This window comes from Bacillus sp. FSL R5-0603 (assembly GCF_038050295.1).
Taxonomy (GTDB): domain Bacteria; phylum Bacillota; class Bacilli; order Bacillales; family Bacillaceae; genus Bacillus; species Bacillus subtilis.
Map to the genome: position 1 here is coordinate 323357 of NZ_JBBOYP010000001.1, position 230686 is coordinate 554042.

Below are 230686 nucleotides of genomic sequence, written 5' to 3' on the forward strand. Positions count from 1 at the left end.
TTGAAAAGAAGCGCTTGGCGATCTCAAGGCTGATCGGTTTCGTTTTTTCGATATCTATGCCGATCGGCTGTGAATCAAACGCGCAAATGACCCAGCGGCCGGAGTGAGAAATGTTGAAATGAGCGTCGGGAAGATCAGGGATGCACGGCTTCCCGTATTCCTGCGTGCTAAAGCGGATATCGGATTTGTCCAACTGATACTGCCTGCTTATGACTGAGCGAACGAGCACATCTCCCAGCAGGGTGCGGTGAGCATCTTCTTTATGATAAAATCTCCGGCATTTCTCCCGTTTTTCAGGTGATATGAAAGACATGAACCGTTCATTTTCTTCCTGTGAAAGCGGGCGGTCCATATAAATTCCGTAAATCTTCATTCTAGATCCTCCGTCTGCAAAAGATTGTCAAAACCATCCTATCATACTTCCACAAGACTCATATAGAGGAGAAAATAAAAAAACAAAGCCAAGGCGGCTTTGTTTTAGTGTACAGGCGGAGATGCTTTCACAGCGGCTGTCCGCCTTGCCACAGCATAATTCAGCAACTGGATTGACTGGGGCAATGAAAAGCGCAAAATAAGTCCGGTGAGGATGGCGGTCAAAATGGTGCCAAAACCGATCGGGCCGCCCATGCCCCATGCCGCAAACAAAATGGTTATTTCCATGCCGTTCCGCACCCATTGCACATTCCAGCCGGTTTTTTCTGTAATCAGCATCATCAGTGAATCACGCGGCCCCGCACCAAGGCCTGCTGATACATAAACACCGACGCCGTAACCGATCAGCACCACGCCTAGAGAGAAGACGATGATCGAGCCTGTGTAGGTCGAGGGGGCAGGCAGAATGAAATTGAAAAAATCTATAAATACACCAATGAGCACCATATTCAGGAGGGCCCCAATTTTCGGCCAAGCCCTCGTAAACAATGACGTGAATCCGACGATGAGCGCTCCAATAATGATGGACCACTGGCCGACGGTAAGCCCGAAGTGCTGAAACAGGCTGTAATGAAATGCATCCCACGGACTAATGCCGAGTGCTTTTCCTTCTATCGTCAGGGATACACCAAAAGCCAAAATGATCAAACCGGCAAAATAAAATGTCCAGCGCAGAACAAGTTCTTGCTTCACGTGAGGTCCCTTCTTTCGTAAAAATCAGTCGATTGTCATTGTAGCACATCTTACAGAAGGGCGGAATAGGCGAAAGGGGCTCAACAAAAAAACAGGGCCGCCGCAGGCGCCCTGTTTCAGCGTGTTGGCAAACCCTTGCATTCGTTGTCAGGCCTGTGCTTCGGTGCTCACGAATTTCACATTCGCTGTGCTCCAATGCTCGCCCTTCCTAGACTTCAAAGGTTTTCAATCACGCTGAAAATCACAAAATCCTAAAACAACGAAAATCGTTTTAGGATTTTGTCAATAATCTGAAACAGGGCGCTGGCGCCCTGTTTTTCTTATTACAGCGGGTTCAAAATCCGGTTCAAGAACCGCTGTGTCCGTTCTTCTTTTGGTGCGGAGAAAATTTGCTCCGGCGGTCCTTGCTCCACGATAACGCCGCCGTCGATGAAGATGACTTCATCCGCAACTTCCTGCGCGAACTTGATTTCGTGGGTCACGACGACCATGGTCCAGCCTTCATTGGCCAAGTCCTTGATAACCTTCAGCACCTCTCCGACAAGCTCGGGATCAAGCGCTGAGGTCGGTTCGTCAAACAGCATGAGCTCAGGCTGAATCGCCAGTGCGCGGGCGATGCCGACGCGCTGCTGCTGTCCGCCGGAAAGCTGGAATGGATATAAATCCATTTTGTCCTTCAATCCGACTTTATCAAGAAGCTGAATCGCTTCTTTTCTGACTTCCTCTTTGTTCCGTTTTTGCACCTGAACAGGGCCCTCCATCACGTTTTCGAGGGCTGTGCGGTGCGGGAACAGGTGATACGCCTGAAACACCATTCCGGATTTTCGGCGAAGCTTTAGGATATCCGCCTGTTTCACCTTTTTGGAGAAATCGATGGAGAAATCATCAAATGCAAGCTCTCCGCGATTCGGGATCTCCAGAGCGTTCAGGCAGCGGAGCAGCGTCGTTTTCCCTGAACCTGAAGGCCCAAGTATGGCGATGACTTTTCCTTTTTCAATCTTCATATCTATCTTTTTTAAAATTTCATTTTCACCGAATGATTTGTTTAATCCTTTAACGGTAAGCATACTCGGAACCTCCTTATTTGGCCACGTAGCGGTCAAGACGCCGTTCGATGACATGCTGGACGAGTGAAAGCAGGAAGCAGATAATCCAATAAATAAAGGCTGCTTCAATATAGATCACTAAAATTTGATCAAGATTCCGCGCGCCGATTTCCTGGGCTTTTCTGAACAGCTCAGCGACCAGAATTTGAGAGGCGAGGGATGTATCTTTAATCAGGCTGATAAAGGTATTGGATAATGGCGGGATCGACACACGAAACGCCTGCGGCAAAATGACGCGGAACAGCGTTTTTTGATGTGTCATGCCAATTGTGTAGCCGGCTTCCCATTGCCCTTTCGGCACGGATAAAATAGATGCCCGAATGATTTCAGATGCATAGGCGCCGACGTTTAATGAAAAGGCGATAACTGCGCTTGGAAATGGATCTAATGTGACGTTAAAGGCCGGGAACAGATAGAAAATGATGAACAATTGAACGAGAAGAGGAGTGCCGCGTATTGCGGATACGTATACGCTGAACACCCATCTCAAAGGTCTCACTTTCGACATTCTGGCAAGCGCCGTAATCAGCGCCAGGATCATTCCGAATATAAAGGAAAGAATCGTAAGGGGAATCGTATAGTAGATTCCCCCTGAAAGTATCGGCCAGAATGACTGCTGCACCAGATCCCACGGGATCGCCGTGCCAAGCGTCAATGCCGGCAGATTATTTAGAAACATCTTCGCCGAACCATTTTTTAGAAATTTTAGAAAGAGTCCCGTCCTCTTTCATTTCTTTTAATGCTTTGTTGACTTGATCAACAACCTCGCCGCTTCCTTTACGGAACGTGAAATATGTTGACTGAGGCTCACCTGTTTCAAACGCGATTTTCACGTTTTTATTGCCAGATGTTTTTAAGTAGTTCAATACGGCAAGCTTATCGTTGTATGTCATATCGACGCGGCCTTGCTGGATCATTTGAAGGGCCTGCGCCATGCCTTCAACGCCTTCTACTTTAGCGCCGGCATTTGTAGCTAATTTGTTGTAGTTGCTTGTCAGTGATTGAGCTGACGTTTTTCCTTTTACATCTGCTTCAGACTTAATATCGTTGTTGTCTTTTTTCGTTACGACAACGGCTCTTGATGTTGTGTATTTATCTGAGAAATCATATTGATTTTCACGATCTGTTTTTCCGACTTGGTTGGCAACAACGTCAAACCGTTTGGAATTCAGGCCGGCAAACATACTGTCCCACTGTGTTTCCTTAAAGTCGACTTTAAGCCCGAGGCGTTTTGCGACTTCTGTGATAACTTCGACATCATAGCCAGTCAGTTTATCAGTGTCTTTGTCGTGGTAAGTGAACGGCTCATATGTTCCTTCCGTTCCGACTGTGAGCACACCTTTTTTCTTAATTGAAGCCCAAAGATCGCCATCTTTGGCATTATCTTTTGACTGATTGTCATTTCCTGCTCCGCAAGCTGCAAGAGCTGCAATACTTACGACCATGAATAAAGCCAATAATGCTTTTTTCATCTTATTCCCCACTTTTCTGGTTGATTTTATTGAAATAAAAAAATAGCTTACAAATCTAAAGGATAACTTTTTTTTAGTATGAGTCAAGTAATTGGTTTTCATAAGGCAAAATCTTTTAAAATAAATCCAAAAATTGCTGTGCCGGTTTAGGCAAATAACTGTCCGTTCTCCACATGACAGCCGGTGTCATAATGAAGGGATTATTTTCGATATGGACGGTGTGAACGTGATTTCTCATATGAACGGGAATCATTGTGACGGGCAAAATAGACGCGCCGAATCCGGATGACACGAGGCTGAGCAAAGTTGCAGAGTCGTGGCATTCACAAACAATGCGCGGCTCCAGGTTCAAACGATGAAATTCATTCATGACCTGATTATAGACGCCTTTTCCGTTGACAGGCCGCAGCAGGATCAGCGGAAATGAAGGAATGTCCTCCATCTTAATGGTGTCTCCGCACGGATATCCGGCTTCATCTGAAAGCACGAGCACACATGGAATGTCATCAAGCTGCTTGAATTGTACTGTGTCACTTTTGATCAGTGTTGTCGTGACCGCCGCATCGATTTGCCGGCTTTCCAGCAGTTCCAACAGTGTCGCGGGTTCATTTTCCCAAATATTAAAGGTGAGATGGGGGTATCTCTCTTTGATCTGTGTTACTTTTTCAAGCATCAGAGCCGCGCAATAAATCGTTGATCCCACGGCAAGTGTGCCGGCTACTTCCTCCTTCAGCTCCTGTACCTCAATGACTGCATCTTCAAACCTATGCAGAATCTCTTTTGCTCTTTTTAGAAAAACAGCTCCTTCATATGTAAGAGTCATTTGTTTTTTCTTGTTACGGTCAAACAGGACAACACCAAGTTCGTCCTCCAGCTGTTTGAGCTGCCTGCTTAAAGGCGGCTGCGCCATGTGAAGCTTTTTGGCTGCGGACGTGATTTTCTGTTCTTGGGCAATGGTAATGAAGTATCGAAGCTGGCGAATATCCAAAAGAAAGCGCCTCCTTATCATACCTTTTAGGTATTAAATATAGATTTAATAGATATTTTTCATATGGATATATCAGGAGTATGATTGAAATGAAAGCAGAATTCAAGCGTAAAGGAGGGGGCAAAGTGAAACTCGTTGTCGGAATGACAGGGGCAACAGGGGCCATTTTCGGGGTCAGGCTGCTGCAGTGGCTGAAGGCCGCCGGAGTGGAAACCCATCTCGTTGTGTCTCCTTGGGCAAACGTCACGATCAAACACGAAACAGGCTATACCTTACAAGAAGTAGAACAACTGGCCACATACACTTACTCACATAAGGATCAGGCGGCAGCCATTTCAAGCGGGTCGTTTGATACCGATGGAATGATCGTTGCGCCGTGCAGCATGAAATCTCTCGCAAGCATTCGCACCGGAATGGCGGATAATCTGCTGACACGTGCGGCGGATGTCATGCTCAAGGAGAGAAAAAAACTCGTCCTCTTAACGAGAGAGACGCCTTTGAACCAAATTCATCTCGAAAATATGCTAGCGCTTACGAAAATGGGTACAATCATTCTTCCTCCGATGCCGGCATTTTATAATCAGCCGAGCAGCTTAGAGGAAATGGTTGACCATATTGTTTTTAGAACGTTGGACCAATTCGGCATTCGGCTTCCTGAAGCGAAGCGCTGGAATGGGATTGAAAAACAAAAAGGAGGAGCTTGATCATGGCTTATCAAGATTTCAGAGAATTTCTCGCTGCCCTTGAAAAAGAAGGACAGCTGCTTACAGTGAATGAAGAGGTAAAGCCGGAACCGGATTTAGGGGCCGCCGCACGGGCAGCCAGCAATCTTGGCGATAAAAGCCCTGCGCTCTTATTTAACAACATTTACGGCTATCATAACGCGCGAATTGCGATGAATGTCATCGGCTCTTGGCCAAACCATGCCATGATGCTGGGCATGCCAAAAGACACACCGGTAAAAGAACAGTTTTTTGAATTCGCAAAGCGTTATGACCAGTTTCCGATGCCGGTCAAACGTGAGGAAACAGCGCCATTTCATGAAAATGAAATCACAGAAGATATCAATTTGTTCGATATACTGCCTCTTTTCAGAATTAACCAAGGTGATGGAGGCTACTATTTAGACAAAGCGTGTGTCATTTCCCGTGATCTTGAAGACCCTGACAACTTCGGCAAACAAAATGTCGGCATTTACAGAATGCAGGTCAAAGGAAAAGACCGCCTCGGCATTCAGCCTGTCCCGCAGCACGATATTGCAATCCATCTGCGCCAAGCTGAAGAACGCGGCATCAATCTTCCGGTCACTATTGCGCTCGGCTGTGAGCCGGTCATTACAACGGCGGCATCGACTCCGCTTCTCTATGATCAATCAGAATACGAAATGGCAGGTGCGATTCAAGGCGAACCATATCGCATCGTCAAATCAAAGCTGTCTGATCTTGATGTTCCGTGGGGCGCTGAAGTGGTGCTTGAAGGTGAGATTATTGCCGGAGAGCGCGAATATGAAGGGCCGTTCGGTGAATTCACAGGCCATTATTCCGGCGGACGCAGCATGCCGATTATCAAAATTAAACGCGTCTATCACAGAAACAATCCGATCTTTGAACATTTATACTTAGGCATGCCTTGGACAGAATGCGATTACATGATCGGCATTAACACATGCGTGCCGCTTTATCAGCAGTTAAAAGAAGCGTATCCGAACGAAATTGTGGCAGTGAACGCCATGTACACACACGGTTTAATCGCGATTGTTTCCACAAAAACCCGCTATGGCGGATTTGCGAAAGCGGTCGGCATGCGCGCACTCACAACGCCGCACGGACTCGGTTACTGCAAAATGGTCATTGTCGTTGATGAGGATGTCGATCCATTCAACCTTCCGCAGGTCATGTGGGCGCTTTCGACCAAAATGCATCCGAAACACGATGCGGTCATCATTCCGGACTTATCTGTCCTGCCGCTTGATCCGGGATCCAATCCATCAGGAATCACTCACAAAATGATTCTCGACGCCACTACACCGGTTGCGCCGGAAACAAGAGGCCATTATTCACAGCCGCTTGATTCTCCGCTAACAACGAAAGAATGGGAACAAAAACTAATGGACTTAATGAATAAATAAGGAAAGGATGTTCGAAATGCATACATGTCCTCGATGCGACTCAAAAAAGGGAGAAGTCATGAGCAAATCGCCTGTAGAAGGCGCATGGGAAGTTTATCAGTGCCAAACATGCTTTTTTACATGGAGATCCTGTGAACCGGAAAGCATTACGAATCCCGAAAAATACAATCCAGCGTTTAAAATTGACCCAAAGGAAACAGAAACAGCAATTGAAGTTCCGGCGGTGCCGGAACGAAAGGCTTGATCCGCGTGAACAGTATGTCAGACCGTCTCTTTGAGCTGCTTGACGGGAGATGCCTGAATGAGAAGCAGCATGAGGCCTTCGTTCTGCAAACAGTATCAGAGGATGGCTGGCCGCATGCCGCTATGATCAGTGCAGGTGAAATTATCGCGCTGAGCCGAACTGATATCCGAATCGCTCTGTGGAAAAACACAATGACTTCGGCCAACATCCTTCGCACAGGAAAAGCACAGTTCACGGCATGGTGGAAGGGAGCGGCCTATTATGTAAAGCTTGAATGCGCGCCTTTGCCGCCTTTGAAAGATGCTGAATATGATAGAGACCGTTTTTTCTGCCGCATCGTTTCAGTGAAGGAAGACGTTGCGAAATACGCTGATTTGACTTCAGGTGTCCGTATACAGCTTCACAGCCCTGAAGAGGTGCTGGGCAGATGGGAAAAGACCCTGAAAGATTTAAAGCGGTAATATCGATAGCCTGACGCCATGCGTCAGGCTTTTTTATATAATGAAAACAAAGGGGGCGTGAGAAATGGAACGTGCGGGGATCTGTCACTCGGACGGCTTTGATTTAGCTTATCGAATTGAGGGCGAGGGCGCACCCATCCTTGTGATCGGGAGTGCGGTTTACTATCCGCGCCTTTTTTCCTCAGATATCAAACAGAAATATCAATGGGTCTTTATCGACCATAGGGGATTTGCTAAGCCTAAACGGGAGCTTCGTGAGGAGGATTCGAGGCTTGATGCCGTCTTGGCTGATATTGAAAGGATGAGAACATTTCTTCAGCTTGAGGATGTTATCATCCTGGGACATTCCGGGCACGCTTTTATGGCTTTAGAGTATGCCAGGACATATCCCAAACAAGTCCGGAAGGTGGCGCTCTTTAATACTGCGCCTGATAACAGTGAAGAAAGACAACGAAAAAGTGAATCATTTTTTATGGAAACAGCCAGTCCTGAGAGAAAGAAACGCTTTGAAAAAGACATCGCGAATTTGCCGCAGGACATCGACAAAGATCCTGAAAGGCGCTTTGTGCACATGTGTATTCGCGCTGAAGCGAAAAGCTTTTATCAAGAGCGGCCGCATGCAGCTGCCTTATGGGACGGTGTATTCACGAATATGCCGATCATTGATGAATTATGGGGCAATACATTTGCCCGGATTGATCTTATTCAGCGGTTAGCTGATGTTTGTATGCCGGTGTATATTGGATTAGGGAGATATGATTATTTGGTTGCGCCCGTTTCGCTATGGGATGCAGTTAACGGTTTATATCCCCATGTGGATAAGGTTATTTTTGAAAAGAGCGGCCATCAGCCGATGCTGGAAGAACCGGAAGCCTTTGATCAAAGCTTCAGCAAATGGCTGGATCAATAAAAAACAGCCCGCAGATCAAAATCCGCGGGCTGTTTCTGATTATAAGACCCCTTTCATCGCGCGTTTGATAATCGGCGAGAGCAGCAGGAGAATGCCGCCAAGAACGATAGAAATCAAACCGATGGTGCCGAAGTACATTGTTTCAGGAATTTTATCAAACAATCCGGCTACTTGGGCATTGATCGCTTGGGCTGCTGCGTTCGTCAGGAACCACATACTCATTGTCTGTGCAGAGAAGGCAGCTGGTGCCAGTTTCGTTGTCACGGATAAACCGACTGGAGACAGGCACAGCTCTCCAAGCACAACAAGCAGGAAGCTGAGAACGAGCCAAAGCGGGCTTACGAGTGCTTCTTTTCCTTGCATAGCAGGGAATACCATAATGATAAATGACAATCCGGCTAAAATAATTCCGATTGAGAATTTAACTGGTGTAGATGGCTGGCGTTTGCCAAGCTTCATCCAGAGCCATGCGAATATTGGCGCAAAAATGACAACAAACAATGGATTTAATGATTGGAACCAAGATGACTGAAGTTCGAATCCGCCCAATGAAAGTCTTATGCGTTCATCAGCGTATACCGCAAGAATGGTCGCTCCCTGTTCCTGAATGGCCCAGAACATGACAGCACCGATAAACAAAGGAACGTAAGCGGCAAGACGGGATTTTTCTGTTTTGTCCGCTTTTTTGCTTGTAAACATGATGATGAAATAAATCACAGGAATCAAAATACCGAGAATACTTACAAGGTCGATGAAACGCTTGATCGTCAGCACGCCTGTTTGTACAGAGATCATCACTGCGATCGCCACGATGATAACACCGATTCCGGTGCCAATCGCAGATTTTTTAGACAGCGGATTCGGCACATTGGAACCTGCAAGCCCGAGGTTTTTCTTTCTTGTCAAAGCAAAAACGATAAGTCCGAGAAGCATTCCGACCGCGGCAGCTCCGAAGCCGAGATGATAGTTGTACTTCTGTCCGAGTGTTCCGACAATTAACGGCGCAAGTAAACCACCGAGGTTAATCCCCATGTAGAAAATACTGAAACCTGAGTCGCGGCGCGGGTCTTCTTTCGTGTAAAGATCCCCAACCACGCTTGAAACGTTTGGTTTTAATAAGCCTGTTCCGACAATGATAAGCACCATGCTGATATAGAATGCGATCGCGCTGCCCGGATAGGCGAGTGCAATGTGGCCGAACATAATGAATATGCCGCCGTAAAACACGGTGTTTGCGGTACCGAATACCCGGTCAGCGAGCCATCCGCCAATAATGGTGGACATGTATACGAGTGATCCGTAAATCGACATAATGGCAACCGCAGTGCCCTTGTCAAAGCCGAGCCCTCCGTTTACCGTCTCTGTATACAAATAGTAAAGTAAGATTGCTCTCATTCCATAGTAAGAGAAACGCTCCCAAAATTCGGTGAAAAATAGTGTAAATAGTCCTCGCGGGTGACCAAAGAACCCTTTTTGCGGGACGCTTTTAATGATACTTTCGTTATCAATCGAAGCCATGTCAGCCAAACCCTTTCTAAAAAAAGTGTATTATAAAAATCATATTCTTATATAATACTTGTGTCAATATAATTTATACTCATTTCAAATAGTTCCATATTGGAAAAATTATAAATACCTAAAAATAGTGATTTCCTCCTAATTTTTAAACTTTTTATCGTGAGATTTTCTTACACAACTATTCCTTTATATTTTTTTAATAAAATTTTAGAGAAATGTACAAGCAGATCGGGCCTTTGTGAGTAACATGATAGTAATCATAGAGAAGGAGGCTCGCAATTGGCTGAATTCATATTAAATGCAGCGGATTTCGGTGTTCCTGGAGATGGTAAAACGGATTCGACAGAACGGATTAATCAGTGCCTCAGTACAGCTGTATCGAAAGGCTATCATACTGTCTGGTTTCCAAAGGGAACATATTTAATAGACGGAACGCTTGGCGGAGATCTTAATCAGAAGTTTCGAAACGCGGGGATCATTGTTCCCGGCAACCTTGAGATTATGATGGACCCCGAATGTATCATGAAAGTGATACCGAATAGTTCGTGGGGTTATTCCGCATTTTATGTAGGCAAGCAAGAGAATATAACCATTTCCGGGGGACAAATTATCGGCGAACGGGATGAGCATACGTATGCTTCGGCGGGGATAAGATCAACCCATGAATGGGGCTTTGGCATATGTATTGAAGGATGCTCGAATGTTGTCATTGATGATGTGAAAATTTCTGATTTTACCGGAGATGGGATCATAGTCAGCCCAAGGGGATTAAAGACCAATCAAGACTATCGAACGTCAGAGCAAATTATCATCCGCCGCTGTGAGGTTCGGCGGTCAAGGAGAAATAACATTTCCATTACCGGATGTGACATGGTCACGGTGGAGGAATGCTTGATTGAAGATGCCGGGACGGGGAATGGAACAGCCCCGAAATTCGGAATTGACATTGAAGGATATGGCGAAGGTGACGTTGATTATGAGGAACCGATTAATGTATCAATTCGCAATAACCACTTTGTTGGAAACGTTTCAAGTTCTGTGACCAATTTTAACGGGTATGGCATTTTAATAGAAGGAAATCACTCAGACAATACAATCAGCTACGGATATGGGACGCAAACAGTGATCAAGGGAAATATTCTGAGGCGCCCTGAAGACGCGGCGGCTGCGCCAAGAGTCGGGATAACCGGACTCGGTGTATCACAAGGAAAAGAGACCAGTGATGCAGTGATCGCTGGCAACCTCATTACCGGATTTTCAACAGGAATTGATGTCAGGGGAAAGAGCGTTCTTGTGACGAACAACAAAATCAGCAACTTTGAAAATACAGGGATATTGGTTTATCAGTCCTCCGACGTAAAGGTAGACGGAAACCAAATTCAAAACGGACTGTCTGAAACAAGGCGCAGCATCGGTCTTCGCGCAGTGCTTTCAGATGACACCGCTTTTCTGAATAACTGTCTCATTCAAGTCGTTGACGGTGTGAGCGTTTCGGGCGGAAACATGATCATTAAAGATAATCTCCTGAGAAAATTCAGCCGAGGCATTTGGATTGCTCAAGGGAACGCGGTGATTGAAGGGAATACACTGAATCCTGGCGCGTTTGAAGCAGTGCCGGAATCATATTCTGTTTCCGTTACAAACAATGCCGGCGCTATCATCAAAAACAATACATTTAAAGAGTTTAAAAATTACCCCATTTACTGCTCCACAAGTGCAAAAACCTCAATTATCGGCAACCACTTAGAGAGATCTCCGCTTTTGGTCACCATCTATATCAGCGCCGGTGTGCATGAGATTTTTGATAATACCATTTCAGTCAACAGAACAGCCGGGAATCCGATTGTGATTTATCTCAATGGCTCTGCAGGCTCTATCATCTCAGGAAACACCATCAATAACCTCTCCGCGGGCACTGCGACAGCTATTCAAACAAACACGTCAACCAATTCCAAAATCATCGGCAACCGCATTTTTAAAGGGACTATCAACAAACACAGCAGTGATGCAATAGACGGCAATATTATCGTCTGAAAAAAGCGCCCCCTCTAGGGGTTCTTTTTTTTCGATTTATAGATCACGTACATTTCTCTCACAAGTACTAACACAAAAAATAAAAGCACGACCCATTCCGCAAATGTTGTCATCTTAAAGCTGGACATATTGTTATAAATGGCTTTTGTTAAACTGAACCCTTGAAGCATGTCCATCAATACCGAAATAGCTAATAAACAAATTAATATGACTCCTGTCACGCCCAATATCTTCATGCTTTCATCATCCTCCGCTTTTAGTGTCTATCGTTGGCGGAGAAGTTATACCGCATCTAAACCTAATGCATAATCTCAATTTTAAAAGGAAGAATATGAGAAAACGACAAGGAAAGGTATTTGTGTATGCCTTTATTATCTAAGCGAAAGAACAATACAAGTTCGAAAGACAAGAATACAGAAGAAAAGAATCAGGAACAGCAGCAAGAAAAAGAAAGGCCGGTTCTCATTTCTCCAAGTTTGGCAAAGAATATAGCGGAAACGAAAAAGGAAGTCGGAAGCAGCTCTGACGTCATCATTCGCGAGATTAAAATCGGGGAGCAGGATCATGTCCATCTGGCTGTTATTTATATTGCAGGCCTGGTCGATAATAACACAATCCATGAGTCGTTAATCGATCCTTTGGTACAGGATGAGTCTATCCAGAATTCCCATGCGATCCAGCAAATTCTTGAAAAAACGCTCCCGCTGGGCGGGGTGAAAGCGGAAAAGAGCTGGGACAAGCTTTTTTCAGAGTTAATGCTTGGCAATGCGCTCGTTTTTGCCGATGGCTATGACGAAGCGCTGATTTGCAGCACCCAAGGGGGAGAGCAGCGTTCCATCCAAGAGCCGAGCACCCAGGTATCATTCCGCGGCCCGCGCCAAGGGTTTACAGAGTCTCTGCAAACCAATATTTCCATGATCCGGCGATACATTAAAAATCCGAATTTATGGGTTGAAAAAATGAAAAAAGGTTCTGTCACAAATACGGATATCGCTCTCATGTACATTCAAGGAATATGTGATGAAAAGGTGCTGAAGGAAGTGAAACAGCGCCTGGAAAAAATAGATATTGACAGTATTTTGGAATCTGGATATATTGAGCAGCTGATTGAAGATGAAACCTTTACGACATTTCCGACCATGTATCATACAGAACGCCCTGATGTTGTAGCGGGAAATCTGTTAGAAGGAAGATTCGCGATTATTGTGGACGGAACACCGTTTGTGCTTATAGCTCCGGCCTTATTTGTTCAATTTTTTCAGTCTGTTGAGGATTATTACTCGCGTTTTGACATTGCGACAAGCATACGGATTCTTCGTGTTTTAGTCTTTTTCATTTCGCTTGTGGCTCCGGCTGTATACGTGGCAGCCACGACGTTTCATCAAGAAATGATACCGACTCAGCTGTTAGTGGTCATTGCGGCTCAGCGGGAAATTGTCCCGTTTCCGGCTGTTGTGGAGGCGCTGACGATGGAGGTTGCTTTTGAGATTCTGAGGGAAGCGGGAGTCAGGCTGCCCCGGGTTGTCGGCTCGGCAGTATCAATCGTAGGCGCGCTCGTAATCGGCCAGGCTGCCGTACAGGCTGGTATCGTCTCCCCGGCAATGGTGATTATCGTGGCACTCACCGCGATTGCGAGCTTCGCAACACCGGCGTTCGCGATGGCGATTTCAGCCCGGCTTATTCGGTTTATTTTTATTATTGCCTCAGCTGTTATGGGTTTTTACGGGCTGATTTTAGGGATCATTATGATGTTTGTCCACTTATGCAGTCTTCGTTCATTCGGCGTTCCATATATGTCGCCGCTTGCACCCTTTTCTTCACAAGGCGTAAAGGACGCACTTTTCCGGATTCCGTGGTGGGCTGATGAAAAAAGGCCGGAATCGATCAGTAAGGAAGATAAGGTGCGGCAGGGGAAGGATCAACGCCCAGAGCCGGCCGCTTCACGAGGAATGGTGAACAAAGACTTGGAAGAAGGGGATCAGAATGGTACGTAAATGTCTATTAGCCGTTCTCATGCTTTTGAGCGTCATTGTGCTGCCCGGCTGCTGGGATAAGCGTGAACTGACAGATCTTGCGATTATCTCGGCGATTGGCATCGATCGGACAAACGAAGGCAACTACGTGCTGCATCTTCAAATTATCAATCCTGGAAATGTCGCCGGCGGGCTTCAGGGAGGCGGTGCTGGGGACAGGCCGCCTGTATCTGTCTATTCAATTGAAGGCGACAATTTGACGGAAGCACTCAGAAAAGCCTCCATGAAGGTATCGCGGCGGCTTTATTTTGCCCATACCAACCTGGTCGTAATCAGCGAAAAGCTGGCGAAAGAGGAAGGGCTGGATTTTGTATTAGACAATCTTGACCGGGACACGGAATTTAGGACAACGGCGACCTTCGTCGTTGCCCATAAAACAAAAGCAGAAAATATCGTGAAAATCCTGACGCCTATTGATAAAATTCCGTCAAACAAAGTCAATAAAACCCTCGATTTCACGGAAGCGCAATACGGTCGGGTGGTCAAAACCAATATTCAGGACGTTTTGAAAACACTTGCCAGCGACACAAGGGCACCGATTATTCCGGGTTATTTGATGATTGGCGATGATAAAAAAGGAGTCAGCATGGAAAACACGCAGGCAACTGACCCGAAAGCCATTCTTCAGGCAGACGGCTTGGCGGTTTTTGATAAGGCTGGGTATTTAAAGTATTGGATTGAAGATGATGAAAGCGTGGGGGCAGTCTGGCTTATGAATAAGGTCCAGCATACGTTTATTAATGCTGATTGGGGCAAGACGAAAGATGCGGTCAGCTTGCAGGTTACCCATCAAGATACAAAGCTGGTACCTGATATGCGGAACGGACGTCCGCACATCCATGTGAAAGTGACGGTTGAAGGAATTATAGATGCTGTCAAATACCCTTTCCAATTGTCTAATCCGAAGGTGCTGGCCGCTATTGAAAAAGCGCTCAACAAAGAGCTTGAAAAGGAAATCAGCCATACTGTGAAAATGATCAAGAAGAATAAGATAGATTTTGTCGGTTTTGGTGACATGATATATAGAAAGTATCCGAAGCAGTGGGAGAAAATGAAGGACACATGGGACAAAGAATATTTGCCCGAACTGCCCATCGATGTGAAGGCCGAGACGTATATCAGAAGAACGGGATTGCGAAACAATCCGATCAAACACCAGTTTAAAGATGATTAGGTCTGGAGAAAGGGGAAGTGACAGATGGAAAAAGCCAGAATAAGCATAAGGCAGCTGTTTGTCATGATTATCATTTTTGAGCTGGGCAGTTCCTTATTGATTACACCTGGATCAATGGCGGGCAGGGATGCTTGGATCGCAGTTCTGTTGGGGTGTGCGGCCGGTTTGTTTCTTTTCTATTTGTATCAAGGCATTTATCAATGTTACCCGAATTCTTCTCCGAAAGAATATATGGATGATATGCTGGGAACCAAGCTGAGCTGGCTGTTTTCATTTCTCTATATCTTGTACTTTGCCTATATTGCCGCAAGGGTCCTGCGTGACTTTGGAGAAATGCTGCTGACATTTGCTTATCATGATACACCTATCATTATTGTAAATGGTTTATTAGTGGTAGTTAGCATATACGCCGTAAGAAAAGGAATCGAAGTGCTCGCCCGCGCGGCTGAGCTGCTTTTCGGAGCCATGTATTTACTGGGCGCGATCGGCCTCGTGCTGATTGTTGTCTCAGGCTCTATAGACCCGCATAACTTAAAACCTGTTTTGGCGGACGGCATTTCTCCTGTCCTTTACTCTGTTTTCACTCAGACCATGTACGTTCCGTTTGGCGAAGTCGTTTTATTTGTGATGATTTTCCCTAACCTGAATGACAGAAAAAATGTGAAAAAAATGGGGATGATCGCTATGGCTATTAGCGGATTGGTTGTGGCGCTCACCGTGGCAATTAATATCAGCGTGCTTGATGTTGATCTTACACTCAGATCCCAGTTCCCGCTTTTAAGCACGATCCAGACAATCAAGGTCGAAGAATTTTTAGACCGGCTCGATGTCTTTTTTATGCTGGCGCTGATCATCGGCGGCTTCTTTAAGGTCAGCCTCTACTTATATGCCACTGTGGTTGGGACATCTACGCTCTTTAAGGAAAAGAAACCCTCTCAATTGGCTTATCCGATGGGATTGGGCATCTTAATCCTTTCTATAACGATCGCGACTAACTTTTCAGAGCACTTGAACGAAGGCTTGAAAGTGGTGCCGCTGTATATTCATTTGCCTTTTCAATTATTGTTTCCGCTCTTTCTGTTTATTGTGGCTGTTTGGAAAAAGAAACGAAGAGAGAAGTCAAAAGGGGCGGAAGCAAAAAAACGATAAAAAGAGCGGGGGGATGCAGCCGCCGCTCTTTTTATGTTCACTTCTATATAAAAGGGGGATTTAGGGTGCGCCCCTGTCTGCACTGGCAGAGGCGCGTTTTGTTATACGACTGCGATGTTTTCCTTCACAGTAAAGCTTCCTCTTGAAAGTCTGATATTGATGTCTGACACTTTTGCAATTTGTTCATCGTGCGTCACCATGATGACACATTTATTTTCCTTGTGTGCCAGATCTTGAAAGAGCCGTACGATCTCTTTTGATGTGTCCTCATCAAGGTTTCCGGTCGGTTCATCGGCTACGATAAGATTCGTGTCACAGCAGAAAGCCCTTGTAATTGATACCCGCTGCTGCTGTCCGCCGCTCAGTGTGAGCACTTTTTGCCGGGCTTGTTTTTCGTTGATGCCAACCTTCTGCAGCATGTCAAGCGCATATGATTCTTTGTTCTTTTTTTTAGAACCTGTGATTTCCATAGCGGTTGTGACGTTCTGCAAAGCCGTCATATACGGGAGCAGGTTGTACGCCTGAAAGACGATTGATACATATTGATTTCTGAAATTGGTTAAGCCGATTTTAGAAACCGCTTTTCCGCCGTAAAGAATGTTTCCTTCTTTTGGTGCGTCAAGTCCGCCTGCCAGAGACAGGAAAGTGGTTTTCCCCGTCCCTGATGTGCCGACGATTGTGTAGAATTTTCCTTTTTGAAAGCTGATGTTAATATCCTGAAACAATGGCTGGCTTTTGTCTTTATACCAGTAGCCGACTTGTTGAAATTGTAATAAGCTCATAGGTTCCGCCTCTTTCTATTCCTGTTTTGTCAATATCGTTTTCGGATGAAGCCGCAGTACTGAAATTGACGGCAGCAATGTTGCAATGATTGCGATTAGGATGCCGATCCCGCCAAGAATAAGCATATCGTTCATTGAAACCGTGACGTTCAGTGTATCGATAACGTCCACGTTTGATGAACTGTGGCCGAACATTTTGCCGCCCATGCCACCGCCGCCGCCGGGCATTTGTCCGCTTGCGGTTTGCGTTAAATCGGTTGATGAACTGATTTGCTGGGATAAAAGCTGATTTCCAAGCTGATTCGCGACGAGATTTCCCGTCACAGATGCAAGGCCGATAGCGATAACGGCCACAATCAGAATCTCAGTCAAGAACTGTCCAATCAATTTCCATCGTTTTTCACCGATAGCCATTAACACGCCCATTTCGTATTTGCGCTCCCTGATTGACATCATGACAATCAGGCCAAGAATGATGGCGCCTGCCACTGATACAAGATACACCACGTTTTTAGAGAAAGAAGCCACATTTTCAATCGGCCCGACCATTTGCTGGTAAAGCTGATCGTTTGTATTCAGTGTGTACGTATCGAAGTCAATTGATGTTTTCTTCGCAGCTTTTACGAAAGCATCCATATTTTTCGCGTCGTCCATATAGTAAACAGCTGAGTCAATCGTATTTTTATAGTCGTCGCCTTTCAATGCCGCTGTTGCTGTGTAAGGCGTATAAAGCTTGTTATAAGGATTTAAGAAAGAGAAATTTTGGGCTTGGTCATCACCTGAAGATGTTGTTTTATAAATACCGACGATCTTCAGTTTTACTGTTGTATCCTCATCCGTTGCTGATTCAATTGTGATCGAATCGCCAACGCTTAAATCATTTTCTTCCGCTAATGTTTCGTTGATCACTGTTACTTTTTTGCCGACATCTGATTTTGTAATCGCGCGTCCGTCTGTGATTTTTGAATCCCCCTCAGAGAAATCATCAACTAATGCTGTGCTGATGACACCTTCAATAGAAAGATCGGCTTGAACCATTTGCGGTCCGCCTTGTCCGCCGCCTTGGCTGTTTTTAGCGTTTGAGCTTGAACTGCTGGAGCTGGAATCACTTGAACTAGAGCTTTCAATCGCATCAAAGTTTCCTGCGTTGGCTGAAGCTGATGCGGTGTAATTGTAGCTCTTCACATGATCAAGCGCTGCAAGCTTATTCGCATCAGACACTTTGATCGGTGTTGATTCGAAGCTGCGTTTTTCACCGCTGTCCTGCTGTTTTTCCATTTGCTTTTGGCGGTCAACCTGAAGTGTCACGCTTCCGCCGAGTTCCTGTCTGGCCAGTTCGCTTGACTTTTGTGCTGCCGACTGGATGGTGAGGCCTGATAAAACAAAGACACATATGACTGTAAACACAAATAATTGCAATAACGTTTTTCCCTTTTTAGCCTTCATATTCCAAAAGGCCCGTTTGATAAAGTTCATTTATGTTCCTCCGCATTGGTATTTTTATTGATAAGACCGCCTCTGGGGCGCGTCCCCTTGCTGATAAATTAATAGTAGTCCAAAGGTATGAAAAAAATATGAACAATCTATTTCTAGTTGATGAAATAAAAACTAACAATTGTGAAACGCAAAACCTTCTGTTTAAAATGGTGCTATTATATAAAAAAGCATCAAAACAACCGGAGGATATAATGAAAATATTAATGATAGAAGATAATGTTAGTGTATGTACGATGACGGAGATGTTCTTTTTTAAAGAAGGTTTTGAAGCGGAATTCGTTCATGACGGGTTAGAAGGGTACCAGCGTTTTACGGAAGAAAATTGGGATCTGATCATTTTGGATATCATGCTTCCATCTATGGACGGCGTGACCATCTGCAGAAAAATAAGAGAGACAAGCACGGTGCCGATTATCATGCTGACTGCCAAAGACACTGAATCAGATCAGGTCATCGGGTTTGAGATGGGGGCGGACGATTATGTCACAAAGCCGTTCAGCCCGCTGACATTGGTTGCCCGCATCAAAGCCGTCATCAGAAGATACAAGGCGACAGGCAAAGCTGTTATTGATGAAGATATGATCGAATCAGAATGCTTTACCATTAATAAGAAGACGAGAGAAGTATTATTAAACGGAGAGCCTGTAGAAAATCTCACGCCGAAGGAATTCGATCTGCTTTATTACCTTGTCCAAAATCCGCGGCAGGTGTTCTCCAGAGAACAGCTGCTCGAGCAGGTATGGGGCTATCAGTTTTATGGAGATGAACGAACGGTTGACGTTCATATCAAACGGCTGCGTAAAAAGCTTGCAAGCGAGGACAAGCCTTTCCTGTATACTGTGTGGGGAGTAGGGTATAAATTTGATGAAGATTAAATATTTATATCAGCTGCTGCTAAGCCATATCAGCATTTTGATTTTAGCGTTTGTCATTATCATTTCTCTGTTTTCCCACTTTGTGAAGGAATTTGCCTATCAGAACAAAGTAGAGGAATTGACGTCATATGCGGTGCAGATTGCAAATGAATTCCAAGCCGGCCAGGTGGACATGCGCAGGCTCTATCCTTATCAGGACATGTTAAGCACAAGAAAGACGCAGTTTATCATCTTTAATGAAGAGCAGCAGCCCTATTTTCTTCCTGAAGGCTTTCATCACCCACCAAGGGAACAGCTGAAGAAATCAGAATGGAATAAGCTAAAAAAAGGGCAGACTGTCATGATCAGGGCAGATGGCCGTTTTGATGATGAAGTGTCACTTGTGGCGCAGCCTATATTTGTTCAGAACGAATTTAAAGGCGCCGTTCTGCTGATTTCTCCGATCAGCGGTGTTGAACAGATGGTCAATCAGGTCAACCTCTATATGTTTTACGCTGTGATCAGCACGCTTGTGATTACGATTCTCGTGAGCTGGCTTCTGTCCAAATTCCATGTCAAGCGGATTCAAAAGCTGAGAGAAGCGACAGATAAAGTGGCTTCCGGCGATTATGACATCCATTTGGAAAACAGCTACGGGGACGAAATCGGCGTACTGGCGTCTGACTTTAATATCATGGCGAAAAAACTAAAGCAGTCAAGGGATGAAATCGAGCGCCTTGAGAAGCGGAGAAGGCAGTTTATCGCTGACGTGTCACATGAATTAAAAACACCGCTGACGACGATCAACGGTTTGGTTGAAGGGTTGAACAGCCATACGATTCCTGAGGATAAAAAGGATAAATGCTTCTCGCTGATCAGTGAGGAAACGAAGCGCATGCTGCGGCTCGTAAAAGAAAATCTGGATTATGAAAAAATCAGATCCCAGCAAATCACCTTGAACAAGCTAGACGTTCCTCTGATCGAGGTGTTTGAAATCGTGAAAGAGCACTTGCAGCAGCAGGCGGAAGAAAAACAAAACAAGCTGATGATCCAAGTAGAGGATCACGTCATCGTACATGCCGATTATGACCGGTTCATTCAAATTCTCGTCAACATTACGAAAAACAGCATCCAATTTACGCAAAACGGTGACATTTGGCTGCGCGGAATGGAAGGTTATAAAGAGACGATTATTGAAATTGAAGACACGGGTATCGGCATTCCAAAAGAGGATATTGAGCATATTTGGGAGCGATTCTATAAAGCAGATATTTCAAGAACGAACACAGCATACGGTGAATACGGACTCGGTCTCTCGATCGTCAGGCAGCTCGTTGAAATGCACCAGGGCACAGTAGAAATCAAGAGTGAAGAAGGGAAAGGCACAAAGTTCATCATCCGCCTTCCTTTAACGGCAAAACAGCAATAGCATACAGGGCGGCGCATCAACTGATGCATCCGCCTTTTTTGCACACCGCTTCGGTTTATTGCGTGCTCCCGAAAACAAAGATTGCGTGTTTTTCGGGTTGGGACGGTCTATAAACATGATAAAATATGACATAAACAGTTTTTGATGGGAGAGGGTGAAGGAATGAAGAGCGGGGTAATTCCTTCTTCAGCGGTCGGTCAAAAAATTAACGAGTGGTACAGATATATCCGGACATTCAGCGTGCCGGATGCCGAAGTGTTAAAAGCTGAAATCCAGCAGGAACTGAAACACATGCAGCATGATTCCAACTTGCTGCTTTATTATTCACTAATGGAATTCCGGCACCAGCTTATGCTGGATTATCTTGAGCCGTTAGAGAAATTAAATATCGAAGACCAGCCAAGCCTGTCTGAATTATCAAGAAACATTGACAGCAACCAGGCAGATCTCAAAGGGCTGCTCGACTATTACGTGAATTTTTTCCGCGGGATGTATGAGTTTGATAAGCGGGAATTTATTTCTGCCATTACATACTATAAACAGGCGGAGAAAAAGCTCTCCTTTGTCGCAGACCATATTGAACGGGCTGAATTCTATTTTAAAATCGCGGAAGCTTATTATTATATGAAGCAAACGTATTTTTCATTGATTAATATAAAAAACGCTTATGAAATTTACGTGGAGCAGGAAACCTATAATGTGAGAATCATTCAATGCCATTTCGTGTTCGGGGTCAACCTGATGGATGAAAGAAATTTCGAACAAGCCGCACGCCATTTCAAATTGGCGCTCAATATGGCCCAAGCGGAACAAAAAGCCCAGCTGGTCGGAAGAGCATACTACAATCTCGGATTATGCTATTACAATCAAGACCTTCTAGACCCTGCCATTGATTACTTTGAAAAAGCGGTCTCCACGTTTGAAAGCAGCAGGATCGTCAATTCTCTCCCGCAAGCCTATTTTTTAATCACCCTGATTTATTATAAACAGGGAAAACATGATAAAGCTTCGGAATATCACAAGCGGGGCTATGAATATGCTAAAGAAACAGACGATGCAGACTATGCCGTAAAATTCGAGTTTTTGCAATCCCTATATCAGGATCAGCCCAATGAAGAAGGAATCGAACGATGTTTCCAGTACTTAAAAAATAAAAATATGTACGCTGATATAGAGGATTTAGCCCTAGAAGTAGCAAAATATTACTATGAACAGAAATGGTTTAAACTGTCTGCTTCCTACTTTCTACAAGTTGAAGAGGCAAGAAAACAAATACAAAGGAGTGAAGGTTTGTATGAAATTGAAATCTAAGTTGTTTGTTATTTGTTTGGCCGCAGCCGCGATTTTTACAGCGGCTGGCGTTTCTGCTAATGCGGAAGCACTCGACTTTCATGTGACAGAAAGAGGAATGACGTAAGAACAAGCCCCTTCTCATTAGCGAGAAGGGGTTTTTCTTTTCAAAAAAACACCGCAAGACATAGTCTTGCGGTGCCGCCTTCATGGAGATTACGTTTATTTAGTAGCCTCCTACAAATGCAGTTCCCACAATGATCAAGAGGATAAATAACACAACAATCAAAGCGAAAGAAGTTCCGTAACCTGACATTTTGTGCACCTCCTTGCGAGATTGCTTCAGCAAATGCTGCAAAACTGTGGCGGACAGGGTCCCGCAGAGACGGTCAGCAGCTTAGTAGCCGCCAACAAACGCAGTCCCTACGATAATTAAAAGAATAAACAATACAACGATTAAAGCGAAAGAACTGATGCCGCCGTAACCGCCGCCGTTAGAGTATCCTGACATAAGGTTTCACCTCCCTATGAAGGATACTATAAGATATGCTGAACCGATCCATTTGGCAGGGATAATAGTGGACAAGAGAAAAAATGAAGAATTCGGCTATATGAAGGTGATATAAAAAATAGCGGGCGCTGCCGCCCGCTATTTATGTACGATTAAGAGATCAGCACGCCCGCGAAAAATTCCTGGTATAATGCTTGAACGGCTTTTCTTTCTTCGGCTTCTTTTACGCCAAACATCATGCTCACTTCAGAAGATCCCTGATTGATCATTTCGATATTCACCTGTGCCTCTGATAATGCTTTGGCGGCTCTTGCCGTTGTACCGACATTGTGGCGCATCGCTTCCCCTACAACCATAATCAGGGCGAGATGATGCTCGACGATGACTTCATCGGCATGCAAATCCTCTTCGATCCGTTTGATGACGCTGCGTTCAGTGGCGGCATCCATTTGCCCCTGCCGTAAAATGATTGTCATGTCATCGATTCCCGATGGAACATGCTCATACGTCAAACCATGCTCCTCCAGGATGTGAAGGGCTCTGCGGCCAAAACCGATTTCTCTGTTCATGAGATACTTGCTGATATAAATGCTGCAAAAACCGGTGTCGCTGGCAATGCCGACGACAGGCCCGTTTTTGTTATCCCGCTTGCTGACGACTCGGGTGCCTTCGGCTGAGGGGTTGTTCGTATTTTTGATCTGAACGGGAATCCCCGCTCTGAATGCCGGAATGAGCGCTTCATCATGAAACACTGAAAAACCCGCGTAGGACAGCTCCCGCATCTCTCTATATGTCAGCTCGCTGATTTCCTTTGGATTCTCAACGAAGGACGGATTGACAGAATACACAGCGTCTACGTCTGTAAAGTTTTCGTACAAATCGGCTTGTAGTCCGTTGGCAAGAATCGAACCGGTAATATCAGAACCGCTCCGTGAGAATGTGATCACATCGCCATCCTTGCTGAATCCGAAAAAACCGGGAAAAATGATGAGTCCGTCACGTTCCCGAAGACGATAGAGGTTTTGGTAGGATTCAGGAAGAACCTGCGCGTTGCCGGGTTCATTTGTCACAAAAAGGCCGGCATCCTTCGGGTTTACATATTCCGCTTTGACGCCTTTATAGCGGAAATAAGCGGCGATCAGCTTGGCATTGTTATCCTCTCCGCTGGCCTTGACTGCGTCAAGGTATTGTTCGGGATTGCTTTTATCTCCTTCTAAAAGCGTAAACAGATCATCTCTGATTTTTCCGATAATGCTTTGCCCCAGCTGAAGCTCAGTGGCGATGAGAGCGTACCGTTCCACAACTGCTTCCGCCAGTTCAGGTGCGCTGCCTGATGCCAAATATTGTTCTGCACATGCGATTAAGAGATCAGTCACTTTCGTATCCTCGGCATAGCGTTTACCCGGAGCTGAAACGACTACAGCTTTCCGTGCCGGATCTGAGGTAACGATGTGAAACACCTTGTCAAGCTGGGCGCCTGAAGCAAGTGAGCTGCCTCCGAATTTAACGACCTTCATGTTTACATCTCCTAATGTTTAAAATTTTCACACAAATTTAGTATTTATTATCTCTCTTTCAGTACTGTAAATCAAGGGTTAATTTCTTTCTGGAGAGAACATTTGTATTTTCCACGAGGAATAATGTCAAGTTTGCTGACCGTATACCTGCGTTATAAAGATAAATATGGTAAACAGCCTAACGTTTTGGGATGGAAAATGGTTAGAATGATTAGTAAAATGGATAAATGACTAGGTTAATATTTTTAAAGAATATTGACTAACCCTAAAAAAATGGTAATATGTAAATGATAATGATAATCAATTACTATATGGCCATATTGTTTTGAGTCCTTGCGGAGTAGGAGATACGTTCTTTTTGCTGTAAGGATGTAAGGAGGCAGCATGAAGCTACGTTACTTATTTATTCTACTTATCATATTAGCCGTCACATCTGTATTTATCGGCGTAGAAGATCTGTCGCCGCTTGATCTCTTCGATTTAAGCAAACAAGAGGCGTCAACGCTGTTTGCAAGCCGTATGCCGCGATTGATCAGCATTGTCATCGCGGGATTAAGCATGAGCATCTGCGGTTTGATTATGCAGCAGATCAGCAGAAATAAATTCGTGTCACCGACGACGGCGGGCACGATGGATTGGGCGAGGCTCGGCATTTTAATTTCCTTGCTGCTGTTTACATCCGCCAGTCCTTTAATCAAAATGCTGGTCGCGTTTGTCTTTGCCCTTGCAGGAAATTTTCTGTTTATGAAAATCCTTGAAAGAATCAAGTTTAACGACACCATCTTTATTCCGCTTGTCGGTCTAATGCTCGGGAATATCGTCAGTTCAATCGCGACATTTATCGCATATAAATATGACTTGATCCAGAATGTGTCATCATGGCTGCAGGGAGACTTCTCTTTAGTCGTGAAAGGAAGATACGAGCTTCTTTATCTGAGTATTCCGCTCGTCATCATTGCCTATGTGTATGCGGATAAATTCACATTGGCCGGTATGGGTGAAAGCTTTTCTGTCAACCTCGGCCTGAAGTACAAACGGGTTGTGAACATCGGGCTCATTATCGTGTCCCTGATCACGTCCCTTGTCATTTTGACTGTCGGTATGCTGCCGTTTCTCGGTTTAATCATCCCGAATATTGTATCGATTTACAGAGGAGACAATCTGAAGAGCAGCCTGCCGCATACTGCGCTGTTGGGAGCTGTTTTTGTGCTGTTTTGCGATATACTGGGCAGAATCATTATCTTCCCTTATGAAATCTCGATTGGCCTGATGGTCGGAATCATCGGCAGCGGCATTTTCCTGTTTATGCTGTTAAGGAGAAAAGCCTATGCGTAACCAGATGAAAATAGCTTTGCTCGTTGGTTTAGCCATTGTATGTATTGGCTTGTTTTTGTTTTATGACTTAGGCAATTGGGATTACACCCTGCCGAGACGAATCAAAAAGGTCGCAGCCATTGTGCTGACGGGGGGAGCGATTGCGTTTTCGACCATGATCTTTCAAACGATTACGAACAACCGCATCCTGACGCCGAGCATTTTGGGCCTTGATTCTCTCTACATGCTGATTCAGACTGGCATTATCTTTTTGTTCGGTTCTGCGAATATGGTCATCATGAATAAAAACATCAACTTTATCATCTCTGTTCTGCTGATGATACTGTTTTCTCTTGTTTTGTATCAGATCATGTTCAAGGGTGAGGGGAGAAATATCTTTTTCCTTCTGCTTATCGGAATCGTGTTTGGCACTCTGTTCAGCAGCCTGTCTTCCTTTATGCAGATGCTGATTGATCCGAATGAGTTCCAAGTTGTGCAGGACAAGATGTTTGCCAGCTTTAACAATATCAATACGGATTTGTTATGGCTCGCGTTCATCATCTTCCTGCTGACAGGCATTTATGTCTGGCGTTTTACAAAATTTTTCGATGTGCTGTCGCTCGGACGCGAGCACGCCGTGAATTTGGGCATTGACTACGACAAAGTGGTGAAGCAGATGCTGATCGTGGTTGCGATTTTGGTTTCTGTTTCAACAGCGCTAGTCGGGCCGATTATGTTTTTAGGCCTTCTGGTCGTCAACCTGGCGAGAGAATTCCTGAAAACATATAAGCATTCATACTTAATCGCAGGCTCCGTTTTCATCAGCATCATTGCGCTGGTCGGAGGGCAGTTTGTGGTTGAGAAAGTGTTTACCTTCTCAACGACGCTGAGCGTCATTATTAATTTTGCCGGCGGGATTTATTTTATCTACTTGCTGTTAAAGGAGAATAAATCATGGTAGAGGTCAGAAATGTAAGCAAACAATATGGCGGGAAAGTTGTCCTTGAAGAGACGTCAGTCACGATTCAAAAGGGCAAAATCACCTCGTTTATCGGTCCTAACGGCGCCGGCAAAAGTACGCTGCTGTCTATCATGAGCCGCCTGATCAAAAAAGATTCCGGCGAGATTTACATAGACGGACAAGAGATTGGAGCATGTGACAGCAAAGAGCTTGCCAAGAAAATGAGCATTTTGAAGCAGGCGAACCAAATCAATATCAGGCTCACGATCAAAGACCTCGTCAGTTTTGGCAGGTTTCCGTACTCACAGGGCCGGCTGACAGAGGAAGACTGGGTTCATATCAACCAGGCGCTCAGCTATATGAAGCTGGAAGACATTCAAGACAAATACTTGGATCAGCTGAGCGGCGGACAGTGCCAAAGGGCATTTATCGCCATGGTCATTGCCCAGGACACAGATTATATCTTTCTGGATGAGCCGCTGAACAATCTGGATATGAAACACTCAGTTGAAATTATGAAACTGCTGAAACGGCTGGTAAAGGAGCTTGGAAAAACGATCGTCATCGTCATTCACGATATCAATTTTGCTTCAGTCTATTCGGACTATATCGTCGCTTTGAAAAACGGCCGAATCGTAAAAGAAGGACCGCCTGAAGAAATGATAGAAACGTCAGTGCTTGAGGAAATCTACGATATGACCATCCCGATTCAGACGATTGATAATCAAAGAATAGGTGTCTATTTTTCTTAATATATAGAAGAGGTGAAGAGCATGAAAAAGTTCGCATTACTATTCATCGCTTTGGTGACGGCAGTTGTGATTTCTGCATGCGGAAACCAAAGCACAAGCAGCAAAGGTTCTGATTCTAAGGAAGAACAAATCACGGTGAAACACCAGCTGGACAAAAACGGAACAAAAGTACCGAAGAGCCCTAAAAAAGTTGTCGTATTTGACTTTGGAAGCTTAGATACATTAGATAAACTTGGACTTGATGACAAAGTAGCGGGACTGCCGAAACAAGCCCTTCCTAAATATCTGTCCAAATTCAAGGATGACAAATATGCTGACGTCGGAAGCTTAAAAGAGCCAGCCTTCGAGAAAGTGGCAGATTTAGACCCTGACTTGATCATTATTTCAGGAAGACAATCTGAGTCTTACAAAGAATTCTCTAAAATTGCGCCGACAATTTATCTTGGCGTAGACACAGCGAAGTATATGGAATCATTTAAGTCTGACGCAGAAACAATCGGTAAGATCTTCGATAAAGAAGATGAAGTGAAGGATGAACTCGCAAAAATCGATCATTCAATCGCAGATGTAAAGAAAACGGCTGAAAAGCTTAACAAAAATGGTCTCGTCATCATGGCGAACGACGGGAAGATCAGCGCATTCGGTCCTAAATCAAGATACGGCCTGATCCATGACGTGTTTGGCGTGAGACCGGCTGATAAAAACATCAAAGCGTCTACTCACGGACAAAGCGTTTCTTACGAGTACATTTCAAAAACAAACCCGGATTACCTGTTTGTCATTGACCGCGGTACAGCGATTGGTGAAACATCATCAACTAAACAAGTCGTTGAAAATGATTATGTGAAAAATGTAAACGCAGTGAAAAATGATCATGTTGTCTACCTTGATTCTGCTACTTGGTACTTATCAGGAGGCGGTCTTGAGTCTATGGCACAAATGATCAAAGAAGTGAAAGACGGTTTAGAAAAGTAAAACCAAAAAGAGCCTCCGCTAAGTAGCGGGGCTCTTTTTTTGTTAATCAGCGTGCCGGCTGCTGTTCGGCAGGGCGCTGAGGTTTCTTTAATGTGAATGAGAGAAGGAAGCCGACAAGTGCAATGACGGCAGCCACAATAAAAGCGGCGTTCATGCCGTGCAGGGCGGCGTGCTTCACATTTGTCGTGCCTGCATGTGCCGCCTGGTTGCTCATCACGGAAACCAATAGTGCGGTTCCGATCGAGCCGCCGACTTGGCGAATCGTGTTGTTCATCGCAGTTCCGTGCGGAATCAAGTGGCGCGGCAGCGCGTTAATTCCGGCTGTTGTCACCGGCATCATGATCATGGCGGTGCCTAAGAGACGAACAGTGTATAAAACGACAATCCAAGCGAGTGACGTATGGTCAGTCAGCTGCATAAACGGCAGAGATGTCAGGAAGATGATGCAGAAACCGGCAATCGCCAGCCCTCTTCCGCCAACACGGTCAAAAATTCTGCCGATAATCGGCGACATAAAGCCCATCACAACGGCTCCCGGAAGGAGCATAAGCCCTGTATCAAAAGCTGTGACGTCTCTGACATTTTGTGTATAAAGCGGCAGGATGGTTTCCGTACCGATCAATAATGCAAAGACGAGGGTTCCCAGCAGTGTTGTTAAGCTGAAAACGCCAAACGTGAAGACGCGGAATTCCAGCATCGGTTTTTCAAGCTTCATTTGTCTTGTGATAAACAAGAGCAGCGCGATGACACCCACCAGCAGTGAAATCAAGACGGTTGAACTGGACCAGCCGTAAGAGCCGACGCTTGAGAATCCGTACAGAAGGCCACCGAATCCAAATGTTGAAAGGATGACTGATAAAATATCAATCTGTGTTTTTCTTAAAGTCGTCACGTTTTTCATCAGGATGCTGGCAAGAATCAAATCAATCACAGCAAACGGAAGAATAATATAAAACAATGATCTCCAAGAGAAAGCTTCGACAGCCCACCCGGAAAGAGTCGGTCCGATCGCAGGCGCGAATGAGATGACCAATCCGACCATACCCATAGCCTGGCCGCGCTTTTCAATCGGAAAGATTGTCAGGAATACAGTCTGCATGAGCGGCATCATAATGCCGGCTCCGGCCGCTTGAATGATACGCGCTGTCAGCAGAACCGGGAAGTTCGGCGCGAACGCTCCGACGACTGTTCCGGCAGTGAAAATGCTCATTGCTGTGATGAGCAGCGCCCGGCTTGTGAATTTCTCAATTAAAAACGCGGTAATCGGAATTAAAATCCCGTTGGTTAACATAAATGATGTGGTCAGCCATTGTGCTTGGTTGGCATCGACATTGAAATCCCTCATGATATGGGGAAGTGCGGTAATCAACAATGTCTGGTTCAAAATCGCCACAAACGCTCCGGCTAACAAAATGCCGACAATGACAGAACGGTTAAAAGGTTTTTGTTCAATACCTGTGTTCAATACATATCCCTTCTTTTCTCTAAGTAATTAACAGTGTTTTTAACATGGAAACGGGCTGTGTTAAAACACCGGTTTGTTCCAGATAGCCAATCAGTGATTTGAGTAAAAAAGCGCGGGGTTCTTCCTTCTTCGCTTCTTCCTCCAGCATGGCGGCTGCGGATGTCAGTTCATCTACGTCATAGTCCGCGGCGGGCAGGGAAGAGATGCCTTTATGTAATTCCTTCAGGCTTTCCGATAATAGGACTGATTTATCCTTTGGCTTGTAGGAGGATGCTGAATGAATATAAAGCTCGATGGCTTCGGGCGGAAGAAGAGACTGGCGGGTTTCCCTGTTTTTGATAATCTGATTGAGGGTGCTGATGATAAACTCTGCGATCGGGTCAAGCTCAAGCGGTTTTTCCTCGATTTTGATCAGCATTAAAAACTCACGCATCATGCCGTGAAGAATGATGACCAAATCCCACACAAACGGGAGAATGGTTTCTCCATACGCCTGGATAAGCGAATCGCGGTGCCAGCAGATAATCGTCGATCTGGTCTGATGGATATGCTGTTTGACCCGGTCATTATGCAGCTTGGGGTTTCCGTAGGTCAGCATATTGAAAAACTGCTGATTCCGCCTGAAGCCCTCCAGTTCCATTTTGACCTTTTGCGTCAAACGCTCCTCCGGTGTAAGTGCGGTATTTTCCTGAAGTCTTGAGGCCGCGGCCACCATTTGCTTCTGGTTAAATGACAGCAGCTCCAAAAGCAGATCTTCTTTAGATTGAAACATTTTATATATCGAAGCTTTTGACATCTTACATTCTTCTGCGATCGCCTGCATGGAAACCGACGTAAAATCCTTTTCCGAAAAAAGCTTTCGCGCGGCTAACAAGATATCTGTTTTTTTATCAAGCATCTCATGGCTTCCTTCTTTCTTGAACATTAGAAAACCCATTGGTTCACAGAAAACCAATGAGTAACAATGAAAAAATTTTACCAAATAAACAAAATAGAAGTCAATGGATTTTAACCGGGTAAATGAAAGGCCTGCCGGAAAATCCGACAGGCCGAATAAGAGCTTATTTTTCAACTTTAAATCCTTGTTTTTCAAGCATTTCACGGATGTGCGGATAGTACAGGCGCTCATAGTAGGAAGCGATGCTCTGTGACCAGTTTCTTGTTTCTTTTCCGTTTGTCCGTTTATTCATGTATTCAGACATCTGTTCGTCGTATGCCTGAATGTGAGACGTCAGCTCATCCTGATTCAAATAAGTTTCCTGATGATTGACAGCTTCCTGCGGCAAGCGCGGTTTTTTCGCTGAACGGTCGGCAGGATGCCCAATGACAAGACCGGATAAAGGGAACACGTATTTTGGAAGCTCAAGCAGTTCGATCAGCTCTTGAGGGTTTCCGCGAACTGCACCGATCGGAACTGTGCCAAGTCCGAGTGACTCAGCCGCTGCTGTTGCTGTGCCGAGGGCAATACCAGCGTCTACTGCGCCGACAAGAACAGATTCCAATCCATTTGTGATTTCCATTTTGAAATCATGCAGATCTTCAAGCGCAATTTTGGCCCGGTTGAAATCTGCGCAGAACAGCAGGAAAACAGGAGCTTGATCGATCCATGGCTGGCCGCCTGCCAGCTCGGAGATTTTCTTTTTGCGCTCTTTATCCTGGACTGTGATCACAGTCACTTGCTGTCCGTTGATAGAAGAAGGGGCTGATTGCACCGCTTCAATGATTTGGTCCAATTGCTCCTGAGCTACAGGCTCATCTGTGTAGCTGCGAATCGAGCGGTGGTCTGTTAAAGATTTAATCACTTCATTCATATGAGACACCCTTCCTTTACTCGCTAAGCTCTGTGCGGACAACATCAAGAGGAGCGCTCAGCAGTTCTTTTCCTTTTGCGACAAACCCTTGGAAATGTGCAGTTTCGTTATGGAATTTCATTGCCGCTTCATCTTTCCATTTTTCAAGCATGACAAATGTATTTTCTTCGCCTACTTTTTCAAATAGGTCGTATTGCGCGTTGCCTTCCTCAGCTCTTGAATGCTGAACAAGTGATTGAGCCTCGCTCAAAAATTCCTCGCGTTTCTCTGGTTTTACTTTGATGTAAGCTTGTAATACGATCATTTAAATCTCCTCCGTTGTTATGCGAATTTATTGTTCGAATTTCATCGAACTAAATGTAACATGTATTCTAAATGAGGTAAAGGAAAAACCCTTATATAGTAAAATTGTCATTCTAATTGTTGTGTGATACATTTGTGTCATGAACATTCCAAACCATCCAGAAACAGAAACATTGCAGCTGACAAAGGTTCTTCATGCACTTAGTGATCCGCTTCGTTTAGAGCTCGTCAAGCAATTAGCTGAAGCAAAAGAAAAAACGTGCAGCACCTGTGCAGATGTGCAGGTTGCCAAATCGACTTTGTCGCATCATTTTAAAGTTTTGAGAGAATCAGGCATCGCTCAAGTTCGGATAGAAGGAAAGCGCCGGTATTATTCGCTTCGCGCTGAAGACCTTGAAAAGGCATTTCCGGGACTGCTTGAAGCCGTGCTGAATGTAGACCAGAACCGCTGGTGAATCAATCCCCTGTAACGGGGATTTTTTTATGTCCGTAAACCGCTTTGAAAAGCCGCTGCACACCCTCCTGAATATCTTCTTCCTTCAGCCGTGCAAAGCCGATAATGAGAGCAGACCTGCCCGTTTGCCGCTTGTTTTCCTTCAAGTTAAATCGGCTCATTCCGAATATTTCAAGCTGCAGCCCGGCAGCATGTGACAGGATGTCTTGTTCGGTGCGCCTGGTATCAAATTCGGTAACAAAATGCAGCCCCGCATTTGCCCCTTTTACGGTAACCTCTCCGCTGAACTCTGCTTCTAAAGCGGTGATCAGGCGTTCTCTCTTTTCTTTATAATGCTGCTTCATTTTTTTTATATGCTTCTGATATTCACCAGACTCGATAAATTCCTGCAGGGTGAGCTGTGTAAGTGATGAGCAAGTCTGCAGATCATAGCCCCGCTGTTTGTATGTCCTCAACAGTTCAGGCGGCAATACCATATAGCTGATCCGCAAACCGGGGAGAAGGGACTTTGAAAAGGTTCCCATATAGATGACATTTTGAAAACGGTCGAGACTTTGCAGCGCCGGAATACTGTCTACATCATATGTGAATTCACTATCATAATCGTCCTCAATGATATATCGGCGCGGCTCCTCGGCTGCCCAGTTCAGTAGCTGAATTCTTCTGGACACAGGCATAATCGTTCCGGACGGAAACTGATGCGACGGGGTGGTCACCAGTACATCTGGCTGCTGTCTGGTGATTTCAGCAATCGACATGCCCTTTTCATCCAGCATGATCGTCTTGACTTGTTTTCCGGCATTCTTCAAAAGCTGATACATGCGCCTGTAGCCAGGCTCCTCCATCGCATACACGGCTTCCTTGGGTAAAAGCTCAGTCAACAGCTGCATGAGCACCTGTGTGCCTGCCCCTATGATCATTTGTTCTGGCCTGCATTTTACACCCCTCGTCAGGGAAATGAGCCTGGCAATGGCCGCTCTCACTTCATATATCCCTTGCGGATGTGACATATCGCCGAGCGTGCGGTATGAGCGGGAGGCCGCTTTTTGCTCGCAGCGGAACCAGCTTTTGATCGGAAAATGGTCTGTATCGGAACTCATGTGTGAAAACGATATCCAATCGCTCTGGTCGATGTGAATCTCTTTTAGATCATCCGGCAGTGCAAATGGAGGGTGTTCCTCGGCGGAAAACATGTCTAGTTCCTCCACGAAGAAACCCTTTCGTTCAATGGCGTACAAATACCCTTCAGCCAGCAGTTGCTGATAGGCTGAATTCACTGAATTTACGCTGACCTTGAGATTTTCAGCCAGCTCCCGCTTGGAGGGAACCTTCGAGTGCGGCAGCAGATTGCGGCTGAGGATTTCTTTTTTCAGCCTTTGATAAATTTGCTGATAGATATAATCGGCTTGCTCTGAACGATCGAGTGTAATTGTGATATCCATTTTGTAGTTTCTCCTTCTGATACCATCAAAAAGTTATAATTGGTACTTTTCATCATACCAAAGAGAAGTCAGAATGATAAGAAAATACCGACAGGGGGATATTCACATGAGTCAAACAACAGCAAGCATCACAACTGCACAATGGCAGCAAAAACGGGATCAATTTGTGTCAAAAGGTGTGAGCAACGGCAACCGCAGTCTGGCGGTCAAAGGAGAAGGGGCCGAGCTGTACGATCTGGACGGCCGGAGATTTATTGATTTTGCAGGCGCCATCGGCACGTTAAATGTCGGACACTCGCATCCGAAGGTGGTTGAGGCTGTGAAGCGGCAGGCGGAGGAGCTGATTCATCCTGGTTTTAATGTCATGATGTACCCGACTTATATCGAATTAGCCGAAAAACTGTGTGGCATCGCGCCGGGCAGCCATGAGAAAAAAGCGATTTTTCTTAACTCAGGGGCAGAAGCGGTCGAAAACGCTGTGAAAATCGCCAGAAAGTATACAAAGCGTCAAGGCGTTGTCTCATTTACGCGCGGGTTTCATGGACGCACGAATATGACGATGAGCATGACAAGCAAGGTAAAACCTTATAAATTCGGTTTCGGGCCTTTTGCGCCAGAGGTTTATCAAGCGCCGTTCCCTTATTATTATCAGAAGCCGGCCGGCATGAGTGATGAAAGCTATGACGATATGGTCATTCAAGCATTCAATGATTTCTTTATCGCTTCAGTGGCGCCTGAAACGGTGGCGTGTGTCGTGATGGAGCCAGTGCAGGGAGAAGGCGGGTTTATTATCCCTTCGAAACGGTTCGTACAGCACGTCGCTTCATTCTGCAAAGAACACGGCATTGTTTTTGTTGCTGATGAAATCCAAACCGGCTTTGCCAGAACTGGCACTTATTTCGCAATTGAGCACTTTGATGTAGTGCCCGATCTGATCACGGTTTCTAAATCGCTTGCGGCAGGCCTGCCATTAAGCGGTGTGATTGGGCGTGCGGAAATGCTTGATGCGGCAGCGCCAGGGGAGCTGGGCGGCACGTATGCAGGCAGCCCGCTCGGCTGCGCGGCGGCTTTGGCAGTCTTGGATATTATCGAAGAAGAAGGACTGAATGAGCGATCTGAAGAAATTGGCAAAATCATTGAAGACAAGGCGTATGAGTGGAAACAAGAATTCCCGTTCATCGGTGACATCCGTAGACTCGGGGCGATGGCCGCAATCGAAATCGTCAAGGATCCTGACACGCGTGAGCCTGATAAGGCAAAAGCAGCAGCGATCGCGGCCTATGCGAATCAAAACGGATTACTTTTGTTGACAGCGGGAATTAACGGTAATATCATCCGCTTTTTGACACCGCTCGTCATCTCAGACAGCCTATTAAATGAAGGGCTCAGCATCCTGGAGGCGGGCCTGCGAGCTTAATCATTGGAAAGAAAACGGCTGGGTCTGCTATCATTTTAAGTAATCATGAAAAGAAAGGAATGTTCAATATGCCAGATCAATTAACGGTCTACAACCCGGCTACGGGCGAGGAGATCAAAACGATTCCTCAGCAATCAGCCACAGAGGTAGAAGAAGCCATTGAACGTTCACATCAAGCGTTTAAAACGTGGTCTAAAACATCAGCGAACGAAAGAGCGTCTCTTTTAAAAAAATGGTATGAGCTGATTGTTGAACATAAAGAAGAGCTTGCAGATTTAATTACAAAGGAAAACGGAAAACCATACCAGGAAGCAGTCGGCGAGGTGCTTTACGGCGCAGGCTATATCGAATGGTTCGCAGAAGAAGCGAAGCGTGTGTACGGAAGAACGGTCCCGGCCCCGACAACGGGTAAACGAATTGTTGTCACACGCCAGCCGGTCGGCCCCGTTGCTGCTATCACGCCCTGGAATTTCCCGAATGCGATGATTACACGCAAAGCGGCGCCTGCTCTTGCCGCTGGCTGTACATTTATCATCAAGCCGGCGCCGGACACACCGCTGTCTGCTTATGAACTAGCGCGCCTCGCATATGAAGCGGGCATTCCGAAGGATGTTCTTCAGGTTGTAATCGGCGATGGAGAAGAAATCGGAAATGTGTTCACAAGCAGTCCGAAAATCCGCAAAATCACGTTCACAGGCTCAACACCTGTAGGGAAAATCCTTATGAAAAACAGCGCGGACACCGTGAAGCACGTCTCAATGGAACTCGGCGGACACGCCCCGCTGATCGTAGATGAAGATGCAGACATTGACCTTGCCGTTGAACAGGCGATGGCGTCCAAATACCGAAACGCCGGCCAAACCTGCGTATGTGCCAACCGCCTGATCGTTCATGAATCCATTAAAGATGAATTTGCTGCGAAACTGAGCGAGCAAGTGTCTAAGCTGAAAGTCGGAAATGGACTTGAGGAAGGCGTCAATGTCGGACCGATTATCAACAAACGAGGCTTCGAAAAAATCGTCAGCCAAATAGATGATGCGGTTGAAAAAGGCGCGAAAGTGATTGCTGGGGGCACATATGACCGAAACGATGACAAAGGGCGCTACTTTGTGAATCCGACAGTGCTCACCGATGTCGATACGTCCATGAACATCATGCATGAGGAAACATTCGGCCCGGTCGCCCCGATCGTCACGTTTTCTGATATTGATGAAGCGATTCAGCTTGCCAACGATACACCGTATGGCTTGGCTGCTTACTTCTTCACAGAAAACTACCGCCGCGGCATCTATATTTCCGAGAATCTAGAGTATGGCATTATCGGCTGGAATGACGGCGGACCGTCAGCGGTTCAAGCGCCATTCGGCGGAATGAAAGAAAGCGGCATTGGCCGTGAAGGCGGTTCAGAAGGTATCGAGCCGTACCTTGAAACAAAATATTTGTCCATCGGTTTATAAAAGAATGCACGCTCCTGAGAGCTGCCGGATTTTCCGGCAGCTCTTTTTGTGTTCCGGCGAATAATCACAACAATTCCAGCCAAAATAACAGCAAATACATTTTGAAAGAAGGTTCCCCAACAATGGATTTATTATTGGCTCTTCTCCCGGCTTTGTTTTGGGGGAGCATTGTTCTCTTCAATGTGAAATTAGGCGGCGGGCCGTACAGCCAGACACTGGGAACGACGATCGGGGCACTCATTGTTTCTATCGTTATTTACTTTTTTGTTCAGCCCGTTCTGTCACTTCGCATTTTTATTGTTGGAATCGTATCCGGCTTATTTTGGTCACTTGGACAGGCCAACCAGCTGAAAAGCATTCAATTGATGGGCGTGTCGAAAACAATGCCGATTTCCACAGGAATGCAGCTCGTTTCCACCTCGCTTTTCGGTGTGATCGTGTTCCGCGAATGGTCAACACCGATTGCGATTACGCTTGGCGTTCTCGCTTTGATCTTTATCATTGTGGGAATCATTCTCACGTCCTTGGAAGATAAGAATGATAAAAAAGAAGGCGAGCCAAGCAATTTGAAAAAGGGCATTTTGATTCTCCTTGTTTCGACTCTTGGTTATTTGGTTTATGTAGTCGTGGCTAGATTATTCAATGTGTCCGGCTGGTCCGCGCTGCTGCCACAGGCAATTGGCATGGTGGTCGGGGGGTTAGTTTTAACCTATAGACACAAACCCTTTAACAAGTATGCGATCAGAAATATTCTCCCAGGCTTAATCTGGGCAGGCGGAAATATGTTTTTGTTTATTTCTCAGCCGCGAGTCGGCGTTGCAACGAGCTTTTCCCTTTCACAAATGGGAATTGTCATTTCTACGCTCGGCGGTATTTTCATCCTGCGTGAAAAGAAAACGAAACGCCAGCTTATAGCAATTGCGATCGGGATTATCCTGATTATTGCCGCCGCTGTATTCTTAGGAATCGCCAAAACAAATTCATAACAAATGGAGGAAGATGTATATGTATCCGGATTTAAAAGGAAAAGTCGTCGCTATTACAGGAGCTGCTTCAGGGCTCGGAAAGGCAATGGCCATTCGCTTCGGCAAGGAGCAGGCAAAAGTGGTTATCAACTATTATAGTAATAAACAAGATCCGAACGAGGTAAAAGAAGAGGTCATCAAGGCGGGCGGTGAAGCTGTTGTCGTCCAAGGAGATGTCACGAAAGAGGAAGATGTAAAAAATATCGTGCAAACGGCAATCAAGGAGTTCGGCACACTCGATATTATGATTAATAATGCCGGTCTTGAAAATCCTGTGCCATCTCACGAAATGCCGCTTAAGGATTGGGATAAAGTCATCGGCACGAACTTAACAGGTGCCTTTTTAGGAAGCCGTGAAGCGATTAAATATTTCGTAGAAAACGATATCAAGGGAAATGTCATCAACATGTCCAGCGTGCATGAAAGGATTCCGTGGCCGTTATTTGTCCACTATGCAGCTAGTAAAGGCGGAATTAAGCTAATGTCTGAAACGTTGGCTTTGGAATACGCGCCGAAGGGCATTCGTGTCAACAATATCGGGCCAGGTGCGATCAACACGCCAATCAATGCTGAAAAATTCGCTGACCCTAAACAGAAAGCAGATGTAGAAAGCATGATCCCGATGGGCTATATCGGCGAACCGGAGGAAATTGCCGCAGTGGCAGTGTGGCTTGCTTCGAAGGAATCCAGCTATGTTACAGGCATCACGTTGTTTGCGGACGGCGGAATGACGAAATACCCTGCTTTCCAGGCAGGCCGCGGTTAAACATAAAAAGCGACCCAGAAATGACATCTGGATCGCTTTCTTTATTAGGCGCGTTTTTTCTTAACAAGCGCTGCTACAGATAAAATAATGGCAGCCGCAGACAGCACAATCGCTGTAATGTCTAGAGCTGAAGAACCTGAGTTTTCGGAATCGTCTTCTGTCTTCGTGGCGCCGTGCTCATCTGTCACTTGTTTTGCAGACGTGATGTTTGTAATGGAATGAGGTGTATCGGCATCCTCGTCACCTGTCCACTCAACAATGCTGCCGTCTTTGTAATATTGGTATGCGTCCCAAGCAGCTTCCTCCGCTTTGTCAGGGTTTTTGGCAACAAAGGTAAACTGCTGGAACTGTCCTTCCCGAATGCCTCCGTCAGTCGCCTCCCATGTTACGGACACTGATTTGTCATCATGTTTTTGAGTGGAAACCTTCCAGCCCGGAATTGGCTCATATTGCTGGAATTCAACATCCTTCGGCATTTTGAGGACAACCTTCGTTGTCGGCAGATTTTTCTCAGAAGGAACCTTCATTGTATACGTTTCCCAAGAGCCTGCAGCAGACTCAGCCGGTTTTACAGAAACATGCGCGCTGGCAGGGGCCGTAAAGAATAAGAGGGAGCCGACAATAGCCGGACATAGTGTCAATGCGATTTTTTTCAACAACGTAAACACTCCTTAATTGGTCTTTGTAAACATGATATTGATTTCGTTAAAGTCGCCGGTCAGGCCGTGGACTTTGATCTTCCAGTTTCCTTTTTCATTAATCGACAGGTTTTGATCTTGGAAGACGCCTTTTGTTTTTTCTTTTAATGTAAAGGTGCTTTTGTTTTCGCTGCCTGACAGGCCTGTTTTATAAACGGTTAACGTGATTTGCTGGATGTTTTTCACGGGATCTCCGTTATGGTCGGTGACCCGCAGCTCAAATACATTTTTTCCGGGCTGGTTTGGGCTGATGCTGAGAGAAACGCTTTGCCCGTTCTCAATCGCTTTGGTTTGGTAGAACGGTTCCGGCGCTGGCTCAGGCGGGCTTGGCAGGCTTGTAAACACGGCCGCTGTGATCAATACAGCGATGCCGATTGCCCACTCCGCTTTCAACGTTCGGCTGATTCCTGTGCGGCGCTGCTTTCTGGTAAGCAGAAAATGAATCGCACCTAAGACCAGCATGAAAACAAACAGCCCGCTTTTCACTAAAAGAGCTTGGCCGTACGCTGTATGGAACAGTGAATCCATTGAACGAATGATGAAAAATCCATTGAGCAAGCCTGAAAACAAAATGACGCCGACTGCAGTGAGCGCCCATGGGGAGAACCGTCTGACCGTCTCCCACGCGAGCGTTTTGTCAGGCTGCCTCCATTCTTTTGAGAGCAGCAAAACGAGTGCCGCTATTCCGCCGACCCAGATGGAAGCGGAAGTTAAATGAAGGAAATCCATCAAAATGCCGACCGTTTTTTCTTCAACGACAGCAGCATGCCCGGTAAACGCCTTGGCAAGCAGGAGACCGAAAAAGAAAATGAGCGGCGCTGTCCAATAGCCAAAGGATGAAAAGCGGTTTTTCCGTATCGCAGGGATGACAGACAGTGCGAGCAGTACGAACAGCGCGGCCTGTATGATCCAAATGGAGCCGCCTGCTGTCTCAAACAGTGTTTCTCTGATGTAGCCCGGCTGGAATGCGCCGCCCCAGCCGACGCCTGCGTTCGCTTTTGTCTGAATCGGAAGCTGAAGCAAAAGCGCCAGCCCCAGTGCTGCAATCGAGCCGGTCAGGATACGTCTCGTCCGTTTGACGAGCTGTTCTGATTTCCCTTTATACCAGAAAAGATGGAAGAAAACTGTTCCGATAAACAGAGATAGGGCTGTATACAGAATCGCGCGATCTGCTGCTGTTCCCGGATTCAGCGCTGAGTCGGCTGCTTTTTGGCTGCTGAATCCGCCATCCGCTTTCCCGATACTGAACGGAATGACGCCGGAAACCGGATGCCCGTCCGCGGATACGGCATTCCATTCCGCTCTGTACACATCTTTAGGCAGCTTCTTCTTCAGCTTCACTGTCATGATGTGATGATTATCTTTTTTGATTTCAGTCTTGTCCGTATCCACACGGTCGCCGTTTGAATTATAGACTTTAATGTAATGAAACCCTTCTTCAACCGGTTCATTAAATTCGATTTCCACCTGTGCAGGGGCGCTTTTTAATTCGCTGTTTTCCCCAGGTGAAGATTTGACAATATAGGCGTGAGCAAAGCTTGTTTTCGGCAGGAAAACAAGAAAAAGCAGAAGGATGATCCACCATCTGTTTCGCTTCATCACTCAGACACCACCTTCCGCTGTATGTGTTGTGTTATTTCTTGGTGCAGGTGCAGCGTTTCTTTCGGTCTTGAAGCATGTCTTCCAGCGCTTGGTCGAAAGTGCGGACGGCTCCGCCGAATCCTTTTTGAAATCGTTCGGCATGGTCAAGTGTCGCAAACGGAATGGCCTGCGGCTGGCAGCAGTGCAGGTTTAATTCAGCATTTACGACGAAATAAGCCGAACCGGCACTGACGGTTGTCTGTAACAGAAAATCTCTGCAAATCAAGTGTGAAACCTCTTCCGTTTTATCCGCGTAACGCAAAAACGCGCAATGTGCGCAGCATAGCTGTTCAATGTCTTGGTTTACCGTAATCAGCTGAACCGAATGAGCTTGATTGACGGGCTTCAAGCAATAGCTGCACATATGATCCGCTTGAGGTGTTCGGGCGGGGAGCGTGATGCCGCCGGCCGTTTTAATGACCTGATTTGACTGAACCAGCTGATTGACATCTCTGTATACCGTCATTTCCGAAACGCCAAACCTTGCGCTGATGTCAGAAATTCTGAGCGCGCCTTCTTCTTTCAGCCACTTCAGTATGTGTTGCTGTCTATTAATCGGAAGCATTCATACACCCTCTTCATTAAGATCTATTTAAGCGTAGAGGATTTTAGAGACAGAGACAAGTAAGCTGATGATAAAAAATGTGAAAATGTGTTGAACAGAAACAAAACGAAACAGAAGGGACTCTGGTATAATAGACATATGGAATAGAAAGTGAGGAATACCCTATGAAAGAAACACCATGCCCGAACTGCGGCAAACCTTTGACAGGCGACATGGTCAGATCATCAAATGTGCCTTGTCAATTTCGCTGCGGACACTGCCGGGAACGGCTTTATGAATATAAAGTATCAGCTCCGATTATGCTGGTATCATTAGCTGCCATTGTGCTGCTCATTTATCTTTTGCTGCTCCTCCGCAATGCGGCAAGTTCAATGCTGCCGGCTGTACAGCACGTGCCAATGGCTGTTTTTGCGCTTGTGTGCGCCTATCCCGTTTTTATTGTGAGTGAGCGAATGATCGCAAAGTACGTGATTCAAAACGGCAATATTATTTATAGAGGAAAGAGAAAAGGCTCCTGAAACCAGGAGCCTTTTTATTTTTAAAAAATTGTCACAGTCATGTGCCAAAGTCCTCTTTACTTTCAATTGTATAGGGACTGTAAGCGTTTTAACATAGAGTCAAAGGGAAGCACCATTCTCTGAACATATTTTTTTATCTTACAGCGACAAACAAAACAGGGAGGGTTTATATATGCAGCAGCAAGAACAGCAGCAAGGCGGCATGAAAGTGAAAGTGCAGCGCTTTGGGAGTTATTTGAGCGGAATGATCATGCCGAATATCGGCGCGTTTATCGCGTGGGGTATCATTACCGCGCTGTTTATTCCGGCAGGATGGTTTCCGAATGAACAGCTGAACGCGCTGGTCAGCCCGATGATTACGTATTTATTGCCGCTTTTGATAGCGTATACAGGCGGAAAAATGATCTACGACCACCGCGGCGGAGTTGTCGGAGCGACAGCGGCAATCGGGGTGATTGTCGGATCGGATATTCCAATGTTTTTAGGCGCAATGATTATGGGTCCGCTTGGCGGATACCTCATTAAACAGACTGATAAATTATTCAAGGATAAAGTCAAACAAGGCTTTGAAATGCTGATCAACAACTTTACGGCAGGGATTGTCGGCGCGGCTTTAACGATTCTCGCGTTTTACGCCATCGGCCCGGTTGTCCTGACGCTAAATAAATTGCTGGCGGCTGGTGTGGAAGTCATTGTACACGCTAATTTACTGCCCGTAGCCAGTGTTTTTGTAGAACCGGCGAAAGTGTTGTTCCTCAACAACGCCATCAACCATGGAATCTTAAGCCCGATCGGAATCGAGCAAGCATCCCAAACAGGAAAATCAATTCTGTTTTTAGTAGAAGCAAACCCTGGACCGGGGCTCGGCATTTTGCTGGCGTACATGTTCTTTGGCAAAGGATCTTCAAAATCAACGGCTCCCGGTGCGGCGATCATCCATTTCTTCGGAGGGATTCACGAGATTTACTTCCCGTACATTCTGATGAAACCGGCCCTGATTCTCGCAGCCATTGCCGGCGGAGCAAGCGGACTCTTAACGTTTACGATCTTTAATGCCGGACTTGTCGCGGCAGCGTCACCGGGAAGCATTATCGCATTGATGGCAATGACGCCAAGAGGAGGTTATTTCGGCGTATTGGCGGGTGTATTGGTCGCTGCAGCTGTATCGTTCATCGTTTCAGCAGTGATCCTGAAATCTTCAAAAGCTAGTGAAGAAGACCTGGCTGCCGCAACAGAAAAAATGCAGTCCATGAAGGGGAAGAAAAGCCAAGCAGCAGCTGCTTTAGAGGCGGAACAAGCCAAAGCAGAGGAAGCGTCTGAGCTGTCTCCTGAAAGCGTGAACAAAATTATCTTTGCGTGTGATGCGGGAATGGGATCAAGTGCGATGGGGGCATCCATCTTAAGGAACAAAGTGAAAAAAGCAGAGCTTGACATCAGTGTGACCAACACGGCCATTAACAATCTGCCAAGCGATGCGGATATTGTCATCACCCACAAAGATTTAACAGATCGCGCGAAAGCAAAGCTGCCGAACGCGACGCACATATCAGTGGATAACTTCTTAAACAGCCCGAAATACGATGAGCTGATTGAAAAGCTGAAAAAGTAATCTTATAGAAAGAGAGTGATACTCATGCAAGTACTCGCAAAGGAAAATATTAAACTCAATCAAACGGTATCATCAAAAGAAGAGGCCATCAAATTGGCAGGCCAGACGCTGATTGACAACGGCTACGTGACAGAGGATTACATTAGCAAAATGTTTGAACGTGAAGAAACGTCTTCTACGTTTATGGGGAATTTCATTGCCATTCCACACGGCACAGAAGAAGCGAAAAGCGAGGTGCTTCACTCTGGAATTTCAATCATACAAATTCCAGAGGGCGTTGAGTACGGAGAAGGCAACACGGCAAAAGTGGTATTCGGCATTGCGGGTAAAAATAATGAGCATTTAGACATTTTGTCTAACATCGCCATTATCTGCTCAGAAGAAGAAAATATTGAACGCCTGATCTCCGCTAAAAGCGAAGAAGATTTGATCGCCATTTTCAACGAGGTGAACTGACATGATCGCCTTACATTTCGGTGCGGGGAATATTGGGAGAGGGTTTATCGGCGCGCTGCTTCACCACTCCGGCTATGATGTGGTGTTTGCGGATGTAAACGACACGATGGTCAGCCTCCTCAACGAAAAAAAAGAATACACAGTCGAACTGGCGGAAGAGGGACGTTCATCAGAGGTCATTGGCCCGGTCAGTGCGATTAACAGCGGCAGTCAGCCCGAAGAGCTGTATCGGCTGATGAATGAGGCGGCGCTCATCACAACAGCTGTCGGCCCGAATGTGCTGAAGCTGATTGCTCCATCTATCGCAGAAGGTTTAAGACGGAGAAACGCTACAAACACACTGAATATCATTGCCTGCGAAAATATGATTGGCGGAAGCAGCTTCTTAAAGAAAGAGATATACAGCCATTTAACGGAAGCAGAGCAGAAATCCGTCAGTGAAACGGTAGGTTTTCCGAATTCTGCCGTTGACCGGATCGTCCCGATTCAGCATCATGAAGACCCGCTGAAAGTATCGGTTGAACCATTTTTCGAATGGGTCATTGATGAATCAGGCTTTAAAGGGAAAACACCAGTCATAAACGGTGCACTGTTTGTTGATGATTTAACGCCGTACATCGAACGGAAGCTGTTTACGGTCAATACCGGACACGCGGTGACAGCGTATGTCGGCTATCAGCGCGGACTCAAAACGGTCAAAGAAGCAATCGATCATCCGGAAATCCGCCGTGTCGTTCATTCGGCGCTGCTTGAAACTGGTGACTATCTCGTCAAATCGTATGGCTTTAAGCAAACTGAACACGAACAATATATCAAAAAAATCATCGGTCGCTTTGAAAATCCTTTCATTTCGGACGATGTGACCCGCGTAGCGAGGTCACCTCTCAGAAAACTGGGAGAAAACGATAGACTTGTAGGCCCGGCAAAGAAAATAAAAGAACCGAATGCACTGGCGGAAGGAATTGCCGCAGCACTGCGCTTCGATTTCACCGGTGACCCTGAAGCGGTTGAACTGCAAGCGCTGATCGAAGAAAAAGGATACAGCGGCGTACTTCAAGAGGTGTGCGGCATTCAGTCCCATGAACCGTTGCACGCCATCATTTTAAAGAAACTTAATCAATAACCGATCACCCGTGACACAATGTCACGGGATTTTTTTACTATCTCGCAATCTAGTATAATAGAAAGCGCTTACGAAAACAGGGGAAGGAGAATGACGATGAAACAATTCGAGATTGCGGCAATACCGGGAGACGGAGTAGGAAAAGAGGTTGTAGCGGCTGCTGAGAAAGTGCTTCATACAGCCGCTGAGGTACACGGAGGTTTGTCATTCTCATTCACGGCTTTTCCATGGAGCTGTGATTATTACATGGAGCACGGCAAAATGATGCCTGAAGACGGAATACATACGCTAACTCAATTTGAAGCGGTTTTTTTGGGGGCTGTCGGAAATCCGAAGCTGGTTCCCGATCATATATCGTTATGGGGACTGCTGCTGAAAATCCGGAGGGAGCTTGAGCTTTCCATTAATATGAGACCCGCCAAACAAATGGCAGGCATTACGTCGCCGCTTCTGCATCCAAATGATTTTGACCTCGTGGTGATTCGCGAGAACAGTGAAGGAGAATACAGTGAAGTCGGCGGGCGCATTCACAGAGGCGATGATGAAATCGCCATCCAGAATGCCGTGTTTACGAGAAAAGCGACAGAACGTGTCATGCGCTTTGCCTTCGAATTGGCGAAAAAACGGCGCAGCCATGTGACAAGCGCCACAAAGTCTAACGGAATTTATCACGCGATGCCGTTTTGGGATGAAGTCTTTCAGCAGACAGCCGCTGATTATAGCGGAATCGAAACATCATCTCAGCATATTGATGCGCTGGCCGCTTTTTTTGTGACGCGTCCGGAAACGTTTGATGTCATTGTGGCGAGCAACTTGTTCGGTGATATTTTAACCGACATCAGCTCAAGCCTGATGGGAAGCATCGGCATTGCTCCTTCTGCGAACATCAATCCGTCCGGCAAATATCCGTCCATGTTTGAACCGGTTCACGGCTCAGCTCCTGACATTGCCGGACAGGGCCTTGCCAATCCGATCGGCCAGATTTGGACAGCGAAGCTGATGCTCGACCACTTCGGAGAGGAGGAATTGGGGGCGAAAATTCTGGATGTAATGGAGCAAGTGACTGCCGACGGCATCAAAACACGCGACATTGGGGGACAAAGCACAACGGCTGAGGTCACTGATGAAATCTGTTCGCGCTTAAGAAAGCTCTGATGAATCAGGCCGGGGCAGATGGCTGCCCCGGCCTGTCCATTTCCTTACGAAAATTTCCACGAAAGTCTAACCAAGCAGATCCAAATGCTGTATAATAATTTGGAATTCTTAGGAAAGCATCGGGTGAAGGAAGTTGAATGCAAAAACAATCACGTTAAAGAAAAAAAGAAAAATCAAAACGATCGTTGTACTCAGTATCATTATGATCGCAGCTCTCATTTTTACGATCAGATTGGTGTTTTACAAGCCTTTTCTTATTGAAGGATCATCAATGGCCCCAACGCTTAAAGACTCAGAAAGAATTCTAGTTGATAAAGCAGTCAAATGGACTGGCGGGTTTCACAGAGGCGACATCATAGTCATTCATGACAAAAAGAGCGGCCGCTCATTTGTCAAGCGTTTAATCGGTTTGCCTGGTGACAGCATTAAAATGAAAAATGATCAGCTATACATAAATGATAAAAAGGTGGAAGAACCATACTTAAAGGAATATAAACAGGAGGTCAAAGAGTCGGGTGTAACCTTAACAGGTGACTTCGAAGTTGAGGTTCCTTTCGGTAAATATTTTGTGATGGGAGATAACCGTCTCAATTCACTGGATAGCAGAAACGGAATGGGCATGCCTTCTGAGGACGATATCATCGGTACTGAATCTTTCGTCTTTTATCCATTCGGTGAGATGAGACAGGCAAAATAAAACTCAGTGCAACAAAGAACATGGGACGTACGGAACCAAAACACGCGATAATAAAGCACTGTAAGCGATTAAAAAATTTCTGATGAAACAGGGCGGAGCCGTTTTTCCGCCCCGTTTTTTATGATAGAGAGCGTTTTGAAGAAAAGGGCCCTGTTGAAATAAACAGAATGAGGATTGGCGAAGCCGTGAAGCACATCGAATTGATAAATCTCAAGATGGGTATGCTGTTTTTCCCGCAGTTTTTTGATAAGAAGCGCTACGTCAAACGACGGCTCATAATTAGGGAAAAACAATAGGACCGGGCAGGCTGGCACGTGATGAAGAGAATCGCGTATCCGGGAACCGTAATAACAAACAGCTCCGCTCACCTCAGGCATACTGCTGCATTTCCATGCGATAGTAGCCCCCACGCTGAATCCAATCACAAAGATGTGCCGTCCGGCGTTTTGTCTGATCACATTCTGGATGATGGTTTCTCCCGTTTTCAGCCGTTCGTGTTTTGTAAATTGTTCGTATGCCGTTTTTTCTTCTTGCAGTGTGTAGACTTCATCCTCGCCGAGCAGGTTGGGCGTCAACACATCATATCCAGCCATTTTGATCAGCCGGCCCATCTTTTTCATATGGCTGTTTACACCGTATATTTCGTGTACGAGAATGACAAGCGGTTTTGGGGACATAACGGCCTCCTTTTGTGTTTTTTCCATTATATCCTATCGTTTCACTTTAGGCTGAGATATAATGGTCAAAAAAAGGAGATATAAAATGAACTCATTATCTTTGCCTCACCGCTATCCATTTATGTTTATTGATGGCGTGACGGATAGCGAGCCCGGCAAACATGCGGCAGCTTATAAGCTGATTAGTGAGAACGATTGGTTTATCACTGATACGCAAACAGAAATGCCGTTTTCACTTGTGATTGAAGCGCTTGCGCAAACCGCGGCTTTTACAGGAATTACAGATGAGAACAGCTTGGGATTATTGTCTTCGGTGAAGAAAGCGGAAAAGCTGGGAGAAGCTGTGCCTGGTGACCGGCTTGATCTTACGTTTGAAGTCACGCGCAATCGGCGCGGGTTTGTGTTCGGACATGCCAAGGCATCAGTTGGAGAGCAGCCTGTTGCTGAAGCTGAAATCGGCATCTATATTGAAAAATGAAAAAAACCCTTCACAACATTTTGTGAGGGGTTCTATTTTGTGTCGTAATCCCGTTCGCTTTGAGAGTTATCTCTTTGCTGTCGTTTGTGTTTTTCATCATTCATATTTTCCTTCAGCTCTTCATTAGGAATCGGATCGGTTAAGTCGTTGTGCTCGGGGTTTTCATTTGGTTTGTTTTGCTGTTTTCTTTCTGTCATGTTTGATCACCTCACCGTTTGTTTTCCTCTTATCCGTTCTCTTCAAACATAGGAAATCGCTTTTTTGTCCCGCTGGGTATAATGTATTAGAATAGAGAGAAGCACAACAAAAAGATAAAGAGAGGTACATATATGTCTGTTCAAAGAGAAGATGTAGATATCAAGCTGATCGCAATTGATATGGATGGTACACTGCTGAACGACGAGCAGCTGATCTCGGATGAAAACCGCAAAGCCATTCGTGAAGCGGAGGATAAAGGTGTGTATGTGGTGATCAGCACGGGCCGGACGCTGATGACGTGCCGGGAGCTGGCGGAATCGCTAAAGCTGTCATCCTTTCTAATCACGGCAAACGGCAGTGAAATTTGGGATTCGAATTTTAATTTGGTGGAACGGAAGCTGCTTCATACGGACCATATTCAAATGATGTGGGATTTGCGGAATAAGCACAACACTAATTTCTGGGCTTCTACGGTGAATAAAGTATGGAGAGGCGAGTTTCCGGAAAACATTACGGATCATGAATGGCTCAAATTCGGCTTTGACATCGAGGATGACGATATCCGAAACGAAGTGCTTAAGGAGCTGAGAAAAAACAAAGAGCTCGAAATCACAAATTCAAGTCCGACAAACATTGAAGTCAACGCGCTTGGCATCAACAAAGCTGCAGCCCTTGCCAAGGTTACGGAAAAACTCGGCTTTACAATGGAGAATGTGATGGCAATGGGCGACAGCCTTAATGACATTGCGATGATCAAAGAAGCGGGTCTTGGCGTCGCAATGGGCAATGCGCAAGACATCGTAAAAGAAACGGCTGATTATATCACGGATACAAATATTGAGGATGGTGTCGCTAAAGCGATTCGCCATTGGGTACTATAAAAAAAGAGAGTCCTAAGATGGACTCTCTTTTTTAGTTTGGCAGGTTTTCTTCTGGGACCATGGTAGGTTTTCTGACAAAAGTATTTCACAAACTGATATGATTCACTTATAATGAAATAAAGTTCAAAAATTCGGAATAGTCGTTCCGAATTTCGGGACAATAAATGACATAAAGCATATCGTTTGCTTTGGCAGGAGGGATTCTGTGTTTCAGATTGATTTAAACTGTGATTTAGGAGAAAGCTTCGGAGCCTACAAGATAGGCCTTGACCAAGATATTTTAGAGTATGTGACATCAGCGAATATCGCATGCGGATTTCATGCAGGAGATCCTAGTGTTATGCGAAAAACCGTCGCGCTTGCAGCGGAAAAAGGCGTAAAAATCGGCGCGCATCCGGGCTTGCCGGATTTACTCGGTTTTGGGCGCCGCAATATGGCGATTTCTCCTGAGGAAGCGTATGATCTTGTCGTTTATCAAATTGGCGCGCTCTCTGGCTTTCTAAAAGCAGAGGGACTTCACATGCAGCACGTCAAGCCGCATGGCGCTTTATACAATATGGCGGCAGTCGATAAAAAACTGTCGGATGCTATCGCGAAAGCTGTCTATAAGGTTGATCCCGGCCTGATTCTTTTCGGTCTTGCTGAGAGCGAGCTTGTAAAAGCGGGAGAACGGATCGGACTTCAGACTGCAAATGAAGTGTTCGCCGACAGAACATACCAATCGGACGGCACGCTGACACCGCGTTCCCAGCCGGACGCACTCATTGAAAGTGATGATGCCGCCGTCACCCAGGTCATCAAAATGGTGAAAGAAGGGGCGGTCAAATCCCAGCAAGGACATGATGTGTCATTAAAAGCAGATACAGTCTGCATTCATGGAGATGGAGCCCATGCGCTGACATTTGCGCAAAAAATCAGAAAACAGCTCAAAGCGGCTGGAATTGAAGTGACAGCTATTTCAGAACAGAGGTCAACATAAAGGAGGAACAATAGATGGAGCAGCAGAAAAAGACAGCAGGAAAAAAAGCGGGCAGCTGGTCATTGCTGATGGGCGCCGCCTTTTTAATGGCGACATCAGCAATCGGACCGGGTTTCCTCACCCAAACCGCAACATTCACAAACACACTCGCAGCAAGCTTCGGTTTTGTCATCTTAATCTCTATTATTTTAGATATTTTCGCCCAAACCAATGTGTGGCGCATCATCGCAGTTTCTGGAAAACGAGGTCAGGAAATTGCGAATATGGTGCTTCCCGGACTGGGGTATTTCATCGCCATTCTCGTCGTGCTTGGCGGACTAGCTTTTAATATTGGGAATATCGGAGGGGCCGGGCTGGGACTTCAGGTGCTGTTCGGCATTACACCTGAAACAGGCGCTTTAATCAGTGCCGTTATCGCCATTTTGATTTTTGTCATCAAGGAAGCAGGAAAAGCGATGGACCGTTTTACGCAAATCGCGGGGTTCGTGATGATTATTTTAACGGTCTACGTTGCGGCGACGACAGCTCCTCCGGTCGGACAGGCAGTCGCAAATACATTCGTCCCGGAACACATCAGCATATTTGCCATTGTCACCCTAGTGGGCGGAACCGTCGGCGGTTATATCACATTTGCCGGAGGACACCGTTTGCTTGATGCCGGAATTAAAGGAAAGGAATCCATTCCGCAGGTGACAAAGAGCTCGGTTGTCGGCATTTTAATTACATCTGTCATGCGTATCGCTCTTTTTCTTGCGGTTCTAGGCGTTGTATCGAAAGGCCTGCACATCGATGAAAGCAACCCGGCGGCTTCTGTCTTCAAGCTGGCTGCTGGAAATGTCGGTTATAAAATTTTCGGATTGATCATGTGGTCTGCGGCGATTACGTCTGTTATTGGAGCAGCCTATACATCTGTTTCATTTTTTAAAACCTTTTCTCCAAAAATTGAAAAGAACTCACGCGGTATTATTATCGGATTTATTGTTGTTTCTACGTTAGCTTTTGTCACAATCGGCCAGCCTGCGAAGATCCTCGTCCTTGTCGGTTCACTGAACGGCTTAATTCTGCCGATTGCGCTCGGAACGCTGCTTGTTGCCGCCTACAAGAAAAACATTGTCGGTGATTATAAGCATCCGCTTTGGCTGACAAGCACAGGCGCGCTTGTAGTGATTGTAATGGCAGTTATGGGAATCTACACGTTATGTACACAACTTCCTCAATTGTGGAGCTGATATAAGTGGAGCAATTAAACAAAATGACGCCGAAGGATGTACGCGCCCTGATACGAGAGGGGAAAATAAACGGGCCGACCGCAGGCATGTCCGGCGGCTACGCCCAAGCGAATCTTGTGGTTTTGAAAAAGGACCTTGCTTTTGACTTTCTGCTGTTTTGCCAGCGAAATCAAAAGCCCTGCCCCGTGCTGGATGTGACTGAAGCAGGTTCGCCCGTGCCGTCTCTGGCTGCGCCTGATGCTGATATCAGAACGGACTTTCCGAAATACCGTATTTACAGGCACGGTATCTTAACGGAAGAAGTATCTGATATTACGCCATACTGGGAGGACGATTTTGTCGGCTTTCTGATCGGATGCAGTTTCTCCTTTGAACAGGCACTGATCAATAATGGGATAGCTGTCCGGCATATTGATGAGGGGACAAACGTCTCAATGTATAAAACGAATATCGATTGTGTTCCAGCGGGGGCGTTTCACGGACAGATGGTTGTCAGCATGAGGCCGGTTCCTGAACGGCTGGCTGTACGTGCCGCACAAGTGACCTCGCGTTTTCCGGCTGTGCACGGAGGGCCGATCCATATCGGCAATCCGGGAGCAATCGGGATTCGCGATCTCGGGAAACCGGATTTCGGAGATGCCGTTTCCATTCGTGACGGCGAGGTTCCTGTTTTTTGGGCATGCGGGGTGACCCCGCAAGCCGTGGCTATGAATGTAAAGCCTGAAATGGTCATCACACATGCGCCGGGGCATATGCTCATCACAGATATTCGAGACGAGTCGCTTGCGGTGCTGTAGCCTCTCGTCATCCTGATGAACGAGAATTAAAAGAGGTGAGAAAGATGACTGTACAATATCAAATCGAACAGCTTGGTGATTCTGCAATGATGATCCGATTCGGAGAAGAAATCAATGAACAGGTCAACGGCATTGTCCATGCCGCGGCCGCTTATATAGAAGAACAGCCATTTCCGGGATTCATTGAATGTATCCCGGCTTTTACAAGTCTAACCGTATTTTATGATATGTATGAAGTGTACAAGCATTTGCCTCAAGGCATAAGCTCACCTTTTGAGAAGGTCAAGCGCGATGTCGAAGAGCGGCTGGTAGCAATAGCCGAAGACTATGAGGTCAACCGCCGCATTGTAGAAATTCCCGTCTGCTATGGCGGTGAATTCGGTCCGGATTTAGAAGAGGTGGCGAAGATCAATCAGCTGTCACCGGAGGAAGTAATCGACATTCATACAAACGGTGAATATGTGGTGTATATGCTTGGCTTCGCGCCCGGTTTTCCTTTTCTAGGCGGGATGTCAAAACGCATTGCAGCTCCGAGAAAATCATCGCCAAGACCGTCGATTCCCGCAGGTTCGGTCGGTATTGCGGGATTGCAGACAGGCGTTTATCCGATTTCAACGCCGGGCGGCTGGCAGCTGATCGGCAAAACGCCGCTGGCTCTTTTCCGGCCGCAGGAAAACCCGCCGACATTGCTGCGGGCGGGAGATACTGTGAAATTCGTTCGCATCTCAGAAAAAGACTATCACGCCTATAAGGAGGAGTCCAATTGAGCATGAAAGTATTAAAGCCCGGACTGCTCACAACGGTTCAGGATATAGGCAGAACGGGTTACCAAAAATACGGCGTTCTGGCCAGCGGCGCTATGGACACGGTTTCACTGCGCATTGCCAATCTGTTGATAGGAAACGGCGAAAATGAAGCAGGTCTCGAAATAACGATGATGGGGCCCGGTCCGTCGTTTCATTTTTCAAAACAGACACTGATTGCTGTGACAGGGGCGGACTTCACGCTGCGTATTAATGACGAGGAAGCGCCTTTATGGAAGCCTGTGCTCATTAAGGAAAACAGCACAGTCAGCTTTGGCCCCTGCAAACTCGGCAGCCGTGCTTATTTGGCGGCAGCCGGCGGCATTGAGGTGCCTGCCGTCATGGAAAGTAAAAGCACATACGTCAGAGGAAGCATCGGCGGACTTCATGGCAGAGCGCTTCAAAAAGAAGATGAACTGGACATTGGAGAGATGTCAGCTCTTTCGCAAACCATCCTTTCCCGCTTAAGTTCGCAGCTTGGAAAACAGGGATTTGCAGCACCGAAGTGGTCAGTCAGCCGCGGCAGATTTCTGCCATTGAAGAAGAATCCCGTTATTCGAGTGCTGGAAGGAAAGCAATTTGCCTTTTTCACAGAAGAATCAAAAACGCGTTTTTATGAAGAAGCATTTCGTGTCACGCCGCAGTCTGACCGTATGGGCTACAGGCTCAAAGGAGAACCGCTCGAACTGAAGGCCCCGCTTGAGATGGTGTCGGAAGCGGTTTCATTCGGAACAGTTCAGGTGCCGCCTGACGGCAACCCGATTATCCTGCTTGCAGACCGGCAGACGACTGGCGGCTATCCGAGGATCGCGCACATCATATCCGCTGATCTTCCGATTGTTTCCCAAATCATGCCGGGCGAGCACGTTCAGTTTGAGCCTGTGTCCCTTCAGGAGGCAGAAGCGCTTGCGGTAGAACGGGAACAGCATATAAAAGAACTGAAAACGAGAATGAAGATGGAATGGCTGACATAGCAAAGGGGATGAATGATGCAGAATAAAAATAAAACCGTAGTCAAATCTATAGCGCTGCTTAATTTGTTTTTGCATAAACCAAGCCTAACCTTAAGTGAACTGGTGGCGCTGACAGGAATGCCTAAGACCTCTGTTCACCGGATGGTCAGCTCCTTGGAGGAAATGGGGTTCCTCAGCCGGGATGCATCCGGCGCTTATTCGCTGGGATTGGTGTTTTTGGAATTCGGACAGCTTGTCGCTGACAGGCTGGATATCAGAAAAATAGCGAAACCGGTGATGGAAGAGCTGTGCCGGGAAGTGGATGAGGCCGTGCAGTTGATCATGAGGGACGGCAATGAAGCGATATACGTTGAGAAAATAGAAGGGACACAGACTGTGCGGCTGTATACGGCGATCGGCAGGCGTTCCCCCCTATACGCGGGAGCGTGCGCCAGAAGCATTCTGTCCTTTCTTCCCCGTGAAGAAATCGAAGCATACATCAAACAAACCGAGCTCATTTCGATTGGCTCCGGAACGATTACCGATCCCGAGAAACTGCTTCAGGAGATTGATGCCTCTGTGCAAAATGGCTATACTGTCAGCTATTCAGAGCTCGAAAACTATACGGCGGCGATCGGCGCCCCGATCTTTAACCATAAGCGCCAGGTGGCAGCCGGCATTAGCATTGCAGGCTTTGAAGCGAGATTTACAGAAGACAGGCTGCCCTATTTAACAGAAAAGGTGAAGGACGCCGCTTTACAGATTTCAAGAAAAATAGGATATACATAAGTAGCCAATCTTTTCTCTGCTGCGTACATTAACGTATCGACGTTCAAGAGTGGAGGAAAGAACATGGTGCTTCGATATACAGCTCTGGGCGATTCCTTGACGACAGGGAGAGGCTCCGGGCTGTTTTCACCAGGCTTCGTCCAGCGTTTTGGGGACATGATGGAAGCTGACTTGAAAACAAGAACGGCAATAAACATATTTGCCAGATCAGGCCTGAATACAGAAGAGATTTTGGGACTTCTGTCATATCCCTATGTGCAAAAATGCATTCGAGATGCTGATATGATAACGATCACAGGGTGCGGAAACGATCTCATCGATTCGGTCTTAGCCTACCAAACCTCTAAGGATGAAACGATTTTCAGCCGTGTATCCGCCCATTGCCATGAGAATTTTGAAAAGATGATTGCCAAAATCGCCGAGATTAAAGGAGAAAAACCTTCCCCGTACGCCATCCGAGTGTTCAACTTATACAATCCGTTTCCCGGCATTGAAATCGCCGGCAAATGGATCACATCCTTTAATTCACATTTAGAAACACTTGCATCAGCACCCCATGTCAAAATCGCAGATGCCTATAGTATCTTCAAAGGCAAGGAGCGGGAATATCTGTCCTTTGACGGTGTCCATCCGAACTGCAAAGGCTATCAAGCGATGGCTGAAGCCGTTCACAAGCTAGGCTATAAAGAACTATCAGTTTCATAAAAAACGCGCCTCATGACAGGCGCGTTTTTTATGTGTGATCGAAATATTAAAAGAAACTTAAAATTCTCTGTCTTCTGTTCTACAGACAAACAAAGTGCGCTAGAATAATGGAGGACGTAGGCAAATATAGCCATAACGTTCAATATTTCGTATATAAGGAAGGATGGTCCTTTTGTTTCGGATTTTTAAAATGTCTTTTGCGGTTATCATTATTATACTGGCGCTTATTGCTTTTAACTATACGGAACACACCTCTGTTATCCAATCGGTCATGCTCGTCTTTCTTGGCGCCGTCATGTTTATGCAGGGGCTTGAAGAGCGCAAAAAAGAAAACGACGGCTCAGGCGCTTTTAATATTTATACTGCCGTTTTTGTATGGTCTGTCTCCCTTATCGGTTTTACACTTCATATTATATAAATCTATTACACATCCTGAAAATGCTCGACCGTCGGGAACGGGGTATAGAACCGATGAAGCAAGGCTTTCCACTCTTGATACTCTGAAGAACCGCGAAAGCCTTCCGTATGGTCCTCAAGTGTTTCCCATTCCACAAGAAGCAGATATTTATGCGTTTCCTCCATGCATTTTGATAACGAGTGAGTGATATAGCCCTTCATGCCGGAAATAATCGGCGCCGCTTGCCGGAATGCATCCTCAAACTCTTGTTCAAGGCCTTCTTTAATGTGAAGCATTGCTGCCTCTCTGACCATGCTATCCCTTCTTTCTGTCTTTTCAAATAGTCTACAGCAAACGATAGGAGATTTCTGCAAAATCGGTGAACTTTTCCTTCATTTTCAAAAAAATCTTGCACGCACCAATTCAATTAAGAGAAAATAACAAGTGGAAGGCAGGGGAAAGTCATGTTAAAAAAGTGTATTCTACTAGTATTTCTATGCGTCGGATTGATTGGGTTAATCGGATGCTCCAAAACAGATTCACCAGAGGATCGCATGGAAGCATTCGTGAAACAGTGGAACGATCAGCAATTCGATGACATGTATCAAAGCCTGACTAAAGATGTCAAAAAAGAAATCTCCAAAAAAGATTTCGTCAACAGGTATAAAGCCATCTATGAGCAGGCCGGCGTAAAAAATTTGAAAGTCACTGCGGGAGAAGTAGATAAGGACGATCAAGACAACAAGACAATGAAACATATCCCGTATAAAGTCAGCATGAACACAAATGCCGGCAAAGTCAGCTTCAAGAATACTGCTGTGCTGAAATTAGAAAAAACAGATGACGAGGAGTCATGGAATATAGATTGGGACCCATCGTTTATTTTCAAGCAGCTGGCTGACGACAAAACCGTGCAAATTATGAGCATTGAACCGAGACGAGGCCAAATTTACGATAAAAATGGAAAAGGTTTAGCTGTCAATACAGATGTTCCGGAAATTGGAATTGTTCCCGGAGAGCTTGGCGATAAAAAAGAGAAAGTTATAAAAGAACTCGCCAAAAAACTTGATTTGACTGAAGACGACATCAAGAAAAAGCTGGATCAAGGCTGGGTAAAAGACGATTCGTTTGTGCCGCTCAAAAAGGTCAAGCCTGACCAGGAGAAATTAGTTTCTGAAGCGACCTCATTACAAGGCGTAACAAGAACGAATGTCAGCTCCCGCTACTATCCGTATGGCGAAAAGACAGCCCATTTGACAGGCTATGTCCGCGCCATTACAGCGGAAGAACTGAAGAAAAAGAAAGAAGGAACGTACAGCGATACGTCTAACATCGGTATCGCCGGACTTGAAAATGTGTATGAAGACAAGCTAAGAGGCACAACTGGCTGGAAAATCTATGTGCCGCAAACCGGGGAAGTCATCGCTAAAAAGAAAGCAAAGGACGGCGAGGATCTTCACCTCACAATTGATATCAAAACGCAAACGAAGCTGTATGATGAACTGAAGGATGACAGCGGGGCGGCAGTCGCGCTGCAGCCGAAGACAGGCGAAACACTCGCCCTTGTCAGCGCGCCTTCCTACGATCCAAACGGATTTATTTTCGGCTGGAGCGATAAGGAATGGAAAAAGCTAAACAAAGATAAAAACAATCCGTTTTCAGCGAAATTCAATAAGACATACGCGCCAGGTTCTACCATTAAACCGATTGCGGCTGCTATTGGAATCAAAAACGGCACCCTTAAAGCCGATGAGAAGAAAACAATCAAAGGCAAGGAGTGGCAAAAAGATTCGAGCTGGGGCGGCTATTCAGTGACACGTGTGTCTGAGAGACTTCAACAAGTCGATTTGGAAAACGCCCTTATTACGTCAGACAATATTTATTTTGCCCAGAATGCGCTTGATATGGGAGCGGACACCTTCACAAAAGGCTTAAAAACATTCGGTTTTTCAGAGGACATTCCGTATGAATTCCCGATCCAGAAATCGTCTATTGCAAATGATAAGCTTGATTCAGACATTTTGCTTGCGGATACAGGCTACGGACAAGGGCAAATGCAAATGTCTCCGCTTCACTTGGCAACTGCTTACACGCCATTTGTTGACAATGGAGACCTTGTCAAACCGACGCTGATCAAAAAAGATTCACAAACAGCTGATGTTTGGCACAAGCAAGTGGTCACCAAGGAAGGAGCGGCAGACATTACAAAAGGTCTGAAAGGCGTTGTGGAAGATGAGCGCGGATCAGCGTATCAGCCTGTCGTGAAAGGAATCACAGTGGCCGGGAAAACAGGAACAGCCGAGCTGAAAACATCAAAAGATGATAAAGACGGCACGGAAAATGGCTGGTTTGTCGGCTACGATTATAAAAACAAAGACCTGCTTGTCGCCATGATGATCCAAAATGTGCAGGACCGCGGCGGCAGCCACTATGTCGTTGAGAAAGCGAAAAAGCAATTTCAATCGAATTAAAATGTCTTTTTAAAAGGAGCGAAAGGAAAAAGGGGATCTGAGGCCGAATGAACTAGTAAGGGGCAAAACCCGGTTTATACAAAGAAAAGAGGGATTTTGCATGCAGCGTATTCAATTGGCGGAGGATCTTCAATTTTCAAGAGTCATACACGGGCTTTGGCGGCTGAATGAATGGAACTATTCAGATGCTGAACTTCTGAGCCTCATTGAATGGTGTATCGATCACGGCATCACGACCTTTGATCATGCGGATATTTATGGAGGCTATACGTGCGAAAAGCTGTTTGGAAACGCCCTTGCCCTTTCGCCTGGATTAAGAGAAAACATAGAGCTGGTCACAAAATGCGGTATCGTTCTTGAATCGCCTGAACGGCCCGCTCACAGATCGCATCATTATAACACAAGCAAATCGCATATTTTGGCATCCGTTGAGCAATCGCTTATGAACCTTAGGACGGATTATATCGATGTACTGTTGATTCACAGACCGGACCCGCTCATGGATCCGGAAGGGGTAGCAGAGGCGTTTCAGGCCTTGAAATGCTCTGGCAAGGTCAGGTACTTTGGCGTTTCAAATTTTAAAGATCACCAGTATCGGATGCTGGAATCGTATTTGCCTGAGAAGCTTGTGACGAACCAGATTGAGCTTTCCGCATATGAATTAGAAAATATGCTCGACGGCACTTTGAACCTGTGCCAGGAAAAACGGATTCCGCCGATGGCTTGGTCGCCTCTGGCAGGCGGCAAAGTATTCACTGGAAACACGGATAAAGACCGGCGTGTCCGCACGGCGCTTGAATCCGTCCAAGGGGAAATCGGCGCCGCTTCATTGGGCGAGGTCATGTACGCATGGCTGTTCACGCATCCGGCCGGCATCATGCCGATTGTCGGAAGCGGAAAGCGCGAGCGGATTTCCGCCGCGATAAATGCGTTGTCATACAAGCTTGACCAAGATCAATGGTTCCGCATTTTTACAGCCGTACAGGGTTACGATATTCCATAAAAAGCATCAGCTTACCAGCTGATGCTTTTTCAATATTGTCACACCGCTTAGTGCCAAATTACCATTTATAAGTGATTGATTCTTTCTTGAAAGCGTTTTATATTAAAAGGAAACCTCTCTATATCCTCTACTGCATCTCCTTGCGACTTCATCCGCACATCAAGATTGTCTAGGAGGTCTTTTTTATGTATATGACTGCCAGAGAACAAAAGCTGTTAAAGCACTTATTATTACAAAACAGATATATAACCGTAACTGAGCTTGCTGAGCTGATGCAAGTCAGCACGAGAACCATTCACAGGGAACTCAAATCAATTAAACCGCTGATGGAAACCGTGGGGCTTACGTTAGATAAACAGCCCGGTAAAGGGTTGAAAGCAGTGGGAAGTCCCGAGGATAAACAAAAGCTGCTTACTGATTTATCATATGAACAGCATGAATACAGCGCCGACGAACGGAAACTGCTCATTCTTTGTTCGTTATTAGAGTCTCAGGAGCCCGTCAAACTGTACACGCTTGCTCATGATCTCCAGGTGACGAATGCCACGGTCAGCTATGACTTAGATGAGCTCGAGAAGTGGATTTCTCCCTTCGGACTGACACTGATCCGCAAAAGAGGTTTTGGCATCCAGCTCATAGGGCCGGAGAATGCGAAACGGAAAATTGTCGGCAACTTGATTGTGAACCGTCTCGACATCCAAATGTTTTTGGAAGCGGTTGAATTAAACATCAAAGGAAAAGCCGATTCTTCAGAGAAAATGTTCGGGGTTGTCAGCAAAGGTGAGCTGCTAAAAATGGAGCGCATCTTATTTCAGCTCAAAGAAAAAATCGCTTTTTCATTGTCCGACAGCTCCTATATAGCGCTCGTCGTCCATCTGACGTATGCGATCGAACGAATTAAGCTTGGGGAAACCATCACCATGGAGCAAAATGAGCTTGAGGAACTGAAGAATGCGAAAGAATACACTTCGGCTCTTGAAATCGCGGGCGAGCTTGAACGTGCCTTCGGCGTGACGATTCCAGAGGCGGAGGTCGGCTATATTACAATCCACCTTCGAAGCGCCAATCGAAAATACAAAACAGAATACAAAGCGCAGGAAATTGAGTTGGAAACAGCCCTGCAAACAAAGCGGCTCATTGCTTTTATTTCAGACAAAATCAGAATGGATCTGACGAAAAACTACTCTTTATATGAAGGCTTGATTGCCCATTTGGAGCCGGCCGTCAGCCGCATAAAAGAAAATATTGAGATATACAATCCGATGAAGGAACAGATCAAGCGCGATTATTTTCTGCTTTATATGGCGATCGAAGAAGGCGTCGAAAAGTATTTTCCGGGCATGTCCTTTTCTGATGATGAAATCGCTTTTATCGTTCTTCACTTTGGCTCAGCTCTTGAAATCAAAAAAGAAGAAGCAAAAGTGAAAGCGCTTGTCGTCTGCTCAAGCGGGATCGGCTCCTCGAAAATGCTTGCCTCCAGACTGAAAAAAGAGCTGCCGGAAATTGAATCGTTTGATATGTCATCCCTGATCGAGCTAAAGGGGAAGGATGTTCAAGCCTATGATATGATTGTGTCCACTGTACCGATTCCTTATGAAAACATTGATTACATCATGGTCAGCCCGCTATTAAATGAGGAAGACGCAAACCAGGTCAAGCAGTATATCAAGCGGAAGATTCCCCTTATTCTTAACAAAAAAAGAAGCCCGAAGGAAGAGGCGCAGCAAGCTGATGTACCTGACATGCTAGAGGCGGCGGAAAGCATAGAGCGGTATATGGAAGTTATCCAAGATGTTCTGCGCCATTTTACGCTAGCTCAACTCAAAACAAACCCGGACCATAGCATGCTTCTGTTAGAGCTTTTTCAACAGCTGAAGAAGGATGGCTTGATCCGTGATCCGGAAAAAGCCGCGGTTTGCCTGGCTGAGCGGGAGAAACAAGGGGGATTGGGAATCCCCGGAACAAACATGGCGCTCTATCATCTCAAAAATGATGAAATCGTCCTGCCTTTTTTCAAAATGTTTGATCTCAGCACCTCTTATGAAGTGGATGGCATGGACGGAAATACCCTCAGAATGACACGCATCCTCGTCATGATGGCGCCTAGCTCATTATCTGCTGAAGGCTCGGAGATTTTAAGCGCGATCAGCTCGGCAATTATCGAGAGCGGAGAAAGCATGGCGGGGTTTCAGGAAGAAGGAGAACAAGAATTGTATCAGCGGTTAAATCGCATATTTTTCACTTGGATGAAAGAAAAAAACATACTGTAAACCTGCATGGCACACGTCAAAAATTTGGCGTGTGTTTTTCTGTGGATGGGGAACAAAATAAGAAAATGTGGGACTATTTTATCATTCAGTATTGGAATAATTCCAAAATGAAATAGTTTTACAAGTTATCTTTTTTGGGTTAAAATGGGTGAGGTAAGGAAGAAAATCTAACAAATTATTGAAGATTCAAGAGAATATAGGAGATGACGATATGGAAACATTACAGCATCTGATTCTGCATGACATGCCGAATAGCGAAGAAATAGAGGCTGTAAAAAGCGGAGACCATACACTGACATATAAAGGTTACCGTAAACGGATTAATCAGCTGGCGAATGCCATGCTTCAAAAAGGAATTCAAAAGGGCGACCGTGTTGCATTGCTTTGCAAAAACGGCCATCCCGCATCGACTGTTATGTTCGCCGCACTTGAAATAGGTGCTGTTGTCGTACCTGTCAGCTGGCAGCTGAAACCATATGAAATGACAGGCATTTTAAAAGCAAGTGAACCGAAAGCGATGTTTTACGGAGCGGAGTTTAAAGAGACACTGAATGAAGTTCTTCCTGAATTGTCCTCACTGTGTGTAACAATGGAAACAGGAACAGCTTACGAAACATCTGCTGAATTTGAAGCGCTGTTTGCAGGTCCTGATCATTTGCCAGAGACGGAAATGGTTTCCCCTGATGATACAGCACTTCTGATGTTTACATCTGGAACAACGGGAAACCCGAAAAGATGCATGATTACACATGGCGGCATATACAGATACGTTAAAAAATCCAACAGCTCAATAGCACGCATGAAGGGCCTTCGTTTTCTCGCGTGCCATCCGATTTATCATACGAGTGCGCTCATTTGCATCATGCTTGGAACGTTTGCAGAAACAACCTTTGTGTTTACAAAGGATCAAGATCCTGTTCACATGCTGAAGGTCATTGAAGAAGAAAAAATTCAAACTGTGATGGCTCTTCCTGTATTTTACACGTATTTGCTTGAAGCGTGGGAAACGCATCAAACCGACTTATCTTCGCTTGTGATTTTAATGACAGGCGGAACAAAAGTGCCGAGCAGCCTGATCCGCCGCTATCTTGATATCGGAATTCCGCTCGCGCACGGCTATGGAAGCACTGAGGCTTGGGGCATCAGCACATGGCTGCCTGAGATGGGAATGGATAAAGCGGCATCTGCGGGGAAACCTGTGGAAGGCGTTAAAGTCAAAGTGGAAGATCCTCTGACCGGAGAAGAACTTCCTCAAGGAGAAATCGGCGAAATCGTTGTTCATACTCCATTCTTATTTAAAGGCTATGAAGACAACCCTGAAGCAACAGCGAAAGTGCTGCAAAACGGATGGTTTAGAACCGGAGATTCAGGATATGTAGATGAAGATGGCTTTATTTTCATCACGGGACGCTACAAGGATGTCATTATTTACGGAGGCGATAACGTCTATCCTGATCAGGTTGAAGAAGTTATCCAGCAGATCCCGGGAATCCTTGAAACGGCTGTGGTCGGTATTCCAGACCAGCTTTACGGTGAAAAACCGAAAGCTTTTATCGTGAAAAATGGCGGCCAGCGCATCACGGAAGAGGATGTCATTGCATTTTGTAAAGAACGCCTGTCCGCTTACAAAATACCTGAAGTTGAATTTGTTAACGAACTGCCGAAAAACAACCTTGGCAAGGTGAAAAAAGACGTCCTGCGCAATCAGGCTGTACATTCATAAAAGAAGAAGCCCGCCACTTTATGTGGCGGGCTTCTTTGCAGTTGCACAGACGGAAAGCTCAGGCTTAATGTTCTTAAATTGTATATCAATGTCTTCGAAGCCGGCTGCTTTGAAGTCAGCAATCATCTGTCTTCCAAATGATTTGGTTTTCTCAGGACTGGCATCTGCTTCCCGCGGCTGCATCGTAATGGCTGCTTTGCCGCCTGGCTTTAATGCCCGATAAATCTGTTTCATGCCTTTTGTTTGGTCATTCCAAATGGTGTAGTTGTTAACGGAAATCACTTTATCATAAAGCGAGGCGGGGAGAGGAAATGTCTCAACGCTTCCTTGTATCAGGCGCACACTCTTTGATTTCACTCTGCGGGCGGCCAGCTTCAGCATCGCCTCTGACACATCAATCCCATGAAGATGAACATCCTTCTCGCGTTTCAGCATCTGCTGCATGCAGTATCCCGGGCCAAACCCGACTTCTAAAATGCTGTCCCCGCGCGTGATACCCAGCTGATCGATTGTCCATTGATTCAGTGTTTGATTTTCAGCAGCCATGATGTACCCGGCAATCATGCCGATGACGCCCTTTGGCCTGCTGAATCTTTTAGAAAGCATGTTAATCATTCAGCAACCAACCCCCTTTTTGAGTTATTTCCTCCCAGCGTTCCATGTGAAACATTTTTCTGATAAAGCAATGCGAAGGTGCCAAGCCATGTTTATCCAAAGAGTGTGTGAGGTACACAACAAATAGACATGAAAACAAAGGAGGAGAATCATGGCAAATTATCCAAAAGAACTGCCGGCACAAACTCAAAGTCGCCAGCCGGGAATTGAAAGCGAAATGAATCCAAGTCCGGTGTATGAGTACGAGGATTATAAAGGAGCAGACAAATTAAAAGGAAAAGTAGCTCTTATTACAGGCGGCGACAGCGGGATCGGACGCGCGGTTTCCGTCGCTTACGCAAAGGAAGGCGCAGACATCGCCATTGTGTATAAGGATGAGCATGAAGACGCTGAGGAGACGAAGAAACGTGTTGAACAAGAAGGCGTAAAATGCCTGCTGATTGCTGGTGACGTAGGTGAAGAGGAATTCTGCAATGAAGCGGTTGAAAAAACGGTCAAGGAACTAGGCGGCCTTGATATCCTTGTCAACAATGCAGGTGAGCAGCATCCGAAGGAAAGCATCAAAGAGATTACGAGCGAACAGCTTCACCGCACATTCAAAACAAACTTTTATTCTCAATTTTATTTGACTAAAAAAGCAATTGATTACCTGAAACCGGGCAGCGCCATCATCAATACGACATCCATCAATCCGTACGTAGGGAACCCGACACTGATTGATTATACAGCGACAAAAGGGGCGATCAACGCCTTTACAAGAACAATGGCGCAGGCGCTTGTTAAAGACGGCATCCGTGTAAATGCAGTCGCGCCGGGTCCAATCTGGACGCCACTAATCCCAGCTACGTTCCCTGAAGAAACAGTTGCTCAATTTGGGCAAGATACGCCGATGGGCCGTCCTGGACAGCCTGTTGAGCACGTCGGCTGTTATGTGCTCCTTGCATCAGATGAGTCCTCTTACATGACAGGACAGACCCTGCATGTCAACGGCGGAAACTTTGTGACGACATAAGAGGGAGTGAGACATATGGGCATCACGAAAGAAGAAGTGAACAGCTACTATCAAAAAGCAGGGATTGTATTAACGGACGAGGAAGTAGACCAAATCCAGCTGATGGATTACGGCTTAGGAAAAGAAAGAAAAGTCGGGCTCCAGCTCTTCGTCTACGTCAATACAGACCGTTATTGCTCAAAGGAATTGGTGCTGTTTCCGGGACAGACTTGCCCGGAACACCGCCATCCGCCGGTCGACGGCCAGGAAGGTAAGCAGGAGACCTTCCGCTGCCGCTACGGAAAAGTGTATCTTTACGTAGAAGGAGAAAAAACGCCGCTTCCAAAAGTTCTCCCTCCTCAGGAAGACAGAGAACACTATACGGTCTGGCACGAAATTGAGCTAGAACCTGGCGGGCAATACACGATTCCACCAAACACAAAGCATTGGTTCCAGGCCGGGGAAGAAGGTGCTGTCGTGACGGAAATGTCATCGACGAGCACGGATAAACATGATATCTTTACCGATCCAAGAATATAAGGATGGGCTTAAACAGCCCATCCTTTTTTTGTATTGAAAAAAACAGAATCATCGCTATAATGGGTAAAAAAGGAAAGAGGGCGAGGCAATGTTCACTTGCAAGGTAAATGAGCACATCACCATCCGATTATTGGAGCCGAATGATGCGGAGCGGCTGGCCGAACTCATTATCCAAAATCAGCAGCGGCTCAGCCAGTGGCTGTTTTGGGCGGTAGATCCAAGCAGCGCTGACACGTACAGAGAAACCATCATTCCAGAATGGCGGTATCAGTATGCAGACCTGAACGGCATCGAAGCGGGGCTCCTTTATGATGGCAGCCTATGCGGCATGATCGGGCTGCATAACCTTGATCAAGTGAATCAAAAGGCGGAAATCGGATATTGGATTGCCAAAGAATTTGAAGGGAAAGGCATTATTACAGCTGCCTGCCGAAAACTCGTTACGTATGCTTTTGAAGAGCTTGGGCTGAATCGTGTGGCAATCTGTGCGTCAGTCGGAAACAAAAAAAGCAGAGCGATTCCGGAGCGGCTCGGGTTTCTAGAGGAAGGAAGGGCACGGGATGGCTTATACGTAAACGGCAGGCATCACGACCTCGTCTACTACAGTCTGTTAAAGCGTGAATGGGAAAGCGAAAAATAAAGAGCACACTTTCTTGTTTAAATCTTCCCCGGATGTGGAAAAGTAACAGCGGAGACGTTAAAAAGGAGTGATTCGAGATGAATCAGCAAGACATTAAACAAAAAGTGCTTGATGTTCTAGATCACCATAAAGTAGGTTCGCTCGCAACCGTTCAAAAGGGCAAACCGCATTCCCGCTACATGACTTTTTTCCATGACGGGCTGACGATTTACACACCGACAAGCAAGGAAACTCATAAAGCGGAAGAAATTGAGAACAACCCCAATGTCCACATTTTATTAGGCTATGATTGTGAAGGCTTTGGCGACGCATATGTCGAAGTTGCCGGAAAAGCCAAAATCAACAATTCGGCAGAACTCAAGGACAAAATATGGAGTTCCAAATTAGAGCGCTGGTTTGACGGCAAGGATGATCCGAATCTGGTGATTCTTGAAATTGAACCGGAGGATATCAGATTAATGAATGCCGGGGAGAAAACACCGGTCTCACTCGAACTATAAAAAATTTGTGTTTTCAGGGGCGATATGTTATTATGAATAGCTAGTAAGAAAAATAAGCAAATAAAAAAGAAAGTAAACTTCTTTTTTCTGTTTTGAGAGAGAAGCTTACCGCTTCCCAAGCAGCATAATTAGCTGCCCTTATTCTTTTCCTTCATAACAAATCGCCCCTAACGATGAGATGGAAAAAAGACTTTTTTGTTTTACAATTCACACCGGCGCGGCTTCGGAGCCGCAGTGACGATTGAGAGGTAGGGCTTTCGTTGTCTTGTGTTCAAGAAATTTCCATGGTGTTTACTTTCCAGAATGATTCTTCGGAACAATGCTTTATGAATCTAACCCGCCTGAATTGGCGGATGATATAATCTTTATTTGCGTATAGAAAAGAATAAGACAAACCGCCCGGCGTACGCCGGACGGTTTTTTTATTGCAAAAAACACATCGTACTGAAACCTCCTTGTCTTCTTTCCAGTCTTATCTCTAGGATGAAATTGGAGGAAGAATAACGTGCATGTCATTACAACACAAGTACTTTTTATTTTTTGTTTTTTATTGCTGATTCACTCGATAGAAACCTTAGCCTATGCTACAAGGCTTTCCGGGGCCCGCGTTGGATTTATTGCGTCCGCGCTTTCTCTGTTTAATGTCATGGTCATCGTATCCAGAATGTCGAACATGGTGCAGCAGCCCTTTACCGGGCATTTAATTGATGATGCTGGAAAAAACGCACTGGCGATTGTAGGGGAGCAGTTCCGCTTTTTAATTTTCGGATCGACAGTCGGCACCATTTTGGGCATTATCCTGCTCCCGTCTTTTGTCGCTCTTTTTTCACGGGCGATTATTCACTTGGCGGGCGGCGGCGGCTCCGTTTTTCAAGTTTTCCGAAAGGGATTCTCGAAACAAGGATTCAAAAATGCCCTTTCCTATTTGCGTCTGCCGTCTATTTCATATGTAAAAGGATTTCATATGCGCTTGATTCCGAAGCGTTTGTTTGTCATCAACATGCTGATCACATCGATTTATACGATTGGCGTGCTTTCGGCTTTATACGCAGGCCTTCTGGCGCCGGAGCGCAGTACGACAGCCGTCATGGCTTCGGGTTTGATCAACGGAATTGCGACGATGCTGCTGGCCATTTTTGTTGATCCTAAAGTATCCGTTCTAGCTGATGATGTGGCAAAAGGAAAACGAAGCTATCTCTATTTAAAATGGACCTCTGTCACAATGGTCACATCAAGGGTGGCGGGCACACTCCTCGCCCAGCTCATGTTTATTCCGGGGGCCTACTATATCGCGTGGCTGACAAAGTGGTTTTAATAAAAAAGGCTGGATCATAAAAATCCAGCCTTTTTTTTGCGTTCCCTTATTTATATTTCCTTAATCCGCGGTCGTACAAAAAATTTCCGAATGGGACGAAAGCGGCGATGAAGCCGGCAGCTGACCATTTCAGCGGCCATTTGACAGAGAAGGTTGCATAAGCCAAGACAAGCAAATACAAAATGAACAACCCGCCGTGAACCGAACCGACAATTGTCACCGCAAGCGGAAGGCCTGCCCAATATTTAAGCGGCATAGCGATGAACAACAGGATTAAGAGTGACATTCCTTCAATAAAACCCATCGTGCGAAGTCTTCCAATCGGCGTGTGCAGCATAAATCGCCCTCCTTGTGGACACGTTTTCATTTTATACTATAAACAATCCGGAGGGGCATATGACAGCTTTCAAAAAATGTTCGGAAAACATTCATTTTTACATGCCTTTTCTAGGGAACTGTACTTGTCATTTACAAAAATACCCGAGATAATGTGTACAAAATCAAAAAAGAAGGATGTTGAAATGAAACTTGACCAGATTGATCTGAATATCATTGAGGAGCTGAAGAAGGACAGCCGTTTGTCGATGAGGGAATTAGGCAGAAAAATTAAGCTGTCGCCTCCATCTGTGACAGAACGGGTAAGGCAGCTTGAATCGTTTGGCATCATCAAGCAATACACGCTGGAGGTCGACCAGAAAAAACTGGGGCTTCCCGTTTCCTGCATTGTAGAAGCAACCGTTAAAAACGCGGATTACGAGCGGTTCAAAAGCTATATTCAAACATTGCCGAATATTGAATTTTGCTACCGGATTGCGGGTGCAGCCTGCTATATGCTGAAAATCAATGCCGAAAGCCTCGAAGCGGTAGAAGATTTCATTAACAAAACATCGCCCTACGCGCAAACCGTCACTCACGTCATTTTCTCAGAAATTGACACGAAAAACGGGCGCGGTTAGAGAGTGCCGCGTGAAGTCTGTTATAATAACAGGATGAGCGCGAAAGAAAGAGAAGTGATCAAGCATGTCAAAAACAGTTGTATTAGCTGAAAAACCTTCAGTCGGCCGGGATTTAGCCCGGGTGCTGAAGTGCCATAAAAAAGGAAACGGTTATCTCGAAGGCGATCAATATATTGTGACCTGGGCTTTAGGCCATTTGGTGACGCTTGCTGATCCAGAAGGCTACGGAAAAGAATTTCAATCATGGCGCCTAGAGGATCTGCCGATTATCCCAGAACCCTTAAAGCTTGTGGTAATAAAAAAAACCGGAAAGCAGTTCAATGCAGTCAAATCCCAGCTTACCCGTAAAGACGTCAATCAGATTGTCATCGCGACTGACGCAGGCCGGGAAGGTGAGCTTGTTGCGCGCTGGATCATTGAGAAAGCGAATGTCCGAAAACCAATCAAGCGGCTGTGGATTTCATCTGTGACGGATAAAGCGATCAAGGAAGGTTTTCAGAAGCTGCGCAGCGGCAAAGAATATGAAAACCTGTACCATTCTGCCGTCGCCAGAGCGGAAGCGGATTGGATTGTGGGGATCAACGCCACCCGTGCACTTACCACAAAATTCAATGCCCAGCTCTCATGCGGGCGTGTGCAGACTCCGACGCTTGCCATGATTGCAAAGCGTGAGGCAGACATTCAGGCGTTTACACCCGTTCCGTATTACGGCATACGTGCTGCAGTCGACGGCATGACGCTGACGTGGCAGGATAAGAAATCAAAGCAGACGAGAACGTTCAATCAAGATGTAACAAGCCGTTTGCTAAAAAACCTCGACGGAAAGCAAGCGGTCGTAGCTGAGCTGAAAAAAACAGCGAAAAAAAGCTTTGCGCCTGCGCTTTATGATTTAACGGAGCTCCAGCGTGACGCTCACAAGCGCTTCGGTTTTTCTGCCAAAGAAACGCTTTCTGTCCTGCAGAAGCTATATGAGCAGCATAAGCTCGTCACATATCCGCGGACGGACTCTAGATTTTTATCCAGTGACATCGTCCCGACGTTAAAAGACCGTCTGGAAGGCATGGAAGTAAAACCGTATGCCCAATATGTCAGTCAAATTAAAAAACGCGGCATTAAATCTCATAAAGGATATGTCAATGACGCGAAGGTGTCAGACCACCACGCGATTATCCCGACCGAAGAGCCGCTCGTTCTCAGCAGTCTGAGTGATAAAGAACGAAAGCTGTATGACCTGATTGCGAAACGTTTCCTGGCTGTATTAATGCCTGCATTCGAATATGAGGAAACAAAGGTCATCGCAGAAATCGGCGGAGAAACCTTTACGGCGAAAGGCAAAACCGTGCAGTCGCAAGGGTGGAAAGCCGTTTATGATATGGCGGATGAGGATGATGAGCAGGAGGATGACAGAGACCAGACCCTTCCTGCGCTTCAAAAAGGCGACACACTTGCCGTCCGCACGTTAACGGAAACAAGCGGCCAAACGAAGCCGCCTGCCCGCTTTAACGAAGGGACCTTGCTGTCAGCGATGGAAAACCCAAGCGCATTTATGCAGGGAGAAGAAAAAGACCTCGTCAAAACGCTTGGAGAAACAGGCGGCCTCGGCACGGTGGCAACGCGTGCCGACATTATTGAAAAACTGTTCAACAGCTTTTTAATCGAGAAAAAAGGCCAAGATATTTTTATCACGTCTAAAGGAAAACAGCTCCTGCAGCTTGTTCCGGAGGATCTGAAATCACCGGCCTTAACAGCAGAATGGGAGCAAAAGCTGTCTGCGATCGCGGCCGGCAAATTGAAATCGGCTGTTTTTATTAAAGATATGAAGGCTTACGCTCACCAAACGGTAAAAGAAATCAAAAACAGCAGCCAAACCTTCCGACATGACAACATCACGGGAACGGCATGTCCGGAATGCGGCAAAATGATGCTGAAAGTAAACGGCAAACGCGGGACGATGCTCGTGTGCCAAGATCGTGAATGCGGAAGCAGAAAAACGATTGCCCGAAAAACAAACGCACGCTGCCCGAACTGCCATAAACGAATGGAGCTTCGCGGCCAAGGCGAGGGCCAAACCTTTGCGTGTGTGTGCGGTCACCGTGAAAAGCTCTCTGTATTTGAAAAACGAAAAAACAAAGACAAAGCGCGTGCTACCAAACGGGACGTATCCTCTTATATGAAAAAACAAAATAAAGATGAGCCGATTAACAACGCGCTGGCAGAACAGCTGAAAAAACTTGGTTTGGATAAATAATAAAAAAACCTGTGCCTATCGCACAGGTTTTTTTATTGGACTTAGGTCCTGTTTTCTTAATGTTCAAAAAGGGGAAAAAAAGCTAGCAATCTGCATTTTTTTCTTTTATAGTAAATGTACTTTGTAACATGGCAGTCATATTTTCGTCTATAACTATTTGTGAGCGTCTGATTTGCTTCAGGCGACAAAGGGGGATTTTCCTGTGAGGCATGTACTAATTGCTGTCATCTTATTCTTCTTATCTATCGGACTTTCCGCAGGGTGTGCTGAAGCTGGAAACAAGACCCAAAATCAGTCGGCGACAGAAGTGAATGCCAGCCCGCTCCAGCTGGCGGAATATTTCATCTATCACAATTTAATGAATGACAAAGGGCTGATCAAAACCGATTTTTCAGACCAGCCTTCTTACTTGTCGGAATCTCTCGGACTGTGGATGGAGTTTCTGCTCAGCAAAAATGACGCACCGCATTTCCAGGATCAATATCAGCATCTGACTGATTCATTTCTGATGAGCAATCACTTGGTGACGTGGAAGATTCAAAATGGCCAAGCGAGCGGGACAAATGCGCTGATAGATGATATGAGAATTATGCTGTCTCTTGATCAAGCCGCCGCAAAATGGGGCCGCAGCGACTACGCGCAAACGGCTAGGGATATCGGCACGTCTTTGAAGACATACAATATGAACAACGGGTTTTTTACAGACTTTTACGACTCACAGGCCGCTTCAAAGGATGTGACAATTTCATACGTCATGCCTGATGCTTTAGCTGTCTTAAAGAAGAATGGAATCATAGACGAAGAAACAGAACAGCGGAATGCCAATGTTCTCTATTCAGCTCCTTTAAAAAATGGCTTTCTGCCGAAGACATACAGCTCGGAGACGAAGGAATACACATATGATAGTGAAATCAACCTGATTGATCAGCTTTACGCTGCTTGGCATTTGCCGGAAGGGGATGAAAAAGCATCTGTTTTAGCGGACTGGATCAAGCAGGAATTTCAGAAAAACGGAAAGCTGTACGGGCGGTATTCGGCAGATACGAAGGAGCCTGCCGTCCAATATGAGTCTCCATCCGTATATGCATTAGCCGTATTGTTTTTGACAAAACAGCATGAAAACAGTTCTGTCATCAAAGCTATATATGACAGAATGAATGACTTTGAAATTCACGATCCGGTGAAATCGTATTATGGAGGCTATATGAGCGGCACTCAGACGCATTCATTTGACAATCTGCTGCCGCTGTTAGCCGAAAGGAAGCTTTTTAATGAAAATATCATTCAGTGAATCACAAAAATTATTTGCTTATTTTTCAGGGCTCATCGCGGCCCTGTCTTTGTTTATTTATTATGTGCCAGCCCAGCAATCAGAAGGTGCTCTGATCCTTTGCATCACATTTGTCGTCATCGCCGCAGGCATCTGGTTCGGCCCGATTTACGCGCTGGCAGTGACCTTAATCGTACTCTTTGTTCTCGGCACCTTAATGATGTTTTTCCAGACTGGACAGACATCGCTCTTTCCGGCTGAGGAAGGGCTGCGAATGCTTGTCGTGTGGGGAATCGCGCTTTTGCTGTTTTCTTTTATTTCTGGAAGAATCCACGATATTACAGCAGAGCTTCGGCGCTCGATTACACGGCTTCAATCCGAAATTAAAAGCTATGTTGCTGTTGACAGAGTGACCGGTTTTGATAACAAGCAAAGGATGAAGCTGGAACTTTCAGAAGAAATCAAGCGGGCGGAGCGCTATGGCAATTCTTTTGTGTTTTTGCTGCTCCATATGCATTATTTCAAAGAGTTTAAGTCTTTGTACGGTGAAAAAGAAACGGACCGCCTCTTCCAATATGTCGGCCAGCAAATCAGGACAAGTGTTCGGGAAACGGATAAGAAATTCCGTCCCTCTGACGAGCGTATCGGGATCGTGCTGACGCACACGCCTGCTGAACATATTCCAGCCGTTCTGACCAAGCTGAAGAAACAATTGGATACATATCAGCTGGAAAATGGAAAGTATGTGTCGCTTACGTTCCACGTTTGCTATTTGCCCTACCGCAACGATATCAAAACAGCTGATCAATTTTTAGAAGAACTGGAAAACGAGATGATGATGAATGAACTATAAAGGAATCACATTACTATGCGTCATGATGTTTCTATTTTTAGCTATTGCGTCTTTTCCCGTTTCTGCGCAAGCGAAAGATCAGGATGCCGGCATTCTCATCATCTATTCAACCTTGGATGGCAAAGAGTCGTCACAAGTCAAAATGCTCGATTTGCTTGCGGGCCACTTTACATCCCATGTGACAGTCAAAAAAGATTCAGACGTTGAAGCGTCGGATTTCAAAGGGAAAGACCATGTGATTTATTACGGCCAAACGAAAAGAAAGCTCAGCAAAAAATTGCTGTCTCTTATCAGCGGCGTAAAAAAACCGGTTGTCGCCATTGGCTATAACGCAGGCCAAATCAGCCAATTTTCCGGGCTTTCATTAGCCCGCAAAGAAAATGTGTTTCAGGTTCACAGCAGGTCGGAAAAGGCCGATGTGTCTCTGGAAAGCGGGCTTAACGTGTTGAGTGTATCAGGCCTGAAAGGAACGGCGCTTTACACCTTCAAAGCCGATGACGGCACAACGCATTCTTTTATATGGAAAACAAAAAAAGGGAATGTGTACATTGGATTAACAAATTTGTTAAATGACAATTTGATCGTGGCGAAACAGCTCAGAGAAGCTTTCGGAGAGAAGGCGGGGACGACGTTATTGTATTTGCGTCTCGAGGATATCAGCCCGATGTCTGATGAAAAATTGCTGCTTCAAGCCGGTACATACCTGCATAAGCGGCATATTCCTTTTATCCTGGCGGTCATTCCGGTTTATTTGAATCCGGAAACAGGCGACAAAGTGTATTTGTCTGATCAACCGAAGATGGTCAAGGTGCTGAAAAAGCTGCAAAGCATGGGCGGCAGTATCATTGTTCACGGCTATACTCACGCTTATCGCTACAGTGAAACAGGAGAGGGCTTTGAATTTTGGGATGCAAAGGCGGATCAGCCGATTACATCCGGAAATGCCGAAGACCCCCCGTCCATTTTGGAGAAAGAACAGGACTTCCCGAACGAACAAGCCTATCACAGCTATCTCGAACCATTTCGGGAAAAGGAAGAAACGTATACAAAACAAAAACTGACGCGTGCCATTGAGGATTTGACATCGTCGGGTCTTTACCCGCTGGCGTTTGAAGCGCCGCATTACACGATGTCCGATTATGGCTATCAAATCGCCTCGCAGTATTTTACAAGCATTTTCGGCCAGGTCCAGCTCAGCAGCACAACATGGAAAACATCCGGTGCACCTCCGTTTGTGACTGCTCCTTCGATGTTGCACGGAATGACGCTTTATCCGGAAACGATCGGCTTTGTCGACACATCAAAGCAAAACCCGCTCGGTGAGATGGAGGAGCACATCTCCCAGATGATTGATTTTGAAGGCGGAGTAGCCGGAGGATTTTATCACCCGTACCTTGGGATGAAATATCTGCCGGAGCTGGTTGAACAGATGGAACGCATTCCAGACAGTGAATGGCTTGATTTAAAGAAAACGAAACAAACCGTCAAAACAGACAAAGTGGAAATTCATACAAGCGGTGACGGAACGATTCAGGTGAAAAACGGTGTAAGCGCCATTGACGAGTTTTTCGATCATCACCGGCAAACCCCTCTTGAAAAGGCGTTATGGATTCTCTCCGCTGTTGTGCTCTTATTTGTCATCATGTTTGTCAGTTATACGTTTTACTTGAGAGCCACATTGAAAAAACGAATTTTTAAGGAGAGAAGAAGCCTTGGGTAATACGCTGTTCTTTATCTCGCTAAGTTTAATATGGGTTATGCTTCTCTACCACATGTTCCTCATGCAGGGCGGGTTTCGCCACTATATGACCTTCGAACGGAATATCCCGAAGTGGAGAGAAAACATGAAGGAACTGCCGAAGGTCAGCGTCCTCATCCCGGCGCATAACGAAGAGGTTGTGATTCGGCAGACGCTGAAGGCCATGGTCAACCTTTATTATCCGAAGGACCGGCTGGAGATTATCGTTGTTAATGATAATTCATCAGACCGGACGGGTGATATCGTCAATGAATTTTCCGAGAAATACGATTTCATCAAAATGGTGATTACGAAGCCGCCAAATGCAGGAAAAGGAAAATCCTCTGCACTTAACTCGGGTTTTGCCGAATCAAACGGCGATGTGATCTGTGTGTATGACGCCGACAACACGCCTGAGAAAATGGCCGTGTATTACCTCGTGCTCGGCCTGATGAATGACGAAAAGGCAGGCGCCGTGGTAGGGAAATTCCGCGTCATCAATGCAGCGAAGACACTGCTAACGAGGTTTATTAATATTGAAACGATCTGTTTTCAATGGATGGCCCAGGGAGGCAGATGGAAATGGTTCAAAATCGCCACGATCCCAGGCACCAACTTCGCGATCCGCAGAAGCATTATCGAAAAGCTCGGAGGCTGGGATGACAAAGCGCTTGCTGAGGACACTGAGCTGACCATCCGGGTGTATAATCTTGGCTATCACATCCGCTTTTTCCCTGCCGCCATCACGTGGGAGCAGGAACCGGAAACATGGAAGGTATGGTGGCGCCAGCGCACCCGATGGGCGCGCGGCAATCAATATGTCGTGCTCAAATTTTTGGCGCAGTTTTTTAAGCTGAAAAGAAAACGGATTATCTTTGATTTGTTTTATTTTTTCTTTACGTACTTCCTGTTTTTCTTTGGCGTGATCATGTCAAATGCGATTTTTGTAGTGAATTTGTTTTATGATTTGCATTTATCGGTTGGATTTTTGGCAATGATTCTCTGGATTTTGGCGTTTTTCTTATTTATGACAGAGGTCATGATTACGTTGAGCATTGAAAAAACAGAAATGAACAAGCAAAACTTTTTTATCGTATTTCTCATGTACTTCACATACTCGCAGGCATGGATTGTGCTTGTTATCTACTCTTTATTCGTAGAAATCAAGCACCGTTTATTCAAGCAAGAGGTCAAATGGTACAAGACAGAACGATACAATCAACATAAAAGCGGGTGACCTTTTTGAAACAAATAATGATTTTTCTCACAAGCTTCATGCTGCTGGCGATGACTGGACAAACGGCTCTTGCCAAAGACGTACAGGTCAGCGGTTCGCTCCTCGGGAAAAGCAGCCAAGAACAAGCCAAACAGCAGGTGCTGACAAGCGAGCTGATTACACTGTATGGATCAAAAGACAGCGCAGAGCTGACGTATCAGATCCCGGCAGGCGCCTCTTCGGGCAATCAGCAATTGGTAATCGAATACGAGGCATCAAATCTTTTAATTTCTCCATCATCGTTAACGGCTGTCATTGATGATGAACCGGTCAAGACGTTAAAGCTTGATGGTGATTCCAAGCGGAAAACAGTGAAGCTGAATCTGAATAAAAGCCAGTCTGCGCAAGGCTATCACAACGTATCGCTGAAATTCTACGGCGTAATGAAAGAGGGCGTGTGCGTCAGACAGGATACGTCAGGCAACTGGATCAAAATTTATCCGGACAGCCGGCTGACACTTGCTGACAGCAGTGAAGCGAAGGGAACGTCGCTGGACCATTATCCGTATCCTTTCGCCCAATCTGGAAATACAGCGGAAGAAACAGCCATCGTCATTCCGGATGACCCAAGTTCAGCAGAAATAGAAGCTGCTGTTAAAACAGAAGGCTATTTGAAAACGGTGGACAGCAGTGTCAGTATTGCGTATGTCACGGAATCTGAACTGAAAAAAATCGATAAGCCGACGATTGTTATCGGTGTGGACAAGCATTGGAACGGCAAAGTGAAAAAACTGTTGAAACAAGCCGGGCTACAGGCAAAAGGAGAAAACCTTCTGCTTGCGGAGCGGGTGCTGAAAGCAGAGGGCAAACAGCAGCCGGTTCTGTTTGCGCAAGCGGCGTCCGAGGATACGCTCACTAAAAAAATCAGCGTGATGACAGATCAGACATATACAGGCCAGCTCAGCGGCGATACACTTTCAATCAGCAAGCTTCAGCAGACTGAAAAAAAAGAAAGCGATAAGCTGACCCTTGAGAATTTTGGAGCGGGCGATATCACAATTGGAGCCGACAAAACATCTTCAGCACATTATTTTTATCCGGCTTCGGCTGTTTTAGATGAAAACCAATCGGCGAAGCTGTCGCTTAAACTGAAAAAATCTGAAACGATTCAAGCCTCAACGGCTGAAAACGAGTCAGCCTCTCAGGCTGCAGAACTGAAAGTGATGATCAATGGCCAGCCGCACTCGGTCCGGCTTGATGAATTAGGAAAAGAAGATAAAAACGGATTCTATCATGTCACAGTGAAAGTGGACCCTAAGCTGCTGCAAAAAAACCGCTACATTGATATTCAGTTTGTCACGACTGGTTTAAAGGAAAACAACCCTTGCAACACCACTGATGAAGAAAAGTGGGTTTTTATCGATAAAAACAGTACATTATCATACGCCATCAAAGGCATGTCTCCGTCAGCGGATTTTCAAGAGTGGCCGCTGCCTTACGCCGGAAACCAGGATCAAACAACGTTAATCGTGCTTCCTGACACCGTAAGCCAATCGAAGCTTGAGGAGCTTTCTCTCGTGACGGAATCCTTTGGCAGCGAAGCACAGCATTCATTTACGGTAAAGAAATCATCTGACGTTACAGCAAAGGATGCGAAAGGACGAAACCTCATTTTCATAGGAGGGATCAATCAATTTTCTCTTCTGAAGGAGAAATCATCAGATCTGCTTGTGCCGCAGGAAAAGAACGGCTCGTTTGATGTATCTGGTTTCGAGATGCTGAATGAGACAACAAAACAAGTGGTATTTACCCAAGCATCGATTTGGGATTCGCGCTATACAATGGCTGTCTTTGCACCGTCAAAAGGAGATGGCACGGCTGTCACAAAAGAGATCATCAGTTATCTGAACAGCAACGATGAGTCGGCAACCGTCCTTAATGAAATAAACAGCCAGCAGGTGTTTACAAACCACCAGCAGCTCAAATCGGAAACAAACAGTTCCGATGCAGAACAACCAACACAGGATCATAGCCAGAAATGGATGTATATTGGTGTGCTGGCACTCATTATGGTGATTGCGGCAGTATTCATTTGGATTGCCGTAAGACGCAGAAAAAGAAAAACAGATACAGAATAAAACAGAGGCGATTTTAGCCTCTGTTTTTTTATTTTTGGTAAGTAAATTCCATTTGTGGAACCTGTCATTTTATTTTTTTCTCTCAGCCAATAAGCCTCTTTACAACGTGCGGGAACGGGAGTATGATCTCTTTTAGAAAACAAATCGCTTAATCTGAAATCAGAGCGGGGGACCCAATAGAACGGCTTTTTGCCGTTGGGGTGAATCCTTTTTAGGTAGGGCTAACTCTCATATGCCCGAATCCGTCAGCTAACCTCGTAAGCGTTCGTGAGAGGAGATGAATGAAACCTGTGTTCGATGTTATGGCACAGGGGCATCCGTTTGCCTCTGTGTTTTTTGTTGTTCATTTTTGAATGCAAATCGCATACAGAGACATCATAGCAGAAAGGACTATCATCAACATGTGAGAGCAAGACACTGATGTTTTATTGTTTTAATTGAAAAATGAGAAATTAAAAGGGGAAGACATCGATGTATCATTCAATCAAACGTTTTTTGATTGGGAAACCACTAAAATCCCAAGCAGCTGGAGAGCAAAAACTGACGAAATTAAAAGCCTTGGCTATGCTTTCCTCAGATGCGCTGTCATCTGTCGCATATGGGACAGAACAAATTCTAATCATTTTGGCAACAATCAGTGCTGCCGCATTTTGGTACTCCATTCCGATTGCGGTTGGCGTTCTCATCTTGCTGCTCGCACTGATACTTTCATACAGGCAAATTATTTACGCTTATCCGCAGGGCGGCGGGGCGTATATCGTTTCTAAAGAAAATCTCGGTGAAAAACCGGGATTGATTGCGGGCGGTTCATTGCTTGTTGATTATATTTTAACAGTAGCGGTAAGTATTTCCGCAGGCACGGACGCCATCACGTCAGCCTTTCCTGCATTGCATGATTATCATGTGCCGATCGCTATTTTTCTCGTGTTAGTGATTATGATTTTGAACCTGCGCGGTCTTTCGGAATCGGCATCCATTCTTGCTTACCCGGTTTATCTGTTTGTGGTGGCGCTTTTGGTTCTCATTGCGGTCGGGTTGTTTAAACTCATGACAGGACAAATAGACCAGCCAGCCCATCATACACCGCTCGGCACACCTGTAGCCGGCATTACGCTATTTTTGCTGCTTAAGGCTTTTTCCTCCGGCTGCTCAGCGTTGACCGGGGTGGAGGCCATTTCTAACGCGATTCCTGCATTCAAAAACCCGCCTGCGCGAAACGCGGCAAGAACGCTTGCAATGATGGGGATTTTGCTGGCGATTCTGTTTTCCGGCATCACGGTGCTCGCGTACGGATATGGTACGGCGCCGAAGCCTGATGAAACAGTGGTTTCACAAATTGCGGCCGAAACCTTCGGGCGGAATGTGTTCTATTATGTCATCCAAGGTGTCACATCGCTTATTTTGGTCCTTGCGGCAAATACGGGATTTTCAGCCTTCCCGCAGCTTGCCTTCAACCTGGCGAGAGACCAGTATATGCCGCGAATGTTTACAGTCAGGGGCGACCGCTTAGGCTTCTCAAATGGGATTATCTTTTTAGGCTTTGCGTCCATTGTTCTCATTATCTTATTCGGAGGACAGACGGAGCACTTAATCCCTTTATATGCTGTGGGCGTATTTATTCCATTTACGCTTTCACAAACCGGCATGTGCATGAAATGGATCAAGCAAAAACCAAAAGGCTGGATCGGAAAAATGCTGATCAACTCCTGTGGCGCTCTGATCTCATTTATGGTTCTATCCATTCTGTTTGTGACGAAGTTTAATGTCGTATGGCCTGTGTTAATCTTTATGCCTATCGTCGTTTTGCTGTTTTTTGCGATTAAAAATCACTATACAGCAGTTGGTGAACAGCTTCGCATCGTAGACAAAGAGCCGGAAGAAATCAAAGGCACCGTTGTGATTGTGCCTGTGGCTGGTGTCACCACCGTCGTGCAAAAATCGATTCACTATGCGAAATCACTGTCCGATCAGGTGATCGCCGTTCACGTGTCATTTGACAGAGAACAGGAAAAGAAATTCGAAAAACGCTGGGAAGAGCTTAATAACGGCGTGCGTCTCGTTACGCTTCACTCCTCGTACAGAAGCCTTGTCCATCCGTTTGATAAGTTTTTGGAAACAGTTGAGGCAAAAGCGAAGAAGGAGCAGTTTTCCGTTATGGTGCTGTTTCCGCAATTTATAACGAAAAAACGCTGGCACACCATCCTTCACAACCAATCGGCCTTCCTCCTCAGAGTCCGGCTGTTCTGGAAAAAGGACATAATGGTTGCCACACTGCCGTATCATTTTAAAAAGTAAAGCTCTAGGACCAAGGGAATCACCTTGGTCCTTTTTTGCGAGAAAAGGAGGTATGGCGGTGTATACACAAGGTGCTTTTGTGATCGTATTGAACGAAAGTCAGCAAATTCTGCTGGTGAAACGAAAAGATGTCCCTCTATGGGATTTGCCGGGCGGCAGGGTTGATCCCGGGGAATCGGCTGAGGAAGCGGCAGTGCGGGAGGTATTGGAAGAAACGGGATACAATGCAGCGCTTTCTGCGAAAATAGGTGTTTACCTAAGGCCAAAGTTTCAAGATGAACAGCATGTGTTTTTCGGAAGCATAACAGGCGGACAAGCAATGGCTAACGGCACAGAGACAGCGGGATTAAAGTGGGTTTCTCCGGGGCGTTTGCCACTTTTTATGGTGCCGAACCGAAAAAGGCAGATCAATGATTTCAAAAACGGCGCTCAAGATGTAAATGTCACCGTCAAGGATAGCGGGTTGCTCGCGGCGATCGACCTGTTGAAAAGAAGACTGGGCAAGCGATTCAGGTCTCCGGGTTTTAAAGCCTTTCTCCTGTGGTATTGAAAAAAGGAAAAAGGAGGATACGTTATGGCACATAAAACTGCAGGACAAGTAATGACAGAGCTGCTTGAGCAATGGGGAGTTGATCATGTATACGGCATCCCCGGAGACAGTATAAATGAGTTTATTGAAGAATTAAGACACGAAAGAAATCAACTGAAGTTCATTCAAACCCGCCACGAAGAGGTAGCGGCACTGGCAGCCGCAGCTGAAGCAAAACTCACCGGCAAGATCGGAGTCTGTCTGTCAATCGCAGGGCCGGGAGCGGTGCACTTATTAAATGGTTTATATGATGCAAAAGCGGACGGCGCCCCTGTGCTGGCGATTGCAGGACAGGTTTCTTCTGGCGAAGTCGGACGGGACTATTTCCAGGAGATTAAGCTGGAGCAAATGTTTGAGGACGTGGCTGTGTTCAACAGAGAGGTACATAGCGCAGAATCACTTCCGGATCTCTTAAATCAGGCGATCAGGACCGCCTACAGCAAAAAAGGCGTTGCGGTATTGAGCGTGTCAGATGATTTGTTTGCGGAGAAAATCAAACGGGAGCCCGTGTATACTTCACCAGTGTATATTGAAGGGAACCTTGAACCGAAAAAAGAACAGCTCGTCACCTGCGCCCAATATATTAATAACGCTAAGAAGCCGATTATCCTGGCAGGGCAGGGAATGAAAAAGGCGAAACGGGAGCTCTTAGAATTTGCGGACAAAGCCGCCGCTCCGATCGTTGTTACACTCCCGGCAAAGGGTGTTGTTCCCGATAAGCATCCGCATTTTCTCGGCAACCTCGGGCAGATCGGAACAAAGCCGGCTTATGAGGCAATGGAGGAATGTGATTTATTAATCATGCTTGGAACGTCCTTCCCGTACCGTGATTATTTGCCTGATGACACGCCGGCGATACAGCTCGATTCAGACCCGGCAAAAATCGGAAAACGGTATCCGGTGACAGCGGGCCTTGTCTGCGATTCGGCTCTCGGCCTGCGCGAATTGACAGAGTATATTGAACGCAAGGAAGATAGAAGATTCCTGAATGCCTGCACAGAACATATGCAGCATTGGTGGAACGAAATTGAAAAAGATGAGACAGAGGCAACAACACCGCTTAAACCTCAGCAGGTCGTGGCACGTCTTCAGGAAGCGGCAGCCGATGATGCGGTGCTCTCTGTAGATGTCGGCACTGTGACAGTCTGGATGGCGCGTCATTTCAAAATGAACGCGAACCAGGATTTCATCGTTTCCAGCTGGCTTGCGACAATGGGTTGCGGCCTGCCGGGAGCGATCGCAGCAAGCTTGTCCGAACCGGAACGCCAGGCGATCGCCGTCTGCGGTGACGGGGGATTTTCCATGGTCATGCAGGACCTCCCGACCGCCGTCAAATATAAGCTCCCGATCACAGTCGTCATTTTAAACAACGAAAATCTCGGCATGATTGAATACGAGCAGCAGGTCAAAGGCAATATCGACTATGTCACAAAACTTCAAAATGTCGACTATGCCGCATTTGCAGAAAGCTGCGGAGCAAAGGGCATCAAAGTGACCAAAGCGGAAGAGCTTGCGCCGGCTTTCCATGAGGCGCTGCACTCTGACCAACCGGTCGTTGTGGATGTCATGATTGGAAACGAACCGCCGCTTCCTGGCAAAATCACCTACGGGCAGGCGAAAGGCTTTAGCAAATACATGCTGAAAAACTTCTTCGAAAACCAAAAATTTGAAATGCCGTCACTGAAGAAAAGTTTGAAACGGTTATTTTAAAAAAACAGAGGCCCCAAAAGGCCTCTGTTTTTTGTTGGAAACAAACGTATTTTCAGCTATAGCATGTTTGAATTCATAAAATGATCGGTGTATGTATTAGGAACTGATTTCGCCATACTCGAAACAGACAAAAGGACAAATGCATCTTGTTTCAAAGGAAGATGCATTTGTCCTTGCATGCTTATTCTTATCAAATCTTACAGAACTCTTCTTATTATAAGCTTATTTCTCTTGTTTCTTCAGCCCGAAGAAGAAAGGGAAAGCAGAACCGACCAAGAAGGTGCCGAATAAAAACATGCCGCCGATAAACACATGGAAATTTGTGTGTCCGGCCGTAAACGCCGTGATTAGGGAAATGATACTGAGCACGATCATGGCAATGCCGGGCGCGACTCTCATTTTTCCCTTGGATTTATGGGCAGCAACAGAACATAAAATGCCGATAACAATAGGAACAATCCACAAATAAAACAGAATAAATACTGACATCATCAAAACTCCGATTTTTCTTCTATCATAACAAATTTCTGTCAAAAAGGGTATCAATGAGCTTTTGCGAAAAAATAAAAACCGGCTTTAGAAGCCGGTTTTTTTATCGAAACGTATCTACAATTAAAAACACATTCAAAGCAACGATCAATACCGCAATCAGCCAAGACACCACTGTGACCCATTTGGCGTTGATCAGAGATCCCATGATACGTTTATTGCTTGTAAACATAATAAGCGGAATGAGGGCAAAGGCGATCCCGAAGGACAGCACGACTTGGCTCAGTACGAGAGCGGTCGTCGGATTAACACCTGACGCGATGATCAAGATCGGCGGAATGATCGTGATAAAACGCCGTACATACAGCGGAATGCGGTAGTTGATAAATCCTTGCATAATCACGTCGCCTGAAAGTGTGCCGACAGACGAACTGGATAGACCGGCAACGAGCAGCCCGATCCCGAATAAAGCAGCAGACATAGGGCTGACAAGATGTCCGAATTGCTGAAATGCGACGTCGAGATCCTCAACAAACAGGCCGTTTTTGAAGAATAATGCGGCAGCCACAATCAGCATACTTGCATTAATAGCCCCTGCAATCAGCATCGCTATTAAAATATCAATAAATTCAAACCTAAAGATTTTTTTCCGTTCTGCATCAGTTTTTCCAACCACCCGCCGCTGTGTAAGGGCAGAGTGCAAATAAATGGCGTGCGGCATAACAGTTGCGCCAAGAATACCCGCTGCAAGAAGCACACTGTCGGTGCCATGAAACGCCGGGACAAAAAGGCCCTTCATCACTGACACGGCATCAGGCTTTGCGAAAAAGGTTTGCAGCGCAAAGGCGATCACGACCACAAACAGCATACCGGCAATACCGGCTTCAAGTGAGCGATAACCGCGGCGCTGAAGCTCCAATATCGCGAAGGAACCTATCGCAGCTATAATAGACGCTTCAAGCATCGGAATGCCGAACAGCAAATACAGTCCCAGAGCCGCTCCGATAAATTCCGCCAGATCAGTTGCGATAATGACCAGCTCGCCCTGAATCCATAATCCGATCGAGACAGGCTTCGGGAATTCTTCACGGGCAACCTCAGGCAAATTTTTGCCTGTCGCAATACCGAGTTTGGCAGATAGGGATTGAATTAAAAGCGCCATGATATTAGAAAATAAGATCACCCATAAGAGCATATATCCGTATTTAGAACCCGCCGAAATATTCGTTGCGAAGTTGCCGGGATCAATATAGGCAATGGCTGCTATAAATGCAGGGCCGAGAAAAGGGAGCAGCCCTCTGAATCCTCTGATTTTCCCGTCAAGCGCATCTTGGACGGCTTTGGAACGGGGAGATTGTGCTGTGATGTCCTTGTTCATCATGTCTCACCTGAATTCTGTTTGTTTTTGCCGTACAACAAAGAGTTTCCTTAAGGCAAATTATTTTATCTACATCATATGACCATCCCGGTTTCTTGTCAACCGAAAATGTTCAAAATACACTTCTGAATTTTTCCCTGTTATGTAACATGATATGTAGGGATTCGGGATAAGGTCCCATATAAAAAGACATCGTTTCAGTTCGAAACGATGCCTTCTGTATCTAATGAGTCTAGGCTTCCTTCCGCAGCCCGCGGAATATAAGGCCCAGCAAGAATACGAAGATGGCTGCCCCGATGATGGCCGGGAAAATAGCAAAGCCGGCGAGGCTCGGTCCCCATGTGCCAAGAAGTCCGTGCCCGATCCAAGCGCCGATCAGCCCGGCAATCATAGAGCCGAAAATTCCTCCCGGCAGCCGGTTTCCTACAATGGCGCTCCCAATTAATCCGATAACAATAGCAACAACTAATGAAACCAAAAAGCTAAGCATCATGATCACCTCTCATAAATGATTTACCAATCAATAACCGCTCCTGATCATTTCGAAACACCTAAAAGCATATTCCTTTATGATCCTGTTTTAATCTTTCTCTGCACACTGCCGTCAGCTAAATGAACAATGACCTCAGTGCCTTTATGCGCCGCGATTTCCTTTGCCCGTTCAATCGCTTCTTTCTTTGTATCCTTGATGTCAGACACACGTTTGGCGCCCTCGGCTTTGACTGCCCAGCCTTTTTTATGCTTAATAACATGCTCTGCTTTATTCATGAGCTCGGGGCCGCTGCCGCTGCTTGGATCAGCATCGCGTTCTGTCTCATCATCATGCGTCAGGAAATCATCAATTTCATCTGTAGAGGCGTTTTCCGCCCATTCCTTCGCTTTGCTTGTCGCAATTGGAATCGCGCGCCCTTCCTCATAGCCTTCATCAATCATCGCATTCGCAATGTCTATCGCCTTTTTTCTCACCGGCTTCTCAAGATTTTTTAATGAAGCAGGATAATCCTTCATCGACCAAGGCATGTCCATCACTCCTTTTCCTTTTATAAAAATGGTACCCGCAGGTGAAAAATAAAAACGCATCCGAAAAAATGAAGGTATACTATATAGTAGAAAAAACGGAAGGGAAGTGCGGATTGGGTGCCAACAGAACGAAAAGAAGACTTACATCAGCAATTAAAAGAGATAGAGAAATGGGAAAAAGATCAGCAAAAAATCTGGTTTTGGGAAAAGCTCAGCCGTCTCCCGTTTCAACTGCTGGACAAGCTGACACCAGAATTCATCCAGAAAAAGATCGGCAAGCTCTTGGATGAGGTCGGCAGCTTTGTTCAAACAGGCGGACAGTACCTGACATCTGAAAAACAGATTATCAGGATGTTTCAAAAGAAACTGCCGGAGGAGATCTTTGAATCGCTGGAGGACATCCGGAAAGCGCCTCTTCCTGTCATGGATGAAATTGCGGAAGGAATGGGCAAAAACAGAACCAACGCAGCAACCGTTCAAGGCGCGACAACCGGTGTGGGCGGCGTGTTTACGCTGGCGGCAGACATTCCGGCAGTGCTTGGCTTATCACTAAAAACATTACAGGATATCGCAGTCGCATACGGCTATGATCCAAAGGAGAAAAAAGAACGCGTCTTCATTGTGAAATGTCTGCAGCTGACGTCGGCTGATGTTGTCGGCAAAAGATCGATTTTGCAAGAATTAAAACACTACGATCAAGACCGTACATATAAGAATGTCGCTTCTCAAATCCAAGGCTGGCGAGAAGTCGTTTTAGGCTATCGAGACACGTTTGGCTGGAAAAAACTTTTCCAGATGGTGCCGGTTGCCGGAATGGTTTTTGGCGCCGCTGCCAATCGCTCAACATTAAACGACATTACCGAGACAGGCATGATGCTGTACAAAAAGAGGCGCATTCTTGAACGACTGAAAGAAACAGAACGAGAGATGGAATAGCAGAAAGCAGACGGACACCGCGATCCGCCTGCTTTTTTTAGTGGAAACATACCCAATGTGTTTTGTTTGTTTAAAAGAATTGTGAGCGGGAATACAACAACCAACACCAATTAAAGGAGGAATTCAAAATGGCAGACGATAACAAAATGAGCAGAGAAGAAGCAGGTAGAAAAGGCGGAGAAACAACAAGCAAGAACCATGACAAAGAATTCTATCAAGAGATTGGGAAAAAAGGCGGAGAAGCCACTAGCAAAAACCATGACAAAGAATTCTATCAAGAAATCGGTGAAAAAGGCGGAGAAGCCACTAGCGAAAATCATGACAAAGAGTTCTATCAAGAAATCGGCGAAAAAGGCGGAGAAGCCACTAGCGAAAACCATGACAAAGAATTCTATCAAGAAATCGGCCGTAAAGGCGGAGAGGCTACAAGCAAAAATCATGATAAAGAATTCTACCAAGAAATCGGCTCAAAAGGCGGAAACGCCCGCAACAACGACTAATCAAAAGCATAAAGGCAGACAACCTGTAAATAAAAAAGCGATCCGGCACATCAGCTGGATCGCTTTTTTTTGGAATCTTCTCAATTTATGCCGCTATTGCGATACAATAAGTGAAAAAGGGGTTTTCGCTAATGTCCAAGATGCAAAACTTGCTCGCCATCGCAAATGAAGTCAAAGAAAAGCACGCCAATTTTTCAATCTCAGAGGTCAACGACCACTGCGTGCGCCTTGCGGTGTTTACGGGAGAATATGACTGGCACCATCACCCTGACTCAGACGAATTGTTTATCGTTCTTGAAGGGGAGCTGCTGATCGATTTCAAGGACAAAGAAACCGAGGTGCTCAAAGCAAATGACAGCCTGCTGATCCCGAAAGGCACGGTTCACCGCACACGCTCTTACGTCAGAACGGTGAATCTCTGTGTCGAGCATCAACAAGCCAAAACCGTCATCATAGAGGAGTAGCCATGCTGATCAAAAGGATTGTATGTGAAGTAGACGCTCCAAACGCTGAAGCATTTGCAAAAGCGCAGTCACAGTGGGAAGCATTATCGCATATAAGCGGCTTCATCAAACAGGCCGGCGGCTGGCGAAAAACGATAGACGAGCCGCTCACCGCAGAAATCATCAGTGTATGGGAAAACAGAGAAGCCTATGATCATTTTATGGAGAACGAACATGACAGCATATACGAGGAAAACGATCAGAAGGCTGTAATTCTTTCGATAGTGGTGACGGTGTACGAAGAGGATAAACCGTTCGTTCATGATCTGTTACATAACCCTGATATCCGGTACGAACCAGACTGGACGGTTCTGAAGGCATAATCAAAGCCCGAAACATCATGTTTTGGGCTTGTCTCTTTACTCGCGTCCCGGAAGTGTATTATGAACAAAAGGCGGGGCTGGTTTTAACTCCGGTTTTTCTCCAAACGTTTTTGCTTCTTTCACATATTCAAAGGCTTCTCCGTCCGGCGCTTTTTCATTCAGCCAGTTTTGCTTGGCGCTTTCTTCGCCTTCAGAGAAATTGATAAGCTGATGTGAGAACTCTTGTTTTTCGAGCGCTTTCGGGAATGTACCCGGCACAACCGGACCTTCCTGTGCTTCTAATTCTTTAATGGCGGCGAGCCATTGATTTTGGTGCATCGTGTCACGCGCCAGCAGGAAGCTGAGCATATCTTTGACGCCTTTGTCATCCGTCATTTCAAACAGGCGTGCGACCTGCAGACGGCCCTGAGATTCCGCATTCAGGTTGGCGCGGAAGTCTGCCAGCAGGTTTCCGCTTGCTACGATATAACCGCCGCTCCAAGGTACGCCTGTACTGCTTTCCGGCATGGCGCCAAGTCCTGATACAATCGCATGGTGAGGGTTCATGCCGCCCAGGATGGAGCCGATGACCGGATCTTCAGCAGCTTTTTCCTGCTGATCAAGAGGGGCATCCTCAAGAAGTCTGGCAATCATCGTTGCGATCATTTCAACATGCCCGAGCTCCTCAGTTGCCGTATCCATCAGCAAGTCCTTGTATTTTTCATTTCCTCTTGTGTTCCAGCCTTGAAATAAGTACTGCATGGCAACTGAAATTTCTCCGAATTGCCCGCCTAAAATTTCTTGCATTTTTTTAGCGAATAATGGATCTGGACGATCTGGTTTAGCAGGATGCTGCAGCATTTTTGTGTGCTTAAACATGTACCCATCTCCTTTTTCGATTATCTCTTTTTATATTTCCGATCGATAGAAAGATAAACGAAAAACAGCGTATCGAGATGGGAACTATGAATCTTTTCGCAGCTCCAACAGTTCCCGGATCAGCTCCCGGCCAAAGATGGGCTCATACTGCCGATAAACAGGGTCAAGACGCTTCATCCATTCTTGTTTCTCTTTATCTGACAGCTCATAAATATGTATAGCAGAATTCTTTTTGATTTCTTCCAGCTGCTCCTTGTTCATTTGTTCGGCATACGTTTCATTCCACTCCGTCGTCTCCTTCATCGCTTCAGTCAAAATGCGCCTTGTTTCTGGTGTTTGCGCCTTCCAGAAGTGTTCATCGGTCATGACAGCGTAGCCGAGGTAACCGTGGCTGCTTATTGTCAAATAGTCCTGAACATTATAAAATTTTTTAGAATAGATGTTTGAAATTGTATTTTCTTCGCCATCGACTACATTGTTTTCTAACAGCTGAAAGGTAGAATTGAAGGATTCCTGATGAGGTGTTGCGCCAAGCAGCTTGAACTGATCCTCAATCACATCGCTTTGCATAATGCGCAGATCCTGCCCTTTTAAATCATCCGGTGTTTTGACCGGCCCTTGATTTGTTGTGATTTGCTTAAAGCCGTTCGTCCAATAGGCCAGTCCTTTTAATTGGTTTTTCTTTAGAGAATCAAACAGCTGTGTGCCGATGCTTCCGTTCAGCCCTTTTTTGACGGCGTTGTAATCTGTAAAAGCATACGGCAGATCCAGCACTCCCCATTCAGGCGAGAGCATGCCGAGCTTCGATGTGGAGGGGGCGATAAATTGAACATCGCCGTTTTGCAATGCTTCAATTTCTTCAATGTCCGAGTACAGGCTTCCATTCGGAAATACTTCTATTTTTATTTTCCCGCCTGATTTTTCGTTCACCAGATCAGCGAATTTATTGGCGGCCAGCCCTTTTGGCGTATTTTCAGCAACCACGTGGCTGAATTTAAACACGATTTGATCCTGCAGGCCTTCCTGGTCGTCATCATAAACAATCTTTTTATTGCCGGTATGATCATGGAATCCGATAAATAAAGCGGTTGCAATTCCAGCGATCATCAGTGCGAGACATGCAAGCAAACTCTTCATGAAAAGCCCTCCCCTATGTTAAGGATAATGGGGGAAATGACATTCGTAAAGACCTGAAAGGAGAAGCTGATGAACAAAAAGAAGCTCTCAATCCGTTGGAAAATCACGATCTTATCCTATATACTCGTCATTTTCTCCTTTTTGATCGGCGGCATTGTGCTCATCGGCAACATTCAGCATACAGAGGAGCGGGAGCTGAAAAAGCGGCTGATGAATACGGCCCGGACGGTGTCAGAGATGACAGAAGTGAAAGAAGCCTTGGCGCGAAAAAAACAAACAGAAGCTGTTCGCCATGCGGTTGAAGAAATCAGGATGATTAATGAAGCAGACTATATTGTCGTCATGGATATGAATCACATCCGATATACGCATCCTGTCAGCACAAGCATCGGCAAGAAATCAGAAGGTGCAGACGAGGAGGCAGCGTTTGCGGAGCACATTTATTTCTCTGAAGCAAAGGGCGAGCTCGGCACGGCGGTTCGCGCTTTTTATCCGGTTAAGGATCAAGACCTGAACCAAATAGGCGTGGTGCTTGTCGGAAAAACGCTGCCGGGGATCGCTGACATCCTGCTTCATTTAAAGCGTGATATCGCATTCATCGTTGTGCTGACACTCGGCTTCGGCCTTGCTGGTTCCTTTTTGCTGGCCCGCCATATCAAAAAACAAATGTTTCAGCTTGAACCCCATGAGATTGTCCGAATGTATGAAGAACGGACAGCGACGTTTCACTCGATGAATGAAGGGGTGATCGCCATTGACAATCGGCTCGTCATTACGATCTTCAATGAAAAAGCGAAACAGATCTTTGAAGTGCAGGGGGATCTGATCGGCAAGGTGATTTGGGAGGTTCTTAAGGATTCGCGCCTGCCCGAAATCGTGGAGCGGAACAAAGCGGTTTATAATGAAGAAATTCGTGTCAGCGGAAAAGTCATCATGAGCAGCAGAATTCCGATCGTCATGAAGAAAAAAGTGATTGGCGCCGTTGCGATTTTTCAGGACAGAACGGAAGCGGCCAAGATGGCAGAGGAATTGACTGGTGTCAGAAACTTTGTGGAGGCGCTCCGTGTCCAAAACCATGAGCATATGAATAAGCTGCACACGATCGCCGGCCTCATCCAGCTGGGGAAATCTGAAAAAGCCTTGCAGCTTGCATTCCAGGCGTCAACTGAGCAGGAAAATGTGACTGAATTTCTGCACCGCTCGATTCAAAATGACGCTGCGGCAGGCCTTCTATTAAGTAAAATCAGAAGGGGAAGAGAGCTAGGCATTGCTGTTCATATAGATGAAAACAGCAGTCTTCAGCAATTTCCCGAGCATGTTGATCAGCATGATATTGTCGTGCTTTTGGGGAATCTGATTGAAAATGCCTTCGGCTCATTTGAAACCGTTCAATCTGAAGACAAACGAATTGACATTAGTATCGAACAAACGGATGATATCCTTGCTATTTTAATAGAAGATAACGGCTGCGGAATTGATCCGGCACATATGCCTCGCCTTTACGACAAAGGTTTTACGGTCAATAAAACTGGCGGCACAGGCTATGGCCTGTATTTAGTGAAACAAATCATAGACAAAGGATCGGGCACGATAGAAGTTGATTCACATGCGGGGCAGGGGACATCTTTTTCTATCGTTTTTCCAATGAAGGGGGAGGAAGCACAGCATGGCTCGTAAAGAATGGAAGGTTCTGCTCATTGAAGACGATCCAATGGTTCAAGAGGTCAATAAGGATTTCATTACAACTGTTAAAGGCGTTACTGTCTGTGCAACGGCAGGAAACGGAGAGGAAGGCATGAAACTGATTAAAGAAGAACAGCCGGATCTCGTCATTCTCGATGTGTACATGCCGAAAAAAGACGGCATCAAGACCTTGCAGGAGATCAGAAAGCAAAAGCTTGAAGTGGATGTCATTGTCGTCTCCGCTGCAAAAGACAAGGAAACGATCTCACTCATGCTGCAAAACGGGGCGGTTGACTATATCTTAAAGCCGTTTAAGCTTGAGCGAATGAGACAGGCGCTCGAAAAGTACAAGCAATATAAACAAAAAATCGAAGCGAATGATACGCTGTCCCAGGAACAGCTTGATGCTATCCTGAATATTCCGCAGCAGGCCGTACAGGATCTGCCGAAAGGGTTGAATCACTTCACGATGAATGAAGTCACTGCTTTTTTGAAACAGCAAACCGCATCCCTTTCTGCTGAAGAGGTTGCCAAGGCGCTCGGCATCGCCAGAGTGACAGCCAGACGATATCTTGATTACTTAGAAAAAACCGGGATCATCAAATTGGACGTTCAATATGGCGGAGTCGGCCGGCCGGTCAACCGCTACGTGTTAAAAGGATAAACCTGAGACCAAAAAGACCAAAATGTCCGTTATGATCATAAACTTCCCCAGACTGTATGAAAACGCTATCATTCTAGTAAGAAAGACACAAAAGGCGAATAGGACAGGGGGATGAAGGATATGAAACTGTTTAAAAATTTAACAGTTCAGGTCATAACCGCGGTCATCATCGGGGTCATTGTCGGGCTGGTCTGGCCGGATGTCGGCAAAGAAATGAAACCGCTTGGCGATACATTTATCAACGCTGTTAAAATGGTGATCGCACCAATTATTTTCTTCACAATCGTTCTCGGGATTGCAAAAATGGGCGATATGAAGAAGGTTGGAAAAGTAGGGGGAAAAGCGTTTATCTATTTCGAGATTGTCACCACACTCGCACTCATTATCGGTTTATTTGTCGTCAATATTATGAAGCCGGGTGCGGGTCTTGATTACAGCAAGCTTGAAAAGGGAGATGTATCACAATACACGCAAAATGGCGGTCAGGGAATCGACTGGATTGAATTTGTTACACACATTGTTCCATCCAACATGGTTGATGCCTTCGCAAAAGGGGACATTTTGCAGGTCTTATTCTTTTCTATTCTTTTCGGAGTGGGCCTTGCGGCATTAGGTGAAAAAGGGAAAAGCGTCATTGATTTCTTCGACAAGGTTTCTCACGTTTTTTTCAAAATTATCGGCTACATTATGCGTGCCGCGCCAATCGGGGCATTCGGGGCGATGGCGTATACAATCGGACACTTCGGGCTCGATTCCATCAAACCGCTGGCAAGCTTAATGATGTCTGTTTATATTACGATGTTCCTGTTCGTATTTGTTGCTTTAAATATCATCTGCAAGCTTTACGGATTCAGCCTGTGGAATTACCTTCGCTTCATTAAGGATGAGCTTTTGATCGTGCTTGGCACAAGCTCTTCCGAATCGGTGCTTCCGCGTATGATGGATAAAATGGAGCGCTACGGCTGTTCCAAATCAGTTGTCGGGCTAGTTATTCCGACGGGCTATTCGTTTAACCTCGATGGCACATCCATTTATTTATCAATGGCGACTGTCTTTTTGGCACAGGTGTTTGGAGTAGACCTCAGCATCGGTCAGCAAATTACGATTATCCTCGTTCTGATGCTGACATCGAAGGGAGCGGCAGGTGTGACGGGAAGCGGATTTATCGTCCTTGCCTCAACGCTGTCAGCGCTGCAGGTCATTCCGCTGGAGGGTCTTGCACTCCTGCTCGGGGTCGACCGTTTCATGAGTGAAGGAAGAGCCATTGTGAACCTGATCGGAAACGGAATCGCCACGATCATTGTTGCAAAAAGCGAAAATGAATTTGATGAAGCAAAAAGCGTAGAGGCTGTTGAAGGCATGAAAAAAATGAAAACAGCAGTCTGAAAAAAGAACGGCCCATCCATGGGCCGTTTTTTTAATTGTTTAAGAATTATTAAGGTAAGGACAGAGACCTCAGCATTTTTTTGTTATATAATTTACAAATGGATACTATATTGAATGAAGGACGTTTGTCCTAACAGGAGTGTATAAATGGCCGCTTTAGTTAAATTTTTTCAGCACCCGGGAGTAAGGCGTTTCTCCATCTTTGTCGTGTTAACTGGTGTGTTATATCTATTTAAGAGCATGATCAACTTAATATTGCTTACCTTCATTTTCACATTTCTAATGGATCGTTTGGAGCTTGTCGTGCGGCAGTTTGTAAGCCAGTTCTTCCGCGTGAGCCAGCGGGTTGTCATTACGTTTCTTTACATGTTGCTGGCTGTGCTGCTTACAGTCGGGGGCTTTGTGTTTTATCCGGTCGTCGCGGCGCAGATCCAGCAGCTGGTAAAGCAGATTAAACATATTGCGTATCATCCTGACAGCATCCCTTTCTTTGATGAGATCACCAGTGTCTTCGGAGATATTAACATCAGTTCATATGTCAAAGAGGGCTTCAATGTAGTGTATACGTATCTGGCCGATATCAGCACATTCGGCTTGCAGGTCGTGATGGCGCTCATTCTTAGCATGTTTTTCTTATTTGAGAAAAAACGGCTTTCTGAATTCATGGCGAAATTTAAAACGAGCAAACTGAGGGTCTTTTATGAGGAGATTGCTTTTTTCGGAAGCAAATTTGCAAGAACGTTCGGCAAGGTGCTCGAGGCTCAATTTATCATTGCGCTCGTCAACTGTATTCTGACGTTTATCGCGCTTTGGATTATGCATTTTCCGCAGCTGTTTGGGCTTTCGATTATGGTGTTCTTCCTTGGATTGATCCCTGTAGCAGGCGTCGTCATTTCCCTGATTCCGCTCAGCATTATCGCCTACAGCACTGGCGGTGGAATGTATGTGCTCTACATTGTCCTTGTCATATTCGCCATTCATGCGATCGAAACATATTTCTTAAATCCGAAGCTGATGTCGGCGAAAACAGAGCTGCCAATCTTTTTCACCTTCACAGTACTCATTTTCTCTGAACACTTCTTCGGCATTTGGGGGTTGATTATCGGGATTCCGATCTTTGTGTTTCTCCTTGATATTCTGGATGTCACCAACAAGGAAGATAGGTCTAAAGGACCCCGAGAGAATAGCGATAAAGTTTAAAATCGAATAATGAGTGTGCCTCGATCTGCCGGCCTGCCTGTTCAGGGCATGGAATTAAGACTCGGAATCGGAGCTTGGCATTGCTTCGCACAGTGGTGAACACAACAGGTGACAATGCCTGTCATCATTACAGAAACTGAAAAGAACAAACAGTCGGAGCAAACGCTCATCATCGGTTTAACCAAACATTTGGAAGCAACAAATGCTATAATACAAACAGTGCCTAATGTTGGGCACTGTTTATTTTTTGTCGAAAAAGGAGGAAGGCTTTATGGCTGAGCCGATTTTACATATTGAAGGCCTCGATAAAAAGATTGGGTCTAAACAGATTTTAAAACAGATCAGCATGGACGTCATGGAGGGTGAAATCATCGGCCTTCTCGGTCCAAATGGTTCCGGAAAAACAACACTCATCCGTATTATCGTCGGGCTGCTGAAACAAAACAGCGGAAGCGTGACAATCAGCGGATTCCAGCATGATACAGAGTTTGAAAAAGCGATGGAAGCGGTTGGAGCGATTGTTGAGAACCCTGAGTTCTATCCGTACCTGACAGGCTGGGAAAACCTCAAGCACTTTGCGAATATGCACAAAAAAATAGCGGATGAACGGCTTGATGAAGTGGTGGAACGTGTCGGGCTGACGTCAGCGATTCATGATAAGGTGAAAACCTATTCCCTTGGGATGCGCCAGCGTCTGGGAATCGCCCAGGCAATTCTTCACCGGCCGAAGCTTCTCATTCTAGATGAACCGACAAACGGCCTCGATCCTGCGGGGATGAAGGATTTTCGCGATCATATTAAGGAACTCGCAGAAATGGAAGGAACAGCTGTCCTGTTTGCCACTCATTTATTGCGCGAGGTTGAAGACTTGTGCGACCGTGTCATCATCATTCAAAAAGGTGAGATCAAAGCGGAAGTCAGCTTACAAGGAACTGATCAAACCACAGAAAAAGCGATTATAGAAGTGCAGCCGCAAGAAAAAGCGCTCAATTGGCTGACAGGCAATCAATATCAAGCTGAGAGCCAAGACGGGACGATTGTAGTTGATGTGGCAAAAGAAAACATACCGGAGCTGAACCGATCACTTGTCGGACAAGATCTGAATGTATTTTCCATTACGCCTTACACGCAATCACTGGAAGACGAATTTATAAAAGCGACGACCGCTCATCAAGAGGAGGGAGAAGAGCTTGTCTAAATTAATTTGGAATGAACATATGAAACTTTTTAATCGGAAGGTCACTTTGGTTTCCCTTATCCTGATGGCTGTCTTTCAATTCTTCATGGCTTTGATCATTAAACGGATTGTCATCAGTGCCGGAACAGATGAAAACTTCATCGGCTATTTATCGTATACACCGAGCCTGAACATTTTGCTGCAGGCTTTAACGATCGTAATTGCAGCAACAATTGTTTCGATGGAATTTGATAAAAAGACGATCAAATTTTTGCTCATTCGTCCGGTTAAACGCCAAAAGGTCTTTTGGTCAAAATTAATCACAGTCGTGATGGTCAGCTTCTATTTGTATCTGGCATACTACATTCTGGCATTATTATTCGGTCTCGTGTTTTTTGGCACATCGGTGACTGCGGAATCAAAGACATTGCTGGTCAACACCTTGGCGCTGATCGGGTCAAACTGGCTTGAAGCTGTAATGATGGGATTATTCGGGCTGCTTTGTTCTTCGCTGTTCCGCAACAGCGCGGTAGCAGTTGTTGTTTCTTTTGTCGTTTTATACGGAGCGAGTACACTTGTTCAGCTCATGAAGTTGTTTGAAAACAAGTGGGGCAGCTTTTTGCTTTTTGCGAACACTGACTTTACGCAATACAGAAGCGGAGAGACAGCGTTGTTTTCAGGCATGACGCCATTGTTTTCAATTGGAATTCTCATCATACATGCCATATTCTTCATCGTTGTTGGCTGGTGGTGCTTCTGTAAACGGGATGTTCGGGTCTAAAGGCAAGGAATGACATTTTTGTGAAAAAGCTCACGTAAATCAATATCATTTGATATTTTGGTTTATACTAAAGGTACTGACGGAGGTGTCTCGATTGAGGAACTTTATTACCGCTTTACCGATCGTATTGCTGCTTGGATTCTCATTTGTGTCATTCATGTTTCAGTTTGAACATCTTGTTTATTTCAGGCTCGCGCTTGGGTTGTTTTCTCTCGTGGGACTGTACATGATATATAAAATGAAGACGGGCATCCGCTATTTTATCATCTATCTGTATGCCAGCTGGATTGTGTTGGCCGCAGTGACCGCTTTTGAAGAGCCGATTTTCTCAAGCTTTTTCTTTGGCGGCCTGGTGATGACGATGGGTTACCTGACATATATGCTGATTTATCTCGGCATGAAACAAGACCGGGATGCAAATCCTGTGTAATCGCGCTGTTCCCTTGGGGAACGGCGTGTTTTTCTATACTGGGCAAAAGGTTAACAGTTGCGGAAAAATGGCAGGAAATCTATAATACATATTAAATTTATCGGAATTAAAACTGGGGGGCTGCCGGATGTCATTATTTATACAAAACGATCAACAGCGGCAATGGATGGAGAAAATCGGACGGATTGCGGATGAATTTCAGCAAACAGCTGCTGAAGATGACGAACAGGGACGTTTTCCTGCAGAGAAAATACAAAAACTGCGTGATGCTGGGTATACAGCATTAACATTGCCGGCATCTCATGGCGGAGGGGGCATTTCTGTTTACGATATGCTCCTGTTTCAAGAACGGCTTGCACGGGGAGATGCTCCGACGGCTCTTAGCATCGGCTGGCATTTGAGCGTGATCGGGGAGCTTGGAGAAGGCAACAGCTGGGATGAAGACGTATTTGCATTTGTTGCCAAGGAAGTCCAAAACGGAGCCGTCATTAACAGGGCGGCGACTGAAGCGAAAACCGGAAGCCCGACAAGAGGAGGGCGTCCGGGTACACACGCCGTCAAAAAGGATGGCAAATGGGCAGTGAACGGGAGAAAAACCTTTACGACGATGTCACAAGCTCTGGATTATTTTTTAGTAACCGCATGGATTGAAGACAAACAAACAACAGGCGTGTTTCTCATTCATAAAGATGATCCCGGATTGTCGATTGAAGAGACGTGGGATATGATGGCGATGCGGGCGACTGGGAGCCATGACCTTGTACTGAACGAAGTAATGCTTGATGAGAATAAGCTGGTGGAACTGCTTCAAGGGCCCCGTGGAGCTAAGCCGAATGGCTGGCTGCTTCACATTCCTGCGATTTATCTTGGTGTGGCTCAAGCTGCTCGTGACTATGCAGTGCAATTTGCATCTGAGTATTCTCCAAACAGCTTGAATGGACCGATCAAGAATGTCCCGGCCGTACAGCAAAGAACAGGCGAAATGGAGCTTGAACTGCTCAATGCCAGACACTTTCTTTTCCATATCGCTCAATTGTATGACGATCCGGAGCGGCGTCCACACTTGACCAGCGAGCTCGGTGCGGCGAAACATATCGTCACAAACGCTGCGCTGTCTGTTGTTGATAAAGCGATGAGAATTGTCGGGGCCAAAAGCCTGGAACGAACCAACCCGCTTCAGCGCTATTACCGTGATGTGCGCGCCGGTCTCCACAACCCGCCGATGGATGACGCCGTGATACACAAGCTGGCAGCAGAAGCGTTTGAGTCATAAAAAAAGAGCCTTTACGGCTCTTTTTATGTATTGTTTTGCTCTTGCAGATTTTTTTGATGCTTGCGGTCGATCCTGTCATAAATAACATTCATCAGCTTTGGATTGCCCATAATCGCCGCTTTGTTTTCCTGGATCAGCTGTTGGTAAGTTTTTATTTTACGCTTCGGCATGCTCCGGCTCCCTCCTGACATGGTTGTATTCACTTTCTAACTCCGTCAGCGACAATTCATACAGATGACGCTTTGACTTTTTGTATATACCATTCTGTATTAACAGATGAATGAGCTGTTTTTTTCTGATTTCTGCAGACTGAGGTGTCATTGTGTCACCAACCTCCAATCAAACGATATTGATAATCATTATCAATTAACTTCAGTATACAATGTCCGCAATCGCCTGTAAAGGTGAAAACAGTCCTATTCTTTGCCAATTCACAAACATTCAATAAATCGACAAAAAGTTTCCCGGGCAATAATTGCTGTCGAAATGTCCCGCTTCATTGAACGCGTCCTGCTATTTTTCATGTTTTGAACCATACTATGTAATAGAATGGAGGCTGGTATTCAATGGAGCGGACAGAAAATCTGAAAAAGGGAGAAAAAGGGGCGCTCCTCAATATTTTTGCTTATGTCATTCTTGCTGTTGTAAAGCTAGTCATTGGGATTCTATATCATTCTGAAGCACTGAGAGCAGACGGATTAAATAATGGAACAGATATTGTTGCGTCAGTAGCAGTGCTCATAGGATTGCGGATTTCTCAAAGACCGGCTGACAGCGATCATCCATACGGCCATTATCGGGCTGAAACAATTTCGTCTCTTGTTGCGTCTTTTATTATGATGGCAGTCGGCATTGAAGTGTTAATCGGCGGAGGAAAAGCGATTGCGGGCGGCACAACGGAAACGCCAAATCTTATCGCGGCATGGACGGCGTTAGGCAGTGCTGTGTTTATGTATGGCATCTATTTATTTAACAAAAGGCTGGCAGCGTCCATTAAAAGCTCTGCCCTGATGGCAGCGGCAAAGGACAGCAGGTCAGACGCTTTTGTAAGTGCCGGCGCGTTTATCGGTGTTTTTTCGTCCCAGCTGAAGCTGCCGTGGATTGATCCGGTAACGGCTTTTATCATCGGCATCATCATTTGCAAAACGGCGTGGGATATCTTTAAAGACGCTTCACATTCCTTAACAGACGGCTTCCATTTAAAAGATCTTGAGCCTTACAAACAGACCGTCGGCAGGATCGAAAATGTGCATCGCCTAAAGGATGTGAAAGCGAGGTATTTAGGCAGTACAGTTCATATCGAGATGGTGATTACGGTTGATCCGAAGCTTACAGTAGAAGAAGGCCATGGAGTGGCGGATGAAGTAGAAGACAAAATAAAACATGAACACGATGTCACTCATGTTCATGTTCATGTAGAGCCCGACGACATAAAATAAGGCTGTTTAACGAATTAGCTTATATGTTCAGATAAAAATTCAGTCACTTCTTCAGGCGTTTTGGCATTGGCGCTGTGAAGGTGAGCTGTTTTTTCACCGTTTTTGAAGATAAGCAGGCTGGGAATGCCCATTACTTGGTATTTTTCAGCCAGGTCAGGAAGCTCGTCCTTATTCAGCTCATACCAGTCGTTTTGGTTGTATTCTTCCAAAATATCGCCGATGAACATATTCATGCGTGTGCAGTCTGGGCACCAATCAGCATAAAACTTTACAATGATTTCTTTATCGGATTGAATCAGTTCATTAAATTGTTCGTTTGTTGTGATTTTTTTCATATGTCACATCTCCTTTTCAATGCCATTTTAATATAAAATAAAAAGGAATTACATACAAATGCATTCAACATCAGCATGCCCAAAAATAATTAGATCATTTTCCGGTGAAAATGATAAGATAGTAAAGATGAATTGTAGTGGGGGGAGTATCCATTGAAAACAAGTCTAGGATTAGTGTACGGAGGAAAGTCGGCAGAACATAATGTTTCCCTGCAGACAGCTCTGGCTGTAATCAAAGCGCTAAATACTGAGAAGTTTGATATACATCCGATTTATATAACAGAAAAAGGCGAATGGGTTAGAGGCGCCCGTTTAACTGAGCCTGTTTCAAACGTGAAAATGCTTCAATTTGAGCAAGGAGGCAGTGCTTTTTCTCCAGCTGCCCTGAACCAGGAGATGTTTCCGCAGGAAGCGTCACAGCAAAATGAAGCCATTGACGTCGTATTCCCGCTCCTCCACGGACCGAACGGAGAAGACGGTACGATCCAGGGAATGCTCGAGCTGTTGAACATTCCTTATGTCGGCAACGGAGTGCTTGCTTCCTCAGCTGGCATGGATAAAGTTGTCATGAAACATTTATTTGCGCAGGCTGGCCTTGCTCAGGCTAAATACGCAGCTTTCCTTAAGAAAGACTGGATTCGTTCTCCGAAAGAAAGCTGTGAGCAGGTTGAACAGGAATTAGGCTACCCTTGCTTCGTAAAACCGGCGAACCTCGGCTCAAGTGTCGGAATCAGCAAATGCCGAAACCGTGAAGAACTGCAAAAAGCGTTTGAGCTTGCTTTCCAATATGATCGCAAAGTCGTCGTTGAAGAAGGAATTAACGGCCGCGAGATTGAGATCGGCGTTCTTGGAAATGACGATCCTAAATGCTCTGTTGTGGGAGAAATCGCACCGAAGACAGATTTCTACGATTACAAAGCGAAATATGAGGATGGAGATACTGATCTGATGATTCCGGCGATTGTGACTGATGAGGAATACGCAACAATCAGTCATATGGCGATCAAAGCATTTAAAGCGATCGATGGTTCAGGACTCGTCAGAGCGGACTTTTTCCTGACAGCTGACGGCGAAGTTCTGATCAATGAAGTCAACACAATGCCTGGCTTTACACCTTTCAGCATGTTCCCGCTGCTCTGGAAAGAAGCCGGAGTGGAATATGCTGAGCTGATTGAACAGCTTGTGGAGCTTGCAAAAGAACGCCACGCTGAAAAACAATTGATTAAGCATACATTCTAATGAAGAAGGACACTGCCGGTAAAAGGGCAGTGTTTTTTCCCGTATATACAAAAGAAAGAGAGGGACCTTACTTGATTAAGCGAACAGTAAAAAACATTGCCGAAATGGTTAAAGGCACACTAACAAATCCGCAATATGAACAAACAGTCATTCATGGAGTGGCAACCGATACAAGAAAACTGGAACAACATCAGCTCTTTATTCCGCTGAAAGGGGAACGTTTTGACGGCCACTCTTTTGTGGAGCAGGCTTTTGAAGCTGGTGTAGCGGCTGTTCTTTGGGATCGGTCAGTACCAAATCCGCCCGAGAATCACGCCGTCATTTTAGTGGATGATACCCTTACTGCACTTCAGCAGCTTGCAAAAGCCTATTTGCAGGAGCTTGGCACGCGTGTCATCGGAGTAACCGGAAGCAATGGCAAAACGACAACAAAAGATATGATTCACGCCGTACTGGGGACCAAGTACCGTGTCCACAAAACTGGAGGAAACTTCAATAATCATATCGGTTTGCCGCTGACAGTTTTAGCGATGCCTGAAAATACGGAGATCGCCGTATTGGAGATGGGAATGAGCGCCAAAGGAGAAATTGACCTCTTGAGCCGCCTGGCAAACCCGGATGCGGCAGTGATTACGAATATCGGCGAATCGCATATGCAAGACCTCGGCTCTAGAGAGGGCATCGCGGAGGCGAAGCTTGAAATCATTAACGGGCTTAAAGAAGACGGAGTGCTGATTTATATCGGGGACGAACCGCTCCTTCAAAATGCATACAGCTGCCAGACGAAAACGTACGGGACGGGAGCGCATAATGATTATCAGCTTCAGGATGTCAGCCAGAGTGAGGAAGGAACCCATTTTACAATCAAAGGGATAGAACAAACGTTTTTTATTCCGATACTCGGCAAGCACAATGTGATGAACGCCATGGCTGCGATTGCTGCAGGGGCTTATTTTGGCATCGCGCCTGAGGGTGCGGCAAAAGGACTGAGCGGCCTAAAGGTAACCGGGATGAGACTTGAACTCATCAAAACAGACAGCGGCCTTTCGATAATCAATGACGCTTATAATGCGAGCCCGACTTCCATGAAAGCTGCAATTCAATTGACAGAAAGCCTCGAAGGCTACGGCAAAAAAATGCTCGTGCTCGGTGATATGCTTGAGCTCGGCGATCTTGAAGAAACGTTCCATAAAGAGTGCGGCGCTGTGATCAGCCCTGATAAAATTGACCGCGTCTTTACGTACGGAAAACTGGGAGCTTTTATCGCGGAAGGCGCCCTGAAACACTTTGAGAAAGACCGCGTCAGCCATTACACTGAGAAAAAAGATCTCCTCCAAGCTGTGAAGGAAAACGCATCAAAAGGCGATTTGATTTTATTCAAAGCGTCCAGAGGTATGAAGCTTGAAGAAATCGTTAAAGATTTAATAGAGAGCCCGCTTTCATAAGAAAATATTTTGCGAAAAAACGCATATTGCATCATAAAATAACATGATATGCAAACACTAATGTATGCCGGCCGAAAATTATGTATATCTGGCCGGCTGCGGCTATGATACAATATATATAGGTTATTTCGCGATACGAACATATTCGTCCGGACTTTTCATCGTGACCCGAAGTTCTCCGCTGGATTCTTGGGAGCGGATGGAGCAGCAGCCGGCATATTCGAGATGCCGATCTGCTTCTCATCTTATTGAAAAACAAATAGTGTAATGGTAAGATAAAACTTAAAGTAATTCGGGCTTTGTATACGGATGGATCCTGTCCTTCTTGTCTAAAGGGCAGTTTTATAAGTGGTAAATCACGACATTACTGAAACAGCAATTAGAAGGAGTTTGAATAATTTGACTATAACGTTTCAAGATTTTAATTTAAGTTCTGATCTCATGAAAGCAATTAATCGTATGGGATTTGAAGAAGCAACACCGATTCAGGCACAAACGATACCGCTCGGACTTTCAAATAAAGACGTCATTGGACAAGCGCAAACAGGTACAGGTAAAACAGCTGCGTTTGGTATACCCCTTGTTGAAAAAATTAACCCCGAGTCTCCTAATATTCAAGCAATCGTAATCGCGCCAACCCGTGAATTAGCCATTCAAGTATCTGAAGAATTGTATAAAATCGGACAAGATAAACGTGCGAAGGTTCTTCCTATTTACGGCGGACAGGATATTGGACGGCAAATCCGGGCGTTAAAGAAGAATCCGAATATCATTGTCGGAACACCTGGACGTCTTCTTGACCACATCAACCGCCGCACCATTCGTTTAAACAATGTAAATACTGTTGTAATGGATGAAGCGGATGAAATGCTGAACATGGGATTCATTGACGATATTGAATCTATCCTTTCAAACGTGCCAAGCGAGCATCAGACACTTCTGTTCTCTGCCACAATGCCTGCGCCGATCAAACGCATTGCAGAGCGCTTTATGACTGAGCCGGAACACGTAAAAGTAAAAGCGAAAGAAATGACGGTTTCTAACATTCAGCAGTTCTATTTGGAAGTGCAAGAACGCAAAAAATTCGATACACTGACTCGCCTTCTTGACATTCAGTCTCCTGAGCTTGCGATCGTATTCGGACGTACAAAACGCCGTGTCGATGAGCTGGCTGAAGCCCTGAACCTTCGCGGATATGCAGCTGAAGGAATTCACGGTGACTTAACACAGGCGAAACGTATGGTTGCGCTTCGTAAATTTAAAGAAGGCGCAATCGAAGTTCTAGTCGCAACTGATGTTGCCGCTCGCGGACTTGATATCTCAGGTGTTACACACGTATACAACTTCGACGTGCCTCAAGATCCTGAAAGCTACGTTCACCGTATCGGAAGAACGGGCCGTGCAGGAAAAACAGGTATGGCGATGACGTTCATTACACCGCGTGAGAAAAGCATGCTTCGCGCAATTGAACAAACAACAAAACGCAAAATGGACCGCATGAAGGAGCCTACACTTGACGAAGCGTTAGAAGGCCAGCAGCAGGTTACTGTTGAACGTCTTCGCACAACAATCAGTGAAAACAACCTGAACTTCTACATGACAGCGGCAGCTGAGCTGCTTGAAGATCATGATGCAGTAACAGTGGTTGCGGCGGCTATCAAAATGGCTACAAAAGAGCCAGACGACACACCGGTTCGCTTAACAGACGAAGCGCCGATGGTCAGCAAACGCTACAAGAACCAGCGCTCTTCTAAACGCAGAGACGGTCAAGGCGGCGGCTACCGCGGCGGAAAAGGGAAAAGCAACAACCGTTCTTCCTATGACAAAAAGCGTTCAAACGATCGCCGTTCTTCAGGTGACAGACGCCAGAAAAAATCTTACTAATTTGATCGATTCAGAGCCCAAAACATGATGTTTTGGGCTTTTTTATGTTCGCGATTTGTTATTCAGCAAACTTTCAGCTGACGGAAGCCATTTTTCTCTGTATGCTTAAGAATGAAACCTTTCTGTAAAAGAGACGTATAAGTAACGACGAAAAAAGGGAGGTAGGTATTTTTGAGAGAGCAGCCAAAAAACCAAATCAGTCCAGACGGATTAAAGGTTTGGCGACTTCAAGAGATCATCATATCCGCTGTTTGCTTGCTTATTGTCATTGCAGTTGCAGTGTTAAGCTATTATTTTCATTGGCCGTACTGGATCAGCGGCGTGCTCGGCGCGGTTTGGCTGCTGGGATCGATTGTGACGGTCTTTATCATTCCGAAGGTCCGTCATAAGGTGTGGCGATATGAAGTCCATGAACATGAAATAGATATTCAGTCAGGTATTTTTGTGGTGACACGTGTGATTGTTCCGATGGTCAGAGTTCAGCACGTCGATACGTCACAAGGGCCATTATTAAAAAAATACAACCTGGCAACGGTGAAAATTTCCACGGCCGCGACCGTTCATTCGATCCCCGCTTTAGAGATGGAGGAAGCGGATCGGCTGAGAGACTCCATTTCCCGTCTGGCGAGGGTGACTGATGATGATGTCTGAACCGAAACGCCTGCACCCGGCGGCAGTCATTTTGAATTTATGCCATACCATTATTCAAACGATAAAAAATATCATTCTGCCATTCTTTTTTGTGTATATTGTCAATTCAAACCATACTGTCCGTTTTTACGGAGCCATTGCGCTCGGTGTGCTGTTCATCTGGCTTGTAGCGGCAAGCATTATCAAATGGAGAAGGTTTACCTATCGAATTGAAGATGATGAATTTAGAATTGAAGAAGGCTTATTTGTTACGAAAAAGCGATACATATCGATTGATCGGATTCAAACGATGAATACGAGCGCAGGCCTTGTCCAGCAAATCTTTAAGCTTGTGAAGCTGCAAATTGAAACAGCAGGCGGAGGCAAAGAGGCAGAAGCCGTCCTTTCTGCTATTTCTGTTGAAGAAGCGGAACGCATCAAAGAAGCTGTCTTTAAGAAAAAGGCGCAAAGACGAGAAAACGAACTTGATGAAGAACGGTTTGAAGCTGAAGAGGAGTTGGATCCGGCCATTGAGGTGCAAGAGCACTATCGCATGAACGCGAAAGAATTGCTCATGGCCGCTTCTACCTCCGGCGGAATCGGAGTCATTATCTCTGCTGTATTTGCACTTATTTCCCAGCTTGATGAAGTGCTGCCAATGGATTGGTTATTCGATAAATTTTCCTTCCTTCAGCACGCCAGTATTGGTATTTACGCGGTACTCATTTTTATCGGTTTATTTATCGCCTGGATTTTCAGCATCGCGGGCATGATGTTTAGATACGCAAACTTTCAAATCATAAAAAAAGAGCAGGAACTGGTGATTTCAAGGGGAATTATTGAAAAACATCAAGTCACGATTCCGCTGCGAAAAATACAAGCCATTAAAATCAAAGAAAATATCATTCGCCAGCTTTTCGGCTTTGTAACGGTGTCCATCGTCAGCGCAGGAGGCGGCGACCGGGAAAAAGAAGAAGGCGCTTTGACCATTCTCTTTCCAATGATTCATAAAAAAAAGCTTCCGCACATGCTCCGAACATTTACACCGGAATATACGCTGGAAGAAAACTGCCGCCGCCTGCCGCGGCGCGCGTTGAAACGCTATTTGTTCCGTTCTGTCATTTTTTCACTCTTTTTGATCATCCCGTTATGTATCTTCTTTCAGCCATGGGGCTATCTGTCAGTGATCCTGCTGCCGATAGAATTGCTCTTCGGCTATCTCGCGTATAAAGAGGCTGCATGGACGATCAACGGGGACCGTCTTCAGCTGACGTCTAGATTTATAGGCAGAACAACCGCCATTGTACTGAAAAAACGAATGCAGGTCTGCAAGTTCAGCCAATCCTATTTCCAAAAGAAAGGCCGCTTGTATACCATTTCTACTTCGGTGAAATCATCGAGCCATATGGAAGAATTAACGGTGAGGGATGTAGGTGAAGAGGATGCAGCCTTCATTTTAAAGTGGTACTCATATGAAAAAGCGGACGGTTAATACCGCCGCTCCAGAGTGTCGGCAAACCCTCGCATTCGTTGTCAGGACTGCGCTTCGGTGCTCGTCCTTCCTAGACTTCAAGGTTTTCAATCACGCTGAAAAGATGACAAAATCCTAAAATGAAAACCATTTTAGGATTTTGTCAACAATCTGAAGCGACGGTTAATACCGCCGCTCTTTTTTTTGCACGCATAAAAACGAAAGAAGAAACCCGCCGCATAGTCCAAACAAATGGGCCATCATGTTAATATTGGAGTTGATAAACGACATGAGAATGGCAAATGCGAGCAGTGTGATGATCATTTTGGAATGCTCCTGCCCAATTAACTCATTGCGAAAAAGAACCATAAACAGGTATACGCCAAATAGCCCGAAAATTGCGCCTGAAGCACCGACATGCACGTAATCAAGCGGCTCTGTAACATAAGTGCCGATATTGCCGATGATGCCGGAGCCGGCGTATACAAGAAGGAAACGCGCTTTTCCCAGCATGCGTTCCAAAGCCGGGGCAAATAAAAAGATGGACATGGAATTAAACAGCAGATGTGTGAAACCGGCGTGCAGCAAAATCGGTGTGATCAGCCGCCACCATTCACCGTTTGCGACACCTAGATTATAGCCTGTGACGGTATCCCTCCATAACACGACTGAATGGGCAGGAAGTGAAAAAAACAGCCAGAGAACAGCTTGCAAAGCCAATATAAAGGTGACAACGGGGTAAAGCCTGATAAATGTTTGAAAATTTTCAGTCCGTATAAACATTCCGAGCCCCTTTTCTTCATTTTGGTATATCTATAGTAACACGTTTATGAGACAAACCATTTAAATAGTACGTACGCAAAGGAGGTTATCATACATGATTTACGGCATTGGGCTGGACATTACCGAGCTTAAACGCATCGCCTCTATGGCTGGGCGCCAGAAAAGGTTTGCCGAGCGGATTTTGACGCGAAGCGAGCTTGACCAATACTATGAGCTTTCAGAGAAAAGAAAAATCGAATTTCTCGCGGGCAGATTCGCGGCAAAAGAAGCTTTCTCGAAAGCATTTGGCACCGGCATTGGGAGGCAGCTCAGCTTTCAGGACATTGAAATTAGGAAAGACCAAAATGGCAAGCCCTATATCATTTGCACGAAACTGAGCCAGGCTGCCGTTCACGTATCGATCACTCATACAAAAGAATACGCTGCCGCGCAGGTTGTGATTGAAAGGTTGTCAAGCTAGTCTGCATATTAGGGAAACCCCACTCATATATTTGATAGTGCATTAAGGGAGACAAGTTGTTTGAGGCTTTTATGGTACGCATCTGTTCTGCCTAAACGTGTACCGAGCGTACCGTTAAAGTCAAACAAGCGATTTCTTCCTTTTACATCAATTGAGAAAAAGGGGTTGAAAAAGGTGAGAAAAAGCTTTGTTTTGCTTTTAACGGGACTGCTTGCTGTTCTTATTCTTTCTGCCTGCGGGCAAAAAACACAGCAAGATATTGTGGCCGGGTTAGATGAAAAGGCGAAAGAATACACCTCGTACAAAGCAAAAGCGAAAATGACCATCGAGACAGGGAGTGAGCCTCAAGTATACAATGTGGAAATCTGGCACAAAAAGCCGTCTCTGTACAGGGTTTATTTAGAAAATCCGAAAAAGGACCAAAATCAAGTCATTTTACGAAATGAAAACGGAGTATTCGTTCTCACGCCGTCTTTAAATAAGAGCTTCAGATTTCAAAGCGATTGGCCGAACAACAGCAGCCAGGTTTATCTGTTTGAATCGCTCGTAAAGGATGTTCAAAACGATTCGGATGCAGTTTTCACAGCGAAAGAAAAGAAATACGTATTTGAAACAAAAACAAACTATCAGCATAACAAAATGCTGCCCACGCAAGAAATCACATTTAACAAAAAAGATATGAGCCCGTCATCTGTCAAAGTGATGGATACTGACCGGAAAGTGATGGTCAAAGTAGAATTCAGCAGCTTTGAATTTAATAAACAATTTGATAAAGAATCATTTGACGAAAAGAAAAATATGACCCTTTCTCAAATGGATGTCGCCACAAGCGCGAAGCCTTCCGATACATTTGCGGTCAAAACGCCGCTGGAACTGCCGCTTGGCGTCAAGCTGCTTGAAGAAAAAGATATATCTACTGAAGACGGGAAGCGCATCATCATGACGTACGGAGGAGAAAAATCATTTACGTTAATTCAGGAAAAAGCCCAGATTGCCAAGGCTTCCTCCTCCGTTACGCTGAACGGCGAGCCGGTAAATCTCGGCTACACCATCGGCGCCCTGTCGGATGCATCATTATCATGGACATATGACGGTGTAGATTACCTTCTCTCTTCTAAAGATCTTTCTAAAGAGGAAATGGTGACAGTAGCGAAAAGCATGCAGGGACAATCATCGAAATAACCGCCAAAGGCCAAACATGATTTGGCCTTTTTTTCGTTAGACATCGTTTCCCTTTAGCCTTTAATTTTAGTATGATATGTAAATGATATTGAATAAAAGCTAGGAAGTGTCGTAATGAGCACAAAACCTTTTTACAGAGATACGTGGGCGGAAATTGACTTGTCCGCGATAAAGGAAAATGTCAGCAATATGAAAAAACATATCGGTGAACATGTCCACTTGATGGCAGTTGTGAAAGCAAACGCCTACGGGCATGGTGATGCAGAAACAGCAAAGGCTGCTCTTGACGCAGGTGCTTCATGCTTGGCTGTGGCTATTTTGGATGAAGCGATTTCACTGCGCAAAAAGGGCTTGAAGGCGCCTATATTGGTGCTTGGCGCGGTTCCCCCGGAGTATGTGGCAATCGCTGCTGAGTATGACGTGACCTTAACGGGTTATTCTGTTGAATGGCTTCAGGAGGCAGCCCGCCACACGAAAAAAGGTTCTCTTCATTTTCATCTGAAGGTCGATACGGGGATGAACAGGCTTGGTGTAAAAACAGAGGAAGAAGTTCAGAACGTGATGGCCATTCTTGACCGCAACCCTCGTTTAAAGTGCAAAGGGGTATTTACCCATTTTGCGACAGCGGATGAAAAAGAAAGAGGCTATTTCTTAATGCAGTTTGAGCGCTTTAAAGAGCTGATTGCTCCGCTGCCGTTAAAGAATCTGATGGTCCACTGCGCGAACAGCGCCGCCGGACTCCGGCTGAAAAAAGGCTTTTTTAATGCAGTCAGATTCGGCATCGGCATGTATGGCCTTCGCCCGTCTGCTGACATTTCGGACGAGATACCGTTTCAGCTGCGTCCGGCATTTACCCTGCATTCGACGCTGTCGCATGTCAAACTTATCAGAAAAGGCGAGAGCGTCAGCTACGGAGCCGAGTACACAGCAGAAAAAGACACATGGATCGGGACGGTGCCTGTAGGCTATGCGGACGGCTGGCTCCGAAAATTGAAAGGGACCGACATCCTTGTGAAGGGAAAACGCTTGAAAATTGCCGGCCGAATTTGCATGGACCAATTTATGGTGGAGCTGGATCAGGAATATCCGCCGGGCACAAAAGTCACATTAATAGGCCGGCAGGGGGATGAATATATTTCCATGGATGAGATTGCAGGAAGGCTCGAAACCATTAACTATGAGGTGGCCTGTACAATAAGTTCCCGTGTTCCCCGTATGTTTTTGGAAAATGGGAGTATAATGGAAGTAAGAAATCCTTTATTGCAGGTAAATACAAGCAATTAACTTACCTAAATGGAGAATTCATAAAACAGCTTTGCTTGAAGAGTGAATAATGGTATCATTATCACTGGATGGATAAAAGAGTCGTATCCGTAAGTTTGGTGGAGGTGTATGTTTTTTGTCTGAATCCAGCGCAAGAACCGAAATGAAAATCAGCTTGCCCGAAAACCTAGTAGCTGAATTGGATGGTGTAGCGATGCGGGAGAAACGAAGCAGAAACGAACTGATATCACAAGCAGTGAGAGCGTATGTCAGCGAACGAACAACTCGTCACAACCGTGATTTGATGAGACGCGGCTATATGGAAATGGCGAAAATCAACCTGAATATTTCTTCTGAGGCTCACTTTGCGGAGTGCGAGGCTGAAACGACAGTTGAGCGCTTAGTCAGCGGAGGATAATCATTTGATTGTGAAACGCGGCGATGTTTATTTTGCTGATTTATCTCCTGTTGTTGGCTCAGAGCAAGGCGGGGTGCGCCCGGTTTTAGTGATCCAAAATGACATCGGAAATCGCTTCAGCCCAACTGCTATTGTTGCAGCCATAACAGCACAAATACAGAAAGCGAAATTACCAACCCACGTCGAAATCGATGCAAAACGCTACGGTTTTGAAAGAGATTCCGTTATTTTGCTGGAGCAAATTCGGACGATTGACAAGCAAAGGTTAACGGATAAGATTACTCATCTGGATGATGAAATGATGGATAAGGTTGATGAAGCCTTACAAATCAGTTTGGCACTCATTGATTTTTAGACATATTTGCAGGTTGCTCAAATAGAGCAACTTTTTTTGTTTTCAAAAAACATAAACGATATAATAGTGAAATAACGAAAAAAATATGTTGTTTTTTATTGGGAGGTAAGCGAATTTGATGTCGAACCAGACTGTATACCAGTTCATTGCCGAAAATCAAAATGAACTGCTCCAACTGTGGACTGACACACTAAAAGAATTAAGCGAGCAAGAATCCTATCAGCTGACTGACCAAGTGTATGAAAATATATCTAAAGAATATATCGACATTCTGTTGCTGTCTGTTAAGGACGAAAACGCTGCTGAAAGCCAAATCAGCGAACTGGCGCTTCGAGCGGTCCAAATCGGACTGTCTATGAAGTTTTTGGCTACTGCGCTTGCTGAATTCTGGAAGCGTCTCTACACGAAAATGAATGATAAGAGATTGCCAGATCAAGAGAGCACGGAATTAATCTGGCAGATTGACCGCTTTTTCAGCCCGATTAACACAGAAATTTTTAATCAATACTCAATCTCATGGGAAAAAACAGTATCTCTGCAAAAAATCGCACTGCAAGAGCTGTCTGCCCCGCTTATCCCGGTGTTTGAAAATATCACTGTGATGCCTCTTGTCGGAACAATTGATACCGAACGCGCGAAACGAATTATGGAAAACCTTCTTAATGGCGTCGTCAAACACCGTTCCCAAGTCGTGCTGATTGACATTACAGGTGTCCCTGTCGTCGATACGATGGTTGCCCATCATATTATTCAGGCATCAGAAGCTGTAAGGCTGGTCGGAGCAAAATGCCTGCTGGCCGGAATCCGTCCGGAAATTGCTCAAACAATCGTCAACCTGGGGATTGATTTATCCCAAGTTATAACTAAGAATACCCTGCAAAAAGGAATTCAAACAGCATTGGAAATGACGGATCGAAAAATCGTTTCATTGGGGGAATAACATTTTGAGACATCCGAAAATCCCGATCTTGAAACTGTATAATTGCTTATTAGTATCCATTCAATGGGAACTTGATGACCAGACAGCATTAACTTTTCAAGAAGACTTATTAAATAAAATATACGAAACAGGTGCTAACGGAGTCGTCATTGACCTGACATCTGTGGATATGATTGATTCATTTATCGCGAAAGTGCTGGGCGACGTCATTACAATGTCTAAGTTAATGGGGGCTAAAGTCGTCTTGACCGGCATTCAGCCCGCTGTGGCAGTGACGCTGATTGAACTGGGAATCGCGCTTGAGGAAATCGAAACTGCGCTCGACTTAGAGCAGGGGCTTGAGACATTGAAGCGGGAATTGGGGGAATAGCGAATGAACGACCAATCCTGTGTAAGAATCATGACAGAATGGGATATTGTGGCCGCCAGACAGCTGGGACGAAACGTTGCGAAAGAACTGGGTTTCGGCACGGTAGACCAGGCTAGAATTACAACGGCTATTTCAGAATTAGCCAGGAATATTTATTTATATGCCGGCAAAGGGCAGATTGGAATTGAACAGGTCGCAGACAGAGGGAAAAAAGGCCTGAAAATCATAGCGGAAGACCAAGGGCCGGGAATTCCTGATATCCGAAAAGTCATGGAAGACGGGTTTTCAACGTCTGGAGGACTTGGTGCGGGACTTCCCGGGGTCAAAAGGCTGATGGATGAATTCAGCTTAAATTCCGTATCGGGGGAAGGAACAGAGATACAAGCCATCAAATGGCTTCGGTAGGAGGTAAGAACGTGGATTTTAGGGAGGTTATTGAGCAGCGGTATCATCAGCTGCTTAGTCGATATATAGCCGAATTAACAGAAACATCTTTATATCAAGCCCAAAAATTCAGCCGAAAAACAATCGAGCACCAAATTCCTCCGGAAGAAATCATCAGCATTCACAGAAAAGTGCTGAAGGAGCTGTATCCAAGTCTCCCGGAAGATGTGTTTCATTCGCTGGATTTTTTAATAGAAGTCATGATTGGTTATGGAATGGCTTATCAGGAGCATCAAACCCTTAGGGGGATACAGCAGGAAATCAAATCAGAAATTGAAATCGCGGCAAATGTCCAGCAGACGCTGCTCGGAACTAAAGTTCCTCAGGAGGAAGCGCTGGATATCGGCGCCATCAGTGTTCCCGCTAAACAGATGAGCGGTGATTACTACCACTTTGTCAAAGACAAGGAATCCATCAATATCGCAATCGCGGACGTGATCGGAAAAGGCATTCCAGCGGCTTTATGCATGTCCATGATTAAATACGCGATGGACTCTTTGCCGGAAACGGGCATACACCCTTCTCAAGTGCTGAAAAATTTGAATCGTGTTGTTGAACAAAACGTTGATGCCAGTATGTTTATTACGATGTTTTATGCGAATTACAATATGGACAAGCATCAATTTACATATGCTTCAGCGGGACATGAACCGGGATTCTATTATTCTCAAAAAGACAACACGTTTTACGATTTAGAGGCCAAAGGACTCGTTCTCGGCATCTCGCAGGACTATGACTACAAACAATTCGATCAGCATCTGGAAAAGGGCGATATGATTGTTTTATTTTCTGACGGCGTCACAGAATGCAGAACGGAAAACGGTTTCTTGGAGCGTCCTGATCTGCAGAAGCTCATTGAGGAACATATGTGTTCCTCCGCGCAGGAAATGGTCAAAAACATTTATGACAGCCTCCTCAAATTGCAGGATTTTCAGCTTCACGATGATTTTACGTTAATTGTTTTGCGGAGAAAGGTTTAACGTCTGCCAGACGAGGGTATAAAGCAACTAGTGATTAGTGATTTGAAGGAAAATTTGAGGTGATACGAATGAATATAAATGTTGATGTAAAGCAAAACGAGAATGATATACAAGTAAACATTGCAGGAGAAATTGATGTATACTCAGCCCCGGTGCTCAGAGAGAAGCTCGTTCCTCTGGCAGAACAAGGAGCTGACTTAAGAATTTGCCTGAAAGATGTCAGCTACATGGACAGTACCGGATTGGGCGTTTTTGTAGGGACCTTTAAAATGGTGAAAAAACAAGGCGGTTCGCTGAAACTTGAAAATCTTTCTGACCGGCTGATCCGACTGTTTGACATTACAGGCTTGAAGGACATCATTGATATTTCTGCAAAGTCAGAAGGTGGAGTGCAATGAAGAATAATGTTGATTACATCGAAATGAAAGTGCCGGCCCAACCTGAATATGTTGGAATTATAAGACTGACGCTATCAGGGGTCGCAAGCAGAATGGGCTATACGTACGATGAAATTGAAGATTTGAAAATCGCAGTCAGTGAAGCGTGCACAAATGCGGTTCAGCACGCTTACAAAGAAGATAAAACTGGGGAAGTGTCAATACGATTCGGTGTGTTTGAAGACCGTTTAGAGATTATTGTGGCGGATGAAGGAGACAGCTTTGACTTTGATCAAAAGCAGCAGGATCTAGGGCCGTACACACCTTCGCACACAGTTGATCAATTATCAGAAGGAGGGCTCGGTCTATATTTAATGGAAACGCTCATGGATGAAGTCAGAGTGCAAAACCACTCCGGCGTCACTGTAGCGATGACAAAGTATTTAAATGGGGAGCGAGTTGATCATGACACAACCATCAAAAACTACGAAACTAACTAAAGATGAAGTCGATCGGCTCATAAGCGATTACCAAACAAAGCAAGATGAACAAGCGCAGGAAACGCTTGTGCGGGTGTATACAAATCTGGTTGACATGCTTGCGAAAAAATACTCAAAAGGCAAAAGCTTCCACGAGGATCTCCGCCAGGTCGGCATGATCGGGCTGCTAGGCGCGATTAAGCGATACGATCCTGTTGTCGGCAAATCGTTTGAAGCTTTTGCAATCCCGACAATCATCGGTGAAATTAAACGTTTCCTCAGAGATAAAACATGGAGCGTTCATGTGCCGAGACGAATTAAAGAACTGGGTCCAAGAATCAAAATGGCGGTTGATCAGCTGACCACTGAAACACAAAGATCGCCGAAAGTCGAAGAGATTGCCGAATTCCTCGATGTTTCTGAAGAAGAGGTTCTTGAAACGATGGAAATGGGCAAAAGCTATCAAGCCTTATCCGTTGACCACAGCATTGAAGCGGATTCGGACGGAAGCACCGTCACGATTCTTGATATCGTCGGATCACAGGAGGACGGATATGAGCGGGTCAACCAGCAATTGATGCTGCAAAGCGTGCTTCATGTCCTTTCAGATCGTGAGAAACAAATCATAGACCTTACGTATATTCAAAACAAAAGCCAAAAAGAAACTGGGGACATTCTCGGTATATCTCAAATGCACGTCTCGCGCTTGCAGCGCAAAGCTGTGAAGAAGCTCAGAGAGGCCTTGATTGAAGATCCCTCGATGGAGTTAATGTAATGATCCAGGTTGAAGAAAACGAGCATATTCAAACTCTAGTATATCAACTGAATAAAGAAGGGAAATCGATTTGCGGTGACAGCTTTTTTATGAAAGCTGATGATAAGGAGTTAATTTGCGCGGTTGCTGACGGACTGGGAAGCGGATCACTTGCTAACGAATCCTCTGCAGCCATCAAAGACTTAGTGGAAAACTATGCGAATGAAGACGTACAAAGCATTATCGAACGCTGTAATCAGGCGATGAAAAACAAAAGAGGCGCTACAGCATCTATCCTGAAAATCAATTTTGAACAAAGGCAGTTTACGTACTGCTCTGTCGGCAATGTACGGTTTATTCTGCATTCCCCGTCTGGTGAAAGCTTTTATCCTCTGCCGATTTCGGGCTATTTATCAGGCAAGCCGCAAAAATACAAAACGCACACCGCCACCTATGAAAAGGGTTCAAAGTTCATTATACATACAGATGGACTCAACGTACCTGATATCCGCTCCCATTTAAAAAAAGGCCAATCGGTAGAAGAAATATCGAATTCGCTGAAGATGTATACGACATCGAGAAAAGATGACCTGACCTATATTCTCGGACAGCTGTCCTAGGAAACCTGAAAAAGAAGCTGGACATCCGGCTTCTTTTTTTGCGGTTGACTATTAGTAAGTTCACTTATTATAATTAATAAGTGAACTTATCATTTAGGGGGCTTATGGGATGTGGAATTATGAATACACTGCGGTAGCTGATGCGAATATAGAAAAAATCTGGAGCCGTTATCAGGAAACAGAAACATGGGATCAATGGGATGCGGGTATTGCATCAGCATCTTTGAAGGGACCGTTTCAAAAGGGAACGGAAGGAACATTGCTTCTGCAAGGACATACAGTTCCTTTTTGACTTGAGCATGTGGAGAAACATCGGTCATTTTCTGTCATGGCCAACATGCCGCATAACAATGTAAAAATGGAGTTTTCTCACGTGCTTCAAAAGCAAAAAGAAGATTTGCGTATCACATATGGAATTGTATTAGAAGGCGCTGAAGCAAAAAAGTGGGGAGAAATCATTGGGACTGAACTGTCTAAAGACATGCCGACGGCTGTCAGCAGGCTTGTCCATCTTTACGGAGGAGTGATAAAATGAACACAAATTACTGGATCGGCGTTGTGTCAGAGCAGCATGTATTAAAAGGCGCTGCCGGCGGTTTTGCACAGCTGTGCCATGGAAAAAAAGCCCCGCTCGCCAAAATGAAAGAGGGAGATTGGCTGATTTATTATTCTCCGAGAGACGCATATCCAGACGGCAAACTGCTGCGAAGCTTTACTGCGATCGGCAAAGTAAAAAGCGGAAACATCTATCCGTATCAAATGGCTCCGAATTTTATTCCATACCGATTAGATATAGACTATTATCCATGCCATAAAATCGGTTTTTACGACATTAAATCAAAGCTTGAATTTGTTCAGGAAACCAAGCATCTTGGCTTTTTATTTCGCAGTGGACACTTTGAAATAAGCAAAAAAGATTTTTTGACAATAGCACAAGCGATGGGAGTTAACATAAGTGGAATGGCACTCTAAATTTAGCGGTCCGAACACAAGCCCGGGCTTTTTATTATGGCAGGCCACGCAAAGCTGGCAGCGGAAAGTGGGAAAAGCATTGGCTGAGTTTGACCTGACCCACGTTCAATTTGTTCTGCTGACCTCGTGCAAGTATATGATTGCTCACGGAGAAACCGTCACGCAAAAAAAACTTGCAAGCTTCAGCCAGACCAATATCATGATGGTTTCGGAGGTTGTGCGGACGCTTGAGAAAAAAGGATTTATCGAAAGAAGCAAAAATCCCCAAGATAAAAGAGAGGTTCTCCTGTCTCTTACAGAAACAGGAGGAGAAAAAGTAACAGCGGCTTTGCCAATTGTTGAGAAGATTGATCAAGCCTTCTTTGCAGCTGCGATGAAAAAAGAGAATTTTCTGAGCGGATTACAGGAACTATTGAAACATGAGTAAAGAGACGGGCAGCGTCAGCTGTCTTTTTTTATGTGTTTTTTTCGGTTTTTGATACACTAGAGAAAGAACGACAAAATTGGAGGCTTTGGTTACATGGAAACGTCAGCCCTTTTAAAACAGCAAATTGCGAAGGAAATAGGTTTATCACAAAAACACGTTGAAAGTGTCATCCGCCTGCTTGAGGACGGCAATACAGTCCCGTTTATTGCCCGGTATCGAAAAGAGCAGACGGGTTCAATGGATGAGGTTCAGATTCAGACGATTTCTGAACGCTGGCAATACATACAAAACCTGAATCAGCGAAAAGAAGAAGTCATCAGGCTGATTGCAGAGCAGGATAAACTGACAGATGATCTAAAACGTAAAATCGAGCAATCGGTGAAGCTTCAGGAAGTGGAAGACCTTTACCGCCCTTATAAACAAAAACGTAAAACAAAGGCGACAGTCGCCAAAAGCAAAGGCCTTGAGCCGCTTGCCGAATATATCCTGACACTTCCCCAAGATGATCGTCTGGCAGCAACTGCAGACCAATACATCAGCGAAGAAAAAGAAGTGTTCACACGAGAAGAAGCGATTGAAGGCGCCAAGCACATTATTGCGGAACAAATCTCAGACGAGCCGACCTTCAGAAAGTGGATTCGCCAGGAAACCTTCAAAAGAGGGACCATTAAGTCCGCAGCCGGAAAGTCGGCAGACACCGATGAGAAAAATGTGTATGAAATGTATTACGAGTATGAAGAGCCAATTGCAAAAGTCGTTCCGCATAGAGTACTGGCAATGAACCGCGGCGAAAAAGAAGACATTTTAAAGGTAGCGATTGAACCGCCTGCGGATCACATTAAGGCGTATTTAGAAAAACAAATCATCAAAAATCGCTCAACATCCGTAAGAGAGATTTTGCAGGAGACAATTGAAGACAGCTATAAAAGGCTGATCCAGCCGGCAATCGAGCGTGAAATCAGGAAAGAGCTCTCAGAAAAAGCTGATGAACAGGCGATTCATATTTTCTCAGAGAACTTGAGAAAGCTTCTTTTGCAGCCGCCGATGAAAGGCAAAACTGTTCTCGGTGTTGACCCAGCCTTTCGAACTGGCTGTAAGCTCGCTGTGTCAGATGAGACCGGAAAAGTCTTGAAAATTGATGTGATCTATCCGCATGCGCCAGTCAACAAAGCAAAAGAAGCCCACGAAAAAGTGAAAAAGATCCTTGAGCAGTATCAAGTCGAGATGGTGGCGATCGGAAACGGCACAGCATCCAGAGAAACAGAGCAATTCATCGTCAATGTACTCAAAGACATGCCGCGCAAAATTTATTATGTGATCGTCAATGAAGCGGGAGCAAGCGTCTATTCGGCTTCAGAGCTTGCCAGAGAAGAATTCCCTGACCTTAAGGTTGAAGAGCGCAGTGCTGTATCTATTGCGCGAAGACTTCAAGACCCGCTCGCGGAGCTCGTTAAGATCGATCCGAAGTCTGTTGGTGTCGGACAGTATCAGCATGACGTCAGCCAAAAACGCTTAAATGAATCTCTGCGGTTTGTCGTCGAAACGGTCGTAAACCAGGTGGGAGTAAACGTCAACACAGCCTCCGCCGCGCTGCTTCAATATGTAGCTGGATTATCGAAGTCTGTAGCAGGCAACGTTGTCAAAAAACGTGAGGAAATCGGAAAGTTTTCAAATCGAAAGGAACTGAAGGACATCCCAAGGCTCGGTGCGAAAACCTACGAGCAATGTATCGGTTTCTTAAGAGTGCAGGAAGGGACAGAGCCTTTGGATAGAACAGGCATCCACCCGGAAAGCTATAAAGAAACAAAAGCGCTTTTGAAAAAACTTGGACTTTCAACAGAACATATCGGCACGGCGGAATTGAAGGACAAAATCAATCAGCTGGCGCTTTCTGAAACGGCAAAAGAGCTGGGAATCGGCGAAATCACTCTGAAAGACATTTGTGAACAGCTGACAAGACCGGAACGCGATCCGCGCGATGAGGTGCCTAAGCCTTTGCTGAAAACAGACGTCCTTCAGCTGGAAGATTTGAAAGAGGGAATGGAACTGCAGGGCACCGTGCGCAATGTAGTGGACTTCGGAGCGTTTGTTGATATTGGAGTCAAACAAGACGGGCTTGTGCATATCTCAAAACTGAGCAATCAATTCGTCAAGCATCCTCTTGATGTCGTATCTGTCGGCGATATCGTGACAGTTTGGGTAGACGGCGTAGATGTACAAAAAGGCAGAGTATCGCTGTCTATGGTAAAATAAAAGCACTGCTTACGAGCAGTGTTTTTTCCTATAGAAATACCAGCATTGATTCAGCAGTTTAATTTGGTAATTATCTTTTTCAAGGAACGCTTTTTGCATCTGCTTTTTAAGCCAATTTGGCATAGGCTCATTCCTCCTCAGCTTTTATCATAAGAGGGACGGTGATTACCATATTGTATGCGAACGGTGAATTGTCCCGTTCAATGTTTTTTAAGTGAGGTGCACTATGGATAATATAGAGCTTCAAAAGCTGACAGAGGATATTTCTAAAACATATTTTAAAAAGCCGTTCCGCCATCAGGCGCTTTTTAATGACAGGCTTAAAACCACGGGCGGAAGGTACCTGTTAACCTCCCATAACATTGAATTGAACAGAAAATATCTGATTGAACACGGCAGGGAGGAACTGATTGGCATCATCAAGCACGAGCTCTGCCATTATCATCTTCATCTTGAAGGAAAAGGGTACAAGCACAGAGACAGAGATTTTAGAATGCTTTTGCAGCAGGTCAACGCGCCGAGGTTCTGTACACCCCTTAAGAAAAAAGCGGAAAACAAAAAAACTTATATGTATATCTGTACGGCCTGCGGCCAACAGTATATAAAGAAGCGCGCCATGAACCCTGACAGATACAGATGCGGAAAATGCCGCGGGAAAATAAAAAGAGTTTTTTCGTGAAAAAGGTTGACGAATATGGCAAGCCTATGTTACATTATAAAAGTCGTTACGAGAGATAAATAAAAACATTTACCTCTTGACACTGTAAATTAAGGCTGATATAATAAGTCTTGTCTCATTATTCCACAGTAGCTCAGTGGTAGAGCTATCGGCTGTTAACCGATCGGTCGCAGGTTCGAATCCTGCCTGTGGAGCCATATTGGAGAAGTACTCAAGTGGCTGAAGAGGCGCCCCTGCTAAGGGTGTAGGTCGCGTAAGCGGCGCGAGGGTTCAAATCCCTCCTTCTCCGCCATAAGATTTCGATATAAGTTCTCAACCATCGGCCCGTTGGTCAAGCGGTTAAGACACCGCCCTTTCACGGCGGTAACACGGGTTCGAATCCCGTACGGGTCATTCCATTTCGTTGGGCTATAGCCAAGCGGTAAGGCAACGGACTTTGACTCCGTCATGCGTTGGTTCGAATCCAGCTAGCCCAGCCATTTTTATTTTTGAAATCTAATAGTAAGAGCCATTAGCTCAGTTGGTAGAGCATCTGACTTTTAATCAGAGGGTCGAAGGTTCGAGTCCTTCATGGCTCACCATTTGTCTTTTTGCGGGTGTGGCGGAATTGGCAGACGCGCTAGACTTAGGATCTAGTGTCTTACGACGTGGGGGTTCGAGTCCCTTCACCCGCACTTTATTTACAAAGTGCACGCAAATCGGTTTTACTAGGTTAAGAACCTACTAAACCAGCACAAACACAATTTCATGATCACGCGGTCGTGGCGGAATGGCAGACGCGCTAGGTTGAGGGCCTAGTGGGTGAATAACCCGTGGAGGTTCAAGTCCTCTCGGCCGCATCCCAATAATACCAAGGGTTTAACCACCTTTGGTATTATTTTTTTATGCGGAAAATACGGCTATTGAAGAAGACTTGCTCACCAAAACTCACCAGTTACTTAAAGTAAGTCATCCAAACGGTCGGCGGTTTCTTTCTGTTTATTAGGAAAAAGGTGTCCGTAAGTATTCATTGTAAAAGAAACGGAACTATGCCCTAATCGTTCTTTAATCACTAAATAATCTTCCCCTTGATGGATAAGCAAGGCTACATGTGAATGCCTCAAATCATGGAAACGAATAGGCTCAACATTTCCTCTTTGACAAATCTGTTTTATTTTCCTGCTGAAAATATCTTTAGTAGGCGGTCTGTCTTTGTATTGGAACATATAAGTTTCTTCTGATTGATGAATTCCTAATTCATCAAAGATTTCCTTCTGATGTTGTCTCCATTCATCAAGCAATGTTATAAGTTTTGAATTGATACTTATACGGCGAATAGAATTTTTAGTTTTTGGAGATGTAATAATATATTCTTGGTTTATATATGTTAAAGCTTTGTATACATTGATTTCTCTTCTAAACTTGTCTAAATCCTTCCATTGAAGTGCTAAAATTTCTCCTAAGCGCATTCCAGTCAGATAATCGGTAGTATAGAACACTTTAAAAATAAATTCGTCTTTTTCTATGAGACTGATAAATTCTTTGAACTGATCGGGAGTCCAAAATTTCATCTGTTTTTTGACAACACTTAAATTTTTTACCTTTGCACATGGATTTTTGATTAAAACATCCTCAACGATACCTATATCAAAAATTTTGCTGAGAATAATCATTGTGTTGTTTATTGTTTTGTTTTCAAGTCCTTTATCAATTAGTGACTTTTGAAAGTCTTGAATTTCATTATGAGTAACTTTTTTGACAATACAATTCTTAAAATGAGGTACGATATGTTTTTCTATTGTATATTTTTCAATATTATAATAATTAGGCTTATGGTGAAGCTTACATTGTTCCAAATAAATGCTTACTAGTGTAGAGAAACTGACTTCCTTATGGCTTGTTAGCAAACCGTCACTGTGTGCTTTTTTTATTGCATGATACATTTCTTCAGCATGCTTTTTCGTTTTTAAGGTCATTGTTTTTCTTTTGCGTTTTCCTGTTACTGGATCAAAACCAAGACTAACGTCGATTCTATATCTCCCATCTTTAGTTTTCCTTATAGACATTATTTTGCTCCTTAGAATTGTGCTATTAGTTTATTATCGAAAAAGTTGAAACCTCTTGAAGAAGAAAATTTTAGCTGCTCAATTTTATGTTTGATTACAAAAGTAGGGACTTTAAAATAATTTGCAATGTCGTTTAACGTATATTCATTGAAGTTGATATTTGCATCTTGAATCATTTTATCAGTCACCAAAAGTTCAGAAGCGAATATGTTGGCTTGATGTTCCAACTTTTCTTCTAAAATGAGTGAACAATTTGACAATTTAAAAGAATTCAATTTCTTGTGGAGGAAAAAGTGCCCAAGTTCGTGGGCAATAACAAAATTTCTGTAACTGGCATTTTCATTGATATGAATAATGTACTCATCTTCCTCTTCACAGTATTGAAGGAAGCCATTTACGTTACCTAGGTTACTTTCTAAATGAAAAATTCTTAAATTGTTACAAATGATACTTACATTGTTTGTTTTATTTTTTTTAATAATTTCTTGTGCTTTGTGCTTTATACTTTTTGAAGTGTAAATGTCCATCACTCTTTCAATATTTATTATTTGTCTTTGCGCTTCATTTCGTTAACAAACCGGACTCCATTCTTTAATGCTTTTTTTATTAATTCAGCTGTTTCTTCGTCAATATCACCATTTTTCATAAAGAGAAGTGTTTCTTCGTCTTTAAGTTCCTCAATTGCTTCATTAAATGCTTTTTCTAGATTAGAGTTTTTCTTTTGAGAAGGTTGAGGTCTATCTAATAAGAAATCAATAGATACATCAAAATAATTTGCAATCTTACTTAATGTTTCGCTTGTAGGTAGGATTTCGTCTTTCTCAAATCTTGTTATGGAACTTTGACTTAAAAATAATTTTTCAGCTAATTCTTTTTGAGTTAATCCTCTTTGTTTTCTCAAAGTTTTTAATTTATGACCAAAACTCATTTTTAAGACCTCATTTTTATTTTTATATTACAACTAGTCATATTTTTTTAAAAGAAAATATGCGTATTTTGCATTTTTTGTGTTGACATTATGAGTATAGTCATTTATTATATAAGTAGTTAATGATTATACGCATTTTTTCGGGGGGTGATAATTTGAATGAGTTTCTGACTGCAAAAGATATTCAAAATATTTTAGGTGTAAAGCAAGCAAAGGCATATGAAATAATTCGATCACTTAATAAAGAAATGGAGAATGACGGCTATATGGTCATTCAAGGTAAAGTTAATCGTGCAAAATTTGAAGAACGTTATTGTTATAAAAGCAGAAGACAGGAACGGGATGATCATTATGAATCTAAGCCAAACTCATTCATTTATGCGTGAAGCAATTCCTTTGGCCAGACAAATGGAAGGTGATTGGATAGCACGAATGAAAATTGCTCTGAATTCAGTCATCATAAATCATTATTTAAACCTTCCCTTAACAATTGAAAATGTTGATGAATTACTGCGAAAAGGCGTTTCATATCGCAGGATATGTAAGCATTACGGCATTGGAAGAAAAGACATTGAAAAGCTGCGGCAATCGTCCATAGTGTGACGTTATATACCACTATAGGGAGCCGTTAAGAATCCTTTGAAAGGGGGGATGCGATGAAAATAAGGGTGAATGCAACAATCATCACTGATGTTGAAGCTTTAAAGGCTGATAAGGATTTGAATCATTTTAAAGACTATGCTACTTGTGAAACATTCGTTGTTGAAGCTGATAATTATTTGAAGGCTAATAGAGAAATATCTGAGCTGTTAAAAGGCTGGGATTGGTGGTGTATCTGGTCTACTCGACCAATGAGTAAGAAGGAAAACCAAGTGTTTACTTTGTATAACGATGATTTGTATAACTTATGTCGCTAGGAGTGTTTGTTCCTTGAAAACTACATATAGACAAAAAAAGCGCCTTGACGAATGATCATCAAGAACGCCGTGTAAAGATTAGACACCTTTATTATACGGCACTTTTATAAAAATGTCATGCGTGAGTATTTGAGTGATGAACAGCAATCACTTTAAATGCTGTAGCAGGCTAGAATAAGCGTGCGGAATAGCTGTAGTCAGCTTGATGGCTATAAATAGCCTACTAGGTTGCCACGAGGGCATAAAGCCGTTAGCAACTGATAAGCGCCAAGATGGATACAGAACCGGAGCGAATTCAAAATATAAAATCGAAATTGATGATCGTTTGAAAATAAAAAATAAAAAATGAAATGGGGATATGAAAAATGAACTTAAACTTTATCGTGCCGGATATTAATATGACTTTTGGTGAACTGAAATTTTTAGGTTTAAACCGTGAGCGCTATGCCTATGCGGATGGAAAAAGAACGGATACTTTGGAATCGAGGATTTATAATCTAGGATCAAGTGTGCAAGGCGGGCAGATCGAAGTGACAATTCCTGCTTATGTGGATTTGAAGGAATTTGATTTCTTTAAGGATGTTGAATTGAAAAATCCGAAAATCATGGCTTCTGCTAGAGCAAACGGGAATTTTGCTAATGTTAACTGGACTGTCGAAGCAGAAGATCTCGTATTAAAAGGCACTGGGTCTAGTCCTGCAAACAAAACAGTAACACCAGGAACTTCTGATAAGAAATAATTTATAAATCGAGTGCAGCTATTTTGATTATGTTGAAGAAAACGGAGGTAATGGCGAAGTGAAGACCGTTAAATCTGTGTACTTTGAGAATGTCGTTATCCCTACAATTGAACTTGGCGAATGTCATTGTTGCGAGGAGAACAATGCCGTAGAGTATTATCAAGAAGAAGTTCCGAGAGGTTATGTGTGGGAAATGTATTGTCACTCTTGTAGAGGAAAATCATCGGGGTATGAATTCTAATGATCAATATTAGTGATTTCTTTAATAGAAGGTTTTGGAAGTACAGGGGCAAACGAATCCGCCCGTACATGAGAAACAACGTAAAATTAGCAGGCGCAATTATCTTTGTGCCTGTTTTTTTATTGTCTATGTTCATCTTTTGGAGAGAACAACTGATTAATTTTGATCTATCTCAAGTAATAAAGCACTTTGAGTGGAATGTGCCTTTAATTATTAAAAGTGTTTTATGCTCTGTGTTAATTGCTGTTGGAAGCATAGTTGCATCTTATTTTCTTTTCTTTGACAGCTATAAGAAAATCCTTCACAGGCAAAAGATTGCTAAGATGATTTTCTCTAATAAGTTTTACGAAAAAGAAAATGTGAAAGTAGGGAAACTCTTTTCAAATGAAACTGACTCAAAGGAAAAAATCACATACTTTCCTAGAATGTATTATAGGGTCAAAAACAACCACATTTATATCCGTATTGCTATGGACATGAGCCGTTTTCAGAATCGCTTCCTAGACTTAGGAAAGGATTTGGAAAACGGCTTATTTTGTGACCTGGTGGATAAGCAAATGGAAGAAGGTTTTGTGTGCTTTAAGCTTCTTTACGATGTGAAAAAGAATCGTATTTCTATTGATGATGCAGTAGCTGAGAATGGAGTCCTTCCGTTAATGAAGCATATTTCATGGCAATTTGATAAGTTGCCGCACATGCTTATTGCAGGTGGTACAGGTGGAGGGAAAACATACTTCATGCTAACGATCATTAAGGCATGTGTTGGACTGGGGGCAGATGTAAGAATACTAGACCCTAAAAATGCAGATTTAGTAGATTTGGAAGAAGTGCTTCCGAAAAAGGTCTATTCCCAAAAGAACGGTATTCTTATGTGCCTGAGAAAGTCTGTAGATGGCATGATGGAGCGCATGGATGAAATGAAGCAAATGCCTAATTATAAGACAGGTGAAAACTATGCCTATTTAGGGTTAAAGCCTGTTTTTATCTTCTTTGATGAATATGTGGCATTTATGGATTTGTTAGATATGAAAGAAAGAAATGAAGCCCTTTCTTACATGAAACAGTTGGTCATGTTGGGGAGGCAGGCGGGTTACTTTCTCGTTTTAGGGGCACAACGTCCAGATGCAAAATATTTGGCTGACGGTATTCGAGATCAGTTTAGCTTCCGTGTGTCGTTAGGTTTAATGTCAGATACGGGCTACGGGATGATGTTTGGTGATGTTGATAAAGCATATGTGAATAAAAAAGAGACAGGACGAGGATATGCCAATGTTGGCACTGGTTCAGTGTTGGAATTTTACAGCCCTACCGTGCCGAAAGGATATGATTTTATGTCGTCTATTAAAAATGCGCTGGTTGGAGTCGAGGGAGCGCAGGCGACGGCAGTCGCCAGCGGCAGCGTAAGCGACCAGACGGCCAGCGGCGAAGGAGTGAGCGAAGCGAATGGATGAGCTAAAACAACCCCCCCACGCTAACAGGGGGGTAGTAATCGTAAAAGAAGAAAATGAAACCGTTGAAAGTCCTTTAGTATCAATGGTTGACTACATTCGAGTCTCTTTTAAAACTCATGATGTTGACCGAATTATCGAAGGAGTTCTTCACCTTAGCAAAGACTTTATGACGGAAAAAACATCTGGCTTTTATGGCTACGTTGGCACGTACGAACTGGACTATATCAAAGTCTTTTATTCTGCACCAGACGATAACAGAGGTGTTTTGATAGAAATGTCCGGTCAAGGTTGCCGTCAATTTGAATCCTTCTTGGAGTGCCGGAAGAAAACATGGTACGACTTCTTTCAAGATTGCATGGCACAAGGCGGTTCATTTACTCGCTTTGATTTGGCGATTGATGACAAAAAGACATACTTTTCTATACCGGAATTGTTGAAAAAAGCCCAAAAGGGCGAATGTATTTCACGCTTTAGAAAATCCGATTTCAATGGCTCCTTTGATCTATCTGATGGTGTTACAGGCGGAACGACAATATATTTCGGTTCTAAAAAGTCAGAAGCGTATCTTTGCTTTTACGAAAAAAACTATGAACAAGCAGAAAAGTATAACATTCCGTTAGAAGAACTAGGCGATTGGAATCGTTATGAACTGCGGCTTAAAAATGAACGCGCACAAGTAGCTATAGATGCTTTATTGAAAACAAAGGATTTAACTTTAATCGCTATGCAGATCATTAATAACTATGTAAGGTTCGTTGATGCTGATGAAAACATCACTAGAGAGCATTGGAAAACGAGCCTTTTTTGGTCTGAATTTATAGGTGATGTTGGGAAACTTCATCTTTTCATGAAGCCGCAAAAAGACTTGTATCAAAAATCGAGGAATTGGCTGAAAAATTCCTGTTCACCGACTATGAAAATGGTTCTCGAAGCTGACAAACATCTCGGCAGGAATGAGCTATCAGATATGATTTTAGAAGCTGAGTTATCAGACAAACAACAAAAAATGCTGGAAGTATTTACGGCTGAAATTGCTGATATGGTGGTTTGAAAATTTGAAAATTGGATGCTTTAAGGCAATTGAAAATTGTAAAATAAAAGGAAAGGGGCTGAAAAAAAGGGAGGGAAAGGATTTGGGTGAAGATAACAAACTTTTAAGGGCAGGGATATACGCGATTATTAATAAAAAACTAAATACGGTTTATGTTGGTGAAACTCAAGATTCCTTCTTGATTAGATGGATTGAACACACCTCTCGCATTTTACATTTTCTAGATTTTCGAGACAGAATCGCTTTGTATCTTGATAAAGACACGAAATATATTATTCTCAAAGAATTGGATCGTAAGCTCCCAACTAAAGAATTTTATAAATTTGAGTATGAAGCGATGAAATTTTATAAAGAAAAAGGTTGGTGTGTTGTTTCCAGACAAAATTACAGCGAGGAAACGAAGGACTATGAACGCTTTAAAAAGGATTCAACCAATTTTTTTAGATACAAAAAAGCAATAAAGCATATGATTAAAGTTTTAGGGTTAATTAACACGAAAAATAATAACATTTCTCTGCTTTACAGGAATCTATATGAAAAAATAAACAAGCATTTTGAGACGGATGTCTATAAAAGAGACGGGGAAAATGTTTTAGAAAGCCTAACCAAAGAGGAATTAGAATTTATCATGTTGGATTTATATCCTAGATATGAACAAAAAATCTTAGCAATCTATCGAGAAGAATATAAAAAGCAGGATATTCAGCTTAGTCTGTTTTGATGTTTCCTTGTTTTAGGGTGGAGGATGGCTGGGGGTGTGGGGGTTAGCCCCCATATAGCGTGAATGAATAGGCTAAAGAGCCAACCTATGAACGGTAGTTCTGGCGGTTTTGGCGGTACAATGGCTAGAGCAAGTCGATTCCTGAAATCCTCGTTTTAGGTATGTCGGCTTGGCGACAGTTCAGCACCGCCAAAATTTCAGAATGCAAGGGGAAAAGGGTGGAGATTTTTTGAACGGTTTTTTTCAAAAAATACTACCTGTACCTTGCATGTAGAAAAGCTGCTTAATGTAATGAAAGGAGAGTTGTTAGTGAAGCGCTTAAAGAATAATGAAGATGATATATCAATATCAGAAATAATTTTTGGGAGGGAGTCCCCCGATGATTCGGGGGAATAGGGGGCTAGATTAACAGCAATCCAACCAAACGCGCCAGTTTGAGGAATAGTACCTTATAATAAAAACTGCTGAGTGCTACCTAGACTGAATACTCCACCCATGTGTTTTAAGCTTTTTTATATAATCTTCAACACTAATTTTTTCAACTTCAATTGCTAACGGCGTCAGTGAAACAAGGCACTCATTTGAAGCATAATTTATTGTAACTTTTACCACCTCATATCCATTATGGAAGCCTGAATCAAATCCAGGATCGTCAATTATATCTCCTACTTGAGGGCGAAAGTCAGATTCAAATGTTTTCACTAATGTTTGAGTATTTTCCTCTGTAGGTTCTTGATTAATTGATGAGACAAATAATATTAAATTTATATTCAAAACATTTACCCCTTTTCTATGCTGTTTAAATAATCTTTAGTTTAATTCTATTGTAATTGTTGATTGAGTGCAAAGCTTCCGTTGGTGGGTTTGGGTGAAACCCAAGAACTTAATTCAATATAAGGATGGTGAATATGTTACTTGCGATATTTTTTGTAATCGTGAGTTTACTTGGCGGCGGTCTCTTATTCCTTTTGATATATCCTAAGCTTCAAAGTTTGGCTGACCGTTATAGTTGGACAGAAAATACAATTTTTATTATGGCTGTATCTGTGACAGTGGTAGCTTCAATGTTCGGTCTAATTTCTGAGAGTGTTAATTCAGATGTCATTGCAAAGGTATTGTATTATACCTTTGTTTTTTTATGGGGTTTTTCAATATGCATAGGCGTTTTTCTAAGAGAACGTTAAGGGAGGAAATCAGATGTTTAACATTAATCTGTTGAATCAGGCCCGACTAGAGAGTGATTTGGAGTCCCTTGGCTGTTTGGATATTGCTGAGGAACTCATTGAAAAAATGATGGAAGATGTCTTTTACAGTGATGTCGCTCAAAGAGTCATAGTCCAAACTCTAACGGTTATAGATAACGTGAATGCCAAACTTCAAGTCACATTCAACATACTGGAGGATGAAGACGCTGAAACTGATGAAAGGAACGTTGAATTTGAAGGTATCAACTACTTTATGTAGATGAAAAAACAAGCATATATTGTTATATGCTTGTTTTTATTTTAGACAGCATTAGTTACTAATTAGTTGTTTCTTTTAATTGCATTGCCTTAGCAACAAGACATACTGCACTATAAAATGTCATAGCAACACCAAGTAATAATACTATCCAATTAAAAGTAACTGATAATTCAATGACCCTACTTATAGTAACTAGAGATACTCCAACTGAACAGAGGGCTGCTAAGATAGGTAGATTTTTAATCAAGTTATCACTCTCCAAACATTGTCAAATTTAATATACCGTACTTTTTTCCTTGTTATCCATTATTTATAGAGGGAATCGGGGTGAGAAAGTGTAATGTCTGCTGTAGACAAACGATTCAGAAGCTTGGGTTTTAATGTGGGTATCCCTTCTTTAGTTTTTGTGAGAAGTTTAAGCAGAGATTGTATGTTGGTTGTCGAAGGCGAACGAATAAAAGGGTTTGCTGAATATCGTTACACATTCTACAAGACAAGATATTTGCCGGACGGTCGAATGACTAGTTTTAAAGTTTATATGGAGAATCAAAGCATAAAAAGGGTGTTACATCGTGTAGCATCCTTTTTATTATTCCTTGAAAAAACAAAACAGGTTTGAAGAAAGCGAGGTCTTTCATGAAACAGAGTGTTGAGGTCGTTGAAATTAAAGGTAAGCCAGTGGAAGTAATCGTGACGGAGTTAAACGAACCGAACTATGAAAAAATGGCGAGAGCCATTTTGAAAATGACAAGAAACATGAAAGTTAACCAGGAGGAAAGTGCTTAGAAATCTATGAAAGGAGAGTGAATCGAATTGCTCCATAAAGAAATTGGCTCGGATAAAAAAGAAGAGTCCTTTTTTCGGTCTGCCTTTCAAAAACTGAAACGAATTGAAAGACCGGAAAAAGACAAACAGAAAGTCCCTCGTGACAGGTCGAAACTGATAGCCGTCACATTGTGGTCTTGTGTCGGTGGCTTACTATTTATCTGCTTGCTCGCTGTGCTTCTGTCAATTAATACTCGCTCTCAGCTTAATGATATGAAAGATGAAGCCAATAAGCCAACAAATGACGATAAACAAAAAATTTCGGTGACTGCTGCTGAAAACTTTCTATCAGGGTTCATCAATGAATATGTGAATGTGAAGAACGATCAAGAATCTATTGAAAAACGAATGCAGAGCCTTGAAAGCTACATGGTGAAACAGGAAGATAACCATTTTGAAGATGAAGAACGCTTCAATGTGGATGGTTTAAAAGGTGATCGAGAGTTAAAAGATTACAGCTTATATAACGTGAAAGAAGGTGATAAAAACAGCCTTTTTCAATATAAGGTCACATATGAAAATCTATACCCTGTAGAAAAGGAAGTTGAAAAAGAAGTCAAAGATGGAAAGAAGAAAAAGAAGGTGAAAGAAAAGGTTAAAACAAACGAAAAATCAGAAAAACAAATGTTGCTGAATATTCCAGTCACAAATAAAGGTGATTCCTTTGTGGTGTCTGCTGTTCCTTACTTTACACAGATTTATGATCTAAAAGGCGATATTGCTTCTAAGAGTAATGAAGAAACTAGAGACGAATATGCAGGCGAGAAAAAAGAATCTATCGAATCATTTCTTCAAAATTTCTTTGAGAAATACGCTTCTGAAAAGAAAGAAGAAATGGTTTATATGATGAAAAAGCCGGAAGCGCTGGAAGGAAACTTGTTATTTGGGGAAGTGCAGTCAGTGAAAATCTTCGAGACGAAAAAAGGTTTCGAGGTTTTTTGTGCTGTTCAATTTAAGGAAAAAGAAAATGACATTCCGGTAAATGAAAAATTCAGTTTAGAGATTACGGAGAACAGTGGTCAATATTACGTGAAAAAACTTACTCATCAATAGGAGGTAAAAATCAATATGGAATTTATGAATTTCTTTATTCTTGGCGCAGACCTTCCAACGCTTGGAGGGGTAAAAGGATGGGCATCTGATGTTGTTATCCAATTCATTACGATCGTGGTCATGTTCATAGCCGCAAAGAATCTTATGAAATTAAAAATGGGTGGCATTATCTTTGTTTGCTGTATTGGCAGTGCGGTGACGTGGGTTATTAAACACTGGTCAGAATTCTCCGGCTGGATCAATGCGCTAATGGAAAAATTGTAAGGGGGCATCTGAATGGGACGTCTGGTGTTCAACTACCGGAAGGCAATGAGAGAGCCGAAAAAAATTCAGCAATTAACCGAAAATTATTCGTTACCCTTTGCAGTTGAGTTAATACCGGCTATTAACTATTTCATTTTTGTTGGCCTATGCTTTGGGTTCTGGTACGGCGTGAGGATGATTTTTCCTCACGCTTTTGATAACAGTTACGTCATCGTGATTTTTGGAATACCGTTTTTTTTAACCATGCTTGTAACAAAAATAAAGCCGGAAGGCAAAAACATCTATTTATATTTCTTTGATTTCGCAAAATATTACTTCTTCATCAAGCTTCCACAAAAGAAGTACTGCAATGACCGAAAGGTTGATTTAAGTAATGAAAAACAAATTGAGTTTCGAAAACTTGTGAAGGTGGTGGATTATTCGAATGAGACTAAAAACGCCTATGAAGGCAATACACAAGAATTTGCTGTTAACAAGAACGGGCGACGTGTGGGCGTACTACCGAATAAAAAGCAATTCGATTCCTATGCAAAATAGAGAAAAAGTTGAAATGTATAAGAAGAAGTGGCAGCATCTTTTTGAAGAAATTACATCTTATGAGGATTTTCACTTGATGATGTATCCAAGTGAGTATGAATTAGAAAAACGATTTAAGGATTTAGAAACAGATATTGCGGCAGATGCAATGGATGTGGCACGTTACTACAATGAAGAAACGGTAAGGCTATTAGAACAGCGATTAGGAAGGCTGACAAAGTATGACTTCATTATAGGTGTAAAACTGAAAAGTAGTCTTGTAAATATTAGTGTCGAACTTAAAGACAATATATTATCTTTTTTCAATACAGCGACTGATACAGTCGTGAAAATGCTCGGGTGGGAACAAAATGTTTCCACCTCTTTTTTTGAAAAATATGAGGAGGTCGAAGAAACACTAGCGAACATCATGGCTTCTGTTCGCGGAGAACGGCTTTCAGAAACAGAAATGACATACATTAACCGTTATCACTTTGTACGTGGGTTAAAGCACCAAACGAATGAAGAAAGTGAGATAAAGGATGTTCGCTCTATTACAAACACGATCATAGACCCCACTGACCCATCAGTTTTGCATTTGCATAGTGATCAAGATGAAGGCTATTCAGCATTTGTCGTGATTGACGAATTTCTTCACAATATGTCGGAAAGTGATTTGTTTTATGAAGCACAGTCTCTTCCCTTCCCTGTTGAAGTTCAGATGAAAATTCAAACGGAATCAAAGTCCATTACCAAGCCTGCCCTCAACCTCAAAAGACAGCAATTGAAAGAAGAACAAAAAGAACAACAAAGCACAGGCGATCGAAGTGATGTTTCCACTGTCACAAGTGCCACAATGATAAGGCATTTACAAGATGAAATAAAGAAAGAAGATGTGCATGTGATGAACTGGCTGTCGGTGATAGTCGTTCATGGAAAGACAAAAAAAGAATGTGTGGGAAAAGCAACGATTGTCAAAAGGCATTTAAAAGGCGCTGGCATTACGTGTCGGCTTCCGGTGGCTGATCAACTGAACCTTTTTTATAAAATGCTTCCTGGTGAAAAGTTAGACATAACCGATAAGAACTGGATTCAAAAAACAACGCAAGACGGTGTGGCAGAAAGTCTGTTTGCTGTTAACTCTGATATTGGTTCGAAAATCGGGTTCTTTCTCGGTTGGGTTGATCGTTTCCAAGAGCACACCGATTTAGAAAGCGCCATTATGTCCAGCCGTGATTTTGTCTTATTCCATCCTTTCTTAGCGAATCAGCAGTTAAAGGGTTCAAAGACACGTTCTCCTCACTGCTTAATTACAGGAGACACAGGAAACGGCAAGTCATATCTAGCGAAATTGATCTTTAATTATATCAGCATGTTAAACATCAAATCTCTGTATATAGACCCTAAAAAGGAAATGAGAAAGTGGATTCAAAGAGTCTTGAATGATGAGTACATTAGAGAGAACTTTCCTTTATATATTGCACATTTAGAGAAATACAACTATATCACGCTAGATCATGAAAACACGCACAACTGGGGAGCACTTGACCCTATCCCCTTCCTCCCTCCTATGAAAGCAAAAGAGCTAGTTCAAGTCATTTTTGAACAAGTATATGACTTTAAAGGGAAGGACGACATAAACACAGCTTTCCTTCGTGCTACGTCAGAAGTAATTGATGCAAAACAAAAAGGCGAACAGGTCGGTTCGCTTGATATTATTCGGAAGATGCAGGGCCATCCGGAAGAAGCTGTACAAAAAGCTGGTGACTATTTAAATGAGGTTGTGTCAGATTCCATTTTGAAACTTTGTATTCATGATGGCTCCAATCCTGCATTGTCACTTGAAAAACGAATCACCATTTTAGAAGTTGAAAATATGGATTTGCCAGATCATGCTGAGCGACTTGAAAACTACACCATATCACAATTAAAGTCTAGTGCCGTCATGTTTGCGCTTGGTAAGTTCTGCGAACTATTCGGTATGAATCAAGATGAACAAACTGTTGAATTTATAGATGAAGCATGGATATTCACCACTTCCCAACAAGGAAAAAAAGTAGAAAGACAAATGCGTCGGATTGGTCGTTCATACAACAATGCAGAATACTTCATTTCCCAATCTACAAAAGACGCTTTAAAAGAAGAGGATTCTGGAAACTTCGGCGTTGCCTTTGCCTTTGATGAACCGAATGAGCGTGAAGAAGTGTTGAAATGGATGAACATGGAGGTCACAAAAGAAAATAAAAAAATGATGGAATCCATGTTCCAAGGTCAATGCTTATTTAAAGATTACTATGGCCGTACCTCCAAAATTTCAATTGAATGCTTATTCGAAGAATGGCAAGGTGCTCTGAAAACAGTTGAGAAAAAAGCTGTCGCATATGCGGAAGAAAAATATTTGTAAAAGGGGTTGAATTGCACATGGAAATAGCTTTCTTAAACTCTCTTGTGGTCACGAGTCCAGGATTTTATAAAGCTGAAAAAATTACATTGGACGAAGTAAAACAATGGCTGAATCATTATGACGGTCGATACAAAAGCTTCATCGGTCATAAATCAACAGCCCAATTCCTGCAAGAATTATTAGGTATCAAGATTGAACAAAACCGAAAGACTTTCAGGCATATGAAATATCAAAAAGCAATTTGTTTTTCCCTATATGAACGATATCCCGAAAACGTGCTGCTAACGCAAAGAGACTTAGAGAAAGCCAAATACCAATTTTATTTATTAACTCGGTTAGATTAGGAGGTGATTGGATGAAGAAAAAAAGAATTCTAATTGTGTCGGCTATCGTGTTGTTGTTTCTAACTGTTGTTTCAGCTGTCACTGTTATTTCGGCTGATGGAGATACAACGACACAGCCAAAAGTCGAAAAAGCTGGTGGCGTGGAATTGAAGGTGAAAAGGTTTCCTATCTCACGCTATCAAGCGAATAATGAAGCATCTGACGATTTAATCAAGGGGGCGTTTGTTGGACTGACAAACGTCACTTTTTCTTTTGCGGGAAACATTGTCCGTGTGGTTGATGCGGGAATGGATATTTTGTATAACTTGCAACCAATTGACGAGTTCGCAAATTCTATTACAAACGTCTCTAAAACAATTTATAAAACACTGAAAAAGAATTTCGGTGAAGCTTTATTTATATTCACGTGTGCCTATGTTGTCTACCTGTTCTGTGTGAGAGGTAGCATAAAAGAAGCAATGCGGCGGAGTATTCTATTTATTTGTGTCATGGTGATCGGCGGGCTTTGGATGTCAAACGCTGGTTATTACATGAAAGCATTGAATGCCTTGTCTGTAGAAGCACAAGGAAAGCTTTTAACTGCGGGAAATGGATTGGTTGGCATTGTTCAAGATGAAGGGAATTTTGCGGACAGTTCTGCGATTGAAAAAGGAAAGGAAATGGAAGGCACAGTTGCGGTTATGCGTAACCTTTACTTTGATATTGCTTTAATGAAACCATTTTTAATCGTGAACTTTGGAGAAACGAGTGAAGCAAAAATTAATGAGAAAGGTGATTCGAAAGATAAATTATCAAGGATTGATAAATTGCTATCTTATAAACTGTCTAAGGAAGGAGAAGGAGCGAAAAAGGATTATATAGATGATGATGAAATTAAAAAATACGAAAATGAGTCAATGACATCTGGAAATGTTTTTAATCAACTTGGGGAATCTTTTATTGCTATAGTTGCTTCTATCGTTATTGGAATCCCGTTTTTGGCATTAGCGTTCTTTAATTTCTTGCTACAAGTTGTCGCTTTAGTCATTGTCTTTTTTGTGCCATTCGCTTTCATCTTAGCGTATGTTCCTCAATTAGCTTACTCTGGATTTGTTACGCTTGGACGCTTGGGGAGTGTTTATCTACTGAAAGCAATGTTAGGGGTTATCGTTCTGTTTGTGTACGTGACTTGTTTTATCGTTGACAAGTTAATACCGCCAAATGGTTTTGGAATGTATCTTTTAAATGTTGCTGTCCTTGCCTCAATTTTGTGGATTGGTTTTCACAAGAGGGATGCCATTATCAAGTTTGTGACTGCTGGAAAAGTGGTTTCAGTTGATAATAATATGATGGAAAACATGAGACAAAACCTTGTTCAGCCTGCTTGGGAACAAGCAAAGAAAATAGGTGGAACATGGGGTAACGGAGGAGGCGTATTTACTGACTTTGCAAAGAATTTAAGAGGAAGAAAAGATGGTTCAAATGCTGATGGCGTAACTGGTGCTCCAAGTGCCGGCGGTAATTCTCCGAGTGGGGCTGCTATGGGATATGATAATACTCATGCCATTTCAAGAACCCCGCAAAAAGAGACAGCTAACGGAATAGCTAGTCATACCAGCCGAAGCTTAAAACGCAATCCTCAAACTCTATCGAAAGAACAAGAAAAGCAAAAACAAAAAGAAGCCTTTGCAAATGCAAAAGAAAATAAACAGCAATCCCATTTAGACAGATTGAGAAAAGACGGAATAAACTCTCCTATGTTGAAAGATGCTTTGAATGAAGGAAATGAGGATTTATCCAAACGAGCACCTATCTTGCAGGATAAAAAAGATGAATCAGCACGAACAGATCAAAAAGAATATGTGGAACAGCTTCTTAAACAGCCCAATAACCAGCAACAAACTGACGATGCATCATTACAGCATGAAGAAGAATCTAATCGTGCGCCTGTCTTACAAGAGAATGAAAAAGATACAGAACGTACTGATCAGAAAGCGTATATTTATGACGAACAAAACCAGTATCCTGAAACAGATATGCAACAAGATTTTGAAGTCCAGAAAGATGATTCTGTTTCCAAAAGTGAACCTGTAGCACAAGAGAGATCAGCAGACATCAAACGTTCAGACCAAAAAGTCATAACGAGTCAATCTGAACCACAGAATGGCTTTGAAAGCTCTCAACCTACAAAAGTAGAGAATCAACCTGTTGTCAATAATGAACGAAAAACCAGACCATCTGAACCCGCAAAAGTTCATTCAGATGGTATTCGTGCTGAGAAAAGACAGACGGATACATCTGCTGAAAGTAAGACTGTTTTAAGAGAAAATCAGCCTTCATCACAAACGATTAAGCGAACTGAACAAAACGTAAATACATTTGAACAAGTATCGTTAAATGAAATTGCAAGACGTTCTTCATCAAAAGTAGAAGATCGACTGAGAAGGGATGAAAGAACAAGATGATGAAAAAAAAGGTAGTTCTTCCTTTGGTGTTCTCGGCTCCTTTTATCTTCTTTTTTGCTTTATGTATCGTAGTGGTTATGACGATTTCAAGGGAGAATCAAGTCGGAGACGATTTTATAGGCGGCGGTGATGGCGAATATGAAACGGTTGGTATTGCACCGGAAGTCGAACGATTTAGGGCTGTATTTGAGAAGTACGCCCGTCAGGAAGGTGTTTTTGATCAAGTGAATATTATTATGGCGCTCACCATGCAAGAAAGTGGTGGGCGTTCTTTAGATATCATGCAAAGTTCCGAAAGTATCGGCTTACCTCCTAACTCCATAACTGACCCAGAACGTTCGATTGAAGTAGGCATTAAACATTTTAAGAAGGTTTTTAAACAGGCTGGCGGTGATGTTCGTTTAACCTTACAGGCATACAACTTTGGTTCTGGATTTATAGACTATGTCAAAAAGAATGGCGGGAAATACACAAAGAAATTGGCACTTGATTTCAGCCGTTTGCAAGCTTTTAAAATGGGCTGGAAAAGCTACGGTGATCCAAGTTATGTTGATCATGTCATGAGGTATGTGAAAGGCTCTGATAAAAATGTGAAGCCTGTGAATGGTTCTATGGATTTCTATGAAACAGTCATGAAAGAAGCTTTGAAATATGAAGGGCAACCGTATGCCTGGGGTGGTTCAAACCCGAAAACTGGATTTGATTGTTCGGGCCTTGTTCAGTGGTCTTTTGCGAAAGCTGGAATCACTCTTCCTAGAACAGCACAAGAACAACATGGGGCAACAAAGAAAATAAGTGAAAAAGAAGCGACTGCGGGTGACTTAGTATTCTTTGGTGGCACATATGAAGGAAAAGCCATTACTCACGTCGGCATCTATGTAGGCAATAGCAGAATGTTTAATTCAAATGACAGTGGAATCGAATATTCTGATCTGAAATCAGGTTATTGGAGAGATCACCTTGTATCTTTTGGACGAATTAAATAACTAGGAGTGAAAATATGAAAACACATATTGCATGGGCTTCGTCTTGTTTGTTATTAATATTGCTGACGGGATTTTTCACGAATGGACAGCAAACGTATAAGATTGAAAAGTTAAAGGATAAGAATGAAGTTTTAACAGAAAAAATTAAGGAATTGAACCATATAGAATCAACAAGCAGCGCTTCGGAAAACAAGGCATTTTTTGAAGCGTTTTTTAATTACTCCGACATAGATAAGCGATATGAGACAGTTAAGAAGCATACAACTGGAAAAGGATTTGACTATGCTTTCCCTTCTCGTTCTGATCAAAAGCACACAGTCAGTGTGCAAAGTGAATTACTTTCTTTAGAGAGTTATTCAAAATCCTTAGATCAATCCCATGAATTGTTTTTGAACATTGTAGAAATCTCAACGACTGCAAATTCAGTTACTACGAATCAAGTGTTGATTGTTCAAACGACTATGAAAAAAGATAAAGATGGTTGGTTAGTCGATAATGTGCAGGTTAAGGGAAATGGATAAAAAGTGGAAAAGATTAAATTGTTTGTTTATACTAAATATTGAAAAAGGAGGGAATGTTTATTTTGAAAAACCTTTTTATTTTCCTTAGCTTGATAATGATGATTGTTTTAACTGCATGTGGCGGAAACAAATATGATGATGCGATTGATAAAGTTATTGGTTTGGAGAAAAAGAAAGATAAAGAATATGGTTTTGATACAGACGGAATGGAAAGAGAAAATGCAATAGTTCGAGTTTTTGATGGTGGGAAATATATTCAGCTCGGTTTTTATACAGATAATCCAAATAGAGAGATAGCCCCTTACTCATATTATGAAAAGGTCGGTGATTCTTATAAGGAACTTGATCATATGCCGGGTAATGGAGAAAATGACAGACTGGGGCTGTCAAAGAAGATACCAGATTATGAAGAAGCAAAAGGTGAAGAAACTAAGTTAGAGGAGTAAACCATGTGTTTGCTCCTCTTTTTTCTGTTTATAAAAGGATTGCCGTGATGTTGGCTGCTATTGGGGTGTATCCATTCATTTATTTTTAAAATAGTTTCGGAGGGAGGATAAAAAGAGTAAAAAATGGTTCACCTCTTTATATCGATAATAAATAAACCAGATAAATAGGGAAAAAGACTTCAATACCAAAGAAAAAAGTTTATTTTATAGACTGTTAGGCATATATCAAAAACAGGAAAACTGTCTGATGTTGGAAGGTAATTTTAGGTTTAATATAGTTAATGCCCAAAAAATGGAGATTTATAATGGGTAATGTAATATCTCGAAGGAAAACTCTCTTAATTTAAAACTGAAAGGAGAATCATAAACTACTAGGAGAAAGATAGATTAAATTGTTAATGACTTACTCTTAAGAGAATTAATGATTAGTAATCCTAAAAAACAAAGAAGATGGAGAATATGTATGTTTAAAAAAATTAGTATTTTTATATTACTTTCTTCTATAATCATTTCAGCTTTTTCACAGACGGCATCTGCTCATACAGTTAACCCTGTGAATCCTAATGCTCAGGCGACAACGAAAGAGTTGATGAATTGGCTAGCTCATCTACCAAACCGATCTGAAAATCGCATACTGTCAGGTGCATTCGGCGGATTCACAAATGCTTCGTTTTCCATGAAAGAAGCCAACCGAATTAAGAATGCTACAGGCCAGTTACCCGCAATTTATGGTTGTGACTATTCCAGTGGATGGTTGGAGAAGCCCTATATTTCTGATATTACTGAGACGATCGACTATAGTTGCAACAGTGACTTAATCTCATATTGGAAAAGTGGTGGAATACCACAGATTAGCTTACATCTAGCTAATCCTGCATCCAGTATTTTTGGGAAAAATGCTTCCCATATTTCAAACAGTGAGTATGAAAAAATCTTAGACTCATCAACTACAGAGGGTAAGCGATTAGAGGCTGTTCTGAGCAAAGTTGCAGATGGCCTTGATCAGTTAAAAAATGAAGGTGTTCCTGTTCTATTCAGACCTCTTCATGAAATGAATGGAGAATGGTTTTGGTGGGGACTAACCGAATATAACAAAAAAGACAGCCAGCGCTTCTCACTTTATAAACAACTTTATCAAAAAATCTATCATTATATGACTGATACAAGAGGTTTGGACAACCTGATATGGGTTTACTCACCAGACGCCAATCGAGACTTTAAGACTGACTTTTATCCTGGATCTTCATATGTTGATATTGTTGGATTAGATGCGTATTTCTCAGACAATTTTTCAATTCAAGGATATGATGAGTTAACAGCTCTTAATAAGCCATTTGCATTCACAGAAATCGGTACACAAAAACAAGATGGTAATTTGGATTATTCTGCGTTTCTTAATACAGTCAAACAAAAATATCCGAAAACCGTTTATTTTCTAACTTGGGATGAGGTTCACAGCCCTTCGGTTAATAAAGGTGGTTCTATTTTTTATAATGACAGTTGGACTCTTAATAAGGGAGAGGTATGGGCAGGTAGTTCACTTACACCAATAGTTGAATAAATGAAATGACGCAAAAAAGGACATAATGAGTAACCAGTTTCTTCAAGTGGTTTAGTAAGACTTGCTGAAATTCTTACAAAAAATTTATTATGATAGAAGAAATGGACGTTATGGTTTCCAAAGAAGATACAAGACGTTGAGTAAAGAGAACGTTAAGGAGCAAACTTGAGTTTGCTCCTCTTTTTTTGTCCATGAATGGTAATGACTTTTCCGTCAAGTCACAAAAGAATTGCTATAACCGCAAAAAATCCGCAAAGGAGTAGATATAATGTACCTTTTTGCAATTCATCTTTGTAAAATAAAGGGTGTTCTGACATAATACAATTAATGTAAATATTCGTACAATTTGTGTAAGGATGGGGGAATTTTCTTGCGGAGTGTTTTCTTAGATAAAGATAAAATTCCGTACGACCTAGTTACAAAAAAGTTAAATGAATGGTATACATCAATAAAAAATGATCAAGTTGAAAAAGCAGAGATTATAAAAACAGAAGTAGAGAAAGAATTACTAAACATGGAAGAAAACCAAGATGCATTGTTATATTATCAGCTATTGGAATTTAGGCATGAGATAATGTTGAGTTACATGGAATCAAAGGAAATAGATGATCTGAACAGTGCTTATGAGACTATAAAAGAGATTGAAGAGCAAGGGCAATTAACCGGAATGCTGGAATACTATTATTATTTTTTTAAAGGTATGTATGAATTTAGGCGTAAAGAATTGACTACGGCGATAAGTGCCTATCGAATAGCAGAATCAAAGTTGTCGGAAGTTGAGGACGAAATAGAAAAAGCAGAGTTTTTTTTCAAAGTGTCTTATGTGTATTATTATATGAAACAAACGTATTTCTCCATGAATTATGCAAATCGTGCGCTAAAAATATTTAGAGAGTATGAGGGATATGCTGTTCAAACGATACGCTGTCAATTCATTGTTGCCGGAAATTATATTGATTCATTGGAATATGAGAAGGCATTACAAGTTTTTTTTGAATCATTGGAGATAGCAAAAGAAATAAATATTGATCATTTAATTGGAATGTCTCATATAAATATCGGTATATGTTTTGATGAATTAGAGGAATATACAAAGGCATCCCGTCACTTGGAAATGTCTTTAGAGTATTTAGAAAAATGCAATAATTCATTTGTGTCGAAAGCGTTATTCATTTTGACACATGTCAAAGCGAAACAGAAGAACTTTAATTTGGCTTTTGAATATTTTGAGAAAGGGAAAATGTATAGTAATAAAAATAATGATAATGAATACGCGGCGAAATTCAAAATATTAGAAGGACTTTACTTTTCAAATGGTGAATATCATCATATTGAAGAGGCTTTTACTTATCTAGAATCAAAAAAAATGTATGCTGATGTTGAGAATTACGCCATAGAAGTTGGGGATTACTTTTACCAAACGGGCGATTTGGTGCTTTCAAATCAATATTATCGTTTAAGCATTGAAGCCAGACAAAAAATAAAAAAAGGAGAGATTATCAATGAAAATCACTCGGGCTCTGTTGGCAGTGCTGGTATTGAGTAGTGTTTTAACTTTGAACCATTTGCATACTAAAATGGAAGCAAATCATGAAATAAAGATTGCATCGGACAGAGTTGCAGCATGATTTTTTTGAATTGACAAATTCTAAATTCTTAATCAATAAGATCACAAATAGGAAGGACGTTTATTGTTTTTTTTTGGTCACCATTTTTTAACCATAATTCATATAAACGTATAGAAAGATGGCAAATCAATATAAGGAGTGTAATGAAAACAAGCTTTCATAACCAGTGATATGGATTTACTATGTTGAGGGTCAATCATAGAAAACCATACCAAAACATCTTGGTATGGTTTTTTATGTTGTAAACATTCAATTCCGAAAAAAAACTTTATACTGAAGAATTTCATAAAAAGAAACCAGTTCAGATAAAGAACTGGTTAGAATAAATTCAAAGAATTAATGATTAAATAAAGTTTTCTTTGAAAGAACGAACTTTTCAGTACTGAATGATTGTTTATCTTGTCTCCATTTCACTTGAACCGTTATCTTAGATCCCTTTAGATCAGATTCTTCTAAACGTTCTAAAAATGAAAATGATTTTTCTTTAGCTGATCCATCGCTAGAGGTACCACCTGAATAATCTTTCATAGGGATATCGCTGTTAAAATCTGAAGTATCAAGAAGTGTTTTATTATCTTTCATTATTGTTATGGATTCTATATAAGTTTTATCAGTTTTATCTTTATCACCAATCCAAAGAATCTCCCCGCTAAACTCTTTTGGAGCATCTTCATTCTTTTTAAAAACTACTTCCCAGTTGTGATCCTTACTTTTACCTTCCCAGTTAGGATATTCGAGATTGTAATGGTTATAGATTTTTAATGAGAAAAACACTAGGAAAATAATAACCAAAGCAAAAATTGTAAATAAAACAGGTCTTTTATACTCCTTTTTCATAAATAACCTCCAAAAAATGTATTGATTTTTCCTCATAAAGTAATTACTATATGATAGTACCATAAATTCAAATAAGGAGAAACAAATGAAAAAAATTGCACTTAGTCTTATAGTAACATCAGCTTTGAGTTTCACTTTCCTTAATAATGCTCATGCAGCTGAAGCTGAAAATGAGAACTTAACAGTTAAGCAAGGGGAAACCGAAGTCCAAAAGTATTTAAAAGCACAACATTTGAATTATAACATTAATTCTCAGGATTACATTAATTTTCTTCAAGGTATTAATGAAAAAGCTGATGAGATAACAAAATCAGGTTATAACTTTTCTTTAATGGAAGTCTATTCAGATACTTATTTAGAGGAATTGGCTAAGTACGCCGCCCAAGAAGAAAAAAAAGATGAGAACGGTGAAGTAGAGGTTGAAAACTTTGATCTTCCTAAAAAAGTCGAAAATGAAACTGTTAAACAAGTACAACAAGAAAATATAAAAGAAGACAAACAAGCTGAAGCAAAAGTTGAAGAAATTAAAGAAGAATCAGGTCAGATTCCAATTGACTATATGGCAAGTACTAATTCTAATTCCTTTTTTGTAACTCAATTGGCATCTAGTTACAGTAGATCCGCTGCAAAAAAATACATGGTTAACAATTGGAATAAGAAGACCAGTCAATATGGGTACTATGGAGAAAATAGTGGTGGAGGAGATTGCACCAACTATGCATCACAGGTAGTTTTAGCTGGTGGAATGCCAATGAATACTACGGGGTTCAGCTTTAATCGTGGTCACCATAAAACCACAAAAGGTTGGTATAATCAATCAGTGCCTAGAAGTGCGGCAAGAACATATTCAACTTCATGGACTGTTGTTTCAGATTTTTATACATATTGGGCCGGTACAAAAAAACATAAAGTATACAATTTAACAAGTCCTAAGGATGTTTCAAAGTATGTGAAGACAGGTGACGTTATTCAGATGTACTCTAAATCGTCTAAAAAATGGAAGCATACTGCAGTTATCTATGATGTTTATAAAGGGTATCCAAGATATTCTGCACATTCAAGTGCACACTTATATGCACATTTAGAATTAGACTGGAAATCAAAGTATTATAAATATAGAGTTATCAAATTCTAATCCTAACAAAAATTGAACTAGTTGCTGAATATGACTAGTTCTTTTTTTGTCTAAAAAAACATTAGAGGTGGATTATTGAATAGTATCTATAATGAAAACTTACTCCATTTTTACTCCTGAAAAATTAACAACTTAATTGCATATCATTTGAACATAATGAGAGTTAGCGAAGTAGGAAGTAAGGGTGTTTTTTGCTCACCAATTATTAACCATAATTTATACAAACCTATAGAAATGATGTAAAGAAAAGTTAGAAAGTGTAATGAAAACAAGCTTTCATAACCAGTGATATGATTTTACTATGTTGAGGGCCTAGTGGGTGAATAACCCGTGGAGGTTCAAGTCCTCTCGGCCGCATCAATGATACCAAGGGTTGTAGACCCCTGGTATTTTTTTATGCTCTCTTTTATTTTTAAGGTTTACTCCTTTTTACTCCACTTGTTAGAATAATTCATCCAGCTTATCAGCAGTTTCTTTTTGTTTATTGGAAAAGAGATGCAAGAAAAATCAGTTGTTGTTCTGATGGGAGCATGTCCAAGTCGTTCTTTTATTGTGATATAATCTTCTCTTTGATCAATTAACAATTTGACATGGGAATACTTTAGCTGTGAAGTCAGGTTGGTTAAACTCCTTCTCAATTTAAGAACCGCTACTATAAAATCATGTGAATAGCAAAGAGGGACTTGTTTATTAAAGAAAGAATGTGAAGGGAACGAATAGGAAAACATCTATTCATTTGATAGGTAATTATGAAAAAAGAGATTATCTTAATTACTGAGTACTAGGAAAATACATGATGTAAATATATGTCAATGATCTATATAGAATGGTTCCAAGTTACGATGCGATTGTCGCCCATATAAGGTCACTAAAATTAGAGAAAGTCTATACAAACTTTAAAAAGGTTCAAAGGTGATTGTGTAAAGTTTAAAATCTTTTTGTGGGGAGATCTTTTGCGTTTTCCACCCGTACTTGTTTATTTAGCTTTCTATCCCCCTAAACTAGATATTCTTAGTCCAATATTGATAAAAAGAATGGGCGATCTTCCTCTATAACTTCCTTAAACGGACACCATTCTCGTAACTCTACCTTCTATCAGTCGCGTTCCCAATAACCTGGTTAGATGAGCAGGTTAAATTATTTCAACTGATGAATTAATGAAGCTGTACTTTGCTCTCTTTTTTTCTTTTGAATAGATTGCACAGAGTAAAACCTATACCATTAACCCCTGCATATGGTAGCAATTCACTTTTCTGCTCCATATTCATACACCTGGGTTAATTACGGCTACTTTGGTACGCCTCCAAACCTCTGATCTAATTTGTACGATATAACCTAAATAAAAATGGCTATAAAGAAGCTGCCCTTAAAAATTTTAAGGACAGCAAGATGATATAAACTTCACTATAAATTAACAAATAAACAAACTTATGTTACTTCTGCCTAAACAGCCAATACTCACATTGGATTGAATTTTATTACTCTTAGGTATATCGGTGTCATAAAGTTTCTGAAGTGAAAGAACTTTTTTCATAATGCTATACCTCCAGTTTATTCATTTGATTGTGAAATAGTAAAACCTAATGGAAATCTTCATTAAAAACCACCTACGGAAGTACAAGCGTATAGACTTACTGAGCTGCCTTGACCACCCTCACAAATAAAAATACTGAGAACTGACTTTTTATCAGGGCTGACACTTTTTTTCGTTGATAATTTTTGAAGTGCCAAAATTTTATCAGACATTATAACACCTCCTTTTTGATTATGATTTTGTAAAAAAAGTGAAAATTTTCACTTTTATCCATTGTAATATTTCCCATAGGGTATTACAATATAAATAACTTAAATTGCCTAAAAAAGAAAAAAAGAAATAGAAAGGTAATGAGTCATGGATAATATATGTAAACTTAGTTTTCAATTAGGAAAATCAAAAGTGAATTCATTAGGTAGCGCATCTATTATCATATACAAAGATGAATTCTTTGTTGCTACTGCAGCTCATTGCCTATACGATGTAGGCAGTAATGAAATAGCTAAAAACATATCAATAGAAGTAGAGAACTGTGGAATGAAAGAATCATATGATGTACTAAATATAGTAATACCTGAAAAATGGATTAGTACTCATAGGTTAACTTATGACTATGCTTTTGGATGGATTAAATTGCCTGAAAGCATGAGGAATGTTGCTTTTATTCCTAACTTTGATTTAAGTGGGATGATAGAAGAGCATAATAAAGCGGTTACATTAGCAGGCTACCCAATTTCATTTTTTAAATCTCAGAAGAAATACTCTAAAGGAGATTTAGATTTAACTCTTTTTAAAGAAGAGCAGCTTATTGGAATGAGATCCAAACTTAAACATGGGATATCTGGCGGTCCTTGGTTTTTTGAAAGTAATAATGAAAAATTCCAGATTGGTGTTACATCTGCTAGGATTAAAAGTTTCAAAAATATGGTTTGGGCGTCTATTTGGACTAAAGATACAGAAAGAATACTAAACAAGTTATTGACAAGTGAGATGCAAGAAAAAATTATTCTAGCCTAAAGTGAGGGATTTTGATGGATTTAAGATATGTTGAGTTTTTGAGCCCAGGCAATTTATTTTATGAATTGGTAACACCGAATAAAATAGTAAACAATTATCGTATCCCTAGCTTAAATTCTGAAGAGTGGCAACAAAACACGGATATTAATTGGAGTTATTGTATTAACACAAAGAAAAAGATGCCCAAACAAGGATGGAAAATACATATCACTACAGATATTGATGAGGCACAAAAGACTTTAGATATTGTCCTTCCATATCTCATAGAAAATGAAATATCCTTTAAATTTGTTCCTAATGAAAGGCAATTATTATTCAAAAACTCTAAAAACGGAGACAGAGCATCTTCGGGTAAATTCATTACAATCTATCCTTATGATAACAAGACTTTTCTAACATTACTTTCAGATTTAGATAATCTGACTAAAGCTTTAAAAAAAGGTCCTTATATATTGAATGATAAACGCTGGAAGTATTCAAATGTCTTCTTTCGTTATGGAGCATTTGTATCTATGTATGTGAATAAAGATGGACAAAATGTTCCAGCAATTCAGCGACCTGATGGCACATTAATTCCAGATGTCCGTGCTCCATATTATGAAGTTCCTGACTTTGTTGAAGAACCTGTTGAAATACAAATCATGACTAAAAAAGTTGATGCAGAACTTGATAAAGAAGACACATCGAAGTTTGATTCATACAATGTTATTTCTGCACTGCATTTTAGCAATGGTGGTGGAGTATATAAAGTTGAAAAAAACGGGAAAACGTTTGTTATGAAAGAAGGAAGACTTGGTTCAGGTTTGGATCGGTTGAAACTAGATGGTTTTAAACGAATTTATAAAGAGGCTGAAACAATAAAGCAATTAAGTGAGAAGCCTTACATAGTTGATTTTTACGATTACTTTGAGATTTGGGAAAATAACTATTTGATTGAAGAACATGTATCAGGAATTTCTCTTATGGAATATGTATCTCAAAACTTTCCGTTTTCATATAAAGAAGATAAAGATATTTATATGGAACGGATGATGCATGTGATAGATCAGTTGATTGATGCTTTAAAAGATCTTCATAGAAGTAAGATTGCACTCGGAGACTTACAGCCAAATAATGTATTGGTATTAGAGGATTACTCAATCAAATTAATAGACCTAGAAACTGCTGTAACTCCCGAAAGCAAATACACCCCTGCCTTAATGACTCCTGGTTACGTTACGGATCAAGCAGAAACTTTTGAGCAAGCAGATTGGTATGCATTACTTAGAATTTGCAGGTTTTTATTTTTACCGATAGAAAATTTATCTGATCTGTCAATTGATATTGAAATAAATCAAGATAAATGGATTGGAGAGAATTTTGGGGATGAAGTTTTAAATAAAATTCAAGAAATTCAAGAGAAGACATTACCAACCATCAAGAAATTAAGTAAAGCTGCTACTTTAACAATTCCACCAATGAAAATAAACTACAAGAATGTTAATGAAATAACTGAAGGTTTGCGAGCTGGAATTATGAGTCATTTAAAACCTAAGTCAGAAAGTTTAATATCCGGAGATATCAGGCAATTTATTGAAAAAATGGGCAGTCTATCAATCGCTAATGGAGGATTTGGGGGAATAATGGCCTTGGATAGAACAGGGACTCTATCCGATTCAGTTTATCAATGGGTTGATCATGTATTGGAGACAATATTGAATTTAGACACGGAAACATATAAAAATTTCCCGCTCGGTTTATTTAATGGTATCTCAGGCATATTGTCCGTTTTATACGATATTGGATATAAAGAAGAAGCAATTAAACTGTTAGAGACAATGCCTTTTCCGGATACTGAAGATTCAGATTTAACACTGTTTTCTGGATTATCGGGAATTGGATTAAACTACCTGGCGTTTTATAGCATTACTCAGAAAAAAGACTTTCTAGATCGCTCTATAAAAATAGGAAATAGAATAATAGATGCCTATAAAGAAGACTGCTCCATCACTGTAAGGGATCCTTATGCAATGCCGTATGGCTTGTTAAATGGCTGGTCTGGAATCAGCTTGTATATTCTAATGTTAGGCAAGGCGACAAATGACAATGACTTAATAAAGCTGGCTAGCGAAATTTTCAATAAAGAAATAAGCAAAAACATTGAAATTGATTCTAAATTAGAATTAGCACAAATAAAAGAATATTCATTGGGCTATAAAAGGTTGATACCATATCTTGGTGAAGGTGCAGCTGGGATTGCATTAATTATGCTGGAATTCAATAAAAATCTTCCTGATTTTATGACAGAAAGTAATACTGAACTATTCAAAAAACTAACTAATGTTACAGACTTATATAGCACATTTGCAAGTGGCATCTTTCGAGGTGTGGGAGGAATGATTATTCTTGCGAATGCAATGAAATGTGCAGGGGTAAATACAGGCTCATTAGAATATACCATTAAAGCACTCGGGAATTATCTCCTGTATAAGAAACACGAAGGAATTTTAAGTCCAGGAGAGTATGGTTACCGACTATCTTTAGACTTACAAACAGGAAACAGCGGATTACTACTTGCTCTTTCTGATATAGATAGTGATAAATGGAGTAGTTGGTTACCGTTACCTAAAAACAATAATCTGAATCTCTTTGAAATAGACAAGTTCATTAAAGGAGGTGAAATAAATGAAAAAGCTATTATCACTTCAGCACAAAGCACTTGATAAAGAGGTTACTCTATTAAAAGGCAAGTCATCAGTAAGCTTAGGCTGCGATAAGATCAGTACAGTAAGTTTGTATTTCTGTGCTAACTAAGATTACTCACTGTTTAGACTAAAGGAGGTGAAATAAATGAAAAAGCTATTATCACTTCAGCATAAAGCACTTGATAAAGAGGTTACTCTATTAAAAGGCAGATCATCAGTAAGCTTAGGCTGCGATAAGATCAGTACAGTAAGTTTGTATTTCTGTGGTAACTAAGATTACTTACTGTTTAGACTAAAGGAGGTGAAATAAATGAAAAAGCTATTATCACTTCAGCACAAAGCACTTGATAAAGAAGTTACTCTATTAAAAGGCAAATCATCAGTAAGCTTAGGCTGCGATAAGATCAGTACAGTAAGTTTGTATTTCTGTGGTAACTAAGATTACTGCTGTTTAGACTAAAGAGGAGGTAAAACAAATGAAAAAATTATTATCACTTCAGCATAAAGCACTTGATAAAGAGGTTACTCTATTAAAAGGCAGATCATCAGTAAGCTTAGGCTGCGATAAGATCAGTACAGTTAGTTTGTATTTCTGTGGTAACTAATGATTTTGGACAACCCTACTTAAAGAAAAGAGAGGGGATCATCCTCTCTTTTCTTTGTATTTCCCAAAAAGTAAATACAATAAACTATCTAAAAAATATAAAAGGAGTTGGATGAAATGTCAAGAGGAAAGCAAATCAGTAATATCCTGAAATTGCAGAGCTTGGAGAGTGGTTCAGCGTATAATGCAGGGGCGACAGGTACCGTAGAAGGCCAATCACTATCTTTTTATAGTATAGCTTTTTGTGCTACCCCTCTTCCTGTCAGCGCAGTGAGTGCAGCTTTTTGCAACTAACTAATCAATTGAAAGGGTTGTAAATATGGATTTGCGATATTTAAATTATCTTAGTTCGACAAACAATTCTTTTTACACAAAGCCGGATATCCCTAATAGGGAGTCGGCTTTGTATATTTCTAATATACCTAATAACTATGAAACTATAAAAGAAAATCATTGGATTCATATCATGAATAAAGATTATGAACTTCCAATGCAAGGTTGGAAAATTCATATAAGTACTACAATAGATTCTGCAGAAAAAACATTAGAAATTGTATCCAATATATTGTTCGCTTATAAAGTCTCTTTTAAATATGTTAAAAGTTTATGGGAACTAAGTATTAAAAATTCAAAGTATAGCGACAGATCTTCTGCAGGTAAGTTTATTACGATTTTCCCGTCAAATGAAGAAGTATTTCTAAATTTGTTGAAAATATTAAGCAGGCAGCTAGACACTCTTCCTAAAGGTCCTTATATTTTAACAGACAAAAGATGGTACGACAGTAATGTTTACTTTAGATATGGTGCATTTATTGGCATGTATTTTTATGAAGATAATAAAAAGGTATATGCTATTCAAAGTCCTTCTGGTGACTTAGTTGAAGACTCAAGAAGTCCTCATTATTCTATACCCGAATTTATCACTGAACCTGCTCCAATAAGAGAGATGGATAATAAATTAGAAAACGAGTTAGCTGAACCTACTCCATTAGATGATATAGAGGTTATCCATGCAATTCATTATAGTAATGGAGGGGGAGTCTACTTAGCCCTAGATAAACTAGACAAAAAAGTTATCCTTAAGGAAGGAAGACCAAATATCGGATTAGACAGTCTTGGAATTGATGCCTTTACAAGAATAAAAAATGAAGCGATAATTTTGGAAAAACTTGAAGGGACGCACTATCCCGTAAAAATATATGATTTTTTTAAGGCTTGGGAACATCATTTTATTATAGAAGAATATATTGAAGGCACATCACTTAGAACTTGGCTTGCAACAAAATATCCTTTTTATACGAATGAACCAAATAAGGAATATCAATATCTAAAATCAGCATTAAATATTTTGGATCAATTAATAGATGCTCTAACTGAAATTCATAATCACGGAATAGGGATAGGAGATTTACAGCCCTCAAATATTATTATTACACCTGAAGAAAATATACGATTGATAGACTTTGAAACTGCTAGTTTTATTAATGATAGTGTACCATCAGGTTTAAAAACATTTGGTTTTACTGGCGGGCCTAATTTGACTAGAAAACAAGCGGATTGGTTTGCATTACTAAGAATATCGAGATATTTATTTTTGCCTATTGGTCCAGTTCAAGATATTTCTTCAAAAATTTTAGAGATACATGATAGATATATTGAAAATTATTTTGGCTCCGAAGCTATAAAAATAATTAATAAAATACAAAATATATGTTCACGAGTTCAGGCAAATCCAGCTAAAGATTTACTGAATTATGAATATAAATATAAACATATTAAAGAAATGACACTAAATGAAATGAAGATATCACTTCAAAATAATATAATAAAAAATATGTTTGTTGATGAAAGGGTAATCTCAGGAGATATTAGACAGTATGAATTAAACAATGGATTATTTAATATCTTAACTGGCGGTTTTGGAGCTGTATTAGCCTTTAATAGAACAAATATTCAAAATGAAAAATTAAACGAATGGGTAGGTAATCAATCTTTAGACGATTTATTGAAGATGGAAAATGGACTTTTGACTGGCAAGGCTGGAATAGCCACTAGTTTATGGGAATCAGGTTATTTTGACAAAGCAAAACATCTTTTTGATAGCATTAATCATTTTAAAAATAACAGTGATATAACATTATCATCTGGACTATCTGGAATCGGTTTAGCTTTTTTAGGCCTTTCATATGAAAAAGACTCTATCAAATATCTTAACAAATCTATAGAAATTGCAAACCGGCTAGAGGAATTATTAGAAAAAAATGTTTCAATCGTTCCTTATGATATAGATATAATTCCTCGTGGTCTTATCAATGGGTGGTCAGGTGTTTCACTCTTTTATTCTTGTTTATATAAAAGAACTAAAAATCCTAAATGGCTTATTTTATCGAAAAGATCTATTGAAAAAGACTTGATCACTGGTAAATTTGATGATTACGGAGCTTATCAATTAGAAGATATATCAAGAGTAGTTCCTTATTTAGATGGTGGAAGTGCTGGTGTTGGGTTCGCATTAATTGAATTGAGTTTACTTTTAAAGGACGATTTATGGAGAGAGGAATTAGAAGGGATTTACAAAATCGTAAAATCAAAGTGTTTTTACAATTGTGGGTTATTTCGAGGTACTGCTGGGATAATCGCTGCTAGTAATGCAATTGATAAATATTATAACCGGGGTATAAATACTGATAATTTGAAAACTTTAGATCTACACCTCTTTAAAGGAAAGGTCGAAATATATACTCCTGGAGACTTTGGATATCGTTTATCAAATGATATATTTTCCGGTTCATTAGGATTGTTGCTCGTAATACAAGGTATTATAAATAATACTAATTATATGTGGCTCCCTGTGATGAACATCAAAAAAGTATTTGAGTCTAACTCTTAATTATTTATCTCCCTCAATTAAGAGTGTAGGTAGAAACTTTTCTAATATTTTTTTGAATATGGATATCCGAAGTAAAAAAGGAGATTATTATGAGACCTAAAAACCCCTTATTCTTTTTATTATGTAAAATAAAACTTCCATTATTATTAATTTTGTTTGCTATTTCTATTTCATCTATAGGCAGCATTAGTGGTTTGTTTATACCTCTATTTACAGGTAAGGTTGTTGATAAATTTTCTGAGAACACCTTTGATTGGAGATTTATAGTAATTTTTTTATGTGTGTTTTTAATTAACGCGATCTTGAGTGGTATTGGGTTATATTTTCTCAGTAAAATTGGTGAAAAGATGATTATGGCAATTCGTTTTATGCTATGGGAACATATAATCAAATTAAAAACCTCTTTCTTTGATAATAATGAGAGTGGTTCAATAATGAGTCGTATCACAGACGACACCAATGTTATCAACGCTTTTGTATCTCAAAAATTACCCAATATAATACCTGCTATAATCACTATTTTAGGCTCTGTTATCATTTTATTAAGAATGGATTGGCAAATGACTCTTATAACTCTTATTATAGTGCCTATATTTTTAGCAATAATTATCCCTTTAGGCGGAATGGTAAGGAAAATCTCAAAAAAAGCACAATCCGAAGTCGCAAGCTTTAGTGGTTTATTAGGACGTGTCCTAACAGAAATACGTCTTGTAAAAATATCTAATACAGAAAATCAAGAATTGAAAAATGCTTATAACAACCTTTTTGAAATATATAAATTAGGGTTAAAAGAGTCTAAGATCATTTCAATTATACAACCTTTAACTAGCCTCATCCTTTTACTGACTATAGGAATTATTCTGGGATTTGGCGGTATAAGAGTCTCAACGGGTGTAATATCTGCTGGCACCCTAGTAGCTATGATTTTCTATGTTATACAATTATCAGGCCCTTTGACTAATTTTTCAACGTTACTTACAGACTATCAGCGTGCGATAGGAGCTAGCCAAAGATTAAGTGAAATTCTACTTGAGCACAAAGAAGAGCTAGAGTCCAATAAGAATGCTTTAGATATTGATTTCAGCAATCAAAATTTAAAATTTTCAGAAGTGAGTTTCAAATATGATGATAAACCGATTTTGAATGAAATAACTTTTGATATCCCAAGTAGAAAGGTTACTGCTTTTGTAGGGCCGTCTGGTTCTGGTAAAAGTACTATTTTCAATTTAATTGCACGTTTGTATGAATTACCCCCAAGTAATGGGAGCATATCACTTGAAGGAATACCGATTAACGAATTTAACTTATCAGATTGGCGGAATAAAATTGGATATGTAATGCAAACCAACGCAATGATAAATGGCACCGTAAAAGATAATATTACTTATGGAATCAAAAGAGAAATTAGTGAAGATGAAATTATTAAGTATTCTAAATTGTCTAATTGCCATGAATTTGTTATGTTGTTAGATAAAGGTTATAGCACAATAATTGGCGAAAAAGGAGTGAAGTTGTCAGGAGGTCAGCGTCAACGAATTGATATTGCAAGAAACTTTATTAAAGATCCTGATATTCTATTATTGGATGAGGCAACAGCAAGTTTGGACAGTGAGAGTGAGAGAAAAATACAGAATTCACTAGAAGAATTAATGAAAAATAGAACTACAGTAATAATAGCTCACAGATTAGCAACAATTAAAAAAGCAGATCAAATCATTTTCTTAGACCAAGGAGTGATTACTGGTAAAGGAACTCATGACCAATTAATGCTTACCCATGAAAAGTACAGGCGATTTGTGTCAGCCCAAAAATTGGCTAACTAACTAAACTCGCCCCTTTAATCTATTTATTAGTAAATTTAATATCATTATCTAAATCATTTATGTTAAATGAATTAAGATACCTTACAAATTTAGTGTAATCTTAACAATAGTAAGATGAGGAATACTTTTTGCATTAGTTAAACTGAAAAGCAGTTAATTATTCGGCATAGTCTGTGTATGTTATGTCTTGATAAGTAGTAATAAATATTACTTTAGCTGTAATTTGACTGCATATACTTTGATTGAGAACATAAAATGGTTATAGAAAAAGACGGATAATCCGGTTTTAAAGTAATTATAAAAAGGAGTTATAACGATGGTAAAAAGATTTTTTCTGGTTTTACTCACACTAATTATGTCTATAGTTGTTATGCTAGTGGCTGCTAAAAATTCTCCTGGAGATAATGTCATTTCATTTGAACAGCCTCGAATCTTAATGATATCAATGGGGATAGTGGTATTTTTATTCATTCCTCCGTTAGTCATGTCCTTTTTTGGTAATCGGGTTGTAAGAATCGTATCTGGTGTATACCAATGTTTTATTGTTCTAACCTTTCTGGGGCTCATTCCAATAGGATTTTTTATTCCCGATGGCTTTTTGACCATTGTTGTTTCTATTGCAGGAACTTTAATCAGCATAGTTAGCGTTGTAGTAACCTTTATTGATAGGAATAAAGAAGTTAAATCTTAGCTGAAATAATAAAATAAGGTTAGAAGGCTTTATCCTTAATTTCAAGGAAAGGAGCTTTCTTTTTTTATAGGTTTATATGTTGAATGACTAACGCCCTTGATGACTGATGGTTGCTTTTAGTGTAGATACTCGGAAAGAAAGTTACAGGGCGTATCTTAACAGTTCCTAAATCTACAGCTCCCAAATTGTTCATTTACAATAAAATAAATCCTCTCAAAGGGCTGCAGTTTCTTGTCCGTAATTTCTTGGTGTCCTCGAGATTCCAAAAATAGACGCAGAGCTTCGGACTGTAGAGGGAACGGATGCGGATGATTTGAAAAAAGGAGTCGGCCACTACAAAGGCAGTTATTATCCAGATGAAAACGGACAAATTGTTCTATCAGGTCATCGGGATATACTTACCGTATTCCGCCGGACAGGGGAACTAAAAAAAGGTGATCAATTAAAGGTTCTGCTGCCATATGGGAGCTTTTCATATGAAATAGACAAAACAAAAATTGTAGACCAAAAAGATACGTCTATTATTACGCTGCAGCATAACAAAGAGGAGCTAATTCTAACAACTTGTTACCCATTTTCATATATCGGTAATGCACCAAAGCGGTATATCATTTATGGAAAGCGGATTTAAAAGGACATTGGTATTCTGAAGAATTAGCTGGCGAGACTTTCTCGTCAGTTTTTTTTTAATTGGATGGGCTTTTGAATGGGAAGATGGATTAAAGTCTTCCGGAAGTGAGTAGCAAGGTTGAAGGTAACTTTGGCAAGTTTTAGTCCTGTTTGTAAGTCAAAAAAGGCTACTACACCATGTTCAAATTCTGTACCACTATTTCTTGTGTAGGCAGACCCAGACCATCTCGATAAAAGCGCAATGAATTTTCTAAGTTATCTACGCCTAAAATGATTACTGTAATCCGTGGTTTCATTAGCAATGTAACCTCCTAAGTTAATTGTAATTAAATTAAATCAAAATGGAATATGAGAAAAACTAGAATATCAAAGATTAGGCTGACGAATTTTCGTCAGCTTTTTTAATCATGTTCTTTCTGCATTCTGGTTCATGTTAAATCATAGTAATCTAGGTTAATATAAAAGTATTTTGTATATTTATATAAGTTTACTTTACTTTTTTATAAGGTGAGTTTATAATTTAGTTCAAGAGGTGATGGTCATGAAGAAAGATTTTGGTGATTCGATCTCAAATAAGGTTTATGAATATCGTGTACTTGCCAGATTGTCTCAGCAAGAATTAGCAAAGAAAGTCGGGGTTTCCAAACAAACCATCTTTGTAATGGAGAAAGGAAATTATGTTCCGACTCTGCTGTTAGCTTTTCGAATTGCCGAATTTTTTAATGTGGATGTAAACGAGATTTTTACTTATGAGAAAGGAAATGATCAAAAATGAAAATGAATTCGATCACAGATACGATCACTAACGCTATTTTTTCTCCTTTAAAGTCCTGGGCTGAACATTCTCCGGGAAATTGGAGTATTCTCATTGGCAGCGGATTTGTATTGCTTGTAGTTGGATTGATTCTAACAATCGTATTTACTAAAAAAATGGGTAAGAATGACGAAAGAACAAACCAAATCGCTTTAAAAGGTTGCCTCTGTATGTTATATGCACTAATTTTGTGCGACTTGGTTTTCCCAAAAGAATATATGTGGCAAGTTTTCTTCTTATTTAAGTATTCTATTGCATTCTTCGCTTCAGCAATCTATCTAGCCGTTCGATATAAAAAAGATTTTTTGTGAATTCAATTACCGAGAAAGATAGAGTCTCTGTAGTTTTAATTGTTTTAGGAGAGGGAACGAATATGAAATCATTTTATAATGAGATTTGGAGATGTGGGAAAGTATGGGGGTTTTTTGCTCGCCAATTATTAACCACAATTCATACAAACCGTTAGAGATGATGTAAAATGTAATGAAAATAAGCTTTCATAACCAGTGATATGAATTTACCATGTTGAGGGCCCAGTGGGGTGAATAACCCGTAAAGGTTCAAGTTCTCTCGGCCGCACCTCTAATAATACCAAGGGTTTAACCATCTTTGGCGTTATTTTTTTGCGGAAAATACGGCAACAAATGTACCTCATTGTGGAGTCCACTAAAAAAGTGCTGACTTCTGCACAACATCGTTGCGCGAGTCTGCACTTTCTGCGATTATGGGGAGTTTATTTAATCCGTTGTTAGCCGCGCCGATACTTGGCTTTTAGAAGCTTTTTTTAAGTGGCTAAAACTAACAAATTTTTTGCCTTCTTCATCCCATAGGCGGAACTTTAACGACTTAAGGCTTGTTGCCAGTGTAATGGTCGGAACGTTTTGCAATGGTTTAGTGTTGTTATGCACTTTTTCAAGCTTATAGTTTGGGACTCTCGGGCTTAAATGATGAACATGATGAAAACCGATATTGCCTGTTAGCCACTGCATGACTTTTGGAAGTTTATAAAAAGAGCTTCCTTCAACTGCTGCTTTTACATATTCCCAATGCTCATCTTCTTCAAAATAAGAATCCTCAAACGTATGCTGAATATAAAACATCCAAATTCCGAGAGAGCCTGATATCATAAAAATCGGCACCTGAACCAGCAGGAAGTTTTGCCAGCCAATAGCCCAACATAAAAGTGCTGCCAAAGCGACGATCCCCAGGTTCGTTACATACGTATTCATCCGTTCTTTGCGTTTTGCCCCTTTTCGATTAAAACGATTGGCAATCCCGAAAACGTAAATCGGCCCAATAATAAGCATAACAAACGGATTTCTGTACAATCGGTACATTATTTTTGTCTTAGTTGAGGCTTTCTTATATTCCTCAACCGTCAGTACCCAAATATCGCCTGTACCGCGTTTGTCCAGATTGCTGCTTGTCGCATGATGGACAGAATGGTCGTGCGCCCAATGATCAAAAGGATGCAGAGTCAGAATTCCTGTTAATGTTCCAAGGATTCGATTCGCCTTTCTGTTCTTAAAAAAGGAATAGTGGCAGCAATCATGAAAGATGATGAAGGTTCTCACTAAAAAACCTGCCGCAACAACAGAAATCGCTAATGTAAGGAAATAAGAAATCGACAAGCTCTTATATGCCAAACACCATAATAGGAAAAATGGCACCAATGTGTTAATGATTTGACAAATGCTTTTGTGTAAATCGGACTTTTCATAAGGTGTAACCAGTTTTCTCAAAGTCCTTAGGTTTTGTTCTTTCATATTAAAAAGTTTCCCCTTCCCTGGTGATCTTCTAAGTGTAGAAAACGTTTTATAGCCTTAGAAGGCCCAACGTTATACACCCCATATATGATAAGTATTCTTCTCATTCATCTGTAAAATTATTGGAAATAATAAACTGATTTCCAGTTTATTATTAGCAGAGTCAGCCGGGATACAAAAGGCGTATGAAGATTATACCCAGCACTTTATTGGGTCAAACTCTCTCAATGCTCCCCCATGGGGATCGATTTATTTGACCGTGAACATTGATTGTTTGAGGAAAAAAGGAATGAAGTAATGGGTATATCCATGAGTGACTGTTTGGAAACATCTGCAGAAACAAAGTTTTACAAGTGAACAGCCCTGCTTTTAAAAGATTATCTTGCTCTTGAACAAGAAACAGCTGAGCTAAGTACTATTAAGCAAAGAAAAAGGTTTGAAGACAACTCGTGATTCATTTTTCACGGTGTTTTCAAACCATAGTTTTTAATAGGCCTCTTATTCTGCGCTGGTATACACGTGTTTAACAAATAATGCCATGAATAAATCGTAAATATAATTTGCAGTTATTTCCGATTCCTGATATAATAAAGAAGAATTATTTTTGTTCGGTGTAAAGGATAGTATGAAGATTGACTTTTCGTCTTGATGATACTTTGGGCAAGGATAGTATATACTGTGTGGTTACACACTAGGAGGCAACAAAAATGGAACAAGGTACAGTTAAATGGTTTAATGCAGAAAAAGGTTTTGGCTTTATCGAACGCGAAAATGGAGACGATGTATTCGTACACTTTTCTGCAATCCAAAGTGACGGATTCAAATCTTTAGACGAAGGTCAAAAAGTATCGTTTGACGTTGAGCAAGGTGCTCGTGGAGCTCAAGCTGCTAACGTTCAAAAAGCTTAATCTTCAATCGTTTATACAAACAGGCTCTTTATATAGGGCCTGTTTTTTTATGTCTATATCATACTCAATAAAAAACCCTACTCAACGTTCGAGTAGGGAGATGCTACAAGGTAATAGAAAAAGATTTAAAACTTCAAAGGTTTGTTTACAGTATAACATACTGGATTGACAATATGCGGAATGTATATAAATTATTTAATGTTTTGTTCAAATATAACTCTTTTTTTTCACTAACCTGTTCGTTAATTTAAGTAAGATTAGATGAATTATAAAAATGGTTTCATCTGGATGTTATCAACTCGCATATCTATTTTATGAAAAGAAGATAAACAATTATTATTCAATGTGGCAGTGGATATAAGAAATTCTTAAAAATAATGAGGAGATCGATTGTTTTTTTCTTCTGGAAATAATCACCTAGAGATACCTAAAACAATGAAAGCCCTACCTCTCTTCCATCCTTACGGCTCCTTGTCCGTGCCGTGTGAATCAGATACTAAAAACAAGTGACTATTTTATTGAGTTTTTTGGTAAAACTTCAATCTTCGCAGAAGAAATGTAAATAATAAAAATGGATTAGAATGTAGGAATAACAAAAGAGGTCGTTAATGTTCTAAACATAAGTTGGAGAAGATTTGCTTTTCATCATAATATTCCGAAATATTTTTTGGGATCAATACACTATCTAACCGAAACTTTTTATTTGCTTTTCAGTGATTCCTTTAATTACTTCCAGTTCACTAATCAAAAATTCATATGCATTATCCAGCATTTTTTTTTCGCTTGCATTAAGTGCTTTTTCTTTCTTCATACGCATTAAATCACGTACAACTTCAGCGCCTTCTTGTATTTCACCCGTTTTTATTTTGTCCGTGTTTATTTTATACCTTTGCTTCCATGGCAGTAACCTATCTGATTCTCCATGCTGAAAAATGTGCATAATGTGTTTTAATGCAAGTATATCGGTAACTGGTCGTATATTCGAACTCAATATTTTACGCGTTGGAATCATAACGGTCATATTACTGATTGACATTCTTATGACATAATACTGTTGTTTTTCCTCTAAGAATTCTTTTTCTTCTATGGCTTCAATTATACCTGCTCCGTGCATTGGATAAACAATGTTATCGCCAATTTGAAACATATCATCCACCTCCATATATGGTAACCTTCTTAAGATTACCATATATGGAGGTGGGATATCAAAATTTTAATAATAACATGATCGATTTTTTGATGTCAATAACTTTTTTAAAAAAACAGATCAAGCAAAAACAATAGGGAACGTGTCGGATTTCCAATCAAGGAAAAGGTCAATTGATCCGTGTATATCCTAAAACTTCGACTAATTAACATAGATCAGTTTTTCATTGAAAATGGGTTATTCAATTTCCTTTAGGAATTCATGACTTGGCACAATGACATTACAGAAATGATTTGAGTAGATAAGAAAGAACGATATTCGTGAAATGTCAGCTAAAAATATTAAAAGCACATGATTAAGTTCTAATTTCTTTACCGATTTGATATGGATAACGGCCCACTTACTTAATGATGCATTTTCACTTATCTTGCGAACAGAAAAAGGTTTGTGGATATTGAACATTTTGCCACCGAGATTGGCATTATTATCATGGAAATTGACAACCTTCAAATGGGTATTGAGGTGAGAAGAAAAATAAAGAAAGGAGAGATAATAAATGAAGACCAGAACATAAAGAAGTAAAGGGGAAAGAACAAGGTTAATTGAAAAGCAAACTATATAAAAATAGTTTGCTTTTCTTTTTTGTTATGAATTCACTTCTTTTTCTTTCTCTTTAATGACTAATAAAACACCGCTAAGAATTAAAAACGAACCTATCCAAAACGTCCCGCCTATTTGTTCTCCAAGCAGAATCCATCCGAGTAAGGTTCCAACCAGAGGCTGAAAAAAGAAAAAGAGGCCTCCACTCGAAGCATTCAATAATTGTAAGCCGCGGTTCCACAATAAAAAAGCACAAGCGGTTGAAACAATTCCCAAATACAAAAGGCCACCTAGAATTTTAGGGTCAAGCAGTTGTGACGTAAAAATCGTGCTAGGTTTTACTAAAGGAGTTAGTGCCACAATGGCCACAAAAGTTGAATATGTTGTAACAAGTATAGGCGAATAGCTGTTTGGCACGCGTTTGATAAGCACTGACATCAGTGCCCATGTAAGTGCTGCAACAAGCAGAGAAATACCGCCAAGCTGATTAGAGGTATCAATATGTCCGTTTCCAACAATAAATAATACGCCTGTGGTCGCTAAAATTATTGAAGTCCCTTTTTTTATATTCAATGGTTCTTTAAGTAATAGACGAGCAAAAATAACCATGAACGCTGGTGTGGAGGACGTAATAATTGCTCCCATTTGTGCTGAAGACAACATCGTTCCATATTCTTGTGTAACAATTGAAATGGTGTTGCCAACAATTCCAATGGCAACAATTAATAAAAGGTCGCGCTTATGAATTTTCCAAGATTGTTTCCTTATCAAACCAACAATAAGAAGCGCAAGGATGGCGATGACGTACCTGATCCAAACCAATTCAAAAGGCGGAATTACTGCGACAACAACCTTTACCACAACATACATGCCACCCCAGATACTAGCGGCTAAAGCTAAATATATAGAACCTAACAGGGTATTTTTCATTTTTTGTCCCTCCGTATTTTAAAAATTAGGTCAATAAATGCCCTAACGGAGAGAAGTAGTCACTTTACTCCATTAAGGGCGGAGAAGTGCTACTGGAACATCATTTTCAAATAGTGGAGCTAAAAACATGTTATGATCACCTCGATTTTTAAGAATGACTATCATTATACAATGTTGGTTTTAAAGCCGTAAACACCTTAAGGGGACTCCATTTATTAATAGAATAAACTTTATGAATTCATTTTTTTGTATGATAATGGCGTCATATTCATCGCTTGTTGAAATTTACTTATGAAATAACTGGTACTGTTAAATCCAACTTGATAAGAGACTTCTGTCACATTGAATTCAGGGTGTTGCAGTAATAATAAGCTTTTTTGAATTCGATAATCCATTACATAACGTAATGGTGTCTTATTCAGCATTCGTTTAAAATAACGGCAGCACTCAGAACGGCTCAGTTGGCCAGCTTTTGCAATGTCGTCTAATGTGATTTTTTCTGCATAATGGAGATGGATCCAGTTTAACATTTGTTTCATTCGATGACTTTTTATCATTTCAGATTGATCGTACTCTAATTGAAAACCATTAACGACCAGGTTTTTCCACATTAACGTTAATTGCATCGTAATGTCAATCTCATAGAGCGATGTCTTTTGTTGAATCAATTGATTTATTTTTTTAACAGCATCTAGAATATTTTTTGCCCACTGTTGATTTCCATCCAAAAATAAATAGGACAAATTGGTTGAAAACATATAGGGCTGAACATAGCTTGAATACAGTTCCTGAGATAAAACGAAATGGGGTGACACATTCAAGCAAATATACGTACAATCCGAGCCTTCCTTTTCTTCGGCCATGTGCAGGCAGCCACTATTGATAAATAATCCATCCCCTTCGTGAACCTCTATTTTTTCTTCATTTATTTGAAAGAGAGCTATCCCTTTTAGTATCAAAACAAATTGGATTTCATCATGCCAATGAAGCGGAATATAGCCATTTATATTTTGATTGATCGTTGTCTTGTAACAGGCAACTGGTAATTCTACCGTTCGGTGCTCTGTTAATTCTTTTAAATTTTGATCGATCACAAAATTCTTCATTCTGACTTCTCACCTCAATATATTTATATTTTTTCATTCGATTTGAGTATTTTTTATCATGTTTTGCATTTATTATAACACTATTATTATATTTATTAGTGAGGAGTCATGTATGAATACTTCCAATAGAAGAATGGGATTGTTCTATGTTATAACAGGGGCGACATGTTGGGGAATTGGAGGCACAGTAGCCAAAAAACTTTTTCAAGAATATCAAATTGATGTCAATTGGCTTGTAACGACACGCTTGCTTACGGCTGGAATGTTACTTTTAATGCTGCAATTGTTCAGAAAGGATCGGTCTCAGGTTATTGAGGTTTGGAAAAACAAAGCGTCGGCTGGCCAGCTTCTTATTTTTGGCCTATTGGGAATGCTTGCTGTGCAGTACACATATATGGCATCCATTCAACATGGGAATGCTGCCGTTGCTACATTATTGCAATATTTATCCCCAGTAATCGTCATTATCTACACGCTTTTGCGAAAACAAACGGTTCTTACTAAACAAGATATCATTACTGTTGTGCTTGCTTTAGTGGGTTGCTTTTTTTTGTTAACAAATGGTTCAATGTCTCAACTTTCAGTGCCGGCAGCTGCAGTAGCATGGGGAGTTTTATCAGGATTCGCGGCAGCTTTTTATACTTTATATGCCGTTGGTTTATTACATAAATTTGATTCTCTTGTCGTTGTAGGTTGGGCTATGATTATTGGCGGTTTTGCATTGGGTTTTATCCATCCACCATGGCAACTGGATTTTCAACGATTAACTGCTGAGGCGTATGCATATATTTTATTTGTGATATTATTTGGCACAATGATTGCGTTCTGGTTCTTCATAAAAAGCTTGGAAAGCCTTTCTCCTAAAGAAACAAGCCTATTAGGCAGTTTAGAACCTCTATCCGCTGTTGTAACAACTGTCGTTTGGTTAAAAGCGCCATTTGGTTCTTTTCAATGGATTGGTGCTATTTGTATTATAGGGATCACTTTAATATTGGCTTTACATAAAGAGCCTTCTATGCAGAGTGAAAAGTCGATATTAAAGATTAGGAATCATGCAAATCGGGATATATAGGGGCTTTTTTTGCTTACATGAACGGTCCGGCAATGAAAAACACTGGTGGAGTTTGAGCCCTCTCGGCAATATCAAAAATACCAAGGGTTTTGACGCCCTTGGTATGATTTCTTCAAGAACATTCACTGCCTCTTCTCTGATCGAAAAACGTATTACTTTTTTGTAATTGGTATCCAAATTTCACTTCTAAAAGATGGTGATGTTACATCCTTCTGCTCGTTCCATAATATTTCTGGACCTTCTATTTGTTCGTAATTTGACGATGGAAACCATTCGGAATAAATGCGTCCCCATACTTCTTGCAGTGTATCCGGAAAAGGCCCGATTGATTCGAATACAGCCCACGTTGAGGCAGGGACTTCAAGCCGTGAGAAATTATCTGGACACTGTTTCGTTGTGGCTGCGCCAATATAGTGATCTAGCTCTCCTTTTTCCTCTGTCCGACCTTCAGAAAAATTCGTGGATGCACTAATGAGGCCTGATGGTGCTACATTAGAAAGCTCTTTTAGTTTATTTATTGCTTTTTCATCTAAACTTTCCCACATAGATGCAATTTCCGGATTAATCCCTTTGAAAATAATAGGAACTCTTTTTTTAATGCCAACGATGCGAAATGCCTCTTTTTCTTCAATACGGTAGTTCATTTCATTTCCTCCTTTAATTGTTAGCTGGAAGGTCATTCGTGGATAAGCTTTAAGGGAATGGCCATTAAGTCTGGCTTTTGATGGGTTTATGCCATGTAAATTTTGGAATGCCCGTGCAAAAGAATCAGGTGAGTTATAACCGTACTTTATTGCAATATCAATCACTTTTACATTGCTGTCTTTCAGTTCAAAAGCTGCAAGAGTAAGACGTCTGCGACGAATATATTCCGATAATGAAATACCTGCAAGGAAGGAAAACATCCTTTTAAAATGATATTCAGAGCAGAAAGCAAGCTTTGCTGCCTCTTGAAAATCAATATCATTAGTGAGGTTTTCTTCAATATACTTTAACGCCCTATTCATACTTTTAAGCAAATACATTTATTTGGCCTCCTTTAACCAAAGAATAACAGGAGTGAAATGTATTTATCCGACATTCTGTGCACAGTTTTGCAGGATGACTTATATGAAATAAAGTAAGTGATTCACTTGTATTTGTACAGGTTTTATTGAAGCATGCTATAAAGACATGTATACCTTTGCCAGCTATTCAAAGGCATAACTGAAAGAAAGTTATAATTGTCTTATCAGCAGCATATTCATATAATTGAGTGAAAAAGGATGCGTATCATGCCTATCAATTCTTTTGAAAACTATCCGATGAGCTGGAAGCCATCGATTGATAAAGCTGAAAAGCCTATTTATAAAGCACTTGCAGGGCAATTGGAACAGGATATTTTAAACGGAGTTTTATTACCTGGAACAAAACTTCCTCCCCAGCGAGAATTGGCCGATTATTTAGATTTAAATGTGAGTACGATTTCAAAAGCATTTAAAGTGTGTGAGTTAAAGGGGTTGTTAAGTGCGACTGTAGGGAGCGGCACATTTGTATCGTATGATGCGTTGTCGAATGCGTATTTACTTGAGGATACTAAGCCGACACATTTAATTGAAATGGGAGCAATACTTCCAGATCACGCTTCATATGAGCCCTTGTTATACCAACTAAAAAACATGGTTCATGAGGAGGATTATGAAAAATGGTTTAGCTATGGCCGGGCAGGTGAAAGCCTTTGGCAAAAAGATGCAGCTGTAAAGCTCATCCAAAGAGGCGGGTTTGAAACAACTGTTGAACACATTTTATTTGCAAATGGGGGACAAAATGCGATTGCTGCGACTTTGGCGAGTCTTTGTAAGCCTGGAGACCGCATCGGTGTTGACCATCATACGTACCCTGGATTAAAAACTGTTGCATCATTGCTTAGTGTGCAAATCGTACCGATAAAATCAGAGAACGATGAAATGAGTCCGGAGTCACTTGAATATGCGTGTAAAAACGAAAATATTAAAGGTTTGTATTTAATCCCGGATTATCATAATCCGACGACTTCCTTTATGTCTGTTGAGAATCGAAGAATGGTTGCAGACATTGCAAAGAAATATAATCTATTTGTTATTGAGGATGCATCGTACCATCTTCTCAACAAAAATCCGCTTCCGGCTCTAGCCTCATTCGCACCGCAACAGGTTATTCATATTGCAAGTTTATCAAAATCGCTGGCACCTGGGCTTCGGCTAGCCTATGTAGCAGTGCCGAGACAATATAAGGAGCCAATATCAAAGGCGCTTTATAATTTAAATATAACCGTTTCCCCGCTATTAGCTGAACTTACTGCTCGCACGATTGTATCAAATCAATTTGAAGTCTTAATTGAGAGTCATCGTGAACAAATCATTCGCAGAAATCAACTCGTAAACCGATATGTTGCGGGATATACATGTTTAGGTGTTGAAACAGGCATTTTTCGTTGGTTGTTGTTACCGGGTAAAATGACTGGCGCTCAATTTGAAGAATTGGCTGCTCGACATGGCGTGCAAGTGTATGCGGCTGAACGCTTTGTAGTAGGCAATAGTTGTCCTGAAAGGGCTGTAAGGGTTTCTGTCTGTGCACCAAAAACACTTGAAGAGCTTGAACAAGGATTAATGATCCTGAGACGTTTGCTAGACGATCTTACCTAATATTGTTTGCCATACAATTATGATATTGTATGGCTTTTTTGTGCGTGTTATGATGATCCACATCTAGAGGGAGGTTTATACAAAATTGGCTTTTAGAAAGGAAGGTCAGATGATGTTAGACAAGGACAGCGTAAAAGCAATAGATGTTCAAACTGCTTCATTACAAAGCTACATCAGTTCACCAGAAAAACAAAAATCGTTATACAAGCGTACATTGTTCGTTGTGAGTATCTCACAAATTTTTGGCGGTGCGGGGCTGGCGGCAGGAGTGACTGTCGGTGCGCTTATTGCACAGCAAATGCTTGGCACTGATGCGTTTGCTGGTCTGCCTTCTGCTTTATTTACTTTAGGGTCAGCAGGATCTGCATTAATTGTTGGAAGACTTTCTCAACGTTATGGCCGTCGAACAGGTCTTTCAGCTGGCTTTATGATTGGCGGACTTGGAGCAATAGGCGTTATTATGGCAGCAATCATAAATAGTATTTTCTTGTTATTTATTTCATTGCTTATTTACGGTGCAGGAACAGCCACAAATTTACAAGCCCGTTATGCTGGTACAGACTTAGCAAATCGTAAGCAGCGAGCGACTGCTGTTAGTATTACGATGGTTTTTACTACATTTGGCGCAGTGGCAGGTCCAAGCTTAGTGAATGTGATGGGGGATTTCGCGCTTTCTATTGGTGTTCCATCACTTGCTGGCCCTTTCATTTTAGCCGCAGCAGCATATATGTTAGCAGGTGTGGTCCTTTTCATCATGCTTCGTCCAGATCCATTAGTTATAGCAAGAACAATAGAAGTGGCAAATGAAGAGCCGGGTGATAAAGGACATTTGGCGGCAGCTGAGCATTCAGAAAACAAAAAAGGCATAATCGTTGGGGCAACGGTTATGGTTCTTACTCAAATTGTAATGGTAGCTATTATGACAATGACACCGGTCCATATGAGACATCATGGGCATGACTTGGGTGCAGTCGGTCTTGTTATTGGTTTTCATATAGGTGCTATGTATCTCCCTTCACTGGTTACAGGTGTTCTTGTAGATAGGTTGGGACGTACCGCAATGGCCATTTCCTCTGGAACAACGTTGCTTTTGGCAGGTGTAATAGCAGCGATTGCTCCGGGAGATTCTATGGTTCTTCTCGTCATTGCTCTTTCTTTACTGGGATTAGGGTGGAATTTTGGTTTGATAAGCGGGACTGCCCTTATTGTAGATTCAACTGATTCTGCCACACGAGCTAAAACGCAGGGGACAGTGGATGTTCTGATTGCGTTGTCAGGAGCTGCTGGCGGGGCATTATCTGGAATGATTGTGGCAGGTTCAAGTTACCTAGCATTATCACTTACTGGAGGGGTTTTGTCCTTATTACTCATTCCAGTGGTGGTATGGTCTAGGGCCGCTAAAGGGTAGGATTGTTTAGTTTACATTAATTTGTTATATTGTTAGATAAAGTCTATTGCATCGTCTAATATTCTAACGAACTATAGTTGCTCCATTAAATCTATTATAAAGATTTGACCAGGATTCCTTATAGCTGTGTCACTCACTGCATATTCTTTAATTGAATCACATAAAATGGTTATCGGATTTGAAAAAGGCAGGATTACTCGCTTTAGGTAAAGGAGTCATAACGTTGTTAAAAAGGTTTTCTCTTGTTTTTGTTACACTAATGATGTCTATCGTTGTTGTTTTAGCGGCCGCTAAAGAGTCGCCTGGAGATCATGTCATCTCATTTGATGAACCTCTTATCTTGATGATCTCAATTGGGATCGTTGTATTTTTATTTATCCCTCCATTAGTCATGTCCTTTTTTGGCAATTTGGTTGTAAGAATAATATCTGGTGTATACCAATGTTTTATCGTTTTCACTTTTCTGGGGCTCATTCCAATTGGTTTTCTTATTCCCAATGGCTTTTTGACAATTCTAGTTTCTACTGCAGGAACTTTAGTCAGTATAGCTAGTGTTGCCGTAACCTTATGCATTGGCAAGAATAAAAAAGATATATAATAATCGAATTGTTATTTTTTCAGATTGTCAGTGAAATAATTATACAAGAAGAGAAGGCTATGTGGGCCTTCTCTTTTTATGTTGCGGACATGGATATAGCCCATGATATTTTTTGTTGTTGCATCATCCCCACTTTAAGCTTAATCTATTGAATAATAAGAGAAGGAACCTATAGAAGAATAAAATAAATACCGAGATGTCAAAAATAAAACTGGACTTCATTATTGTCAATTCACGTAATTGTAAAAAGCTTGGAAAGAGGGGAATTCCTTCATGACAAATAGCAGAACGAATCCAAAGGTTGATGAATTTTTAAGTAAAGCAAAAAAGTGGAAGGAAGAATTTGAGAAGTTGAGAACCATCATTCTTGACTGTGAGCTGACTGAAGATTTTAAGTGGATGCATCCTTGTTACACATACAATAATAAAAATGTCGTTTTAATACATGGGTTTAAAGAATATTGTGCGCTTCTGTTTCACAAAGGTGCCCTATTACAGGATGCCCATGGAATTCTCATTCAACAAACGGAGAATGTACAGGCGGCGCGCCAGATTCGGTTTACAAATGTTCAGGAAATAAATGAGCTAGAAAACATTTTGAAAGCCTATATTCACGAAGCCATTGAAGTTGAAAAAGCCGGTTTGAAAGTGGAAGTTAACAAAAATATTGAATTGAACATTCCTGAAGAACTTCAAAAAAAATTCGATGAAATCCCTGCATTGAAAATTGCTTTTGAAGCTTTGACCCCGGGACGGCAAAGAGCGTACACTCTTTATTTTTCTCAAGCCAAACAATCCAAAACCCGAGAATCGAGAGTCGAAAAATATGTGCAAAAAATTCTCGATGGAAAGGGATTAAAGGATTAGGCACACCAAGGTTCAGGCTAAAGGAATAGCATCATAGCGTAATAAGATCCTTTCTATAGAAGAAAAAAACAAGCATAGTAAGATGCTTGTTTTTTCTTAGGACAACATTCATAATGCTTCTTTTGATTAACATTGTATGCCACTAGACAGCGCTATAAAATATTAATGCAACACCTAGAAATCATGCGATCCAATGAAATAGCTCATCGGTACGGCTCATCACATTTAGAATGCCTAGGAGAACTAATAGAACCGGAAGATTTTTAGCAAGTTACTACACTCCAAACTTTGTTTTTTGTATTAATATACCTTATTAACCATTGTATTTAGTCAGGTGCAGACAAACGAATACTGATTAATGAATCAGCATGATATCGATGATCCGCTTGATTTTTTCATCGTCACCTGTATCAACATACACTGTTTTTCTGTTTTTTATGATATTCTCAGTCACTTCCCTCATGACGCCTTTTTCTACATCATCAGCGGAATCCCAGCGTAAAGGCACATTATATACATGAATCGTGCCATCCCCATTGCCATGATAAGTGACTGATCCATCCACTAAACGAGAACCTGCCAACTGGGTCACATCTTCTGGATAGCTGGCACTTGTATCATCATTAGGATTAATGGGCTCGCCAGCCGAAATATGTCGAACATTTAATTCATCTATCTCTTGATTAGGTCCAAGTTGAAGCCAAACTCTGACATATTCGATTTTTTCCGAAGAGTATGCTGCCAATACATTGTCTTCTTTGCTTTTCTCTTCTGCTGAAGAGGTCTTATTTGCAGCTTTTGTTGCGGATTCTTCTGATTCTGTTATTGGCTCCGATTCATAATTGCGTATTTTAGTGCTGTCTTCAGTCTCAGTGTGTTTTTCGTCAGTTTGTACAGCAGAAGCTTGATTTGAAGGTTGTTGTGCTTCTCCATTCTTATTGTCCGTACATCCAGCAAGCAAAATCATAAGCAGCAGGGCCGTATTGCAATAACATATCTTTCTGCATTTCTTCATTCTTTCATTCCTCTCTATTAATTCAAGTCAGCTTCATATATAAGTTTTTGTATCTAAATATTACCATGGAATAGATAGGATGATATTGAAAACTGTTTAAGAAGAGGAAACGATCTTGAATAGCATCGCGAAAACTTAAGAAGTTTTGCCCCTTTTTCTTCAGGTTTTGAATATAAACTGGGATATAAATGCAAAACAAATGGAGAGATAGATATGAAACGTCTGTTATTCTTATTTCAGTATATAGTGAATCCGAGAACTGTTGGTGCGATCCTTCCTAGTTCAAGGTATCTTGGAGATAAAATGGTGGAAGGAATTGATTTCAAGAAGGCTGCACACATTGTCGAATACGGGCCGGGTACTGGTGTATTCACAAAAAACTGCTTGAAAAAAGAAGACCTGAGACGACTATTTTATTAGTGGAGCAAAATGAAGAATTTTATTTACTATTGAAAGAGACATTTAAAGACGAAAAGAATGTATTTATTGTAAATGGATCTGCTGAAAATAGCAGCCAGTATGTTAAGGATTATGGTATGCCTTATATAGACTATGTGATTTCTGGCCTTCCCTTTGCAAGCTTGCCAACAACTGTTTCAGCCAACATTTTATTAGATACCGCAAAAATTTTAAAAAGAGATGGTGAATTCATTACTTTTCAATACACTACGTTGAAAAAACCGTTTTTTGAACAGTTTTTTACCAAAATAGATGTAAAAAGAGAGCTTAGAAATGTACCGCCGGCTTATGTCTTTAGCTGCTCGATGCCGCAAAATGATTTGGAGGAATTATATGGAGTCGAACGTTCTTATTGTTGATGATGACAAAGACATTAGAAATTTCATCTCTGTTTATTTAGAAAATGAAGGCCTGCACACTCAAAAGGCTAAAGACGCAATCGAAGCTTTAAACCTGCTGGAACAAAAAGAATTTGACCTCATGATTATTGAACTTTGATTACTGTATATAAGCGTTTTTTAGTAAATGCTCTTTCATTTTTTGTATAGCCTTCGCTTCGTCAGATCCATTTGCGTGTATATATATTTTGGTTCCGGGTTTAATTCCTAAATCCATAATGTCCATTATGGATTTGGGTAATTGTTTGAGGTTAACAGTTTTCCCTTGGTATTCAAGAAAAATATCTGATGTAAACAGATGAGCTATACTGACTATTAGGGTAGCCGGTCTCGCAAACCCTGTTTCCTTAATGATCGTAAATTGTCTTTTAATCATTCTTCACCTCATTACATTCAGCCTCTTGACGGATTTATAGTTGGGTTGCAGATCAAATTTGAATTTAGAGTACCTTTAGGATAAGCGGTCTAATTTCATCATTTCTCTGCATTTTGAAATAACACCCTTTCTTTGTGTTTACAAAATAATTCTCTCAACTAACTAAAATGGACAATGACTTCAGTCGAGAAAAAAGCATGATTTACTAATCAACATTTGTTTATTATTGTAAATAAAAAAATGGTTTGTACAATGGTTACATTCAGGCGATTTGTTGATTATTCAACATTCCACTCTCATTTGTTGATTATCTTAAGAAAGTTTGGTGAAAAGCTATGTCCAAAGTGGATAGAAGAATAACCAAAGAGCTCTGATTGAGCTGATGACTGAAAAAAGTTTTGATCATATTACGATTAAGGAAATTTCTGAAAGGGCAAATGTAAACCGTGGAACAATCTATCTTCATTACTTAGATAAATTTGATCTATTAGAAAAAATTATGGAAGAGCATATAAACAATATGGGGGATTTTTGTGAGTCGGCAGCTGAAATGGACTGGATTGAATCGACTGTACACTGCATGGAATACCTTGAGAGTAATTATTTATTCTTTTCGACGATGTTAGCCAGTGAAGGCGCTCGATATTTTCGCAGTCAGTTCCTTAAGTTTAATATCGAAGAGTTCAGGAAAGATGTAGATGTAACGAAAGGCAAGAATTACGGCCAAAGTGAAGATGTCATTGTTGAATTTATAGCAAATGCTTACGTAGGGGTAGTGGAGTGGTGGTTAAAAAACGAAATGCCTTATCCGCCTCGTGTCATGGCAGAAAAAGTGGGGGATTTATTAGAGCGGATTTTATAATGGCGGCATTTAAATGGGTGTTGCGAATGTTAGGAATAAGAAGGTGACTTATTTGTCTAAGCGGGTGATTCCAGTCTCCTCGATCGCATACAAAATACCAAGGGTTGATGGCCCTTGGTATTTTTATACCTTCATGCATTTTTGAAGTTTATGCTTAAAGGTCTGCCTTACTTTGCAAATCGCCGAGCTGCGGCAACGCACATGATAACGGCGATATTCACTGCTACGAGTGTCCAGCCCACTTTCTCGTGCAGAATCACTGAGGCAAGCAGCAGCCCAAAAAAAGGCTGGAGAAGCTGGAGCTGCCCAACCGCCGCAATTCCGCCTTGGGCAAGACCTCGATACCAGAACACAAAGCCGATCAGCATGCTGAATAAGGATACATATGCAAGACTGAGCAGTGCGGGAACGCCGATCGCCGACCATGAGTCCGGCGTAAAAAAGAACGACAATGGCAGCATAAGAGGAAGCGACAGAACGAGTGCCCATGAGATCACCTGCCAATTCCCCAGACGCCGTGAAAGCCTTGCCCCTTCTGCATAACCGAGACCGCATACGACAATAGAAGCCAGCATGTACGCGTCACCAAGCGGGGATGAACCTCCCCCCTGAATCAGGGCGAAACCTGCTACTAACAAGCTGCCAACGGTTGAGAAAATCCAGAAAACGGGGCGAGGGCGTTCACCCCCGCGCAGTACGCCGAAGACCGCCGTTGCAAGCGGAAGAAGTCCAATGAAGACAATGGCGTGTGCGGAAGTGACATGCTGAAGCGCTAAAGCTGTCAGCAACGGGAAACCAATCACTACGCCAAACGCTACCACTAATAATGAAATGAGATCTCTTTTGGCAGGATGCTGCTGACGGAAGATGAGAAGGAGACCTCCCGCCAGTACACCAGCTATCGCAGCGCGGCATACGGTGAGGAACAGCGGATCGAAGTCCGACACAGCCAAACGGGTCGCAGGCAGCGAGCCGCTGAAAATGAGTACGCCTATAAAACCATTTATCCAGCCATTTGTTCGTTTGTTCATTACAATCACTCCACATATCTTTCTTGTTCATTGTCTGTATTTTCTTAACAAAACCAGTAGCTAAGGATTACAATGACTATAAACTGGAATTGGCCTTTTATAAACAGCCAGTTTTCATAAAAAATTGCATACCAGTTAGGAGAACAACGCGCAAATGGATATCACGCCTTTTTTGGATAGAAATCTGGATATTCCGCTTTATCAGCAGCTTTATCGATATTTTAAAGAAAACATGCATCGGGGCCGTATTCAAAAAGGAATGAAGCTTCCTTCAAAAAGACTCCTGGCGAATCAGCTTTCCATCAGCCAAACGACTGTAGAACGTGCCTATGAACAGCTCGCTGCTGAGGGCTATATTGTGAGCAAGCCAAGAAGCGGGTGGTTTGCTGATTATCTTGATTCTGATTTTGCCTATGATAAAATGCCAAGCACAACACCCATTCAACAAGAAGCAAAAGAAAATAAACAATGGATTGATTTTCATTATGGGAATGTAGATTCTTTTTACTTCCCTTTTTCCGCATGGCGAAAAAGCATGGTCAATAGCTTAGACCAATATGGACACGAGCTTTATCGGCCGGGACATGTTTTAGGAGAGTTTGAGCTGAGAACACTCATTGCAGAGTACCTGTATCAATCTCGGGGTGTTCATTGCGGCCCTGAACAAGTGATTATAGGTGCCGGGAACCCTATTCTGCTGCAAATCTTGTGCCAAGTTTTTGAGCCGAATATTTCTATAGGGTATGAGGATCCTGGTTATCCAAGAGCACGCAAAATTTTTGAAGCCAATCGCATGAATATTGTTCCGATACCAGTCGATGATGAAGGAATCTGTATACAGAAGATCAAAGAACAGCAGCCAAACCTTGTATATGTCACACCCTCCCATCAATTTACGCTGGGAACCATAATGACAATTAACAGAAGAATTCAGCTGCTCAAATGGGCGGCCGAAAATCAATCCTTTATCATAGAGGATGATTATGACGGGGAATTTAGGTACACAGGACAGCCGGTTCCTTCTCTGCAAGGGCTTGATCAGCATAACCGTGTCATTTATATGGGCACTTTTTCTAAGTCTCTTTTGCCCTCGCTGCGTATCAGCTATATGATTCTTCCTTCACCTCTTTTAAAAAAGGGGCATGAAATTACGTCCTTATATAAGCAAACAGTGTCCTGCCACAGTCAGCTAACCCTAGCTGAATTTATAAAAAATGGAGAGTGGCAAAAACACATCAACAGAATGAGAAAACTTTACCGCAAAAAAAGAGCCATTGTATTAGAGGCAGTGCAAAGGGAATTAGGAGAGCATGTCAGAATTCGTGGAGAAAACTCTGGGCTTCGTATCTTACTTGACGTTTATTTGCCATTTGGTGAAAAAGAGTTAATTGGGAAGGCGAAAAAACATGGAGTAAAAATTTATCCTGTTTCTCTTTCTTATCAACATCATCCTCCTGCAAAAACGGTCTCGCTCGGGTTTGCAGGGGTTTCTGAATCCGACATAAGAGAAGGCATAAAAAAACTGAAGGCTGCCTGGAAGATATGAGGGAGCTTTCAGTTTAGCAAAACGGCCAAGTGACGGAACTAAGTGTTGAGAGCTGTTCAATATTTTTTAAGTATATGATGAGTGCCAGCAGTCCAGCCCACGATACGTCTGTTTAGCGAAAAACAGAATTTTTTATTTGCTCATCACAGTGCTAAAATAAACAAAATAGACAATTGAAAAAATAGAGGTGTAAGAATGAAGTTAGATGAGTTTACAATTGGCCAGGTCTTCAAAACGAAATCATTAAAAGTATCAAAAGATGATATTATGCGGTTTGCGGGTGAATTTGACCCTCAGTATATGCATGTAGATGAAGAAAAAGCGAGTAAAGGCAGATTTAATGGAATTATCGCTTCCGGCATACAAACACTGGCCATATCTTTTAAACTTTGGATTGAAGAAGGTTTCTATGGAGACGATATTATAGCCGGAACAGAGATGAATCATATGACATTCATAAAACCCGTATATCCGGATGATGAATTGTTTACAATTGTTGAGGTTCTTGATAAGCAGCCGAAGAGAAATGAATTGGGAATACTCACTGTATTGTTATCTACTTATAATCAAAAAGAAGAAAAAGTATTTGAAGGTGAGTTATCTGTATTGATCAAACGATAACTCAGAAAGCCCGCTTTTCGCGGGCTCGATTGAAGCAGATGGGTGAAAGATGTTAGCGAGTTTCCTTTGAAAAATAAGAGGTTAAAACATCATAAACAATAGGCAAAGAAGTAAATCCCTCATCTTCTAGAAAATGACCTCCGTGCTGAACTTCGTATAACGCAGCGTCAATTTGTTGTGCCAGCTCCTTGCTGAATGAAAAAGGCACAATTTGGTCGTCCTTAGAAGCAATGACAGCACGGTGCTTCGCGGACTCAATGATTGTTTGATGATCAAACGATCCCTGTGTAAATTCATCTAACATCTTTAAAGTGGGCAATGATTTGGCAAAGCCGGAAACAAGTATGATTCCGCCAAGCTGTTTTCGTAATTGAATATGTTCCAAAAATCTCAAAATGGCGGGGCAACCTAAGCTGTGCGCAACCAAATACGTATTTTCATGTAAAGTGTGCTGATATAAAGAGAGTGTATCCAGCCAATCCTCAAGTCTTGGGTGGAGCGGATTAGGCATGTTTAAAATGTCTGCTTGGACCCCATCTGCGAGCAGACGTTTTTTCAGCCAAGGGAACCAATGATTTGTTGAGGAGGCTCTGTAGCCATGAATGATATAGACTTGTTTTGTCATTTTTTCCTCCAAACGAAGTATTTTCATTCAGTATAAAATTCCTCTCATTGGGAAACAAGTACGCACTTTTTTGTAAGTAGCTTTACATATGAGGCATTCCTTGTGCCATTCCCCACTTACACATTTCATCTATGAGGGGGTACAAAGATCGCCCTCTGTCAGATAACGAATACTCTACTTTCAGTGGGGTTTGAGAAATCTCAGACCGATGAATAAGGCCGTCAGTTTGCAATTCCTTAAGCTGTGCGCTTAACATTTTATGGGTGATGAAGGGCATAGCCCTTTTCAGCTCGCCGTATCTCATCGCTTTTTCACACCCTAACTCATAGAGAATTCTCATTTTCCATTTGCCCCCTATAAGAGATAAGGTGTATTCAAATGGGGCTTGTTTACTGCGGCACAGGCTATTCATGTAATCAATCCTCCTTTTTAAGGTATCATATCAGAATAATTCAGGATTTTCGGTGTTGGAGTTTGAGGGCGATTCACGATCTGAAGTGAAAGGGGCCGTTTGCTCAACAGGCGGCACGGTACATGAATGTTCTAAGTCAAAGAGGGTTACCTTACTGTTAATTACTTTAATTAAAAAAACGCATGTTTTTAGCTGAAAATATCTATTATGGTATATTTAAATATAACGAAATATTTGAGAAATGAGGAATGGTATGAATACACCCAAAAAACATAAGAAATTTAAAGCGAAAATGATTCTCCAAATCATCATGGTTATCATTGGAGGAATCATAGCGGCATATGGACTAGAAACAGTGCTCATTCCAAACAGTGTATCTGATGGAGGGGTGACTGGTCTTAGCATCGTTGGTTCACAGCTATTCAACTTGCCGCTGGGGATTTTGATTGCTGTGATCAACATTCCATTTGTCTGGTTAGGATATAAGCAAATTGGGAAAAGCTTTGCATTATTATCAATTATCGGAATCGTATCGCTTGCCGCGGGGACAAGCTTTTTCCACCACACACCCGCCATCATAGAAGGTGATACCCTGTTAATTACCGTTGTCGGCGGGATTATCCTTGGATTCGGAATGGGGCTGGCACTGCGTAATGGCGGCGCATTAGATGGAATTGACATGCTTGCTGTGCTGCTATCCCGAAAACTGCCATTCGGAACGAGCGATCTCATTCTATTCTTAAACCTATTCGTGTTTATTTTTGTTTCCACAGTATTTGGCTTACAAGGGGCATTGCTATCAGTCATTGCTTACTACATTGCATCCAAAGTGATTCATGTTGTGGAGGAAGGCTTAAGCGGTTCTAAAACCTTTCAAATTATTACAACCCAACCTGAATTAATGGTAGAGACAATACGTGATCAATTAGGCCGAAGCGCCACATATAAAGAAGCTTACGGGGGTTTTTCCCACGAGAAATTTAAAGAAATCACATGTGTCATCAACCGTTTAGAAGAAACCAAACTAAAGGAAATTATTAATGATATTGATAAATCCGCCTTTGTCACTGTATATGACGTAGCTGAAGTGAAGGGCAGCAATTTTAGAAATCTTAATCATCATTAAAAAATAGAATGACCTTTTTAACCGTAACTGACATGCCGCGGGTAAATGTAATCAAAAACACTTTTTTGAGGGCTTGTGGGTGTCACCGGTGAAGGTCTGAATCACAGAAATACCAAGGGCGTCAAAACCCTTGGTATTTTTTCTGGTTATTAGATTTTATCTTCAGCTTTACGTGCTGCTTCGAGCTTATCAATCCTGTCTTTATATTTTTCTCCCCAGTCCTTCATATGCAGGATAACAGGTTCTAATGTTCTTCCAAACTCAGTTAAAGAGTATTCGACTTTTGGAGGGACCTGTTTATAAACCTCGCGGTGAATCACGCCATCCCGTTCCAATTCTCTTAATTGTAGCGTGAGCATACGCTGGGTAATTTTGGGGTATAGTTTTCGAAATTCATTAAACCTCTTTTTACCGTCAATGAGATGATAAAGAAGAATGCCTTTCCACTTACCTCCGATGATATCTAATGTTGTCTCCACCGGACATCCTTCAAAGTCATCAGAAGAATAATCAATGCCGAGTTTACGATTTCTCAAGCTGTTCACTCCTAATAGTATACTTTTTGATACTATATACATTCAATGTGCGTACTTTTTATATTTTAATATACATCATATAATGATGTCACATCTAAGGAATGAAAGGAATGGATCATATGAAAACACTCGTACTCGTTGTACATCCGAATATAGAATCCTCTCGTATCAATAAAAAGTGGAAAGAAGCCGTTTTAAGTGAACCAGATGTAACTGTCCATGATCTTTATGAAAAATATCGCCATCAACCAATTGATGTGGAATTTGAACAACAGCAGCTCCTGGCCCATGACCGTATCGTTTTTCAGTTTCCATTATACTGGTACAGCAGCCCACCGCTTTTAAAACAGTGGTTTGATGAAGTGTTTACGTTTGGCTGGGCTCATGGTCCTGGCGGAAATAAATTGAAGGGGAAAGAGTGGGTAACTGCCATGTCCATCGGTTCACCTGAACACTCTTATCAAGCCGGCGGATATAACTTGTTTTCAGTGAGCGAGTTGACAAAACCGTTCCAAGCATCTGCCCATTTAGTAGGCATGACCTATCTGCCTTCCTTTGCCGAATATCGCGCCAATACAATCAGTGACCAAGAAATTGCCGAAAGTGCGAATCGGTATGTAAAGCATATTACAAATATAGAATTAAACCCGAAGGTTCTCCTGCAAAGATATTTGAAACAGCTGGAGGGTGTCGATTTAACATAAAGATTGAATTTGGAAAATCCTGTTCTCACCAAGCAGGATTTTTTCTTGTTCAGCAGAGGGATTTTAAGATATAGCGAAAAAAGAAGAAGCCACCAAAAATAAGCTATTTGCTTGGTCCTGACTGCTTATTTTTGGTGAATGACTTATTTCTCTGTGATGAAATAAAGCAAAGCGATGACCGGAAAAGCGATTCCAATCCATAATGCTGTACCCCATCCGCCTGAGGCATATGCCCATCCTCCAATTGATGACCCTATCGCACCGCCTAAAAAGAAGATCGCCATGAATAATCCGTTTAATCGACTGCGAATTTCAGGCGCCAACGAAAAAATAGCACGTTGACTGAGCACGAGGTTTGCAGATACACCCATATCTAACAGAATAGCTGCGGCCACTAGAACTGTTATACCGACGGGGGAGCTGCTCTGAATCATGAGGGGCAGTAATAAAGAGACAACGACAACACCGAGAGCGATTCCAGTGGCAAGCCGGGTCAAGCCTCGATCAGCCAGGCGGCCGCCTATTGGTGCAGCGACTGCACCCGCAATGCCCACCAATGCGTAGAGTGCTATTGCCTTCTGAGAAAAATGAAAATCAGGACCGGACAATAATAAAGGAACGGTAGTCCAGAACAAGCTGAAAGCTCCAAATACAAACGCATGATAGATGGCACGGCGGCGTAAGATTGGAGTCGTGCGCAGCAGCTTCCACATTGAACCGAGTAAGGCAGTATAGTTTGTATTTGCTGTTGGTTTTCTGGCAGGAAGCACTTTTGATAATACGATGGCCAGGACAACACTTACCACGGCGGACAAAGCGAATATTGCATTCCACCCCCAGATATCAGCGACTAGACTAGATATCGGACGGGAAAGCATAATACCGAGTAATAAGCCGCTCATGACATTGCCAACAACCCGGCCTCGTGCAGCGTCTGATGCAAGGTATGATGCAAATGGAACAAGCACTTGGGCTGCGATTGATCCCAATCCGACGAAAAACGCAGCTGCTAAAAACAGTGTTCCATGCTTCACAAATGCTGTTAGTGTCAAAGCCGCTGCGCTTAGAAGGAGCGATACAACAATAAGTTTTTTGTTTTCGATAATATCTCCTAAAGGGACAAGAAATAATAAGCCGGCAACGTATCCGATTTGGGTGAGTGTGACAATCAATCCAGCACTGCTTGGAGAAAGTCCAATTGCCTTACTAATTAATCCGACCAAGGGTTGTGCATAGTAAAGATTAGCAACAATGATACCGCATGCAGTTGCGAGAAGAAGGGTTAAACTGGGTGAAATCCTCTGACCTGCTTGTTTGTTTCCATTAGCCATAAGAATGAACTCCTTTTTCAGTGGTTTTTTGAGTGTAATCATGACTTCTCAACACAAGTGATTTTATAAACTGAACGTTCAGTTTTGTTGATTAAGGAAAATAATATACTAAACGTTCAGTTTTGTAAATAGGTTTCTGTTTTTTTTTATATTCAGGTTAAGTATACTGAACGTATAGTTTATATTGCGGGAAGGAATGATTCATGTGCAGAGTAAACGAGGGCGGCCGCGTGATGAAGGAACGCATAAGGCGATTCTCTCTGCAGCCTATGACCTATTGCTGGAAAAAGGCTTCGATGCGGTGACAGTCGATAAAATTGCAGAGCGTGCGAAAGTGAGTAAAGCAACGATTTATAAATGGTGGTCTAACAAAGCTGCCGTTATCATGGACAGCTTTCTTTCGACCGCGACGGACAGGCTGCCTGTGCCTGATACAGGGTCGTCAATACAAGATATAGTAACCCACGCCACGAATTTAGCTAGGTTTTTAACAAGCCGGGAAGGAACCGTTATTAAGGAATTAATAGGGGCAGGGCAGTTGGATGAAAAATTGGCAGAAGAATATCGCACGCGATTTTTCCAGCCTCGCCGCCTCCAAGCGAAAGGCCTTCTAGAAAAGGGAATTCAGAAAGGTGAATTGAGAGAGAATCTTGATATTGAAGTAAGCATAGATCTCATTTACGGACCAATTTTCTATCGTCTGCTTATAACAGGGGATGAGGTGAATGATTCCTATGTGCATGATCTGGTGATGAATGCGTTTAAGGGAGTTCAAGCTACCTCTGCTACAGAGAGCATGTAGCTGATAAGAACTGCAAAAGCTACGGATTATATGACAAATTGGTTCCATCGTACAGTGAAAGATAAGATTTTTGTTGCTAAGCGGAATCATCGAGGGAACTCTTATCGGATGTCGAAGTCATTCAATCGTGAATACATAACATCATATTATTACATTCCTTTTCATCGATTGGAACAAGGGTTCTATACTTCAATGGAATATCGCAAAGTTGGAGTATTTAAAGAGCAGGGGAAAATCGATGGCCATTATGTAGGTGTCATGGCAATGGAAAAAATATTTGCAATGTAAACAGGCCTCTAAAGAGACCTGTTTTTTAATATCCAAAAGATCTGTCTATTTTCATCTTGGGCTCTATGACCACTCCCATAACTGAAATAGTCTAATATTTATACCAGACTGGATTATGATTGAAAACATCCGGAATTCCATAATAAACTTGATTAAAATAGAATGGCATTCTTTAAAAATGGAGCAGCTTCGACAATGGATAAAGGCAAGTAAGGCAGAGTTCTCATAAAGAGATTGATATTAATTGAATCAAAAATATTTGATGTTCCAAATATAAGGGATTGTTTATATAAATAAAAGTTTATATAATGACGGGGGCGCTAAGGGAACGCGGGGAGCGACTTAGGTTTTCGTTTCGAAGTTTTGATCCTTAAGATATACGGAGCGCTACATATAGAAACGTAAGAATGTATAATCATTTGGAGTGTATATAACGATTTGCTTATATGTTGATTTGGGAAGGAGGAGTTCAAATGACGATTGATGTTGCGGCGATGACTCGCTGTTTGAAAACACTTAGTGATCAAACTAGGCTTATAATGATGAGATTATTTCTTGAAAAAGAATATTGTGTCTGTCAATTGGTTGATATGTTCGAAATGAGCCAGCCCGCCATAAGCCAGCATTTGCGGAAATTAAAAAACGCAGGTTTTGTGAATGAGGACAGAAGAGGCCAATGGCGTTATTATTCAATAAATGGTTCATGTCCTGAGTTTGATACATTGCAATTGATCTTACATCAAATCGATCAGGAGGATGAATTGTTAAACCATATCAAACAAAAGAAAACTCAAGCGTGTTGCCAGTAAGGAGGCATTAGATTGACATCAATGATTTTGGCAGTATTCATTTTTTTATTAACTCTAGTATTGGTCATATGGCAGCCGAAAAATTTATCTATAGGGTGGTCAGCCTGTGGAGGCGCAGTTTTAGCTCTAATAGCAGGTGTTGTCAATTTTCATGATGTGTTAACTGTGACAGGGATTGTTTGGAATGCGACATTGGCTTTTGTGGCCATCATACTGATATCGTTAATTCTTGATAATATCGGTTTCTTTGAATGGGCAGCGCTTCATATGGCTAAGGCTGCAAAAGGAAACGGTGTGCGGATGTTCGTTTATGTATCTCTATTAGGAGCTATTGTCGCCGCGTTATTTGCAAATGACGGTGCAGCTCTTATATTGACACCAATCGTATTAGCGATGGTCAGAGCATTACATTTTAATGAAAAATTAGTTTTTCCTTTTATCATTGCCAGCGGATTTATTGCAGATACAACCTCGCTCCCATTAGTAGTGAGCAATTTGGTCAACATCGTTTCAGCAGATTATTTTCATATTACGTTTATTGATTATGCATCCAGAATGATTGTCCCGAACTTGTTCTCGTTACTGGCGAGTATCATTGTACTGTACCTTTTCTTCAGAAAAAGCATACCAAAACGCTATGATCTGACTGAGGTGAAAAAACCTGTTGAAGCAATTAAAGATCAAAACATGTTCAGACTGTCATGGTATATCTTAGGACTTCTGTTAGTTGGATACTTTGCAAGTGAATTCTTATCTATCCCTGTATCAGTGGTAGCAGGGATCATTGCAATCTTTTTCTTAATGGCTGCAAAAAAGAGTCCAGCCGTTCATACAAAAAAAGTGCTGAAAGAAGCGCCATGGGCTATCGTATTCTTTTCAATTGGCATGTATGTTGTTGTGTATGGTGTCCGAAATGCTGGATTGACAGATGTCCTTTCAGATGTGATTCAAGCCATGGCTGATCAAGGATTGTTTGCAGGTACGATTGGAATGGGCTTTATCGCGGCAATTCTTTCTTCCGTTATGAATAACCTGCCGACTGTCATGATTGATGCACTGGCTATTGCCGGTACAGATACACATGGGATGATGAGAGAAGCGCTCATATATGCAAATGTCATCGGTTCAGATTTAGGGCCTAAAATAACACCGATTGGTTCCTTGGCGACATTATTATGGCTTCATGTTCTTTCGCACAAAGGTATGAAGATTTCCTGGGGCACGTATTTTAAAACAGGAATTATCCTCACGATACCCACTTTATTGATCACACTTGTCGGTCTGTATATTTGGCTGCTGATAATCCATTCTTGTTTCTAAAAGGACAAGGACAATATATCAAGGAAAACAATGCACAGGTAACTCTTGCCGCAGCCAAATGGCTGAAGGGTGGGGGAGAAAATATCTTGGGGACAAGTGGAATGAGTATAGCGCTGAAATCGAATGTCATGGATGACATCTGAAAGCTGTCAAAGCTATGAAAGAAATTTCAAATCAAACATCGGATAAATTTGATGATCCGGCAAAAGCACACGGAACAGAAGAAGTGTTTCCAAAGGGTCCGTGATGAAATTGGTGACCTTTTAAAACAGTTTGCTGTAACTGGGGAATAAAGAATCGATATATTCAGCGTTTCCTTGGGTTATATAATGCAATGTGTTGTTCAACAGGTGTCTGCGAGCTGAGTGCAGACACCTGTTTTTGTTTTTATTTGTCTGAGATTCGTAACAGGGAAGTTATTTAGCTGGTGACAGAGGAAAATTGATTTGTGAACAGAATCATGAAGGAGACGGTGTTTTAAAGGAGTTGTCTGTTTTGCAGGAATTAACAAAAGAAAAATACAGTAGCTTAAAAACAATGTTTGATGACAAATATTGTCCCACATTTGTCTATTCAATATTAGACCAAACCATTCCGGGAGCTGTTTATGCAGATGATCAAACCTTTCCTAAATCGTTTTTTATAGGAACTGAATCAGGCATTTATTTTATTGCGGGAGACCAAGGGAATCGGGATTTTCATGATTTCATTGCAGGATATTATGAAGAACAAGTGAAATCATCAAAACGATTTACCTTGTTTTCTTCCAGTGATACATGGGATAGCGTACTGAAACCCATACTGAAAGATGACTTAAACCAAATGAGAAGAGCTGCATTTTCTTATCAACCAAAATCTTTCAAAAAGACTTTGCAACTGCCAAAGGGTCTTGTATTGAAAAGAATAGACGAAGACATCATTTCACACAGCACAGCGTTTAACAGCGCGTATTATGAGGAGTATTGGAATTCTGTCTCACAGTTTGCTTCAAAAGGTTTTGGATTTGCCGTATTACATGGCAATCATGTAGTAAGTGAGTGTACCTCTATATTTTTAGGGCATAATCGAGCGGAAATGGATATCTATACACTTGAGGAATATAGAGGACTGGGGTTAGCTTATTGCGTAGCAAATAGGTTTATAGCGTTTTGTATGGAAAATGGGATTGTTCCTAGCTGGGATTGTGATATTTGCAACAATTCTTCCATTGCATTAGCAGCTAAACTAGGGTTTAAGCCAGTAACTGAATACTCCATTTACTTTTCTGGAGAATCTTAATGAAGGAACCTTTAAAGGAGATACCAAACGATGTTGGTATCTTTTTTGTTTTAGAGTTTTTTAATCCTCAGGAAAAAGGGAATTATATTCGCTTATCATATGCTTATGCACCTCTTGAAGACCTTCAAAAGGGGATTTATGAGTTGGGTTTGATCATAAAAGAACTGGCAAGCAGGTAACGTTTTATCCAAATAGTTCGTTCTAAAAAAGAGACCAAGCCCAATATCCGCTTGATCTGATGAGTTTAATCACTTCATTTGTTTATATTCATCATGAAATTGATCGATTTCCCTAAACAGTTCCTGTATAAGCGTACCTGTGATGAATGGATTCAGCAGCACTGCCCGGAGCCATCGATTTCCTTTAAATTCCGGCAAAGACAAGAATACATTTTCTTTCTTTAATAAGTGCTGCTGCAGTTTTAGGTTCCAGTCATCCCACTGATTATTTTCAATCTCATCCGGTATACCTCGGAAACAGCAGATGTTTGTATCTGGCTCACAATAAAGCTCAAGAAAAGGCCGCTGCTTCACTTGTTCTATACATTCTTTGTTTAGTGCAAAACTTTTATTTATCAACTGATTGTATCCTTTTGTTCCAATGTGTTGAAGTGATAAATATAATTTTAAAATATCAGCATGCCGCGTGCCTTGAACACCTAATTCACCCAGATTAATAAAATCAGTTTCATTCATATAAGGGGCAGATATACGGAAATCAGTTTCAAGTATTTCACGATTTTTAAAAAGAGTCATTGCACAGGTCTTTGTAATGTACATCCACTTTTGCGGATTAAAAGTAATGGAATCAGCCATTTCTATACCACTCAGTTTATCACGATACTTTTCAGAAAAAATTAAAGCGCCGCCATATGCTGCATCTACATGCAGCCACAGTCCGTTTTCCTTTGTGATTCTGGCAATTGGCAAAATTGGATCTATGCTTCCTGTCACAGTTGTTCCGGCAGTTGCGACAACAGCAAATGGAATGTGGCCTTCACTCTTTGCACGATGAATTTTTGTTTCTAAATCATGAATATCCATGCGGGCCAGATTGTTGCTTTTTACCGGAATGATACTGGAGGTACCTAAACCTAGGATCATAGCTGCTTTGTGCAGGGAGGTATGGCTGACGTCTGAAACAAAGATGACAGGATGTCCAGAAAGTCCGAAGATACCTGTCTTTTTCACATTTAATTGATGATTTCTTGCTACTGTAAGTGCATGCAGATTAGCGAGACTTCCGCCGCTTGTCATCACTCCTCCTGACTTATCATCATATCCAAACATACGGGCAATGGTTTTGAGTAACTGTGCTTCCATTTTTGAAAAAACAGGGGACATCTCAAGGCTTAGCATATTGTTATTAAGGGAACTGCTTATGAAGTCACCCAAGCATGAAATGAGAGTGGGGATTGAATCCATATGGCCCATATATCTTGGGTTTTGAGGATTCATTGAGTTTTTGATGATACCCTGCAGGTTTACCAAGATATTTTCAATTTCTATACCAGTCTCGGGTATATCACTATAATCAAAGGACTCCACAGCAGGCAGTGTGTCTCGCTTTGCAGCATGACTCGAATGTTCAATAACTAATCCGGCTAATTGATCGACTAAGCTTTTTACTTCATTTGCATTATGTTCATTAGGGTCTATAAATGTGTTTTTAGGTAGAAAAGATAATTCCATCGAGGCCGCACGCTCCAGTCATTACAATTTTTTCAATTATAGCATGATGACAGCATGACAATGACGTGTGCTTTTATCTATTATTAAAATAGACCAAGTCTTAGCTTGGTCTTAAAATGATCATGTCTCTGAACGAAAAGTCTTTCCGACTTCTCTTCCTAAACCAAAGTAGTGTCTGAAATTATAGATAAGCGGGCTCCATTTGGAAGGGTTGATATGGTTTTCGTCCAGAATGATACTTTCCTCGGCATGAAAATGTAGTGCCTGCGTCTCTACAATTGCGAATGACGATTCATATTCTGGAAGCCGAATGTGTTTCACTTCGGCTTCGATTTGGATAGGGCATTCTTTAATTCGTGTTGGTGATACTGTTTTTGATTGTAAAGGCGTTAACCCTGCTGCCTCGTATTTTTCTTTTTTATATGTAAATCCGAGCTGCTTCTTTAAAGGCGGTATACTCTTTTTTCCGCTATAAGATGAAATTCTTTCAATGTTTTCCCATAATTCCGGGCCAGGCAAGTTTATGACACACTCTTTGTGTCTTTCCAAATTGTCGATGGCTTTTCCTCCCAGTCCTACTCCAAGGATTATATAATGTCCAAGAGCCCAAGAAGAAGACATAGGACTAATATTAGTGGTTCCATCCTCATTCAATGTGGTTAGAAGAAATGTCGAGGTACCATAATACATGATCTTGGGTTTGATTTCCTTAAATCGACGAGTGTCTTGTTTTTTGATGTCCAACGTTTTTTCCTCCTTGTCACGCTTACATTTATATTGTAAAGGATTAACATTTCAACTATCATCGAAATATGAATGTAAGGAGGAAAATCATGCATCCTAATATTGCAAAAATCTCTTCGTTGCTATCAGATCCCTCGCGTTCTTCCATTCTTCTCAGTCTGATGGATGGAAGGATACACCCTGCGGGAGAGCTTGCATATCTCGCTAACATTAAACCTCAAACTGCAAGTTTTCACCTGAATAAATTGCTTGAAGCAAAGCTGATTAGCGTAGAGAAGCATGGGAGACATCGGTATTACAGATTGGCTGACTCAGATGCTGCAAATGTGATCGAACAATTGCTTCATATTGCGCCTGAAGCAAAAGTCAAATCTTTAAAAGAGTCAAAAGAGAAAAAGGACTTGCATTTCGCCCGTACCTGTTATGATCATTTGGCAGGTTATGTGGGCGTGCAAATAGCACATTCACTAGTTGAGCAGGGGATGTTAAAAAAAGTTGATTTAAACTTTGAGGTGACTTCAGAGGGTGCTTTATTCTTTTCGAAGTTAGGCATCAATGAAGAACAACAACGGAATAAGAGGAGAGCTTTTGCCCGCTGCTGTTTGGATTGGAGTGAACGGCAGCATCATATTGCAGGAGCATTAGGAAACGCCCTATTGGTGCGCATGTTAGAAGAAGAATGGATCGTTCGTATGCCTAAAACGAGAGCGATTAGGATTACACAAAGCGGGAAAATCGCGTTTGAAAAGCACCTAAACGTGAAGATTTAGGATGTTGAAGCGAAGGCACGATATCCAGGAGGAGGAGTAAGATTTGTTCTAATCTTACTCCTTCTTCTTATTTTGAAGCAGCTCGATTCCCCATTGCAATAGAGATGCGGTTCCAACTGTTTATTTGATTAATGATCAGAACAAGGTCAACATATTGTTTCTCATCATAATGTTCCCGCACCCGATGATATAGCTCATCAGGAACCCTTTTAGATGGGATGAGCGTGATGTGTTCAGATAGTTCGAGAGCCGCTTTCTCTTCAGGTGTGTAAAAATCACATTCATTCCAAGCATGTAAACAGTAAATTCGCTGTTCAGTTTCGCCCATTTTGCGGGCATCAGAAGTATGCATATCTAAGCAGAAAGCACAGCCGTTTATTTGAGAGACTCTGATTTTAATTAGCTCTCTCGTCGTTCGGTTAATTGAAGATTGTTTCGTGTATTTCTCCATATCCATCATGATTTTCATACCTTCAGGTGCAATCTCATAGTAGGACACTCTTTGACTCATAAGGCAAGACTCCTTTCCATAGAATACCTAGATTGTATCCCGGTATTGATCATTTTACCAATGTGCGGTTTGAATGACAGCTGTTTCATTGTCTTTTGGAAAGAAGCTTCTTTGAATAAAAATAAGGGTAGCCAGCAATGATGAGTGGAGCTGCTAATGCAAGCAGTCTCCATGAGCCTGATTGGCTGTCTTTAGTGACTCCAATGAATATATAAGTACCGATCAGAAAATATAATAAAGCACCTAGAAACCAATACATGTTTATTCCTCTTTTTCCTTGCTTTTTGGTTGCGCATTTTTGTCTGTCATATGGCTTAATCGATCAGGGTTCTGATTTTTTAATACCTTTTCGGTCCGGATTCCTTTTCTTTTTAATGATAAAATGGTGAGATCAATCGATTTCAATGATGATCATTCCTTCAATGAATAGTAAGTTCCTTATGATTTTAAAGGAAAATTTGAAAAGATAAAACGTACATAGAGGCAGAACGTTCATGTACGTTTGGGCAATGATCACTTGTTGGAAACTCTAATGTTTCCCTGCACCTGATATTGTTGCGTTCCTTCTCTTCCTATAAAATGATTGGATACATGTATGTTTGCACGTTGAAATATGGGTTCGATTTTCATGAATCTCTATTCGGTGAAACAGGTAAAGGAAGTGGATAAGGTTTGCTTATAAGGAATCCTTTCAAAGATAAATATTACTCACATGATAGGCGGGCATTAAACATGCTTGCACTCAGAGTGCCGGGCCTGGCTTTTATTCTCATGATCTATATAGCCTCTATCGTGCTGCAATTTGTTTCTGGGGGCTGGTCCATTTTATTGCTTTATGCGTTTACCATATTAATCGCCATTTTTGCTTTGCTTCATTGGCATTCATATCGCTGGGTTAAGAAAAGGGTGGTTCTGTATTTTGTGATACAAGGTTTGATCACCTTTACACTTGCTAATCTCATGACTGGCTTCTTTATACTTGTCATTATCGGCCTTTATGCATTTTTAATTGGACAAATTATAGGAATGGCAGACAGAAGAAGGACTTTTCTCATTCTTTATCTATTGCTGCTGCTGGTCATAAATTCGGCGTATCACCTTCATAAAGGTGAAGTTTTGCATTTTATTGTTATTGCTGCGCCGATCATGATTGTCATCATCACTTATGCCGCAACATTTTTTGCCCAAGTGGATGAAAAAATAAAAGCTCAATTGACTCTTGAAAGGCTGGAGCTGGCTCATCAGCAGGTAGAACAGCTGACGCTGCAGAACGAAAGACAGCGGATGGCCCGAGACTTACACGATACGCTTGCTCAAGGTCTTGTCAGTTTAAATATGCAGCTGGATGCGATTCATGTTCATCTCGCTAAAGGCAACACAGAGAGAGCGAAGGAAATCATACAACAATCGATGAAAAGAGTGAAAAGCACATTAGCTGATGCACGTTCAGCTATTGACGATCTCCGCAGCAAATCAGAAGAAATCGGTGTTTTAAAAGAAAGAATTACCTCGCTAATGGATCATTTTATAGAGTCGACAGGCATGGCTTGTTTATTAGATTACAGATTGCATCAGGTGCTGGATGTGCGTACAGCTGAAAACTGTTATTACATCATTGGAGAATGCATGACGAATGCGGCAAAGCATGCTGAGGCGAAAACAATCTGGATATCCATTTGGGATGATGAAAAGGGAAGGCTCCATTTAACAGTTAAGGATAACGGCAAGGGATTTGATGTTGAAAAAGGAAAGAAAAAGAGAGGACATTATGGGCTTCTTGGCATACAAGAACGCGTCAGGGCAATAAATGGCCAATTTAATATCAAGAGTACAAAATTGAAAGGAACACAAATTGAGATCACTGTACCAATTCAGGGAGAGATGCAAGATGAATAAGGTTTTAATCGTTGATGACCATCTTGTCGTGAGGGAAGGTCTGAAGCTTTTAATTGAAACGAATGATCAATTCACCATTATAGGAGAGGCGGAAAATGGAAAAGTCGCAGTCCGTCTTGCAGATGAATTAGAACCGGATATCATTCTGATGGATTTGTATATGCCGGAGATGAGCGGGTTAGAGGCCATTAAACAAATAAAAGAAAAACACGATACCCCCATCATTATTTTGACTACATATAATGAAGATCACTTAATGATCGAAGGGATTGAATTAGGGGCGAAAGGATATCTGTTAAAGGATACGAGTTCAGAAACCCTTTTTCACACAATGGATGCAGCGATCAGAGGGAATGTGCTGTTGCAGCCTGATATCCTCAAACGTCTGCAAGAAATCCAATTTGAGCGGATGAAAAAGCAGCGCAATGAGACGCAGCTGACAGAAAAGGAAGTCATTGTTCTAAAAGCAATTGCTAAAGGTCTTAAAAGCAAAGCGATTGCCTTTGATTTGGGCGTCTCTGAGCGAACAGTAAAGTCCAGATTAACGTCCATTTACAATAAATTAGGCGCGAATTCAAGAACTGAGGCAGTAACGATTGCCATGCAAAAAGGTATTCTGACAATAGACAACTAAACTGGATATTTGAAAATTGCCCAAACGTACATGCCCGAATGTACGTTTTTTTCATTTCATTGTCAACTACAATGAGAAAGAATGTGATCAAGCAATGTGTTGAAAGGAGATTATCATGTCAAAAATGTTATATACATTAGGAGGATGGGTTGCTCGCAATCGCATAAAAGCAATTTGTGCGTGGATCGTTGTGTTAGTTGCTGCGATAGGCCTTGCAGTCACCTTGAAACCAAGTTTTTCTGAGGATATGTCCATACCCGACACACCTTCGGAAAAAGCGATGGATGTGATTCAGAAAGAATTTCCTCACGGTCCTGATAAAGGGAGCATACGGGTTATTTTCGGTGCTGGTGATGGGGAGAAACTTACCGGGAAATCAGCAAAAAAAGCAATAGAAGATACGTTTAAAGAGATCAGTAAAGATGATTCTGTTGACTCGATTGCAAGTCCTTTTGTGACAGGGACAATCGCGAAAGATGGCACAGTTGCCTATGCTGATATCAAGTATAAATCATCAGCAGATGATATAAAGGATTACTCTATCAAACACTTAAAAGACAGTTTGAAAATGGCTGGTGATGAAGGATTGCAAACTGAGCTAAGCGGAGATGTACCGGGAGCCGAGATGGAGATAGGCGGTGTCTCTGAAATTGTCGGCATTATCTTGGCTTTTGTCGTTTTAGCCATTACATTCGGTTCTTTATTAATAGCAGGTTTGCCGATTTTAACTGCACTGATTGGTCTAGGTGTAAGTATTGGACTGGTTTTGATTGGGACACAAGTATTTGATATTGCTTCCGTCAGTCTTTCATTAGCCGGAATGATTGGCCTTGCTGTTGGTATTGATTATGCTTTATTTATTTTTATGAAACACCGCCAGTTTTTAGGCGAAGGCATACAAAAGAATGAATCAATTGCGAGAGCCGTGGGAACAGCGGGAAGCGCAGTCGTTTTTGCCGGACTTACTGTTATCGTTGCACTTTGCGGATTGACTGTTGTTAACATTCCCTTTATGTCTGCGATGGGGCTGACAGCAGGGCTTAGTGTACTGATGGCTGTCTTGGCTTCCATCACACTTGTGCCTGCGGTCTTATCGATTGCAGGGAAGCGGATGATTCCGAAATCAAACAAGAAAATAGAAAAACAAAGCACTGAAACAAATGTCTGGGGACGCTTTGTCACCAAAAATCCTATCATGCTAAGTGTATGCAGCATTCTGATTTTGATCGTCATTAGTATCCCATCTATGCATTTGGAACTGGGCTTGCCTGATGCTGGGATGAAAGCTAAGGATAATCCGGATCGCCGGGCATATGACTTGCTTGCCGAAGGCTTTGGAGAAGGATTTAATGGCCAATTAACAATCGTAGCGGATGCCACAAATGCTGCAGAAAATAAGGCGGAGGCTTTCGCAGATGCAGTGAAAGAAATAAAGGGCTTAGACCATGTAGCAAGTGTCACCCCTGCAATGCCTAATAAAGAAGGGAACTTTGCCATCATTACGGTCGTTCCGGAAACAGGTCCAAATGATGTCACAACAAAAGATTTGGTACACGATGTACGCAGTTTGTCAGATAAAAACGGAGTAGATTTGCTTGTTACTGGATCGACTGCAGTGAATATTGACATTTCAGATCGCCTGAATGATGCGATACCGGTGTTTGCTGTACTTATTGTTGGCTTTGCGTTTGTATTGCTGACCATCGTTTTCCGTTCGCTGCTTGTGCCGCTTGTTGCTGTTGCAGGTTTCATGTTGACGATGACAGCCACTCTTGGAATCTGTGTATTTGTCTTACAAGACGGGAATCTCATCGACTTTTTCAAAATACCTGAAAAAGGGCCGATACTCGCCTTCCTGCCGATTTTATCTATTGGAATTCTGTTCGGATTAGCCATGGATTATCAAGTATTTCTTGTCAGCAGAATGCGTGAAGAATATGTAAAAACTAAGAATCCAGTACAAGCCATTCAGGCTGGATTAAAACACAGTGGTCCTGTTGTTACCGCAGCCGGCTTGATCATGATCTTCGTGTTTGCAGGATTTATCTTTGCCGGCGAAGCTTCTATTAAAGCCAATGGGCTGGCTCTTTCCTTTGGTGTACTCTTTGATGCCTTTATTGTAAGAATGACACTGATTCCAAGTGTCATGAAGCTGATGGGGAATGCAGCCTGGTATTTGCCGAAATGGCTGGACAAGATGATTCCGAATGTGGATATAGAAGGGCATCAACTGACAAAGGAAATACAGCCAGAAATAGATCATGAACAAAAGAAACAAATCATGTAATAGAAAAAGCAGATCTTTTATGATCTGCTTTTTTTTAACAGTTAAAGTAATAGCATTAAAACCGCAATCCAAATGCATGAATCACAAAAATCACAACAGGAGGGATCAAGAGGGAAGGCAGCAGATTCAGTGTTTTGAACTTCTTGATTCCAAGAATGCTTAGACCTGAACTGAGGATGAGTATGCCTCCCACAATTGTGATTTCATTAATAAGGTCTGTATTGATTGCGCTCTCCATTACTTTAGCAAATAAATAAATGGAGCCCTGCCAGGCAAATAATACAATGGCAGCAGCCGCTATTCCAAAACCAAAAGTTGAAGCGAGCACAATAGAGGTGATCCCATCTAACATCCCGTTTGTCAGGAGGTATGTATAATCTCCATGCAAAGCGGCTTCAACAGGGCCCAATATTGACAGCGAACCGATACAAAATAATAAGACCGCAGTTGATAAGCCCTCTGCTAAATTGCTTTTAGAAAATTTGTTCACCAGCTTGTTGAATCGTAATTCTAAATTGATGATCTGGCCTAGCAAACCTCCAATGGCTAAACTCACGATGAATAGAATGGGATATTTACTATCAGGCAAATGCTGTGTAATGGCGTTGATCCCCAGTGCGACCGCAGCGAATCCCATTGCCTGCATCAAAATATCCTGGTATTCATCTTTAATGCCTTTTTTGAATATCCCCCCGATTATGCTTCCTGCAATGATCATCACTGTGTTAAAAATCGTTCCAAACATAAGCTTTCTCCTCCAAAAATCATTCCTGCATAAAAAATAAACCCTCTAGTGAGTAGAGAGTCAAGGGAGATCAAAACATATTTATGAGATTATTTGATGGGCAGCAGGATTTCAGTCACATAATTATCTAGGTTATTCGTAATGCCATAATCAATGAGTGTGATTTCGATTGAGTCCCCTGCTACCTCATAATGATGTTCTTTCATATATGCCAGTAATTTTTTGTAGTATGGTTCGGCTTCTGGATGTGACCCTTTAAACCTAATTTGCAGATATTCTCTTGAAGGAAAGATGACTTCTGAAGAAGTTTTTTCATTTTCATCTTCAAGAATCATAAATATACTGGAATATTTGTCAAACTGTTTTGCTTTCACATTTGCTGCAGAAATGGATAAACCGATCTTGCCTATGAATATATCTTCGTTTACGTTCAGGTGGGTTCTCAATTCAGCTAACGAATGTTCGATATCATGGCCGAGAACATATTCATGCTGCAAGTAAGCCACACGCATTGCGGGAAGTTTGATTTTTGAAATTTGATGTAACGGCATGTTAACGGCATCTTCTATATGTGTGATGCGTCGGGAGATCTTTCGTTCAATGCGTTCCAATTCTTTCTTCTTGCGATCAATTTCAACCTGCTGGCTTTTTAGTAAATGAAGAAGAGTGTTTGTATTTTGAGAGTTATAAAAATCAAGAAGCTTATTGATTGGCAGGCCTAGGGCCCTCAAATACTTGATGGTATCCAGCCGCTCAAACTGTTGGGTAGAATAATATCTATAGTTCGTTTGCTCATCTTTATATTCCGGTTTCAAAAGGCCGATTTCATCATAATACCGAAGAGCAGAGATTTTCACATTGAATAACTTTGACACTTCTCCAATCGAAAAAAATTCCTTCATTCTAACAACCTTTCTGTCCCTATGATTATATACATCCACATTATATAGTACGGCGAGTTCTAAAGGTAAAGTTTGCAGCATAAAGAAAAAACTCCTTCTAAAAAGGAGCTTTTCATTCTTCGAAATAAGGATTTACATGGATGAGCACTTCTTCTACATCTGAAAACTGTCTTTTGATTTCATTTCGAATTTCGCGGGCGATGTCGTGTCCCTGCTTAATTGTCAAATCATGATCCAAGGATAAACGGACATCAAGCAATTTATAGTGGCCATGTTCTCGCGCGCGGATTCTATCAATTCGTTTTACTTGATCACATTGAAAAATAACAGCTTTATATTCCTCTATCAGCTCGGGATCAACACTCTTTTCCATGAGCACATCAACAGACGGCCTGATTAATTCCATTGAAATCTTAAAAATGAGGTAAGCAACGATTGCACTGGCAATGGCATCGGCGTACAACAGATAGGGCCATCCGCGGGTGTTTCCGATGATAGCCAACAGGACGCCGATAAAAGCGGCAAGAGAGGCAACGATATCGCCTTTGTGATCGTACGCAATCGCTATAATTGCTTTGCTGTTCCATTTTTCCCCTTGCTTTATAGAATAACGATATAAGATTTCCTTAGCCACGTACGAAATCAGAGCCGCAAACAATGCGCTGTATTGGGGAACGCTTGGCCCTTTAACAAAGGACAGAATCGCTTCTATGAGGATATAAACGGATACGATCACTAAGATAATTCCTACAATCGCCTCACTAATGACTTCAGCTTTTCCGTGACCAAAAGGATGGTCTTGATCGGGCGGTTTATTGGAAATGCCGATCACTGCCAAGACTGCAATCGAAGCAACGACATCTGCCGCGGAATGTATTCCGTCTGCAAACACGGCTTCACTATCGCCTACCAGCCCAAAAAAGACCTTTCCTGCCATTAAGATCAGATTGGCGATCAATGCAATCAAAGCAACTTTTCTGCTTATTTGTTCTCTTTCACTTGCCATTTTTTCCTCCTATAAAACTGCACAAAAAAAATAGGAGTGCTCTATATACGCTCTCCGTATCTTTTCCTGTGTAATCACTTTGCTTATCATACCAATTCAATTTCGAGTGGGTCTATAGCAACGTTGTTTCCTGTTTACTAATAAATAAGGTGACAGAAAAAAAGTTGGAGCTGTGCTAAAAGGTCATAAAGCAAACAAATGAGTTCTTATGTAACAACAGTGATGATTCGCTATTAAAATGCTGCCGTCAGTGAAAAATTTCCACCTAATTTTCAAAAACCTATTGACATGAGAAGATCTGTATTTTATTATTATCTCATATTCAAGATATTTTAATTCGAGACATTCGATTGAAAAGATCAGCGATCAAGCGCAACTCTAAGTGTTCAATCGTTGTCATTTCTTTTACACAATATTCAATATGGATTTTTTATAATATAATATCTCGAATTCGAGATAAAAGGGAGTGTATCATAATGGCTGAATTTATACAGTTAGTCAATGAAAGACGATCTGCAAGCAATTTTCTTTCAGGTCATCCAATCACAAAAGAAGACCTCAATGAAATGTTTGAATTGGTTGCATTGGCGCCATCGGCTTTTAATTTGCAGCATACAAAATATGTGACGGTTCTTGACCAGGACGTAAAAGAAAAGCTGAAGCAGGCCGCAAACGGACAGTATAAAGTGGTTAGCTCATCTGCGGTTCTCTTGGTATTAGGGGATAAGCAGGCATATCAACAAGCGTCCGATATCTATGAAGGTTTTAAGGTATTGGGGATATTAAATAAGCAAGAGTATGACCACATGGTGCACGACACTGTTTCGTTTTATGAAAACAGGGGAGAACAATTTAAGAGAGATGAGGCGATAAGGAATGCTTCACTTTCTGCGATGATGTTTATGCTGAGTGCTAAGGAAAAAGGCTGGGATACCTGCCCGATGATCGGCTTTGATGCGGAAGCCGTAAAACGGATTTTGAACATAGACGACCAATTTGAGGTTGTCATGATGATTACGATTGGAAAAGAAAAAATAGAGAGCAGAAGACCGCGCGGCTACCGGAAGCCTGTGAATGAGTTTGTTGAGTATATGTAAAAGGAGCGGATAAAAATGGTTAAAAAAACGATGGGAATTCATCATATTACAGCGATTGTCGGTCACCCTCAAGAGAACACAGATTTCTACGCAGGAGTGCTTGGGCTTCGTTTGGTCAAGCAAACTGTCAATTTTGATGACCCAGGTACGTATCATCTTTATTTTGGGAATGAAGGCGGGAAGCCGGGAACAATCATTACCTTCTTTCCGTGGGCCGGAGCCCGCCAAGGCGTCATTGGAGACGGTCAAGTTGGTGTGACTTCGTATGTTGTGCCGAAAGGGGCTATGGCATTTTGGGAAAAGAGACTAGAAAAGTTCAACGTTCCATACACCAAAATCGAGCGCTTTGGGGAACAATATGTAGAATTTGATGATCCTCATGGACTGCACTTAGAAATCGTGGAAAGAGAAGAAGGAGAGGCTAATACGTGGACTTTCGGAGAAGTAACGCCCGATGTTGCCATTAAAGGTTTTGGGGGTGCAACCCTATTATCAGCGCAGCCTGACAAAACCGCTGACCTTTTAGAAAACATCATGGGGCTGGAGCGAGTCGGCAAAGAAGGGGACTTCGTTCGTTATCGTTCCGCCGGTGATATCGGAAATGTGATTGACCTTAAGTTAACGCCTATTGGCCGCGGGCAAATGGGGGCCGGAACGGTGCATCACATTGCTTGGCGGGCTAACGATGATGAAGATCAGTTAGATTGGCAAAGATATATTGCTTCCCATGGATATGGTGTAACTCCTGTTCGGGATAGAAACTATTTTAATGCCATTTACTTCAGGGAACATGGGGAAATCCTGTTTGAAATCGCAACTGATCCCCCGGGCTTTTCACATGATGAAACACAGGATACAATGGGCGAAAAACTGATGCTGCCTGTGCAATATGAACCGCATCGCACACAAATTGAACAAGGGCTGCTGCCGTTTGAAGTAAGAGAGTTAGATTGATTTGACACATAAAAAATAAAGAAACATATATTCAATTGATGATTGCTGGATGGTACTGTCAGCACATAATCAGATGAAATCAAAGATGAGGAGAGATACAAATGGAAGATGCAGGACTGTTGCTTATTCGTATAATGATTGGTGTGGTGTTTTTGTTTTATGGCACACAAAAATTATTCGGCTGGTTTGGCGGATACGGGATTAAAGGAACCGGACAATGGTTCGAATCAATTGGGGTGAAACCAGGAAACGTTGCGGCCGCTCTATCAGGTCTTGGGGAGTTAGTAAGCGGAATTCTATTTATTTTAGGCGTATTCCTCCCGCTTGGAGCTGCTATCATAACGATCATTATGTTAGGTGCCATCGTAAAAGTCCATGGAGCGAAAGGTTTTGCGAATGGCGCGGGAGGTTTTGAATATAACCTGGTGCTCATTGCAGTTTCCATAGGGGCTGCACTCATCGGTTCAGGATCTTACGCTTTGCATTTTTAATAAGAAAGTATGTAAGAACAGTTGCTGCTTGTGTCAGTAACTGTTCTTTTATTTTGATATTTTCGGCAAGCTTGCAGGTACTCTGCAAAGCAAAAAAGCGGATATCATAAATATAAATCAGTATAGTGAATGATACGTATTGATGAGCTTGGTCATGAAAAACAGACCTATTTGAAGGAGTAAATGGATGAAAGAGATGACAGAATTACATTCATTAGTTTCTATAGAAAACTTTATCAAACAGCACAAATTCAGTTTTATTTATATATCAAGGCCTGCCTGTACAGTATGTCACGCAGTTCTGCCCCAGCTCAGAATAGTATTGGATCAGTTTCCAAACATCAAATTGGGGCATATCAATGCTGACGATGTAGCAGAGGTCGCCGGCAGATTTTCAGTTTTCACCGTTCCTGTGCTTCTTTTGTTCATTGATGGGACTGAGTTTCTAAGAGAAGCCCGTTTTGTTCATTTTGACCAGCTTGAACAAAAGCTGAAAAGGGTTTATCGATTATATGAAGGCGAATAAAGAAATAAGAAAAAAAGAACTCAAATGAGTTCTTTTTTTTGCACCAATTTATTCTTCACTAGGTGAAGAAGGGTTATCAACCTGTCCTTGATCACTTGTATCATTATCACAACTTGCTGAAATAATAATTGAATTAGAAGGAGAGTAATCTCCTAATGTGAAATTGACTCCGTAATTTTTGCTGTTCGCAGTATGGCTGTTTTGCAAGTTTTGTCCGATATCTGTATTGGCGTTTTGTGTCATTCCATTTATCGTGAGATTTGAGATGTTGATTTGAGATCGCATGTTTCAAGCTCCTTTCATTCAGAAGTAGATGTCATAGAGGACGCTGGCAGTCTATTTACTTCTATGATATTGCGTTTTTATATCATTGCATCAACATAATGGTAAAAATAATAGCGAGTGAATGAGCATCTCTTTTGAAGATGATCAACCTATCAGCAGAAATAAAGCCGCCTGATAAAGAGGCGGCAGATCGTTATATGTCATCTATGAATTTGATGTATCGTTTTTCGTTTGCCTAAAGGATAAGATGGTCGTTTTTAATGATGAGTAGGAGCCTATAGCAGCGTAGCCATAAAACCAGCCCATAAATACGCCAGAAAAGAGGCTGTGTCGATGGCTTATGAAAACAGAAATGACAAGGCCTGTTATTAAGGCAACTGACGGTACAAAAGTTTTGGGGATTTTCAATAATATTTTGAGGATTTGGGTTATCAATATGATGATTGGAACAGCTATCACAGCATCCCAAAAGTTTGTGTGAATAATTGGAAAAGCCATACGGCACCTCATGAAGTGTTAATTTCTTATGTTTATGCTAAAAGCTTGGAAAGCAGTTCTTGGACCGCATTTGTAACATGTAGGGCTTGATTGGCGGAGCTTGTTTGGCTTAAAGCATTGGATTCAAAAACCAAACCTGTATTATTCCCTCCGGAACCATCTGTCTCTTTAGAAACAGAGAAAGGGCTGATGGAAAATGCAAAACCGTTATTAAAAACGCTGTTTCCGGATATCGAATGAATATAAACTGGGAATTTCATCATTCATCTCTCCTCTCTGTTATGACTGTTTATACAATATGGTGTGTGAGCAGCAATTGCTTAAACAAAACGGCAAAAACATTCAGTGAGAGACAAAAACCTTCAAAATTCTCCAAGTGCCTTTTGTTAATGCAGTTTTTTAGGGATGTTTTTTTTATTCTTTTTGCCAATTTCATCAAAAATATTCTGATTGCTAGACAAATGGGCTTGTCCGTCCTTATTTATGAAATCCGGGTGAATGAGTTTTTTCAGATCCCTGACTGTTAAAGGCTTGGCGTCATCGGTTAATTCTATTCCTAATTGCCCGTTTGCTTCTAATGTCGCAATTTTGACATCTTGTATAGCCGTAACGCCGTGAAGCCGTAGCTGCATTTCAAGCTGATCAGCTGTAAGTCTAATCTTCTTCAGGTTTTCGATATGAAGCTGACCGTTTTCAATAACAATTTTTGCTTTTCCGGTTAACATCTTTTCAATGAAGTTCGATCTCATTTGGATCCATTCCATAACGATGAGTGTGATTGTGAAAATTGCCGCCGCAATTAATGTTTTGAAGAGGCTATACTCGATGATTGGCTGAACGATAATAGTTCCGATCGAAATCATGACAACCGTTTGAGTTGAAGTCATTTGTGCGATTGATTTTCTTCCTGAAATTCTTAGCAAAATGACTCCGGCTACAATGAGAACTAGAGATTCCCAAGTGAAATTCATGCTACCACCTGACCAATGATGAATTAGATTTGTCATGGGATTGGCTTTTCTTCCGGCCAATCGCAATTTAATATATCCGAAAGGCAGTCGGTTCATTCTGTCCTGAACCGAACAATATTTTTGGTATAGATGGATATAGTAAGCCAAACAATGATAGCAGCAGGAGTTTTTGGCCGAAACAATCTGGGAAGCGGGGAGCGCCATAACATGATTGAACTTGAAGTTGTCATTAGAACGGTTGCCAGCTTTGGCTTGCTGTTAATCGCAGAACGAATTTTAGGCAAACAGACAATCTCTCAAATGACGATTTTTGATTTTATTGCGGCGATCACACTAGGGGCGATTGCCGGTGGATTAGCTTACAATACTTCAATAAAACCGCACAATATGGCCATTTCGTTTAGTATTTTTGTGTTAACTATTTTTCTAATTTCGTTTCTGTCGATAAAGAACAGGAAGCTGAGGAAATTTTTTGCCGGAGATCCAACAGTGCTGATTCAAAACGGGAAGATACTTGAATCAAATATGAGGAAAATGCGTTACACACTCGATTATTTAAATCAGCAATTGCGGGAAAAAGAAATATTTAATATCGAAGAAGTTCTTTTTGCCATTCTTGAAACGAATGGTCAGCTGACTGTGTTAAGAAAACCGCAATTCCGGCATGTGACCAAACAGGATTTAATGATTGCGGTAAACCAAGAACACAGGCTTCCGATAGAGCTTATTATGGACGGAGAAATCATTGAGAATAATTTAAAGCAGAATCGTTTGACGGAATCTTGGCTTTTGGAAGAATTGCGAAAAAGGGACATAAAGGTGAAAGAGACCGTGTACGCAGTGCTGCTGGGTAATGGGGATATTTATGTGGATCAATATAAAGACTATATATCAGCCCCTGTGGATAAGGAATGAAAGGAACAATCTTAAAGCCCTTTTTCGAACGGGATGGTTTCGACTTGTCTTGGGTACGAAATGTGCAGAAGTCCGTTTAACAGCTGAAATTGTAATAAATGAGATTCAGTGGCTTCGGGAAGCTGAATGGTTCGCTCAATTTCGCCGTAATACCGTTCACGCAGCACTTCCATTTCGGCAGGAAAAACAGGCGTGATCGTCCCTTTGATCAACAGCTGGGTTTTAGATAGTAAACGGATCGTTAATTCTTCCTCATACACACCGGGCATTTCCACAATGATAAAATTATATTCTTCATCTTGATAAAAGTCGTAAACAAATGTAGAAGCTTCGGAATCAAAAAAATGTTCCGGGGCTTTATATTTGAGCACATTTGTCCAAAAGTCACTTTGTTTATATTCATTCGTAATCTCAAGCCACTTTCGAATTTTTTCGAAATCCATATGAGATTCTCCTTAAATTTGATTTGCAATAGGCGCAGAAGGGTTTCCGATTTGGTCTTGGTCACTAACGTCTGAATCAATATTTCCAGTGTTCAAAAGTGAAGACGTAGGCGAAAGATCCCCTAAGGAAAAGTTTGCTCCAAAATATTTGCTGTTCGCAGTATGGCTGTTGTGCACAGTCGGGCCGACATCTATATTTCCGTTTTGCGTGACGCCGTTGATCTTAATATTTGCGATGTTAATTTGATATGGCATAGACGAAACCCCTTTAATCTAAAATTGGCGGTGGTGCAATCGGAGGAGCATTAACGTTGGATGTATCAGAGTTGCCGATAGATGTCTGGTCATTTACATCAGGATCGTTTAAGAAGTTTTCCATTACAGATTCTGTAGGTGATGTATCACCGAAAGAAGAGTTGGTTCCTTGAGATTTTTGATTGTTGGTAGGGCTGTTATAAGCAGCTTCGCCTATTGTAATTGAACCATTGCCCGAAATACTGTTGATCTTCAAATAATATAGGTTGATTACTGTAGACGGCATCCCATCACACCCTTCCATCTTTCTGTACAGTACATTATGCGCCGCTGCACCCAATTGTTCCTTGCATTTGCGGGCAAAACTCTATCTGGCCCCGGAGTGATGCTTGTTAGAAAAAAAGAATAAAGTTTGTCACAGCCTGAATGTCAATCTATTTGGCAAATACCTATCAGTGAATGAAAAGCCATTGACATAGTAATCAATGAATTGATTCAGAAGCTGGCAAACAGGATCAGTTTGAAATCATTGACAATGAAGCTAATGCCATGAAATAATACTCGTGAGTAACATTACTTTCGAGTATTATTTTTGGGGGTGGTCCTCGTTGAAAAGTAAAAAAGGACGTAAAGGAGAAGAAAGCCGGAAACGGTTACTCAAAGTTGCCGCTAATGAATTTTCGGTTCGGGGATTCCATGACGCGAAGGTAAGTGAAATTGTGAAAAAAGCTGGGTTCACGCAGCCTTCATTTTATCTGTACTTTCAAAGCAAAGAAGCCATCTTTGCCGAGTTAATAACCGATTTTCACTCTCGAGTCAGAAAGCTGACAGAGTCACTTCTTCTGGAAAACGGATTAAACACGGAGGATGTGTCAAAACGGGTACTGCTAGCTGTAGAGATTGTTTTTCAATTTTTGGCTGAGGACAAGGATTTAACCAAGATCGGCTTTTTTCTCAACCCGGAAGCAAAACAAATGAAAAAAGACTTGGCGATGGTTTTGAAAGAGAACTTAGAAGCAGAACAGCGGCTTGGCTATTTTCACTCTGAACTGGATATGGAAACTGTCGCTGAGTGTTTGGTCGGCATGATTGAACATTTAACCGATTCATTTTTGTTAACCGGAATCAAAGATCCGGCAAGCCTCGCAGCAGAGGTTGTGAATCTTTTAATATACGGGATGCTTCCGAAAGGGAATGAGGTAAGATGATATCTATTATTTTGAAAGTCAGTTTGGCAGCTTTTATGCTCGCGGGAGGCATCATAAAGGTAAGCCGTGTTCCCTTTCAAGTTGAGCATTGGCGGCATTATCAATATCCATTATGGTTTCTGACTGTTACCGGCATTCTTGAAATAGCCGGGGCACTTGCTATGACAGCGGGAATTTGGAATCGGTATGCAGCGATTGGAGCAGGTGTTCTGTTTGTCGTTCTCATGACGGGAGCCATTCATGCGCATATGTTTCGAGCAAGACAATCGGTCATCATGACGATACCAGCGATGATCTGTTTGATTGTTTCTATCATGATCATCATGGGGAGTTACACGTAAGCTTTACACTAATGTTTAAGAACAAGCCCATTTGCAGGAAATCTCCTTTTCTTATCGAATAATAGAAAGTCCAGGAATTAACTGAATCATTAAAATAGAGATCCATTTCTGCATTATTCGTCCGGCATCAGCTGGGCTTTTTTTATAAAGGAGGAATACAGGATGGCATTCACTTTGGAAGACATGACTGAGGAAGAGTTCGAAACCTTTCGCGGGATGTCCGTGCAAAATTATGCGAAACAAAACACAACGTCAGGAACTTGGACGGAAAAAGAGGCATTTGAGAAATCGGAGCAGGCATATGAGAACATGATTCCGAATGGGCGAGACAGCAGCAATCATTATTTTTGGAACATCACAAATGACCAAGGGGAAAGAATGGGCTGGCTCTGGCTGTATGCTGATCCGTTTCATCCGCAAAAGGAAGCGTTTATCTATTCCTTTGGATTGTATGAAGCCTTTCGCGGAAAAGGACTTGCTCAATTGGCGCTTCAAACGCTTGATGAAAAAGCAAGAGAGCTTGGTGCGGAAAGGCTGGCCCTTCATGTGTTTGCACACAACGAGACAGCCGTCTATCTTTATCAGAAGATGGGCTATGCCATGACCAATATTCGTATGCGGAAACAGCTGTGCTGAAAAGTTGCTTACGTTACCCAAACACAACATGCCTATCTGGAAGCAGTGGCAGGGTACTATAAGTCATCATTAGAAACATTAATGTCATTGGAAGGCTTGAACATATAAAGAAAAAGGACAACAGCTGTTGTCCTTTTCAATGCCGCTTGAACTTTCTCCCTCAGTCTTTTTTGTCTTGATGATCCAGCTCTTTTATTCGTTTCGTAAGCTCATTGAAAGCCTGATCAAGCTCCTTATACCCTTTATCATTTGGCATCATAAAACTGAGCTTTCCCAGCACTTCTTGTCTTTCTGTCTCAAGCTTTAACCGAAGCTCCTCCCGCTCATTTCTTTCTGAAGGAGCGTCGTTTAACTGCTTTTTGATGCCATTGTTCGAGATGATGAGTTTACTGTTTGTTGTTTTTTCGAGAAAGTATCGGTCATGTGAAACCGCCAGCAATGTGCCGCTGTATTGTGACAGTGTTTCTTCCAGTTGTTCGCGTGACGGCAGGTCGAGATGGTTTGTCGGCTCATCTAAAATCAGCACGTCTTTTTCCTCCAGAATATAGGCCATCAGTTTGATCTTTACACGCTCACCCATACTCATATGCTTGATCGGTTCAGTCCATTGGGCAGCTGTAAAACCTAAGTGCCTCATCAGATTTTGAACGTGCCCTCTTGCTTTGAATGTTTCATTCTCAAATAACTCTTCCGGTGTTTGTTCTAAAGGCAAATCAAACACCTCCTGCGTTAAATAGCCGATGTTTGCGGACGGCGACACCCATACGCTTCCTTCTGCTGTTTCCTGTCCAAGAATGATATTCAGTAATGTCGTTTTTCCGCTGCCATTGGGGCCTAAGATGGCAACCTTTTCGCCATGTTGAATCGTAAAGTTTGCGTTTTTAAAGAGAGTCCTTTCTCCAAACGCTTTTGTTACATTTTGAACTTCTAAAAAACGTTTCCCTGTTTTGTGGGTTGTATCGATTGAAAAGCGGACTGTATATTCTGGGGTAACGGGTTCCGCCTTTGCTTTTTCAAGCTCTTTTTCAAGCCTCTTCTGCTTGGATTTTATCTGGGCATCCGTACGCTTCGCTTTTACCCGGTGATATTCTTTAAACCCTTCCTTTTTCGTCGATTGAGCATGGGCTTTTTCCGACCAAGAAGCGAGCTCATTCATTTGTGCTTCAATCCGTTCAACCATTTTTTGCTGCTTTTCATATTCACGCTGCTGGGTGAGTCTTTTCTTCTCCCGGAACTTCATATACCCGGAGTAATTCCCTTTGAATTCAATCAGCGTCTGATCCTCAAGCGACCATATTTTTGTTGCGGCTTCGTCTAAAAAATATCGATCGTGAGAAACGAGAATCACAGTGCCGCTATAATGTTTCAGCTGGTGAATGAGAAATTGCATGCTTTTTTCATCAAGGTGGTTTGTCGGTTCATCTAACAGCAGCAGATCTGCATCCTCTGATAGTCCTTTCGCCAGCCGCGCTTTCAGTTTTTCACCGCCGCTTAACTGATGAAAATCACGAAGAGGCACATGCCATTTCTCTAGTAACTTCTTTTCGGCAGGTGTCTGATCCGCAAAGGAATACGCCGCGGTTTCCTGTTCAACCAAAGCCAGTTTTATATCCTTCCGAAGGATTTGACCCTGTGCAGGGGCTAAGTCATTGTGAATGAGGTGCAGCAGCGTAGATTTCCCAGCGCCGTTTTTTCCGATAATCCCAATGATATCTCCTTGCTGAACACTGGCATTTACATGTTTAAAAACAGTCAGATCCTTTACTTCATAGCTAACGTTTGTTAATGTTACGATCTCTTTCATCCATATCCCTCGCTTTAAAGGGAGAATAAAAAAATCCTCCCAAAATGTGTTGGAAGGATTAGCCGTGCCTGTGCATGATCAAATAAGCTATTTTTTATAAATAGCAGGTCGTATATATAGAAAATGGGCAGACTAATCCTATTTTTTGATTTGAAATATTGATTTCAAACGGTAAAAATAAGATTAGTTAATCATTGTCCACCCATCATCCCTTCTTGTTTTGATTACAAACACTATAGCACACCTTCAAATTCAAAAGCAAAGGTCATTTTCATCAAAAAAACTCCTGCTCTCATTTTTGAGGCAGGAGTTTCGAGTCTTATTGATGCTTCGCTTTTCTCACTTTATAAATCACAATCAGCAAAATAAACCAAACCGGTGTGACAAATAAGGAAACACGAGTATCCTGTGCCAGTGCCAGCACAACCAGAACAAACGCCAGGAACGCAAGAATCAGATAATTTGTAAACGGATAAAGCGGAAGCTTAAACTTGTTTGTTTTCGCTAATTCAGGTCTTGTTTTGCGGTATTTCATATGGCAGATGACCGTAATCCCCCAAATATAGATAAAGCATACGGTTGAAATACTTGTGATCAGGGTGAATACGCCTTCCGGCATGATGTAGTTTAACGTAACACCGATTAAAATCACGATAGCTGAAAAGAATAAAGCATTTCTAGGCACTTTACGCTGAGTCAGTTTCGCCATTGACTCAGGCGCATTGTGATCTTTCGCCAGGGAATAGACCATACGGCTTGTACTGAATACAGCGCTGTTGCATGCTGAAGCAGCGGATGTCAACACAACAAAGTTGATGATACTTGCAGCCCCGACGATGCCAACAGCAACAAATACTTGTACGAATGGGCTTTCGCTGGGATTGATGACATCCCAAGGGTAGATGCTCATAATCACGAGAAGAGCCCCGATATAAAAAAGCAGCACACGGACAGGAATATTGTTGATCGCCTTAGGGATTACTTTTTCAGGGTTTTCTGTTTCACCGGCTGTAAGCCCGACAAGCTCAATGCCGACAAAAGCAAACACAACCATCTGGAACGAGAGGATAAACCCGTGCATGCCATTCGGGAACAGGCCTCCGTGGCTCCAGAGATTTGTGAAGCTGGACACTCCTGAGCTTGTGGAAAAGCCTTTGAAAATCATCACAAGGCCAATGACGATTAACGCCAAAATGGCAATGACTTTAATCAAAGCAAACCAAAATTCTAATTCTCCAAAAAGCTTGACTGTCGCCAGGTTCATAATCAGTAAAATAATAAGAGCGATTAAGCCGGGCACCCATTGCGGCACACCAGGGAGCCAATATTGAGTGTAGAGCCCGACTGCTGTCAGATCAGCCATCGCAATGGAAATCCAGCAGAACCAATATGTCCAGCCGGTGATAAATGCTGCCATATCGCCCAGGTAGTCTTGTACAAAATCCACAAAAGAGTGATAGTTCAAGTTTGATAACAGCAGTTCACCCAGCGATCTCATAATTAAAAAGCAAATGATCCCTGTGATCATATAAGCAAATAAAATCGAAGGTCCAGCAAAATGAATCGATTTGCCTGAGCCGAGAAATAAGCCTGTCCCAATGGCTCCGCCGATGGCGATGAGCTGGATATGCCTGTTTTTCAAGCCTCTCTGCAACGTTTGCTGATTTATATTGTCTTTCGTCATGTCGTCTGTCACTTTATGTGTTCCTCCATTAAAAATTGATTATTGAGTCAGCAATCTATTTTTAATGATTATTATAACACTAAAATTTCTATCTTTTTTACTAAAAAAGGATTGATGAAAAGAATTTTAATGTGATTTGGACTATTTCCCGAAAAAAGCGGCTCCATTTAGGGAGCCGCTTTTTTATGCTTTTTCATTTTTTTTCATAAACAGGTAAAGCCCATAATCTGTCGGTGCGGATGCGTATCCTGCCTGCCGCAGCATTGCTGTGATATTGCCGCGATGGTATGTTCCGTGATTGACAACGTGGGGAATCAGTTCGGAAACAGTTGTTTTCATGATTCCGCCTGAGGGATTTTGAATCTGGAGTGGCTTATTGAGCTGTTCTTTTTGCTGTAAAAATAGTGTATAGCGCTCGGATAATCTCAGAAAAAGGTCTTCCATTTCCTCTATTTCTTTAGCCTCTGTCTGTTCTTTTAGCTGTTCAGCTAACGCCAAAGCATCGCTCATCGTTTTGCCGGAAAACACTTCAATCCAGCCGAGATCAGAAAGGTAAACATGAGACAATACATGGGATATCGACGGAAACACACTTTGAATTTCTTGATGGTATACCTCTTTTGGAAGCTCTTTTAATCGGTTGAATATTTGTTGATTGGCCCAGACATTATATTCATACAATTTTAATGAAAAATCCGACATGTTAAATTTCCCCCTTCGTGTGTATAGCTTCTATTATACACGAACGTGCGTTCTTATGAAGAGTGCTCGTGAATAAAATTTGTTGACATATATAGTTTAGGGGAATAAACTAATTGACATTGAACATAAAGTTTAGCGGGGTAAACTATAATGAGGAGGGGAAGATATTGAATGAACAAAAGCTATGTCAGGCGATAAACCTGTTCGTGGAAGTCCTGCTTGGAGGGACAGAATTTGTGCATCGTGAAATCAATCAGGATGTCTTCAAGCATATCTCAAGGGAACAGGCAGACCTGTTGAAAATTTTAAAAGTCAAGGGCCCAACCTCTCCCGGCAGCCTGGCCATGTACCAAAATGTACATAAGAGCGCGATCTCTAACAGACTGAAAAAGCTGCTCGAAAAGGGATTGGTTCAATGGGACGACTGTCCGGCAAAAAATGATAGGCGCTCTAAGCTTATTAACATTACACCCAGTGGTGAACACATACTAGAAGAATTAGATTCTGCCATCTTTAACGCGCTCAAACCGCTGATCGATGATATAGATGAGGAACACTTACATTCCATCATCGAGATATTCACCATTTTAAAAAGCAAATTTAAAGGAGGAGATTCTGCCGAATGAGAGCAATCATCAAATTCAAGTGGGCAATTGCAGCCATAGTATTAGCACTAACCGTCGTTTTGAGTTTGTTTTCTCCGAACTTAACGGAGCTGGCCAATCAAAAGGGGCAGGCCCAGCTTCCCGCTGATGCGGTTTCAGAAAGGGCAAACGCCATTTTAAAACAAGCGGGAGAAGACAATAATTCGATCAGTGTCGTCTTTACATTAGACCATGCTCTAAAGAAAGAAACAGAGAATCAGCTTCGGATAATGATCGATAAAATCAAAAAGATCGACGGTGTAGAAGAGGTAACATCTCCTCTGTCAGCGGAAAAAGAAGTCAAAGACCAGTTGATGTCGAAAGACAAGAAAACCGTTCTCGTGCCTGTCACGATTACAGGTTCTGATAAAAAGGCGGAAAAAATTGCGGACGAGATTTATCAAATCGTTCCTGATGATTTGACGGCATATATTACGGGAGCTTCCCTTATCAACCAGGATTTCGCTCACAGCTCAGAGGAAGGGCTTAAGAAAACGGAAGTGATTACAGTCTGCCTGATCATCGGTTTACTGTTGATCGTGTTCCGATCTGTTGTGACGCCTTTTATCCCGATTGTGGTTGTCGGTTTTTCTTATCTGATCAGTCAATCCATACTGGGCATCCTTGTATACAATGTTGATTTTCCTATCTCGACGTTTACGCAAACCTTCTTAGTCGCGATCTTGTTCGGTATTGGAACAGATTACTGCATACTGCTTCTTACACGATTCCGTGAAGAATTGGCAAACGGGCATGATAAAAAAGAAGCGGCGCTTATCGCTTACCGCACAGGGGGAAAAACCTTATTTATCAGCGGATTTGCGGTATTAATCGGATTTTCCGCCTTAGGATTTGCGAAGTTTGCGATTTTCCAATCCGCAGTAGGGGTAGCAGTCGGTGTGGGAATTTTAATGATCATCCTCTACACACTGCTGCCATTATTTATGGTGACGCTGGGTGAAAAATTATTCTGGCCTTCTAAGAAAGTGCTGTCACACAGTGATAACAAACTATGGGCGTTTCTCGGCAGACACTCCGTTGCGCGTCCGTTTCTGTTCATTGTCATCACGGTGGTGATTACGCTTCCGTTCATCTTGACCTATGATGACCAGATTTCATTCGACTCAACTGCGGAAATCAGCAGCGATTATAAATCTATAAAAGCTCTCGAGGCCATTAAGGATGGATTCGGGGAAGGAAAAGCGTTCCCGATCAATGTTGTCATAAAAGGAGACAAAGATCTCACAACAGCTGATACAATTCCTTATCTAGGAAATATCAGCAAAGCGATCGAGAAAGTTGATCATGTTGACTCTGTGATGACCATTACGCAGCCGACTGGTGAAAAAATCAAAGATTTATATATTGATAACCAGCTAGGATCGGTTTCAGACGGGCTGGATAAGACGGTAAAAGGGATTGCCGATGTCCAAAGCGGATTAACGGATATAGAAAACGGACTGAATCAAATGGCAGGGCAAACCGGCTCGGCCTCAAATGGAGGGTCTGGCGGTTCACTGGGCGATGCGGCAGATGGCTTGGGCAAAATCAATCAGCAGCTGCAGCTCGTGAGCAAACAGATTTCCCAAACCGGCAATACCGCACAGACCGTGCAGCAGCTTACGGCAATCAGCGGACAGCTTGGCCAGATTCAAACCGGTCTTGAACAAGCGAACCAGCAGCTCTCAGGCCAGCAGGCACAAGCCGGAACGCTGACAGAAAGCCTGAAGAAGCTGTCCGAAGGCGTGAGGAGCGCAAATCAGGGCCTGACGAAAGTCTCTGACGGTATTACAGCTTCCAGTGATATGTTAGAGGACATGAGCAAAAGTCCAACTGTAAGAGATACAGGCATATTCATTCCTGATCAAGTAATGAAGGACAAAGACTTTAAGAAGTCAATTGACGAGTATTCCTTTGCAGACGGCAAAGGTGTTCAATTAAGTGTCGTTCTGGATTCAAATCCGTACTCAGAACAAGCTATTGCGACAATAAACCAAATCAAAAAAGCTGTCGCAAACGAAGTTGACGGCACTCCTTTGGAGGATGCACAGATCGTATACGGCGGGGTCACGAGTATGAATGCGGACTTAAAAGAGCTGTCCACAACGGACTTCTCCAGAACAATGGTGATTATGATTATAGGCCTGTTTATCGTGTTAACCATTTTGTTCCGCTCAATGATCATGCCGATTTATATGATCGCGTCATTGCTGCTGACGTACTATACGTCGATATCCATAACAGAATTAATTTTTGTAAACGGCTTAGGAAACGCGGGTGTCAGCTGGGCAGTGCCATTCTTCAGCTTTGTCATCTTGATCGCGTTAGGGGTAGATTATTCGATCTTCTTGCTGGATCGATTTAAGGAAGAGGTGCACCTTGGCATTGAGCAAGGTGTCGTCAGGTCAATGAGCAAAATGGGATCTGTCATTATTACAGCTGCCATTATATTGGCCGGTACGTTCGCGGCGATGATGCCTTCAGGTGTCAATACACTGATGCAGGTGGCAAGTGTTATCATCATCGGGCTCTTGCTTTACGGCCTTGTCATACTTCCGCTCTTCATCCCGGCAATCATTGCGACCTTTGGAGAAGGAAACTGGTGGCCGTTCGGCAGGAAGAAAGGAAAAGAGTAATCGAGAGAAGAGTGATGAATGGTCATCACTCTTTTTTCATGACTAAACAACTAACTTCAGACGTGTTACCCAAAAAAGGTCAGACGATCAAACGGCGGCTGTACTTAAAAACAAAGAGCCCGGAAAACATTCCCGGGCTCTTTGTTTTATTTCCATTCTGCAATTGTATCAATCGGCAGACGGTAGGAAGCATAGCCTTCGTCTGCTGCTTTTCCGATAGAAAGTAGCATAACCGGTACATAACGTTCTTTATCTAATCCGAAGGTTTCCGCGATGTTTTCTTTATCGTATCCGCCGATCGGGTTTGTATCGTAGCCATGCGCGCGTGCAGTCAGCATCAGCTGCATGGAAACGAGACCTCCGTCAATCAGGATCGTTTCACGGTTGACCTGTGCCGGAAGCTTTTCAAAATGTGCGGTCAGCGCGGCGATTTGTCTGTCTTTAACCTCCTGCGGCATGTAACCAAGTTCCACGGCTTTTGAATAGATTTCTTCTAAGTAGTCTGCATTGTTCATGTCTGCAAATACAGCGATGACAGCAGATGATGTTGTGACCTGTGTTTGGTTAAAGCTTGCAAGCGGTGCGAGCTTTTCTTTTCCTTCCGGGCTGTCAATGACAAGAAAACGCCATGGCTGCGCGTTAACAGAAGATGGCGCGGTTGTTGCTTCCTCTAAGATCTCTGTCATTTCTTCTTTGCTGATTTTTACTGCCGGATCATAGTTGCGAATCGAACGGCGGCCTTTCATAATTTCCATAAAATCGTTTGTTTTGATCAAGTTGATACACTCCTCTTAAGCTTCGATATTATTTATATTGTTTCGCATGCGCGCCAGCACATCAATGAGCAGGCGGCGTTCTTCTGCGCTTACATTTGCGAGCATTTCCTTCATGAAACGCTCCTTTTCCTTCTTAGAAGACTCGATTCGCTCTCTTCCTTGGTCTGTTAACCGAACAAGGGTGATGCGGTTGTCCTCAGGCTTGCGCCGCCTTGATACCATGCCTTTGGCTTCCAGCTGTTTCAGGTGTCTGGTAACGGCTGCGCTATCGATATTTACTTTCTTTTGAAGGTCGCTTTGACTGATCTCATCTGCATGATAAAGCAATGTCAGCAATTCCAAACGAGATTGGCTGATGCCCGTGCATGCCTCGAACTTCACGCCAATCACCTTGTTCACGCCTTGCAGCTGATATAAAATCTCGGCTTCCTCTGAACAAAATGACGCCAAAACCCATCCCTTCTTTCCTGTCAAAACTATTAATTGATATATCAATGATTGACACGTCAATTAATATACAACGATTGATTTCATCTTGCAAGCCATTTGCATCTTCGAAAAACCTCCCAGCGGAATATCACTTTGCCGAGCCCGTGCTCAAACGGCTTTCACAGGCTGAAAGTTATGATACAATATACAAATGTTTCACAGCTTCAATCCATTATTGGAGCTGACATCCATTATATAAGGGACTAGGTTGAAGGGAAGGTTTGATAACATGCTGCACAATCCAACTGGAAAAGAACGCTTGGCACTAGCGTTTCTGCTCGGCATGCTTGCTATATTGGGCCCGCTTAATATAGATATGTATTTGCCAAGTTTTCCTGAAATCGCGGAAGATTTATCAGCAAGTGCTTCACTTGTTCAGTTAAGTTTAACAGCCTGTCTGGTCGGGCTTACGATCGGCCAGCTGATTGTCGGGCCGGTCAGCGATGCGCAGGGAAGACGAAAACCGCTATTAATCTGTATTTTTTTATTTGCGTTATCTTCTCTGTTTTGTGCACTGTCGCCCAATATAACAACTTTAGTGGCTGCGCGTTTTTTACAGGGCTTCACTGCTTCTGCAGGGCTTGTGCTGTCTCGCGCAATCGTCCGCGATGTGTTTACCGGAAGAGAGCTTTCTAAATTTTTCTCGCTGTTAATGGTCATTACCGCGGTGGCGCCAATGGTTGCGCCTATGACAGGCGGTGCCATTTTGCTTTTGCCGTTCGCAACGTGGCATACAATTTTTCACGTCCTCATGATCATCGGATTTTTACTCGTTCTTCTGATTGCATTGAGGTTAAAAGAAACGCTTCCGCCGGAAAAACGGATTCCGAGCTCAATCGGAACATCCGTCAAAACGATGGGCAGCCTGTTGAAGGACCGGTCCTTTATGGGGTACGCGTTAACTGTCGGATTTATTCACGGGGGAAGCTTTGCATATGTGTCTGGTACGCCTTTTGTATACCAGGACATCTACGGGGTGTCTCCGCAGGTATTTAGTATTCTTTTTGGCATTAACGGGCTGGCGATTATATCGGGCAGCTTTATCATCGGACGCTTTGGCGGAATCATTCATGAAAAAAGCCTGCTCCGTATAGCGGTCATTACGGCTATGATTGCGACGGCTGTGCTATTAACCATGACCATGATTCACGGCCCGCTTGCTACATTAGTCATAGCCATTTTCATTTACATGATTACGATCGGCATGGTTCTGACCAGCACGTTTACCTTGGCCATGGAAAAGCAGGGGCACCGCGCCGGAAGTGCAAGTGCGCTGCTTGGGATGCTCCCGCTGCTCCTCGGTTCAATCGTGTCACCGCTTGTAGGCATTAATGAGACAACAGCCGTTCCGATGGGAGCCATCATGTTTGTAACAGCTGTCATCGGCTCACTGGCGTTTTTTGGATTAACGAAAGAACGAGTAGGGCAGAATTCATAAAAAAACCTGACATGACGTCAGGTTCTTTGTTTTATTTAGAGTAACAACAGCAGGCCTGCAATCGCCGGAGTCAAAAAGATGGCTGATTTCAAAACCACCTTTGGCATGAGGTTGGTGAATTTCGCGCCTACATAGGCACCGCACATTGTCCCGACCAGAACTTTGACAAGCAAAACGTAATCAACAAAACCTTCTGTGATATATCCGATGCCTCCACCTACAGCCAAAGGGATGATCACAAGCATTGTCGTTCCGACAGAATGGCGAATGGACAGATTCAGCATAATCATTAAACCGATTTGAATAAAAGGTGCCGACCCGATGCCGAATGTGCCGGAAAGAACGCCGGCTGCAATTCCTAAGATGACCGCTCTCGTATACGTTGAAAGAGTGCTTTGATTCACTTGAGCCTTCTCTTTTAAAATAAATAATCTGATTAAAATGAGAATTGCTGATAAAAATAACATTCCAGCCGTCAAATAATGAAGCAAATCAGCCGGAATAAAAGATGTCAGCTTGGCGCCGAAAAATGAGCCAACCGCAGCAAAGCCTCCGACTATTAAGCCGATTTTCATTTGAATGTTGCCCTCGCGATAGTGGCTGTATGCCCCTGATAAGCTTGTAAAAGCCATGCCGGCAAGTGAAGTGCCTAAAGCCGTATGAATCGGGATATGGAAAAGAAGCGTTAAAAGGGCAATGACAAAGCCGGCTCCACCGGCGCCAATAAAGCCTAAAATAATTCCTAGAAGAAACATAACAAGAATAATGAGCATATTTTTTCCTCCATTGAAAAGATGTAAAAATGTAATCGTGCGCTATTCTGGCGGAGGTATGGTGTCCTATTGACGAAGAAAAACACGCCGTTTTTTCAGTTGCCAGTAGTCCGTCGACCGTCGTTCAGCAAACATATCGTACCTCAAATTCTGAGATCTGACAAGGCAGTTTGTTGCTTCCCATTACCATCTGTTATATGATTTTGATGAAGAAAAGCCCTTGAATATATTCAAAAGAGGTATTATATATGGACGATTTTAAATTAGATAAGCCGACTCCCTACTACCTGCAATTTTATAACCAGCTAAAAAAAATGATCTTCAACGGGACTTTTAAGCCTGGGGAACGGATAAACGAAACACAGCTGGCGAAAAGCTTTGGCGTCAGCCGCTCTCCGATAAGGGAAGCCATGCGGCTGCTTGAGAAAGACGGGTTGTTAAAAGCGGATGACCGAAATGGATTTTCGATCACGTCATTAACGGCAAAAGATGTAGATGAGATTTATAAAATCAGAATTCCGCTGGAGCAGCTGGCAGTCGAATTAGTCATAGACGAAGCGGACGAAGAAGAGCTGACCACACTCGAAAAACAGCTTGAAGAAACAGAGAAAGCCATTCACAACGGCACGGAAGATACGGAAATCATTCGTTTAAACCAAAAATTTCATGAGCTGCTGGTTGATTTCAGCCATAACAGACATTTGAAAAATTTGCTTGAGCATGTAAATGATCTGATTCATTTTTGCAGAATCCTTAATTATACCGGCGACCACCGTGCAGAAACGATACTGCGTGAGCACCGCAGGATATTTGAAGAAGTGAAAAAGAAAAACAAAGAAGCAGCCAAACAGCATGTGCTGGCTCATTTCAATCATGACTGTGAGCATTTGAAGCATGTGCTTGAAGAAGGTAAAGAGAATTGATTTCTATGATCCGGTACCAAGGGGGAGCAGAACCCTTGGTATTTTTTTATGTATTCACCACATATCTAAGAGGCCCCGTTAATAAGATTTTATGATGGTTTGACTAACGAATAATGGGGGTTAAACATGTTTATCCATATCGTCGGGCCTGGTGATTCTTTGTTTTCGATAGGCAGAAGATACGGTGCTTCTGTTGATCAAATACGGGGTGTGAATGGTTTAGATGAAACGAATATCGTGCCGGGGCAGGCTCTGCTTATCCCTCTTTATGTATATACAGTCCAGCCGGGAGATACGCTTACCGCCATTGCAGCCAAAGCGTTTGTGCCATTAGAGCGACTGCGAGCCGCCAATCCGGGCATCAGCCCAAATGCTTTACAAGCGGGAGCAAAAATAACGATTCCTTCGATCTCAAATTACATTGCGGGGACATTGAGTTTTTACGTGCTCCGAAATCCTGACCTCGATCGGGAATTAATCAATGATTATGCGCCATACTCGTCTTCGATTTCAATTTTCGAATACCATATTGCACCGAACGGCGACATTGCAAACCAATTGAATGATGCGGCCGCTATCGAGACAACTTGGCAAAGACGAGTCACGCCGCTTGCGACTATAACAAACCTTACATCAACAGGATTCAGTACAGAACTCGTTCACCAAGTCCTGAACAACCCGACAGCGAGAACCAATCTGGTCAACAATATTTATGACTTAGTTTCCACAAGGGGATATGGCGGTGTGACAATCGATTTTGAACAGGTGAGCGCCGAGGATCGTGACCTTTTCACTGGTTTTTTGCGTCAGCTGAGAGATCGCCTTCAGGCGGGAGGATATGTGCTGACGATAGCTGTTCCGGCAAAAACAAGCGATAATATCCCCTGGCTGAGAGGCTATGATTACGGAGGAATAGGAGCGGTTGTTAATTATATGTTTATCATGGCTTATGATTGGCATCATGCCGGAAGTGAGCCGGGTCCTGTAGCGCCGATTACTGAAATAAGGAGAACCATTGAGTTTACGATTGCGCAGGTGCCGAGCAGAAAAATCATTATCGGAGTCCCGCTCTACGGGTACGACTGGATCATCCCGTACCAGCCGGGCACAGTTGCTTCAGCGATTTCAAATCAAAACGCAATCGAAAGAGCGATGAGGTACCAAGCCCCGATACAATATTCAGAAGAATATCAATCACCGTTTTTCCGGTACAGTGATCAGCAGGGGCGGACGCATGAGGTATGGTTTGAGGATGTCAGAAGCATGAGCCGGAAGATGCAGATCGTCCGCGAATACAGATTGCAGGCTATTGGCGCTTGGCAGTTAACGCTGGGCTTTACACCGGGCCCATGGCTTCTGCGGAAATTTTTTACGATCAGAAAAGTGTAAAAAAAGACACCAGAGTTTGGGTGTCTTTTTTTGATTAAGTCCAGAGCAGCAGAATAGTTCATTCATTTGTACCTTGCATGGGTTGTGTTCCCATTTTACGATTAGTAGTAGTCTGATCAAACAAAGAGTCAGAATTTGAGAGGGAGTTGTCTACATGAAGACAGTATTGATTTTGAATTTTCCTGCGGAAGGCCATGTGAATCCTACCTTAGGCATTACAAAAGCGTTTTCCGATAAGGGATATGATGTCCATTATATATCCACTGAAAAATATAAAAAACGATTAGAAGCAGCGGGAGCAACGGTCCATCTTCACCGGGATCTGCTGCGAACGACACCTATTCATGTCGGTTCGCCCAATGGCATTCTTGATTTCTTGAAAATCCATATCAAAACGTCATTGGACATTTTACAGATTGTCAAAGACTTATCTAAGAGCATTCAATTTGATTTTGTTTATTATGATAAATTCGGCGCGGGGGAATTGGTAAGGGATTACTTAGATATTCCAGGAGTCTCTTCATCGGCGTCTTTCTTGTTTGGCGAGGAGCACCTGAAAATCCTGCCGCTGCATCCGGAGTCTGGAGCGCCGCTTGAATTGGATCAAGAGTGCGAAGACCTTTTGGCAAAAATGAAAGAAACGTACGGTGTTGCCCCGAAAAACCTGGTTCAATTCATGAACAATAAAGGGGAATTAAACGTAGTGTATACAAGCCGTTATTTTCAGCCAGAAAGTGATCGTTTCGGGGATGAATGTCTATTTATCGGGCCGAGCTTTCCAAAGAGAGCGGAAAAAACAGATTTCCCGATTGAACAGCTAAAAGATGAGAAGGTCATTTATATTTCAATGGGGACTGTACTGGATCATACAGAGGATTTCTTCAACCTTTGTATTGATGCATTTTCAGGCTTTAACGGAAAAGTCGTCATCGCTGCCGGAGAAAAAGCGGACCTGACCAAATTAAAGCAGGCGCCGGAAAACTTTATCATTGCTCCGTATGTCCCTCAGCTGGAAGTGCTGGAGCAATCGGATGTTTTCATTACACACGGCGGAATGAACAGCGTAAACGAAGGCATTCATTTCAGCGTGCCACTGGTTGTCATGCCTCATGACAAGGATCAGCCGATGGTGGCGCAGCGTCTCTCTGAACTCCGTGCAGGCTATGTCATCTCTAAAGATGAAGTCAATGCCCAAATATTAAAACAGGCCGTAGATGAGGTTTTGCGCAACGATCAGTATACGGCAGGCATTAAAAAAATCAATCAAAGCTTCAAGGAATGTATGGACATGGAAGAAGTGATGGAGCGGATTGATGAGTTGATTCGCCAAAAAAACAAATAAGAAAAAGAACTCCCGTACCTTGTACGGGGAGTTCTTCATTTAAAACTTGATTTTGATTTTTTGAGCATCACTGATTTTCTTATGGTTATGGTCAAAGACGTCACTTGTCGTGATTTCGATCCACTTAATCTCTTTTGTTTTCTTCTCAGCATCCGCGGCCTTATCATGAGCATGGCCGCTTGATGCGTTCACAATAAAGCCGAGATTTCCGGACTTTTCGGCCCCGCCTTCCAATTCACCGTTTAACTCTTCAAGATAAATATCTTTGTTCCAATCAAAGGTTTCGCCCGTATTTGTTTTCATCAATGCAATCGGCGCAACATTTACTTTTTTTGAAGAGGTGTTCTTGATATCAACGAAAACCTTAACGAAATCAAACTCTTCATCGTGTGTTAACTCATGAAAGTAGTCAATCATGCTGTAGTCCGGGCGCAAGTGGATCAGCTTCATTTCTTTTACTGTTAACTCCACGTCGCCAATCTTATAGGTTTTGTTCACCTGTTTGATATCTTTTAAGACAGCTTTTCCTTTATCATCTGAAAACGTTTGGCCGACCTTAAGCAATGACCGGTCATCAGTTACCTGGGAATTAGGCTGATAATTATCTGTGCTGTCCTTCTGGGATGAAGTGCTTTGCAGCTCAGCTTTTACTGTTTTCTCCCCGCCTGCATGCTGTTTTTCAGTACTGGCGTTTGATGAGCAGCCCGCAAGCATGATAGCAAAAACGAAAATTGAAAGAATTCTTCTCATGATGATTCCTCCATTAAAAAGAGATCCCGTTACTTCATACAAGCAACGGGACACCTTGTATTCTTTTACTTATCGTTAATCTTAATGTTGTATTGTAAAGCCTTGAAGACATTTTTGGCGATTTCTGTATTGTCGATTTGGCCGGCAAATGTCTCACTAGATGGACCGTATGCATAGACGGGAACATCTTCACCGGTATGTCCGCCTGTTGTCCATCCAGTGTGAGAGCGTTTATTAAAGATGTTCTCGATTGCGTTATCGATATCCAGCACTTCCTTCGATTTTGCCGCTTCTTCAACAGATTGAATTTCGGCTTTTGTTAAAGACAATTTCTTTTGATCGATATATGTTTTCAACGTTTTTTCAACATCCGCGCCGTCAGCGATCTTTTCTGCCATAAAGTCAGGTGTGCGTTTTGCGGCTTTAATGGGTTCACTGAACCAATTGTAGATGCCGTCCGCACCGATGGAATATCCGCCGGTTGAGTGGTCAGCCGTTGCGACAACCAATGTGTGCTTGTCTTTTTTAGCGAAATCAATAGCCGCCTTATAAGCTTGTTCGAAGTCTTCCATCTCGCTCATGGCGCCGACGATATCATTGTCATGGCCCGCCCAGTCAATTTGGCTGCCTTCCACCATGAGGAAGAATCCGTCTTTATCCTTGTTTAATTTTTTAATGGCTGTGTTTGTCATATCTTTAAGTGATGGAATATCCTTCGTCCGGTCAATCTTTTTAGGCAGGCCGCCGTCAGCGAATAGGCCGAGAACTTGGCTGTCTTTGTTTTTCAGCATGTCCTTGCGGTTATCCACATAGCTGTACCCCGCTTTTTTGAATTCCTTGATCAAATTACGGTCCTTACGGTCAAAATTGCTCTTTCCTCCGCCTAGAAGGACATCAATTTTGTGCTTGCCGTTGACCATCTCATCAAAATAATCATTCGCAATTGAGTTCATATTTTTTCGGCTGTGGTCGTGTGAACCGAAAGAGGCCGGAGTGGCGTGTGTAATTTCTGAAGTGGCCACAAGTCCTGTTGCTTTTCCTTTTTCTTTCGCAGCTTCAAGCACCGTTTTGGCTTCTGACCCGTCGTTATCAACCGCTATGGCATTATTGTATGTTTTAATTCCCGCAGACATAGCCGTTGCCGCCGCTGCAGAATCCGTTACATTTTGTTCAGGATCATCGGGGTAAGTTGTTTGCTGGCCGACAAGATACTGATCAAAAGCCGTAGGCTCCACAACTTTTGTCTTTTTATTATCCTTTAAGTATCGATAAGCAGACGTATAAGACACACCCATACCATCACCAATCAGAACAATAACATTCTTAATTTCGTCGTGGTTCCCCTTTTTCTTTTCCTGGGCGCTGGCTTCAGGCACACTGCCGCTGGCTAAGCTGCTGAACGCAATTGATGATAAAACCGCGATAGGCAGTAATTTCTTCGGGAATTTTTTCAACTGGATAACCTCCTAAATGTAGATGAATCTCAATGACAACCCAATTATATTTTTAAACTGTTAAGCTAGTATTAATGGATTTTAAAGATTGGATTTACAAGAATAATGAACTGGCACCCTTAAATAATGGTTATTCTTTTATGAGAAGTTTTAGAAGGAAAGAGTGATAGTACTAAAGAAATAAATTGGAGGAATAGATACTGGCCGTGGATAGGCGGACTGAAATCTGCTATAGTCGCATACAAGCAACCCGCTTACATCTTGAACAATTTTAAGTATTATGTTGGAAAGAGGTATTGTGTAAGCACATGTCTGAGCAGTTCATATGGAGTGGCATCATTTTATTTTAGGAGGGAACAACATGGACGTTTTTTCTGAGTATTTAGCGGGGATTGATGACCAGTTCCACCGAGAAAGAACGGAAGAGGTGTTAACTTGGATAAAAAATAAATATCCAAATTTACATACAGAAATAAAATGGAACCAGCCGATGTTTACAGATCACGGTACATTTATTATTGGCTTTAGTGTTTCTAAAAAGCATTTAGCTGTCGCTCCTGAAAAAGTAACGATAGCGCACGTAGAGGATGATATTGTGAAGGCAGGATATGACTACACCGAGCAGCTGATACGTATCCCTTGGAACGGTCCAGTTGATTACACGCTACTTGAGAACATGATTGAGTTTAATATTCGGGATAAGGCAGACTGCTCCACTTTTTGGCGAAAATGAAGGAAAAAGGCATAACATATGAGCTGTATAAAATATGTTACACCTTTTCATTTGTCTATTTTTCGTTTTGATCATCTATTGCTGCTTTTCTTCAAACAAGGTCTTTTCATTGAGCGTAAGCTGGCTCGCAGAATAATGATTACCTTGTTTCCATTTCACTTCAATCGTAATATCATGGCCTTCAAGCTCATGTTCATCTAACCGCTCTAAAAAAGAAACGGACTTTTCTTTTGCGCTTCCATCAGAAAAAGTGCCTCCAGCATAATCATGCATCGGGATTTCCGTGTCAGAACTCAGCAGAATTTCATCATCCTTTTTTACAATCAGTGATTCCAAATAAGTGTTGTCTATTTCAATTGTATCACCGATCCAATAAAGTTTGCCGCTGTATTCATTCGGTGCATCTTCATTTTTTTTTGAAAACAGCTTCCCAATTCTGGTCTTTGCTTTCTCCCTGCCAATTCGGATACTCCAAACGAACATGATGAATCAGGTGATAGGAAAAAAAGATCAAGCAGAAAGCGATTAATAGGAATGCCGTGAAAATGAGAGGGTATTTATAATGACTGGACATAAAAGACTCCTATTCGTTTAATCAATTACCTTTGAAAATAGAATTTCATCCCGAATTAAAATGCCGTTTTCAGCCACCTCGGGAATCTCCGGCTTGAGTCGGCGCGCTTTTTCAACTGCGTTCGGAAACACTTCGGCGAATTGATAGCCTCTCTTTTGATAAAACGCCATCGCATGTACATTATCATTCGTTGTGATAAGCTTTATTCGTTGACAATGTGCATGTTTAGCCGTCTCTTCAACCTGCTGAAGTAAAGCTGTGCCGATTCCTTTATTTTCAATCATACTATCAAATGAAATAATTTCACAATCTTTCCCATCTATTGTGTATGTAATACAGCCAATGATTTCGCCGCTTTCATTTACTGCGGCAAATCCATCTAATTCATCACACCGAAAAATGCCGCTGGAAATCGCCATCTCGGGTGTACCCCAATGCTTGGCAAAAAAATCGGTCAACATATGTTTCGCTATCTCATTGTTTGGGATGATGATCATCGTAACACTCCTCTATTGAAAGATTGCATGTGTATTATCAATATAAACAATATATAACAAAAAAATAGATGTTGAGGTGACAGCATGGAAATCAGAGATGTCATTTACGGGCATCACCATATAGATGGAGTGCTGGAAGAGCTTATCAAAAGCGCTCCTGTGCAAAGATTAAAAGGGATCTATCAAGGCGGAGCAAGCTTTTTAGTCAATCGAAAGTGGAATGTGACCAGGTATGAGCACTCCATCGGCGTAATGCTCCTGATCAAAAAGCTCGGAGGAACGATAGAAGAACAGGTTGCAGGTCTGCTCCACGACGTATCACACACAGCTTTTTCTCATGTGGTCGACGTTGTCTTTGAAAATCAAGCAGAAGACTATCATGAAAACATCTTTCAACAAGTCATTGTTCACTCTGAAATCCCGGACATTCTACAAAAACACGGCTATCATACTGAAGAACTTTTATCTGACGATTCAAAGTGGACATTGCTCGAACAGCCCGCGCCGGAGCTGTGTGCTGATCGGACAGACTATACGCTGCGTGATATGTACCGATATGGACACATTAGCCTGCATGAAGCGCAAACCTTTTTGGATCATCTTATTGTGAGAAACGGAAGGATGTTTCCGGATAGTGTTGAAGCCGCCGAATGGTTTGTCAGTGTGTACTACAAGGAAGTGATTGATTTCTTTTTGAATCCTGTGAATGTATATGGATATGAATATTTAGCGCGAGCATTGAAGGCAGCGCTGCGGCATCATGTCATATCCGCAGAGGACCTCCTGAAAACAGACCAAGAGGTACTGAACATCCTGCGTGCATCAAAAAATGAAGAAGTCCTGAGCTTGCTTACATCTATTCATCCCGGCATACAAGTAATAGAGGATGACATCCAGTACGATTTCCATCAAAAGAAGAAAATGCGCCTAATTGATCCATCCATTTTTCTTGATGGCGAATGGATCAAATCCTCAGATGCTTCTGAAAAGGTGAGGAAAATGGGTGAGGCCGCTTATCAAAAAGCAAAAAAAGGTGTGTATATAAAAATCTTAAATCAGTAATTGCCGCCTGAAAGCGGCTTTTTTTCATGTTTGGCTTTGCAAACAAAGGGGAATAGGACAAACTGCGGGAATGCTTTATGAGAATATCAGCGTATTTACATACCGTTCGGGGGTATAGTATTATCGATAGGGCATGTTTTCATTGTCTGCGGGCAAAAGTTACAGGAAAAAATGAAGCAAAGGAGAATGAACATGAAAATCTCTAAAAATGCACTGGGAATTCTGATGTTATCTCTTGTTTTAGTTTTATCAGCATGCGGCAATAACAACAGTACGAAACAAAGCACACATGACAATCATCCAGACTCCTCAACACATGAAGAGATGGACCATTCCGGATCAGCTGACGTTCCAGAGGGATTACAGGAATCTAAAAATCCGAAATACAAAATAGGCAGCCAGGTAATCATCAATACTTCCCATATGAAAGGCATGAAAGGTGCCGAAGCTACGGTAACAGGCGCCTATGATACAACGGCGTATGTTGTTTCTTATACTCCGACTAATGGGGGACAGCGTGTGGATCATCACAAATGGGTGATCCAAGAAGAAATCAAAGATGCTGGAGATAAAACGTTACAACCCGGAGATCAGGTGATTTTAGAGGCTTCTCATATGAAAGGCATGAAAGGAGCAACAGCCGAGATCGACTCCGCGGAAAAAACAACTGTATACATGGTAGACTATACATCGACAACAAGCGGCGAAAAAGTGAAAAACCACAAATGGGTCACCGAAGATGAGCTTTCAGCTAAATCATAAAAAATCCTCCTTTTACAAGGAGGATTTTTTTGCTGTCTGAACAGGTCTTGTTAAAGAAATGAAAGCAAACAGGACAGCGATGATCACAATTGACCCGCCGCACCATGCTGTTGACACTACAGTACCCGTCTGATCCAAAACAACACCGCCAATGGCTGAACCAAGGGCAATTCCGACTTGGAGGGCCGATGTGTTAAAGCTTTGCTGAATGTCAGACGAATCAGGTGCAATTTCAATTAAATAGCTTTGCTGAGCCGGGGCGAGGCTCCAGCTCAGAAGACCCCAAATCACCATGACAGGCAAAAAGAAAATCATAGACGATGTAGACAGCGGCAGTAAGAACATAATGATGGCAAAGGAACCGGTCACCAGCAAAATGCTCTTAAAGGAACCAAGCCGGTCAGATAGCGCTCCTCCGAAAGGGCCTCCGCATACAGCAGATATCCCGAAAAGGAAATAACAAATGCTGACCCAGAAAGAGCTCAGGTGAAGAGTCTCTTCTAAAAACGGTGCAAAGTAAGCGTAAAGCGTGTAGTGGCCAGCTAATGTAAACATCGTGACGAGGTGTGAACTCGCGATTTTCAGATTACCGATCGTCTTGAGCTGTTCCCGGAAAGGAATCATTTTCTCCGCCGGTATTCTTTCAAAGAAGATTGAAATAATCAGCATGGAGATCAGCGCCAACAGGCCGATGCCAAGGAACAAAATCCGCCACCCGAAGGAATCGCTGATTAAGATTCCGAGCGGCACGCCTAATGCGATAGCAGAGCTGAAACCCATAAAAATAATTCCGATTGCGCGGGCTCTGTATTCAGGCGCTACAATTTTCGGGGCAATTGTTAAAGAAAGCACAACAATCAGCCCTGTACTCATTGCTGCCAATACCCTAGATACCATCAGTGTTGCGAAATTAGGGCTGAAATAGGCGACAAGATTGCTAAGGAAGAAAACAAATAAAGCAATTAGATATAAGCGCTTCCGCTCAATCTTCGCAGTCAATGCCAAAAGCAGCGGCCCAGACACTGCATATCCCAGCGCAAACACACTGATCAACTGTCCGGCTGAAACAATGGAAATGTCTAAATCATTTGCGATCTGAGGAAGAATTCCCCCCACAATTAACTCAACCAATCCGACTGCAATCGTAGAAGCTGCAAGCAGGAAAACTTTGAAATTCATAACAAACTCCTTTACTTAAATGTTTTGATAAATAAAAAAAATCCTGATTACAAAAAATGTCATAAACAAATTTTGTAATCAGGATTTTACGGTTCCTGGTAGACACCCTCAAACCATATTATTGAGGTTATACAAGTGATAATAGCTATTTAATTGATTCGTTTCCGTTGATGAGTGTACCACATTATGAATGAATCTTCCATAGAAAAATTTACAAAATGATGAACCGGACAAGTATATGATTATATTTATTTTATAAAAGTATAGACATTTAAAAATAAATGACTATAATAATCGATGTAAGCGTTTTAATCACAAGGGGGGATAGCAGTTGAAAAAAATATTACTCGCGTGCAGTTCAGGAATGTCTACCAGTTTATTGGTGACAAAAATGAAGGAATACGCACAGTCTATCGGTGAGGAAGCGGAGATTTGGGCTGTTGGCCAGGATAAAGCAAAAGAAGACATGAGAAAAGCGGATGCTGTTTTGATTGGTCCGCAAATGAGCTTTCTGAAAAGCGAGCTCCAAAAAGAGGCGGATCAATACAACATTCGGGTTGAAGTCATTGACATGATGGCCTACGGAATGGCAGATGGGAAAAAAGCGTATGAGCAGGCATTGTCCTTAATGGAGAATCAATAATGGAACAGGTGAAAATCACGAATTTAACAGATGAACAAATCAGTTTTCAGCTTATCTTGCACAGCGGCAATGCCCGCAGCTGCATCATACAATCACTGCGCGCCTACAAAGAAGGGAACAAGGATGAGGCGGATGCCCTCATTACCAAGGCTGAGCAGGATTTATCCGCGGCCCATGACATTCACTTTCAAATGATACAGAAGGAATCCGGCGGAGAAGCACAAGCTTTCTCATTGCTGCTCATGCATGCAGAGGATCATCTGATGTCAACATTATCCATGAAAGAATTAGTGAAAGAGATGCTTGATCTCTTTAAAACCAAGAATCTATAAATAATCGGGGTGGATAGGGTGTTCGAGAAAATCAGCCAATTCCTTGTTCCAATTGCAGGGAGGTTAAACAATAACCGCTATTTGCAAGTGCTGCGTGATGCATTTATGCTGGCTTTCCCGCTGACGATATTCGGGTCCATTTTTGTCGTGTTAACGAATTTGCCGTTTCTAAACAAAATCATGAACGCCTCAATGCTTACATCGTTTCAGTCTCATTTCGGCATTGCCTCCACGGCGACAATGGGCATTATGTCTGTCTTTGTTGTGTTCGGGATAGGCTATTACCTGTCAAAAAGCTATCAGGTCGAAGCTGTATTTGGCGGAGCGATCGCTTTGGTTTCCTTTTTGCTCTTAACGCCATTTATCGTTCAGCCAGAAACAGGAGATGCCATTACAGGGGTTATCCCGGTCGATCGTCTCGGTGCAAAAGGGATGTTTCTTGGGATGATTACGGCATTTCTTTCTGGAGAAATCTACAGAAGAATCGTTCAAAAAAACCTGACAATCAAAATGCCAGCCGGCGTTCCGCCTGCTGTAGCAAAATCATTCGCCGCACTTATTCCGGCTTTTATCACATTGACCGTATTTTTGCTGATTAACGTAATGGTGAATCTGTTTTTTAAAACAAATATGCACGACGTCATTTATCACGCGATTCAGGCTCCGCTTGTCGGACTTGGAAGCGGTATCATTCCAACGCTTATTGCCGTGTTTTTCATTCAAATTCTTTGGTTTTTCGGACTGCATGGACAGATCATTATCAACTCCGTGATGGACCCGATTTGGAATACACTGCAGGTAGAAAACCTTTCTGCTTACACGGCGGGAAAAGAAATCCCTCATATTATTTCAAAACCGTTTATGGAGATTTATACAGTAGGGATGGGCGGAACCGGGATGACGCTTGCGATTGTGTTTACCATTCTTATATTCATGAAAAGCAGGCAGATGAAGCAAGTATCAAAACTTGGCCTCGCTCCCGGTATTTTTAACGTCAACGAACCGATTATCTTCGGGCTTCCGATTGTCATGAATCCGATCATTATTGTGCCTTGGGTGCTGGCACCGATGGTTGTTACGCTCGTCACCTATCTGGCTATGTCAGCAGGGCTCGTTCCGCCTCCGACTGGTGTGACAGTGCCGTGGACGGTTCCATTATTCATTAATGGTATCATGGCGACGAACTCAATCATGGGGGGCGTGATGCAGCTTATCAATCTGCTGATTGTCTTCGTGATCTGGTTTCCGTTCCTAAAAGCAATGGATAAATTAAATCTGGCAAAAGAAAAAGAACAGGCTGTGCAGGAGACAGCTGCTCAGCAAAATGATAACAGCATAAAAATGTGACATAAGGGGAGAGAGACTTGGCACAAACAGAACAATATCGTTTTCCAAAGGATTTTTGGTGGGGATCATCCGCTTCAGCAACACAAACGGAGGGTGCCGCCGACAGAGACGGAAAAGGCCAGAATATATGGGATTATTGGTTTGAAAAAGAACCGCATCGTTTTTTTGATCATGTCGGACCCGCAGACACATCCCAATTTTACGACAACTATAAAGAAGATATCAGGCTGATGAAGGAGCTTGGCCACAACTCGTTCCGGATGTCGATTTCCTGGTCACGTTTAATACCAAACGGAACGGGCGAGATCAACGATAAAGCCGCAAATTTCTATAACAATGTCATTGATGAGTTGATCGTTAACGGAATTGAACCATTTGTCAATTTGTTTCATTTCGATATGCCG

Annotated in this window: 251 protein-coding genes, 7 tRNA genes, 11 pseudogenes and 2 riboswitches (2 of these 271 cut by a window edge); of the genes and pseudogenes, 183 read left to right on the top strand and 86 right to left on the bottom strand. The window is 42.2% G+C overall.

Annotation, left to right across the window (positions count from 1 at the left end):
* From NYE56_RS01525 to bsdA, 6 genes are all read right to left on the bottom strand, one after another.
* A protein-coding gene (locus NYE56_RS01525) for a 4'-phosphopantetheinyl transferase (RefSeq protein WP_003234549.1) crosses the window boundary here: on the bottom strand, positions 1-373 show its 5' portion. 302 nt of this gene lie to the left of the window's left edge; the window shows 373 of its 675 coding nt (coding positions 1-373); the start codon lies at positions 371-373; its stop codon lies beyond the left edge, outside the window.
* Positions 374-477: 104 nt separating this feature from the next.
* Positions 478-1125 carry a YczE/YyaS/YitT family protein gene (locus tag NYE56_RS01530; protein WP_014475783.1) on the bottom strand — a complete coding sequence of 216 codons (648 nt, stop codon included), beginning with the start codon at positions 1123-1125 and terminating at the stop codon, positions 478-480.
* Between the two features lie 323 nt (positions 1126-1448).
* Positions 1449-2192: a cystine ABC transporter ATP-binding protein TcyC gene (gene tcyC / locus NYE56_RS01535; protein WP_003246629.1), complete on the bottom strand. Its 744-nt coding sequence runs from the start codon at positions 2190-2192 to the stop codon at positions 1449-1451.
* A gap of 13 nt (positions 2193-2205) precedes the next feature.
* Entirely contained in the window at positions 2206-2910 is a 705-nt protein-coding gene (gene tcyB / locus NYE56_RS01540; RefSeq protein WP_003234541.1) for a cystine ABC transporter permease TcyB, read from the bottom strand.
* A complete protein-coding gene (tcyA, locus tag NYE56_RS01545) occupies positions 2897-3703 on the bottom strand; it encodes a cystine ABC transporter substrate-binding lipoprotein TcyA (protein ID WP_014475786.1) in 807 nt (268 codons plus the stop codon). The genes tcyB and tcyA overlap by 14 nt, the downstream gene beginning before the upstream one ends.
* Before the next feature lie 115 nt (positions 3704-3818).
* On the bottom strand, positions 3819-4691 hold the full coding sequence (gene bsdA / locus NYE56_RS01550; protein WP_003234533.1) for a transcriptional regulator BsdA: 873 nt from the start codon (positions 4689-4691) through the stop codon (positions 3819-3821).
* Positions 4692-4780: 89 nt separating this feature from the next.
* On the opposite strand from bsdA, the gene NYE56_RS01555 reads away from it, so the two are divergent.
* The 5 genes from NYE56_RS01555 to NYE56_RS01575 all read left to right on the top strand — a co-directional run bounded on the left by NYE56_RS01555 (position 4781) and on the right by NYE56_RS01575 (position 8434).
* A complete protein-coding gene (locus tag NYE56_RS01555; RefSeq protein ID WP_014478815.1) occupies positions 4781-5395 on the top strand; it encodes a non-oxidative hydroxyarylic acid decarboxylases subunit B in 615 nt (204 codons plus the stop codon).
* Positions 5396-5397: 2 nt separating this feature from the next.
* Positions 5398-6819: a phenolic acid decarboxylase BsdC gene (gene bsdC, locus NYE56_RS01560; RefSeq protein ID WP_003234529.1), complete on the top strand. Its 1422-nt coding sequence runs from the start codon at positions 5398-5400 to the stop codon at positions 6817-6819.
* 16 nt (positions 6820-6835) lie between these two features.
* On the top strand, positions 6836-7063 hold the full coding sequence (gene bsdD / locus NYE56_RS01565; RefSeq protein WP_010886405.1) for a phenolic acid decarboxylase subunit BsdD: 228 nt from the start codon (positions 6836-6838) through the stop codon (positions 7061-7063).
* The gene (locus tag NYE56_RS01570; RefSeq protein WP_268554585.1) at positions 7060-7524 is read left to right on the top strand and encodes a pyridoxamine 5'-phosphate oxidase family protein; all 465 of its coding nucleotides are present in this window, start codon (positions 7060-7062) and stop codon (positions 7522-7524) included. Before bsdD ends, NYE56_RS01570 begins: the two co-directional genes overlap by 4 nt.
* Before the next feature lie 64 nt (positions 7525-7588).
* Positions 7589-8434, top strand: a complete 846-nt coding sequence (locus NYE56_RS01575; protein WP_341283365.1) for an alpha/beta fold hydrolase — start codon at positions 7589-7591, stop codon at positions 8432-8434.
* Between the two features lie 39 nt (positions 8435-8473).
* On the opposite strand, the gene NYE56_RS01580 is transcribed toward NYE56_RS01575, so the two are convergent.
* Positions 8474-9952 carry a peptide MFS transporter gene (locus NYE56_RS01580; RefSeq protein ID WP_268554587.1) on the bottom strand — a complete coding sequence of 493 codons (1479 nt, stop codon included), beginning with the start codon at positions 9950-9952 and terminating at the stop codon, positions 8474-8476.
* Positions 9953-10231: 279 nt separating this feature from the next.
* Here NYE56_RS01580 and NYE56_RS01585 point away from each other — a divergent pair, with 279 nt between their 5' ends.
* On the top strand, positions 10232-11986 hold the full coding sequence (locus NYE56_RS01585; protein ID WP_326210667.1) for a right-handed parallel beta-helix repeat-containing protein: 1755 nt from the start codon (positions 10232-10234) through the stop codon (positions 11984-11986).
* Positions 11987-12000: 14 nt separating this feature from the next.
* Here NYE56_RS01585 and NYE56_RS01590 read toward each other — a convergent pair whose 3' ends face one another.
* The gene (locus NYE56_RS01590; RefSeq protein WP_014475793.1) at positions 12001-12222 is read right to left on the bottom strand and encodes a hypothetical protein; all 222 of its coding nucleotides are present in this window, start codon (positions 12220-12222) and stop codon (positions 12001-12003) included.
* 126 nt (positions 12223-12348) lie between these two features.
* On the opposite strand from NYE56_RS01590, the gene gerKA reads away from it, so the two are divergent.
* From gerKA to gerKB, 3 genes are read left to right on the top strand one after another with little or no spacing between them, the layout of a single operon-like run.
* Positions 12349-13980, top strand: a complete 1632-nt coding sequence (gene gerKA, locus NYE56_RS01595; protein ID WP_326210665.1) for a spore germination protein GerKA — start codon at positions 12349-12351, stop codon at positions 13978-13980.
* A complete protein-coding gene (gerKC, locus tag NYE56_RS01600) occupies positions 13970-15193 on the top strand; it encodes a spore germination protein GerKC (RefSeq protein ID WP_341283366.1) in 1224 nt (407 codons plus the stop codon). Before gerKA ends, gerKC begins: the two co-directional genes overlap by 11 nt.
* 24 nt (positions 15194-15217) lie before the next feature.
* Positions 15218-16342 (top strand): spore germination protein GerKB, encoded by a 1125-nt coding sequence (gerKB, locus tag NYE56_RS01605; RefSeq protein ID WP_047182086.1) that lies wholly within the window; start codon positions 15218-15220, stop codon positions 16340-16342.
* Positions 16343-16443: 101 nt separating this feature from the next.
* Here the strand turns inward: gerKB and NYE56_RS01610 are convergent, their stop codons facing one another.
* Entirely contained in the window at positions 16444-17124 is a 681-nt protein-coding gene (locus NYE56_RS01610) for an ABC transporter ATP-binding protein (RefSeq protein ID WP_341283367.1), read from the bottom strand.
* A gap of 15 nt (positions 17125-17139) precedes the next feature.
* Positions 17140-18600 carry an ABC transporter permease gene (locus NYE56_RS01615; protein WP_341283368.1) on the bottom strand — a complete coding sequence of 487 codons (1461 nt, stop codon included), beginning with the start codon at positions 18598-18600 and terminating at the stop codon, positions 17140-17142.
* A 212-nt stretch (positions 18601-18812) separates the two neighbouring features.
* Between NYE56_RS01615 and yclJ the strand changes: the two genes are divergently transcribed.
* The 4 genes from yclJ (at position 18813) to phrC (ending at position 22321) form a co-directional block, all read left to right on the top strand.
* Entirely contained in the window at positions 18813-19496 is a 684-nt protein-coding gene (yclJ, locus tag NYE56_RS01620; protein ID WP_015482792.1) for a two-component system response regulator YclJ, read from the top strand.
* The gene (gene yclK / locus NYE56_RS01625; RefSeq protein ID WP_072173981.1) at positions 19483-20904 is read left to right on the top strand and encodes a two-component system sensor histidine kinase YclK; all 1422 of its coding nucleotides are present in this window, start codon (positions 19483-19485) and stop codon (positions 20902-20904) included. The genes yclJ and yclK overlap by 14 nt, the downstream gene beginning before the upstream one ends.
* 162 nt (positions 20905-21066) lie before the next feature.
* Positions 21067-22215 (top strand): response regulator aspartate phosphatase RapC, encoded by a 1149-nt coding sequence (gene rapC, locus NYE56_RS01630; protein WP_014475800.1) that lies wholly within the window; start codon positions 21067-21069, stop codon positions 22213-22215.
* A complete protein-coding gene (phrC, locus tag NYE56_RS01635; protein ID WP_003224994.1) occupies positions 22199-22321 on the top strand; it encodes a phosphatase RapC inhibitor PhrC in 123 nt (40 codons plus the stop codon). The genes rapC and phrC overlap by 17 nt, the downstream gene beginning before the upstream one ends.
* 99 nt (positions 22322-22420) lie before the next feature.
* Here phrC and NYE56_RS01640 read toward each other — a convergent pair whose 3' ends face one another.
* From NYE56_RS01640 to NYE56_RS01650, 3 genes are all read right to left on the bottom strand, one after another.
* The gene (locus tag NYE56_RS01640) at positions 22421-22510 is read right to left on the bottom strand and encodes a YjcZ family sporulation protein (protein ID WP_015482794.1); all 90 of its coding nucleotides are present in this window, start codon (positions 22508-22510) and stop codon (positions 22421-22423) included.
* A gap of 81 nt (positions 22511-22591) precedes the next feature.
* Positions 22592-22705 (bottom strand): YjcZ family sporulation protein, encoded by a 114-nt coding sequence (locus NYE56_RS01645; protein ID WP_014478831.1) that lies wholly within the window; start codon positions 22703-22705, stop codon positions 22592-22594.
* Positions 22706-22857: 152 nt separating this feature from the next.
* On the bottom strand, positions 22858-24222 hold the full coding sequence (locus NYE56_RS01650; protein ID WP_341283369.1) for an aspartate kinase: 1365 nt from the start codon (positions 24220-24222) through the stop codon (positions 22858-22860).
* A 384-nt stretch (positions 24223-24606) separates the two neighbouring features.
* On the opposite strand from NYE56_RS01650, the gene yclN reads away from it, so the two are divergent.
* Genes yclN through yclQ form a run of 4 tightly spaced genes read left to right on the top strand, consistent with a single transcriptional unit; the run spans position 24607 to position 28224 of the window.
* The gene (yclN, locus tag NYE56_RS01655) at positions 24607-25557 is read left to right on the top strand and encodes a petrobactin ABC transporter permease YclN (RefSeq protein WP_087960839.1); all 951 of its coding nucleotides are present in this window, start codon (positions 24607-24609) and stop codon (positions 25555-25557) included.
* A complete protein-coding gene (gene yclO / locus NYE56_RS01660; RefSeq protein WP_123372797.1) occupies positions 25550-26497 on the top strand; it encodes a petrobactin ABC transporter permease YclO in 948 nt (315 codons plus the stop codon). Before yclN ends, yclO begins: the two co-directional genes overlap by 8 nt.
* Entirely contained in the window at positions 26491-27249 is a 759-nt protein-coding gene (gene yclP / locus NYE56_RS01665) for a petrobactin ABC transporter ATP-binding protein YclP (RefSeq protein ID WP_341283370.1), read from the top strand. The genes yclO and yclP overlap by 7 nt, the downstream gene beginning before the upstream one ends.
* A gap of 21 nt (positions 27250-27270) precedes the next feature.
* Complete coding sequence (yclQ, locus tag NYE56_RS01670; RefSeq protein WP_341283371.1) at positions 27271-28224, top strand: petrobactin ABC transporter substrate-binding protein YclQ; 954 nt, start codon at positions 27271-27273, stop codon at positions 28222-28224.
* Between the two features lie 46 nt (positions 28225-28270).
* Here the strand turns inward: yclQ and NYE56_RS01675 are convergent, their stop codons facing one another.
* From NYE56_RS01675 to NYE56_RS01690, 4 genes are all read right to left on the bottom strand, one after another.
* On the bottom strand, positions 28271-29689 hold the full coding sequence (locus NYE56_RS01675; RefSeq protein ID WP_341283372.1) for an MDR family MFS transporter: 1419 nt from the start codon (positions 29687-29689) through the stop codon (positions 28271-28273).
* Positions 29690-29708: 19 nt separating this feature from the next.
* Positions 29709-30587 (bottom strand): TetR/AcrR family transcriptional regulator, encoded by an 879-nt coding sequence (locus tag NYE56_RS01680; RefSeq protein ID WP_341283373.1) that lies wholly within the window; start codon positions 30585-30587, stop codon positions 29709-29711.
* 163 nt (positions 30588-30750) lie between these two features.
* A complete protein-coding gene (nfsA, locus tag NYE56_RS01685; protein ID WP_003234479.1) occupies positions 30751-31500 on the bottom strand; it encodes an oxygen-insensitive NADPH nitroreductase in 750 nt (249 codons plus the stop codon).
* Positions 31501-31516: 16 nt separating this feature from the next.
* Positions 31517-31804, bottom strand: a complete 288-nt coding sequence (locus tag NYE56_RS01690) for a putative quinol monooxygenase (RefSeq protein ID WP_003234477.1) — start codon at positions 31802-31804, stop codon at positions 31517-31519.
* 139 nt (positions 31805-31943) lie between these two features.
* On the opposite strand from NYE56_RS01690, the gene NYE56_RS01695 reads away from it, so the two are divergent.
* On the top strand, positions 31944-32258 hold the full coding sequence (locus NYE56_RS01695; RefSeq protein ID WP_341283374.1) for an ArsR/SmtB family transcription factor: 315 nt from the start codon (positions 31944-31946) through the stop codon (positions 32256-32258).
* A gap of 1 nt (position 32259) precedes the next feature.
* Here NYE56_RS01695 and gabR read toward each other — a convergent pair whose 3' ends face one another.
* Positions 32260-33699 (bottom strand): MocR-like transcriptional regulator GabR, encoded by a 1440-nt coding sequence (gene gabR, locus NYE56_RS01700; RefSeq protein ID WP_341283375.1) that lies wholly within the window; start codon positions 33697-33699, stop codon positions 32260-32262.
* A 106-nt stretch (positions 33700-33805) separates the two neighbouring features.
* Here gabR and gabT point away from each other — a divergent pair, with 106 nt between their 5' ends.
* The 4 genes from gabT to gdh all read left to right on the top strand — a co-directional run bounded on the left by gabT (position 33806) and on the right by gdh (position 38364).
* Positions 33806-35116 carry a 4-aminobutyrate--2-oxoglutarate transaminase gene (gene gabT, locus NYE56_RS01705; protein WP_046160059.1) on the top strand — a complete coding sequence of 437 codons (1311 nt, stop codon included), beginning with the start codon at positions 33806-33808 and terminating at the stop codon, positions 35114-35116.
* Between the two features lie 68 nt (positions 35117-35184).
* Positions 35185-36573 carry a succinate-semialdehyde dehydrogenase gene (gabD, locus tag NYE56_RS01710; protein ID WP_341283376.1) on the top strand — a complete coding sequence of 463 codons (1389 nt, stop codon included), beginning with the start codon at positions 35185-35187 and terminating at the stop codon, positions 36571-36573.
* Positions 36574-36695: 122 nt separating this feature from the next.
* Positions 36696-37559 carry a glucose uptake protein GlcU gene (gene glcU / locus NYE56_RS01715; RefSeq protein ID WP_003234455.1) on the top strand — a complete coding sequence of 288 codons (864 nt, stop codon included), beginning with the start codon at positions 36696-36698 and terminating at the stop codon, positions 37557-37559.
* 19 nt (positions 37560-37578) lie between these two features.
* Positions 37579-38364: a glucose 1-dehydrogenase gene (gdh, locus tag NYE56_RS01720; RefSeq protein WP_014475815.1), complete on the top strand. Its 786-nt coding sequence runs from the start codon at positions 37579-37581 to the stop codon at positions 38362-38364.
* A gap of 44 nt (positions 38365-38408) precedes the next feature.
* Here gdh and NYE56_RS01725 read toward each other — a convergent pair whose 3' ends face one another.
* Genes NYE56_RS01725 through ycnK form a run of 3 tightly spaced genes read right to left on the bottom strand, consistent with a single transcriptional unit; the run spans position 38409 to position 41268 of the window.
* Positions 38409-39023, bottom strand: a complete 615-nt coding sequence (locus NYE56_RS01725) for a YcnI family copper-binding membrane protein (RefSeq protein WP_123372804.1) — start codon at positions 39021-39023, stop codon at positions 38409-38411.
* Between the two features lie 12 nt (positions 39024-39035).
* Positions 39036-40661, bottom strand: coding sequence for a copper transporter YcnJ (gene ycnJ, locus NYE56_RS01730; protein WP_341284372.1), 1626 nt, complete (start codon positions 40659-40661; stop codon positions 39036-39038).
* A gap of 34 nt (positions 40662-40695) precedes the next feature.
* Entirely contained in the window at positions 40696-41268 is a 573-nt protein-coding gene (gene ycnK / locus NYE56_RS01735) for a copper uptake transcriptional regulator YcnK (RefSeq protein ID WP_268549835.1), read from the bottom strand.
* A 164-nt stretch (positions 41269-41432) separates the two neighbouring features.
* Here ycnK and NYE56_RS01740 point away from each other — a divergent pair, with 164 nt between their 5' ends.
* The 6 genes from NYE56_RS01740 (at position 41433) to sipU (ending at position 46826) form a co-directional block, all read left to right on the top strand.
* The gene (locus NYE56_RS01740) at positions 41433-41786 is read left to right on the top strand and encodes a hypothetical protein (protein WP_123372807.1); all 354 of its coding nucleotides are present in this window, start codon (positions 41433-41435) and stop codon (positions 41784-41786) included.
* Positions 41787-41958: 172 nt separating this feature from the next.
* The gene (locus tag NYE56_RS01745; protein ID WP_326188561.1) at positions 41959-43395 is read left to right on the top strand and encodes a PTS mannitol transporter subunit IICB; all 1437 of its coding nucleotides are present in this window, start codon (positions 41959-41961) and stop codon (positions 43393-43395) included.
* Between the two features lie 24 nt (positions 43396-43419).
* Positions 43420-43851 (top strand): PTS sugar transporter subunit IIA, encoded by a 432-nt coding sequence (locus tag NYE56_RS01750; protein ID WP_003246714.1) that lies wholly within the window; start codon positions 43420-43422, stop codon positions 43849-43851.
* A 1-nt stretch (position 43852) separates the two neighbouring features.
* A complete protein-coding gene (locus tag NYE56_RS01755; RefSeq protein ID WP_341283377.1) occupies positions 43853-44974 on the top strand; it encodes a mannitol-1-phosphate 5-dehydrogenase in 1122 nt (373 codons plus the stop codon).
* Positions 44975-45064: 90 nt separating this feature from the next.
* Positions 45065-46129, top strand: a complete 1065-nt coding sequence (locus NYE56_RS01760) for a tartrate dehydrogenase (protein ID WP_268554603.1) — start codon at positions 45065-45067, stop codon at positions 46127-46129.
* Between the two features lie 133 nt (positions 46130-46262).
* A complete protein-coding gene (gene sipU, locus NYE56_RS01765) occupies positions 46263-46826 on the top strand; it encodes a signal peptidase I sipU (RefSeq protein WP_268554604.1) in 564 nt (187 codons plus the stop codon).
* Between the two features lie 68 nt (positions 46827-46894).
* Here the strand turns inward: sipU and NYE56_RS01770 are convergent, their stop codons facing one another.
* Positions 46895-47503, bottom strand: coding sequence for a dienelactone hydrolase family protein (locus NYE56_RS01770; protein WP_268554605.1), 609 nt, complete (start codon positions 47501-47503; stop codon positions 46895-46897).
* A gap of 85 nt (positions 47504-47588) precedes the next feature.
* Between NYE56_RS01770 and NYE56_RS01775 the strand changes: the two genes are divergently transcribed.
* A complete protein-coding gene (locus NYE56_RS01775) occupies positions 47589-47981 on the top strand; it encodes a 3-hydroxyacyl-ACP dehydratase FabZ family protein (RefSeq protein WP_043858118.1) in 393 nt (130 codons plus the stop codon).
* Between the two features lie 32 nt (positions 47982-48013).
* On the opposite strand, the gene NYE56_RS01780 is transcribed toward NYE56_RS01775, so the two are convergent.
* The gene (locus NYE56_RS01780; RefSeq protein ID WP_032678934.1) at positions 48014-48178 is read right to left on the bottom strand and encodes a hypothetical protein; all 165 of its coding nucleotides are present in this window, start codon (positions 48176-48178) and stop codon (positions 48014-48016) included.
* A gap of 132 nt (positions 48179-48310) precedes the next feature.
* Here NYE56_RS01780 and NYE56_RS01785 point away from each other — a divergent pair, with 132 nt between their 5' ends.
* The 9 genes from NYE56_RS01785 (at position 48311) to NYE56_RS01825 (ending at position 55733) form a co-directional block, all read left to right on the top strand.
* Positions 48311-49060 (top strand): phosphoglycolate phosphatase, encoded by a 750-nt coding sequence (locus NYE56_RS01785; RefSeq protein ID WP_268554607.1) that lies wholly within the window; start codon positions 48311-48313, stop codon positions 49058-49060.
* A gap of 205 nt (positions 49061-49265) precedes the next feature.
* A complete protein-coding gene (gene pxpA, locus NYE56_RS01790) occupies positions 49266-50039 on the top strand; it encodes a 5-oxoprolinase subunit PpxA (RefSeq protein WP_341283378.1) in 774 nt (257 codons plus the stop codon).
* A gap of 14 nt (positions 50040-50053) precedes the next feature.
* Entirely contained in the window at positions 50054-51268 is a 1215-nt protein-coding gene (locus NYE56_RS01795; RefSeq protein ID WP_003234422.1) for an NRAMP family divalent metal transporter, read from the top strand.
* 23 nt (positions 51269-51291) lie between these two features.
* Positions 51292-52065, top strand: coding sequence for a putative hydro-lyase (locus NYE56_RS01800; protein ID WP_341284373.1), 774 nt, complete (start codon positions 51292-51294; stop codon positions 52063-52065).
* Positions 52066-52109: 44 nt separating this feature from the next.
* A complete protein-coding gene (pxpB, locus tag NYE56_RS01805) occupies positions 52110-52832 on the top strand; it encodes a 5-oxoprolinase subunit PxpB (protein ID WP_341283379.1) in 723 nt (240 codons plus the stop codon).
* Positions 52833-52834: 2 nt separating this feature from the next.
* Entirely contained in the window at positions 52835-53842 is a 1008-nt protein-coding gene (gene pxpC, locus NYE56_RS01810) for a 5-oxoprolinase subunit PxpC (protein WP_341284374.1), read from the top strand.
* A gap of 15 nt (positions 53843-53857) precedes the next feature.
* Complete coding sequence (locus tag NYE56_RS01815; protein ID WP_341283380.1) at positions 53858-54610, top strand: IclR family transcriptional regulator; 753 nt, start codon at positions 53858-53860, stop codon at positions 54608-54610.
* A gap of 63 nt (positions 54611-54673) precedes the next feature.
* Complete coding sequence (gene lipC / locus NYE56_RS01820; protein ID WP_187954623.1) at positions 54674-55315, top strand: spore germination lipase LipC; 642 nt, start codon at positions 54674-54676, stop codon at positions 55313-55315.
* Between the two features lie 172 nt (positions 55316-55487).
* Positions 55488-55733: a YczI family protein gene (locus NYE56_RS01825; protein ID WP_003240256.1), complete on the top strand. Its 246-nt coding sequence runs from the start codon at positions 55488-55490 to the stop codon at positions 55731-55733.
* Positions 55734-55738: 5 nt separating this feature from the next.
* Here the strand turns inward: NYE56_RS01825 and NYE56_RS01830 are convergent, their stop codons facing one another.
* A complete protein-coding gene (locus NYE56_RS01830; RefSeq protein ID WP_003234413.1) occupies positions 55739-56026 on the bottom strand; it encodes an antibiotic biosynthesis monooxygenase family protein in 288 nt (95 codons plus the stop codon).
* A gap of 150 nt (positions 56027-56176) precedes the next feature.
* Here NYE56_RS01830 and pbpC point away from each other — a divergent pair, with 150 nt between their 5' ends.
* The 4 genes from pbpC (at position 56177) to NYE56_RS01850 (ending at position 63179) form a co-directional block, all read left to right on the top strand.
* Positions 56177-58183: a penicillin-binding protein 3 gene (gene pbpC / locus NYE56_RS01835; protein ID WP_341283381.1), complete on the top strand. Its 2007-nt coding sequence runs from the start codon at positions 56177-56179 to the stop codon at positions 58181-58183.
* A 100-nt stretch (positions 58184-58283) separates the two neighbouring features.
* Entirely contained in the window at positions 58284-59186 is a 903-nt protein-coding gene (locus tag NYE56_RS01840) for an aldo/keto reductase (RefSeq protein ID WP_047182108.1), read from the top strand.
* Positions 59187-59371: 185 nt separating this feature from the next.
* Positions 59372-61456, top strand: coding sequence for a mannitol operon transcriptional activator MtlR (gene mtlR, locus NYE56_RS01845; protein ID WP_341283382.1), 2085 nt, complete (start codon positions 59372-59374; stop codon positions 61454-61456).
* A gap of 211 nt (positions 61457-61667) precedes the next feature.
* Positions 61668-63179 (top strand): class I adenylate-forming enzyme family protein, encoded by a 1512-nt coding sequence (locus tag NYE56_RS01850; RefSeq protein WP_341283383.1) that lies wholly within the window; start codon positions 61668-61670, stop codon positions 63177-63179.
* Positions 63180-63197: 18 nt separating this feature from the next.
* On the opposite strand, the gene NYE56_RS01855 is transcribed toward NYE56_RS01850, so the two are convergent.
* Positions 63198-63794, bottom strand: a complete 597-nt coding sequence (locus NYE56_RS01855) for a class I SAM-dependent methyltransferase (RefSeq protein ID WP_341283384.1) — start codon at positions 63792-63794, stop codon at positions 63198-63200.
* Positions 63795-63945: 151 nt separating this feature from the next.
* Between NYE56_RS01855 and NYE56_RS01860 the strand changes: the two genes are divergently transcribed.
* The 5 genes from NYE56_RS01860 (at position 63946) to amj (ending at position 67780) form a co-directional block, all read left to right on the top strand.
* Positions 63946-64806, top strand: a complete 861-nt coding sequence (locus NYE56_RS01860; protein ID WP_042977133.1) for an SDR family oxidoreductase — start codon at positions 63946-63948, stop codon at positions 64804-64806.
* A 15-nt stretch (positions 64807-64821) separates the two neighbouring features.
* Positions 64822-65325, top strand: coding sequence for a D-lyxose ketol-isomerase (gene lyxE / locus NYE56_RS01865; RefSeq protein WP_003234400.1), 504 nt, complete (start codon positions 64822-64824; stop codon positions 65323-65325).
* 88 nt (positions 65326-65413) lie between these two features.
* A complete protein-coding gene (locus NYE56_RS01870; protein WP_335451434.1) occupies positions 65414-65965 on the top strand; it encodes a GNAT family N-acetyltransferase in 552 nt (183 codons plus the stop codon).
* A 77-nt stretch (positions 65966-66042) separates the two neighbouring features.
* Entirely contained in the window at positions 66043-66465 is a 423-nt protein-coding gene (locus NYE56_RS01875; protein ID WP_003234396.1) for a pyridoxamine 5'-phosphate oxidase family protein, read from the top strand.
* A 505-nt stretch (positions 66466-66970) separates the two neighbouring features.
* Complete coding sequence (gene amj / locus NYE56_RS01880; protein WP_015715258.1) at positions 66971-67780, top strand: lipid II flippase Amj; 810 nt, start codon at positions 66971-66973, stop codon at positions 67778-67780.
* Positions 67781-67826: 46 nt separating this feature from the next.
* Here amj and NYE56_RS01885 read toward each other — a convergent pair whose 3' ends face one another.
* On the bottom strand, positions 67827-68117 hold the full coding sequence (locus NYE56_RS01885) for a DUF3817 domain-containing protein (protein ID WP_014475846.1): 291 nt from the start codon (positions 68115-68117) through the stop codon (positions 67827-67829).
* Between the two features lie 184 nt (positions 68118-68301).
* Here NYE56_RS01885 and lrpC point away from each other — a divergent pair, with 184 nt between their 5' ends.
* The 10 genes from lrpC (at position 68302) to NYE56_RS01935 (ending at position 82793) form a co-directional block, all read left to right on the top strand.
* Positions 68302-68736, top strand: a complete 435-nt coding sequence (lrpC, locus tag NYE56_RS01890) for a transcriptional regulator LrpC (RefSeq protein WP_003246585.1) — start codon at positions 68302-68304, stop codon at positions 68734-68736.
* A 64-nt stretch (positions 68737-68800) separates the two neighbouring features.
* A complete protein-coding gene (locus tag NYE56_RS01895; RefSeq protein WP_123372822.1) occupies positions 68801-70984 on the top strand; it encodes a DNA topoisomerase III in 2184 nt (727 codons plus the stop codon).
* Between the two features lie 202 nt (positions 70985-71186).
* Entirely contained in the window at positions 71187-72275 is a 1089-nt protein-coding gene (locus NYE56_RS01900; RefSeq protein WP_341283385.1) for a lipoprotein YdaJ, read from the top strand.
* Positions 72256-73107 carry a cyclic-di-GMP receptor EpsK gene (gene epsK / locus NYE56_RS01905; protein WP_268554621.1) on the top strand — a complete coding sequence of 284 codons (852 nt, stop codon included), beginning with the start codon at positions 72256-72258 and terminating at the stop codon, positions 73105-73107. Before NYE56_RS01900 ends, epsK begins: the two co-directional genes overlap by 20 nt.
* A complete protein-coding gene (locus NYE56_RS01910) occupies positions 73097-74827 on the top strand; it encodes a DUF2334 domain-containing protein (RefSeq protein ID WP_341283386.1) in 1731 nt (576 codons plus the stop codon). Before epsK ends, NYE56_RS01910 begins: the two co-directional genes overlap by 11 nt.
* Positions 74820-76082, top strand: coding sequence for a glycosyltransferase family 2 protein (locus NYE56_RS01915; protein ID WP_003246697.1), 1263 nt, complete (start codon positions 74820-74822; stop codon positions 76080-76082). Before NYE56_RS01910 ends, NYE56_RS01915 begins: the two co-directional genes overlap by 8 nt.
* Positions 76083-76087: 5 nt before the next feature.
* Entirely contained in the window at positions 76088-78199 is a 2112-nt protein-coding gene (locus tag NYE56_RS01920; protein ID WP_341283387.1) for a cellulose biosynthesis cyclic di-GMP-binding regulatory protein BcsB, read from the top strand.
* Positions 78200-78334: 135 nt separating this feature from the next.
* Positions 78335-78478, top strand: a riboswitch (cyclic di-AMP (ydaO/yuaA leader).
* Between the two features lie 192 nt (positions 78479-78670).
* Complete coding sequence (gene kimA, locus NYE56_RS01925) at positions 78671-80494, top strand: potassium transporter KimA (RefSeq protein ID WP_341283388.1); 1824 nt, start codon at positions 78671-78673, stop codon at positions 80492-80494.
* A 58-nt stretch (positions 80495-80552) separates the two neighbouring features.
* Positions 80553-81044, top strand: a complete 492-nt coding sequence (mutT, locus tag NYE56_RS01930; RefSeq protein WP_341283389.1) for an 8-oxo-dGTP diphosphatase MutT — start codon at positions 80553-80555, stop codon at positions 81042-81044.
* A gap of 24 nt (positions 81045-81068) precedes the next feature.
* Positions 81069-82793: a pyruvate oxidase gene (locus NYE56_RS01935; protein ID WP_021481718.1), complete on the top strand. Its 1725-nt coding sequence runs from the start codon at positions 81069-81071 to the stop codon at positions 82791-82793.
* A gap of 56 nt (positions 82794-82849) precedes the next feature.
* Here NYE56_RS01935 and NYE56_RS01940 read toward each other — a convergent pair whose 3' ends face one another.
* The 5 genes from NYE56_RS01940 to NYE56_RS01960 all read right to left on the bottom strand — a co-directional run bounded on the left by NYE56_RS01940 (position 82850) and on the right by NYE56_RS01960 (position 85680).
* Positions 82850-82987: a hypothetical protein gene (locus tag NYE56_RS01940; protein WP_050496044.1), complete on the bottom strand. Its 138-nt coding sequence runs from the start codon at positions 82985-82987 to the stop codon at positions 82850-82852.
* A 28-nt stretch (positions 82988-83015) separates the two neighbouring features.
* The gene (locus tag NYE56_RS01945; protein ID WP_341283390.1) at positions 83016-83282 is read right to left on the bottom strand and encodes a hypothetical protein; all 267 of its coding nucleotides are present in this window, start codon (positions 83280-83282) and stop codon (positions 83016-83018) included.
* A 103-nt stretch (positions 83283-83385) separates the two neighbouring features.
* Positions 83386-84663, bottom strand: a complete 1278-nt coding sequence (locus tag NYE56_RS01950; RefSeq protein ID WP_032680356.1) for an Nramp family divalent metal transporter — start codon at positions 84661-84663, stop codon at positions 83386-83388.
* Positions 84664-84892: 229 nt separating this feature from the next.
* Positions 84893-85150 carry a GlsB/YeaQ/YmgE family stress response membrane protein gene (locus NYE56_RS01955; RefSeq protein ID WP_003246519.1) on the bottom strand — a complete coding sequence of 86 codons (258 nt, stop codon included), beginning with the start codon at positions 85148-85150 and terminating at the stop codon, positions 84893-84895.
* A gap of 77 nt (positions 85151-85227) precedes the next feature.
* On the bottom strand, positions 85228-85680 hold the full coding sequence (locus tag NYE56_RS01960) for a DUF2188 domain-containing protein (protein ID WP_339247063.1): 453 nt from the start codon (positions 85678-85680) through the stop codon (positions 85228-85230).
* Between the two features lie 117 nt (positions 85681-85797).
* Between NYE56_RS01960 and NYE56_RS01965 the strand changes: the two genes are divergently transcribed.
* The 4 genes from NYE56_RS01965 to NYE56_RS01980 all read left to right on the top strand — a co-directional run bounded on the left by NYE56_RS01965 (position 85798) and on the right by NYE56_RS01980 (position 87942).
* A complete protein-coding gene (locus tag NYE56_RS01965; RefSeq protein WP_076458439.1) occupies positions 85798-86616 on the top strand; it encodes an EcsC family protein in 819 nt (272 codons plus the stop codon).
* A 128-nt stretch (positions 86617-86744) separates the two neighbouring features.
* Entirely contained in the window at positions 86745-87116 is a 372-nt protein-coding gene (gene gsiB / locus NYE56_RS01970) for a glucose starvation-inducible protein GsiB (RefSeq protein ID WP_003234357.1), read from the top strand.
* Positions 87117-87247: 131 nt separating this feature from the next.
* Entirely contained in the window at positions 87248-87580 is a 333-nt protein-coding gene (locus NYE56_RS01975) for a cupin domain-containing protein (protein WP_268554628.1), read from the top strand.
* Positions 87581-87582: 2 nt separating this feature from the next.
* A complete protein-coding gene (locus NYE56_RS01980; RefSeq protein ID WP_268554629.1) occupies positions 87583-87942 on the top strand; it encodes a YdbC family protein in 360 nt (119 codons plus the stop codon).
* Between the two features lie 36 nt (positions 87943-87978).
* Here the strand turns inward: NYE56_RS01980 and NYE56_RS01985 are convergent, their stop codons facing one another.
* Positions 87979-88800, bottom strand: a complete 822-nt coding sequence (locus NYE56_RS01985) for a manganese catalase family protein (RefSeq protein WP_015382816.1) — start codon at positions 88798-88800, stop codon at positions 87979-87981.
* Between the two features lie 84 nt (positions 88801-88884).
* Positions 88885-89937 (bottom strand): C4-dicarboxylate TRAP transporter substrate-binding protein DctB, encoded by a 1053-nt coding sequence (gene dctB / locus NYE56_RS01990; protein ID WP_003234350.1) that lies wholly within the window; start codon positions 89935-89937, stop codon positions 88885-88887.
* A 69-nt stretch (positions 89938-90006) separates the two neighbouring features.
* On the opposite strand from dctB, the gene dctS reads away from it, so the two are divergent.
* The 9 genes from dctS (at position 90007) to NYE56_RS02035 (ending at position 98531) form a co-directional block, all read left to right on the top strand.
* Positions 90007-91614, top strand: coding sequence for a two-component system sensor histidine kinase DctS (gene dctS, locus NYE56_RS01995; protein WP_076458442.1), 1608 nt, complete (start codon positions 90007-90009; stop codon positions 91612-91614).
* On the top strand, positions 91604-92284 hold the full coding sequence (gene dctR, locus NYE56_RS02000; RefSeq protein WP_003234347.1) for a two-component system response regulator DctR: 681 nt from the start codon (positions 91604-91606) through the stop codon (positions 92282-92284). The genes dctS and dctR overlap by 11 nt, the downstream gene beginning before the upstream one ends.
* 120 nt (positions 92285-92404) lie before the next feature.
* Positions 92405-93670, top strand: coding sequence for a C4-dicarboxylate transporter DctP (gene dctP / locus NYE56_RS02005; protein ID WP_095843484.1), 1266 nt, complete (start codon positions 92405-92407; stop codon positions 93668-93670).
* A gap of 147 nt (positions 93671-93817) precedes the next feature.
* A complete protein-coding gene (locus tag NYE56_RS02010; protein WP_038827763.1) occupies positions 93818-94870 on the top strand; it encodes an AI-2E family transporter in 1053 nt (350 codons plus the stop codon).
* Between the two features lie 114 nt (positions 94871-94984).
* Entirely contained in the window at positions 94985-95149 is a 165-nt protein-coding gene (locus NYE56_RS02015) for a hypothetical protein (RefSeq protein WP_014475863.1), read from the top strand.
* Positions 95142-96068, top strand: coding sequence for an ABC transporter ATP-binding protein (locus tag NYE56_RS02020; protein ID WP_021481708.1), 927 nt, complete (start codon positions 95142-95144; stop codon positions 96066-96068). Before NYE56_RS02015 ends, NYE56_RS02020 begins: the two co-directional genes overlap by 8 nt.
* A complete protein-coding gene (locus NYE56_RS02025) occupies positions 96061-96828 on the top strand; it encodes an ABC transporter permease (protein ID WP_015715273.1) in 768 nt (255 codons plus the stop codon). The genes NYE56_RS02020 and NYE56_RS02025 overlap by 8 nt, the downstream gene beginning before the upstream one ends.
* A 94-nt stretch (positions 96829-96922) precedes the next feature.
* Entirely contained in the window at positions 96923-97258 is a 336-nt protein-coding gene (locus NYE56_RS02030; protein ID WP_003225151.1) for a hypothetical protein, read from the top strand.
* A gap of 127 nt (positions 97259-97385) precedes the next feature.
* The gene (locus NYE56_RS02035) at positions 97386-98531 is read left to right on the top strand and encodes an acyl-CoA dehydrogenase family protein (protein ID WP_015715274.1); all 1146 of its coding nucleotides are present in this window, start codon (positions 97386-97388) and stop codon (positions 98529-98531) included.
* Positions 98532-98554: 23 nt separating this feature from the next.
* On the opposite strand, the gene fbpB is transcribed toward NYE56_RS02035, so the two are convergent.
* Both fbpB and NYE56_RS02045 read right to left on the bottom strand, forming a co-directional pair.
* On the bottom strand, positions 98555-98734 hold the full coding sequence (gene fbpB, locus NYE56_RS02040; RefSeq protein ID WP_080009755.1) for a Fur-regulated basic protein FbpB: 180 nt from the start codon (positions 98732-98734) through the stop codon (positions 98555-98557).
* On the bottom strand, positions 98688-98852 hold the full coding sequence (locus tag NYE56_RS02045; RefSeq protein ID WP_014475868.1) for a Fur-regulated basic protein FbpA: 165 nt from the start codon (positions 98850-98852) through the stop codon (positions 98688-98690). Before NYE56_RS02045 ends, fbpB begins: the two co-directional genes overlap by 47 nt.
* Before the next feature lie 245 nt (positions 98853-99097).
* Between NYE56_RS02045 and NYE56_RS02050 the strand changes: the two genes are divergently transcribed.
* Positions 99098-99970, top strand: coding sequence for a cation diffusion facilitator family transporter (locus NYE56_RS02050; protein WP_268554632.1), 873 nt, complete (start codon positions 99098-99100; stop codon positions 99968-99970).
* Positions 99971-99984: 14 nt separating this feature from the next.
* On the opposite strand, the gene NYE56_RS02055 is transcribed toward NYE56_RS02050, so the two are convergent.
* Positions 99985-100305 (bottom strand): thioredoxin family protein, encoded by a 321-nt coding sequence (locus NYE56_RS02055; RefSeq protein WP_003234326.1) that lies wholly within the window; start codon positions 100303-100305, stop codon positions 99985-99987.
* 153 nt (positions 100306-100458) lie between these two features.
* Here NYE56_RS02055 and NYE56_RS02060 point away from each other — a divergent pair, with 153 nt between their 5' ends.
* From NYE56_RS02060 to NYE56_RS02080, 5 genes are all read left to right on the top strand, one after another.
* Complete coding sequence (locus tag NYE56_RS02060; protein WP_341283391.1) at positions 100459-101544, top strand: D-alanine--D-alanine ligase; 1086 nt, start codon at positions 100459-100461, stop codon at positions 101542-101544.
* A 71-nt stretch (positions 101545-101615) separates the two neighbouring features.
* Entirely contained in the window at positions 101616-102989 is a 1374-nt protein-coding gene (locus NYE56_RS02065) for a UDP-N-acetylmuramoyl-tripeptide--D-alanyl-D-alanine ligase (RefSeq protein ID WP_341283392.1), read from the top strand.
* A 399-nt stretch (positions 102990-103388) separates the two neighbouring features.
* Positions 103389-104873, top strand: a complete 1485-nt coding sequence (gene cshA, locus NYE56_RS02070) for a degradosome RNA helicase CshA (protein WP_003246685.1) — start codon at positions 103389-103391, stop codon at positions 104871-104873.
* 171 nt (positions 104874-105044) lie between these two features.
* A complete protein-coding gene (locus NYE56_RS02075; RefSeq protein ID WP_003234318.1) occupies positions 105045-105524 on the top strand; it encodes a PH domain-containing protein in 480 nt (159 codons plus the stop codon).
* Positions 105514-106995 (top strand): PH domain-containing protein, encoded by a 1482-nt coding sequence (locus NYE56_RS02080; RefSeq protein WP_341283393.1) that lies wholly within the window; start codon positions 105514-105516, stop codon positions 106993-106995. The genes NYE56_RS02075 and NYE56_RS02080 overlap by 11 nt, the downstream gene beginning before the upstream one ends.
* Before the next feature lie 162 nt (positions 106996-107157).
* Here NYE56_RS02080 and NYE56_RS02085 read toward each other — a convergent pair whose 3' ends face one another.
* Positions 107158-107757: a rhomboid family intramembrane serine protease gene (locus NYE56_RS02085; protein WP_041850724.1), complete on the bottom strand. Its 600-nt coding sequence runs from the start codon at positions 107755-107757 to the stop codon at positions 107158-107160.
* A 94-nt stretch (positions 107758-107851) separates the two neighbouring features.
* Between NYE56_RS02085 and acpS the strand changes: the two genes are divergently transcribed.
* The 18 genes and pseudogenes from acpS (at position 107852) to NYE56_RS02175 (ending at position 120051) form a co-directional block, all read left to right on the top strand.
* Positions 107852-108217, top strand: a complete 366-nt coding sequence (gene acpS / locus NYE56_RS02090; protein WP_015252768.1) for a holo-ACP synthase — start codon at positions 107852-107854, stop codon at positions 108215-108217.
* Positions 108218-108382: 165 nt separating this feature from the next.
* Complete coding sequence (locus NYE56_RS02095; protein ID WP_003234282.1) at positions 108383-109399, top strand: LolA family protein; 1017 nt, start codon at positions 108383-108385, stop codon at positions 109397-109399.
* A 114-nt stretch (positions 109400-109513) separates the two neighbouring features.
* On the top strand, positions 109514-110683 hold the full coding sequence (gene alr / locus NYE56_RS02100) for an alanine racemase (RefSeq protein ID WP_015252766.1): 1170 nt from the start codon (positions 109514-109516) through the stop codon (positions 110681-110683).
* Between the two features lie 115 nt (positions 110684-110798).
* Positions 110799-111080: a type II toxin-antitoxin system antitoxin EndoAI gene (gene endB / locus NYE56_RS02105; RefSeq protein WP_003225183.1), complete on the top strand. Its 282-nt coding sequence runs from the start codon at positions 110799-110801 to the stop codon at positions 111078-111080.
* 4 nt (positions 111081-111084) lie between these two features.
* Positions 111085-111435: a type II toxin-antitoxin system endoribonuclease NdoA gene (gene ndoA, locus NYE56_RS02110; RefSeq protein WP_003156187.1), complete on the top strand. Its 351-nt coding sequence runs from the start codon at positions 111085-111087 to the stop codon at positions 111433-111435.
* A gap of 115 nt (positions 111436-111550) precedes the next feature.
* A complete protein-coding gene (gene rsbRA / locus NYE56_RS02115; RefSeq protein WP_009966610.1) occupies positions 111551-112375 on the top strand; it encodes an RsbT co-antagonist protein RsbRA in 825 nt (274 codons plus the stop codon).
* A 4-nt stretch (positions 112376-112379) separates the two neighbouring features.
* Positions 112380-112745: an RsbT antagonist protein RsbS gene (gene rsbS / locus NYE56_RS02120; RefSeq protein ID WP_003225190.1), complete on the top strand. Its 366-nt coding sequence runs from the start codon at positions 112380-112382 to the stop codon at positions 112743-112745.
* Between the two features lie 3 nt (positions 112746-112748).
* On the top strand, positions 112749-113150 hold the full coding sequence (rsbT, locus tag NYE56_RS02125; protein WP_017697001.1) for a serine/threonine-protein kinase RsbT: 402 nt from the start codon (positions 112749-112751) through the stop codon (positions 113148-113150).
* Between the two features lie 11 nt (positions 113151-113161).
* Complete coding sequence (gene rsbU, locus NYE56_RS02130) at positions 113162-114169, top strand: phosphoserine phosphatase RsbU (RefSeq protein WP_003234295.1); 1008 nt, start codon at positions 113162-113164, stop codon at positions 114167-114169.
* 68 nt (positions 114170-114237) lie between these two features.
* Positions 114238-114567, top strand: a complete 330-nt coding sequence (gene rsbV / locus NYE56_RS02135; protein WP_014475877.1) for an anti-sigma factor antagonist RsbV — start codon at positions 114238-114240, stop codon at positions 114565-114567.
* A complete protein-coding gene (rsbW, locus tag NYE56_RS02140) occupies positions 114564-115046 on the top strand; it encodes an anti-sigma B factor RsbW (protein ID WP_021481702.1) in 483 nt (160 codons plus the stop codon). The genes rsbV and rsbW overlap by 4 nt, the downstream gene beginning before the upstream one ends.
* Positions 115012-115800: an RNA polymerase sigma factor SigB gene (sigB, locus tag NYE56_RS02145; protein ID WP_003246715.1), complete on the top strand. Its 789-nt coding sequence runs from the start codon at positions 115012-115014 to the stop codon at positions 115798-115800. Before rsbW ends, sigB begins: the two co-directional genes overlap by 35 nt.
* Positions 115800-116399: a phosphoserine phosphatase RsbX gene (gene rsbX / locus NYE56_RS02150; protein ID WP_095252677.1), complete on the top strand. Its 600-nt coding sequence runs from the start codon at positions 115800-115802 to the stop codon at positions 116397-116399. The genes sigB and rsbX overlap by 1 nt, the downstream gene beginning before the upstream one ends.
* 109 nt (positions 116400-116508) lie before the next feature.
* Positions 116509-116691, top strand: a complete 183-nt coding sequence (locus NYE56_RS02155) for a hypothetical protein (RefSeq protein WP_014478901.1) — start codon at positions 116509-116511, stop codon at positions 116689-116691.
* Positions 116692-116698: 7 nt separating this feature from the next.
* Positions 116699-116934 (top strand): annotated as a pseudogene (locus NYE56_RS02160) (hypothetical protein).
* Positions 116931-117371 (top strand): EVE domain-containing protein, encoded by a 441-nt coding sequence (locus NYE56_RS02165; protein ID WP_049139597.1) that lies wholly within the window; start codon positions 116931-116933, stop codon positions 117369-117371. The pseudogene NYE56_RS02160 and the gene NYE56_RS02165 overlap by 4 nt, the downstream one beginning before the upstream one ends.
* The gene (locus tag NYE56_RS02170) at positions 117355-117798 is read left to right on the top strand and encodes a MarR family winged helix-turn-helix transcriptional regulator (protein WP_014475883.1); all 444 of its coding nucleotides are present in this window, start codon (positions 117355-117357) and stop codon (positions 117796-117798) included. The genes NYE56_RS02165 and NYE56_RS02170 overlap by 17 nt, the downstream gene beginning before the upstream one ends.
* Before the next feature lie 93 nt (positions 117799-117891).
* Complete coding sequence (locus NYE56_RS02175) at positions 117892-120051, top strand: Tex family protein (RefSeq protein WP_341283394.1); 2160 nt, start codon at positions 117892-117894, stop codon at positions 120049-120051.
* 9 nt (positions 120052-120060) lie between these two features.
* Here NYE56_RS02175 and cmpA read toward each other — a convergent pair whose 3' ends face one another.
* Positions 120061-120174, bottom strand: coding sequence for a cortex morphogenetic protein CmpA (gene cmpA, locus NYE56_RS02180; RefSeq protein WP_003225207.1), 114 nt, complete (start codon positions 120172-120174; stop codon positions 120061-120063).
* 103 nt (positions 120175-120277) lie between these two features.
* Between cmpA and NYE56_RS02185 the strand changes: the two genes are divergently transcribed.
* The 8 genes from NYE56_RS02185 to NYE56_RS02220 all read left to right on the top strand — a co-directional run bounded on the left by NYE56_RS02185 (position 120278) and on the right by NYE56_RS02220 (position 121569).
* Positions 120278-120730: a SprT family protein gene (locus NYE56_RS02185; RefSeq protein WP_123372841.1), complete on the top strand. Its 453-nt coding sequence runs from the start codon at positions 120278-120280 to the stop codon at positions 120728-120730.
* Between the two features lie 122 nt (positions 120731-120852).
* A tRNA-Asn gene (locus tag NYE56_RS02190) sits at positions 120853-120927 on the top strand.
* A 4-nt stretch (positions 120928-120931) separates the two neighbouring features.
* Positions 120932-121022 (top strand) — tRNA-Ser (locus tag NYE56_RS02195).
* Between the two features lie 29 nt (positions 121023-121051).
* Positions 121052-121123: transfer RNA gene (locus NYE56_RS02200), tRNA-Glu, on the top strand.
* 11 nt (positions 121124-121134) lie between these two features.
* Positions 121135-121209, top strand: a tRNA-Gln gene (locus tag NYE56_RS02205).
* A gap of 26 nt (positions 121210-121235) precedes the next feature.
* Positions 121236-121311: transfer RNA gene (locus NYE56_RS02210), tRNA-Lys, on the top strand.
* A gap of 11 nt (positions 121312-121322) precedes the next feature.
* Positions 121323-121404: transfer RNA gene (locus NYE56_RS02215), tRNA-Leu, on the top strand.
* 81 nt (positions 121405-121485) lie between these two features.
* Positions 121486-121569 (top strand) — tRNA-Leu (locus NYE56_RS02220).
* Between the two features lie 99 nt (positions 121570-121668).
* Here the strand turns inward: NYE56_RS02220 and NYE56_RS02225 are convergent.
* From NYE56_RS02225 to NYE56_RS02235, 3 genes are read right to left on the bottom strand one after another with little or no spacing between them, the layout of a single operon-like run.
* Positions 121669-122775 (bottom strand): tyrosine-type recombinase/integrase, encoded by a 1107-nt coding sequence (locus NYE56_RS02225; RefSeq protein ID WP_268554639.1) that lies wholly within the window; start codon positions 122773-122775, stop codon positions 121669-121671.
* Between the two features lie 11 nt (positions 122776-122786).
* Positions 122787-123302: an ImmA/IrrE family metallo-endopeptidase gene (locus NYE56_RS02230; protein WP_326977406.1), complete on the bottom strand. Its 516-nt coding sequence runs from the start codon at positions 123300-123302 to the stop codon at positions 122787-122789.
* A 17-nt stretch (positions 123303-123319) separates the two neighbouring features.
* Positions 123320-123703 carry a helix-turn-helix domain-containing protein gene (locus tag NYE56_RS02235; RefSeq protein WP_264240101.1) on the bottom strand — a complete coding sequence of 128 codons (384 nt, stop codon included), beginning with the start codon at positions 123701-123703 and terminating at the stop codon, positions 123320-123322.
* A 122-nt stretch (positions 123704-123825) separates the two neighbouring features.
* Between NYE56_RS02235 and xis the strand changes: the two genes are divergently transcribed.
* From xis to NYE56_RS02275, 8 genes are all read left to right on the top strand, one after another.
* Complete coding sequence (xis, locus tag NYE56_RS02240; protein ID WP_268554640.1) at positions 123826-124089, top strand: ICEBs1 excisionase; 264 nt, start codon at positions 123826-123828, stop codon at positions 124087-124089.
* The gene (locus NYE56_RS02245; protein ID WP_419145271.1) at positions 124055-124306 is read left to right on the top strand and encodes a hypothetical protein; all 252 of its coding nucleotides are present in this window, start codon (positions 124055-124057) and stop codon (positions 124304-124306) included. The genes xis and NYE56_RS02245 overlap by 35 nt, the downstream gene beginning before the upstream one ends.
* Positions 124307-124359: 53 nt before the next feature.
* On the top strand, positions 124360-124620 hold the full coding sequence (locus NYE56_RS02250) for a hypothetical protein (RefSeq protein ID WP_268283712.1): 261 nt from the start codon (positions 124360-124362) through the stop codon (positions 124618-124620).
* A 202-nt stretch (positions 124621-124822) separates the two neighbouring features.
* Positions 124823-124969, top strand: a complete 147-nt coding sequence (locus NYE56_RS02255) for a hypothetical protein (RefSeq protein WP_268554643.1) — start codon at positions 124823-124825, stop codon at positions 124967-124969.
* 16 nt (positions 124970-124985) lie between these two features.
* On the top strand, positions 124986-125360 hold the full coding sequence (locus NYE56_RS02260) for a YdcP family protein (RefSeq protein WP_268283713.1): 375 nt from the start codon (positions 124986-124988) through the stop codon (positions 125358-125360).
* Positions 125361-125609: 249 nt separating this feature from the next.
* Complete coding sequence (gene conQ / locus NYE56_RS02265) at positions 125610-127052, top strand: coupling conjugation protein ConQ (protein ID WP_268554709.1); 1443 nt, start codon at positions 125610-125612, stop codon at positions 127050-127052.
* Positions 127045-128103, top strand: coding sequence for a replication initiation factor domain-containing protein (locus NYE56_RS02270; protein ID WP_101562733.1), 1059 nt, complete (start codon positions 127045-127047; stop codon positions 128101-128103). Before conQ ends, NYE56_RS02270 begins: the two co-directional genes overlap by 8 nt.
* Positions 128104-128107: 4 nt before the next feature.
* On the top strand, positions 128108-128824 hold the full coding sequence (locus tag NYE56_RS02275) for a GIY-YIG nuclease family protein (protein ID WP_268554644.1): 717 nt from the start codon (positions 128108-128110) through the stop codon (positions 128822-128824).
* 471 nt (positions 128825-129295) lie between these two features.
* On the opposite strand, the gene NYE56_RS02280 is transcribed toward NYE56_RS02275, so the two are convergent.
* A complete protein-coding gene (locus tag NYE56_RS02280) occupies positions 129296-129598 on the bottom strand; it encodes a hypothetical protein (protein WP_041904602.1) in 303 nt (100 codons plus the stop codon).
* Between the two features lie 134 nt (positions 129599-129732).
* Between NYE56_RS02280 and NYE56_RS02285 the strand changes: the two genes are divergently transcribed.
* Both NYE56_RS02285 and NYE56_RS02290 read left to right on the top strand, forming a co-directional pair.
* The gene (locus NYE56_RS02285; RefSeq protein WP_167340497.1) at positions 129733-130008 is read left to right on the top strand and encodes a hypothetical protein; all 276 of its coding nucleotides are present in this window, start codon (positions 129733-129735) and stop codon (positions 130006-130008) included.
* Between the two features lie 13 nt (positions 130009-130021).
* Positions 130022-130288 (top strand): hypothetical protein, encoded by a 267-nt coding sequence (locus tag NYE56_RS02290; protein WP_341283395.1) that lies wholly within the window; start codon positions 130022-130024, stop codon positions 130286-130288.
* A gap of 58 nt (positions 130289-130346) precedes the next feature.
* On the opposite strand, the gene NYE56_RS02295 is transcribed toward NYE56_RS02290, so the two are convergent.
* The gene (locus tag NYE56_RS02295; RefSeq protein ID WP_013390396.1) at positions 130347-130535 is read right to left on the bottom strand and encodes a hypothetical protein; all 189 of its coding nucleotides are present in this window, start codon (positions 130533-130535) and stop codon (positions 130347-130349) included.
* Positions 130536-130628: 93 nt separating this feature from the next.
* Between NYE56_RS02295 and NYE56_RS02300 the strand changes: the two genes are divergently transcribed.
* From NYE56_RS02300 to NYE56_RS02360, 13 genes are all read left to right on the top strand, one after another.
* Positions 130629-130907, top strand: a complete 279-nt coding sequence (locus NYE56_RS02300) for a hypothetical protein (RefSeq protein WP_268554646.1) — start codon at positions 130629-130631, stop codon at positions 130905-130907.
* A 17-nt stretch (positions 130908-130924) separates the two neighbouring features.
* Positions 130925-131074 carry a hypothetical protein gene (locus tag NYE56_RS02305; protein ID WP_003328171.1) on the top strand — a complete coding sequence of 50 codons (150 nt, stop codon included), beginning with the start codon at positions 130925-130927 and terminating at the stop codon, positions 131072-131074.
* 27 nt (positions 131075-131101) lie between these two features.
* Positions 131102-132166, top strand: a complete 1065-nt coding sequence (locus NYE56_RS02310; protein ID WP_268554647.1) for a conjugal transfer protein — start codon at positions 131102-131104, stop codon at positions 132164-132166.
* Between the two features lie 15 nt (positions 132167-132181).
* Positions 132182-132430, top strand: coding sequence for a transposon conjugation system subunit ConC (gene conC, locus NYE56_RS02315; RefSeq protein WP_087961787.1), 249 nt, complete (start codon positions 132182-132184; stop codon positions 132428-132430).
* A gap of 12 nt (positions 132431-132442) precedes the next feature.
* Positions 132443-132967 (top strand): conjugal transfer protein, encoded by a 525-nt coding sequence (locus NYE56_RS02320; RefSeq protein ID WP_249852447.1) that lies wholly within the window; start codon positions 132443-132445, stop codon positions 132965-132967.
* A complete protein-coding gene (conE, locus tag NYE56_RS02325; protein WP_268554648.1) occupies positions 132855-135350 on the top strand; it encodes a VirB4-like ATPase ConE in 2496 nt (831 codons plus the stop codon). Before NYE56_RS02320 ends, conE begins: the two co-directional genes overlap by 113 nt.
* Before the next feature lie 17 nt (positions 135351-135367).
* The gene (locus NYE56_RS02330) at positions 135368-135694 is read left to right on the top strand and encodes a YddF family protein (RefSeq protein ID WP_268554649.1); all 327 of its coding nucleotides are present in this window, start codon (positions 135368-135370) and stop codon (positions 135692-135694) included.
* A gap of 11 nt (positions 135695-135705) precedes the next feature.
* Entirely contained in the window at positions 135706-138138 is a 2433-nt protein-coding gene (locus NYE56_RS02335) for a CD3337/EF1877 family mobilome membrane protein (RefSeq protein ID WP_268554650.1), read from the top strand.
* The gene (locus tag NYE56_RS02340; RefSeq protein WP_268554651.1) at positions 138135-139124 is read left to right on the top strand and encodes a bifunctional lytic transglycosylase/C40 family peptidase; all 990 of its coding nucleotides are present in this window, start codon (positions 138135-138137) and stop codon (positions 139122-139124) included. The genes NYE56_RS02335 and NYE56_RS02340 overlap by 4 nt, the downstream gene beginning before the upstream one ends.
* A 14-nt stretch (positions 139125-139138) precedes the next feature.
* Positions 139139-139645 carry a hypothetical protein gene (locus NYE56_RS02345; RefSeq protein ID WP_221777310.1) on the top strand — a complete coding sequence of 169 codons (507 nt, stop codon included), beginning with the start codon at positions 139139-139141 and terminating at the stop codon, positions 139643-139645.
* Positions 139646-139707: 62 nt separating this feature from the next.
* On the top strand, positions 139708-140091 hold the full coding sequence (locus tag NYE56_RS02350) for a cystatin-like fold lipoprotein (protein ID WP_375060306.1): 384 nt from the start codon (positions 139708-139710) through the stop codon (positions 140089-140091).
* Positions 140092-140554: 463 nt separating this feature from the next.
* Complete coding sequence (locus NYE56_RS02355; RefSeq protein WP_221777341.1) at positions 140555-141652, top strand: glycosyl hydrolase; 1098 nt, start codon at positions 140555-140557, stop codon at positions 141650-141652.
* A gap of 370 nt (positions 141653-142022) precedes the next feature.
* Positions 142023-143198: a Rap family tetratricopeptide repeat protein gene (locus NYE56_RS02360; RefSeq protein ID WP_268554653.1), complete on the top strand. Its 1176-nt coding sequence runs from the start codon at positions 142023-142025 to the stop codon at positions 143196-143198.
* Positions 143199-143616: 418 nt separating this feature from the next.
* On the opposite strand, the gene NYE56_RS02365 is transcribed toward NYE56_RS02360, so the two are convergent.
* A complete protein-coding gene (locus tag NYE56_RS02365; protein WP_268549862.1) occupies positions 143617-144117 on the bottom strand; it encodes a DUF4944 domain-containing protein in 501 nt (166 codons plus the stop codon).
* Positions 144118-144202: 85 nt separating this feature from the next.
* Here NYE56_RS02365 and NYE56_RS02370 point away from each other — a divergent pair, with 85 nt between their 5' ends.
* Positions 144203-145252, top strand: coding sequence for an amidase domain-containing protein (locus NYE56_RS02370; RefSeq protein WP_268549863.1), 1050 nt, complete (start codon positions 144203-144205; stop codon positions 145250-145252).
* Between the two features lie 441 nt (positions 145253-145693).
* Here the strand turns inward: NYE56_RS02370 and NYE56_RS02375 are convergent.
* The 3 genes and pseudogenes from NYE56_RS02375 to NYE56_RS02380 all read right to left on the bottom strand — a co-directional run.
* A pseudogene (locus NYE56_RS02375) lies at positions 145694-145854 on the bottom strand (tyrosine-type recombinase/integrase); the annotation flags it as partial.
* An 809-nt stretch (positions 145855-146663) separates the two neighbouring features.
* Positions 146664-146786 carry a class III lanthipeptide gene (locus tag NYE56_RS21280; protein WP_187290709.1) on the bottom strand — a complete coding sequence of 41 codons (123 nt, stop codon included), beginning with the start codon at positions 146784-146786 and terminating at the stop codon, positions 146664-146666.
* 62 nt (positions 146787-146848) lie between these two features.
* On the bottom strand, positions 146849-146998 hold the full coding sequence (locus NYE56_RS02380) for a hypothetical protein (RefSeq protein ID WP_341283396.1): 150 nt from the start codon (positions 146996-146998) through the stop codon (positions 146849-146851).
* 190 nt (positions 146999-147188) lie between these two features.
* Between NYE56_RS02380 and NYE56_RS02385 the strand changes: the two genes are divergently transcribed.
* The 10 genes and pseudogenes from NYE56_RS02385 to NYE56_RS02425 form a co-directional block, all read left to right on the top strand.
* Complete coding sequence (locus tag NYE56_RS02385) at positions 147189-147803, top strand: trypsin-like serine peptidase (RefSeq protein ID WP_236822440.1); 615 nt, start codon at positions 147189-147191, stop codon at positions 147801-147803.
* 14 nt (positions 147804-147817) lie between these two features.
* Positions 147818-150505 (top strand): class III lanthionine synthetase LanKC, encoded by a 2688-nt coding sequence (gene lanKC, locus NYE56_RS02390; RefSeq protein ID WP_285300281.1) that lies wholly within the window; start codon positions 147818-147820, stop codon positions 150503-150505.
* Entirely contained in the window at positions 150468-150596 is a 129-nt protein-coding gene (locus NYE56_RS21285) for a class III lanthipeptide (RefSeq protein WP_187290711.1), read from the top strand. Before lanKC (NYE56_RS02390) ends, NYE56_RS21285 begins: the two co-directional genes overlap by 38 nt.
* Positions 150597-150632: 36 nt before the next feature.
* Positions 150633-150761: a class III lanthipeptide gene (locus NYE56_RS02395; protein ID WP_187290710.1), complete on the top strand. Its 129-nt coding sequence runs from the start codon at positions 150633-150635 to the stop codon at positions 150759-150761.
* A gap of 36 nt (positions 150762-150797) precedes the next feature.
* Positions 150798-150926, top strand: coding sequence for a class III lanthipeptide (locus NYE56_RS02400; RefSeq protein WP_187290712.1), 129 nt, complete (start codon positions 150798-150800; stop codon positions 150924-150926).
* Positions 150927-150963: 37 nt separating this feature from the next.
* Positions 150964-151092, top strand: coding sequence for a class III lanthipeptide (locus NYE56_RS02405; protein WP_187290710.1), 129 nt, complete (start codon positions 150964-150966; stop codon positions 151090-151092).
* 318 nt (positions 151093-151410) lie between these two features.
* On the top strand, positions 151411-153981 hold the full coding sequence (lanKC, locus tag NYE56_RS02410) for a class III lanthionine synthetase LanKC (RefSeq protein WP_341283397.1): 2571 nt from the start codon (positions 151411-151413) through the stop codon (positions 153979-153981).
* Positions 153982-154070: 89 nt separating this feature from the next.
* Positions 154071-155804, top strand: a complete 1734-nt coding sequence (locus NYE56_RS02415; protein WP_341283398.1) for an ABC transporter ATP-binding protein — start codon at positions 154071-154073, stop codon at positions 155802-155804.
* A gap of 316 nt (positions 155805-156120) precedes the next feature.
* On the top strand, positions 156121-156495 hold the full coding sequence (locus NYE56_RS02420; RefSeq protein ID WP_341283399.1) for a hypothetical protein: 375 nt from the start codon (positions 156121-156123) through the stop codon (positions 156493-156495).
* A gap of 247 nt (positions 156496-156742) precedes the next feature.
* Positions 156743-157126 (top strand): annotated as a pseudogene (locus tag NYE56_RS02425) (class D sortase); the annotation flags it as partial.
* A 131-nt stretch (positions 157127-157257) separates the two neighbouring features.
* Here NYE56_RS02425 and NYE56_RS02430 read toward each other — a convergent pair.
* Positions 157258-157421, bottom strand: a pseudogene (locus NYE56_RS02430) (VOC family protein); the annotation flags it as partial.
* Between the two features lie 245 nt (positions 157422-157666).
* Here NYE56_RS02430 and NYE56_RS02435 point away from each other — a divergent pair.
* Both NYE56_RS02435 and NYE56_RS02440 read left to right on the top strand, forming a co-directional pair.
* Entirely contained in the window at positions 157667-157900 is a 234-nt protein-coding gene (locus tag NYE56_RS02435; protein ID WP_003240464.1) for a helix-turn-helix transcriptional regulator, read from the top strand.
* On the top strand, positions 157897-158250 hold the full coding sequence (locus tag NYE56_RS02440; RefSeq protein ID WP_049140443.1) for a hypothetical protein: 354 nt from the start codon (positions 157897-157899) through the stop codon (positions 158248-158250). The genes NYE56_RS02435 and NYE56_RS02440 overlap by 4 nt, the downstream gene beginning before the upstream one ends.
* A gap of 426 nt (positions 158251-158676) precedes the next feature.
* On the opposite strand, the gene NYE56_RS02445 is transcribed toward NYE56_RS02440, so the two are convergent.
* Positions 158677-159705, bottom strand: a complete 1029-nt coding sequence (locus NYE56_RS02445) for a fatty acid desaturase (RefSeq protein WP_341283400.1) — start codon at positions 159703-159705, stop codon at positions 158677-158679.
* A gap of 139 nt (positions 159706-159844) precedes the next feature.
* Between NYE56_RS02445 and NYE56_RS21290 the strand changes: the two genes are divergently transcribed.
* Together NYE56_RS21290 and cspC are read left to right on the top strand one after the other, a co-directional pair.
* Positions 159845-160003 carry a molecular chaperone TorD family protein gene (locus tag NYE56_RS21290; protein WP_349897605.1) on the top strand — a complete coding sequence of 53 codons (159 nt, stop codon included), beginning with the start codon at positions 159845-159847 and terminating at the stop codon, positions 160001-160003.
* 409 nt (positions 160004-160412) lie between these two features.
* Positions 160413-160613, top strand: coding sequence for a cold shock protein CspC (gene cspC / locus NYE56_RS02450; protein ID WP_003234247.1), 201 nt, complete (start codon positions 160413-160415; stop codon positions 160611-160613).
* A gap of 685 nt (positions 160614-161298) precedes the next feature.
* On the opposite strand, the gene NYE56_RS02455 is transcribed toward cspC, so the two are convergent.
* The 3 genes from NYE56_RS02455 to NYE56_RS02465 form a co-directional block, all read right to left on the bottom strand.
* Complete coding sequence (locus NYE56_RS02455) at positions 161299-161760, bottom strand: CarD family transcriptional regulator (RefSeq protein ID WP_024572643.1); 462 nt, start codon at positions 161758-161760, stop codon at positions 161299-161301.
* A 645-nt stretch (positions 161761-162405) separates the two neighbouring features.
* On the bottom strand, positions 162406-163290 hold the full coding sequence (locus tag NYE56_RS02460; protein WP_268554656.1) for a DMT family transporter: 885 nt from the start codon (positions 163288-163290) through the stop codon (positions 162406-162408).
* 230 nt (positions 163291-163520) lie between these two features.
* Complete coding sequence (locus NYE56_RS02465; protein ID WP_341283401.1) at positions 163521-164396, bottom strand: AraC family transcriptional regulator; 876 nt, start codon at positions 164394-164396, stop codon at positions 163521-163523.
* Between the two features lie 112 nt (positions 164397-164508).
* On the opposite strand from NYE56_RS02465, the gene NYE56_RS02470 reads away from it, so the two are divergent.
* On the top strand, positions 164509-165468 hold the full coding sequence (locus NYE56_RS02470) for a DMT family transporter (protein ID WP_341283402.1): 960 nt from the start codon (positions 164509-164511) through the stop codon (positions 165466-165468).
* A gap of 152 nt (positions 165469-165620) precedes the next feature.
* Here NYE56_RS02470 and NYE56_RS02475 read toward each other — a convergent pair whose 3' ends face one another.
* Positions 165621-166493 (bottom strand): AraC family transcriptional regulator, encoded by an 873-nt coding sequence (locus tag NYE56_RS02475; RefSeq protein ID WP_341283403.1) that lies wholly within the window; start codon positions 166491-166493, stop codon positions 165621-165623.
* 249 nt (positions 166494-166742) lie between these two features.
* Here NYE56_RS02475 and NYE56_RS02480 point away from each other — a divergent pair, with 249 nt between their 5' ends.
* The 4 genes from NYE56_RS02480 to NYE56_RS02495 all read left to right on the top strand — a co-directional run bounded on the left by NYE56_RS02480 (position 166743) and on the right by NYE56_RS02495 (position 171004).
* Entirely contained in the window at positions 166743-168131 is a 1389-nt protein-coding gene (locus NYE56_RS02480) for an aminotransferase-like domain-containing protein (protein ID WP_341283404.1), read from the top strand.
* A gap of 109 nt (positions 168132-168240) precedes the next feature.
* Positions 168241-169539: an MFS transporter gene (locus tag NYE56_RS02485; RefSeq protein ID WP_341284375.1), complete on the top strand. Its 1299-nt coding sequence runs from the start codon at positions 168241-168243 to the stop codon at positions 169537-169539.
* A gap of 223 nt (positions 169540-169762) precedes the next feature.
* Positions 169763-170137 carry a hypothetical protein gene (locus NYE56_RS02490; protein WP_339247140.1) on the top strand — a complete coding sequence of 125 codons (375 nt, stop codon included), beginning with the start codon at positions 169763-169765 and terminating at the stop codon, positions 170135-170137.
* 273 nt (positions 170138-170410) lie between these two features.
* Complete coding sequence (locus NYE56_RS02495; protein WP_123374386.1) at positions 170411-171004, top strand: YdeI/OmpD-associated family protein; 594 nt, start codon at positions 170411-170413, stop codon at positions 171002-171004.
* A 355-nt stretch (positions 171005-171359) separates the two neighbouring features.
* Here the strand turns inward: NYE56_RS02495 and NYE56_RS02500 are convergent, their stop codons facing one another.
* On the bottom strand, positions 171360-172019 hold the full coding sequence (locus NYE56_RS02500; RefSeq protein ID WP_341283405.1) for a hypothetical protein: 660 nt from the start codon (positions 172017-172019) through the stop codon (positions 171360-171362).
* Between the two features lie 213 nt (positions 172020-172232).
* On the opposite strand from NYE56_RS02500, the pseudogene NYE56_RS02505 reads away from it, so the two are divergent.
* Positions 172233-172837 (top strand): annotated as a pseudogene (locus NYE56_RS02505) (class I SAM-dependent methyltransferase).
* Positions 172812-172973 (top strand): annotated as a pseudogene (locus NYE56_RS02510) (response regulator); the annotation flags it as partial. The pseudogenes NYE56_RS02505 and NYE56_RS02510, both read left to right, overlap by 26 nt.
* A gap of 3 nt (positions 172974-172976) precedes the next feature.
* On the opposite strand, the gene NYE56_RS02515 reads toward NYE56_RS02510, so the two are convergent.
* Complete coding sequence (locus NYE56_RS02515; RefSeq protein ID WP_341283406.1) at positions 172977-173252, bottom strand: HPr family phosphocarrier protein; 276 nt, start codon at positions 173250-173252, stop codon at positions 172977-172979.
* Positions 173253-173587: 335 nt separating this feature from the next.
* On the opposite strand from NYE56_RS02515, the pseudogene NYE56_RS02520 reads away from it, so the two are divergent.
* A pseudogene (locus tag NYE56_RS02520) lies at positions 173588-174114 on the top strand (TetR/AcrR family transcriptional regulator).
* Positions 174115-174281: 167 nt separating this feature from the next.
* Here NYE56_RS02520 and NYE56_RS02525 read toward each other — a convergent pair.
* Positions 174282-175145: a DMT family transporter gene (locus tag NYE56_RS02525; protein WP_341283407.1), complete on the bottom strand. Its 864-nt coding sequence runs from the start codon at positions 175143-175145 to the stop codon at positions 174282-174284.
* A gap of 154 nt (positions 175146-175299) precedes the next feature.
* Between NYE56_RS02525 and pdxR the strand changes: the two genes are divergently transcribed.
* Both pdxR and NYE56_RS02535 read left to right on the top strand, forming a co-directional pair.
* Positions 175300-176691 carry a MocR-like pyridoxine biosynthesis transcription factor PdxR gene (gene pdxR / locus NYE56_RS02530; protein ID WP_341283408.1) on the top strand — a complete coding sequence of 464 codons (1392 nt, stop codon included), beginning with the start codon at positions 175300-175302 and terminating at the stop codon, positions 176689-176691.
* Positions 176692-176886: 195 nt separating this feature from the next.
* A complete protein-coding gene (locus NYE56_RS02535; protein WP_123374391.1) occupies positions 176887-177312 on the top strand; it encodes a MaoC family dehydratase in 426 nt (141 codons plus the stop codon).
* Between the two features lie 52 nt (positions 177313-177364).
* On the opposite strand, the gene NYE56_RS02540 is transcribed toward NYE56_RS02535, so the two are convergent.
* Together NYE56_RS02540 and NYE56_RS02545 are read right to left on the bottom strand one after the other, a co-directional pair.
* Positions 177365-177937, bottom strand: a complete 573-nt coding sequence (locus NYE56_RS02540; protein ID WP_341283409.1) for an alpha/beta hydrolase — start codon at positions 177935-177937, stop codon at positions 177365-177367.
* A gap of 82 nt (positions 177938-178019) precedes the next feature.
* Complete coding sequence (locus NYE56_RS02545) at positions 178020-178349, bottom strand: winged helix-turn-helix transcriptional regulator (protein WP_341283410.1); 330 nt, start codon at positions 178347-178349, stop codon at positions 178020-178022.
* A gap of 253 nt (positions 178350-178602) precedes the next feature.
* Here NYE56_RS02545 and NYE56_RS02550 point away from each other — a divergent pair, with 253 nt between their 5' ends.
* A complete protein-coding gene (locus NYE56_RS02550; RefSeq protein WP_029725818.1) occupies positions 178603-179475 on the top strand; it encodes a YitT family protein in 873 nt (290 codons plus the stop codon).
* Positions 179476-179624: 149 nt separating this feature from the next.
* Here the strand turns inward: NYE56_RS02550 and NYE56_RS02555 are convergent, their stop codons facing one another.
* Positions 179625-180011: a winged helix-turn-helix transcriptional regulator gene (locus NYE56_RS02555; protein WP_003242640.1), complete on the bottom strand. Its 387-nt coding sequence runs from the start codon at positions 180009-180011 to the stop codon at positions 179625-179627.
* A gap of 110 nt (positions 180012-180121) precedes the next feature.
* Between NYE56_RS02555 and NYE56_RS02560 the strand changes: the two genes are divergently transcribed.
* Positions 180122-180715 carry an NAD(P)H-dependent oxidoreductase gene (locus NYE56_RS02560; RefSeq protein ID WP_341283411.1) on the top strand — a complete coding sequence of 198 codons (594 nt, stop codon included), beginning with the start codon at positions 180122-180124 and terminating at the stop codon, positions 180713-180715.
* Positions 180716-180858: 143 nt separating this feature from the next.
* Here NYE56_RS02560 and NYE56_RS02565 read toward each other — a convergent pair whose 3' ends face one another.
* Positions 180859-182046: an MFS transporter gene (locus NYE56_RS02565; RefSeq protein WP_341283412.1), complete on the bottom strand. Its 1188-nt coding sequence runs from the start codon at positions 182044-182046 to the stop codon at positions 180859-180861.
* Between the two features lie 205 nt (positions 182047-182251).
* Here NYE56_RS02565 and NYE56_RS02570 point away from each other — a divergent pair, with 205 nt between their 5' ends.
* The 6 genes and pseudogenes from NYE56_RS02570 to NYE56_RS02595 form a co-directional block, all read left to right on the top strand.
* Positions 182252-182848, top strand: a complete 597-nt coding sequence (locus NYE56_RS02570; RefSeq protein WP_341283413.1) for a TetR/AcrR family transcriptional regulator — start codon at positions 182252-182254, stop codon at positions 182846-182848.
* Between the two features lie 761 nt (positions 182849-183609).
* Positions 183610-183945 carry a metal-responsive transcriptional regulator AseR gene (gene aseR / locus NYE56_RS02575; RefSeq protein WP_015482851.1) on the top strand — a complete coding sequence of 112 codons (336 nt, stop codon included), beginning with the start codon at positions 183610-183612 and terminating at the stop codon, positions 183943-183945.
* Positions 183946-183957: 12 nt separating this feature from the next.
* A complete protein-coding gene (locus NYE56_RS02580) occupies positions 183958-185265 on the top strand; it encodes an arsenic transporter (RefSeq protein ID WP_341283414.1) in 1308 nt (435 codons plus the stop codon).
* 58 nt (positions 185266-185323) lie between these two features.
* A pseudogene (locus tag NYE56_RS02585) lies at positions 185324-185558 on the top strand (hypothetical protein).
* 193 nt (positions 185559-185751) lie between these two features.
* Positions 185752-186543 (top strand): GNAT family N-acetyltransferase, encoded by a 792-nt coding sequence (locus NYE56_RS02590; RefSeq protein WP_341284376.1) that lies wholly within the window; start codon positions 185752-185754, stop codon positions 186541-186543.
* Positions 186544-186608: 65 nt separating this feature from the next.
* Positions 186609-186722: pseudogene (locus tag NYE56_RS02595) on the top strand (hypothetical protein); the annotation flags it as partial.
* A gap of 69 nt (positions 186723-186791) precedes the next feature.
* On the opposite strand, the gene NYE56_RS02600 reads toward NYE56_RS02595, so the two are convergent.
* Both NYE56_RS02600 and NYE56_RS02605 read right to left on the bottom strand, forming a co-directional pair.
* Positions 186792-188234, bottom strand: a complete 1443-nt coding sequence (locus NYE56_RS02600) for a pyridoxal phosphate-dependent decarboxylase family protein (RefSeq protein ID WP_268554676.1) — start codon at positions 188232-188234, stop codon at positions 186792-186794.
* Positions 188235-188354: 120 nt separating this feature from the next.
* Positions 188355-188978, bottom strand: coding sequence for a flavin reductase family protein (locus tag NYE56_RS02605; protein WP_029725823.1), 624 nt, complete (start codon positions 188976-188978; stop codon positions 188355-188357).
* Positions 188979-189067: 89 nt separating this feature from the next.
* Between NYE56_RS02605 and NYE56_RS02610 the strand changes: the two genes are divergently transcribed.
* Positions 189068-189748, top strand: a complete 681-nt coding sequence (locus NYE56_RS02610; protein ID WP_217003192.1) for an ArsR/SmtB family transcription factor — start codon at positions 189068-189070, stop codon at positions 189746-189748.
* 67 nt (positions 189749-189815) lie between these two features.
* Here the strand turns inward: NYE56_RS02610 and NYE56_RS02615 are convergent, their stop codons facing one another.
* The 3 genes from NYE56_RS02615 to NYE56_RS02625 all read right to left on the bottom strand — a co-directional run bounded on the left by NYE56_RS02615 (position 189816) and on the right by NYE56_RS02625 (position 190664).
* On the bottom strand, positions 189816-190259 hold the full coding sequence (locus NYE56_RS02615; RefSeq protein ID WP_100506834.1) for a carboxymuconolactone decarboxylase family protein: 444 nt from the start codon (positions 190257-190259) through the stop codon (positions 189816-189818).
* Positions 190260-190344: 85 nt separating this feature from the next.
* The gene (locus NYE56_RS02620; RefSeq protein WP_080030634.1) at positions 190345-190524 is read right to left on the bottom strand and encodes a hypothetical protein; all 180 of its coding nucleotides are present in this window, start codon (positions 190522-190524) and stop codon (positions 190345-190347) included.
* Positions 190521-190664, bottom strand: coding sequence for a hypothetical protein (locus tag NYE56_RS02625; RefSeq protein ID WP_003243880.1), 144 nt, complete (start codon positions 190662-190664; stop codon positions 190521-190523). Before NYE56_RS02625 ends, NYE56_RS02620 begins: the two co-directional genes overlap by 4 nt.
* A 267-nt stretch (positions 190665-190931) precedes the next feature.
* On the opposite strand from NYE56_RS02625, the gene ydfH reads away from it, so the two are divergent.
* The 3 genes from ydfH (at position 190932) to NYE56_RS02640 (ending at position 195076) form a co-directional block, all read left to right on the top strand.
* Positions 190932-192155 (top strand): two-component system sensor histidine kinase YdfH, encoded by a 1224-nt coding sequence (ydfH, locus tag NYE56_RS02630; protein WP_123374402.1) that lies wholly within the window; start codon positions 190932-190934, stop codon positions 192153-192155.
* Entirely contained in the window at positions 192148-192789 is a 642-nt protein-coding gene (ydfI, locus tag NYE56_RS02635) for a two-component system response regulator YdfI (RefSeq protein WP_326214160.1), read from the top strand. The genes ydfH and ydfI overlap by 8 nt, the downstream gene beginning before the upstream one ends.
* Before the next feature lie 115 nt (positions 192790-192904).
* The gene (locus NYE56_RS02640; RefSeq protein ID WP_341283415.1) at positions 192905-195076 is read left to right on the top strand and encodes an MMPL family transporter; all 2172 of its coding nucleotides are present in this window, start codon (positions 192905-192907) and stop codon (positions 195074-195076) included.
* A gap of 55 nt (positions 195077-195131) precedes the next feature.
* Here NYE56_RS02640 and NYE56_RS02645 read toward each other — a convergent pair whose 3' ends face one another.
* From NYE56_RS02645 to mneP, 3 genes are all read right to left on the bottom strand, one after another.
* Positions 195132-195821 (bottom strand): DUF554 domain-containing protein, encoded by a 690-nt coding sequence (locus NYE56_RS02645; RefSeq protein ID WP_015252719.1) that lies wholly within the window; start codon positions 195819-195821, stop codon positions 195132-195134.
* A gap of 89 nt (positions 195822-195910) precedes the next feature.
* On the bottom strand, positions 195911-196723 hold the full coding sequence (locus NYE56_RS02650) for a MerR family transcriptional regulator (protein WP_341284377.1): 813 nt from the start codon (positions 196721-196723) through the stop codon (positions 195911-195913).
* Between the two features lie 112 nt (positions 196724-196835).
* On the bottom strand, positions 196836-197729 hold the full coding sequence (gene mneP / locus NYE56_RS02655; protein ID WP_014478979.1) for a manganese transporter MneP: 894 nt from the start codon (positions 197727-197729) through the stop codon (positions 196836-196838).
* Positions 197730-198205: 476 nt separating this feature from the next.
* On the opposite strand from mneP, the gene NYE56_RS02660 reads away from it, so the two are divergent.
* From NYE56_RS02660 to NYE56_RS02675, 4 genes are all read left to right on the top strand, one after another.
* The gene (locus NYE56_RS02660) at positions 198206-198826 is read left to right on the top strand and encodes a nitroreductase family protein (protein ID WP_341283416.1); all 621 of its coding nucleotides are present in this window, start codon (positions 198206-198208) and stop codon (positions 198824-198826) included.
* 15 nt (positions 198827-198841) lie between these two features.
* Positions 198842-199780: a ring-cleaving dioxygenase gene (locus tag NYE56_RS02665; RefSeq protein WP_341283417.1), complete on the top strand. Its 939-nt coding sequence runs from the start codon at positions 198842-198844 to the stop codon at positions 199778-199780.
* A gap of 101 nt (positions 199781-199881) precedes the next feature.
* Positions 199882-200271, top strand: coding sequence for a DoxX family protein (locus tag NYE56_RS02670; RefSeq protein WP_341283418.1), 390 nt, complete (start codon positions 199882-199884; stop codon positions 200269-200271).
* A gap of 187 nt (positions 200272-200458) precedes the next feature.
* Entirely contained in the window at positions 200459-200797 is a 339-nt protein-coding gene (locus NYE56_RS02675) for a thioredoxin family protein (RefSeq protein ID WP_341283419.1), read from the top strand.
* Between the two features lie 48 nt (positions 200798-200845).
* Here NYE56_RS02675 and NYE56_RS02680 read toward each other — a convergent pair whose 3' ends face one another.
* The 4 genes from NYE56_RS02680 to NYE56_RS02695 form a co-directional block, all read right to left on the bottom strand.
* On the bottom strand, positions 200846-201082 hold the full coding sequence (locus NYE56_RS02680) for a spore germination protein (protein WP_015482867.1): 237 nt from the start codon (positions 201080-201082) through the stop codon (positions 200846-200848).
* A 204-nt stretch (positions 201083-201286) separates the two neighbouring features.
* Positions 201287-201580 (bottom strand): hypothetical protein, encoded by a 294-nt coding sequence (locus NYE56_RS02685; protein ID WP_009969672.1) that lies wholly within the window; start codon positions 201578-201580, stop codon positions 201287-201289.
* 32 nt (positions 201581-201612) lie between these two features.
* Entirely contained in the window at positions 201613-201843 is a 231-nt protein-coding gene (locus NYE56_RS02690) for a spore germination protein (RefSeq protein WP_038827548.1), read from the bottom strand.
* 123 nt (positions 201844-201966) lie between these two features.
* Positions 201967-202551: a DUF421 domain-containing protein gene (locus NYE56_RS02695; RefSeq protein ID WP_341283420.1), complete on the bottom strand. Its 585-nt coding sequence runs from the start codon at positions 202549-202551 to the stop codon at positions 201967-201969.
* Positions 202552-202758: 207 nt separating this feature from the next.
* On the opposite strand from NYE56_RS02695, the gene NYE56_RS02700 reads away from it, so the two are divergent.
* A complete protein-coding gene (locus tag NYE56_RS02700; RefSeq protein ID WP_341283421.1) occupies positions 202759-203466 on the top strand; it encodes a DUF421 domain-containing protein in 708 nt (235 codons plus the stop codon).
* An 11-nt stretch (positions 203467-203477) separates the two neighbouring features.
* Here the strand turns inward: NYE56_RS02700 and cotP are convergent, their stop codons facing one another.
* The 3 genes from cotP to NYE56_RS02715 are packed head-to-tail and all read right to left on the bottom strand — an operon-like array spanning position 203478 to position 204450.
* A complete protein-coding gene (cotP, locus tag NYE56_RS02705; RefSeq protein WP_268554685.1) occupies positions 203478-203909 on the bottom strand; it encodes a spore coat protein CotP in 432 nt (143 codons plus the stop codon).
* A gap of 12 nt (positions 203910-203921) precedes the next feature.
* Positions 203922-204164: a spore germination protein gene (locus NYE56_RS02710; RefSeq protein ID WP_014478992.1), complete on the bottom strand. Its 243-nt coding sequence runs from the start codon at positions 204162-204164 to the stop codon at positions 203922-203924.
* Between the two features lie 13 nt (positions 204165-204177).
* Positions 204178-204450 (bottom strand): spore germination protein, encoded by a 273-nt coding sequence (locus NYE56_RS02715; protein ID WP_003243854.1) that lies wholly within the window; start codon positions 204448-204450, stop codon positions 204178-204180.
* A 322-nt stretch (positions 204451-204772) separates the two neighbouring features.
* Here NYE56_RS02715 and NYE56_RS02720 point away from each other — a divergent pair, with 322 nt between their 5' ends.
* The 3 genes from NYE56_RS02720 to NYE56_RS02730 all read left to right on the top strand — a co-directional run bounded on the left by NYE56_RS02720 (position 204773) and on the right by NYE56_RS02730 (position 206349).
* Positions 204773-205372, top strand: coding sequence for a TetR/AcrR family transcriptional regulator (locus NYE56_RS02720; RefSeq protein WP_341283422.1), 600 nt, complete (start codon positions 204773-204775; stop codon positions 205370-205372).
* Positions 205369-205713 carry a DoxX family protein gene (locus tag NYE56_RS02725; RefSeq protein WP_341283423.1) on the top strand — a complete coding sequence of 115 codons (345 nt, stop codon included), beginning with the start codon at positions 205369-205371 and terminating at the stop codon, positions 205711-205713. Before NYE56_RS02720 ends, NYE56_RS02725 begins: the two co-directional genes overlap by 4 nt.
* A 162-nt stretch (positions 205714-205875) precedes the next feature.
* The gene (locus NYE56_RS02730; protein ID WP_341283424.1) at positions 205876-206349 is read left to right on the top strand and encodes a GNAT family N-acetyltransferase; all 474 of its coding nucleotides are present in this window, start codon (positions 205876-205878) and stop codon (positions 206347-206349) included.
* Between the two features lie 160 nt (positions 206350-206509).
* Here NYE56_RS02730 and vmlR read toward each other — a convergent pair whose 3' ends face one another.
* From vmlR to dinB, 3 genes are all read right to left on the bottom strand, one after another.
* On the bottom strand, positions 206510-208153 hold the full coding sequence (vmlR, locus tag NYE56_RS02735) for an ABC-F type ribosomal protection protein VmlR (protein WP_341283425.1): 1644 nt from the start codon (positions 208151-208153) through the stop codon (positions 206510-206512).
* Positions 208154-208472: 319 nt separating this feature from the next.
* A complete protein-coding gene (locus NYE56_RS02740; protein WP_014475969.1) occupies positions 208473-209849 on the bottom strand; it encodes an amino acid permease in 1377 nt (458 codons plus the stop codon).
* Between the two features lie 171 nt (positions 209850-210020).
* Complete coding sequence (gene dinB / locus NYE56_RS02745; protein ID WP_133954678.1) at positions 210021-210539, bottom strand: damage-inducible protein DinB; 519 nt, start codon at positions 210537-210539, stop codon at positions 210021-210023.
* Positions 210540-210706: 167 nt separating this feature from the next.
* Between dinB and NYE56_RS02750 the strand changes: the two genes are divergently transcribed.
* Complete coding sequence (locus NYE56_RS02750) at positions 210707-211165, top strand: MarR family transcriptional regulator (RefSeq protein ID WP_133954677.1); 459 nt, start codon at positions 210707-210709, stop codon at positions 211163-211165.
* Complete coding sequence (locus NYE56_RS02755; RefSeq protein WP_341283426.1) at positions 211162-213819, top strand: MMPL family transporter; 2658 nt, start codon at positions 211162-211164, stop codon at positions 213817-213819. The genes NYE56_RS02750 and NYE56_RS02755 overlap by 4 nt, the downstream gene beginning before the upstream one ends.
* Before the next feature lie 146 nt (positions 213820-213965).
* Here the strand turns inward: NYE56_RS02755 and NYE56_RS02760 are convergent, their stop codons facing one another.
* Entirely contained in the window at positions 213966-214595 is a 630-nt protein-coding gene (locus NYE56_RS02760) for a nitroreductase family protein (RefSeq protein ID WP_003234135.1), read from the bottom strand.
* A 15-nt stretch (positions 214596-214610) separates the two neighbouring features.
* On the bottom strand, positions 214611-215105 hold the full coding sequence (locus NYE56_RS02765) for a MarR family transcriptional regulator (RefSeq protein WP_015252703.1): 495 nt from the start codon (positions 215103-215105) through the stop codon (positions 214611-214613).
* Between the two features lie 208 nt (positions 215106-215313).
* Here NYE56_RS02765 and NYE56_RS02770 point away from each other — a divergent pair, with 208 nt between their 5' ends.
* Positions 215314-216522 (top strand): MFS transporter, encoded by a 1209-nt coding sequence (locus NYE56_RS02770; RefSeq protein ID WP_046160107.1) that lies wholly within the window; start codon positions 215314-215316, stop codon positions 216520-216522.
* 35 nt (positions 216523-216557) lie between these two features.
* Here NYE56_RS02770 and NYE56_RS02775 read toward each other — a convergent pair whose 3' ends face one another.
* Complete coding sequence (locus NYE56_RS02775) at positions 216558-217295, bottom strand: sulfite exporter TauE/SafE family protein (RefSeq protein WP_251187160.1); 738 nt, start codon at positions 217293-217295, stop codon at positions 216558-216560.
* 248 nt (positions 217296-217543) lie between these two features.
* On the opposite strand from NYE56_RS02775, the gene NYE56_RS02780 reads away from it, so the two are divergent.
* The 3 genes from NYE56_RS02780 to NYE56_RS02790 all read left to right on the top strand — a co-directional run bounded on the left by NYE56_RS02780 (position 217544) and on the right by NYE56_RS02790 (position 220949).
* Positions 217544-218218 (top strand): GntR family transcriptional regulator, encoded by a 675-nt coding sequence (locus tag NYE56_RS02780; RefSeq protein ID WP_326210458.1) that lies wholly within the window; start codon positions 217544-217546, stop codon positions 218216-218218.
* 126 nt (positions 218219-218344) lie between these two features.
* A complete protein-coding gene (locus NYE56_RS02785; protein WP_268554692.1) occupies positions 218345-219607 on the top strand; it encodes a glycoside hydrolase family 18 protein in 1263 nt (420 codons plus the stop codon).
* A 154-nt stretch (positions 219608-219761) separates the two neighbouring features.
* The gene (locus tag NYE56_RS02790; protein WP_326210456.1) at positions 219762-220949 is read left to right on the top strand and encodes a glycosyltransferase; all 1188 of its coding nucleotides are present in this window, start codon (positions 219762-219764) and stop codon (positions 220947-220949) included.
* Between the two features lie 39 nt (positions 220950-220988).
* Here NYE56_RS02790 and NYE56_RS02795 read toward each other — a convergent pair whose 3' ends face one another.
* Together NYE56_RS02795 and phoB are read right to left on the bottom strand one after the other, a co-directional pair.
* Entirely contained in the window at positions 220989-221699 is a 711-nt protein-coding gene (locus NYE56_RS02795) for a membrane lipoprotein lipid attachment site-containing protein (RefSeq protein WP_125121440.1), read from the bottom strand.
* A 65-nt stretch (positions 221700-221764) separates the two neighbouring features.
* Positions 221765-223153 carry an alkaline phosphatase PhoB gene (phoB, locus tag NYE56_RS02800; RefSeq protein WP_326210452.1) on the bottom strand — a complete coding sequence of 463 codons (1389 nt, stop codon included), beginning with the start codon at positions 223151-223153 and terminating at the stop codon, positions 221765-221767.
* 361 nt (positions 223154-223514) lie between these two features.
* Here phoB and fra point away from each other — a divergent pair, with 361 nt between their 5' ends.
* Positions 223515-223886: an iron chaperone frataxin gene (gene fra, locus NYE56_RS02805; protein WP_341283427.1), complete on the top strand. Its 372-nt coding sequence runs from the start codon at positions 223515-223517 to the stop codon at positions 223884-223886.
* A 75-nt stretch (positions 223887-223961) separates the two neighbouring features.
* Here fra and NYE56_RS02810 read toward each other — a convergent pair.
* Both NYE56_RS02810 and NYE56_RS02815 read right to left on the bottom strand, forming a co-directional pair.
* A pseudogene (locus NYE56_RS02810) lies at positions 223962-224460 on the bottom strand (YdhH/YoaO family protein).
* 17 nt (positions 224461-224477) lie between these two features.
* Entirely contained in the window at positions 224478-224957 is a 480-nt protein-coding gene (locus tag NYE56_RS02815) for a GNAT family N-acetyltransferase (RefSeq protein WP_341283428.1), read from the bottom strand.
* A gap of 84 nt (positions 224958-225041) precedes the next feature.
* Here NYE56_RS02815 and NYE56_RS02820 point away from each other — a divergent pair, with 84 nt between their 5' ends.
* Both NYE56_RS02820 and NYE56_RS02825 read left to right on the top strand, forming a co-directional pair.
* Positions 225042-226019, top strand: coding sequence for an HD domain-containing protein (locus tag NYE56_RS02820; RefSeq protein ID WP_341283429.1), 978 nt, complete (start codon positions 225042-225044; stop codon positions 226017-226019).
* 142 nt (positions 226020-226161) lie between these two features.
* A pseudogene (locus NYE56_RS02825) lies at positions 226162-226781 on the top strand (YdhK family protein).
* A 12-nt stretch (positions 226782-226793) separates the two neighbouring features.
* Here the strand turns inward: NYE56_RS02825 and pbuE are convergent.
* Complete coding sequence (pbuE, locus tag NYE56_RS02830; RefSeq protein ID WP_003234105.1) at positions 226794-227960, bottom strand: purine transporter PbuE; 1167 nt, start codon at positions 227958-227960, stop codon at positions 226794-226796.
* Positions 227961-228015: 55 nt separating this feature from the next.
* Positions 228016-228115, bottom strand: a riboswitch (purine riboswitch).
* Between the two features lie 176 nt (positions 228116-228291).
* Between pbuE and NYE56_RS02835 the strand changes: the two genes are divergently transcribed.
* The 4 genes in view from NYE56_RS02835 to gmuD are tightly spaced (at most 18 nt apart) and all read left to right on the top strand, a layout consistent with a single transcriptional unit that may run on beyond the window.
* Positions 228292-228603 carry a PTS sugar transporter subunit IIB gene (locus NYE56_RS02835; RefSeq protein WP_014112863.1) on the top strand — a complete coding sequence of 104 codons (312 nt, stop codon included), beginning with the start codon at positions 228292-228294 and terminating at the stop codon, positions 228601-228603.
* Positions 228603-228935: a PTS lactose/cellobiose transporter subunit IIA gene (locus NYE56_RS02840; protein ID WP_341283430.1), complete on the top strand. Its 333-nt coding sequence runs from the start codon at positions 228603-228605 to the stop codon at positions 228933-228935. The genes NYE56_RS02835 and NYE56_RS02840 overlap by 1 nt, the downstream gene beginning before the upstream one ends.
* Positions 228936-228953: 18 nt before the next feature.
* Complete coding sequence (gene celB, locus NYE56_RS02845; protein ID WP_341283431.1) at positions 228954-230282, top strand: PTS cellobiose transporter subunit IIC; 1329 nt, start codon at positions 228954-228956, stop codon at positions 230280-230282.
* Positions 230283-230299: 17 nt separating this feature from the next.
* On the top strand, positions 230300-230686 hold the start of the coding sequence (gene gmuD / locus NYE56_RS02850; RefSeq protein WP_341283432.1) for a 6-phospho-beta-glucosidase GmuD. It continues 1011 nt past the right edge of the window; 387 of the gene's 1398 nt are visible here — the first part of the coding sequence; its start codon is at positions 230300-230302; its stop codon lies off the right edge, out of view.

Coding starts and splice junctions, on each gene's coding strand:
- tcyC (WP_003246629.1), bottom strand. CDS start 2,192: ATGCTTACCGTTAAAGGATTAAACAAATCATTCGGTGAAAATGAAATT.
- tcyB (WP_003234541.1), bottom strand. CDS start 2,910: ATGTTTCTAAATAATCTGCCGGCATTGACGCTTGGCACGGCGATCCCG.
- tcyA (WP_014475786.1), bottom strand. CDS start 3,703: ATGAAAAAAGCATTATTGGCTTTATTCATGGTCGTAAGTATTGCAGCT.
- NYE56_RS01555 (WP_014478815.1), top strand. CDS start 4,781: ATGAAAGCAGAATTCAAGCGTAAAGGAGGGGGCAAAGTGAAACTCGTT.
- bsdC (WP_003234529.1), top strand. CDS start 5,398: ATGGCTTATCAAGATTTCAGAGAATTTCTCGCTGCCCTTGAAAAAGAA.
- bsdD (WP_010886405.1), top strand. CDS start 6,836: ATGCATACATGTCCTCGATGCGACTCAAAAAAGGGAGAAGTCATGAGC.
- NYE56_RS01575 (WP_341283365.1), top strand. CDS start 7,589: ATGGAACGTGCGGGGATCTGTCACTCGGACGGCTTTGATTTAGCTTAT.
- NYE56_RS01580 (WP_268554587.1), bottom strand. CDS start 9,952: ATGGCTTCGATTGATAACGAAAGTATCATTAAAAGCGTCCCGCAAAAA.
- NYE56_RS01590 (WP_014475793.1), bottom strand. CDS start 12,222: ATGAAGATATTGGGCGTGACAGGAGTCATATTAATTTGTTTATTAGCT.
- gerKA (WP_326210665.1), top strand. CDS start 12,349: ATGCCTTTATTATCTAAGCGAAAGAACAATACAAGTTCGAAAGACAAG.
- gerKC (WP_341283366.1), top strand. CDS start 13,970: ATGGTACGTAAATGTCTATTAGCCGTTCTCATGCTTTTGAGCGTCATT.
- gerKB (WP_047182086.1), top strand. CDS start 15,218: ATGGAAAAAGCCAGAATAAGCATAAGGCAGCTGTTTGTCATGATTATC.
- NYE56_RS01610 (WP_341283367.1), bottom strand. CDS start 17,124: ATGAGCTTATTACAATTTCAACAAGTCGGCTACTGGTATAAAGACAAA.
- NYE56_RS01615 (WP_341283368.1), bottom strand. CDS start 18,600: ATGAACTTTATCAAACGGGCCTTTTGGAATATGAAGGCTAAAAAGGGA.
- yclJ (WP_015482792.1), top strand. CDS start 18,813: ATGAAAATATTAATGATAGAAGATAATGTTAGTGTATGTACGATGACG.
- rapC (WP_014475800.1), top strand. CDS start 21,067: ATGAAGAGCGGGGTAATTCCTTCTTCAGCGGTCGGTCAAAAAATTAAC.
- phrC (WP_003224994.1), top strand. CDS start 22,199: ATGAAATTGAAATCTAAGTTGTTTGTTATTTGTTTGGCCGCAGCCGCG.
- NYE56_RS01640 (WP_015482794.1), bottom strand. CDS start 22,510: ATGTCAGGTTACGGAACTTCTTTCGCTTTGATTGTTGTGTTATTTATC.
- NYE56_RS01645 (WP_014478831.1), bottom strand. CDS start 22,705: ATGTCAGGATACTCTAACGGCGGCGGTTACGGCGGCATCAGTTCTTTC.
- NYE56_RS01650 (WP_341283369.1), bottom strand. CDS start 24,222: ATGAAGGTCGTTAAATTCGGAGGCAGCTCACTTGCTTCAGGCGCCCAG.
- yclN (WP_087960839.1), top strand. CDS start 24,607: ATGAAGCTACGTTACTTATTTATTCTACTTATCATATTAGCCGTCACA.
- yclO (WP_123372797.1), top strand. CDS start 25,550: ATGCGTAACCAGATGAAAATAGCTTTGCTCGTTGGTTTAGCCATTGTA.
- yclP (WP_341283370.1), top strand. CDS start 26,491: ATGGTAGAGGTCAGAAATGTAAGCAAACAATATGGCGGGAAAGTTGTC.
- yclQ (WP_341283371.1), top strand. CDS start 27,271: ATGAAAAAGTTCGCATTACTATTCATCGCTTTGGTGACGGCAGTTGTG.
- NYE56_RS01680 (WP_341283373.1), bottom strand. CDS start 30,587: ATGCTTGATAAAAAAACAGATATCTTGTTAGCCGCGCGAAAGCTTTTT.
- nfsA (WP_003234479.1), bottom strand. CDS start 31,500: ATGAATGAAGTGATTAAATCTTTAACAGACCACCGCTCGATTCGCAGC.
- NYE56_RS01690 (WP_003234477.1), bottom strand. CDS start 31,804: ATGATCGTATTACAAGCTTACATCAAAGTAAAACCAGAGAAACGCGAG.
- NYE56_RS01695 (WP_341283374.1), top strand. CDS start 31,944: ATGAACATTCCAAACCATCCAGAAACAGAAACATTGCAGCTGACAAAG.
- gabR (WP_341283375.1), bottom strand. CDS start 33,699: ATGGATATCACAATTACACTCGATCGTTCAGAGCAAGCCGATTATATC.
- gabT (WP_046160059.1), top strand. CDS start 33,806: ATGAGTCAAACAACAGCAAGCATCACAACTGCACAATGGCAGCAAAAA.
- gabD (WP_341283376.1), top strand. CDS start 35,185: ATGCCAGATCAATTAACGGTCTACAACCCGGCTACGGGCGAGGAGATC.
- glcU (WP_003234455.1), top strand. CDS start 36,696: ATGGATTTATTATTGGCTCTTCTCCCGGCTTTGTTTTGGGGGAGCATT.
- gdh (WP_014475815.1), top strand. CDS start 37,579: ATGTATCCGGATTTAAAAGGAAAAGTCGTCGCTATTACAGGAGCTGCT.
- ycnJ (WP_341284372.1), bottom strand. CDS start 40,661: ATGAAGCGAAACAGATGGTGGATCATCCTTCTGCTTTTTCTTGTTTTC.
- ycnK (WP_268549835.1), bottom strand. CDS start 41,268: ATGCTTCCGATTAATAGACAGCAACACATACTGAAGTGGCTGAAAGAA.
- NYE56_RS01740 (WP_123372807.1), top strand. CDS start 41,433: ATGAAAGAAACACCATGCCCGAACTGCGGCAAACCTTTGACAGGCGAC.
- NYE56_RS01745 (WP_326188561.1), top strand. CDS start 41,959: ATGCAGCAGCAAGAACAGCAGCAAGGCGGCATGAAAGTGAAAGTGCAG.
- NYE56_RS01750 (WP_003246714.1), top strand. CDS start 43,420: ATGCAAGTACTCGCAAAGGAAAATATTAAACTCAATCAAACGGTATCA.
- NYE56_RS01755 (WP_341283377.1), top strand. CDS start 43,853: ATGATCGCCTTACATTTCGGTGCGGGGAATATTGGGAGAGGGTTTATC.
- NYE56_RS01760 (WP_268554603.1), top strand. CDS start 45,065: ATGACGATGAAACAATTCGAGATTGCGGCAATACCGGGAGACGGAGTA.
- NYE56_RS01770 (WP_268554605.1), bottom strand. CDS start 47,503: ATGTCCCCAAAACCGCTTGTCATTCTCGTACACGAAATATACGGTGTA.
- NYE56_RS01775 (WP_043858118.1), top strand. CDS start 47,589: ATGAACTCATTATCTTTGCCTCACCGCTATCCATTTATGTTTATTGAT.
- NYE56_RS01780 (WP_032678934.1), bottom strand. CDS start 48,178: ATGACAGAAAGAAAACAGCAAAACAAACCAAATGAAAACCCCGAGCAC.
- NYE56_RS01785 (WP_268554607.1), top strand. CDS start 48,311: ATGTCTGTTCAAAGAGAAGATGTAGATATCAAGCTGATCGCAATTGAT.
- NYE56_RS01795 (WP_003234422.1), top strand. CDS start 50,054: ATGGAGCAGCAGAAAAAGACAGCAGGAAAAAAAGCGGGCAGCTGGTCA.
- NYE56_RS01800 (WP_341284373.1), top strand. CDS start 51,292: ATGACGCCGAAGGATGTACGCGCCCTGATACGAGAGGGGAAAATAAAC.
- pxpB (WP_341283379.1), top strand. CDS start 52,110: ATGACTGTACAATATCAAATCGAACAGCTTGGTGATTCTGCAATGATG.
- pxpC (WP_341284374.1), top strand. CDS start 52,835: ATGAAAGTATTAAAGCCCGGACTGCTCACAACGGTTCAGGATATAGGC.
- NYE56_RS01815 (WP_341283380.1), top strand. CDS start 53,858: ATGCAGAATAAAAATAAAACCGTAGTCAAATCTATAGCGCTGCTTAAT.
- lipC (WP_187954623.1), top strand. CDS start 54,674: ATGGTGCTTCGATATACAGCTCTGGGCGATTCCTTGACGACAGGGAGA.
- NYE56_RS01830 (WP_003234413.1), bottom strand. CDS start 56,026: ATGGTCAGAGAGGCAGCAATGCTTCACATTAAAGAAGGCCTTGAACAA.
- pbpC (WP_341283381.1), top strand. CDS start 56,177: ATGTTAAAAAAGTGTATTCTACTAGTATTTCTATGCGTCGGATTGATT.
- NYE56_RS01840 (WP_047182108.1), top strand. CDS start 58,284: ATGCAGCGTATTCAATTGGCGGAGGATCTTCAATTTTCAAGAGTCATA.
- mtlR (WP_341283382.1), top strand. CDS start 59,372: ATGTATATGACTGCCAGAGAACAAAAGCTGTTAAAGCACTTATTATTA.
- NYE56_RS01850 (WP_341283383.1), top strand. CDS start 61,668: ATGGAAACATTACAGCATCTGATTCTGCATGACATGCCGAATAGCGAA.
- NYE56_RS01855 (WP_341283384.1), bottom strand. CDS start 63,794: ATGATTAACATGCTTTCTAAAAGATTCAGCAGGCCAAAGGGCGTCATC.
- NYE56_RS01860 (WP_042977133.1), top strand. CDS start 63,946: ATGGCAAATTATCCAAAAGAACTGCCGGCACAAACTCAAAGTCGCCAG.
- lyxE (WP_003234400.1), top strand. CDS start 64,822: ATGGGCATCACGAAAGAAGAAGTGAACAGCTACTATCAAAAAGCAGGG.
- NYE56_RS01870 (WP_335451434.1), top strand. CDS start 65,414: ATGTTCACTTGCAAGGTAAATGAGCACATCACCATCCGATTATTGGAG.
- NYE56_RS01875 (WP_003234396.1), top strand. CDS start 66,043: ATGAATCAGCAAGACATTAAACAAAAAGTGCTTGATGTTCTAGATCAC.
- NYE56_RS01885 (WP_014475846.1), bottom strand. CDS start 68,117: ATGCTGCACACGCCGATTGGAAGACTTCGCACGATGGGTTTTATTGAA.
- lrpC (WP_003246585.1), top strand. CDS start 68,302: ATGAAACTTGACCAGATTGATCTGAATATCATTGAGGAGCTGAAGAAG.
- NYE56_RS01895 (WP_123372822.1), top strand. CDS start 68,801: ATGTCAAAAACAGTTGTATTAGCTGAAAAACCTTCAGTCGGCCGGGAT.
- epsK (WP_268554621.1), top strand. CDS start 72,256: ATGAAAATATCATTCAGTGAATCACAAAAATTATTTGCTTATTTTTCA.
- NYE56_RS01910 (WP_341283386.1), top strand. CDS start 73,097: ATGAACTATAAAGGAATCACATTACTATGCGTCATGATGTTTCTATTT.
- kimA (WP_341283388.1), top strand. CDS start 78,671: ATGTATCATTCAATCAAACGTTTTTTGATTGGGAAACCACTAAAATCC.
- NYE56_RS01935 (WP_021481718.1), top strand. CDS start 81,069: ATGGCACATAAAACTGCAGGACAAGTAATGACAGAGCTGCTTGAGCAA.
- NYE56_RS01945 (WP_341283390.1), bottom strand. CDS start 83,282: ATGTCAGTATTTATTCTGTTTTATTTGTGGATTGTTCCTATTGTTATC.
- NYE56_RS01950 (WP_032680356.1), bottom strand. CDS start 84,663: ATGATGAACAAGGACATCACAGCACAATCTCCCCGTTCCAAAGCCGTC.
- NYE56_RS01955 (WP_003246519.1), bottom strand. CDS start 85,150: ATGCTTAGCTTTTTGGTTTCATTAGTTGTTGCTATTGTTATCGGATTA.
- NYE56_RS01960 (WP_339247063.1), bottom strand. CDS start 85,680: ATGCCTTGGTCGATGAAGGATTATCCTGCTTCATTAAAAAATCTTGAG.
- gsiB (WP_003234357.1), top strand. CDS start 86,745: ATGGCAGACGATAACAAAATGAGCAGAGAAGAAGCAGGTAGAAAAGGC.
- NYE56_RS01975 (WP_268554628.1), top strand. CDS start 87,248: ATGTCCAAGATGCAAAACTTGCTCGCCATCGCAAATGAAGTCAAAGAA.
- NYE56_RS01980 (WP_268554629.1), top strand. CDS start 87,583: ATGCTGATCAAAAGGATTGTATGTGAAGTAGACGCTCCAAACGCTGAA.
- NYE56_RS01985 (WP_015382816.1), bottom strand. CDS start 88,800: ATGTTTAAGCACACAAAAATGCTGCAGCATCCTGCTAAACCAGATCGT.
- dctB (WP_003234350.1), bottom strand. CDS start 89,937: ATGAAGAGTTTGCTTGCATGTCTCGCACTGATGATCGCTGGAATTGCA.
- dctS (WP_076458442.1), top strand. CDS start 90,007: ATGAACAAAAAGAAGCTCTCAATCCGTTGGAAAATCACGATCTTATCC.
- dctR (WP_003234347.1), top strand. CDS start 91,604: ATGGCTCGTAAAGAATGGAAGGTTCTGCTCATTGAAGACGATCCAATG.
- dctP (WP_095843484.1), top strand. CDS start 92,405: ATGAAACTGTTTAAAAATTTAACAGTTCAGGTCATAACCGCGGTCATC.
- NYE56_RS02010 (WP_038827763.1), top strand. CDS start 93,818: ATGGCCGCTTTAGTTAAATTTTTTCAGCACCCGGGAGTAAGGCGTTTC.
- NYE56_RS02015 (WP_014475863.1), top strand. CDS start 94,985: ATGCCTGTCATCATTACAGAAACTGAAAAGAACAAACAGTCGGAGCAA.
- NYE56_RS02020 (WP_021481708.1), top strand. CDS start 95,142: ATGGCTGAGCCGATTTTACATATTGAAGGCCTCGATAAAAAGATTGGG.
- NYE56_RS02035 (WP_015715274.1), top strand. CDS start 97,386: ATGTCATTATTTATACAAAACGATCAACAGCGGCAATGGATGGAGAAA.
- NYE56_RS02045 (WP_014475868.1), bottom strand. CDS start 98,852: ATGACACCTCAGTCTGCAGAAATCAGAAAAAAACAGCTCATTCATCTG.
- NYE56_RS02050 (WP_268554632.1), top strand. CDS start 99,098: ATGGAGCGGACAGAAAATCTGAAAAAGGGAGAAAAAGGGGCGCTCCTC.
- NYE56_RS02055 (WP_003234326.1), bottom strand. CDS start 100,305: ATGAAAAAAATCACAACAAACGAACAATTTAATGAACTGATTCAATCC.
- NYE56_RS02080 (WP_341283393.1), top strand. CDS start 105,514: ATGATGTCTGAACCGAAACGCCTGCACCCGGCGGCAGTCATTTTGAAT.
- NYE56_RS02085 (WP_041850724.1), bottom strand. CDS start 107,757: ATGTTTATACGGACTGAAAATTTTCAAACATTTATCAGGCTTTACCCC.
- acpS (WP_015252768.1), top strand. CDS start 107,852: ATGATTTACGGCATTGGGCTGGACATTACCGAGCTTAAACGCATCGCC.
- alr (WP_015252766.1), top strand. CDS start 109,514: ATGAGCACAAAACCTTTTTACAGAGATACGTGGGCGGAAATTGACTTG.
- rsbT (WP_017697001.1), top strand. CDS start 112,749: ATGAACGACCAATCCTGTGTAAGAATCATGACAGAATGGGATATTGTG.
- rsbV (WP_014475877.1), top strand. CDS start 114,238: ATGAATATAAATGTTGATGTAAAGCAAAACGAGAATGATATACAAGTA.
- rsbW (WP_021481702.1), top strand. CDS start 114,564: ATGAAGAATAATGTTGATTACATCGAAATGAAAGTGCCGGCCCAACCT.
- sigB (WP_003246715.1), top strand. CDS start 115,012: ATGACACAACCATCAAAAACTACGAAACTAACTAAAGATGAAGTCGAT.
- rsbX (WP_095252677.1), top strand. CDS start 115,800: ATGATCCAGGTTGAAGAAAACGAGCATATTCAAACTCTAGTATATCAA.
- NYE56_RS02155 (WP_014478901.1), top strand. CDS start 116,509: ATGTGGAATTATGAATACACTGCGGTAGCTGATGCGAATATAGAAAAA.
- NYE56_RS02165 (WP_049139597.1), top strand. CDS start 116,931: ATGAACACAAATTACTGGATCGGCGTTGTGTCAGAGCAGCATGTATTA.
- NYE56_RS02175 (WP_341283394.1), top strand. CDS start 117,892: ATGGAAACGTCAGCCCTTTTAAAACAGCAAATTGCGAAGGAAATAGGT.
- cmpA (WP_003225207.1), bottom strand. CDS start 120,174: ATGCCAAATTGGCTTAAAAAGCAGATGCAAAAAGCGTTCCTTGAAAAA.
- NYE56_RS02185 (WP_123372841.1), top strand. CDS start 120,278: ATGGATAATATAGAGCTTCAAAAGCTGACAGAGGATATTTCTAAAACA.
- NYE56_RS02225 (WP_268554639.1), bottom strand. CDS start 122,775: ATGTCTATAAGGAAAACTAAAGATGGGAGATATAGAATCGACGTTAGT.
- NYE56_RS02230 (WP_326977406.1), bottom strand. CDS start 123,302: ATGGACATTTACACTTCAAAAAGTATAAAGCACAAAGCACAAGAAATT.
- NYE56_RS02235 (WP_264240101.1), bottom strand. CDS start 123,703: ATGAGTTTTGGTCATAAATTAAAAACTTTGAGAAAACAAAGAGGATTA.
- xis (WP_268554640.1), top strand. CDS start 123,826: ATGATTATACGCATTTTTTCGGGGGGTGATAATTTGAATGAGTTTCTG.
- NYE56_RS02245 (WP_419145271.1), top strand. CDS start 124,055: ATGAATCTAAGCCAAACTCATTCATTTATGCGTGAAGCAATTCCTTTG.
- NYE56_RS02250 (WP_268283712.1), top strand. CDS start 124,360: ATGAAAATAAGGGTGAATGCAACAATCATCACTGATGTTGAAGCTTTA.
- NYE56_RS02260 (WP_268283713.1), top strand. CDS start 124,986: ATGAACTTAAACTTTATCGTGCCGGATATTAATATGACTTTTGGTGAA.
- NYE56_RS02270 (WP_101562733.1), top strand. CDS start 127,045: ATGGATGAGCTAAAACAACCCCCCCACGCTAACAGGGGGGTAGTAATC.
- NYE56_RS02285 (WP_167340497.1), top strand. CDS start 129,733: ATGTTACTTGCGATATTTTTTGTAATCGTGAGTTTACTTGGCGGCGGT.
- NYE56_RS02290 (WP_341283395.1), top strand. CDS start 130,022: ATGTTTAACATTAATCTGTTGAATCAGGCCCGACTAGAGAGTGATTTG.
- NYE56_RS02300 (WP_268554646.1), top strand. CDS start 130,629: ATGTCTGCTGTAGACAAACGATTCAGAAGCTTGGGTTTTAATGTGGGT.
- NYE56_RS02305 (WP_003328171.1), top strand. CDS start 130,925: ATGAAACAGAGTGTTGAGGTCGTTGAAATTAAAGGTAAGCCAGTGGAA.
- conC (WP_087961787.1), top strand. CDS start 132,182: ATGGAATTTATGAATTTCTTTATTCTTGGCGCAGACCTTCCAACGCTT.
- NYE56_RS02320 (WP_249852447.1), top strand. CDS start 132,443: ATGGGACGTCTGGTGTTCAACTACCGGAAGGCAATGAGAGAGCCGAAA.
- conE (WP_268554648.1), top strand. CDS start 132,855: ATGAGACTAAAAACGCCTATGAAGGCAATACACAAGAATTTGCTGTTA.
- NYE56_RS02330 (WP_268554649.1), top strand. CDS start 135,368: ATGGAAATAGCTTTCTTAAACTCTCTTGTGGTCACGAGTCCAGGATTT.
- NYE56_RS02335 (WP_268554650.1), top strand. CDS start 135,706: ATGAAGAAAAAAAGAATTCTAATTGTGTCGGCTATCGTGTTGTTGTTT.
- NYE56_RS02340 (WP_268554651.1), top strand. CDS start 138,135: ATGATGAAAAAAAAGGTAGTTCTTCCTTTGGTGTTCTCGGCTCCTTTT.
- NYE56_RS02345 (WP_221777310.1), top strand. CDS start 139,139: ATGAAAACACATATTGCATGGGCTTCGTCTTGTTTGTTATTAATATTG.
- NYE56_RS02355 (WP_221777341.1), top strand. CDS start 140,555: ATGTTTAAAAAAATTAGTATTTTTATATTACTTTCTTCTATAATCATT.
- NYE56_RS02365 (WP_268549862.1), bottom strand. CDS start 144,117: ATGAAAAAGGAGTATAAAAGACCTGTTTTATTTACAATTTTTGCTTTG.
- NYE56_RS02370 (WP_268549863.1), top strand. CDS start 144,203: ATGAAAAAAATTGCACTTAGTCTTATAGTAACATCAGCTTTGAGTTTC.
- NYE56_RS21280 (WP_187290709.1), bottom strand. CDS start 146,786: ATGAAAAAAGTTCTTTCACTTCAGAAACTTTATGACACCGATATACCT.
- NYE56_RS02380 (WP_341283396.1), bottom strand. CDS start 146,998: ATGTCTGATAAAATTTTGGCACTTCAAAAATTATCAACGAAAAAAAGT.
- lanKC (WP_285300281.1), top strand. CDS start 147,818: ATGGATTTAAGATATGTTGAGTTTTTGAGCCCAGGCAATTTATTTTAT.
- NYE56_RS21285 (WP_187290711.1), top strand. CDS start 150,468: ATGAAAAAGCTATTATCACTTCAGCACAAAGCACTTGATAAAGAGGTT.
- NYE56_RS02395 (WP_187290710.1), top strand. CDS start 150,633: ATGAAAAAGCTATTATCACTTCAGCATAAAGCACTTGATAAAGAGGTT.
- NYE56_RS02400 (WP_187290712.1), top strand. CDS start 150,798: ATGAAAAAGCTATTATCACTTCAGCACAAAGCACTTGATAAAGAAGTT.
- NYE56_RS02405 (WP_187290710.1), top strand. CDS start 150,964: ATGAAAAAATTATTATCACTTCAGCATAAAGCACTTGATAAAGAGGTT.
- lanKC (WP_341283397.1), top strand. CDS start 151,411: ATGGATTTGCGATATTTAAATTATCTTAGTTCGACAAACAATTCTTTT.
- NYE56_RS02415 (WP_341283398.1), top strand. CDS start 154,071: ATGAGACCTAAAAACCCCTTATTCTTTTTATTATGTAAAATAAAACTT.
- NYE56_RS02420 (WP_341283399.1), top strand. CDS start 156,121: ATGGTAAAAAGATTTTTTCTGGTTTTACTCACACTAATTATGTCTATA.
- NYE56_RS02435 (WP_003240464.1), top strand. CDS start 157,667: ATGAAGAAAGATTTTGGTGATTCGATCTCAAATAAGGTTTATGAATAT.
- NYE56_RS02440 (WP_049140443.1), top strand. CDS start 157,897: ATGAAAATGAATTCGATCACAGATACGATCACTAACGCTATTTTTTCT.
- NYE56_RS02445 (WP_341283400.1), bottom strand. CDS start 159,705: ATGAAAGAACAAAACCTAAGGACTTTGAGAAAACTGGTTACACCTTAT.
- cspC (WP_003234247.1), top strand. CDS start 160,413: ATGGAACAAGGTACAGTTAAATGGTTTAATGCAGAAAAAGGTTTTGGC.
- NYE56_RS02455 (WP_024572643.1), bottom strand. CDS start 161,760: ATGTTTCAAATTGGCGATAACATTGTTTATCCAATGCACGGAGCAGGT.
- NYE56_RS02460 (WP_268554656.1), bottom strand. CDS start 163,290: ATGAAAAATACCCTGTTAGGTTCTATATATTTAGCTTTAGCCGCTAGT.
- NYE56_RS02465 (WP_341283401.1), bottom strand. CDS start 164,396: ATGAAGAATTTTGTGATCGATCAAAATTTAAAAGAATTAACAGAGCAC.
- NYE56_RS02470 (WP_341283402.1), top strand. CDS start 164,509: ATGAATACTTCCAATAGAAGAATGGGATTGTTCTATGTTATAACAGGG.
- NYE56_RS02475 (WP_341283403.1), bottom strand. CDS start 166,493: ATGTATTTGCTTAAAAGTATGAATAGGGCGTTAAAGTATATTGAAGAA.
- NYE56_RS02480 (WP_341283404.1), top strand. CDS start 166,743: ATGCCTATCAATTCTTTTGAAAACTATCCGATGAGCTGGAAGCCATCG.
- NYE56_RS02485 (WP_341284375.1), top strand. CDS start 168,241: ATGATGTTAGACAAGGACAGCGTAAAAGCAATAGATGTTCAAACTGCT.
- NYE56_RS02495 (WP_123374386.1), top strand. CDS start 170,411: ATGACAAATAGCAGAACGAATCCAAAGGTTGATGAATTTTTAAGTAAA.
- NYE56_RS02500 (WP_341283405.1), bottom strand. CDS start 172,019: ATGAAGAAATGCAGAAAGATATGTTATTGCAATACGGCCCTGCTGCTT.
- NYE56_RS02515 (WP_341283406.1), bottom strand. CDS start 173,252: ATGATTAAAAGACAATTTACGATCATTAAGGAAACAGGGTTTGCGAGA.
- NYE56_RS02525 (WP_341283407.1), bottom strand. CDS start 175,145: ATGAACAAACGAACAAATGGCTGGATAAATGGTTTTATAGGCGTACTC.
- pdxR (WP_341283408.1), top strand. CDS start 175,300: ATGGATATCACGCCTTTTTTGGATAGAAATCTGGATATTCCGCTTTAT.
- NYE56_RS02535 (WP_123374391.1), top strand. CDS start 176,887: ATGAAGTTAGATGAGTTTACAATTGGCCAGGTCTTCAAAACGAAATCA.
- NYE56_RS02540 (WP_341283409.1), bottom strand. CDS start 177,937: ATGACAAAACAAGTCTATATCATTCATGGCTACAGAGCCTCCTCAACA.
- NYE56_RS02545 (WP_341283410.1), bottom strand. CDS start 178,349: ATGAATAGCCTGTGCCGCAGTAAACAAGCCCCATTTGAATACACCTTA.
- NYE56_RS02550 (WP_029725818.1), top strand. CDS start 178,603: ATGAATACACCCAAAAAACATAAGAAATTTAAAGCGAAAATGATTCTC.
- NYE56_RS02560 (WP_341283411.1), top strand. CDS start 180,122: ATGGATCATATGAAAACACTCGTACTCGTTGTACATCCGAATATAGAA.
- NYE56_RS02565 (WP_341283412.1), bottom strand. CDS start 182,046: ATGGCTAATGGAAACAAACAAGCAGGTCAGAGGATTTCACCCAGTTTA.
- aseR (WP_015482851.1), top strand. CDS start 183,610: ATGACGATTGATGTTGCGGCGATGACTCGCTGTTTGAAAACACTTAGT.
- NYE56_RS02600 (WP_268554676.1), bottom strand. CDS start 188,234: ATGGAATTATCTTTTCTACCTAAAAACACATTTATAGACCCTAATGAA.
- NYE56_RS02610 (WP_217003192.1), top strand. CDS start 189,068: ATGCATCCTAATATTGCAAAAATCTCTTCGTTGCTATCAGATCCCTCG.
- NYE56_RS02615 (WP_100506834.1), bottom strand. CDS start 190,259: ATGAGTCAAAGAGTGTCCTACTATGAGATTGCACCTGAAGGTATGAAA.
- ydfI (WP_326214160.1), top strand. CDS start 192,148: ATGAATAAGGTTTTAATCGTTGATGACCATCTTGTCGTGAGGGAAGGT.
- NYE56_RS02640 (WP_341283415.1), top strand. CDS start 192,905: ATGTCAAAAATGTTATATACATTAGGAGGATGGGTTGCTCGCAATCGC.
- NYE56_RS02645 (WP_015252719.1), bottom strand. CDS start 195,821: ATGTTTGGAACGATTTTTAACACAGTGATGATCATTGCAGGAAGCATA.
- NYE56_RS02650 (WP_341284377.1), bottom strand. CDS start 196,723: ATGAAGGAATTTTTTTCGATTGGAGAAGTGTCAAAGTTATTCAATGTG.
- mneP (WP_014478979.1), bottom strand. CDS start 197,729: ATGGCAAGTGAAAGAGAACAAATAAGCAGAAAAGTTGCTTTGATTGCA.
- NYE56_RS02660 (WP_341283416.1), top strand. CDS start 198,206: ATGGCTGAATTTATACAGTTAGTCAATGAAAGACGATCTGCAAGCAAT.
- NYE56_RS02665 (WP_341283417.1), top strand. CDS start 198,842: ATGGTTAAAAAAACGATGGGAATTCATCATATTACAGCGATTGTCGGT.
- NYE56_RS02670 (WP_341283418.1), top strand. CDS start 199,882: ATGGAAGATGCAGGACTGTTGCTTATTCGTATAATGATTGGTGTGGTG.
- NYE56_RS02675 (WP_341283419.1), top strand. CDS start 200,459: ATGAAAGAGATGACAGAATTACATTCATTAGTTTCTATAGAAAACTTT.
- NYE56_RS02680 (WP_015482867.1), bottom strand. CDS start 201,082: ATGCGATCTCAAATCAACATCTCAAATCTCACGATAAATGGAATGACA.
- NYE56_RS02685 (WP_009969672.1), bottom strand. CDS start 201,580: ATGGCTTTTCCAATTATTCACACAAACTTTTGGGATGCTGTGATAGCT.
- NYE56_RS02690 (WP_038827548.1), bottom strand. CDS start 201,843: ATGATGAAATTCCCAGTTTATATTCATTCGATATCCGGAAACAGCGTT.
- NYE56_RS02695 (WP_341283420.1), bottom strand. CDS start 202,551: ATGAATTTCACTTGGGAATCTCTAGTTCTCATTGTAGCCGGAGTCATT.
- NYE56_RS02700 (WP_341283421.1), top strand. CDS start 202,759: ATGATTGAACTTGAAGTTGTCATTAGAACGGTTGCCAGCTTTGGCTTG.
- cotP (WP_268554685.1), bottom strand. CDS start 203,909: ATGGATTTCGAAAAAATTCGAAAGTGGCTTGAGATTACGAATGAATAT.
- NYE56_RS02710 (WP_014478992.1), bottom strand. CDS start 204,164: ATGCCATATCAAATTAACATCGCAAATATTAAGATCAACGGCGTCACG.
- NYE56_RS02715 (WP_003243854.1), bottom strand. CDS start 204,450: ATGCCGTCTACAGTAATCAACCTATATTATTTGAAGATCAACAGTATT.
- NYE56_RS02725 (WP_341283423.1), top strand. CDS start 205,369: ATGATATCTATTATTTTGAAAGTCAGTTTGGCAGCTTTTATGCTCGCG.
- NYE56_RS02730 (WP_341283424.1), top strand. CDS start 205,876: ATGGCATTCACTTTGGAAGACATGACTGAGGAAGAGTTCGAAACCTTT.
- vmlR (WP_341283425.1), bottom strand. CDS start 208,153: ATGAAAGAGATCGTAACATTAACAAACGTTAGCTATGAAGTAAAGGAT.
- dinB (WP_133954678.1), bottom strand. CDS start 210,539: ATGTCGGATTTTTCATTAAAATTGTATGAATATAATGTCTGGGCCAAT.
- NYE56_RS02755 (WP_341283426.1), top strand. CDS start 211,162: ATGAGAGCAATCATCAAATTCAAGTGGGCAATTGCAGCCATAGTATTA.
- NYE56_RS02770 (WP_046160107.1), top strand. CDS start 215,314: ATGCTGCACAATCCAACTGGAAAAGAACGCTTGGCACTAGCGTTTCTG.
- NYE56_RS02775 (WP_251187160.1), bottom strand. CDS start 217,295: ATGCTCATTATTCTTGTTATGTTTCTTCTAGGAATTATTTTAGGCTTT.
- NYE56_RS02780 (WP_326210458.1), top strand. CDS start 217,544: ATGGACGATTTTAAATTAGATAAGCCGACTCCCTACTACCTGCAATTT.
- NYE56_RS02785 (WP_268554692.1), top strand. CDS start 218,345: ATGTTTATCCATATCGTCGGGCCTGGTGATTCTTTGTTTTCGATAGGC.
- NYE56_RS02790 (WP_326210456.1), top strand. CDS start 219,762: ATGAAGACAGTATTGATTTTGAATTTTCCTGCGGAAGGCCATGTGAAT.
- NYE56_RS02795 (WP_125121440.1), bottom strand. CDS start 221,699: ATGAGAAGAATTCTTTCAATTTTCGTTTTTGCTATCATGCTTGCGGGC.
- fra (WP_341283427.1), top strand. CDS start 223,515: ATGGACGTTTTTTCTGAGTATTTAGCGGGGATTGATGACCAGTTCCAC.
- NYE56_RS02815 (WP_341283428.1), bottom strand. CDS start 224,957: ATGATCATCATCCCAAACAATGAGATAGCGAAACATATGTTGACCGAT.
- NYE56_RS02820 (WP_341283429.1), top strand. CDS start 225,042: ATGGAAATCAGAGATGTCATTTACGGGCATCACCATATAGATGGAGTG.
- pbuE (WP_003234105.1), bottom strand. CDS start 227,960: ATGAATTTCAAAGTTTTCCTGCTTGCAGCTTCTACGATTGCAGTCGGA.
- NYE56_RS02840 (WP_341283430.1), top strand. CDS start 228,603: ATGGAACAGGTGAAAATCACGAATTTAACAGATGAACAAATCAGTTTT.